General features: G+C 29.1%; 172 protein-coding genes, 7 tRNA genes, 3 riboswitches and 4 other annotated features (1 of these 186 only partly in view). Of the genes, 43 read left to right on the top strand and 136 right to left on the bottom strand.

What is annotated here, in order from left to right:
- Nucleotides 1-258 precede the first annotated feature (258 nt).
- Complete coding sequence (locus BN6774_RS02470) at nt 259-1248, top strand: DUF5050 domain-containing protein (protein WP_084766837.1); 990 nt, start codon at nt 259-261, stop codon at nt 1246-1248.
- A 49-nt stretch (nt 1249-1297) separates the two neighbouring features.
- On the opposite strand, the gene murD is transcribed toward BN6774_RS02470, so the two are convergent.
- The 38 genes from murD to purR all read right to left on the bottom strand — a co-directional run bounded on the left by murD (nt 1298) and on the right by purR (nt 37916).
- Entirely contained in the window at nt 1298-2674 is a 1377-nt protein-coding gene (murD, locus tag BN6774_RS02465) for a UDP-N-acetylmuramoyl-L-alanine--D-glutamate ligase (RefSeq protein ID WP_066889749.1), read from the bottom strand.
- Between the two features lie 225 nt (nt 2675-2899).
- On the bottom strand, nt 2900-4291 hold the full coding sequence (locus BN6774_RS02460; protein WP_066889747.1) for a glycine--tRNA ligase: 1392 nt from the start codon (nt 4289-4291) through the stop codon (nt 2900-2902).
- A 43-nt stretch (nt 4292-4334) separates the two neighbouring features.
- Nucleotides 4335-4502, bottom strand: a binding site (T-box leader).
- 103 nt (nt 4503-4605) lie between these two features.
- Nucleotides 4606-4680, bottom strand: a tRNA-Asn gene (locus BN6774_RS02450).
- A gap of 29 nt (nt 4681-4709) precedes the next feature.
- A tRNA-Asn gene (locus BN6774_RS02445) sits at nt 4710-4784 on the bottom strand.
- Nucleotides 4785-4812: 28 nt separating this feature from the next.
- Nucleotides 4813-4887: transfer RNA gene (locus BN6774_RS02440), tRNA-Asn, on the bottom strand.
- 120 nt (nt 4888-5007) lie between these two features.
- Complete coding sequence (locus tag BN6774_RS02435; RefSeq protein ID WP_066889743.1) at nt 5008-5370, bottom strand: hypothetical protein; 363 nt, start codon at nt 5368-5370, stop codon at nt 5008-5010.
- Nucleotides 5371-5706: 336 nt separating this feature from the next.
- Nucleotides 5707-7212, bottom strand: coding sequence for a lysine--tRNA ligase (gene lysS, locus BN6774_RS02430; protein WP_066889741.1), 1506 nt, complete (start codon nt 7210-7212; stop codon nt 5707-5709).
- A 13-nt stretch (nt 7213-7225) separates the two neighbouring features.
- Complete coding sequence (greA, locus tag BN6774_RS02425; protein WP_066889738.1) at nt 7226-7708, bottom strand: transcription elongation factor GreA; 483 nt, start codon at nt 7706-7708, stop codon at nt 7226-7228.
- A 231-nt stretch (nt 7709-7939) separates the two neighbouring features.
- Nucleotides 7940-8929, bottom strand: a complete 990-nt coding sequence (gene dusB / locus BN6774_RS02420) for a tRNA dihydrouridine synthase DusB (protein ID WP_066889736.1) — start codon at nt 8927-8929, stop codon at nt 7940-7942.
- A 6-nt stretch (nt 8930-8935) separates the two neighbouring features.
- Complete coding sequence (locus tag BN6774_RS02415; protein ID WP_066889734.1) at nt 8936-9715, bottom strand: type III pantothenate kinase; 780 nt, start codon at nt 9713-9715, stop codon at nt 8936-8938.
- Nucleotides 9716-9847: 132 nt separating this feature from the next.
- Entirely contained in the window at nt 9848-11518 is a 1671-nt protein-coding gene (locus BN6774_RS02410) for a formate--tetrahydrofolate ligase (protein WP_066889732.1), read from the bottom strand.
- Between the two features lie 220 nt (nt 11519-11738).
- Nucleotides 11739-13541: an ATP-dependent zinc metalloprotease FtsH gene (gene ftsH, locus BN6774_RS02405; RefSeq protein ID WP_066889730.1), complete on the bottom strand. Its 1803-nt coding sequence runs from the start codon at nt 13539-13541 to the stop codon at nt 11739-11741.
- 58 nt (nt 13542-13599) lie between these two features.
- Nucleotides 13600-14139 (bottom strand): hypoxanthine phosphoribosyltransferase, encoded by a 540-nt coding sequence (gene hpt, locus BN6774_RS02400; protein ID WP_066889728.1) that lies wholly within the window; start codon nt 14137-14139, stop codon nt 13600-13602.
- 4 nt (nt 14140-14143) lie between these two features.
- The gene (gene tilS, locus BN6774_RS02395; RefSeq protein WP_066889726.1) at nt 14144-15532 is read right to left on the bottom strand and encodes a tRNA lysidine(34) synthetase TilS; all 1389 of its coding nucleotides are present in this window, start codon (nt 15530-15532) and stop codon (nt 14144-14146) included.
- A gap of 154 nt (nt 15533-15686) precedes the next feature.
- The gene (spoIIE, locus tag BN6774_RS02390) at nt 15687-18071 is read right to left on the bottom strand and encodes a stage II sporulation protein E (RefSeq protein WP_066889723.1); all 2385 of its coding nucleotides are present in this window, start codon (nt 18069-18071) and stop codon (nt 15687-15689) included.
- Between the two features lie 380 nt (nt 18072-18451).
- A tRNA-Leu gene (locus tag BN6774_RS02385) sits at nt 18452-18538 on the bottom strand.
- Between the two features lie 5 nt (nt 18539-18543).
- Nucleotides 18544-18620 (bottom strand) — tRNA-Met (locus BN6774_RS02380).
- Nucleotides 18621-18630: 10 nt separating this feature from the next.
- Nucleotides 18631-18706 (bottom strand) — tRNA-Met (locus BN6774_RS02375).
- A 22-nt stretch (nt 18707-18728) separates the two neighbouring features.
- Nucleotides 18729-18815: transfer RNA gene (locus tag BN6774_RS02370), tRNA-Leu, on the bottom strand.
- A 200-nt stretch (nt 18816-19015) separates the two neighbouring features.
- Nucleotides 19016-19426, bottom strand: a complete 411-nt coding sequence (locus BN6774_RS02365; RefSeq protein ID WP_066889721.1) for a S1 domain-containing RNA-binding protein — start codon at nt 19424-19426, stop codon at nt 19016-19018.
- An 82-nt stretch (nt 19427-19508) separates the two neighbouring features.
- On the bottom strand, nt 19509-19850 hold the full coding sequence (locus tag BN6774_RS02360; RefSeq protein ID WP_307986766.1) for an FtsB family cell division protein: 342 nt from the start codon (nt 19848-19850) through the stop codon (nt 19509-19511).
- A 29-nt stretch (nt 19851-19879) separates the two neighbouring features.
- Nucleotides 19880-20269: a spore cortex biosynthesis protein YabQ gene (gene yabQ / locus BN6774_RS02355; protein WP_066889719.1), complete on the bottom strand. Its 390-nt coding sequence runs from the start codon at nt 20267-20269 to the stop codon at nt 19880-19882.
- Nucleotides 20270-20275: 6 nt separating this feature from the next.
- Nucleotides 20276-20569, bottom strand: coding sequence for a sporulation protein YabP (gene yabP / locus BN6774_RS02350; protein WP_066889717.1), 294 nt, complete (start codon nt 20567-20569; stop codon nt 20276-20278).
- Between the two features lie 51 nt (nt 20570-20620).
- The gene (locus BN6774_RS02345; protein ID WP_066889714.1) at nt 20621-20881 is read right to left on the bottom strand and encodes an RNA-binding S4 domain-containing protein; all 261 of its coding nucleotides are present in this window, start codon (nt 20879-20881) and stop codon (nt 20621-20623) included.
- 64 nt (nt 20882-20945) lie between these two features.
- Nucleotides 20946-21221 carry an HU family DNA-binding protein gene (locus BN6774_RS02340; RefSeq protein WP_066889712.1) on the bottom strand — a complete coding sequence of 92 codons (276 nt, stop codon included), beginning with the start codon at nt 21219-21221 and terminating at the stop codon, nt 20946-20948.
- A gap of 202 nt (nt 21222-21423) precedes the next feature.
- Nucleotides 21424-22896 carry a bifunctional methyltransferase/pyrophosphohydrolase YabN gene (yabN, locus tag BN6774_RS02335; protein WP_066889710.1) on the bottom strand — a complete coding sequence of 491 codons (1473 nt, stop codon included), beginning with the start codon at nt 22894-22896 and terminating at the stop codon, nt 21424-21426.
- A gap of 19 nt (nt 22897-22915) precedes the next feature.
- On the bottom strand, nt 22916-24451 hold the full coding sequence (locus BN6774_RS02330) for a putative polysaccharide biosynthesis protein (RefSeq protein ID WP_066889708.1): 1536 nt from the start codon (nt 24449-24451) through the stop codon (nt 22916-22918).
- A gap of 101 nt (nt 24452-24552) precedes the next feature.
- Nucleotides 24553-25101, bottom strand: a complete 549-nt coding sequence (gene spoVT / locus BN6774_RS02325) for a stage V sporulation protein T (protein WP_066889706.1) — start codon at nt 25099-25101, stop codon at nt 24553-24555.
- A 237-nt stretch (nt 25102-25338) separates the two neighbouring features.
- Nucleotides 25339-26316 carry a peptidylprolyl isomerase gene (locus BN6774_RS02320; RefSeq protein WP_066889704.1) on the bottom strand — a complete coding sequence of 326 codons (978 nt, stop codon included), beginning with the start codon at nt 26314-26316 and terminating at the stop codon, nt 25339-25341.
- 98 nt (nt 26317-26414) lie between these two features.
- Nucleotides 26415-29924, bottom strand: coding sequence for a transcription-repair coupling factor (gene mfd / locus BN6774_RS02315; RefSeq protein WP_066889702.1), 3510 nt, complete (start codon nt 29922-29924; stop codon nt 26415-26417).
- 18 nt (nt 29925-29942) lie between these two features.
- Nucleotides 29943-30518: an aminoacyl-tRNA hydrolase gene (gene pth, locus BN6774_RS02310; RefSeq protein WP_066889700.1), complete on the bottom strand. Its 576-nt coding sequence runs from the start codon at nt 30516-30518 to the stop codon at nt 29943-29945.
- Nucleotides 30519-30621: 103 nt separating this feature from the next.
- Nucleotides 30622-31764 carry a S1C family serine protease gene (locus BN6774_RS02305; RefSeq protein ID WP_066889698.1) on the bottom strand — a complete coding sequence of 381 codons (1143 nt, stop codon included), beginning with the start codon at nt 31762-31764 and terminating at the stop codon, nt 30622-30624.
- A 25-nt stretch (nt 31765-31789) separates the two neighbouring features.
- On the bottom strand, nt 31790-33217 hold the full coding sequence (locus tag BN6774_RS02300; protein WP_235829575.1) for a sensor histidine kinase: 1428 nt from the start codon (nt 33215-33217) through the stop codon (nt 31790-31792).
- A complete protein-coding gene (locus BN6774_RS02295) occupies nt 33218-33904 on the bottom strand; it encodes a response regulator transcription factor (protein ID WP_066889696.1) in 687 nt (228 codons plus the stop codon).
- 179 nt (nt 33905-34083) lie between these two features.
- The gene (locus tag BN6774_RS02290) at nt 34084-35043 is read right to left on the bottom strand and encodes a ribose-phosphate diphosphokinase (RefSeq protein ID WP_066889694.1); all 960 of its coding nucleotides are present in this window, start codon (nt 35041-35043) and stop codon (nt 34084-34086) included.
- Between the two features lie 48 nt (nt 35044-35091).
- The gene (glmU, locus tag BN6774_RS02285) at nt 35092-36462 is read right to left on the bottom strand and encodes a bifunctional UDP-N-acetylglucosamine diphosphorylase/glucosamine-1-phosphate N-acetyltransferase GlmU (RefSeq protein WP_066889692.1); all 1371 of its coding nucleotides are present in this window, start codon (nt 36460-36462) and stop codon (nt 35092-35094) included.
- Between the two features lie 220 nt (nt 36463-36682).
- Complete coding sequence (gene spoVG / locus BN6774_RS02280) at nt 36683-36967, bottom strand: septation regulator SpoVG (RefSeq protein WP_066889690.1); 285 nt, start codon at nt 36965-36967, stop codon at nt 36683-36685.
- A gap of 133 nt (nt 36968-37100) precedes the next feature.
- The gene (purR, locus tag BN6774_RS02275) at nt 37101-37916 is read right to left on the bottom strand and encodes a pur operon repressor (protein WP_066889688.1); all 816 of its coding nucleotides are present in this window, start codon (nt 37914-37916) and stop codon (nt 37101-37103) included.
- 277 nt (nt 37917-38193) lie between these two features.
- Between purR and murC the strand changes: the two genes are divergently transcribed.
- Both murC and BN6774_RS02265 read left to right on the top strand, forming a co-directional pair.
- Nucleotides 38194-39570, top strand: a complete 1377-nt coding sequence (gene murC / locus BN6774_RS02270) for a UDP-N-acetylmuramate--L-alanine ligase (RefSeq protein ID WP_066889687.1) — start codon at nt 38194-38196, stop codon at nt 39568-39570.
- Nucleotides 39571-39768: 198 nt separating this feature from the next.
- Nucleotides 39769-40587, top strand: a complete 819-nt coding sequence (locus tag BN6774_RS02265) for a purine-nucleoside phosphorylase (protein ID WP_066889684.1) — start codon at nt 39769-39771, stop codon at nt 40585-40587.
- Nucleotides 40588-40627: 40 nt separating this feature from the next.
- Here the strand turns inward: BN6774_RS02265 and BN6774_RS02260 are convergent, their stop codons facing one another.
- Complete coding sequence (locus BN6774_RS02260) at nt 40628-44071, bottom strand: glycosyl hydrolase (RefSeq protein ID WP_066889682.1); 3444 nt, start codon at nt 44069-44071, stop codon at nt 40628-40630.
- A gap of 246 nt (nt 44072-44317) precedes the next feature.
- Between BN6774_RS02260 and BN6774_RS02255 the strand changes: the two genes are divergently transcribed.
- On the top strand, nt 44318-44788 hold the full coding sequence (locus BN6774_RS02255) for a hypothetical protein (protein ID WP_066889680.1): 471 nt from the start codon (nt 44318-44320) through the stop codon (nt 44786-44788).
- A 20-nt stretch (nt 44789-44808) separates the two neighbouring features.
- Nucleotides 44809-45270 carry a DUF4829 domain-containing protein gene (locus tag BN6774_RS02250; RefSeq protein ID WP_066889678.1) on the top strand — a complete coding sequence of 154 codons (462 nt, stop codon included), beginning with the start codon at nt 44809-44811 and terminating at the stop codon, nt 45268-45270.
- A gap of 679 nt (nt 45271-45949) precedes the next feature.
- On the opposite strand, the gene BN6774_RS02240 is transcribed toward BN6774_RS02250, so the two are convergent.
- Nucleotides 45950-46450: a hypothetical protein gene (locus tag BN6774_RS02240; RefSeq protein ID WP_066889674.1), complete on the bottom strand. Its 501-nt coding sequence runs from the start codon at nt 46448-46450 to the stop codon at nt 45950-45952.
- Between the two features lie 563 nt (nt 46451-47013).
- The gene (locus BN6774_RS02235) at nt 47014-48093 is read right to left on the bottom strand and encodes a M24 family metallopeptidase (RefSeq protein ID WP_066889672.1); all 1080 of its coding nucleotides are present in this window, start codon (nt 48091-48093) and stop codon (nt 47014-47016) included.
- Nucleotides 48094-48213: 120 nt separating this feature from the next.
- Here BN6774_RS02235 and BN6774_RS02230 point away from each other — a divergent pair, with 120 nt between their 5' ends.
- Nucleotides 48214-48912, top strand: a complete 699-nt coding sequence (locus BN6774_RS02230; protein WP_066889670.1) for a metallophosphoesterase family protein — start codon at nt 48214-48216, stop codon at nt 48910-48912.
- Between the two features lie 180 nt (nt 48913-49092).
- Here BN6774_RS02230 and BN6774_RS18065 read toward each other — a convergent pair whose 3' ends face one another.
- A complete protein-coding gene (locus BN6774_RS18065; RefSeq protein ID WP_084766835.1) occupies nt 49093-49509 on the bottom strand; it encodes a cytochrome b5-like heme/steroid binding domain-containing protein in 417 nt (138 codons plus the stop codon).
- Between the two features lie 95 nt (nt 49510-49604).
- Nucleotides 49605-49855 (top strand) — a binding site (T-box leader).
- Nucleotides 49856-49907: 52 nt separating this feature from the next.
- Between BN6774_RS18065 and asnS the strand changes: the two genes are divergently transcribed.
- Both asnS and BN6774_RS18790 read left to right on the top strand, forming a co-directional pair.
- Nucleotides 49908-51302: an asparagine--tRNA ligase gene (gene asnS / locus BN6774_RS02220; protein WP_066889668.1), complete on the top strand. Its 1395-nt coding sequence runs from the start codon at nt 49908-49910 to the stop codon at nt 51300-51302.
- Nucleotides 51303-51425: 123 nt separating this feature from the next.
- Nucleotides 51426-52121 carry a CDGSH iron-sulfur domain-containing protein gene (locus BN6774_RS18790; RefSeq protein WP_235829574.1) on the top strand — a complete coding sequence of 232 codons (696 nt, stop codon included), beginning with the start codon at nt 51426-51428 and terminating at the stop codon, nt 52119-52121.
- A 40-nt stretch (nt 52122-52161) separates the two neighbouring features.
- Here BN6774_RS18790 and BN6774_RS02210 read toward each other — a convergent pair whose 3' ends face one another.
- The 9 genes from BN6774_RS02210 to xylA form a co-directional block, all read right to left on the bottom strand.
- The gene (locus BN6774_RS02210) at nt 52162-53391 is read right to left on the bottom strand and encodes a chloride channel protein (protein ID WP_066889667.1); all 1230 of its coding nucleotides are present in this window, start codon (nt 53389-53391) and stop codon (nt 52162-52164) included.
- 187 nt (nt 53392-53578) lie between these two features.
- A riboswitch (Fluoride riboswitch) is annotated at nt 53579-53651 on the bottom strand.
- 91 nt (nt 53652-53742) lie between these two features.
- The gene (locus BN6774_RS02205; RefSeq protein ID WP_066889664.1) at nt 53743-54153 is read right to left on the bottom strand and encodes a hypothetical protein; all 411 of its coding nucleotides are present in this window, start codon (nt 54151-54153) and stop codon (nt 53743-53745) included.
- 113 nt (nt 54154-54266) lie between these two features.
- Nucleotides 54267-55721: a xylulokinase gene (gene xylB, locus BN6774_RS02200; protein ID WP_066889662.1), complete on the bottom strand. Its 1455-nt coding sequence runs from the start codon at nt 55719-55721 to the stop codon at nt 54267-54269.
- Between the two features lie 57 nt (nt 55722-55778).
- A complete protein-coding gene (locus BN6774_RS02195) occupies nt 55779-56255 on the bottom strand; it encodes a PTS sugar transporter subunit IIB (RefSeq protein WP_066889660.1) in 477 nt (158 codons plus the stop codon).
- Between the two features lie 13 nt (nt 56256-56268).
- Complete coding sequence (locus BN6774_RS02190) at nt 56269-57075, bottom strand: PTS system mannose/fructose/sorbose family transporter subunit IID (RefSeq protein ID WP_235829573.1); 807 nt, start codon at nt 57073-57075, stop codon at nt 56269-56271.
- Nucleotides 57062-57841 (bottom strand): PTS mannose/fructose/sorbose/N-acetylgalactosamine transporter subunit IIC, encoded by a 780-nt coding sequence (locus BN6774_RS02185; protein WP_066889658.1) that lies wholly within the window; start codon nt 57839-57841, stop codon nt 57062-57064. Before BN6774_RS02185 ends, BN6774_RS02190 begins: the two co-directional genes overlap by 14 nt.
- Before the next feature lie 14 nt (nt 57842-57855).
- Nucleotides 57856-58272, bottom strand: coding sequence for a PTS sugar transporter subunit IIA (locus BN6774_RS02180; RefSeq protein ID WP_066889656.1), 417 nt, complete (start codon nt 58270-58272; stop codon nt 57856-57858).
- A gap of 14 nt (nt 58273-58286) precedes the next feature.
- Nucleotides 58287-60329: a glycoside hydrolase family 31 protein gene (locus BN6774_RS02175; RefSeq protein ID WP_066889654.1), complete on the bottom strand. Its 2043-nt coding sequence runs from the start codon at nt 60327-60329 to the stop codon at nt 58287-58289.
- Between the two features lie 12 nt (nt 60330-60341).
- Nucleotides 60342-61649, bottom strand: a complete 1308-nt coding sequence (gene xylA, locus BN6774_RS02170; protein ID WP_066889653.1) for a xylose isomerase — start codon at nt 61647-61649, stop codon at nt 60342-60344.
- A 201-nt stretch (nt 61650-61850) separates the two neighbouring features.
- Here xylA and BN6774_RS02165 point away from each other — a divergent pair, with 201 nt between their 5' ends.
- Nucleotides 61851-63002, top strand: coding sequence for an ROK family protein (locus tag BN6774_RS02165; RefSeq protein ID WP_066889651.1), 1152 nt, complete (start codon nt 61851-61853; stop codon nt 63000-63002).
- A gap of 24 nt (nt 63003-63026) precedes the next feature.
- Here BN6774_RS02165 and BN6774_RS02160 read toward each other — a convergent pair whose 3' ends face one another.
- From BN6774_RS02160 to BN6774_RS02150, 3 genes are all read right to left on the bottom strand, one after another.
- Nucleotides 63027-63773 (bottom strand): ABC transporter permease, encoded by a 747-nt coding sequence (locus BN6774_RS02160; protein WP_066889649.1) that lies wholly within the window; start codon nt 63771-63773, stop codon nt 63027-63029.
- Entirely contained in the window at nt 63770-64432 is a 663-nt protein-coding gene (locus BN6774_RS02155) for an ABC transporter ATP-binding protein (protein ID WP_066889647.1), read from the bottom strand. Before BN6774_RS02155 ends, BN6774_RS02160 begins: the two co-directional genes overlap by 4 nt.
- 192 nt (nt 64433-64624) lie before the next feature.
- On the bottom strand, nt 64625-64930 hold the full coding sequence (locus BN6774_RS02150) for a PadR family transcriptional regulator (protein ID WP_066889645.1): 306 nt from the start codon (nt 64928-64930) through the stop codon (nt 64625-64627).
- 232 nt (nt 64931-65162) lie between these two features.
- Here BN6774_RS02150 and BN6774_RS02145 point away from each other — a divergent pair, with 232 nt between their 5' ends.
- Nucleotides 65163-65696, top strand: coding sequence for a hypothetical protein (locus tag BN6774_RS02145; RefSeq protein ID WP_159426808.1), 534 nt, complete (start codon nt 65163-65165; stop codon nt 65694-65696).
- A gap of 18 nt (nt 65697-65714) precedes the next feature.
- Nucleotides 65715-66026 carry a hypothetical protein gene (locus BN6774_RS02140; protein WP_066889641.1) on the top strand — a complete coding sequence of 104 codons (312 nt, stop codon included), beginning with the start codon at nt 65715-65717 and terminating at the stop codon, nt 66024-66026.
- 89 nt (nt 66027-66115) lie between these two features.
- Here BN6774_RS02140 and BN6774_RS02135 read toward each other — a convergent pair whose 3' ends face one another.
- Complete coding sequence (locus BN6774_RS02135) at nt 66116-67591, bottom strand: leucyl aminopeptidase (protein ID WP_066889639.1); 1476 nt, start codon at nt 67589-67591, stop codon at nt 66116-66118.
- A 300-nt stretch (nt 67592-67891) separates the two neighbouring features.
- Between BN6774_RS02135 and BN6774_RS02130 the strand changes: the two genes are divergently transcribed.
- Nucleotides 67892-69916 (top strand): penicillin-binding transpeptidase domain-containing protein, encoded by a 2025-nt coding sequence (locus BN6774_RS02130; RefSeq protein WP_066889637.1) that lies wholly within the window; start codon nt 67892-67894, stop codon nt 69914-69916.
- 66 nt (nt 69917-69982) lie between these two features.
- Nucleotides 69983-70114: a hypothetical protein gene (locus BN6774_RS18920; protein WP_268873128.1), complete on the top strand. Its 132-nt coding sequence runs from the start codon at nt 69983-69985 to the stop codon at nt 70112-70114.
- A 53-nt stretch (nt 70115-70167) separates the two neighbouring features.
- Here the strand turns inward: BN6774_RS18920 and BN6774_RS02125 are convergent, their stop codons facing one another.
- The 6 genes from BN6774_RS02125 to BN6774_RS02100 form a co-directional block, all read right to left on the bottom strand.
- The gene (locus BN6774_RS02125; RefSeq protein ID WP_066889634.1) at nt 70168-70740 is read right to left on the bottom strand and encodes a xanthine phosphoribosyltransferase; all 573 of its coding nucleotides are present in this window, start codon (nt 70738-70740) and stop codon (nt 70168-70170) included.
- 82 nt (nt 70741-70822) lie between these two features.
- A riboswitch (purine riboswitch) is annotated at nt 70823-70924 on the bottom strand.
- A gap of 34 nt (nt 70925-70958) precedes the next feature.
- On the bottom strand, nt 70959-71468 hold the full coding sequence (gene nrdG, locus BN6774_RS02120) for an anaerobic ribonucleoside-triphosphate reductase activating protein (protein WP_066889632.1): 510 nt from the start codon (nt 71466-71468) through the stop codon (nt 70959-70961).
- 23 nt (nt 71469-71491) lie between these two features.
- On the bottom strand, nt 71492-72745 hold the full coding sequence (locus BN6774_RS02115; protein ID WP_066889630.1) for a CapA family protein: 1254 nt from the start codon (nt 72743-72745) through the stop codon (nt 71492-71494).
- A gap of 98 nt (nt 72746-72843) precedes the next feature.
- Entirely contained in the window at nt 72844-74766 is a 1923-nt protein-coding gene (locus tag BN6774_RS02110) for an aconitate hydratase (protein WP_066889628.1), read from the bottom strand.
- A gap of 19 nt (nt 74767-74785) precedes the next feature.
- Complete coding sequence (gene nifV, locus BN6774_RS02105; RefSeq protein ID WP_066889626.1) at nt 74786-75949, bottom strand: homocitrate synthase; 1164 nt, start codon at nt 75947-75949, stop codon at nt 74786-74788.
- A 305-nt stretch (nt 75950-76254) separates the two neighbouring features.
- Nucleotides 76255-78369 (bottom strand): anaerobic ribonucleoside triphosphate reductase, encoded by a 2115-nt coding sequence (locus BN6774_RS02100; protein ID WP_066889625.1) that lies wholly within the window; start codon nt 78367-78369, stop codon nt 76255-76257.
- Between the two features lie 294 nt (nt 78370-78663).
- On the opposite strand from BN6774_RS02100, the gene BN6774_RS02095 reads away from it, so the two are divergent.
- The 3 genes from BN6774_RS02095 (at nt 78664) to BN6774_RS02085 (ending at nt 80240) form a co-directional block, all read left to right on the top strand.
- Nucleotides 78664-79509 carry a DegV family protein gene (locus BN6774_RS02095; protein ID WP_066889623.1) on the top strand — a complete coding sequence of 282 codons (846 nt, stop codon included), beginning with the start codon at nt 78664-78666 and terminating at the stop codon, nt 79507-79509.
- Nucleotide 79510: 1 nt separating this feature from the next.
- Nucleotides 79511-79972 (top strand): PadR family transcriptional regulator, encoded by a 462-nt coding sequence (locus tag BN6774_RS02090; RefSeq protein ID WP_066889621.1) that lies wholly within the window; start codon nt 79511-79513, stop codon nt 79970-79972.
- A gap of 67 nt (nt 79973-80039) precedes the next feature.
- A complete protein-coding gene (locus tag BN6774_RS02085; RefSeq protein WP_066889619.1) occupies nt 80040-80240 on the top strand; it encodes a hypothetical protein in 201 nt (66 codons plus the stop codon).
- Between the two features lie 37 nt (nt 80241-80277).
- Here the strand turns inward: BN6774_RS02085 and BN6774_RS02080 are convergent, their stop codons facing one another.
- From BN6774_RS02080 to BN6774_RS01990, 19 genes are all read right to left on the bottom strand, one after another.
- Nucleotides 80278-80466, bottom strand: a complete 189-nt coding sequence (locus BN6774_RS02080; RefSeq protein WP_066889617.1) for a ferredoxin — start codon at nt 80464-80466, stop codon at nt 80278-80280.
- A 69-nt stretch (nt 80467-80535) separates the two neighbouring features.
- A complete protein-coding gene (locus tag BN6774_RS02075) occupies nt 80536-81378 on the bottom strand; it encodes an Mrp/NBP35 family ATP-binding protein (RefSeq protein WP_066889614.1) in 843 nt (280 codons plus the stop codon).
- Nucleotides 81379-81390: 12 nt separating this feature from the next.
- Nucleotides 81391-82212, bottom strand: a complete 822-nt coding sequence (locus tag BN6774_RS02070) for a YhfM domain-containing protein (RefSeq protein WP_328586423.1) — start codon at nt 82210-82212, stop codon at nt 81391-81393.
- 142 nt (nt 82213-82354) lie between these two features.
- Nucleotides 82355-82804: a hypothetical protein gene (locus BN6774_RS02065; RefSeq protein WP_235829572.1), complete on the bottom strand. Its 450-nt coding sequence runs from the start codon at nt 82802-82804 to the stop codon at nt 82355-82357.
- 102 nt (nt 82805-82906) lie between these two features.
- A complete protein-coding gene (locus tag BN6774_RS02060; RefSeq protein WP_066889609.1) occupies nt 82907-84181 on the bottom strand; it encodes a DUF7922 domain-containing protein in 1275 nt (424 codons plus the stop codon).
- Nucleotides 84182-84303: 122 nt separating this feature from the next.
- Entirely contained in the window at nt 84304-85155 is an 852-nt protein-coding gene (rsmA, locus tag BN6774_RS02055; protein WP_066889607.1) for a 16S rRNA (adenine(1518)-N(6)/adenine(1519)-N(6))-dimethyltransferase RsmA, read from the bottom strand.
- On the bottom strand, nt 85145-85708 hold the full coding sequence (rnmV, locus tag BN6774_RS02050; RefSeq protein WP_066889605.1) for a ribonuclease M5: 564 nt from the start codon (nt 85706-85708) through the stop codon (nt 85145-85147). The genes rsmA and rnmV overlap by 11 nt, the downstream gene beginning before the upstream one ends.
- A 112-nt stretch (nt 85709-85820) precedes the next feature.
- The gene (locus BN6774_RS02045) at nt 85821-86873 is read right to left on the bottom strand and encodes a G5 and 3D domain-containing protein (RefSeq protein ID WP_066889603.1); all 1053 of its coding nucleotides are present in this window, start codon (nt 86871-86873) and stop codon (nt 85821-85823) included.
- Nucleotides 86874-87116: 243 nt separating this feature from the next.
- Nucleotides 87117-87902 (bottom strand): TatD family hydrolase, encoded by a 786-nt coding sequence (locus tag BN6774_RS02040; RefSeq protein WP_066889601.1) that lies wholly within the window; start codon nt 87900-87902, stop codon nt 87117-87119.
- A 115-nt stretch (nt 87903-88017) separates the two neighbouring features.
- On the bottom strand, nt 88018-88662 hold the full coding sequence (fsa, locus tag BN6774_RS02035) for a fructose-6-phosphate aldolase (protein ID WP_066889599.1): 645 nt from the start codon (nt 88660-88662) through the stop codon (nt 88018-88020).
- A 17-nt stretch (nt 88663-88679) separates the two neighbouring features.
- Complete coding sequence (locus BN6774_RS02030) at nt 88680-89153, bottom strand: GNAT family N-acetyltransferase (protein WP_066889597.1); 474 nt, start codon at nt 89151-89153, stop codon at nt 88680-88682.
- A 15-nt stretch (nt 89154-89168) separates the two neighbouring features.
- Nucleotides 89169-90521, bottom strand: a complete 1353-nt coding sequence (gene dcuC, locus BN6774_RS02025) for a C4-dicarboxylate transporter DcuC (protein WP_066889595.1) — start codon at nt 90519-90521, stop codon at nt 89169-89171.
- 19 nt (nt 90522-90540) lie between these two features.
- The gene (rihC, locus tag BN6774_RS02020; RefSeq protein ID WP_066889593.1) at nt 90541-91467 is read right to left on the bottom strand and encodes a ribonucleoside hydrolase RihC; all 927 of its coding nucleotides are present in this window, start codon (nt 91465-91467) and stop codon (nt 90541-90543) included.
- Between the two features lie 12 nt (nt 91468-91479).
- The gene (gene rbsK / locus BN6774_RS02015; protein ID WP_066889591.1) at nt 91480-92397 is read right to left on the bottom strand and encodes a ribokinase; all 918 of its coding nucleotides are present in this window, start codon (nt 92395-92397) and stop codon (nt 91480-91482) included.
- Between the two features lie 252 nt (nt 92398-92649).
- Nucleotides 92650-93657: a LacI family DNA-binding transcriptional regulator gene (locus BN6774_RS02010; RefSeq protein ID WP_066889589.1), complete on the bottom strand. Its 1008-nt coding sequence runs from the start codon at nt 93655-93657 to the stop codon at nt 92650-92652.
- A gap of 150 nt (nt 93658-93807) precedes the next feature.
- Entirely contained in the window at nt 93808-95412 is a 1605-nt protein-coding gene (locus BN6774_RS02005) for a Na/Pi cotransporter family protein (RefSeq protein ID WP_066889587.1), read from the bottom strand.
- 300 nt (nt 95413-95712) lie between these two features.
- Nucleotides 95713-97302 (bottom strand): methionine--tRNA ligase, encoded by a 1590-nt coding sequence (gene metG, locus BN6774_RS02000; protein WP_066889585.1) that lies wholly within the window; start codon nt 97300-97302, stop codon nt 95713-95715.
- Between the two features lie 150 nt (nt 97303-97452).
- A complete protein-coding gene (gene metG, locus BN6774_RS01995; RefSeq protein ID WP_066889583.1) occupies nt 97453-99396 on the bottom strand; it encodes a methionine--tRNA ligase in 1944 nt (647 codons plus the stop codon).
- Between the two features lie 88 nt (nt 99397-99484).
- Nucleotides 99485-99721: a binding site (T-box leader), on the bottom strand.
- Nucleotides 99722-99776: 55 nt separating this feature from the next.
- The gene (locus BN6774_RS01990) at nt 99777-100121 is read right to left on the bottom strand and encodes an SdpI family protein (RefSeq protein ID WP_066889582.1); all 345 of its coding nucleotides are present in this window, start codon (nt 100119-100121) and stop codon (nt 99777-99779) included.
- Between the two features lie 175 nt (nt 100122-100296).
- On the opposite strand from BN6774_RS01990, the gene BN6774_RS01985 reads away from it, so the two are divergent.
- Nucleotides 100297-100788, top strand: a complete 492-nt coding sequence (locus BN6774_RS01985) for an FUSC family protein (protein ID WP_066889580.1) — start codon at nt 100297-100299, stop codon at nt 100786-100788.
- Nucleotides 100789-100805: 17 nt separating this feature from the next.
- Complete coding sequence (locus tag BN6774_RS01980; protein WP_066889577.1) at nt 100806-101306, top strand: FUSC family protein; 501 nt, start codon at nt 100806-100808, stop codon at nt 101304-101306.
- A 112-nt stretch (nt 101307-101418) separates the two neighbouring features.
- Here BN6774_RS01980 and BN6774_RS01975 read toward each other — a convergent pair whose 3' ends face one another.
- The gene (locus BN6774_RS01975) at nt 101419-103185 is read right to left on the bottom strand and encodes an aminopeptidase P family protein (protein ID WP_066889575.1); all 1767 of its coding nucleotides are present in this window, start codon (nt 103183-103185) and stop codon (nt 101419-101421) included.
- Between the two features lie 158 nt (nt 103186-103343).
- On the opposite strand from BN6774_RS01975, the gene BN6774_RS01970 reads away from it, so the two are divergent.
- A complete protein-coding gene (locus BN6774_RS01970; RefSeq protein WP_084766829.1) occupies nt 103344-103799 on the top strand; it encodes a DUF5680 domain-containing protein in 456 nt (151 codons plus the stop codon).
- Between the two features lie 44 nt (nt 103800-103843).
- On the opposite strand, the gene BN6774_RS01965 is transcribed toward BN6774_RS01970, so the two are convergent.
- The 6 genes from BN6774_RS01965 to BN6774_RS01940 all read right to left on the bottom strand — a co-directional run bounded on the left by BN6774_RS01965 (nt 103844) and on the right by BN6774_RS01940 (nt 109162).
- Nucleotides 103844-105565 carry a Na+/H+ antiporter NhaC family protein gene (locus BN6774_RS01965; RefSeq protein WP_066889573.1) on the bottom strand — a complete coding sequence of 574 codons (1722 nt, stop codon included), beginning with the start codon at nt 105563-105565 and terminating at the stop codon, nt 103844-103846.
- A 113-nt stretch (nt 105566-105678) separates the two neighbouring features.
- Nucleotides 105679-105854, bottom strand: a riboswitch (Lysine riboswitch).
- Nucleotides 105855-105930: 76 nt separating this feature from the next.
- Nucleotides 105931-107172 (bottom strand): aminopeptidase P family protein, encoded by a 1242-nt coding sequence (locus tag BN6774_RS01960; RefSeq protein ID WP_066889571.1) that lies wholly within the window; start codon nt 107170-107172, stop codon nt 105931-105933.
- Nucleotides 107173-107186: 14 nt separating this feature from the next.
- Nucleotides 107187-107627, bottom strand: coding sequence for an ACT domain-containing protein (locus tag BN6774_RS01955; protein WP_066889569.1), 441 nt, complete (start codon nt 107625-107627; stop codon nt 107187-107189).
- Nucleotides 107628-107708: 81 nt separating this feature from the next.
- Nucleotides 107709-107930, bottom strand: coding sequence for a hypothetical protein (locus BN6774_RS01950; RefSeq protein ID WP_066889568.1), 222 nt, complete (start codon nt 107928-107930; stop codon nt 107709-107711).
- A 120-nt stretch (nt 107931-108050) separates the two neighbouring features.
- A complete protein-coding gene (locus tag BN6774_RS01945) occupies nt 108051-108575 on the bottom strand; it encodes a spore maturation protein (protein ID WP_066889565.1) in 525 nt (174 codons plus the stop codon).
- A gap of 11 nt (nt 108576-108586) precedes the next feature.
- Nucleotides 108587-109162: a nucleoside recognition domain-containing protein gene (locus tag BN6774_RS01940; RefSeq protein WP_066889563.1), complete on the bottom strand. Its 576-nt coding sequence runs from the start codon at nt 109160-109162 to the stop codon at nt 108587-108589.
- A 116-nt stretch (nt 109163-109278) separates the two neighbouring features.
- On the opposite strand from BN6774_RS01940, the gene BN6774_RS01935 reads away from it, so the two are divergent.
- Nucleotides 109279-109464 (top strand): hypothetical protein, encoded by a 186-nt coding sequence (locus tag BN6774_RS01935; RefSeq protein WP_066889561.1) that lies wholly within the window; start codon nt 109279-109281, stop codon nt 109462-109464.
- Between the two features lie 309 nt (nt 109465-109773).
- Here the strand turns inward: BN6774_RS01935 and BN6774_RS01930 are convergent, their stop codons facing one another.
- Together BN6774_RS01930 and ileS are read right to left on the bottom strand one after the other, a co-directional pair.
- On the bottom strand, nt 109774-110772 hold the full coding sequence (locus BN6774_RS01930; RefSeq protein ID WP_066889559.1) for a LacI family DNA-binding transcriptional regulator: 999 nt from the start codon (nt 110770-110772) through the stop codon (nt 109774-109776).
- A gap of 174 nt (nt 110773-110946) precedes the next feature.
- The gene (gene ileS / locus BN6774_RS01925; protein WP_066889557.1) at nt 110947-114057 is read right to left on the bottom strand and encodes an isoleucine--tRNA ligase; all 3111 of its coding nucleotides are present in this window, start codon (nt 114055-114057) and stop codon (nt 110947-110949) included.
- Nucleotides 114058-114362: 305 nt separating this feature from the next.
- Nucleotides 114363-114610: a binding site (T-box leader), on the bottom strand.
- A 275-nt stretch (nt 114611-114885) separates the two neighbouring features.
- Between ileS and BN6774_RS01920 the strand changes: the two genes are divergently transcribed.
- Nucleotides 114886-115104, top strand: a complete 219-nt coding sequence (locus BN6774_RS01920) for a (2Fe-2S)-binding protein (RefSeq protein WP_066889555.1) — start codon at nt 114886-114888, stop codon at nt 115102-115104.
- 181 nt (nt 115105-115285) lie between these two features.
- Here BN6774_RS01920 and BN6774_RS01915 read toward each other — a convergent pair whose 3' ends face one another.
- From BN6774_RS01915 to BN6774_RS01885, 7 genes are all read right to left on the bottom strand, one after another.
- A complete protein-coding gene (locus BN6774_RS01915; RefSeq protein ID WP_066889553.1) occupies nt 115286-115636 on the bottom strand; it encodes a hypothetical protein in 351 nt (116 codons plus the stop codon).
- A gap of 22 nt (nt 115637-115658) precedes the next feature.
- Nucleotides 115659-116624, bottom strand: a complete 966-nt coding sequence (locus tag BN6774_RS01910; RefSeq protein WP_066889552.1) for an ABC transporter ATP-binding protein — start codon at nt 116622-116624, stop codon at nt 115659-115661.
- Nucleotides 116617-117663 (bottom strand): ABC transporter ATP-binding protein, encoded by a 1047-nt coding sequence (locus BN6774_RS01905; RefSeq protein WP_066889550.1) that lies wholly within the window; start codon nt 117661-117663, stop codon nt 116617-116619. Before BN6774_RS01905 ends, BN6774_RS01910 begins: the two co-directional genes overlap by 8 nt.
- Nucleotides 117664-117677: 14 nt before the next feature.
- Nucleotides 117678-118601, bottom strand: a complete 924-nt coding sequence (locus BN6774_RS01900) for an ABC transporter permease (protein ID WP_066889548.1) — start codon at nt 118599-118601, stop codon at nt 117678-117680.
- Between the two features lie 16 nt (nt 118602-118617).
- The gene (locus BN6774_RS01895) at nt 118618-119571 is read right to left on the bottom strand and encodes an ABC transporter permease (protein ID WP_066889546.1); all 954 of its coding nucleotides are present in this window, start codon (nt 119569-119571) and stop codon (nt 118618-118620) included.
- A gap of 82 nt (nt 119572-119653) precedes the next feature.
- Nucleotides 119654-121354 (bottom strand): peptide ABC transporter substrate-binding protein, encoded by a 1701-nt coding sequence (locus BN6774_RS01890; protein WP_066889544.1) that lies wholly within the window; start codon nt 121352-121354, stop codon nt 119654-119656.
- A 343-nt stretch (nt 121355-121697) separates the two neighbouring features.
- The gene (locus BN6774_RS01885) at nt 121698-121880 is read right to left on the bottom strand and encodes a hypothetical protein (protein ID WP_066889542.1); all 183 of its coding nucleotides are present in this window, start codon (nt 121878-121880) and stop codon (nt 121698-121700) included.
- 149 nt (nt 121881-122029) lie between these two features.
- Here BN6774_RS01885 and BN6774_RS01880 point away from each other — a divergent pair, with 149 nt between their 5' ends.
- A complete protein-coding gene (locus BN6774_RS01880; RefSeq protein ID WP_066889540.1) occupies nt 122030-123205 on the top strand; it encodes a class I SAM-dependent rRNA methyltransferase in 1176 nt (391 codons plus the stop codon).
- A 144-nt stretch (nt 123206-123349) separates the two neighbouring features.
- Here BN6774_RS01880 and BN6774_RS01875 read toward each other — a convergent pair whose 3' ends face one another.
- From BN6774_RS01875 to BN6774_RS01855, 5 genes are all read right to left on the bottom strand, one after another.
- On the bottom strand, nt 123350-124141 hold the full coding sequence (locus BN6774_RS01875; RefSeq protein ID WP_066889538.1) for an AAC(3) family N-acetyltransferase: 792 nt from the start codon (nt 124139-124141) through the stop codon (nt 123350-123352).
- Between the two features lie 179 nt (nt 124142-124320).
- Nucleotides 124321-125181, bottom strand: coding sequence for a CAP domain-containing protein (locus tag BN6774_RS01870; protein ID WP_066889536.1), 861 nt, complete (start codon nt 125179-125181; stop codon nt 124321-124323).
- 682 nt (nt 125182-125863) lie between these two features.
- Nucleotides 125864-126586, bottom strand: coding sequence for a 2-phosphosulfolactate phosphatase family protein (locus BN6774_RS01865; protein WP_066889534.1), 723 nt, complete (start codon nt 126584-126586; stop codon nt 125864-125866).
- 24 nt (nt 126587-126610) lie between these two features.
- Nucleotides 126611-127534 (bottom strand): tRNA modification radical SAM protein MnmL/YtqA, encoded by a 924-nt coding sequence (locus BN6774_RS01860; protein ID WP_066889532.1) that lies wholly within the window; start codon nt 127532-127534, stop codon nt 126611-126613.
- Nucleotides 127535-127622: 88 nt separating this feature from the next.
- Entirely contained in the window at nt 127623-128732 is a 1110-nt protein-coding gene (locus tag BN6774_RS01855) for a hypothetical protein (protein ID WP_066889530.1), read from the bottom strand.
- A gap of 119 nt (nt 128733-128851) precedes the next feature.
- On the opposite strand from BN6774_RS01855, the gene BN6774_RS01850 reads away from it, so the two are divergent.
- Nucleotides 128852-129913: a YkvI family membrane protein gene (locus BN6774_RS01850; protein WP_066889528.1), complete on the top strand. Its 1062-nt coding sequence runs from the start codon at nt 128852-128854 to the stop codon at nt 129911-129913.
- 42 nt (nt 129914-129955) lie between these two features.
- Here BN6774_RS01850 and BN6774_RS01845 read toward each other — a convergent pair whose 3' ends face one another.
- The 8 genes from BN6774_RS01845 to murI form a co-directional block, all read right to left on the bottom strand.
- Nucleotides 129956-131734 (bottom strand): heme NO-binding domain-containing protein, encoded by a 1779-nt coding sequence (locus tag BN6774_RS01845; protein ID WP_066889526.1) that lies wholly within the window; start codon nt 131732-131734, stop codon nt 129956-129958.
- Nucleotides 131735-131836: 102 nt separating this feature from the next.
- Nucleotides 131837-133231, bottom strand: coding sequence for a peptidoglycan-binding domain-containing protein (locus BN6774_RS01840; RefSeq protein WP_066889524.1), 1395 nt, complete (start codon nt 133229-133231; stop codon nt 131837-131839).
- Between the two features lie 113 nt (nt 133232-133344).
- A complete protein-coding gene (locus BN6774_RS01835; protein ID WP_066889522.1) occupies nt 133345-136944 on the bottom strand; it encodes a S8 family peptidase in 3600 nt (1199 codons plus the stop codon).
- A gap of 86 nt (nt 136945-137030) precedes the next feature.
- Nucleotides 137031-137714 (bottom strand): helix-turn-helix domain-containing protein, encoded by a 684-nt coding sequence (locus BN6774_RS01830; protein ID WP_066889520.1) that lies wholly within the window; start codon nt 137712-137714, stop codon nt 137031-137033.
- The gene (locus tag BN6774_RS01825; protein ID WP_066889518.1) at nt 137715-138083 is read right to left on the bottom strand and encodes a DUF3783 domain-containing protein; all 369 of its coding nucleotides are present in this window, start codon (nt 138081-138083) and stop codon (nt 137715-137717) included. It lies immediately after the preceding gene.
- Between the two features lie 19 nt (nt 138084-138102).
- Nucleotides 138103-138627, bottom strand: a complete 525-nt coding sequence (locus BN6774_RS01820) for a peptidylprolyl isomerase (RefSeq protein WP_066889517.1) — start codon at nt 138625-138627, stop codon at nt 138103-138105.
- 267 nt (nt 138628-138894) lie between these two features.
- Nucleotides 138895-139164 carry an STAS-like domain-containing protein gene (locus tag BN6774_RS01815; protein WP_066889515.1) on the bottom strand — a complete coding sequence of 90 codons (270 nt, stop codon included), beginning with the start codon at nt 139162-139164 and terminating at the stop codon, nt 138895-138897.
- Nucleotides 139165-139305: 141 nt separating this feature from the next.
- Complete coding sequence (murI, locus tag BN6774_RS01810) at nt 139306-140082, bottom strand: glutamate racemase (protein WP_066889513.1); 777 nt, start codon at nt 140080-140082, stop codon at nt 139306-139308.
- 302 nt (nt 140083-140384) lie between these two features.
- On the opposite strand from murI, the gene BN6774_RS01805 reads away from it, so the two are divergent.
- The 3 genes from BN6774_RS01805 to BN6774_RS01795 all read left to right on the top strand — a co-directional run bounded on the left by BN6774_RS01805 (nt 140385) and on the right by BN6774_RS01795 (nt 144371).
- Nucleotides 140385-142280, top strand: coding sequence for a type I glutamate--ammonia ligase (locus tag BN6774_RS01805; RefSeq protein ID WP_066889511.1), 1896 nt, complete (start codon nt 140385-140387; stop codon nt 142278-142280).
- Between the two features lie 156 nt (nt 142281-142436).
- Entirely contained in the window at nt 142437-143015 is a 579-nt protein-coding gene (locus BN6774_RS01800) for a histidine phosphatase family protein (RefSeq protein WP_066889509.1), read from the top strand.
- A 93-nt stretch (nt 143016-143108) separates the two neighbouring features.
- On the top strand, nt 143109-144371 hold the full coding sequence (locus BN6774_RS01795; RefSeq protein ID WP_066889507.1) for a sensor histidine kinase: 1263 nt from the start codon (nt 143109-143111) through the stop codon (nt 144369-144371).
- Nucleotides 144372-144404: 33 nt separating this feature from the next.
- Here the strand turns inward: BN6774_RS01795 and BN6774_RS01790 are convergent, their stop codons facing one another.
- The 3 genes from BN6774_RS01790 to BN6774_RS01780 form a co-directional block, all read right to left on the bottom strand.
- Nucleotides 144405-144698 carry a hypothetical protein gene (locus tag BN6774_RS01790; RefSeq protein ID WP_066889505.1) on the bottom strand — a complete coding sequence of 98 codons (294 nt, stop codon included), beginning with the start codon at nt 144696-144698 and terminating at the stop codon, nt 144405-144407.
- Nucleotides 144699-144835: 137 nt separating this feature from the next.
- Nucleotides 144836-148042 (bottom strand): carbamoyl-phosphate synthase (glutamine-hydrolyzing) large subunit, encoded by a 3207-nt coding sequence (gene carB / locus BN6774_RS01785; protein ID WP_066889503.1) that lies wholly within the window; start codon nt 148040-148042, stop codon nt 144836-144838.
- 13 nt (nt 148043-148055) lie between these two features.
- Nucleotides 148056-149105 carry a carbamoyl phosphate synthase small subunit gene (locus BN6774_RS01780; protein ID WP_066889501.1) on the bottom strand — a complete coding sequence of 350 codons (1050 nt, stop codon included), beginning with the start codon at nt 149103-149105 and terminating at the stop codon, nt 148056-148058.
- A 770-nt stretch (nt 149106-149875) separates the two neighbouring features.
- On the opposite strand from BN6774_RS01780, the gene BN6774_RS01775 reads away from it, so the two are divergent.
- Both BN6774_RS01775 and BN6774_RS01770 read left to right on the top strand, forming a co-directional pair.
- Complete coding sequence (locus BN6774_RS01775; RefSeq protein ID WP_066889499.1) at nt 149876-150607, top strand: ABC transporter ATP-binding protein; 732 nt, start codon at nt 149876-149878, stop codon at nt 150605-150607.
- Entirely contained in the window at nt 150600-151787 is a 1188-nt protein-coding gene (locus BN6774_RS01770) for an ABC transporter permease (protein ID WP_066889497.1), read from the top strand. The genes BN6774_RS01775 and BN6774_RS01770 overlap by 8 nt, the downstream gene beginning before the upstream one ends.
- A 150-nt stretch (nt 151788-151937) precedes the next feature.
- Here the strand turns inward: BN6774_RS01770 and BN6774_RS01765 are convergent, their stop codons facing one another.
- The 3 genes from BN6774_RS01765 to BN6774_RS01755 all read right to left on the bottom strand — a co-directional run bounded on the left by BN6774_RS01765 (nt 151938) and on the right by BN6774_RS01755 (nt 154635).
- A complete protein-coding gene (locus BN6774_RS01765) occupies nt 151938-152219 on the bottom strand; it encodes a hypothetical protein (RefSeq protein ID WP_066889495.1) in 282 nt (93 codons plus the stop codon).
- A 6-nt stretch (nt 152220-152225) separates the two neighbouring features.
- Nucleotides 152226-153011 carry an SDR family NAD(P)-dependent oxidoreductase gene (locus BN6774_RS01760; RefSeq protein ID WP_066889494.1) on the bottom strand — a complete coding sequence of 262 codons (786 nt, stop codon included), beginning with the start codon at nt 153009-153011 and terminating at the stop codon, nt 152226-152228.
- Nucleotides 153012-153243: 232 nt separating this feature from the next.
- Nucleotides 153244-154635 carry an NCS2 family permease gene (locus tag BN6774_RS01755; protein WP_066889492.1) on the bottom strand — a complete coding sequence of 464 codons (1392 nt, stop codon included), beginning with the start codon at nt 154633-154635 and terminating at the stop codon, nt 153244-153246.
- A 303-nt stretch (nt 154636-154938) separates the two neighbouring features.
- On the opposite strand from BN6774_RS01755, the gene BN6774_RS01750 reads away from it, so the two are divergent.
- Nucleotides 154939-155319: a hypothetical protein gene (locus BN6774_RS01750; RefSeq protein ID WP_066889490.1), complete on the top strand. Its 381-nt coding sequence runs from the start codon at nt 154939-154941 to the stop codon at nt 155317-155319.
- A 59-nt stretch (nt 155320-155378) separates the two neighbouring features.
- On the opposite strand, the gene BN6774_RS01745 is transcribed toward BN6774_RS01750, so the two are convergent.
- Together BN6774_RS01745 and BN6774_RS01740 are read right to left on the bottom strand one after the other, a co-directional pair.
- Nucleotides 155379-156065: a SanA/YdcF family protein gene (locus BN6774_RS01745; protein WP_066889488.1), complete on the bottom strand. Its 687-nt coding sequence runs from the start codon at nt 156063-156065 to the stop codon at nt 155379-155381.
- Between the two features lie 16 nt (nt 156066-156081).
- On the bottom strand, nt 156082-156552 hold the full coding sequence (locus BN6774_RS01740; protein ID WP_066889486.1) for a GNAT family N-acetyltransferase: 471 nt from the start codon (nt 156550-156552) through the stop codon (nt 156082-156084).
- Between the two features lie 280 nt (nt 156553-156832).
- Between BN6774_RS01740 and BN6774_RS01735 the strand changes: the two genes are divergently transcribed.
- From BN6774_RS01735 to BN6774_RS18445, 7 genes are all read left to right on the top strand, one after another.
- Nucleotides 156833-157582 (top strand): ABC transporter ATP-binding protein, encoded by a 750-nt coding sequence (locus tag BN6774_RS01735; protein ID WP_353960930.1) that lies wholly within the window; start codon nt 156833-156835, stop codon nt 157580-157582.
- 14 nt (nt 157583-157596) lie between these two features.
- Nucleotides 157597-158715, top strand: coding sequence for an ABC transporter permease (locus BN6774_RS01730; RefSeq protein WP_066889480.1), 1119 nt, complete (start codon nt 157597-157599; stop codon nt 158713-158715).
- Nucleotides 158712-159815: an ABC transporter permease gene (locus BN6774_RS01725; RefSeq protein WP_066889478.1), complete on the top strand. Its 1104-nt coding sequence runs from the start codon at nt 158712-158714 to the stop codon at nt 159813-159815. Before BN6774_RS01730 ends, BN6774_RS01725 begins: the two co-directional genes overlap by 4 nt.
- Before the next feature lie 185 nt (nt 159816-160000).
- Nucleotides 160001-160252, top strand: coding sequence for a kinase to dihydroxyacetone kinase (locus tag BN6774_RS01720; protein ID WP_066889476.1), 252 nt, complete (start codon nt 160001-160003; stop codon nt 160250-160252).
- Nucleotides 160253-160645: 393 nt separating this feature from the next.
- Nucleotides 160646-161014 (top strand): type II toxin-antitoxin system PemK/MazF family toxin, encoded by a 369-nt coding sequence (locus BN6774_RS01715; RefSeq protein WP_066889474.1) that lies wholly within the window; start codon nt 160646-160648, stop codon nt 161012-161014.
- A 27-nt stretch (nt 161015-161041) separates the two neighbouring features.
- Nucleotides 161042-161179, top strand: coding sequence for a hypothetical protein (locus tag BN6774_RS18450; protein WP_159426807.1), 138 nt, complete (start codon nt 161042-161044; stop codon nt 161177-161179).
- Nucleotides 161180-161281: 102 nt separating this feature from the next.
- Complete coding sequence (locus BN6774_RS18445) at nt 161282-161449, top strand: hypothetical protein (protein WP_159426806.1); 168 nt, start codon at nt 161282-161284, stop codon at nt 161447-161449.
- A 189-nt stretch (nt 161450-161638) separates the two neighbouring features.
- On the opposite strand, the gene BN6774_RS01710 is transcribed toward BN6774_RS18445, so the two are convergent.
- The 3 genes from BN6774_RS01710 to BN6774_RS01700 all read right to left on the bottom strand — a co-directional run bounded on the left by BN6774_RS01710 (nt 161639) and on the right by BN6774_RS01700 (nt 164999).
- On the bottom strand, nt 161639-162883 hold the full coding sequence (locus BN6774_RS01710; RefSeq protein ID WP_066889471.1) for a glutamate-5-semialdehyde dehydrogenase: 1245 nt from the start codon (nt 162881-162883) through the stop codon (nt 161639-161641).
- Between the two features lie 89 nt (nt 162884-162972).
- Entirely contained in the window at nt 162973-163779 is an 807-nt protein-coding gene (gene proB, locus BN6774_RS01705; RefSeq protein WP_066889469.1) for a glutamate 5-kinase, read from the bottom strand.
- A gap of 146 nt (nt 163780-163925) precedes the next feature.
- A complete protein-coding gene (locus tag BN6774_RS01700; protein ID WP_066889467.1) occupies nt 163926-164999 on the bottom strand; it encodes an AI-2E family transporter in 1074 nt (357 codons plus the stop codon).
- Between the two features lie 186 nt (nt 165000-165185).
- Between BN6774_RS01700 and BN6774_RS01695 the strand changes: the two genes are divergently transcribed.
- Entirely contained in the window at nt 165186-166547 is a 1362-nt protein-coding gene (locus BN6774_RS01695) for a YjiH family protein (RefSeq protein WP_066889465.1), read from the top strand.
- A 31-nt stretch (nt 166548-166578) separates the two neighbouring features.
- On the opposite strand, the gene BN6774_RS01690 is transcribed toward BN6774_RS01695, so the two are convergent.
- The 3 genes from BN6774_RS01690 to BN6774_RS01680 form a co-directional block, all read right to left on the bottom strand.
- On the bottom strand, nt 166579-168330 hold the full coding sequence (locus BN6774_RS01690) for a S8 family peptidase (protein ID WP_106404254.1): 1752 nt from the start codon (nt 168328-168330) through the stop codon (nt 166579-166581).
- Nucleotides 168320-170143, bottom strand: coding sequence for a S8 family peptidase (locus tag BN6774_RS01685; RefSeq protein ID WP_066889461.1), 1824 nt, complete (start codon nt 170141-170143; stop codon nt 168320-168322). The genes BN6774_RS01690 and BN6774_RS01685 overlap by 11 nt, the downstream gene beginning before the upstream one ends.
- Nucleotides 170144-170332: 189 nt before the next feature.
- A complete protein-coding gene (locus BN6774_RS01680) occupies nt 170333-170977 on the bottom strand; it encodes a pentapeptide repeat-containing protein (protein WP_066889459.1) in 645 nt (214 codons plus the stop codon).
- A gap of 443 nt (nt 170978-171420) precedes the next feature.
- On the opposite strand from BN6774_RS01680, the gene BN6774_RS01675 reads away from it, so the two are divergent.
- A complete protein-coding gene (locus BN6774_RS01675) occupies nt 171421-173937 on the top strand; it encodes a glycosyl hydrolase family 18 protein (protein WP_066889457.1) in 2517 nt (838 codons plus the stop codon).
- A 76-nt stretch (nt 173938-174013) separates the two neighbouring features.
- The gene (locus tag BN6774_RS18785) at nt 174014-176902 is read left to right on the top strand and encodes a glycosyl hydrolase family 18 protein (protein WP_084766824.1); all 2889 of its coding nucleotides are present in this window, start codon (nt 174014-174016) and stop codon (nt 176900-176902) included.
- 48 nt (nt 176903-176950) lie between these two features.
- Here BN6774_RS18785 and baiCD read toward each other — a convergent pair whose 3' ends face one another.
- Nucleotides 176951-178888, bottom strand: a complete 1938-nt coding sequence (gene baiCD / locus BN6774_RS01665; protein WP_066889455.1) for a bile acid Fe-S flavoenzyme BaiCD — start codon at nt 178886-178888, stop codon at nt 176951-176953.
- A 160-nt stretch (nt 178889-179048) separates the two neighbouring features.
- Nucleotides 179049-179630 carry a TetR/AcrR family transcriptional regulator gene (locus tag BN6774_RS01660; protein ID WP_066889453.1) on the bottom strand — a complete coding sequence of 194 codons (582 nt, stop codon included), beginning with the start codon at nt 179628-179630 and terminating at the stop codon, nt 179049-179051.
- 188 nt (nt 179631-179818) lie between these two features.
- On the opposite strand from BN6774_RS01660, the gene BN6774_RS01655 reads away from it, so the two are divergent.
- On the top strand, nt 179819-180505 hold the full coding sequence (locus BN6774_RS01655; RefSeq protein ID WP_066889450.1) for a YjjG family noncanonical pyrimidine nucleotidase: 687 nt from the start codon (nt 179819-179821) through the stop codon (nt 180503-180505).
- A gap of 82 nt (nt 180506-180587) precedes the next feature.
- Here the strand turns inward: BN6774_RS01655 and BN6774_RS01650 are convergent, their stop codons facing one another.
- The 3 genes from BN6774_RS01650 to BN6774_RS01640 are packed head-to-tail and all read right to left on the bottom strand — an operon-like array spanning nt 180588 to nt 183688.
- Nucleotides 180588-181367 (bottom strand): accessory Sec system protein Asp2, encoded by a 780-nt coding sequence (locus tag BN6774_RS01650; protein ID WP_066889448.1) that lies wholly within the window; start codon nt 181365-181367, stop codon nt 180588-180590.
- Nucleotides 181368-181387: 20 nt separating this feature from the next.
- A complete protein-coding gene (locus BN6774_RS01645; protein ID WP_066889446.1) occupies nt 181388-183091 on the bottom strand; it encodes an ABC-ATPase domain-containing protein in 1704 nt (567 codons plus the stop codon).
- Nucleotides 183092-183103: 12 nt separating this feature from the next.
- The gene (locus tag BN6774_RS01640; protein ID WP_066889444.1) at nt 183104-183688 is read right to left on the bottom strand and encodes a DUF1836 domain-containing protein; all 585 of its coding nucleotides are present in this window, start codon (nt 183686-183688) and stop codon (nt 183104-183106) included.
- A gap of 210 nt (nt 183689-183898) precedes the next feature.
- On the opposite strand from BN6774_RS01640, the gene trhA reads away from it, so the two are divergent.
- Nucleotides 183899-184546: a PAQR family membrane homeostasis protein TrhA gene (trhA, locus tag BN6774_RS01635; RefSeq protein ID WP_066889442.1), complete on the top strand. Its 648-nt coding sequence runs from the start codon at nt 183899-183901 to the stop codon at nt 184544-184546.
- 56 nt (nt 184547-184602) lie between these two features.
- Here the strand turns inward: trhA and BN6774_RS01630 are convergent, their stop codons facing one another.
- From BN6774_RS01630 to BN6774_RS01615, 4 genes are all read right to left on the bottom strand, one after another.
- Nucleotides 184603-185355: a hypothetical protein gene (locus BN6774_RS01630; RefSeq protein ID WP_066889440.1), complete on the bottom strand. Its 753-nt coding sequence runs from the start codon at nt 185353-185355 to the stop codon at nt 184603-184605.
- Nucleotides 185355-186230, bottom strand: a complete 876-nt coding sequence (locus tag BN6774_RS01625) for an ATP-binding cassette domain-containing protein (protein ID WP_066889438.1) — start codon at nt 186228-186230, stop codon at nt 185355-185357. The genes BN6774_RS01630 and BN6774_RS01625 overlap by 1 nt, the downstream gene beginning before the upstream one ends.
- A 3-nt stretch (nt 186231-186233) precedes the next feature.
- Nucleotides 186234-186596 carry a GntR family transcriptional regulator gene (locus BN6774_RS01620; RefSeq protein WP_066889436.1) on the bottom strand — a complete coding sequence of 121 codons (363 nt, stop codon included), beginning with the start codon at nt 186594-186596 and terminating at the stop codon, nt 186234-186236.
- Nucleotides 186597-186761: 165 nt separating this feature from the next.
- On the bottom strand, nt 186762-188072 hold the full coding sequence (locus BN6774_RS01615; RefSeq protein WP_066889434.1) for a sodium-dependent transporter: 1311 nt from the start codon (nt 188070-188072) through the stop codon (nt 186762-186764).
- A gap of 482 nt (nt 188073-188554) precedes the next feature.
- On the opposite strand from BN6774_RS01615, the gene BN6774_RS01610 reads away from it, so the two are divergent.
- Nucleotides 188555-190165, top strand: coding sequence for an ABC-F family ATP-binding cassette domain-containing protein (locus tag BN6774_RS01610; RefSeq protein ID WP_066889432.1), 1611 nt, complete (start codon nt 188555-188557; stop codon nt 190163-190165).
- Nucleotides 190166-190414: 249 nt separating this feature from the next.
- Here BN6774_RS01610 and BN6774_RS01605 read toward each other — a convergent pair whose 3' ends face one another.
- The gene (locus tag BN6774_RS01605) at nt 190415-190711 is read right to left on the bottom strand and encodes a hypothetical protein (protein ID WP_066889430.1); all 297 of its coding nucleotides are present in this window, start codon (nt 190709-190711) and stop codon (nt 190415-190417) included.
- 123 nt (nt 190712-190834) lie between these two features.
- Here BN6774_RS01605 and BN6774_RS01600 point away from each other — a divergent pair, with 123 nt between their 5' ends.
- Nucleotides 190835-191329, top strand: a complete 495-nt coding sequence (locus BN6774_RS01600) for a hypothetical protein (RefSeq protein ID WP_066889428.1) — start codon at nt 190835-190837, stop codon at nt 191327-191329.
- 19 nt (nt 191330-191348) lie between these two features.
- On the opposite strand, the gene BN6774_RS01595 is transcribed toward BN6774_RS01600, so the two are convergent.
- The 3 genes in view from BN6774_RS01595 to BN6774_RS01585 are tightly spaced (at most 19 nt apart) and all read right to left on the bottom strand, a layout consistent with a single transcriptional unit that may run on beyond the window.
- Nucleotides 191349-191708: a hypothetical protein gene (locus BN6774_RS01595; RefSeq protein ID WP_066889426.1), complete on the bottom strand. Its 360-nt coding sequence runs from the start codon at nt 191706-191708 to the stop codon at nt 191349-191351.
- A gap of 19 nt (nt 191709-191727) precedes the next feature.
- Complete coding sequence (locus BN6774_RS01590) at nt 191728-192150, bottom strand: VOC family protein (RefSeq protein WP_066889424.1); 423 nt, start codon at nt 192148-192150, stop codon at nt 191728-191730.
- A gap of 5 nt (nt 192151-192155) precedes the next feature.
- A protein-coding gene (locus tag BN6774_RS01585; protein ID WP_066889422.1) for an MATE family efflux transporter crosses the window boundary here: on the bottom strand, nt 192156-192329 show its 3' end. It continues 1137 nt past the right edge of the window; the window shows 174 of its 1311 coding nt (coding positions 1138-1311); its start codon lies off the right edge, out of view; the stop codon is at nt 192156-192158.

Genomic DNA, 192329 nt, shown 5'->3' with positions numbered 1-192329 from the left:
ATGATTTTTTTCTATCCTCTCCGCAAAATCTCCTATAAAATTATATTATATTTAATATTCTTTTTTTTTCTATATTATTCTTTATTTTTTATATAATGATACACCTGGCAAAGTTAATCTAGTTATCCCTATTTTCATAATTAAATTATATACCTCTAGCTATAATTTTCTTTATTTTCTTAATTTTATTTTACTTAATATGTATTTTAATTTAATATATTATATATAGTACTAATGCTAAATTTTAGGAGGATTAATATGATAAGAAAAATGTTCCTTCTTATTATCATTTCAAGTTTTCTACTTGTTGGATGCTCAAATGATACTAACACGGAAATAAAAGAAGAAAATGAAACTAAAATAACAACTTCGTATAAGCAAACTGTAGATACTAGCAAAAAAATTATTTTTTCAGGAAAAACTCTTTCTAACAGTAAATATGTATCTTTAGGAAATTTAGTGTTCTTTCCTGATATAAATAATAATAACAAACTTTCAGCAGCTAATACATCTAATACTTCTGATACTATAGGCAAAAATTCAATTATTGATATCTTCGACTTTAACGTGACTTCTTTATCTACAGATGGAAACTATATATATTTTTCATCAATAGCACCTGAAAAAGGATTGTATAAACTTGATTATGAAAAAAAAGAAATAACTAAGATAAATAATTACTCTCCTGCAGAGCTTATATATGAAAATGAAAAATTATATTACATAAATTCAAATGATAATAAATTTTATTATTATAACATTAAAAATAAGCAAACATATTTACTATCAAATTCCACAAGTAATAGCTTTATATTTAATAACAATTCTATATTTTATATAAACTATAACGATGGTTCTAAATTATATTGTTTAAAAACCGATGGAAGTGCAAATTTTAAAATAACAGATACAGCTGTAGAAAGCTTTGTAATATATGATAATGAAATATTATTTTCAAACCCTAATGATAATAACTATATATATTCTTTAGATATATCTAATTTACAAACAAAGAAGGTATTAGACTTAAGTTCTTCTAATTTAAAACAAAATGAAAATAATATATATTTTATTAATAATGAAGATCCTAACTCTCTTTATAAACTATTGCCTAATAAAGAGACTTCTGATTATGAATATAATAAAGTATTTTCTGATTATGTAAATGAATATTACCCTACTGCCAAAGGTATATTTATAGAAGCTGCTAACAATTTAGATTCAATAAAATTTATTAGTGAAAATTAAAGTGGGCTGTTTTAACAGCCCACTTTTTATAATTCAATTAATTCTATTATTATAAGTTATTTACTATTTCCTTATATTTATTTCCTCTTACCGCAAAGTTAGGGAACATATCAAAGGATGCACAAGCAGGTGATAAAGTAACTACATCCCCCTCTTCTGCAATCTCATTTGCTTTAGCTACTGCCTCTTCTAGACTATCTACTAATATTATTGGGATTTCTATTCCCTTTTCACTTTCTAATTTATCAAAAGCCCCTTTTATTAGTTCCTTAGTAGCACCCAATAATATAAGTTCTTTTATAAATGGATATCCTTCTTCCGCTAAAGGCTCAAAAGGTATATTCTTATCATAACCTCCCGCAATTAGAATAACTTTTTTTTCAAAGGCAAGTAACCCTGCTAATGTTCTTGTAGGACTTGATGCTATTGAGTCATTATAATAACTTACTCCTTTAACTTCTCTAACTAGTTCACATCTATGTTCTACCCCACCAAAAGTCTTTGCAACTTTTTTCATTACATCAGTAGATACATCATCTTTAGTAGCTAAAAAAGCTGCTAAGTAATTTTCAATATTATGAATTCCCTTAATTACAATATCATCCTTAGCACAAACTTCCTCTCCATCTAAATATAAAATATTATCTTTAAAGTAAGCTCCATTTTCTAATCTTTCCTTAGAACTAAATTCTCTAACTTTTCCCTTTGCCTCAGAAATAAAACTATGAGTTATTTCATTCTCCCTATTTAAAATAAGAACTCCATCTTTATCTTGATATAAGAATATATTCTTTTTAGAATTTATATATTCATCCATATCCTTATGCATATCTAAATGATTTGGTGCTAGATTAGTAACAACAGCTACATCTATAGGTGTATCCATTGTCATAAGTTGGAAACTAGATAACTCTAATACCACCTTATCATCTTCTTTAATTTCTTCTATATTAGCAAATAAAGGAGTTCCTATGTTTCCTCCCACCCAAGTCTTATAACCTGCTTCAATTAATATTTTCGAAACTATAGTAGTTGTAGTAGTTTTTCCATCACTACCTGTTATTCCAAATATCTTTCCTTTACAATACCTAACGAACTCTTCCATTTCTGAAGTTATATAAGCCCCTTCATTTTTAGCTCTAACCAAAGCCTCACAATCTATTCTCATAGATGGTGTTTTAAATACAACTTCAAAACCAGTAAGTCTATCTAAATATCCTTCTCCTAATTCTAATGTTACAGATAAGTTTTCAAACTCCTCTGCTATTTCTCCTAACTCAACTTTACTCTTTTTATCAAAAGCTGTTACTTCTGCTCCTAATTTAACTAAGAACCTTATAAGTGGTATATTACTAACCCCTATTCCTACAACAGCAACTTTTTTGCCCTTTATAAACCCTTTAAACTCTTCAAATGGCTTTTTCATACTACTCCTCCAACCATGTCTATATAAAAATATTATATTTGAATCCATCTAACTTTGCTAATAAGATATTTTATTTAAGCTTATGTAATAATTTAGTTAGTTTTCATCTCCTAAGTATGTCCTATTCTTCTATAATTATAACACTTTAATTAATTAAATACAAAAGGAGCCGTTGATAACAGCCCCTTAATGCAAAATATATTATACATATCATATTTATATTAACTAAAACTCTAAACTCTTCTCAATATAAGCTTCTAGTTCAGAAATTTTTATTCTTTCTTGTTCCATAGTATCTCTATTTCTGATAGTTACTGCTTCATCTTCTAAAGTATCAAAGTCAATTGTTATACAGAAAGGTGTTCCTATTTCATCTTGCCTTCTATATCTCTTACCAATACTTCCAGCTTCATCATATTCTAAGTTGAATTTCTTACTTAAATCAGCATATACTTCTAAAGCTTTTTCCGAAAGTTTCTTTGAAAGTGGTAAAATAGCAGCCTTATATGGCGCTAAAGCTGGATGTAAATGCATAACAGTTCTAACATCTCCACCTTCTAATTCTTCTTCATCATAAGCTTCAACTAAGAATGCTAAAGCAACTCTATCAGCACCTAATGAAGGTTCTATTACATATGGAACATACTTTTCATTAGTTGTTGGATCTAAATAACTCATGTCTTGGCCTGAGTGATCTTGATGTTTCTTTAGATCGTAGTCTGTTCTATCAGCTATACCCCATAATTCACCCCAGCCAAATGGGAATAAATATTCGATATCAGATGTTGCATTAGAATAGAAAGACAATTCTTCTTCACCATGATCTCTCATTCTTAAATTTTCTTCCTTAACACCTAAGTTTAATAAGAAATTAAAACAATAATCCTTCCAATACTTAAACCATTCTAAATCTGTTCCTGGTTTACAGAAGAATTCTAATTCCATTTGCTCAAACTCTCTAGTTCTAAAAGTAAAGTTTCCTGGTGTTATTTCATTTCTAAAAGATTTACCAATTTGTGCAATTCCAAAAGGAACTTTCTTTCTTGATGATCTTTGAACTGATTTAAAGTTAACAAATATACCTTGAGCTGTTTCTGGTCTTAAATATATAGTACTAGCTGAATCTTCCGTAATTCCTTGGAATGTCTTAAACATTAAATTAAATTTTCTGATGTCAGTATAATTTAATTTTCCACACTTAGGACACACTATTTTATTACTTTCTATATATTCTTTTAATTGTTCATTAGTCCATCCATCTGCTGTTGCAACTTCTGCACCATTTTCAGTCATATGATCTTCTACTAATTTATCAGCTCTAAATCTAGCTTTACATTCTTTACAATCCATTAAAGGGTCTGAAAATCCACCAACGTGTCCTGAAGCAACCCATACTTCTGGATTCATTAATATAGCACAATCAACTCCTACGTTATAAGGACTTTCTTGTACGAATTTTTTCCACCAAGCTTTTTTCACATTATTTTTGAATTCAACTCCTAATGGACCATAATCCCAAGAATTTGCTAATCCTCCATATATCTCTGATCCCGGAAATACAAATCCTCTGTTTTTACAAAGAGCAACGATTTTTTCCATAGTTTTTTCTACTGCCATTTTCATACCTCCAATTTTTTATAATAAAAAAAGGCCTCAAACCTAAAGGGACGAAATTAACTTCCGCGGTTCCACCCTTCTTGGCTCTAGCCCAACTTTCAAAATTATAATACTCAAAAGCGCCCTTCAACTTAATTTTATAACGATTTTCACCTACCATCGTCTCTCTAAAATAAAATTTAAATTTACTCCTCTTTATCACAGTATTTATTAAATTATAAATCCATTTTACCAAAAGGTTTTTATATGTCAAGCAAAAAAGAGTTTTATAACAATAGATAATTTATCTACTCTTATAAAACTCTTTTATAAAATGGCTCCGTGGAGAGGATTCGAACCTCCAACCTATCGGTTAACAGCCGAGTGCTCCACCATTGAGCTACCACGGAATATTTTATAATAAATTTTAAAATTAAAATGGCTCCGTGGAGAGGATTCGAACCTCCAACCTATCGGTTAACAGCCGAGTGCTCCACCATTGAGCTACCACGGAATATTCATAATTAATTTTAAAATTAAAATGGCTCCGCGAAGAGGATTCGAACCTCCAACCTATCGGTTAACAGCCGAGTGCTCCACCGTTGAGCTATCGCGGAATATTTACTACATTAGTTATTATATCAACTTTTGATAATATTGCAAGTGTTTTTTATTAAAAATCTTCTTATTTTTTGTCAAGTATATTTTTACACATAAATAAATTATTCATTTTTACCTTATAAGAGTAATCTATCAACATATTCTGGATATCCTTTTCTAACAGCCATATTATACTCAATTTTCAAAATTCCTATACCGCTAAACCAGATAAAACCCATTATAATTACCACAATAGGTATCGTCGTTAAAACAGAGAAAATCATTACTTTATCAATACCGGCTTTAATAATCCCCAAAATTAGTATAGTAAATATAACTCCCACAAAAATAGCAATTATTTTTGGTATACTTTTTTTTCTCATATTAATAGTTTGGCTTATATTTGCTTTAATATGTTCAACCTCTTCCAAAGAATATTTGCGATTTCTAATGTTTTTTTTCACTTCGTTATTCAATTTTGAAATGTATATTGCTGGCATAATTTAACCCCCTTAATACTCTAATTTATACCTTACTTATTTACTTAATTTGATCCAATTTGCTTTAAGAAAATAGTAACTATTTAGTCTCAAACGTTTTAAATCAAACTCACATCATTTCAATATATTATAATTATATCATTCCAATATATGTATTTCATGTATTTTTTATTCACATTTGTGAAGTAGTTTTAAATACTAATCTATTAATAGCGAATTTTTTACTATTTCACAACAAAAAAGCACCTCACATCAATGTGTGAAGTGCATCTTATTTTATATTTCAACAATGAGTGATCCCTATTCAAGACTACTCTTATTTACTTTAAAAATTTCTTATTTAACTGGTTTCATTGTTGGGAACATGATTATATCTCTTATCGAAGCAGAGTCAGTTAAGAACATTATAAGTCTATCTATACCTATTCCTAATCCACCTGTTGGAGGCATACCTGTTTCTAAAGCGCTCATGAATTCTTCATCTATCATGTAAGCTTCATCATCCCCAAGTTCTCTTTCTTTTTCTTGTTGATTAAATCTTTCCCTTTGAACTATAGGATCATTTAACTCTGAATATGCATTACATATTTCTCTACCAAACACGAATCCTTCAAATCTCTCAGTAAACATCTCATTGCCTCTCTTCTTTTTAGTAAGAGGTGAGATTTCTACTGGATAATCACATACAAATGTTGGTTGAATCATATGTTGTTCTGCATATTCTTCATATAAAGCATTTAAAACTTCTCCCTTAGTTACATGAGCTAAAGGCTTCTTAAATTCTAAATGTTTTTCTTTTGCTATAGTTTGAGCTTCTTCATTAGAACTTATCGCATTAAAATCAATGCCTGTATGTTCTTTAACTGCATCCACCATAGTTATTCTTCTCCATGGTGGTGCAAAGTCTATTTCAGTTCCTTGATACATAACCTTAGTACTTCCATTTACTTTTTCACATACATAAGCTACCATATTTTCTGTTATTTCCATCATATCATTATAATCAGCAAAAGCTTCATATAATTCTATCATAGTAAACTCCGGATTATGTCTAACTGACATACCTTCGTTTCTGAAAGTTCTTCCCATATCATAAACTTTTTCTAATCCTGCAACTATAGCTCTTTTTAAGTATAACTCCGGAGCAATTCTTAAATACATATCTATATCTAAAGTGTTATGGTGAGTTATAAAAGGTCTCGCTGAAGCTCCACCTGCAATTGGTGAAAGCATAGGTGTTTCAACTTCTATAAATCCTCTATTATCTAAGAATTCTCTAATTCCTCTAAGTATAGCAGCTCTTTTAATAAAGTTTTGCTTAACTTCTGGATTAGAAATCATATCAACTTCTCTTTGTCTATATCTTAAATCTGGATCCTTTAACCCATGCCATTTCTCTGGTAGTGGTTTTAAAGACTTACAAATTAATTCAAAATTTTTAACCTTTACTGAAACTTCTCCAGTTTTAGTTTTAAAAACTTCTCCAGTTGCTACTACCCAATCTCCAAGATCATAAGTTTTATAAGATTTTAAAGCTTCCTCTCCAACTTCATCTATTTTTATAAATAATTGGATTCTACCATCTCTATCATGGATATCAGAAAAGACAACTTTACCTTGACCTCTCTTTGACATGATTCTTCCAGCTACAGTAACTGTAGAACCTTCTAGAGAATCAAAATTTTCTTTAACATCTTCTGACATATGAGTTCTTTCAACCTTATATACATCAAAAGGATCTTTTCCTTGGCTCTGTAAATCTACTAGTTTTTCCCTTCTTAAAGCTTCTTGTTCACTAAACTGAGATTCTAACTCTTGTATATTCATTTCCTCAGTTGACATTGATATCCCTCCGTTACTCTCTTCTTATTCCTAAAATTTCAAACTTGTTAACTCCACCTGGTACTGAAACCTCTATTATCTCTCCAACCTTTTTACCTAATAAACCTGCTCCCACTGGTGATTCATTTGATATTTTAAAGTTCATAGGATCCGCTTCCGCTGAACCTACTATTGAATACTCAACTTCTTCATCAAATTCATAATCTTTTACTTTTACTATAGTTCCAACAGCTACTTTATCAGTAGGTATTTCTGATTCATCTACAACAGCAGCATTTTTAAGCATATTTTCTAATTGTATGATTCTTCCTTCTGTAAATGCTTGTTCATTTTTAGCTTCATCATACTCTGAATTCTCACTTAAATCTCCATATCCTAAAGCAACTTTTATTTTTTCAGTTATTTCTTTTCTTTTTACAGTTTTTAAGAATTCTAATTCTTCTTCTAATTTTTTAACACCCTCGTATGTCATTACGAATTTTTTAGTTTCACTCATGATTTTCTCCCCTTCAAATTTCTACTTTATTCAAAAAAACTAACAATAGATTTATTATTGTCAAAATCATTTAAAACATTATAAATCAGCAAATAATATCTGTCAACTAATCTAAAATACAAGTATTCTCTAAAATAGAGTTTATTGTTATTTTAATTAACAGATATATATTATTCTTATTTTTTATATATTTATTCATAAAAGCTTTTTATATTCAAGTTTCTATAAATTTCAATCATTATTTATGCCATTCTTCACTAGCTCTTCTCTGTAATTATTTAAAACTTCTATTACTTCCTTACTTTCATCAATAGCATTAATCTCAGCTCTTATATCATTACTCTTAGGTATTCCTTTTAAATACCAAGAAGCATGCTTTCTCATTTCCCTTACAGCTTTTCTTTCGCCATCATATTTAATTGCTAATTCATAATGCCTAATGCACATATTAATTTTATCCGAATAAGTTATTTCTTCTTGTTCTAATCCTTTTAATTTGTTTTCTATCTGCTTAAATATCCAGGGATTTCCCATACTCCCCCTTGCTACCATTATGCCATCACAATTAGTTCTTTGGGTTAATTTCAAGGCATCTTCTGGAGTAAAAACATCTCCATTCCCTATTACAGGAATAGATACAGCTTCTTTTACTTTCCCTATTATATCCCAATCTGCCTTACCTTCATACATTTGTTCCTTGGTTCTTCCATGTATAGCCAAAGCATCAACTCCAGCATCTTCAAGAATTTTAGCAAATTCAACAGCATTTATACTTCCTTCATCAAAACCCTTTCTAAATTTAACTGTAACAGGTTTTGTAGATACCTTTTTTATTTCTCTTACTATATTAGCTGCTAACTCTGGATGCTTTAAAAGGGCTGATCCTTCTCCATTTTTAGTTATCTTATTTACAGGGCATCCCATATTTATATCTATTAAACAAACATCTTTTCTTTCATTAAAGTGTCTTTGAACAACCTCTGCCATTATATTTGGGTTATTCCCAAATATCTGAACAGCAACTGGGCTTTCTTCTTCTGCTATTCTAAGAAGAGATTTAGTATTTTCATTTCCATAGTATAATGCCTTTGCACTTACCATTTCAGTATATACTAATCCGCATCCCATTTCCTTACATAGACCTCTAAAAGATATGTCTGTTACCCCTGCCATAGGTGCTAGAAAAACATTATTTTCAAATTCTAGGTCTCTAATCTTCATATTATACTACTCCTTATTTTTTTCGTATATTATTCTTAACCCCTCTAATGTTAAACTAGGATCCACCTTATCTATAGCATTAGTTTCTTTAGCTATTAAATTAGCTAATCCACCTGTTGCTACAACTAAAGGTTTATCACAACCAAGATCTTTCATTTCTTTTTTCATTTTTTTAACGATATATTCCACCTGTCCTATGTAGCCATATATTATTCCTGCTTGCATACTAGAAATGGTGTTTTTACATATAATACTATTTGGTGTTTCAAGTTCTACCCTAGGTAGCTTTGCAGCTCTATCAAATAAGGCATCAGATGCTATTTTAATTCCTGGAGTTATACATCCTCCTAAATAATTTGCTTCTCTAGTTAAAGAACAAAATGTAGTTGCTGTACCAAAATCTATTATTATAAGATCCTTTTTATATTTATCATGGGCAGCCACAGCATTTACAATTCTATCTGCACCAACCTCTTTAGGATTATCATATTTAATATTAATTCCAGTTTTAACACCTGGTCCTACAATTATAGGATTAATTCCAAAGCTCTTTTTTATCATATGCTCTAAAGAATGCATTATATTAGGAACTACTGATGAAATAATTATTCCCTTAACATCCTTAGGGTTTAATCCGCTTTGTGTAAAAAGTTGCATAAATTGAATTGAATATTCATCCGATGTTTTTTTAGCATCTGTTGAAATTCTCCATCCTGCAATATTTTCTGAATCCTTATATATTCCTAAAACTATATTTGTATTACCAACGTCCACTACTAGTATCATACAAGCACCACCTTAATACAATTAAAAGCAGCTTTGAAAGCTGCCTTATTTAAATAAATATAATCTCAACAAATTTAACACTTTAATTTTAACAATTACAAATTATTTGTCAAGTGTTGTAAATTCAATACTTTAAAATAAACCAACTATTTCTCCATTATCTAAAATATCCATTTTATTTGCAGCTGGTACTTTTGGCAATCCAGGCATTGTCATTATATCTCCATTTAATGCAACTATAAATCCTGCTCCATTAGATATCCTTAATTCTCTTACTGTTATTTCAAACTCTCTCGGTCTTCCCTTTAATGAAGGATTATCTGAAAGAGAGTATTGAGTCTTAGCCATACAAATTGGTAATTTATCCAAATTAAATCTTTCTAGTTCTTCAATTTGCTTTTTAACATTAGGAGTAAATACAACGCCTTTTGCTCCATAAATTTCTGTTGCTATAGTATTTATTTTCTCTTCAATACTAGCTTCTATTTCATAAATAGGTTTAAAATTGGAATTTTCATTTTCAAGTGTTTCACAAACTGCTTCACCTAATTCAATTCCACCATCTCCCCCTTTAGCCCATACATCAGACAAAGCTACTTTAACGCCTAAATTATCACAATAAGTTTTAATAAAGTTAACTTCTTCATCACTATCACTAACAAACTTATTAATAGCAACAACTACTGGCACATTATACTTTTTAATATTTTCTATTTGTTTTTCTAAATTTTCTATTCCCCTAGATAAAGCTTCTACATTAGGTTCACTTAACATCTCCTTAGTAACACCACCGTGATTCTTTAATGCTCTAACAGTTGCTACAATAACTACACAATTTGGTTCTAATTCACCATATCTACACTTTATATCTAGGAATTTTTCTGCACCTAAATCAGCTCCAAATCCAGCTTCTGTAACAACTATATCACCTAATTTTAAAGCCATCTTAGTAGCAATTATAGAGTTACATCCATGAGCTATATTAGCAAAAGGCCCACCATGAATTATTGCAGGAGTATTTTCTAAAGTTTGAACTAAATTAGGCTTTATAGCATCCTTCATAAGCAATGCCATAGCACCTTGAATATCTAATTGCTTTGCATATACTGGATTTCCATCTAAATCATAGGCAATTAATATATTTCCCATTCTTTCCTTAAGTTCAGATAAGTTATTTGATAAACATAATATAGCCATAATCTCCGAAGCAACAGTTATCATAAATCTGTCTTCCCTTAAGAATCCATTTAACTTTCCTCCAAGCCCAACAACTATATTTCTTAAAGCCCTATCATTCATATCAATTACTCTTTTGAACAAAATTCTTCTTGAATCAATTTTTAAATCATTCCCTTGGTGTATATGATTATCTATAGCTGCTGCTAATAAATTATTAGCACTAGTTATAGCATGCATATCCCCTGTAAAATGTAAATTTATATCCTCCATTGGAACTACTTGAGCATATCCACCTCCAGCAGCACCTCCCTTTATACCAAATACAGGCCCTAGTGAAGGTTCTCTTAATGCTATAACAGCATTTTTCCCCATTTTACAAAGCGCTTGACCTAAACCCACCGTAACTGTTGATTTCCCTTCTCCTGCTGGTGTTGGATTAATTGCAGTTACAAGTACTAGTTTTCCATTTTTCTTATTCTTATTCTTTTCCAATATATCTAATGATAATTTACATTTATACTTCCCATACTGTTCTATGTCATCTTCAATTAAATTCAATCTTTCTGCAATTTTTATTATAGGTTCCATCTTAGCTTCTTGAGCTATTTGTATATCACTCTTCATATTAACACACCCCTAATTAAAATTTTATTTTATTCTTATTATTTACATAAATTATATCACTTATATTTCTTTCATAAAATATAAATTCGAATATTTTTACATAATAAACTTTTATAATTCGTATTTAATCTTTAAATATCAATATTTCAAAGTTTCTTTTTATGTATTTTTCGTATTTTGTAAAATAAGGGATAGTCTTACGACTATCCCTTAAGATATTTTAGTTTTCATTGAAGATTCTTACGAATTCTTCTCCATCAATTTTTTCTTTTTCTAATAAAGTAGCTGCTACAGCATGAAGTTTGTTTATATTTTCACCTAGTAATGTTTTTGCTCTTTCATAAGCTTCATCTATAAATCTCTTAACTTCCTTATCTATTTCTGCTGCAACTTCTTCACTAAAGTTTCTTCCATGTCCTAGGTTTCTTCCTAAGAACACTTCATTGTTATCTCCTCCATAGGATATAGTTCCAAGCTTTTCGCTCATACCATATTCCATTACCATAGCTCTTGCTATAGCACTAGCTCTATCTATATCATTTTTAGCTCCTGTAGAAATATCTGATAATATTAGCTTTTCTGCTACTCTACCACCTAATAATCCTACCATGTCATCTTTTAATTTTTCTTTTGAAGTATAAGATCTATCTTCAGTTGGTAGATGCATAGTATATCCACCTGCCATACCTCTTGGTATTATACTTATTTCATGAACTGGATCTGCATGTTCTAAAAGATTCATAACTACTGCATGACCTGCCTCATGATAAGCTGTAAGCTTTCTATCATATTCATTAATAGCTCTACTCTTCTTTTCTGGTCCAGCTATTACTCTTGTTATAGCTTCTTCAAACTCTACCATTCCAATTAATTTTTCATTTCTTCTAACTGCTAATAAAGCAGCTTCATTAGCTAAGTTTTCTAAATCCGCTCCACTAAATCCTGGAGTTCTCTTAGCTAAAACTTTTAAGTCCACATCTTCAGCTAAAGGCTTCTTTTTAGTATGAACCTTTAACACTTCTTCTCTTCCTTTAACATCTGGAGCCCCAACAACTATTTGTCTATCGAATCTACCAGGTCTTAATAAAGCTGGGTCTAAAATATCTGGTCGATTTGTTGCCGCAATCATTATAATACCTTCATTAGCTCCAAAACCATCCATTTCAACCAATAATTGATTTAAAGTTTGTTCTCTTTCATCATGGCCACCGCCAAGACCTGCGCCTCTTTGTCTACCAACCGCATCTATTTCATCTATAAACACAAGTGATGGTGCGCTCTTTTTAGCTTGTTCAAATAAATCTCTAACTCTTGATGCACCTACACCAACAAACATTTCAACAAAATCTGAACCAGATATACTATAAAACGGAACACCAGCTTCTCCTGCTATAGCTTTTGCAAGTAATGTCTTACCTGTTCCTGGAGGTCCAACCAATAATACACCTTTAGGAATTCTAGCTCCCATTTCAGTGTACTTTGAAGGTTGCTTTAAGAAATCTACTATTTCTTCTAATTCTTGTTTTTCTTCATCAGCACCAGCAACATCGTCAAAGGTAACTCTTTTAGCATCTGGAGGCATTATCTTTGCTCTGCTCTTTCCAAAGTTCATTACACCTCTTCCACTACCTCCACCTTGGGATTGTTGAGTCATCATAAAGAAGAATACAAACACTAACACCATTATCATTAATGTAGGTATTAAACTTATCCAAAGACTACTATTTGAAGGTTGCTTAAAATCTACTTTTATATCATCTTTTGGGTTTTGAGCCATTAACATTTGCACCATTTCACTTGGAGCATATGTATTAAATTGTTTGTTTGCTCTTGTCTTTCCTGATATAAGCATTTTATCAGGATGAACTACAATACTTTCTATCTCATCGCTTACCCATTTTTGTTGAAAATCACTATATGATATCTCATCTGCCATTTTTCCACTATTCCACAAGAATGTTGCAGAGAAGAACAATATCAAAATTACAAATATCCATATTGTTGCACTTGAATATTTTTTCATTCAAGGCCCCCCTTTCTTCTAGTTTTTATTATATTGCACTTTTATAATATATTTCATATTATTTTTTATATACTTCTTCTTTTAATATACCTACATAAGGTAAATTTCTATATTTTTCTGCAAAATCTAATCCATAACCAACTAAAAACTCATCTGGAACTTCAAAACCACAATATTTTACTTCTATATCCACTTTTCTTCTAGCTGGCTTAGTTAGTAAAGTTACTATCTCTATACTATTTGCTTTTCTAGCTTTTAAGTATTTTAATAAGTAATCTAAAGTTACACCACTATCTATTATATCTTCTACTATTATTATGTCTTTTCCTTCAATGCTATGATCTAAATCTTTTAATATTCTAACTACTCCTGATGTTTCAGTTGAGCTTCCATAACTAGATACAGCCATAAAGTCTATTTCACATGGTATAGTAATATTTTTGATTAGGTCAGATGCAAACAAAACTGATCCTTTTAAAATTCCTACTACAAGTAAATCTTTACCTTCATAATCCTTACTTATACTTTTCCCAATTTCTCTAACCCTCTCTAAAATTTGTTCTTCTGTAAGTAATACCTTCTTTATGTCCTTTATCATATTCCTATTCCTTTCTAGCAAAAGTAATTTTTATAATATTTTTAGTTTCTCTGGTTACTTTAAACCTATCTGAAACCTTATGCTCTACTAACCAAGCTATTTCATTATCGAAACACAAAATAGGAACATTATCCCTTTGTTCAACTGGTATTTTTAAATCCATAAAAATATCCTTTATTTTTTTAGTACCATTCATTCCAAGAGGAACCATCTTATCCCCATTTTTTCTTTTTCTAATAATTAGCTTTTCTTTTATCTTATCATAATCAAAATATTTTATTAATAGATTATTAGAAAATTCTATATTATTTTTATTAGTTAATATATCGAAACTTATATTGTAATCTTCATATTCTATATTTCTTTTATCTACTTGGTTCTTATTTAAGATAACTTCTTTATTTTCACTTTTAACCTTATTAATAAATTTAAGATATATATCACCATATATATTCTCAGCTATAATCCCATTAGGAAGATTTATTCTCTTATTAGTAGAATTATTCGCTAATGAGATCACCTCATAAACATGCTTCATCTCAAAATTATTATGTTTACCTGAAAATTCTATAAAAGATTTTTTTATAATTCTAGTTAATATAGCTTTTTCTATTAAAAATGCTTCCTTAGATATAACAAGCTCTTTTTTATTAATTGTGCAATACTTTTTATAACTATTATTACACTCTTTTTCAATAAAGTCATTATCTATTTGCAATAAATTTGCCATTCTATTTATTGTTTCTACTATATCTTTATTAAAGTTATTTTTCATATATGGAAGTATATCTAATCTTACTTTATTTCTATTGTATATATTTTCCAAATTAGTTTTATCTATTCTTGGATTTAACTTATTTTCACTACAATATTCTTCTATCTCACTTCTAGATAGACAAAGTATCGGTCTTATTATTCCACCTTTTCTCTTGCTTCTAATTCCACAAAGTCCTTCTATACCAGAGCCTCTCATCATATTCATAAGTATAGTTTCTGCTTGATCGTTAGCGTTATGTGCAATAGCTATCTTATTATAACCATTTTCCTTGCTTATAATCTCAAAAAATTTATATCTTTCTTCTCTACCAGCCAATTCATGAGAGATTCCTTTAGACTCTGATATCTTTTTTATATCTATACTCCTTGAGAAAAATTCAACTCCTAACTCACAACAAATATGCCTGGCATATTCCTCATCCTTTAGAGCTTCTTCGCCTCTAAGCATATGATTTACATGGGCTGCTCCTATTTCAATATTAAAATAATCCTTAAGTTTATAAAGAATACTTAATAAACAAACAGAATCAGGTCCACCAGATAAGGCTACCAATACCTTATCTCCATTTTGTATTAGATTATTTTCAATTACAAAATCTCTTACTTTGTTTATCACAACAAAACTCCTTAAGTATATTTTTTTTAATATATAATATAATAACCTTAACCTTTATATATGTAAACTATAATTCTTAACTAATTTTTACATTTTTAAAATAATCAATAAAAATATTTAAAAGGCACAGAAGTGCCTTTTAAATAAAGTAATATTAATATATTGAGTACAACTTAGATACCAAAACCGTCATATCATCTTTTACTTTTCCCCCACTTAGAACCATAGCTTTTTCTAGAATATCACTAGCTAGAGCAGATGGATTAGTATCAGCATATTCTAAATAATCTTGAAGCCAAGTATAGCTTCCAATATTATTTTTATCTATATCTAAAACTCCATCACTAATAGAAACTATTATATCTCCATGCTTCAATTTAACTTTTTCAGAATTTATATCTACACTATCTAATATTCCAAAAGGTAAACTATTGGACTTAATAACTTTAATTTCATTTCCTCTTTTAATAAAACTTACAACTCCTGCAATTTTTATAAATTCAGCCTCTCCTGTATATAAATCTACTATATTTAAATCCATAGTTGTAAATTTTTCATCTTCATTAAACTTCATAGACATTATAGAATTTACTGTATCAATAGCAGTTTTTTCACTAAATCCACTTTCAATAAACTTTTCAATTAAATCCACAGCTAATCCACTTTCTGCTCTAGCCTCAGGTCCAGACCCCATTCCATCACTAATTATACTTATATAAGTTCCATCATTAGTTTTAGAAAAACTATAACTATCTCCTATATAAGTTTCTCCCTCCTTAGCCTTTATAGCTGCATAAGAAGTCATATGGTATTTAGGAGTTTCTTCTATTATTACAGAGCACTCTCCTGTTTCAGGATTTATCCTACAGCCTTCTGAAGATATAGAGACAGGTACTTTAACTAAGGTATTAATTATAGGTAACATACTCTTAATACAATACCTTTCTCCCTCACAGTTATTTGTTATTACTTTAATTTTCATTCGGCCTCGCCTATCTAAATAAGAAAATACATCTATATAGTCAATTTTCCCTTTATTAAAAGCTTTTCTTAATATCTTGTCTATCTCTGTGCAAATAGATATATCCTTCTCGAAATCTCTAATCATATACTCCATAGTATTAGATATGTTATTTATATGCTTAGCAATTATATTCCTACCTTCAGTTAATCTAGTTTTTAAAGCCTCATTTACAGTATAGTTATTTACTATATCTTGAGCATTTTTCATTAAACTCCTAGTTTTTACACATTTCTTTTCTAAAGATTTAGGTAAATATATATCACTATTTTCATAACTACTTATAAGTTCAGAAAATCCCTCAAAAGTTGAATGAAGATTTCTATCCCAACATCTTTGTTTTAGTTCACAATTATAACAAACTCTATCGGCTAAACTTTCTACCATAGCTGTTCCCTTATTATTTAAGGATAAAATATCATTTTCACCTAAATTTAATATAGAAGATGATAATGTGGATAATATGGACTTCATAGAATTTAATCTATCAACAAATTCACTTTTTACCCCCTTTAAGTGTATATCATTTACAATTTCAGCCTTCTTATCTTGATTAAATTCTTTACTTATTGACTCTAAAAACATTTTGGGAATACATATTAAAATAAAAGTAGCCAGTAAAACCTCTATTCCGCCATATATATTAAATGTGTTTGAGTACATCCATATTATAAAATAAACTACTAAATAAGATATTCCAGAAAATAATCTTCCAGTTTCCTTAAAAACCCCAATAACTAATCCACATAAGCTATATAAAGTTATGGCTCCTACAATATCATTATTAGTTATTCCTATTATAAAACCCATAGCAACTCCTATAGAAGATCCTATCCCTGCACCACCTACATATGCAAAAATAGCAATAGTAGCCACAGCTAAAATATTTCTAATTTGAAGATTAAATATATCTATATTACCTATACCTGCAATTAACAAACAAATTAATATACCTATACTTATAATTTCTTCTGTTGAGAAAAAATAATTGCTTTCTAGTTCATCTACGCAATTTAAAGAATAATTTATCATGTATTTAATTGGTATTATGCTCAACACCTTTAAAAGCGAAAATACTAAATTTACTCCTAAAGGCTGATTATTTATTAAAGCGTTATATATTATAAATACTGAAAAAACTAAAAAAAAGATTATAAAATCTCTTTGCTTCACCTCTAGCTTAATGCAAATTTCCATATATATTATTACTAAAACCCCTGCTATACAGTAAGCTGCTGCACCTTCCAATGTAGAATTTATTGATAAATATCCTACTACAGTTCCCAGTAAAGATAAAAGCACATCCCTTCCCTTTTCCTTTTTTATTCCTATAAGATATGCAATTCCAAATGGTGCTATCCCCATATCTATAGTTGCTGATAATATTACTCTACTCAATAAAAACCCTACTATAAAGGATGTTATAGTTCCTATCGGAGTTTCTTGAACCCTGAACTCTTTTTTTCTATTTCTATTTTCCACCCTTTTATAAGTTGATATATCTACACCATACTGCATTTCTCTTCCTCCATATTTCCATAAAATGTAATTAAAATTATAGCATCTCATAAAAAAAATATCTGTCATATGATGTATCTTAATTTTTTTTTCGTAGGACAATAATATCTAAAATTCCTTATATGAATACACCTTTTCATACAAGGAGTTTTAGATATCAAGGCTTTATTAGAAATATAAATTTTATTTTTAATATAAATTTGTCACTATTACATAGTTTTTGAAGAATTTTTTTCATATATATATTAATATTTTCTAAAGTTATGGCATATACTTAATTTTATTTTTAAGTTATAAATTATATATAATTTTTATAGAGTTATTAAATAGCTATTTTTAATTTAAAAAACAAAAAAGCACTTAAGTTATACTTAAGTGCTTGGTGCTGAAGACCGGAATCGAACCGGTACGGTATCGCTACCGCAGGATTTTAAGTCCTGTGCGTCTGCCTGTTCCGCCACTTCAGCTTGTATGGTAGCGGAAATAGGACTTGAACCTACGACACCTCGGGTATGAACCGAGTGCTCTAGCCAGCTGAGCTATTCCGCCACATTTTTTTTGGTTGCGGGGGCAGGACTTGAACCTACGACCTTCGGGTTATGAGCCCGACGAGCTGCCAACTGCTCCACCCCGCGATATTAAAAGTTGAATTTAGCTTGGTGCTGAAGACCGGAATCGAACCGGTACGGTATCGCTACCGCAGGATTTTAAGTCCTGTGCGTCTGCCTGTTCCGCCACTTCAGCATGTTTTTTTCTGTCGCCCCTCAGCGACAAAATTAATTATATATGATGTTTTATATAGTGTCAACATCTTTTTTTCATTTTTTTATTTAATCATATCTATAATTTTTAAAGAATAACATTATAAAAGACTAATCCATTTATTGAAATTAGTCTTTTTATAGATTTATATATTAAATTTATATGATGTCGAATTTAACTTATTAATAACTTTTTCTAGAGCTCTTAGATTTAAAATCTTGTTTCTTTTTCACGTCTTGCATTCTCTCTTCGCTGTCTTTTAAGAACCTTGACATTATATCCTCGAAATTTCCTGTATTCATACCAGTTTTTTTACTTTCTGAAGACCAATCTATTTCTATAGGTTTAACTGATTTTTTTTGAACATTTGCTTGCTTTATCGACAAGCTTATTTTTCCATTATCATCAATAGATATTACCTTTACCTTAACTTTATCTTGTTCATTAAGGTGTTGTCTAATATCCTTAACAAATGAATCTGCCACTTCTGAAATGTGAACCAGCCCTGTCTTACCCTCTATTTCTACGAAAGCTCCAAAACTAGTTATATTAACTACTGTACCTTCTAATATGTTTCCTGCCATCAAGGTCATGTTACAAAGATTCCTCCTTAAAATTAAATAATATATGTTATTATAATAATAACCCCTTTTAAATAGTTCTAAAACATATTCTTTAATTCTGCTTCTCAGAATTTACGACTTTTTCTCCTTCTTTGATCATGCCTAGTCTTTCTCTCGCAAGCTTTTCAAGATATTCATTAGATTCATTTGCCTTTTTAAGGTCAGATTCTAACTTACTATTTTTATCTTTAAGCTCCTGTAATTGTTCTTGACTAATAACAATATCTTCCTGAATTCTTCTCATTGTAATTTCTTGTTTAATATAATTAACAACAAAAATCGCAAAAATAAAAACTATAATCAATCTTTTAAGAGTTAATTGCTTTTTAATTGCTCTCACCCTCTTTAAATATATTATATAATATATTTTAAACACTATAAATATTTTATTCAAGTTATTTTTTTATGTTCATGGTTTTTAAATCATTTTTTTCCAGAAATACCGTAATATATTATTTTTATAGGGTAAATTATATTCTTTAAAATTATCCTAATGAATTTTCCTATTTTGCTAATTATATATAACTCTAATTTTAAAACCTTAGGGCTTATAAGCTTTAAGTAAATAATTAAGGTCAAGATCATAAAAATGTATACATAGGGACCTAAGAAGGCATAGTTTGTATAAAGTAAAAAAGTAAAAATTATAATAGCAGTAAGAATCCAAAATAATATATCCTCTATAAATAGTATTATTTTAGGAATCTTGCTTCCCCTTATTATGTTGTATAGATCAAATAATATACCAGCTAATATTCCAGAAAGTATGGAATATAATACTATGTTAAATTGAGCCTCTAAACTTAATGGCATATCATCCTACTTAAATAATTTAGAAATTATACTTTCTTTTTCTTTTTTTACTTCTTTACTACTATAAACTATCGAAGATATATTTCCAACTATTATTACGTCCCCATTTTGAACATCAAGCTTATTCATTTTCAATTCTGAACCCTTAATAGTTAAAAACCCTAATTTTGTATTTAATAAAATCTTCTCATCATCAAAACTTATAACCTCTTCTACCCCAGTAAGAACTAACTTTTTCCTATTTTCTAAAATTATATTTCCCCTCGGCTCTTCAAGCCTATTTTCACTTTTCTTTTCCATCTTATCTCCTCCACATATTCTTTATAAAAATATATGAAAGAGAAATTCTTTTTATTCTTTATCTTCTTCTCCTTCTAATATCTCATACATTTCTTTTGCATTTTCTTTTTTAACATGCTCAGCTATGTTTACAATTCTTGCTTTTAATGATCTGTTAGCAAATTGGATTTCAATTATATCCCCTTCTTTTACAACAGTTGAAGGTTTGGCTATCTTTCCATTAATAGAAACTCTTTCTCCTTCACAAACTTCCTTAGCTACTGTTCTTCTTTTTATAATTCTAGAAACCTTAAGGTACTTATCCAACCTCATAATATCATCTCCTTAAATTTGTTATTTATCAAAAGAACCCGAGTAAACTCGGGTTCTTATTATACTATTTATTTACTTTTTCTTTGAATTCTTTACCAGCTTTAAATACTGGAACAGTTGAAGCTGGAATGCTTATTGTTTCTTTAGTTCTTGGATTTCTTCCTTCTCTTGCAGCTCTTTCTCTAGTTTCAAAAGTACCAAATCCAACTAATTGTACTTTTTCGCCTTTTTCTAATGCTTCTTCAACGCTTTCTATAAATGCTTTTAACGCTAATTCAGCATCCTTTTTAGTTAATTTACTTTTTTCTGACATGCTAGTGATTAATTCTGCTTTATTCACAATTACATCCTCCTTAAATAACCCGTGTATATTTTAGTAGTTAACTATTTCTGTTAATATGTACTATAACTACATTCTCTTATTATATATCGTCTTTTGGTGCTAGTCTATAACATTATGAATTTTTTGTTATAAAAGCTATTTATTACAATAAGTTATTTATAGTATAGTATAAATCAATATATATTATTCTTCAAAAATTTTATAAATCCTTCTTATTTTTATGAAATTCTTTATCTTTTGCTATATTCCATATTTTATCCATTTCTTCTAATGTCATTTCATTTAATGTTTTACCTTTTTTTAGTGCTTCTTCTTCTATAAAAGAGAATCTATTTATAAACTTTTTGATAGTTAAGTTTAGTGCTTCTTCTTCATCTACTTTTAACAGCCTTGCTACGTTTACGCAAGCAAAAATCAAGTCACCTACTTCACCTTTTATTTTTTCCTTATTATTGGATTTATATACATCTAATACCTCTTTCAATTCTTCTTTTACCTTTAGAGCTGCTTCTTCAACCTTATCCCAATCAAATCCAACCTTGGCTGCTTTTTTTTGAACCTTATGAGCTCTAATAAGTGCTGGAAGAGCCGTAGCTACAGCCTTCATTTCATCAGTTATAGTTTCAAAGTGCTTCTCTTTCTTCTTAAGTTCTTCCCAATTATCTAAAACTTCATCACTATTTGAAATATCTAAACTTCCAAAAACATGAGGATGTCTATAAATCATTTTATCACATATAGAGCCAATTACATCATAAATATTAAAATATCCATCATCTTTTCCTATAGATGCATGGAATACTACATGTAATAAAACATCTCCAAGTTCTTCAATCATTCCATCTATATCGTCATTATTAATGCTATCTACTAACTCATAAGCTTCTTCTAAAAGCTGATTTTTTATACTTTCATGAGTTTGCTCCATATCCCAAGGACAGCCATCTTCACCTCTTAATTTATCTACTATTTCCACTAAATCATTAAAATCTTTTTTATTGTTCATATCTTTAGGTATATAAATGGAAGTTAAATAGTCTATATCCTCCTGCATATCAAGCTCATAAATAGGGATTTTTCTAATAGATTCTTCTCCTTCTATTCCTGCTGCCCTAACAAAATATATTTCCGTATCATCATTATAATAATCAAGTAATCTTAACTTAACTTCTGAAGCTATTAACTGGTTATATACTTGAGTAATTATAGTGCCTATTCTTTTATCTAAAACTTGATTATTTATATCAAAAGCATCAATAACCTTTAATCCTTCAATTGGATCTATTTTTAATACATCCATCATTGCGTCTATAAAGCTTACAGCTGGAACTATCTCATATTTAATCCCTTCTTCATCACATAAATTCATAAGATTAAATACTGATTTTTCTGCTACTAAAGGATGTCCTGGAACTGCATATATTATTTCATTACAATCCTTATGATTATTAATTATATCCTTTGCTATACTAGAATAAACTTCATCAAAGTTTTCTGAAACTTCATAATAGTGGTCATATGTTTTAAATTCTTTTACTCTTCCTTTTAAATAATCTACAGTGGGATGCTTTTCAGTTCTAAAATATATATTTTTTCCTTCCTCTAATGCTCTAACTGCTCCAATAGTTAAAGCTTCTGGTGCACCAGGTCCTAAACCTATTATCTTTATCATTAGGTTCTCTCCTTACTTTTTAATTTTTTATAATTTTATTTTTTATCTCATCTATACTAAATATTCTAAGTATTAATATTAATATCACATATATAATAATACCCAAAAATATAGCTAATAAGCAAGAAGAAGTATTGCTTCCTGTTTTATTAAATAATGATATATATGAAAATAATACGCCAATTATCATAAATATAGCTGCTAAAGTAGGTTTTATGAAAGTTTGATATATCTTTAGTCTAAGTTTCAACTTACTTCTTAAAGAAATCAAGTTTAGTAAAGTTGCAACTAAATAGGCTGATATACTTGCTATGACAGCTCCATAAATATTAATTTCTGGCATTGGTACTAGTATAAATGTTAATACCACCTTAACTATACATCCTATAAATAAATTAATTATAGGTCTTATATAATGCCCTATACCTTGCATTATTGAGGTAGTAGTTTGAGTTATTATAATAAATGGAATAGATAGTGATAGGTATTTTAAAATTAGTATACCATCATATTTCCCGGGAAATATAACCTTCATTATTGGTCCTGCAAGGAAAAATAATCCCAATGTACAAGGCATTGCTATTAACATTGACATTTTCATTGATAATTGAACTTTAGACTGAAGCTCTCCTCTTCTATTCATAATATAGCTTTCTGCTATTATTGGAATTAAAGAAGTTCCTAATGCCATAGATAGAGTTAGAGGAATGTTAGTTATTACATTAGCCTTTCCTGTTAATTGAGCATATAATATTGTTGCACTTTCTGATGATAATCCTGATTGTAATAATTTCTGTGGAACTAAAATTGAATCTATTAAACTCATTATAGTTCCTACTGTAGCTCCTACAGATATAGGTAATGCTATTCTTAATATGGCAGATAATACTTCCGGATTACTTTTAACTTTTTTATTCCACATTTCCTTTCTAACTTTTTTATACTTTTCATATAAATAACTTGCTCCTATAACTCCTCCAGCAGCAGCACCAAAGGCAGCTCCCCCTGCGGCATATTCTATTCCTTTAGGTAAAAGTAATAGAGCTAGTCCAACTCCAATTATTACTCTTCCTATTTGTTCTAGAATCTGTGATATTCCAGAAGGCGTCATATTTTGAAGCCCTTGAAAAAAACCTCTATAAATAGTCATAATCGATATTACAAATGGCGCAAAGGATATTCCTAATAAAGAATAATATGATTTCATATCCCACTGCACAAACTTTATTATAGGTTTTGCAAATACAAATAATATTAGGGTTGTACCAATTCCTAAAATCATCATTAAAATACTAGATTCCTTTAGTATAACAAATATGCCTTCTATATCTCCCTTTGCTTTTTTCTCTGAAATCATCTTTGAAATAGCAACAGGAACACCTGAAGCCATAGCAACGAAAAACATATATAAAGGATACGACATTTGATAATATCCTACTCCTTCATCTCCTATAAGCATAATTAGTGGCCATCTAAAGAATAATCCTAAAAACCTTGCTACTATACCCGCTATCCCTAGTATCAAGCTTGCTTTTATTAACGATTGTTTCTTCATAAAATACCTCCAAACTTTAAATTGCTTTTACTAATTTTTATTTTAAGTTTAGAGGTATTATTACTTTTATTGATAACTTTATATTTTATTAATTATTTCTACTATTGTTCCATTTGTTTACCTAAGAAAGCTGAAGCTGTTTCAGATAACTTTAATTCTAGTTCCCCTAATTTTTCTCCTGACTCTTTAGATAAGATAATAACGGCACCTATAGCGTCTCCTTCTGCAATTATTGGAGATATTACTTGGCTAGTGTATTTTCCTGCTTCTTCATCATTATGTAATGGAATAGTCTTACTTTGATCAGTTATTAATACTGCTTTTCTATCTTCCATTATTTTTTCTAACTCTTGACTAACCTTTCTTTCAACATATTCCTTTTTAGAGCCACCACTTACTGATATAAATGCATCTTTATCTGCTATTAATACTATATGTCCAATTGCTTGTTGCAAACTTTCAGCATATTCTTTTGAAAAATCAGTTAATTCTCCAATAGGTGAGTATTTCTTTAAGATAACTCCGCCTTCTCTATCAGTGAAAATCTCTAATGGATCTCCTTCTCTAATCCTTAAGGTTCTTCTTATTTCTTTTGGTATAACAACCCTTCCTAAGTCATCAATACGTCTAACAATCCCTGTTGCTTTCATTATTATAAGCTCCCTCCTTTATTAATAATTAGTTGCAATATTATTATTTGACTTCTTAGAAATTTTATACCCATATAACCAAATTTTATAACAAAAAGTATACCTATATAATTTCATATGCTCCTTTGATAACATCCAAGTTTTTAAAAATTAATAGTTCAACTTCAAATCTCAAGAAATAAAAAAAGAAATTCAGCATAAGCTAAATTTCTTTTTTATAAAAATATTATTTTTTTATTAAAGTCTCTTTTCGTATGTTTTTACTTTATAATCTTTTTTCCATTGCTCAATAGAAGTATTATAAACTTCTTGTTGCTTTTCGCCTTCTAATTTAGATTTTATTTCTTCTTTAGCTTCATCTAAAGTTTTTTGCTTTATATCAGTAACTTTAATTATATGATATCCGTAAGTACTTTTTACTAAATCAGAAATTTCACCTTCATTTAATTTCTTAAATGCATCTGTAAATTCTTGAACATATTGAGTAGTGTTATAAGCTACAGTTCCTAAACTACCACCGTTCTCTTTAGTTCCTGTATCTTCTGAGTACTCTTTAGCTAACCCAGCAAAATCTTCACCATTTACTGCTTTTTCTCTTACTTCCTTAGCTTTAGCTTCATCTTTAATTAATATATGAGAAACTGTTGCTGTTTTGAAACCCTCTAAATTTTCATCATAATAAGCCTTTATATCATCATCAGAAACACTTATATCTTTAAATATTTCCTCAGTAACCTTATTTCTAATTAAATTTCCTTCTATACTTTCAGTTATCTTAGAAGTATATTCATCTAAACCCAATCCAGCACTCTCTAAAGCACTATTAAAGGCATCTTCTCCCCCTAGATTTTCCTTTAAATCACTTATAAACTTATTAACTTCTGTATCTATTTCTTCTTGAGTTGGAAGCATTCCAAGCTCTTCAGCCTTTTTATACATAAGTTTTTCTTCTACTAATAAGTTTAGTGCTTGAGTTCTTAATTCCTTTACTTGTTCTGCTAAATCAGGATTTGTATCGTAATCAGAACCATATTGTTGTAGATAAGGGTCTGCTATTTCATTAACATCTCCTCTTGTAATTTTGATGTCTCCAACCTTAGCTAATACAGTGTTCTCTATAGCTTCTGGTGTTTTTTGTATCATTTCACATCCAACTGCTGAAAAAGCAAAAATGCTTAATGCTGCCGTAGCTATTAATCTTTTAATTTTAACCAATGATGTTCCCTCATTTCTATTTAATTTGTTAAACCCATTTAATTATACACAAATAGTATATCAATATTGTGTCAGTTATTCAATTTATTAAATTAACTTTATATATTTTTTGTTAAGCCATCCAATATTTCCTTGAAGACTCCAAGTATCCCTTCTTTTTTCATTTCAGATATCCTTATACCAAAATATGGCTTTTCCCCAAACATTAAAAATACCCTGTCTTTATAATTTTCTAATAAATACTTATAAATTACATTTAAATTATTGATTCCATCTGCAAAAATAAATTTAATTTCTTTTGGAGTTTCTTTAATTTCTTCAATGGAAAGTAGCTTCGCTCTACTCTTTATATAAGCTATATCCATTAAGTTATAAACTGGTTCTGGTATTTCTGAATACCTATCTTCAAGTTCAGCCTTAATATCCATGTAATCCTCTAAGCTTTCTATTGCCGCAATCTTCTTATAAACTTCTATCTTTTGGATTTCATCCTCTATATAAGTGCCAGGTATATATGCATCTACCTTTAAGTCTACAGTTGTTTCTATAGGTTCCTTGTCAATTTCACCTTTTATTATTTTTATAGTATCCTCAAGCATTCTACAATATAAATCATAACCTATAGCAGCCATGTGACCATGCTGAGCAGATCCCATCATATTTCCTGCTCCTCTTATTTCTAAGTCCCTCATAGCTATTTTAAATCCTGAACCAAGTTCTGTGAAATCCTTAAGAGCCTTTAACCTCTTTTCAGCTACCTCTGTTAAAACTTTATCTTTGGTGTACATAAAATACGCATAAGCTATTCTATTGGACCTACCTACTCTTCCTCTTAATTGATAAAGTTGAGATAATCCCATTTTATCTGAATCATGGATAATCATAGTATTAACATTAGGAATATCTATTCCAGTTTCTATAATAGTAGTACATACTAAAACATCATAATCCTTATTCATAAAGCTTACCATTTCTTTTTCTAACTGTCTTTCTGTCATTTGCCCATGAATAATTCCAACCTTACATTCTGGAACTAAATCAGATAAATATTTTGCCATACCTTCTATGCTTTCTACTCTATTATAAACATAGTAAACTTGACCATCTCTATTAACTTCTCTTAAGATAGCATCTCTTACTAATTGATCATTTTGCTCTACTACATAAGTTTGAATAGGATATCTCTCTTCTGGAGGAGTTTCTATTACAGATATATCTCTAGCTCCAGTTAATGACATATGAAGAGTTCTAGGAATAGGTGTAGCACTTAAAGTTAATACATCAACATTTTTCTTTAAGCTCTTAATCTTTTCCTTTTGAGCTACCCCAAATCTTTGCTCCTCATCTATTATTAATAATCCTAAATCTTTAAACACTATATCTTTGGAAACCAACCTATGAGTTCCTATTAATATATCTACATTACCTTCCTTTACAGCCTGAAGTGTAGCTTTTTGCTCCTTAGCACTTCTGAATCTACTAATCATATCTATTTTCACAGGAAAATCTGAAAATCTCTTAAGCATATTCTTATAATGTTGCTCTGCAAGTATTGTAGTTGGAACTAAAAATGCAACTTGTTTTCCATCCATAACAGCTTTAAAAGCAGCTCTAACAGCCACTTCAGTTTTTCCGTACCCCACATCACCACAAAGAAGCCTATCCATAGGCTTATCAGACTCCATATCCTTTTTAATTTCTTCAAGTGATGTTAATTGGTCTGGAGTTTCCTCAAATGGGAACTCATCTTCAAATTGTCTTTGCCACTCTGTATCTTTATTAAACTTATATCCTCTTAAGGTAGCTCTAGTAGCATAAAGCTTAACTAGGTCCTGTGCAATTTCATTAATAGACTTCTTAACCTTTGCTTTAGCTTTATTCCAATCATTACTTCCTAACTTATTTACTTTCGGAGTTTTCCCTTCTGATCCTATATATTTTTGAACTAAGTCCAATTGATCTACAGGAACATATAATTTATCACCCTTATCATAAACTATATCTAAGTAATCTCTTTTATGCCCTCCTACTTCAATTTGCTTTATACCTTTATATACTCCTACACCATGATTAGCATGGACTACATAATCTCCTAATTTAAGCTCTGCAAAACTCTTTATTTTTCCTATACCTTTTTTATTTGTTTTTCTTTTTGCTATCTTTCTCTTAGCTTCACCAAAGACATCCTTATCCGAAATTACGCATATCTTTAAATCAGGATATTCAAATCCCTTTAGTAAATTACCAAAAGTAATTACTACTTCACCAAATTCTATTGTACTTATATCATCCCTATATACGCTTTCAATTTCTCTATCTCTTAGGGTATTAACTAGCCTTTCACCTCTTGGCCTGGTTCCAGATAATATTACAGTCTTATATCCATTTGCTTTTTTTTCTTTAATATCTTCAATTAAAAGATCTAATTGTCCTTGATAGCTGTTTAAAGTTATTCCAGTTAGCAAATGTCTTTTTATTGGATTTAATATTTTACTATTAGTTGCAAAAACATCTAAGGTTATAGCTTTTTGCAATTCTAACTTTTCTATTAAATCTTCTTTATTTAATAAAAGATTGCTTTGAGAAGGTAGTATACCTCCTCTTTGTAAAAAAGCTTCATAATTTTCTCTAAATTCAAAATAGCAACTATCAAGCTTACCTTCACACTTCTTAACCTCATCTACTATATATGTATAATTTTTTACATAGTCAAAGAAGCTATCTGGCCTTTCATAAAAATAAGGCAAATAACTATCTACAGTTTCAAAGGTTAGAGTTTCAGTTAAAGATTCTATATTTGACTTTACTAATCTTTCTAATTTTTCTATTCTTTCATCGTCAGATTTGCCAATAGCTTTAACTTCTTCAAGTTCTTTTAAAATATTTTCTTTACCTCTATTTAAAGCTTCTTCACTTAATATAATCTCCTTAGCAGGAAATATCTCCATAGTGTCAACCTTTTCAATACTTCTTTGTGATTCAGTATTAAAGGTTCTTATTGAATCTATATTATCGCCAAAAAGCTCTATTCTATATGGGTAAGTTGATGTTGGTGGGAATACATCTAATATTCCTCCTCTTAAAGAAAACTCTCCTTTTCCTTCTACTGACTCTACTCTTTCATATCCACACTCTAAAAGTTTTCTAGATAAATCCTTAAAATCAACTTCATCATCTACACTTAAAATTATGTTATACTCAACAAACAAGCTTTTTGGAGTATAAACTGATGTTAATGAATCTATAGAAGTAACTATAATTTTCTTATTACTGCTTAGAATTTCCTTAATTACCTTTAACCTAGCCCATCTTAAATCACCTGAAATAGCATCTATATTATAAAAAACTACTTCCTTAGCGGGAAAGTAGTAAATATCGTTAGTATAAAAGCTTAAATCCTCGTATATATTCTTAGCTTCCATATCACTATGAGTTACTATAATCATAGATGACTCTATACTCTCATAAATTCCAAATATACCATAACTCTTTCCTGAATCAGATAATCCATTTATATTTATTGGATATTTTTTGTCTTTTATATCAGCTATTATCTCATTGAAAGTAGAACTGTCCCTTAAGGGTTCTAATACCCCCTTTAATCTCATTGAAATACACCATCCTTACTACTCATTTTTTGATAGCTTAAATCCATTTAATTTATTCATAGCTTCTTTTGTTCCATCTTTTATTATTATTTCAACAGCCTGAGAAGATGCTTCTATAACTTCATTTAAATCTTGAATTTCTTCTTGACTAAATCTACCTAACACATGAGAAACTAAGTCTCCTTTAGGTTGTCCTACCCCTATTTTAATTCTTGGGAAAATATCTGTGCTCATATTAGATATTATACTTTTTATACCATTATGCCCTCCAGCACTTCCTTTTTCTCTAATTCTAATCTTACCAACCTCTAGACTTACATCATCATATATAACTAAAACTTCTTCACTTTCTAGTTTATAAAAATTAATAGCTTCTCTAATACTTTCACCACTTAAATTCATATAGGTACTTGGTTTTAATAACACAACTTTTTTATTATTTATAAAACCTTCACCAAATACCCCTTTAAATTTTGTCCTATTTACATCTATATTATACTTCTTAGACATATAGTCTATAGCTTCAAAACCTATATTATGTCTAGTTCCAGCATATTCTTTTCCTGGATTTCCTAGACCTACAATTAAAAACATAGTCCTTTGCCCTCCTATTGAATGTTTGCATATTTATTATTATACTAGTTTTTTACAATAATAAAAGACTTTTAAAAAAAATAGCAACTCTAATATAGGGTTGCTATTGGTTAATATTTTCTAATTTTATATTTATTTCTTTTACGTTTCCAGCCCTCATTACCTTACAAGTAATATTATCTCCATTTTTCTTATTTTTAAGCATTTTGAGAACTTCACTTATACTATTTATTTTTTCTCCATCTATCTCAAATATTATATCTGTTGGTCTTAATCCAGATTCATTTAGTTCAGAAGTATTATTTATTCTAGCTACATATAATCCCATCAGATTATCCCCGCTTTTCTTATTATCTATAAAGCCACCTTCTAAAATACCTAGAATATTCTTTATTTCATTTGTGTAATTTATAATTTTCTCTAGAGAGCTTAAATCTAGTGCATAATATAAATTACTTATATTCATATCATCAGTTACCTTCTTACTAGCAAAACCTATAAGTTCTCCTTTTATATTACTTATTACTCCACCAGTGTTCATTATATTGATAGGCGTATTAACTTCTAATAAATCATAATCCTTATCATGAATGCTTAATTCTCTATTAGTAGAAGTAATAACTCCTGGAATTATATTATCTATGTAATCACTTCCTATTGAGTTACTAATAAGAGCTATTCTTTCACCCTCTACTACCTCATCATTAGATGCAAACTTAATAGGTGTTAATTTTTCATCATAGTACACTTGAATTATTGCTATATCAACATCCTCATTTGCTACTATAATGTCTGCTTTTATTGGTTCTGAACCAACAAAGGGAAGCTTAACATATATATCTTTTACATCCTTTATTGTAGAGTAATTAGTTAATATTTTTCCATCACTTTCAATTATTACACCTGTGGTATTACCATCTATATACTTACCTTGGTTTAAATTTTCTTTACTACTAGCTATAGTAACTAATGAATTTCTAACTTTATCTACTAAACTAGAATATTCTAGAACCACATCATCTTTTTCTATCTTTTCCTTCATATTTTCAACCATTTCTTTATATTTAATATTAAGAAATAGGCTCGAAAATACTGTACTTATAATAATAGGTATAAAGAAAAATATTAAAGATTTTATAACCAACTTAGTATTAGATTTCATTTTCTTCCTTTTAAATTGTATTGAAGGAAGATTATCTTTTGCAAAGCTATCTTTGTTATTCGAACCCTCTTTTCTTTCACCCATACTTCACACTCCCTCAAAGCTATTCCTATTTAGTCTCCCTCTTTAAAGTAAAAGTAAATTTAACCCCCTTATTTGGAATATTATTAAACCAAATATCTTGGTTATGTTGAGTTAATATTAACCTAACTATTGATAGTCCTAGCCCTGTACTAACTTTATTTGTTCTAGATTTATCCGTTTTATAGAACCTTTCCCAAACCTTATTTATATCTTCCTTTGGAATTGTAGGTCCACTATTAAATATACTTATATATACTAAGTCCCCCTTAGCATAGGTTTCTACCTGTATCTTTCCACCTTCATCTCCATATTTAATTGCATTCTCCATAAGATTAGTTACAACTTGTATTATCCTATCTCTATCTCCAAGACAGTATTCGTGATTATCATTAAAAATAACTTCTACTTTTCTTTTTCTTTCTTCTATTTTCCCTTCCAAATTTAATATACATAAAGTTATTATTTCATTAATATCCATTTTCACAATATTCAACTTAAATTTCCCTGATTCCATAGAAGATATATCTAACAAATCTGTCACAAGCCTAGAAAGCCTTCCAACCTCATCATTTACTATATTTAAATAATAGTTTTCTTTATCCTTAGGTATAACACCATCTATTATCCCTGTTATAAATCCCTTTATAGAAGTTATAGGAGACCTTAATTCATGAGAAACATTTGAAATAAATTCTCTTCTTACTGTATCTACTTTTTCTAAAGACTCTGCCATTATATTAAAGGAATCTGCAAGTTCACCAATTTCATCTTCCGAGTCAATATAAACCCTTTTTTCCACTTCTCCCTTTGCAAGCTTTTTAGCTGCATTGTTAATTTCAGATAAAGGCTTTATCAATATTTTTTGAGCAAAATAATAAGCTACAATGCTAGAAAGAATAACAGCACTTAATACAGTTATCCATATCATCGTGTACAAACTAGATATATCAGCTTCTTTGTCCCCTTCTATTAAAATAATAATGCCATTAAAACTGTTATTATTAAATAGTGGATTATAATAGGATTTATATTGTTTATTTAAATTATTAGTAAACTCTTTTTCAACTATCTTTCCAGACTTCAACATCTCCATATCAGAGCTAGGAATATCTACTTTAGTATATTTTAAATATGATAAATCCTCATCGGAAACAGCATAGACATATCCTTGACTATCTATAATTATTGAATCCATACCAACAGATACCTTTATTATTTTCATTGTATTTTTCAAATCTTCAAAGCCTATTTCATTATTTTTACTTAAAAACTCTGTTGTAGATTCTTCTATGATTTTTATATATTTGCTTATTCGTTGATTTTTATCATTGTGATACTCTTTGTTTATCCAAGTTGAGAAAAGCATTCCTATTAATATTAAAAACGCTGAAGTAATAGATGAAAATGTAATTAAAAGCTTGTATATTACACTTTTCTTCTTCATCTTCTTCATCTACTTCACCTCAAACTTATATCCAACACCCCATACAGTCTCAATTTGCCAATTATCTCCACCACTTATTTTTTCTCTTAATCTTTTTATATGAACATCTACTGTTCTAGAATCACCTGGATAATCATATCCCCAAACTTCACATAATAATTGCTCTCTAGTAAATACTTTATTCTTATTACTTGCTAAGTAATGTAATAATTCAAATTCCTTTGGTGGCATCTTAATTTCTGCCCCTCTATAAACCACATTGTAAGAATTTGCATCTATGACTAAGTCTGGATAATTTATTATCTCTGTATCTTTTTCATCGTAATTATATCTTCTCATTACAGCCTTAACTCTAGCTAAAAGCTCTTTAGGCTCAAAAGGTTTTACTATGTAATCATCTGCACCAAGCTCTAATGCCAATACCTTGTCAAAGGTATCTCCTTTTGCTGTTAACATTATTACCGGAATTTCACTGCTCTTTCTTACCCACTTTAGCACTTCTATTCCATCCATACCTGGAAGCATTATATCTAATAAAATTATATCCGGCTTAAAATCTAGAAATAAATTGCATGCATCTTTCCCATTAAAACATTTTCTTACTTCATAGCCTGCACTTAATAAATACATATTAATAACTTCACTTATATTTTCATCATCATCTACAATTAAAACTTTTCCTAATTTATTATCCATAAAAATAACACCATCCTTAAATTTATTATAATTGATTTCATAGATTTATAATTGTTTTTAGAACAATTATAAATAATAATTAATAATTGTTACAATTTATTAATTATGTTATATTACAATAAAAACAATAAGCCTCTAAAAAGTTTGTGCTTCTTAGAGGCTTTTTATCCTAATATGTATTAAACTTCAAATAATTTACTTATTGGTTCATCATCATAAATTCTCTTTATCGCTTCTGCAAATAAAGGTGCTACTGATAACGCCTTAAATTTAACTAATCCGTCTCTTTCTGGTAACTTTATAGTATTTAACATAACTAATTCTTCAATTGCTGAATTATTTATTCTTTCAAATGCTGGACCTGATAAAACTCCATGAGTACAACATGCATAAACATTTTTAGCACCTAAGTCCTTTAATGCATTTGCTGCATTTGCAATAGTTCCTGCTGTATCTATCATATCATCTATAAGGATACATCTTTTGCCTTTTATATCACCTATAATATTCATTATTTCTGATACATTTGCTTTTGGTCTTCTCTTATCAATAATAGCTATTGGCGCATGTAATCTATCTGCAAACTTTCTAGCTCTAGTAACGCTTCCTAAGTCAGGTGAAACAACTACTACATCATCATCTTCATCAAAGCCCTTCTCAACAAAATACTTAGCTAATATTGGTGAACCTAATAAATGGTCAACTGGAATATTAAAGTATCCTTGAATTTGAGCTGCATGTAAGTCCATAGTTAATACTCTATGAGCTCCTGCTGCAGTTAAAAGATCTGCTACTAATTTTGCTGTAATTGGATCTCTTGATTTAGCCTTTCTGTCTTGTCTAGCATATCCATAATAAGGCATAACTACTGTTACTCTTCCTGCTGAAGCTCTCTTAAATGCATCTATCATAATTAATAGTTCCATTAAGTTGTTATTAACTGGTGAGCTAGTTGATTGAACTAAGAATACATCTGCTCCTCTTACTGTTTCTCCTATATCTACAGATATTTCTCCATCGCTAAAAGTTGAAACCTTTGCCTTACCAAGTGGTAGTCCTAATATTTTTGCAATTTCTTCTGCTAATTCTGGATGTGAGTTTCCAGTAAATATTTTAATATTTTTTCCATGGGTTATCATTAATGAAGACCTCCTTAAAATTTTAAAAACTTTTGTTTATCTAAATACCTATTTGTTAGTAAGACCTTTTTGATCTACCCAACCTTTAATATTTCTTTGTCTAGCTCTAGCTACGGCAAGTTCGCCTTCTTTAACATCATTAACTATAGTAGAACCTGCTGCGATGTAAGTATTATCCTCAACTGTAACTGGAGATACTAAATTTGTATTACATCCTATAAAGCTATTATTACCTATTGTTGTAATATGCTTTTTCTTTCCATCATAATTAACTACTACTGTTCCACATCCAAAATTACAGTTTTCACCAACATTAGCATCACCTATATATGTTAGATGGGATACCTTTGTATTATTTCCTATATTAGATTTCTTAATTTCTACAAAGTCTCCTATTCTAGCATTATTTCCAATTACGGAATCAGGTCTTATATATGCAAATGGACCAACTGTAGTTCCTTCTCCAATTTTACTATCTATTATTACAGATGATTGAATTTCTACATTATTAGAAATCATACTATTTGATATCCTTGAGTTTGGATATAATACTACGTTTTCACCTATTTTGCTATTTCCCTCTATAACATTACCTGGATATATTACAGTATCTCTTCCAATTTCTACATCATCACCTATATATGTTGAATTTGGATCAATTAATGTAACTCCATTTTCCATATGTTTATTATTTATTCTTTTTCTTAATATAGTTTCTGCTTCGGCAAGTTGAACTCTTGAATTAACTCCTATAGTTTCTTCATAATCTATTGATAAAGCTCCAACTTTCTTTCCTTCATCCTTAAGTATTCCTATAACATCTGTTAAATAATACTCTCCTTGCTTATTATCATTAGATAATTTTTCTAGTGAGCTTAATAAGCTTTCAATATCAAAACAATATATTGCAGCATTCATTTCATTTATTTTTAATTCTTCTTCAGTACAATCTTTGTGTTCAACTATTTTTAAAACTTCTTCTCCATCTCTAACTATTCTCCCATAACCTGTTGGATCCTCAACTATAGAAGATAACAAAGTAGCATGGTTTTTATTTTCATTATGAGTTTCAAATAATTTTTCAATAGTCTCAGGCTTAATTAAAGGAGCATCTCCTGCAAATACACCTACAACACCTTTTTTACCTTTTAGAAAATCAATTGCACATTTTACTGCATGACCTGTACCTAATTGCTCTTCTTGTAATGAATAACTAATATTTCTTGAAGCAGTTCTCTCTTTTACTAATTCTGCTCCCTTTCCTATTATTACATTTATATCATCTATTTTAGCTTTTCTCATTGTATCAATAACATGATTAACCATTTCTTTACCACAAACCTTATGTAAAACTTTAGGTAAGCTTGATTTAATTCTAGTTCCTTGACCTGCTGCTAAAATCAATGCACACTTATACATAAAATACACCTCACTAATAAATGCTAAGGACAAACTTTTACTTTTTATTAAAAACGTTCGTAAACATCTTATTCTATTATATTGTATTAAGATAAGTATTTCAACCTTAAATCTTCCTTATATAAGCTGTATTCTTTACTTTTAAGCCCTAGAGCTTTTTCTTAATAATTTATTACAAAAAAATAAAAGGGATATCCCTTTTATTTTTCATTAACTAAAATTATTCAACGACTGTTTCTGATTCATCTTCTAGTTTAGCTTTTTCATAAGCTTCTAGGATTGATGCCTGGATTTTTTCTCTAGTGTCTGTGTTTATTGGATGTGCTATATCCTTAAACTCTCCATCTGGTGTCTTTCTACTTGGCATGGCTATAAATAGTCCATTTTGTCCTTCGATTACCTTAATGTCATGAACTACAAATTCATTGTCAAATGTAACTGAAACTATAGCCTTCATTTTTCCATCGGAAGCTATTTTTCTAATTCTTACATCAGTTATTGTCATTGCACTACACCTCCGTTGCTATGATAGATATAAAATTCTATAAAAATTGTAAAAATCCTCTTTTTATTTTAAATTTTTTTAATTTTTTTGATTTTTTAAAAAAATCTAGCAACTTTATGTAGTAAAAATATTTTTATAGTATAAAATTAGATGGTTTTACCTCTAATCCTTGTTCATCTTCTAGATTTCTAAGTTCAACTATAGAAATGTAATTATCTACTCTCTTTTGTGTCACCCCAATATTGTCAATTAAAACTCCAATTCCTATTAATTCACTTTCAAATTCATTTAAAAGATCCTTAATTCCTTGAGCTGTTCCACCACCTCTTAAGAAGTCATCTATAAATATACATTTACTTCTTGGCTTCATAGATCTCTTAGATAAAGACATTTGTTGAATTCTACCACTTGTTCCAGAAACATAGTTAATAGTAACTGTTGATCCTTCTGTTACCTTATTATCTCTTCTAATTATGATTAATGGAATTCCTAGATTTCTTGCAACTTCATAAGCTAATGGAATCCCCTTAGTTTCTACTGTAACTACATAATCTACACCCTTATCGTAAAATTCTGAAGATAATATAACTCCAGCCTTGCTAACAATTTGTGGATCATACATTAAATCTGTTACATAAATAAAGTTTCCTGGAACTATTCTACTTTTATCTTTTAACATTTCACAAATATCTTCAGCAAATTTCTTTCTGCTTTCATTTTCTATTCCCGGAATAAACTTTATACCCCCAGCTGCACCGGCAATAGTTTCTACTTTTCCCATTTCAAGTTTTTCTAATATTTCTCTAACTATTACTATATCTTCACTTATGGTTGATTTTGCTGCATTTAATAAATCTGAAAACTTATTAAGACCTATAACTTTATTAGGGTTTTCAGTTAAAATTTTAGTAATGGCAACAACCCTACTATTTCTACTTAGTTTTTCCAAAATAAATCACCTACATTTTTATTTTTTTCCGAATTATATGTTAGTTTTAAGCATCTAATATTCATATTTTATTCTATATCTTTCTCAATATCAATAGATTTTAATCAGTATTACCTGAAATACCTTATAATTTTGAAAATTTTTATAAAAATTCGCCAAAAAGTTTAATATATAACTTTTTAATGTGTTCATTTTCTTAAATTTGTATATAATTATAAGGTGAAAACTATTTACTTGTAATTAACAAATTTATTTTTATATAAAAGGAGTTGGTATTTTGTCATTCGATCTTAATAAGGATATAAATAAAAAAGTTCACTTTATAGGAATCGGTGGAATTAGTATGAGCGGACTTGCTGCTCTTTTATTAACTAAAGGTTATAAGGTATCTGGTTCTGACTCAAAAGAATCTGAAATTACTGAGAAATTAAAGGCTGAAGGTGCAGAAATATACATAGGTCATAATAAATCTAACATAAAAAATGTTGATTTAATAGTTTATACTGCTGCAATTCCCTCAGATAATCCAGAAATTATAGAAGCTAAAAAGCAAAATATAGAACTTTTAGATAGAGCTGAATTCCTTGGTTTAATAATGAAAGGTCATAAATATAATGTAGCAATAGCTGGTACACATGGTAAAACAACTTCTACATCAATGCTATCTCATATAACCTTAAAGGCTGATTTAGATCCTACAATATTAGTTGGTGGAGAACTTGATGTTATAGGGGGTAACTTTAAAATAGGGGATAGTGAGTACTTCGTTACTGAGGCTTGTGAATATAAGGAATCATTTTTAAAATTCTTCCCTTATATCGGAGTTATATTAAATATAGATGCTGACCACTTAGATTACTATAGAGATTTAAATCACATAAAGGAAACTTTTGAAAAATTCTCTAATATAATTCCTAAGGATGGATATTTAATTGGTTATTGTGAAGATGAAAATGTTGCTGAAGTATTAAGTAAGGCTACTTGTAATACTATCAGCTATGGAATAGATAAAGGTGATGTAAGAGCTACTAACATTTCATTTGATAATAAAGGTTGTGCAACATTTACAGTTTGTAAAGATAATAAGAATTTATTTAATGTTACTTTAAGTACTACTGGAAAGCATAATATATTAAATGCCTTAGCTACTATTTGTGTAGGTCTTATATTTGGTGTTTCTTATGAATCCATTATAGAAGGATTAAAAGAATGTAAGGGAGCTCATAAAAGATTTGAATATAAAGGTGAATTTAATGGAGCTACTATAATAGATGATTATGCTCATCACCCAGTTGAAATAAAAGCTACTCTTAGTACTGCTGATTTAATTCCACACAAAAATATTTATGCAGTATTCCAACCTCATACTTATACTAGAACTAAAACTTTATTCGAGGATTTTACTACTTGCTTTGATGATGTGGATGAGCTTTTACTTATGGACATCTATGCAGCTAGAGAAAAGGACACAGGACTTGTTTCATCTGAAGATCTTGGTAATGCTTTAAGAGCTAAGGGAATCAAATGTACTAATGTTCATAGTCACGAAGAAGCTGCAAATTATTTAAAAGATAAAGCATCAAAGGAAGATATCGTTCTTACTATAGGTGCTGGAGACGTAGTGAAAGTTGCAGATATTATTTTGAAAAAATAAATATAAATATTTATAATAACAAATACTATAAGTAGATAATTCTTATAGTATTTTTCATATAACATTGCCATCTTTTGACTAATACTCCAATAATCTTGATATTATTTAGCTTTATTGTTTCTTTTTATAATGATTTATTTTATAATTTACACATAACTAATTATTAAGTTAATTAAATTTATATATAGAGGTGATTTTATGGACTTATCAATGAAGATTAAAACTGCTGCAGATTTTATTATAAAAAAATCTAAGTATAAACCTGAAATCGGATTAATATTAGGTTCTGGACTTGGCTCACTAGCTGATTCAATCGAAAATCCAGAATTTTATCCTTACGAAGAGCTTCCTCACTTCCCAGTTTCAACCGTTGAAGGTCATGCTGGAAGATTAGTTATAGGTATGTTAAATGGAAAATGTGTTGTTGCAATGCAAGGTAGATTCCACTACTATGAAGGCTACCATTTTAATGAAGTAACATTCCCAGTAAGAGTAATGAAGCTTTTAGGAGTGGAAACTCTTATAGTTACTAACGCTTGTGGAGCTGTAAATGAGAGCTTTAAACCTGGTGATTTAATGATTATAACAGATCAAATTAACTTCTCAGGGGATAATCCTTTAATAGGTAAAAACTTAGATGAATTTGGTCCTAGATTCCCTGACCTTTCTAATGCTTTTACCAAGGATTTAGTTAATAAAGCTAAGGATATTGCAAATAAATTAAACATAGATATTAAAACTGGAGTTTACATGATGTTTAGTGGTCCAACTTATGAAACTCCTGCAGAAATAAGAATGTCAAGAATTATAGGGGCAGATGCTGTTGGTATGTCAACTGTTCCAGAAGTAATAGTTGCTGCACATTCTGGAATGAAGGTTCTTGGAATATCTTGCTTAACTAATATGGCTGCTGGTATATTAGATCAGCCTTTAAGCCATGAAGAAGTTATGGAAACTTCAGCTAATGTAAAAGAAAAATTTACTACACTTATGAATAAAATAATAGAAGAAATATAGAAATAGAAAAGGTGCTGTGTAAACAGCACCTTTTTTATCATTACCTCTTTCTTCTTATAATACTTCCCATGTATATAAGGGCACTTCCTAACGTTAAAGGAATTATTGGACTTACTCCTCCTGTATTTGGAAGATTCCAATTATCCTCACTTTTACTTCCTTCATCTTTAGAATTATTAGGAACTTCTATATCCTCTATTTCATTATTTCCCCCGTTACCTTCTGAAGCTCCTGGATTACTTGGTTCTTCTGTTCCAGGTTTACTTGGTTCTTGTGGTTTAGTTGTATCTATAGCCTTAATACTATCAAAATATATTGTAGATTCCACTGTCCATTTTCCTACATTTCCTTCTGGTACTATTGTGTTGCACCATATACCGAATCTTTCTACACTGCTTAAATCTATAGTCCCACCATTTTTACCTACAAAATCACTAAATTTCAATTTAACAAGTTTAGGTTCTGTTGTTCCTGCTAATTCTGGAAGGAATACCTCAAAATCCTCTCCATTTGTTGTAATTTGAATAACAAGTTTTTGAGCCTTTCCATCAGGATAAACCCAGAATTGAAGTGCATCAAACTCTGACCAATCTTGTCCTATCGCCTTAGTCATTCCAGCCCATCCTTCTGATGTCTTTTCAGTTGAAATTTTATAATTAAATGCTAACCCATATTTACCTTCATTAAATTTACCTTCTTCTGTTACTAATGTTGGAGTTAAAGAACATCCTGGTCCAACATTTGTAGCCCAGTTATTTTCTAATAGAACGCTTTCTCCATAATACCCTTCAAAATCATCTACTAATTCTTTAGGAGCTTCTTTTTCCTTTATATTGAATATTGCACTAATAGTATTTACAACCTTGTTTCCTACACACAACTCAATAATCCCTGTCTTTTCACCAATACTATCTAGCACTTCTTTTGTTATGTCCGCTTCATAACTACCGTTATTAAGAGTCGCCTTTAATGTCTTAATTTCATTTCCTAGGTTATCTCTTAAAACAAACTTAACCTCTCCATTTAAGTTCCTTATCCTAGCAGTTATTTTAGTTGAATTTAATATTCTACTTCTTGAAGCTGGTGATGTGATATACCCGTAAGAATACTCTTCTCCAATAGTAGTGCTAACAGACTTATAATCTCCAACACCATCTGCAAATACTGAAGATTCTTCATTATAATAATCAATAAATGAATTAATCATTTCATGACCTTTATTTTCATTTATCATATATGGTGCAAAAATATTTCCTTCATCAAAGTTTGCCCAAACCATATAATAAGGCATATTTGATTCTGCAACTATATTAGAAACATCACTAAACCAATTTTTATTAGGATTTCCACTTACAGGCATGCATCCATAATTCTTACGAATTCCAGTCTCTGAAACTGCTGATAGTTTCCCTCTCTTATTTGCTATTCCTTGTACTAAGTTTATAGTTTCTCTTAAAGAATTCATCCATGTATCCTCTTCTGCATTTTCAATAGGATTATCATGATACATATCAAACGCTATTACGTCTATAAATTCATCACCAGGATAGCGTGATAAATAGTCTTTTTCATTTTCAAAAGGTCCATTTGGAGAATATACATATAAGAAATTGTGAACTTCTTTAGTATCTCTAAGATATTCTACAGTATATCTGTATAAGTTTTTATATCCTTCTTCATCACAGAAGGCCTTCCCCCACCAGAACCAACTTCCATTATTCTCATGGAAAGGTCTAAATAATACTGGTACACCTTCTTCCTCTAAAGTATTAGCATACTCAGCTATTATGTCTAAATATCCAGTGTAAACTTCATTTAAGTCTCCTCCTGGCATTATTCTTGAAACTACGTCACCAGTTGTTATTCCTGGAGTATAACCTGAATAATCATAACTTCCATTTGAATTTTTACCCTTTTCAGCTACTAAAGCAAAGTTAGGCATATGCGCTGACATAGTTATTATTGAACCCTCATTTGCAGCATCTATTCCTAATTGTGCAGCCTTTTTAGGTAAAGTAACACCATTAGCTATATCCTCATCACTTAATTGAAGTTCTGCTCCTGTTAATGATAAAGTATCTATACCTACTATTGCAGCTAAAGAACCTGTTAAATCCTTAGTATCAGAATTACTTCCTACTCCTTTTAAAACAGCTTTATGATGAGTATCATTTTGATGTCCATATAAAGCCTTGTCTTCTTTACCTACTGCTTTTAAATAAGCATATAACTTTGCAGTTGTATTTGTTGAGTTTTTATCTACTAATCTTACAGAAGAATCTACGTCTAAAGTCGATACATCTATAACACTTTGAGGCTTTATCTCCGATGTTTTTACAACATACACATCCTCCGAAACAGTTTGTCCAAAACTTATATTATCTATATATATTGGTCCAACATAACTAGTTGATACTCCTACTGTACTTAAAATAATAGAATTAATTCCAACATTCTTAGAGTTAAAATCAACCTCAACTTTTACTTTTTTTAGGTTATTTCCTAAATCCTCTGCATTATCTAAGTTTATGTCCATATCCTTATTAACAGCATTTTCTATATAGAGCTTAGTTTTAAATCCACCAGTTGTCATTTTACTAGAATCATAAATAAAATCATAAGTTAATTTATTATATCCATTAAAATTAATAGGTTCACTTAAATCATTTTGCAGCTTTACTTCGCTCCAGGTAATCTTTGAATCCTTGCTATAATCAACATCTAACCTTATAGACCCAGCTCCAACTGTTTTATCATAAGAAATCTTTGGTTCTCCTGAGCTATATTGATATCCTCCACCATATTTCCAACTACCTATGCCAATACTTTCATTATCAAAATTCCATTCTATTGGTTTAACTGATGGTAATTCAATTTCTTCTTTTTCACTAGCTATAATAGATATATCATCTATTAATATTTCCCCAGAATAATCACAATTGTAAGCCGCTATTTGAAGCACTAATTTCTTTAACCCATTTGATTCTCCTATTGAAGTTTCAACTTCTACCCTAGAGTACCCATTTCCTAAATCAACAAATTTATCAGAAGTTAAATCTCCATAGGAACCACCTACCCATCCCCAGCTACTATCTGATGATCCTGTCCCGTATTTTATAATCCCATTAAAATTCTTCTTTTCAGTTGGAATTAATAAATTAAATTTAACCTTAGTATCTGCTTCTATATGATTATTGCTTTCTGTAAAAAATGAAAATTCATGTTTATTATTATCCCAATTATCTGTTCCATCAAACTTTGCATTGAATGACATAAACTTATTTCCATCTAGATCTTTTATAGAGACATTTTGTTTGGTTATGACTCCACCAACCTCATCTGGCAATAAGCTACTTTCAAAATCATTTGTATATATTGCAGTGTCATTTGTTATGGCATATGTGATATTTGGCTTTGGTAGCATAGAACATGCCATCATAAAAGATACTAAAAAGGATAAATCCTTAAATTTTCTTCTTAACATTAATTAAACCTCCCTATTTTAATTATTAAATTGAACCCTTTATACTCTAATCTTCTGTTTATTGTTATCCTTTACAAAACTTATTATATATATTTATATATAATAAGTTTATACTTTTAATTTTAAAATATATTTCTTTATAATTCAAGATAAATTCCTCAAAATAAAATTCTTGATTCTTTACCAATAATATACAATAATTTTATATATAGTATTTTCCGTTTTAAATTATTAGGGAGGTTAAAAATGAAAAAAGTTTTACTCAAGTTTATGCCTTTTTGGGAAAGTGACGTTATAGGTATTCTATCTAAAATAAGTTTAACTTTTACAACAATAATAATGGGTTTATTCTCAGGAACTATGTGTTTAATCTGCGGATTTATAATATTAAAGTTATTTATTTATTCAAAAGCTGATTTTACAATAGAGTATGCCTTTCGTGGATTGTTTTATTTCTTAATAGGTAGTGCGTACATATTTCATTATATTTTTACTAGAAAAGGGTTTTATTTAAAAAACTCAAAACTTCTTACTAAATCGTATATAATGCTTGCAATAGCTTATTTCTCTTATAGATTTATAAATTTTGAAATAAATATAACCAAGCTAATTTATACTATCATTATAATTATGACTTTAGGAATACCCTTAAATAAAGCTAAGGAAGCTTTCATAGCTCAAGAAAAATCTTTGAAGAAAGACTATTCTTCTAATTAATTTGTAAGGTGGGAAATAATATGAATAAGAAATTAAAGATTATATTAATATCGATTGTATTTATATTAAGTGTATTTTTTATATTTATAAAAACTATTAATTTACCAGAAAGAACCATAAAAAATTATATAGAATCTATAGATACCCATAATATCGATAGACTAAATAAGTGTGTTACTTATGATAATAGACTAGGAGCCAAAGGTATAGATACTATAAAAAATGCAATAGAGAGTATGAAATTAATTGATGTAGAATTAGTAAATGATGAATCTATTTATAGTAGATATATACATGGTAAGAGCAGAAGTTTTAAGGATGAGTTACCAAGAGATGATATTAAAATATATAAAGTTAAATATTATATAAAATATAAAGATGATAATAAATCAGTTAAAGATAGTGGTGAATATACACAAACTTATTATTTAATTAAAGAAAGTTATAGTAGAAAATGGAAAATAAATGATATAGGCGACTAATAAATTTTAATACTCTATGTGATGCTCATATTAAATATTATAATTTTTATAAATATTATAATATATAAATGTTATTTAACTTTTTAACATTTTTCATCATTAATTAAGTTCTCTATAAATCTATAAAATCATATCTTACTCTTAATAATATTAATAAACTTAATTGACACTCTATGCAGAATACTTAAAGTAATAAAATATGATAACATTATTATAAAACTATACTGTTTTATTTTTTTTACTTCAATCCAAAATGATAAATAATAACCAAGTGGATAGGTCCCCCACAATAAGAAAGGATTTTCTATCTTAAACTTATAACCCCAAAATTTTGAATTTATAGACATTTTTATACACATAATCATCATAATTAACAAATATATATTTAAAACTTTATTTTCTACTTTAAATAATATAGCTAAAATTAAAAATAAAATGGTGCAAATCACCAACTGCTTTATTGTAAAATTCGGATGTAATATTTCTACAATAAGTAGAGGATCTTTATTAGATGGATGAAAAATTAATATTACACTAGAAATAACAAAGATACTTAGGTGTATTATTGCAATTTTAAGGAAATTTTCTTCAAATTTAATTTTTTTCAAATCATTACCCCTTTTCACTTTCCAATTTATGGTGTAATTAAAAATATAAAATATATGGATATTAACATGTTTTATTTTGTTGATACATTGAGACTAGCTAATATTGAAAGAATAATTATAATAATTAAAATAGGATATATCTTTAATTTATAAAAAATCATACTATCATATAGTGTTACGTACTTGTTCTTAGGATACCATTCTTTAACATCAAAACTGACTTCATTAAATCTTGAATAACCTTCTTTAAATTCTCCATAAACAACAAATTCACTATATGAAGGAATTCCCTGCCTAAATGTTGATATACTTTTAAATGGAGTATTTCCAATTAAATTTACAGTATCTCTTGAAATAATTTTGTCAGGTAAAGTGTCTAGAAATCTATCTAAATGTTCTTGTCCATCAATAACTTTAGGCCCACCACTCCACTCATGGCATTTAATCTCTAGTCTTATTAAATTATCATATTCATATCTATCTCTTTCTGGCATTTTATAGGGTAAAAAAGGGATTGCAATTAAAATAATTAAAATAATAATTAATAAGAATTTTAATTTATATAATTTCATAGCTACTTCCTCCCCCAATTCTTATTTAATATTATATCACATTTAAATTTATTTTTTAAAAGTTCTGTTCTAACACCCAGCCTCTAACTTATAAAAAGAAGCTACTACTAGTGGAAATATATTTACACTATATAGTTTTGTGGGTATGCTTCTTATTTGAATTGCAAAGAATATCTAGTAATTATTATACTAATAACAGTAAAGTAAAAGCTTATTTTTCAAATGTAAATCTTGTTGCTTATAATCTTGATACATTTAGAATCCATTTCTTTTTCCATATGGAAATGATTGAAGTGATTTAGATTTCCTTATTTTATTAATATGACTAGTGATAGTTGAGGTTTAATATTTTATAAACTATAACTATTCTAATTTCACTAAATGGAATTTTCACGAAAAAATAAAAATTTACGGTTTTAAGCCATTTGTAGACTATAAAAAATTGAAAAAATCACTATTTTCAGTTTAATATAAATAAACTTAATTGAAAAAAGATACTATTTCTTAATCAATATTTGGAAATAGTATCTTTTCATATCTAAAATAGAAAAATAAATATTATTCTATTTAATTATTGTTATATCCTTAGGAACAGAGTTTAAAACTTCACATCCATCTTTAGTAACTAAAACTAAATCTTCAATTCTTACTCCAAAATAATCTTTTAAATATATTCCTGGCTCGATAGAGAATATCATTCCCGCCTTAATCTCTTCATGGTTTGTTGAACTCACGTCTCCAAAGTCATGATCTTCTATTCCTATACTGTGTCCTGTTCTATGAGTAAAATACTCACCATATCCTGCATTTTCAATATAATCTCTTGCAGCTTTATCTATTTCAGAGAACTTAACACCTTCTTTAACTTTTCTTATAGCACTTAGGTTTGCTTCCTTAACTATATTATAAATTTGGGCATGTTTTTCATTTGGTTCTTCACCAAAGAATACAGTTCTAGTCATATCAGAGCAATAAGAATTATAAACTCCTCCAATATCTATAACTATGCTATGTCCTTTCTTTATAGGAGTTTTATCTGAATGATGGTGTGGATCAGCTCCATTTGGACTAACTGCAATTATAGGAGGAAATGAAAATTCATTTACTCCATGCTTTTCATAAATTTCAGCTAATAGACTAGCGTAATATTTTTCTGTTTGACCTTCCTTTAAGTTATCCCAAACTTCAAGCATAACCTTATCATTTATTTCTGATGATTTTTTCATTAATGCTATTTCTTCAGCATCCTTTATCATTCTTAATCTATCTATAATTGGAGATCCATTAACAAAAGCCTTTGCTCCATTATTGTTCATTAATTTAATTAAGAAATGTGCCGGCCAATTTTTATCCACAGCTAAAGGTTTTTCTTTCTCCACAACTGTGCATAATATTTGTATTGGATCTTCTATATCTGTGTACCAAATTAAATCTATACCTAAGTCCTCATAAACTGGGAATAATTTATTAACAATAAGCTTATGATTTCCATTAGTATTTAAATATAAAGCCACCATTCTTTCTCCTGGTGAAAACCACTTTCCTGTTAAATAAAATATAGCAGGTGGTGATGATACTATCATTTGATTTAAACCTTGTTTTGACATTTCTTTTAATACGTTATTTACTCTATTTGTCTTCATAATTAACTCACCTCTGTTTTACATATATATTTATAATATACCTCATGAATAAAATAATATCTATTTATATCAATAATTTATAATGATATAATTAAATATATTTGTTTAGGAGGATTTACTATGAAAATAGCTGCAATTTCAGACATACACGGAAATATTTATTCACTAATGAAGGTTTTAGAAGATATAGATGAACAAAAAGTAGATTTAGTAGTTTGCCTTGGCGACTTAGTTGGTTATGGTCCTCATCCAAATGAAGTTGTTGCTTTAATTAAAAGAAGAGAAATTCCTTGTATAAAAGGTAATTACGATGCTTCAGTAGTTGATGGAGATTTTACTTTTATAAGAAATACATCTATTAATTCATTTTCACTACCTTGGGCTTCTGAAGAAGTTAGAGCTTCCAATAAGTTTTATTTATCTCAACTACCTAATGAGCTAAATTATGATATTAACGGAGTAAAAATTAAGTTTACTCATGGTAGCCCAAATACAATAAATGAATATCTATTTGAAGATGGTGAAAATACAAAGAATATAATGGAAACATTAGAAGAAGATATCTTAGTATGTGCTCATACTCATATCCCTTCTTACAAAAAGTTTGATGATAAAACATTTATAAATACAGGAAGTGTTGGTAAACCTAAAATAGGTCGTCCGAATGCTACTTATGCATTAATTGAAATAAAAGAAGATAAATCTGTTAATATTAAATTTAGAGAATTAGAATATGAATATAAAAGAATCGTAAAAGATGCACAAATGCTTAAATTTCCTAGCCAATTAGTTTCCTCTTATGAAAGCGGAACAGAATAAAAATACAAACATTTTTATAATGAAAAATTAAAAATTTAGAATGTAGAATTAAGGAAAAAAATCTTTCAGATTTTTACAGAAGGTGCTTCGCACCAATATATTTTAAGTTTTGCTGTGCAAAACATCCTTAATTTTACATTCTTCATTATACATTCTTCATTTAAAGATTGCTTTGCAATCTTATACAATAGTTATTAATCCTACTACTTTTAATTTTGATAAAATACTCTTATCCCCATTATGACACTTTTTAAAGACTTCACTATAATCAGCTCCAGCCTTCACTCCAATATGATTTTTATCTTTCAATTGAGGTACATCCCCAATATCATATATTATTCCATCCACGGCAATATATGCTGGCATTCCATTTTCACCATTATATAAAGCTAACTCATTCTCAGTTAATTGAATCAATCCATTCTCTCTTTTTTTATTATAAAAACTTACTTCATCTAAGTATGAATTAATTTGATTGCAAACCCTCTCCATAACTTCTACTAAATTATTTTTATATTCTTCTGGATATGTTAATATCATACTTTTAAGCTTATTTAGCTCAATAAATTTTTCTTCTAAGAAATTCTTATTTCTCATTTAACTCCCCCTAATTTATTTCCTTAAATTATCTTATGAATTAAAGTTGCAAATGTTAGTAAATTGATGTAAAATCTTAATAAAATGCATATATTATTATTACTATGACGAGAAGAGTAGCTTTATGGAAGTAGTTTTAGCGAGTAAGGAATGGTGTGAGCCTTATACGAAGCCTTTAGTGAAGAACATCTCTGAGTTTCTAACCGAACAAGTGGATATATTTTTCACTTAAGTAGACTTAGACGGATTCAAACCGTTATACCTTGAATGACATTATTAGTGTCAGATGAGTGGCTATTTTATAGCAACTTGGGTGGTACCGCGAAATTATCCTTTCGTCCCTTGTATTAGGGATGGAAGGTTTTTTATTTTATAAAATTTAACTAGGAGGAAAAGAAATGAGTAAAGTTGTTTATGTAAAATCTCTTTATAGAAACCAAGAAGAATACTTATCTAAAGAAGTTAAAGTTTCTGGTTGGATAAGAACATTAAGAGCATCTAATGCTTTTGGATTTATTGAAGTAAATGATGGTACTTTCTTTAAGAATGTGCAAGTTGTTTTTGATAACACAATTGAAAACTTTAAAGAAGTTTCAAAATTACCTATTAGTTCATCAATAACAGTTGTAGGTACTTTAGTTGCTACTCCAGAAGCTAAGCAACCTTTTGAAATTCAAGCTAAGGAAGTTATAATTGAAGGAATGTCTAGCTCAGACTATCCTCTTCAAAAGAAAAGACACACTTTTGAATATTTAAGAACTATAGCTCACTTAAGACCAAGAAGTAACGCATTCTCAGCTGTATTTAGAGTACGTTCAGTAGCTGCATATGCTATACACAAGTTCTTCCAAGAAAGAGGATTTGTTTATACTCACACTCCATTAATAACTGGAAGTGACTGTGAAGGTGCTGGAGAAATGTTTAGAGTAACTACTTTAGACCTACACAATGTTCCAAAGACTGAAGATGGAGCAATTGATTTCAAAGAAGATTTCTTCGGAAAAGAAAGTAACCTTACAGTATCTGGACAATTAAATGCTGAATGTTATGCTTTAGCATTTAGAAATGTTTATACTTTTGGACCTACTTTCAGAGCTGAAAACTCAAACACAGCAAGACACGCAGCAGAATTCTGGATGATAGAACCTGAAATTGCTTTTGCTGATTTACAAGATGATATGGAATTAGCTGAAGATATGCTTAAATACGTTTTAGAATATGTTTTAGCTGAATGTCCAGAAGAAATGGCATTCTTTAATCAATTTATTGATAAGGGAATCTTAGATAGATTAAACCATGTAGTTTCATCTGACTTTGGAAAGGTAACTTATACTGAAGCTGTTGAAATATTAAAGAAAGCTGATAAGAAGTTTGAATATCCAGTTGAATGGGGAATCGATCTTCAAACAGAACATGAAAGATATCTTACTGAAGAACACTTTAAGAAACCAGTTTTCGTAACTGATTATCCAAAGGATATTAAAGCCTTCTATATGAGATTAAATGATGATGGAAAGACAGTTGCTGCAACTGACCTTCTAGTTCCAGGAATCGGAGAACTTATAGGAGGAAGCCAAAGAGAAGAAAGAATTGATATTCTAACTAAGAGAATGGCTGAAATGGGACTTAACGAAGAAGATTACTGGTGGTATTTAGAGCTTAGAAAATACGGTGAAACTAAGCACGCTGGATTTGGATTAGGCTTTGAAAGACTTATTATGTATATTACAGGTATGTCAAATATCAGAGACGTAATCCCATTCCCAAGAACTACAGGACAATCTGAATTTTAGTAAAAAACTCCTAGTAAATATTATATTTACTAGGAGTTTTCATATATAAAATTAAAGTAAACTTTTATTAAATTTATAACTTTATATACGAAAATATAAATATAAATATAAAGGAGGATACCAATGAATTATTATGAAAATACTGAAGAAAATTTAACTCTTATTTGTTTAGAATGTAAATTTTATGGGACTAAAGATTGCATTAAATCAAAATGCAACATAGGATTTGCTTTAAATGCTATAAAAGCTTCAAATCCAAATTCTATTCAAATTATTACTGATGGACAAAAATTAATACCAAAGAGCGATACAAAATTATATAATAAGAATCTTATAGCTAAAGGTATTGCAAGTGTTTGTAAGATATGTAAGGAATGTAATAAAGGACATGATGATAACTGTACTATTTCTTTAGCTAGAAAATCTTTAGAACGTACTTACTTAAGTGATGACGTTGATTATCCTGGAAGTGTTTTGATGTATTTATTTAATGTATCTAAACAAGATCAGGACCTTGCTGATAAAATAAAATCTGAATATGATTCAATAGTTAATCAACCTAATGAAGAAGTTATCATGGACAAGTCTTCTGTAGCTAAAAAACATCCTATCTTAGTTGATTTAAAAGAAGATGAGACTTATTTTTGGTGCACATGTGGTAAAAGTTCCACTTCACCCTTTTGCAATGGTGCACATGTTGGAACAGATTTTACACCTTTAGCTTTTACCTCTAAAAAAACTGAAAAAGCCCATTTATGCGCTTGTAATCATACTAAAACTCCGCCATTTTGTGACGGATCTCATTTAAAACTAGTTTAAAATAAATATAAAAGGAAGTGCATAACACTTCCTTAATAAATTATTTTTCTATATTCTCTAAAGATATACCTTTATGTTTTTCTAGTCTTTTTAACTTAGGAGTAGTAATAATTTGTGCTCCATAAATTCCATTGTGGCCTATTACATAATAACTGATAAAAGCTCCAATTATATAATAAGGAATGGCTTCTGCTCCAAACAGATTAATTCCTAACATTATAGTTGTAATTGGAGTATTAGTTGCACTTCCAAAAACACAAATCATTCCAATAGCTGCTAGTAATGATGGTTCTATATTCGTTAAGTTACCTATAGCACCACCTAAAGAAGCTCCTATATCAAATAATGGAGTAACCTCTCCCCCTTGGAATCCAGCTCCTAAGGTTAATACAGTTAATATCAGTTTCTTTATTGGATCTAAAATATTTACATCCCCTGAAAAACCACTATCAATAAGCCACGTACTTAATCCCTCAAAATTATATAAGTTAAATATTATAATTACTAATAAAACTACACTTGAGGATATTATTGCTCTATATATATTATTTTTTATATTTTTACTATAAGAGCCCTTAACCAACTGAATTCCTTTTGAAAATAGTCTTCCAAAAATCCCAAATAAAATTGAGGATATTATTACTATTAATAATGTATATAAAGAAATATTTGGTACTGCTTTTATTATATGCGCTGCATGATTTATACCTAATGATTCTGTAACAAAATTAGCTGTATAGGAACCAATAAAGCAATATATCATTGCTTCATAACTAAGTTTTCCTATAAAGCATACTTCCATTCCAAAAAAGGTTCCTGCAAGTGGAGTTCCAAATACTGAACCAAAGGCTGAACTTATTCCAGCCATAACTAGAACCCTCTTTTCTTTGTGTTCTAATTTAAAAGTATTAGCTATTTTATTAGTTAAAGTTCCTCCTATTTGAACTGCTGTACCTTCTCTTCCTGCCGATCCCCCAACTAAATGAGTTAATACAGTAAAAATAAATGTTAAAAATGCCATTCTAAAAGGAACTTTCACATCCTTTTGAACACTTTCAATAATAAGATTATTTCCTCTGTTAGATCCTTTTCCGTATTTTGAATATGTATATGCTGTTAATACTCCAACTATAGGGATTAAAAAAATTAAATAAGGAAAACTTCCCCTTAATGTTGTAACTAATTCTAAGGATTTTAAAAATATTGCTGATATAATACCCATTATAATTGAAACTATAAAAGTAGAGATTATTAATTTAAAATTTCTCATCTTAATCCACCTTCCTAATAAAAAAGTACATCTATGTAATTTTGCTTATTCCGTCGCTTCGCTCCAAGTCATCGCAAAATTAATAGATGCACTTCAAAGCTGAATGATGGAAATCATAAAAAGTTATTCACAGGGTAACATTTTTATAATTTCCTATACATTAAAAAAAGACTATGGCTCTACGATTAAAATCATAGAAGTCATTAGTCTTACTTGACGGTTTAGATTTCTCACGGGAGAACTTCATTCCCAAAACTTATTTATGTCTTATTTAAATATTATAATACTAAAATTTATAAAAATCAATTTACTCATCTACTTATCATATAATGAAGTGTTTATTTAAAATTTCTATACTAAACCATTTTCTCTACTCCTATATACAATAAATGTTATTATTGATAATAATATCTGAATAACGCTAAGAATAATAAATTCACCTGTCGCTAAATATATATCACCTAATACTCTTATTGATATTAGTAAACTTACTAAAAATATTATTCCCATAATAAATGTAATTATTATTCCTTTCTTTCCCCCAATAAAAGTAGAAACTCCTGCTAATAAATTACCTAACCCATAAAAAAGTATTGCAATAATCCCTGGAATAACCCAACTTTTAAATGGTACCCTACCTAACCATTCTGGTGGATACTCTCCATATCTACCTAATACCATTCTAAATCCTTCGTATATTGCACCTAAGGCTAAAAATAAATCATAAGTTATTAACACCATTTTCATTTTATTATTTTTCATAATTCTCACCCCTTATGCTAATATTAGCACTTATAATAATATTTATCAATATATTTTTATTGTTTATCGATATAAGATTATAATAAAAAAAGCTGAGTTCCCTCAGCTTTGTATTATATATTTTTTATATTTCCGTACACTCTTCTATAACGAGAATAAACTTCTTTATAGGCTTCTACTGCTTCTTCCTTTGGATAATAGCATTCTTTTTCTTTTACTATTACCTTTACAGCATCTTCAAATGATTCAAACCAATTTAAAGAAACAGCTGCAATAATTGTTGCTCCAAGAGATGGTCCTTCTTCTATTTTTAATGATATTATCTTCTTATTAAATACATTTGCTTGAATTTGAAGCCAATCTTTTGATTTTGCTCCTCCACCTACTGAAATTATATCTCTATCACTATCATCTTCATAAATGCTAAAACAATCCTTTAATGAGAATGTTATTCCTTCGATTACCGCTCTTGCAAAATGATTTAAATCATGACTTTTATCTATTCCTATAAATGTCCCTCTTATTTTACTATCTGTATATGGAGTTCTTTCACCTACTATATATGGAGCAAATAATAATCCATTAGCTCCTTCTTTAACATTCGAAACACCACTTAATAATTCATCAAAGCTTTTATCCTTAGCAAAAGTATCTCTAAACCAAGTTAAAGAATCTCCGGCAGAAAGAGTTACCCCCATAGAATAATAACTACTTGGTAGTACATTATTAAACATATGAAGTCTTCCATGGTAATTTTTATACTCTTCTTCATACTTTAAATATACACCTGATGTACCTATACTTAATAAATCTCTATTTTTATTTATTATTCCTGATCCTAAAGCTGAACATGGGTTATCAGAACCAGCTGGGAAAATTTTAATACTTCCTTTAACATTTAATTTTTCCTTTAACTCATCATTCAATTCTCCTACACATTCAGTTGAATTATATATCTTAGGATACTTTTCTAAATCTAAATTCAAAAGATTCGCTATTTCTTCTGACCACTTTCCTTCTTTTACATCTAGCATTTGAGTTCCAGCTGCATCAGAAATATCTGTACATATATTACCTGTATATTTAAACACTAAGTAATCCTTAGGTAGGCAGAACTTTTTAGTTTTATTCCAATTTTCAGGTTCATTTTCTTTTATCCATAATACTTTTGGAAGTGTAAATCCTTCTAAACTTTTATTTCCTGTGATTTGAATTATTTTATCAGCAAAGTTATCCATAATATATTGGCATTGCTTAGTAGTTCTTGTATCATTCCATAAAATACTTCTTCTTATAGGATTATTTTCTTTATCTAACAACACTAAGCTATGCATTTGACCAGATATGCTTATAGCTCTTAGATCATGTCCTTCTAAATCTTTAGTTATCTTCTCTAAAACTTTAACTGAAGCATTATACCAGTCCTCTGGATCCTGTTCCGAGTATCCTTCCCTACTGTTATATAAAGGATAACTTTCCGAATGTTTTAATACTACCTCTCCGTCTCTACTTAAAGCTATTCCTTTGATTGAGCCTGTTCCTAAATCTAATCCTATTACATATTCCATAAAATATCCTCCTATTTAATTAATAAATTAGGGAGACTTTCTTGCCTCCCTTAAATCTTAAAGATATTCTTTTAAATAAACTAATGGATCTGTAGGAGTCATTATTGCTGTAATTTCTACTCCTCTATCTATTAATTCTTTAAATGCTTCCTTTTCTTCTGGTGTAACACTTATAGATGGTCTTATAACTTCTGTGTTTGATTTAGAAGACATATTTCCTACATTAATCTTCTTAATATCTAATCCATTTTTCACAAGATAAAGTAAATCTAATGGTGATTTTACAACAATAAATACTTTTTGTCCTTCATATTTTCCTGAAGAAATATTTTTTAATGCTGTTTCTCTAGTTATAATTGATGTGCTTACATTTGATGGAGCAGCCATTCTTAATACTGATTTCTGTAGATCATTATTAGCTACTTCATCATTAATAACCATAATTCTTGTTGCTCCTAAGTTGTTTGTCCACATTGTAGCAACTTGACCGTGTATTAATCTATCGTCTATTCTTATATGAATTATCCCTTTCATCTTATTATCCCTCCTAAACAAGTACTCCTAGTGCGTGTAAAATTATTGACATCACTATTACTAATAATATTAAATATGTTGGTTTAACTTTCTTACCTAATAAGTAGTACATTAATCCAACTATAGCTGCTGGAATTAACCCTGGCATTATTTGATCTAATATACTTTGTCCAGTCATTTCAATTTCACCTTGAACAAAGCTGAAACCTACAGTTGCTCTTATAACTGTAGACATAAGTCCACCTACAACCATTAATCCTAAAATAGAAGTTGCTTTAGTAATTGATTTCATTTTGCTTTCTAAAACATTTACTAACTTAGTTCCTGAAAAATAACCTGCTTTAAATAAAGGGAAACTAAGCATTTTTATAGCAACGCTTACTGCTATCCATAGGAATATTCCTGCTGGATTTCCTTCTATAGCCATATTTGCAGCTATTGCTCCAAATATAGTCCAAGGAATAACAACACATAAGCTATCTCCTAAGCCTGCCAAAGGTCCCATTAAACCACTTTTTATTGAACTTACAGCATCTGCTGCATTATTCTTCTCTTTTTCTTCAATAGCTATATTTAAACCAAAGACATATGGTGCTACCCATGGATTTGTGTTAAAGAATTGCAAATGCCTCTTAACAGCACTTTGTAATCCATCTGGATCATTTCTATATGTAAACTTTAAAAATGGCAATATTGCATAACAATAAGCTAAAGCTTGCATTTTTTCATAGTTAGATGATACACTGCTTGTAAATATCCATCTTAATAAAACTTTACTACGTATTTTTTTTGGTGTAAGTTCATTATTACTCATCTTCATCCATACCTCCTACTGGAGAAACAACTGTAGCTTCTCTATCATTTTCTCTCTTAAATTCAATTAATGCTATAGCTGCTGCTATAAGTGCAACTCCTAATAAAGGAAGTTTTAAATATATAGTAACTACAAATCCTATTAAAAGATATGCAAAATAATCTTTTGTAGGAAGATTTTTTAATAGTAAAGCTATACCAACTGCAGGTAAAATTCCACCTGCTACTTGAAGTCCACCTAATAACCATTCTGGACTTTTATTTATTAATGCATTTACTAAATCTGGTCCAAATATAGTTGCTAATAATATTGGAACTCCTGTAGTAGCACAAGTTAAAACTACTCCTAACATTTGCATTCTAGCAATACCATTATATTCTCTCTTATCTGCATAACTTTCAGCTTTATGAGCTAGCCATACACCAATAGTATTTCTTAATACATCTAATTGAACCATTAATAGAGCTACAGGGATACCGATAGTTATTCCAACATTAGGATCTTGTCCTGTTGAAACTGTTATAAATGTAGCAACAACACTAGCTGTTTGATAATCAGGTATTGATGCGCCTCCAAAGTTACTTATACCTAGGGACATTAATTGCAATGTTCCACCTATAAATAATCCTGTCTTAACATCACCCATTATTAATCCAACAATAAATCCTGCTGTAACTGGTTGATATGTACCGAACATAGTACTATTTTTTTCATAGTTGATAAAAAAACCATATAAAACAATTAATATTAATTGCCAAGCTTGAACTTCCATTCTCACATCTCCTTTTATTCATCCTCATTGTTACTTGTTTGATTTTTTAATTCTTCTGATAAAATATTTACAACTTTCATATTTTTAATATTCTCAATTTCTTCCGAAACTGAAAGATTTGAACTATTTAATAAAGCATCTAGAAAAATTGGTACATTTGCTCCAGCTAATATATCAACTTCTCCTTTTATTAGACCTATATTGTTTGTGCAAACATTAAATGGTGTTCCATGAAATAAATCTACTAATATAAGAACATTAGAATCCTTAATATCATTAAATACTGAAATTACTTTTTTCTCAAAATTATCAATTCCACTTTCATCTAATATTATTGGATATACATTTTCAGTATCCTTTGTGAAGAAATGAATTGTATCTAAAATTCCATTAGCGAAATTTCCATGTGATGCTAAAACTATTTTATACATTTTTATCTCACCTACTATACTAATAAATTTTTAATATATGATCCTTCCTTACAAAATACAGGAATATTATCTAATGGTGCGTCAATAGTAATAAATTGACCACCTTCATATATCTTTTCTGTATTAATATCAATCCAATTATTTCCCTTTGGTAAATAAACCTTTCTTTGTCTATCTCTATAGTACATAATTGGAGCTACAAGTAGCTCTGAACCAAACATATATTGATTATCTACTGTCCAAGCTGTTTCATCTTCTGGATAATCAAAGAATGTAGGTCTCATTATTGGTTCTCCTGATTTATGAGTTTCATTAAATAGCCCTGATATATAGCCCTTTAATTTTTCTCTTATATTTATATACTTAACAAATATCTTTTGAGCTTCCTCACCATATGACCAAATTTCGTTATCTGCACCACTTTCACATTGACCTCCACCATCTTTTCCAAGAGGTTTTTTATGAGGTTGTCTATCTCCATGCATTCTAAGAATTGGAGAGAATGTTGCATATTGGAACCATCTTATCATTAACTCTCTGAATTCTGGATCATTTATATTTCCACCATGGAATCCTCCTATATCAGTTGTCCACCATGGATTTCCTGCAATACTCATATTTAATCCTGTATTAACTTGATTTCTAAATGCTCCAAAACTAGAATCTATATCTCCAGACCATACTAAAGTTCCATATTTTTGGCTTCCAGCCCAACAACCTCTAATTAATGTTACAGGAGTTTTATTTTCTTTCGCTAATCCGTCATATACAATTTTAGAAAACTCATTAGGATATAAGTTACCTACTTTTAAGTCAGTTCCTAAGTGATATCTATAGTTATCAAAATCATATAATGCATAGCCAGGCTCAGCTACATCAAGCCAGAACATAGATATTCCATTATCATAGTAACTCTTCTTCAATCTTTCCCAAACATAATCTCTTGTTTCAGGGTTAGTTGGATCTATGAATACAGTGTTACTTAATTGCTGCATTGTAATCCTTACTCCCCTATTAACTTTAACTAATAAACCCTTTTCAATAGCTTCATTATAATTCTTAGCATTTTGTGATATTGTTGGCCATACAGAAATCATTGTTTCTATACCCATTTCTTTTAACTCATCTACCATCTTTTGTGGATCCGGCCAATATCTCTTATCAAAATCATAATGTCCTTGCTCTGTCCAATGGAAGAAATCTATTACTAAAACTGATGGTGTAATACCTAGCTCTTTATATTTTTTAGCTACTTCTAAAACTTCTTCTTGTGTTTGATATCTCATCTTACTTTGCCATAATCCTAATAGATTTTCTGGCATTTCAGGTGCTCTACCAACAACACTTGTATAGTTTTCTATTATCTTTTTTGGAGTATCTTCTGATGTTATCCAGTAATCTAAATAATCAGTAGATTTCATAGTCCATTCTGTTATATTTTTTGCAAAATTTACTTCTCCAATACCAGGATTATTCCATAAGAATCCATAATTTTTGTTTGATATATAAAACGGAACTGTTAGCTGGCTATTTCTATGGGCTAATTCTAATTTACAATACTTTAAATCTAAGAATGATTGTTGATATTGACCCATTCCAAATATTTTTTCATTTGGAGCTGACTCAAATCTTTGAGTCAGCTTATAATCTCCATTTAAGGAAGGGGTAAACTCTCTAGCTCTTAGCTTTAAAGTACATGAAAACCCAGTAATACTTTTTACACTAACATCTTCGTTACCCATATCATTAGCAACAGCTCTTTCTCTAATATACTCTTCTAATAATATTTCATCCTTAGCATTTTTAAATACTATTCTATTTCTATTAGTTACATATGCTTTGATGTTTCCATTAATAATTTCTGCTTCATTTAAATCTTCAAAAATTTTTATATTTGCTTTAGTATTTTCGACCTTTTCTGTTAATGCATTTTCATATTGAGGAATATCTCCATAAGGTGTTGATCTAACTCTAAAACTATTTTTCCCCCATGGCTCTATACACAATATTTCATTATCATATTTGCGAAAAAGCTTATTATCGATAGTGTAGAACATTAAATCCCCCCCTTAATAAATATAGTCATTAAGCTTAGATTTTACATATTCAATATGTGATGATTTGTTGTTAACTTCTTTTATTGATAATGCATAGCTAGTTAGTGACTCTAAGTCTGCTTCATTATTCAATAAATTATTTCCTAAATCGCTCTTATAAGATGAATATCTTTCCTTTTTGATGTTATCTAAATATTCACTTTCAATTATTCTTGCTGCTGCCTTTAATCCTCTTGCATAAGTATCCATTCCTGCTATATGAGCTATAAATAGATCTTCTTGTTCAAAGGAACTTCTTCTAACCTTAGCATCAAAGTTTATACCACCATCATGTAATCCACCATTTTTTAAGATTTCTATCATAACTAATGTAGTATCATAAAGATTAGTTGGGAATTCATCAGTATCCCATCCTAGTAGTGAATCTCCTTGGTTTGCATCTATTGAACCTAATGCATTATAGTTTCTTGCTATATTTAATTCATGTTCAAAAGTATGTCCAGCTAACATTGCATGATTTGCTTCTATATTTAACTTAAAGTCTTCCATTAAATCATATCTTTGAAGAAATGCTAATGTTGTTGCAGAGTCAAAATCATATTGATGTGTCATTGGCTCTTTTGGTTTTGGTTCTATTAAGAAAGTTAATTTATGATTAATCTTCTTAGTATAAGCTACTGCCATTTTATATAGTCTTGCTATATTTTCTTCTTCAAACTTAATATCTGTATTTAGGAAACTTTCATAACCTTCTCTTCCACCCCAAAATACAAAGTTCTTACCACCAAGTTTTTTACTTATATCTATTCCTTTTTTAACTTGAGCTGCTGAAATTGCATAAACATCTAAGTTAGGGCTTGAAGCTGCTCCATTAACATATATTGGATTAGAATGTCTATCCGCTGTATTCCATAAAAGCTTAATACCTGTCTTGTCCATTTTTTCTTTCATGTAATCAGTTATAACATCTAGGTTATGGAAGAATTCTTCTAAGCTATCTCCAAAAGGAGCTATATCCATATCATGGAAGCAAAAATATTCAACTCCTAATTTTTCGAAGAACTCAAAAGCTGCATCTACTTTGTTCATAGCAGTTTTCATCGGATCTTCTGTATTCCAATTTCTTATATTTGTTGCCTTTCCAAAAGGATCTGCTCCATCTTGATTAAATGTATGCCAATAAGCTACTGCAAATTTAAGATGTTCCTTCATAGGTTTTCCCATTACTATTTCTTCTGGATTATAATGATGGAAGGCAAACATATTATTACTGTTTGGTCCTTCATATTTTATTTTTTGTATGTTACTAAAGTACTCCATATATACACCTCGTTTTAATTAGTTAGTTTTCCTATCTAACTTAATGATACATCCATATTTTTTCTGTGTCAATGTTTACATTTGAAATTTTTTAAAAATTTTAAAATTTGGGTTTATTTATAATTTTTAAATTTATTCTTTTTGAACTTTTTTCTTTGCTATGCTATATTATTCTAAGAATACTTAAAGAAGGTGTTTAAAATGGATAATAATAAATTTAATATAAGAAAATTTAATATAGTAGAAATATTAACTCTTCTATTCAAGAAACCTAATATTTCTAGAATAGATATTTCAAAACTAATAAATCTTAATAAGGCCAGTGTTTCTGAAATAGTAGCTCTTTTAATAGAAAATGAATTAGTTAGTGAGATTGGAACTGGAAGTAGTGGTTCTAGCGGAGGAAGAAAACCTATACTTCTTAAGATAAATGAAAAAGCTGGTTGTAGCTTAGGAATTGATTTAGGAATTGATTATGTTAGCTTTTTACTTACTGATTTAAACAAAAATGTATTGTTTTATGATTATTATGAAGAAATAATAAATAAAAATAATGTAATCGAAATTATTGTAAAGGTAATCAATTCTTTAGAAAGCCTTTTAGCAGAATATAAATATGGATTAATAGGAGCTACCTTAGCAGTTCATGGTAGAGTTTTTAATGACAAAATTAAATTTACTCCATACTATGATTTAGACGAAATAGACTTAATAACAGAACTATCTTCACTTATGCCAAATATTAATTTTTATTTAGAAAATGAATCTAATTTAGCAGCTGTTGGAGAATTTGAAAACTCAATAGAGCCTTTAAATAATGCAGTCGTTATAAATGTTCATTCCGGTATAGGATCTGGTATAATAATTAACGGTGAATTATATACTGGTTTTGAAGGAAGGGCAGGAGAAATAGGTCATATTGTACTTATCCCAAATGGAAAAGAGTGTCCTTGTGGAAATAAGGGTTGCTTTGAACAATACTGTTCAATTCCTGCTTTATTAGATGATTTTAACAAGAAATCTGATATAAAGATTAGAACTATAAAGGAACTTTGTGATTTATATAATTCAAATAACAAAATAGCTGTGGATACAATAACAAAAAATATTGAACTTATGTCCATTGGAATATCTAATATATTTAACTTATTTGCTGCTGATAATATATTTATTCATAGCGAAATAACTCATTATATTCCAGATTATCTGAATTTAATTAATAATAAAATAAATACAATATTTTCTAAGGCAATCACCATTCTTCCAAACGAATTAGATAATAAATCTAATTTATTTGGCGGAGTAAATCGTTGTATATATAACTTTTTTAATGAAATTCCTGATAAATTATAAAAGGTGGATATTAATATCCACCTTTTAGCTTTTTATTTGCTTTCTACTATTGAAGAATTTTTTATAACTTAAATAAGTTGCTATCATTACTGAAAGAGATGTTGATGAAATAATCATAAATGTAACCATTATTTGAAACTTAACTGCTATTAGTGGAGACGTCCCCCCTAATATTAATCCTGTCATCATTCCTGGTAATGAAACAATACCTAAAGTTTTAGCTGAATCTATACTTGGCATTATTGATATTTTTATACTATCTCTTATTATATCTTGAGATGCATCCTTTATATCTGCACCCAATGACAGCTTAACTTCAACTGCAGTTCTATTATTTTTATAAGTTGATATTAAATTTTTATAGGCTAAAGATAACGCAACCATTGAATTACTTACAACCATTCCTGCTACTGGAATTACCTCACTTGGAGTGAATTCTATAGCCTTAGACAAAACTAAAACGCTCATAGTAATGCTTGTCCCAACTAGTATTGATATAAAGGAAATTAATAATTGATTATCTATTCCGCCCTCCTTCTTTTTTGTATTTAAGGCTGCATTAAATATCATTAGTAAGATTAGTATAATAGTATATATAGGATTTTCCAATCCAAAAATAAAATCTAATAAATATCCAACTATAATAAGTTGAATTATTGCTCTTATCATACTAAATATAATATCTTTCTCTAAGTCTAATTTATCTTTATAAGAAATAAAAACCGGAATAGCAACTAATACCGAGGATAAAACTAAAGCCTTTGTACTCATCTCTCAATCACCTCTGTCTTCTTTATTTTTCCTTCTTCCATAGTTATTTTCTTATTAAATATCCTTGTACTTTGCTCTTCATCATGAGTTACCCATACTATAGTTATTCCTGAATTATTTAGCTCTTTAATATATTCTTCTACAATAATAGTATTAGCTTTATCTAAAGCCGATGTTGCTTCATCAAGTAATAGTACATCTGGTAAAAACATTAAGTTTCTAATTAAAGCTATTCTTTGCTTCTCTCCACCAGATAATAAGTTTATGTCTTTACTAAGATACGAAGTATCCAATTTAAATACATCTAAGAGTTCCTTTACTCTTTTATTATCTATTTTTTTATTTCTTATTTTAAAAGGAAACTCCAAATTATCTTTAACTGTTCCTCCAAAAAGATATGGTAACTGCGTACAATAACTTATTTTTCTTCTTAACTCTATGGGATTATAGGATAAATAACTAGACTCCTTGTACTTAATATCTCCTGAAGTTGGAGATATTAAATCTGCCAAAAGTCTTAAAAGTGTACTTTTTCCGCCTCCAGATTCTCCTACTATTGAAATACATTCACCTTTTTTTATTTCTAAAGAAATATTATTTAAAATATTTTTTTCTTTATCTTTAAAATTTAAGTTTTCTATTTTTAATATGTTCACTATATCACCATCCTTTACTAATTATCGAATTTCAATATCGTATTTTGATATTAACATATGCTAACTTTTTTTTCAAATAAAAAAGTGTATCTATATAGTTTTCTAAAGCATAAAAATAAGGATGAATGATGTATTACAATATTTTAAAATTTCAATACATCATTCATCCTCATATATCAATAAAACATAATTTATTCACATAACCTCATCAACTAATGTTTTTAAGTTTTTCTTTAACTCTATTAAAAGCTCATTTCCCTTTTCAGTATTTTTATAATACTTCCTAACTTTACCGTTAACTATTTTATCCTCTCTTATTAATAAACCTTCTTCTACCATAGATTTCAAAATGGGATATACAGTTCCTGGACTAAGCTTATACCCATGTTCCTTAAGTTCTTCCATAATCCATGTTCCATAAAAGTCCCCTTCACTTCCATGATGTAAAATATGAATATATATTAGACCATTAAGTATCTTTCTTATTATTTGATCTTTCAAAGTTTCATCCCCTTATATTAACCTTAAACTTTATAAGTACTCTTATTATATCTCATTATTATAATTCATACAAAATAATTTATCCTTCTTAAACTCTTATTTTATATAAGCATTTTCTATGTAATTAAATGTATTATTAGTATATAATTGTATTGTAATTATTGTGGAAAGGATTGATTTTATAATAAAAAGAGTTTTTAATTTATATTTTTTAATTCTTATTTCATTTATTATGGCAGGATTTTCATTATCTAATTTAAATAATGAAGAAATAGAAATAATAACACCAAATGTATCAAAAGAAGAATCAATACATAATGATATGGTATTACTTGATTATGCTTCTGATGATATAGTTATATTTCACAGCTACTTTGGATTATTTGTTTATGATATTAAATCCAAAAAAATAATAAGAAGCTTAGACCTAGAAAACCTTAACTTACATCAAATTCAAGGAGATAATTCTTGTGAAATTACAGTAAATAATGATGCTAGTATAATTCAATTAAGTACTGTTCCCAAAGAATCAATGTATATCTACAATATTGAAGATAATATTCTTCTTAAAAGTAAATATAAAGATATGAAAAATAAATCAGACACAAAGATAAAACCTTATGAAATACAAGGTGATAATCAATTCATGGTATTATATGGTGTTGAATTTGATAACGGAGATTTTGGCTATTTAAAAACTGAAGACTCTACAATAGAATCCTTAGAATATATTCGTGGTGATAATCACTATAAAATTTTTGAATAATAAAAAGGAGGCTTTATTATGCAGTTAGAACAAGGTGTTGAAACTTTACTTCTTTTTGGTTTTTCCATCATTCTAGTAATAGTAGCTATATTTATATTTTTTCTGTTTTTTAAATATAAGAATAAAGGTTTATTGTGGTTTATTCCCCAATTACTATTATTATGCTTATGTTGCTACTTATTTTTACTCCTTACTAAAAATGAATCTTTTGTATCTCATGCAATGCTTTCGGAAGAAAATAGTTTAATTATTGGTTACTTGGGAATTAGCTGGGCTTTGAGTATGTTTTTCATGATATTAGGTATTTCTAGTATATTAAAGCATAATTAATATACTAGAATCGAAAAAATATAAAAAGGGCTGTTATAAAACAGCCCTTACCTTAATTCTACATTCTTAATTATTAATTTTTAATTATTCTACTTGCTTCTTCTCTTTGCTAGCTCATATAGTGTATGAACTGGAGCTCCTGTTCCACCCTTAACTCCTAAATCACTATTTTTAGAAGTCCAAGCTGTTCCAGCTATATCTAAGTGTAGCCATGGCTTATCTTGAACGAAAGCTTCTATGAATAATCCAGCAGTTATTGTTCCTGCATATCTTCCACCACTGTTCTTTAAATCTGCTATATCAGATTTAATTAACTTTTTGTAATCATCAAAGGCAGGTAATTGCCACATCTTATCTCCAGTGTATTCTGAAGCTGTCTTTAATTCTTCAAAGAAGTCTTGGTTATTTGTAACTACTGCTGTAGTAGTTTCACCTAACGCAACTAATGCTGCTCCTGTTAATGTTGCTAAATCTATAACCTCATTAACCTTTTCTTCTGTAATAATATAGTGAACAGCATCTACTAAAGTTAATCTACCTTCGGCATCTGTATTAACAACTTCTATAGTTTTACCAGCCATAGTTCCTATTACTTCACCTGGTTTATATGCTTCACCAGAAATTAAGTTTTCGCAAGCTGCTACAACTGCAATTACATTAAGTTTTAATCCTCTTTTAGCAATTATAGACATAGCACCTATAACTGAAGCTGCTCCCCCCATATCTGATTTCATATCTAACATACTATCAGTTGGCTTAATTGAGTATCCACCTGAATCATAAGTTAATCCCTTACCTACTAGACCAAGAACATTATCTTTATTATCCTCGTCTCCAAAGTATCTCATAACTATAAGCTTAGGCTCTTTTGAAGATCCCTTTGCAACATTATAAAATGCTTCCATTTTTAAAGCTTTAATCTTGTCAACTCCGTGAACTTCTACTTCAAATCCACTTTCATTACCAACCTTAACTGCTGCTTCAGCTAAAGTTTCTGGATAAATAATATTTGATGGCTCATTAACTAAGTTTCTTGCAATTATTATTCCCTTAGCTACTTCAATACCTTCATTTATAGCCTCTTCTATTTCTCTTGTAGCTTCTTTTATTCCACATCTAGAAATTGAAATATTTAATTCTTTTTCTTCCTTAGCATCAGTTTTATACTTATTAAATGTATAGTTAGCTAATTCTGCTGATGTTGCCATAGCTTTAATTAACTCTTCAAGAGTTATTTTTTCTGTATGAGGAACTCTTAAGAATATGTTTGTAAGTCCTAAGTCCTTAACTTTCTTAACTCCCCTTCCAGTTGCTTCTCTAACATTATCTAAAGTTAGATTTTCTTCTTTTCCTAATCCAACTAAAACTACCGTTTGAATAGTTTCATTTAAGTTTCTTGTGAAAGTATATACTTCACCATTCTTTCCCTTAAATAAGTCCTTTTCTTCTGCAAATTTTATATTTTTATTTAACTCTTCATTTGATACTTGTAACTTATCTTCTAGTAAATATATAACTAGAGCATCTGCTGTTGAACAAGTTAAGTTTCTATAATTTATGCTCATTTAATCACCTCTTCGTAAACATCCTTTTACTCATAATACCACTATTAGAAAATCTATTCAATGGATAACTATTATTATTTAGAATAACTTTTTGAAAATTTATAATTTTGTTGTATAAAAAACTTAAAACTGTAAATACTACTAATGTAGATACAAAACCTGTTTATACAGGTCCCATCCCCCATTTATTTATAAAGCGCTTCGGCGCTTTTTTATTTTACAAATTTATGTAAACCGTCTTAATTAGTGGTATAATTTTATATATTAAATTATTTACTTAAAAAGGGATGGGATAAGTTTATGAATACAAAAAAACCTTTAAAATTACTTATATTATTAACATTGTCCTTATGCTTTATACTAATATCAACTGGATGTACAAGTATGAATAAGGCAGAAAAAACTTTTAATACCTTTACTGAAAAATGGGCTAATGCTGATTATTTAGGAATGTATGAAATGCTAACTAATGACTCTAAAGAATACATATCAGAAGAAGATTTCGTATCTAGATACACTAATATATTTACTGCTATAGGTGCTAATAATCTCTCCTTTGAAGTTAATGGAGAAAAAGGGAAAGATGATGGAATTATAACTATTCCTTTTAATCTTAATATGACAGCAATCACTGGTGATCTCAAGCTTAATGATTATAAATTATCTTTAATTAAAGAAGATAAAGATTATAAAGTAAAGTGGGATGAAAGTTTAATTTTCCCTAATATGATTAAGGATGATAAAGTTAGGGTTTCAGTAACTCAAGCAAAAAGAGGAAGTATTCTTGATAAAGATGGAAGAGTTTTAGCTAGTGATGGAGATATAAGCACAGTGGGTATTTACCCAGCTAATTTTAACGAATCCAATGTAGAATCTAAAGTCAAAGAACTTGCTAATGTTTTAGATATAAGTGAAGAGAACATTACCAATAAGCTTAACGCTAATACAAACCCTGAACATTTTATTCCTTTAGTAGATATACTAAATACTGATCCCAAATTAAATTCACTCCATAGCAGAGATTCAGAAGGAATTATAATTAAGTCCAAATTAGGAAGAATATACACTGGTGGAGAAGCCTTTGGCAGATTAATTGGGTATATAGGAAGTATTACTGCTGAAGAATTAGAAAACTTTAAAGATAAGGGATATAATGATACTAGTTTAATAGGTAAAGCTGGATTAGAGCAAGTCTATGAAGATACTCTAAGAGGTGAAGATGCAGCTGAAATATACTTAGAACGTGGTATGGATAAAATAATTATAGCTAATAAAGATGTTAAAAACGGTAGCGATATAACTTTATCTATAGATTCAGATTTACAAAAAAAGATTTATAGTGAGATGACTGGCGAAAAGGGAGCTGCTACAGCTGTTAACCCTAAAACTGGAGAAGTTCTTGCAATGGTAAGTGCGCCTTCATATGATTCAAACACATTTACTACTTATATAAGTAAAACTCAAAAGGCTAAATGGGAAGAAACTAATAATGCTGATGAAATAAATAGATTTAATAAGACTTATTCACCTGGTTCAACAATGAAGTTATTAACTTCAATAATAGGTCTAGAAAATGGAATTATTGATCCAAAGGAAGCTAAAGATATTAAAGGTTTAACTTGGCAAAAAGATACTTCTTGGGGAGATTATAAAGTTACTAGAGTAATAGATCCTAATAAATCTGTAACCTTAAAGGATGCTGTAAACTTCTCTGATAATATTTACTATGCTCAAGTTGCTTTAGACCTTGGTTCTGAAAAATTTATTAAGGGTCTAAAAAACTTTGGAATAGGCGAAGATTTAACCTTTGAATATCCTATGGAAACTTCTCAAATTTCAAATGATGGAGAAATAAATAGAGATATTTTACTTGCAGATACTGGATATGGACAAGGTGAGGTTATGGTTACACCTCTTCATGTTGCACTATTTTATAGTTCTCTAGCAAATGAGGGTAATATAATGCAACCTAGATTAGTTGTAAGTGAAAATTTTGAAGCTAAAGTTTGGAAGGAAGGCTTAATTTCTAAAAATAATCTACCTACTTTAATTGATGCATTTACAGCTGTAATTAATGATGCTGGAGCCACTATTTCAGATGGAGCTGTACCTGGACATAGAGTTGCTGGTAAATCTGGTTCTGCTGAAATAAAGCAGTCTCAAGATGATACCACTGGAACAGAAAATGGATGGTTTGTATCTGTGGATCCAGACTCTGCCAAAATTTCACTTGCTATGATGATTGAAGATGTAAAAGGAAGAGGCAGTAGCCATGTTACTGTTCCTAAAGTAAGAAATGTTATGGACTATTACCTTAATAAGTAATATCTCTAAATAAAATAATGAAAACAATGAAATTTTAATATTATATGTATGTGAAGGAATAAATTTATGAAGAAATATATTGATACTGGAAATTATGAGGATTTTAAAGCTCTTTTTAGTAAAGGACTAGAGGATTCAGTATCCATAGATGAATTTAAATCTTTATTTACGGATAAATTAAAGGAATTCAGCCTATAGCTGAATTCCAACCTAAATTTAAAATTATTCATTTTTAATTTGCTATAATAAAGCTACTTTATTATAGCTTTTCCATCTTCAAATTTTTCTATAATTGCTAAAGATTCAACTCTAACTCCCATTTCTTCAAGTACACTTCTTCCTTCTTGGAATCCTTTTTCAATTACTATTCCTATTCCTATTAAGTTTGCTTTTGATTGATTTACTAAATCAATTAAGCCTTTAGTTGCACAGCCCTTAGCTAAAAAGTCATCTATTATTAGTATGTTTTCGCCTTCATTTAAGAATTGTTTTCCAACTCTAACTTTATATGTCTTATTTTTAGTGAAAGAATGTACTTCTGATTCATATACTTCTTTATCTAAGTTTAGGCTTTCTGTTTTTTTAGCAAAAACAACTGGAGCATAATCAAAATACTGTGAAGTAACTGCAGCTATTCCAATTCCTGAAGCCTCTATTGTTAATATCTTATCTATTTTTTCGCCTTCAAATCTTCTTTTGAACTCTTTTCCTACTTCATTTAAAAATTTAATATCCATTTGATGATTTAAAAAAGAGTCAACCTTCAATATATTTCCTTCTCTAACTTTTCCTTTGTTTCTTATCATATCTTTTAATAATTCCATGTGCTTTCTCCTTTACTACTTAGTAATATAGTATTCTAAACGCTTGTCCTGCTAATTTAGCAATAAAGCCAAGAAAAAAACTCATGGCAATACTTTTCTTCGTAGTTAGGATATTTACGGTCTCCTAGTAGAAACACTTGAACCTTATTTTCAAGCATATACGAATACTATAACTTTCTTTTTGATAATTATAATATTTTAAATGAAATAAGGCAAGTTTAATAATCCAATGTTATTATTTTACATTTTTTAATACTTTCTTTTACATCTATAATTCTTTGATTACTAGAACCTCTAAATTTTAAGCCTTCTTCTTTTTTATCTTCTTCAAATCTCCCATCTACAAGCACATCAATATTATTTATAAGCTCTTTCCAATCTGGTCTGTTATCTATATTCTCAAGGATATATTCAAATTTATATCCAGTATAACTCCAAATATTTAAGTTTTTTTCTTTAAAAGCCTTTGCCATATATGCAAATTCTTCTGCCCTTTCAAATGGATCTCCTCCACTAAAAGTAATCCCTTTAATCATAGGATTGCTATAAACATCTTCTATTAATTCCTTAATGTTTTTTTCTTCTCCTAATGAAAAATCATGTGTTTCAGGATTAAAGCATCCTTTACAATTATGATTGCATCCTTGTGAAAAAAATACTCTCCTTACTCCTGGTCCATTAACTAAACTCTCATATGCTATTCCAGCTAATCTAATTGTTTCTTTCAATGATTACATCCCCTTTATATAAACTACTCTCTTATCTTTATTTTATCACTAAATGACTCAATTATATTCTTACTTCTATTTAAAGATTCTACAACTCTGAGCTTACCTTCTTCTGTTAAGTATGAAGCATCATTAATAGTTGCTGGTACAACTTCATAGAATAACTTATCTTCTTTACTATACCAATTTACCCAAGTCGGTATATAGGTTGGATATTCTACTTTTATTTCTCCTGTATCCTCATTTTTATTAATCTTTACAAAAACTATTACTCCATCCTCTGTGTATGGATTTTCTATTCTCTCAGTTCTTTGACTAGATAAAAAATTTCCCATGGAATAAATTACTGAAGTTTCTCTTAATCCATCATCAGATTTTATAATATCTATAGGCTGTAATGAATGTGGATGAGTTGCAAAAATTATATCTACTCCATTATTAGCTAAAAATTTAGCTATTTTTATTTGAGTTTCATTTGGTTCTAATTCGTATTCATCTCCCCAGTGCATATAGAATATTATAATTTCTGCACCTTGAGACTTCATTTTATCTATTTGTTCCTTCATACTTTTAAAATCTTCCTCTAACGAATCTTCTCTAAATGTATTCATTAAAGGATATACTTCACTTGAAATTGGAGTGCCATTCAATCCTCTAACTCCCCCCTCACAAGTCATAGTATAACTATAGGATGTAATTCCTACTTTTATACCTTTAACATCCTTTATTATATACCTCTCTTTATCCTCTCCAGAGCGAGTCCCAATTATATCAAAATCTCTATCCTCTAATACTTCTCTTGTTCTATGGAATCCTCTAATATCTCTATCTAATGAATGATTATTCATATTATTAACAACATCTATTCCAGACCACTTCATAGCATCTGCTAATTCATCTGGTGCATTAAAGCTTGGATAACCTGAAAAACCGTAGTTTTCTTTTCCAGATAATGTGCCTTCTAAATTTGATATAGTTAAATCAGCATTACTTAAATATTCTCTTACGTACTGAAGAGTATTTTTAAAGTCATAGCTATCGCTTTCCTTATCATATTGTGTTTCTAGTATCTCTACATGTATTAGTATATCTCCTGTAGCTGCTATTTCTATAGTTTTTATATTTTCTTTTTCATTAACTTCTTCTTTCGGTAGATTCTCTTCTACTTTTTTATCTAAATTAGTTTTAAAAAACTCTATCTTTGGTATAAAAAATAATGCTACTATAGATAAAATTAATATAATTATTAATAAGTAAAGTAACCCTCTTCTTTTCATAAATTCTCCTTTTTTTCCTCCCTATTCCCTTTATTATAATTATATATAATAAAAAACAGCATGTAAAATCTGTCTTTTACATGCTGAGTATATAAAGTTTACCCTTTTATCTTAACATAATTTAATCTTCCACCAGCTTTTATTACTTCAATTTCTTTTTCTGATAAATTGATATATACATTAAAGAAAGTTCCATTAGTTACATTCTTAATCATAGCCTTCCCGTTAGCTAAAGCAGATTGTATATCAGTTAATAAAAGTTCATCTAAAAGCTTAACCTTATCATAATCAACCTCCGCTTCAAATTCCATTGGTATTATTCCATTATTAATAAGATTTGCTTTATGAATTCTAGCAAAAGATTTTGCTATTACAGCTCTAACACCTAAATATAATGGTGCTAATGCTGCATGTTCTCTACTTGACCCCTGTCCATAATTGTTTCCTGCTACTATTATTCCCCCATTATTTTCTTTTGCACGTTTAGGAAATTCCTCATCTACTGTATTAAAACAATATTCAGCTAAATAAGGTATATTTGACCTAAATGGAAGTAACTTTGAATTTGAAGGCATAATATGATCTGTAGTGATATTATCTTCTACCTTTATTAACACTTTTCCTAATATATCTGCACCTAAGGCCTTATTTATTGGAAAAGGCTTAATATTAGGTCCTCTTACTACTTCTACCGATTCTCCATTATCAGCAGGTTTTATTATCATTGAGTCATCTATTAAAAATTCCTTTGGCATTTCTACCTTAATATCTATATCACACTCTCTTGGATCTGTCAAAAATCCATTTATTGCAGAAACAGCCGCTGTTTCTGGACTTACTAAATAGACTTTTGCTGATAAGGTTCCGCTTCTTCCATAAAAGTTTCTATTAAAGGTTCTTAATGATACCCCATTAGTTCCAGGTGCTTGACCCATTCCAATACATGGTCCACATGAGTTTTCTAATATTCTTCCTCCAGCACTTATAATGTCTCCTAAAGCACCATTTCTAGCAATCATCTCCATAACTTGTCTTGAGCCAGGAGCTATTACTAAGCTAACATCACTATGAACCTTTTTACCCTTTAATATTTTTGCTACCTTCATTAAATCTTCATAAGAAGAGTTAGTACAACTTCCAATTGCTACTTGATCTACTTTAATTTTTCCTATACTTTCAACCTCTTCAACGTTATCTGGACTATGAGGCTTTGCAGCTAAAGGTTTAAGATCATTTAGATTTATAGTTACTTCTTCGTCATAGACTGCATCTTCATCTGGTTTAAACTCAATCCAATCTTCTTCTCTTCCTTGAGCTTTAAAATATTCTAATGTCTTTTCATCACTTGGGAAAATTGAAGTGGTTGCACCAAGCTCTGCTCCCATATTAGTAATAGTAGCTCTTTCTGGTACTGAAAGTGTTTTTACCCCATCACCAGAATACTCAAAAACCCTAGAAACTCCACCCTTAACTGTTAGCTTCCTTAAAACTTCTAATATAATATCCTTTGCAGCTACCATTGGTTGTAGTTTTCCTGTTAAATTTATTTTGCATACCTTAGGGGTATTTATATAATATGCTCCTCCCCCCATAGCTAACGCAACATCCAATCCACCTGCTCCCATAGCAAGCATACCGACACCACCAGCCGTTGGGGTGTGACTATCTGAACCTATAAGGGTATCTCCTGGTACTGAAAATCTTTCTAAAAACACTTGGTGACATATACCATTACCTGGCTTTGAAAAATAAACGCCATATTTTGACGCTACAGTTTGTATAAATTTATGGTCATCAGCATTTTCAAACCCTTGTTGTAACATATTGTGGTCTATAAATGCCACAGATTTTTTTGTTTTAACCTTATCTATTCCCATAGCTTCTAACTGTAAATACGCCATAGTACCTGTTGAGTCCTGAGTTAAGGTTCTATCTATTTTAATTCCTATTTCTTTTCCTGTTTCAATTGTTCCTTCAACTAAGTGACTTTTTAGTACCTTATAAACTAAATTATCCCCCATTATTTATAGCCCCCTTTAACTAATTAACTTTTTCTTCTTTTAATCTTAAAAATTCTTTATATATTTGTACAAGCTCCTTATCAAATAGACTTCTCTTAAGTCTTACTGAAGTGGCTCTAACCATTTCAAGTACTCCTTGAGCAGAAACGTCATCTAAATCAATGCCATACTCTTTAAATTTATTTACTATTCCAGCTTTTCCCGAATGCTTTCCTATAACTATTTGCCTTTCAAGTCCAACTATCCCTGGATCAAAAGCCTCATAATTCTTAGGATTTTTTATTGCTCCATCTGCATGAATACCTGATTCATGAGCAAACATATTATCCCCAACTATGGCCTTCCAAGCTGGAAGTATTCTACCTGATGCCCTTGATACATATTCAGAAACTTCCCTAAACATAATTGTATCTATATTTCCTTCATAGTTATACACAAACATTAATGCCATTAAGACTTCTTCTAATGCAGCATTACCAGCTCTTTCTCCAAGCCCATTAACAGTTACCCCAACATGAGAAGCTCCACCTCTAATACCAGCTATGGCATTTGCAGTTGCCATGCCAAAATCATTATGGGTATGCATTTCTATGTCAAATTTAGTTTTTTCATAAAGATACTCTATATCTTTACACACTTTAAAGGGCTCCATTATTCCAACTGTATCACAATATCTAAATCTATCTGCTCCAGCTTGTTTTGCAGTTTCAATAAATTCAACCAAAAACTCTCTATCTGCTCTTGATGCATCTTCCCCATTTACAGAAACATATAGACCATTTTTCTTTGCAAATTCAACTGATTTGACCATATTTTCTAATACCCATTCTCTAGATGTCTTTAGCTTATGTTGGATATGGATATCTGAAACCGAAATAGAAATGGCTACTGCATCTACTCCGCAGTCAATAGATTCTTCTATATCCTTTATTACTGCTCTATTCCAAGCCATAATACTAGATTTTAAATTTCTCTTTACAATTCTCTTGATAGCTTCCTTTTCGTCTCCCCCCATAGTTGGAATTCCTACTTCTAGTTGGTCAACTCCAAGATCACTTAACATACTAGCAATTGCTATTTTTTCATCATTAGCAAAAACAACTCCAGCTGTTTGTTCTCCATCTCTTAATGTAGTGTCTACAATAAAAATTTCCTTGCCACTTTTAACATTTTTAATTGCCATAAGCTTCCCCCTCTAATACAATTTATTACTTTTTGCTAAATAGCTTGCCCCAATGAAAATTCATTTTTTCATAAATTATTAATAATTATTTTACCATATATAGTAATTTCAAACAAGTAAAACCACTGTGATTTTTATAAAAATTGCAAGTTTTTTTTAAATTATTTCAGTTTTTTCTTGTAAAATAATTTTTTAAATGAATTTTTTACAAATTTCTGCAATAAAAATAAAAAATCTTGCATACTAAAAACAAAACGGCAAGATTGTTTTTTTAAAAAAACTCTCTTGCCGTTTATATTTATGCACTAAACCATACTATAATTTTTCTTATTTCCAGAATGGGAAATTCTATCTGCTCTTTCCTCATACTTTCCTGGACCAAATCTCTCATCTAAACTTAAGTATCCAGTAACCCTAGAAACTCCTTGGATGTCTTCGCTATTACATTTAGGACATTTTCTTTCATTACTATTTAAATATTCTCCACAGTTTTTACAATATCTTATATGAAAGTTAACTCCTAAGTAGCTTATATTTGTATTCTTATAAGCATAATTTAATATATCCATTATAACTTCTCCTGAAGGTCTATCATCTACTTCTATATAGCTAATATGTCCTGCATTACAAAGCTTATGGTAAGGTGCTTCTATTTCTATCTTATCCTTTATAGATATAGGAAACTTAACTGGAACATGGAAGCTATTAGTGTAATAATCCTTATCCGTTATTCCCTCTATTATTCCAAATATCTTTTTATCCTGCTTTATAAATTTACCTGATAGTCCTTCAGCAGGAGTAGCATAACAGCTCCAATTCAAACTAGTTTCTTCTGTAGTTCTATCTATAAACTCTCTTATGTGAGTAACTATTTTTAATCCTAATTCCTTTGCTTCAGCGCTTTCTCCATGATGATTCCCTACCAAAGCAATCAATGTTTCTGCTAAACCAATAAATCCAATTCCCCAAGTTCCTTGTTTAATTACTGGCTCAATTGAATCTTCTTGAGATAAACCTTCTGATCCCTTTAGAAGTCCTTGACCTGCTACAAAAGGTAAATCTTTCACTTTAAGCTTCTTTAATACGCTATATCTATGAAGTAATGACTCTTTTGCTAAGCCTAACCTTTCATCTAATATATTGAAAAACTCATCTAGGTTTCCTTTTGCCTGCATCCCTATTCTAGGTAAATTAATTGTTACTGGTGCTATATTCCCTCTTCCTTTGCACCCAGGTTCACCATTAACGTTCTTCATTAAATAAGTTCTACACCCCATAGTTGCTGGCATATATCCCATATCATAATATTCCTTATTAAAATCTGCATCTATATTCATAAAAGTTGGATTCATCCTTTTGGCTGCAACTTCACAAGCTAGCTGATATAAATAATAATATTTATCTTGAGGTTCTCTATTTACTCCCTCTTTAACTCTGAAAATTATATTAGGAAATATAGGTTGCTCACCCTTACCTAACCCCTTTTCATATTCCTTTAAGAAAACCTCACAAATTAATGCAGCATCATCTGAATTTGGTATTCCCAAATTAATAGAGCTAAATGGAACTTGAGAACCAGCTCTAGAGTGCATTGTATTTAAATTATATACAATACCTTGCATAGCTTGATGAACTCTACTTCTTAATCTTTTTTCAGTTAAATCTTCAATTCTTTCTTCATCAATTTTTAATTCATGAAGCTCTTTTCTTATTTCTTTTCTTGTTGGTTCGATAAATATAGATAAATCATTATCAAAATCTGGATGTGATTGACCACCAAACATATCATTTTGTGATGACTGAAGTAAAATACAAGAAAGCTCTGCAGCAGTTTCTATCCTCTTTGGTGCCTTAATAGTTCCATATCCAGTATTAAAACCATTCTCAAGAATCTCTTTAGTTGGTATGTGAAGACAATTAATAGTTAAGTTATAGCTATCTAAATCATGAAAATATAAATCTCCATTTTCATGAGCCTTTGCCAGTTTCTTTGGCATCATCGATAAGTTGTGCCACTTATTTGACTCTGATGCTATTCTTAATAACTTTGAACTAAAATTGTTACCTACATTTGCATTATCCCTATCTGTTTCTATACCTATTTTTTCAATAGCCTTCATTAAATCAGACTTTATTTCTCTAACTTTGGTTCTTTCTCTTCTATAGTTATAGTAAACAAGTTTTATATTTTCATACCCCTTATCAATTAAAGACTTCTCTACTATATTTTGAATTTCTTCAACTGTAACTTTATCTTTCCCTTCCTCTTCAATATAACTTATAGTCTTTTGTACAATTTCTAATACTTCGCTTTCCTTTAATTTTTCCCCTATTTCATACCCAGCCTTTTTAATAGCATTAGATATTTTTATAGAATCAAAAGGAACTTCCCTTCCATCCCTTTTCACTACATATAGCATAATATATACCTCCCAGATACTATATATTGTATAACACTAGTATTTATTATATTACTTTAAAATATTCTTTTCAATTGATAAAAACTAAGAATTACATAGCTATAGCGAATTTATATGGTATATATTTCTAATTTAAGGTTTTTCATTCTTATTTACCTTTTGACAAACCTCCATTATTATAATAAGGATTTATACTATCAATATTGATAATATAAAACTATATCAATATTGATAATGTTATTAGTTATGATATAATAGCATTATAATTATTATCAATATATTAGGAGGATATTTATGCAAAAAATAGCATTAATAGTTGATAGCGCATGTGACTTATCTCTTGAGACAATCAAGGAAAAAAATATAAAATTACTTCCACTTAGAATATCTTATTCTCATGGAGAGTATAAGGATAAAGTGGATATATCTGCTGATGAAATTTATAGCAACTTAGAAAAAGAAATTCCAAAAACTTCTCTTCCTAGTACAGAAGATTTGAATAATATATTAGTTTCATTAGAAAATGAGGGATATACTCATGTTATTGCTGTAACTATTTCTAGTGGATTATCCGGAACTTTTAACTCTATAAGATTAGCCTTAGAAGATCATCCTAATTTAACATCTCATGTTTTTGACACTAAAATTTTAGCTATGCCTGAAGGAATAGTAGCAATGGAAGTTGCTAATTTAATTGAAGGTGGAAAAAGCTTTGAAGAAATAGTTGAAGCACTTCCAAGCATAAGAAAAAACATAAGTGGATACTTTACTGTTAATACGTTAGAGTACTTAAAAAAAGGTGGCAGAATAGGTAGAATTGCCGGAACAATAGGTGATATTTTAAACTTAAAACCAATTGTAACAGTTGATGAGGAAGGTATTTATTATACTGTTTGTAAGGCTAGAGGAAGAAAACAATCTATTTCAAAGCTTACAAGTATATTAAAAGAAGCTCTTGCTGAAAGTCCTTGTAATGTTTGGGTACTTCATGGTGGTGCTTTAAATGAGGCTAAAAGTTTTTTAGAATCTTTAAAGGGTTTAACTAACATTGTAGGTCTTGATATATCTCAAATCAGTCCAGCCTTAGGTGTTCATGGAGGACCTGGCTTACTTGGTCTAGCAATTCAAAAGGTAGATTAGTATGGATGAATTTAACCTTCACTTAAGCAGTATAGAAGACATAAAAGAAGAAGAAAAAAGACTACACCAAGAATATAAAGAAAAACTTGCCGAACTAAAAAAAATTCAAAAGGAAAAAGAATCTGTTGGCCAAGTTTTTACAAAAGGTCTGTTACCTATTTATGTTCTCCACATCCTTAGCCTTAGTCCATCTAACGGAAATGATATTGCTACTAAAATAGGTGAAAAGACTAATGGACTTTGGATACCAAGTACTGGAGGAATATATCCATTATTAAAAAAACTTGAAAAGGAAGAATATATAATTGGAGAATGGGATGATCCTAAGAAAAAATTCCAAAAAATTTATTATCTTACTCCAAAAGGTCTTAAGGAGTATGAAATTAGAAAATCTCTCTTAAAGCCAAAAATAGAAGAATCTTTAAAAGTTTTTAAAATTATATATAAAGATTTATATAAATAACTATATACTGAATTAAAACTATATCTTGTGAGCAAAATAACACTATAAATTTATAGGTGGTGTTATTTTGAAAGGAAAGGTAATTGATTATAATTTTTTTGAAGTTTTCATTGCTTTGGAAGATGATACTATATTAAAAATGCCTTTAAATCAGGTCTCAAATTATTTAAATATAGGAGATACTATAAATATAGACTCTAATAATATTAGTTATTCTCCAAGTAATAGGCCTAAGATTCTACAAGATAAATTAATTGATTTTTTTTAAAAATAAAAAAAGATGCTTGATACAAGCATCTTTTTTTCTATGATACACTTATTGCGCTTACTGGGCAACTTGCCTCTGCATCCTTAGCTTCATCTTCATTTTCGCTAGGAACATCTGGATTTTTAGCAACAGCTTTTCCGTCATCATCCATTTCAAATACCGCTTCACAAATAGATGGACATAAACCACAACCAATGCAAGTATCTTTGTCTACATGAGCCTTCATGCTATTTCCTCCTCTTCATAATTAATTCAATTATATTGTTCCCTTAAGCTTAACTTTTATGTGTTTTTATTAATACAGTCCTTCAAAAATTAATGAATATAAATCATTATTAATTACATATTCTTCTGCATTTCCTTCTTCTAAAGCTTCAGTTAAGTCAATATTAATAGGTAATTCTCCTATTAGTGGCACTCCAAGATATTCTGCATGCTCTTCTGCAGATTTTTTACTAAATACCTTTATCTTAGTATCGCATCCAGGACAATTTATATAGGACATATTCTCTACAACACCTCTTATAGGTACTGGCATCTTATTAGCCATAGCTATAACTTTTTTAACTATCATTGATACCATATCTTGTGGAGTTGATACTATTATAAGTTCAGTAATAGGGAAGCTTTGCATAACTGTTAAAGTTATATCTGAAGTTCCTGGTGGCATATCTATTAATAAGTAATCTAATTCATCCCAAACAGTGTCAGTAAATAATTGTGTTAAGACACTAGTTACTATAGGACCTCTCCATACAACAGGATCATCCTCTTTAGGAATAAGTAGATTCATAGATAAAACCTTAACTCCACCCTTTGACAGCACTGGATGGTATTTAAAATTATTTTCATCTATAGGCTCTATATTAGCTCTCTTATCATTTATACCAAAGAATCTTGGCATAGATGGTCCTGTAATATCAGCATCTAATACCCCAACCTTATATCCTTTTTTCCTTAATGTACTAGCTAATATTCCTGTAACTGTAGATTTTCCTACTCCACCTTTACCACTTATTACTCCTATAACATTTTTAATTACTCCATACTTTGGATGTAATTTTCCACACCCTTGAGGCCCAAGGGTTAATTTTGAACTACATTTTTCTTGACTTGGACAAGTTGAACAACTTGACATAAAAAACACCTCCTACCAATTTTTCTCTACATCCTTAGGAAGATCATCTTCTGTGTAGATATTAATATTCCATTCTTTATATTCATTTTCCCCAACTACATAATAGTAATATTGTTGATTATCTTTTTTAACTTCAACTGTTATATTACTCTTGTATTGAGTTGTACTATGCCCTCTATTTTTAATCCTTATTATAATATCAAAATCACTTTCATTATTATTTATTATTTCTATATTAGGAGCAATTTTTTTTGCCTTATTTAAGAAACTTTCTAAATCTGTTGAGAAAATATATTTTAAGCAATCTATATCACCTTTAATATCCACTCCAACCTTGCTATTACTATATTCTAATGTTTTACTTAACTTTTCAATTATATCAAGAATAGGCTCATAATATATGTATTCAAACTCTCTAGGCTTTCTTATTATAGATAGGTTTTGAAGTAATCCTTCATCTAATCTTTTTGAAACAGTAAAGCTTATTTCATCATCATAAAAGTTTCCTTCATATGCACCAACTACATAATTAAATTTTTTAACTTCTTCCCCCATTTTTATTTCAAATATATAATCTGGATCTAATTCGGATCTTGTATCACTTTCCTTTGCTTTAGATAAAAGACTATACATATCCTCAATAGACTTATCATCTGTTACAAGAAATTTAAATGATTTATCCCTAATACTTTGAATACTTATTTGATCTACTTGACCTACATTATTAAAATAGTCATTATCACTTTTGAACTTTCCTTTTATACTATCTATAACTCCACAGGATGTTAAACTAAACGATAGTATCATTAAGAATATAGCAACTAAAATCTTCACATTTTTTTTCAACAATATCCTTCCCCTCTATATCAAGGTTTCCCTACAATTCTTAATAGCTAATTAGGAGAAGTAATTACTTCTCCTAATTATAAATAAATTATAATACTTTAGCCTTCTAATGGCAAATCTTATTATGCCCTTAGCTGAAACTTATTGCTATACTATCAAAAACTGTTTTTATGCTATCCTTTTCCTTATTATTATAATAAGAAAATTTTAATATAAGAATCTTCCCCTCTGAGTATTTTCTAAGATAATACTTGTTTATATGCTGCCCATCTCTTAAAGTTATAACATTCCAACGATAGGAACCTTCATCAAATATTTCAGTACTATCTTTTTCTTTAGTGATATTTTCACAAAAGCTTTCTAAATCTCCATCTATAATAGATATATTCCCATATATATTGTTATTGTTATTAAAATTAACATCAATATCACTATTAAAATTATTTATACTTTCTACATCCCATCCTTCTGGTAATGAAAAACTATACCTTCCCTCTCTCAATAGATGTTTACTAAATCTTTTAGTATCATTATTTTCTAGTGCAACTCTTCTAATATCTTTTATAAATAATTCACTCATCAAGGTTATTGAAAGCATAAGGACTACCAGTAGGGTGATGGTATAGATTTTCTTATTTTTTAATATACTCATTAGGTTTATAAGTACATTTCTTATTTATACCTATTGCATAGGTACAACAACAGTTGAATTTTTAAAATCATAGAACATTAACCAACATCCCATTCCATCCCTAGCTTCATCACTCACCCAAGTTACAAAACCTGTCTTTCCTTCATAAGGTTGTTCATCTTTATTCTTCATACCTGGAATTCCATATACTATATATCTTAAGTTTCCATCCTTATCACACTTATATCCTAACATAAAGTGCCTATACTTTCTTATATATGGATAGTAATTAAGCATTGGGTAATAAGCTACTGCATACCTATTGTAGTTAGACATATTACACATTTCATGAAGATCATTTACAGGTATTTTATACCATTTGCAATATTTAATTTCTTCGTATTTACTTCTACATTGCTCAAATCCATTAGCTAAGCTTTCAAAATATTCGCCAACACTACCCCTTATTTGAAATTCGCTAGTATTTTCTAATTTTTCTTCATACTCATCAAACTTATTTTTTAAATATCCTCTATTTAAATCTTCGATTCCGTATAAATTATCATTTATATTTGTATCAAATGGATTTTTACCATATTCTTTATTTTTAAAAGGATTATTTTCATCTTCTATATCTTTATCCATATCATCATCTTTATTATCTCTTGTTTCACTTTCATCTATCACTAATTTTTCTCTAGCAATACCGTCTTCATCTACTTCTGTATTTTCTATTTCCTCATTGACAGCGTCTTCTTTTAAATTAATTTCTCTTTCTTCAATTTCTTCCTCTATTACCTCTACTTTATTTATATCTTCCTCTGACCTATGCTTTTTCTTTTTATCTTCCTTCTTCATGTACTCCATCTTATCTTTTGATTTGCTGTGAACAGATTTCTCAACCTTATAATTTTTCCAACTCTCACTCGGTTGTTCTCCATTAATAAAGCCACACATAACTATTATTGGAATATTATTTTTCATTTTACCTATAGCTGCCCCTGATATTTTGTCATAAGATATTCCTAGTCCCCCAACATTATCTAAAGGATACTCCTTGGTTATTTCTGCCTTACCACCATCAGATATATTTATTGCTCCAAGATTGATTATTTTTTTTGTATCTTTTTTATTGCATATAGCTAAAATACAATAATCTTCATCATCCTTTCTTAGATTCTGAGCATAAAAGGAAATTTTACATATATTCCCCTTAGCTTCTATCTTTGAATATCCTGATAAGGTTTTGTCGTTAGAATTTGAGTAGCCTCTTTCATCTTCTTGTAAAATAATAAAATTTCTATACAATTTGTTTACTTGTGACAAACCTTTAGAACCTCCATTTTACATTAATTCAATACATTATATGCTATGCATATCCAAATATGTTAAAAATAAAACTCGTGAGAATCTTGTATTTTACTCCAAAATTCTCACGAGCTAAGTATCTATCTTATTTTTAAATATTTATTTATTTTATCAGAAAGAATAGCAAACTCTTCTATAGTTAAAGTTTCTCCTCTTCTTTTTGGATCTATATCAGCTTCATTAAAAGCTAACTCTAAATTTTCCTTAGATAGTCCTATGTTTTTTACTCCATTCCATAAAGTTTTTCTTCTCATATTGAATGAACTTCTTATTATTTCAAAGAATAATTTTTCATTTTCAACACTAACCTTTGGCTCACTTAACCTATCTAATCTAATTACAATAGAATCAACCTTTGGTCTTGGAATAAAGCATTGAGGTGGAACTTTTCTTATTATCTTAGTATTACAATAATATTGAACTAATAAAGAAAGAGCACCGTAGTCTTTATTTCCTGGTTCTGCATTCATTCTTTCAGCAACTTCCTTTTGAATCATTATAGTTAATGACTTAAAATTATAATTTTCCTTTAAAAGCTTAACTATAATTGGAGTAGTTACATAATAAGGTAAATTCGCAACTAGCTTAACACTTTTTTCTTCTCCAATTACCTCGTTGAAATTTACCTTTAATGCATCATTATGTATTAATTCGAATTTGGGATTATCTCCAATTTCTTGTCTTAAAATAGGAATTAAATCATTATCTAACTCTATAGCAACTACTTTCTTAGCCTTATTTAGTAATTGAGCTGTCAGAGTACCTACTCCAGGTCCTATTTCAATAATAAGATCATTTTCATCTACTTCAGCACCTAAAACTATATCTCTTGGTACTGAATCATCTACTAAGAAATTTTGGCCTAAGCTTTTTGAAAACTTAAAATTATATTTCTTAACTAACTCAGCAGTTTTAACATCCTTAATTTCCACTGTCTTTCACCCCTATGTTTTTTTCTATTTTTTCTATAGCTTTGATAAATTCTTCTTTACTTATAGAATACTTATTTAGTCTTATTAACATTTGATTAGCATTTCCGTAGCCTATTCCAAGTTCCCTACCCAACATTATTCTTCTTTTTTTAGAGCTTATGTCTCCAGTAAGTTTAAAATAAAACATGTCTTCTGAAGTGAATGTTTCTTCAACTATCTCTTCTGATACCTTTGCTCTATTTAAAGCCTCTATTATAACTTCAGGAGATGCATTTTCAACACCTATATCATCACCCTTAATTCCATCTTCTTGAGCAATATAAGCATGTTTTATACCTTTGACTCTCTTTGCAATTATACTTCTTATTTTTTCTCCTGCAAAATCTGGATCTGTTAGTACTATTACACCTTTTCTTTTTTGTGCTTCTTTTATTCTTTCTATAACTCTAGCATTTATTCCAAATCCACCTACAGCTATAACCTCAGCATCTACAGCTTGTTTTACAGCAGTAATATCATCTCTTCCTTCAACTACAATAACTTCTTTTATCAAAATATTAACTTCCTTTCTAAATGCGCCTAAGAATAATTTATCCTTATATAATTATTATGTCAATTATAACTAAATAAAAACAAAAGGATGCTCTTTAGAGCATCCTCTTATTTTACCATTCACCTGGGTAAGCTATAATATATACAGGAACATTATATTTTCTTCCCCAACTACTATATGCTTCTTCTTGAGAATTCATATATACGTCAACGATATTTCCTTTTATAGCTCCACCAGTGTCTGCAGCTACTGCTTTTCCATATCCCTCAACATATACTAATGATCCTAGAGGAATAACTCTTGGATCTACCGCTATGGTACTAATACCATTTGGATTTCTTACGGGTACAGTTCCTGTTGCTGTTACTCCGCCACCACTATAAGCAGTAGATTCGCAGTAAAGTACGCTCTTATAATTTAATAGTTGCCCATCTCTACTTGCAAATACTCTTCTTGTTCCTTGTGCAACTATTTTATTTACTGGTTCCGCTACTACTTTTGAACTTTTTATAGCTTTAGAAAATTCTTTACCATTTTTATAAATTATTTCGTAAAGAACCTCTTTTTCACCTGATGTTCCTTCTTGCCTAATTTCTTCTAGACCGCTATCAAGATTAGAATCCTCTTCTACAATAACATCATAATCAATAGCTTCTTTTGCTAATTCATTTTTAATTTCAACTTTAACTAAGTTGATTTGTAGATTAGGCTCAATCTCCGTATCTAATGCTGGAGTCACTTCATCAACCCCATGATTGTATTCAAATCCTTGATTCTTAAGTTCTTCTTTTTCTACGTTTAGCATTTCTTCGATAGTGTTTTCAGCAGTTTCTATACTTGTTTTTTTATCCCCTATAGTTAATTCTACTGAAACAGCTCTTTTAATAGATATTGTATCACCTTCAGATACATTACTATTTAAAGCTGGTTGAACTTTGTCCTTGAGGTTTAATGTAACCCCCTTAGTATCCAACACATCTTTAACAGTCCTCTTATATGTGACAAATGTCTCTTCTTTTCCGTCTATTTTCATAGTTATAGTCTTTTTCATGTTTACCAACGTCACTGATAATAAAATAGCAGTTGCTATTACTCCTATCAGTATTTTTGCCTTCGGACCGTTAGAAAAGTTATTTTTCAGGTATTTTTTAAAATTTTCTACCATCTCTACTTCCTCCCCTTGGCAAGAGCGTCTTTTGCATTATAATTGAAATGATCGCTTTTGTCAAATTTGACCTCCTGCAACATAAAACTGTGATTAAAATGCAACCTTGTGCATACTTAAAATATAAATTATAAATATAATAGCAATTCGCAGTTATTACTTGAAAGTAGATGTTATTTATAACCTTATCCTTGGTACAAAGCCCATATGTTAAAATTTTCTAATATACTGTTTAATTTTACTTTATATATCTTTTCCTATCAACCTTTTAAAATTATCATTTACAGCTAAATTCACTTCTTTTGGTTCTAAATCCTTTATTTGAGCAATTTGTTCTATTATATAAGCTATATAGTCCGATTTATTCCTTTTTCCTCTATTTGGTGTAGGTGCCATATAAGGAGCATCTGTTTCTACTAATATTTTATCTAAAGGTATTTCCTTAACTACTTCTACTATTTTCTTAGCATTCTTGAAAGTTACAACGCCTCCAACACCTATATAGTATCCAAGTTTTATACATTCTAAAGCAAACTCTGTACTTCCTGAAAAACAATGAACAATTCCTTTAACATTAGGAAATTCTTTTATGATCTCTAAAGTATCCTTATGAGCATCTCTATCGTGTATTATAACAGGAAGGTTTAATCTCTCAGCTAGTTTCATTTGTCTTCTAAATATATCTTGTTGAACTTCCCTAGGCGGATTTTCCTCCCAGTAATAATCTAGTCCAATTTCACCAATAGCAAGTATCTTTTCATTTTTTCTAATTAACTCTATAATTTCTTTTTCTACATCATCATTAAATTCATCTGCATTTTCTGGATGTATTCCTAGAGCTCCATAAATGAAATTATTTTCTATAGTTAATTTGTATGTTTTATCTATACTTTCATAACTTGATGCACAATTTAATATTCCTACAACACCATTTTCTTTAATTTGGCTTAAAACAGCTTCTCTATCTTCATCAAAAAGGTTATCATCATAATGGGCATGTGTATCAAATATTATATACTTATTTTCCATTTTTTATACCTCCAAAAGTAACTTTTTATTTATATTTATCATTATAGTACAAAAAATTAAATAATAAACACTTTAAAGGTAAAAAAGAGGCTGTTTTACCAGCCTCCATCTTATATTATTTATTTGCCGCTTCCCAATCCTTTATAAATCTTTCAATTCCTAAATCAGTTAAAGGATGCTTAATTAAGTTATCTACTACTGTTGGAGGTATAGTTGCTATATCTGCTCCAAGTTTTGCAGCTTCTATTACATGAATTGGATTTCTTACAGATGCTGCTATTATTTCTGTTTTTATTCCGTGAACACTAAATATTTCTCTTATATCTTTTATAAGAATCATTCCATTTGATCCTATATCATCTAATCTTCCTAGGAAAGGAGATACATATGTAGCTCCTGCTCTAGCTGCTAATAAAGCTTGAGTAGCTGAGAATATTAATGTTACATTAGTTTTTATATTATGCTTTGAAAGGTATGATACTGCCTTTAATCCATCTTTAGTCATAGGAATCTTAACAACGATATTTTTGTGTATCTTTGCTAATTCTTCTCCTTCTCTTATCATGCCTTCATAATCTAAACTAATAACTTCTCCACTTATCGGTCCATCTACAATTGAAGCTATTTCTCTTATAGTTTCCTTTAAATCTCTTTTTTCTCTTGCTATTAAAGAAGGATTAGTTGTAACCCCTGATATTATACCTAAGCTGTTAACTTCCTTTATGTCTTCTACATTTGCTGTATCTAAAAAGAATCTCATTACTTCATCTCCAATACTTATATTTTAAACAAGTGATAGCCTAATTTGCTTCCATTATAATTGAAGCCTTGATTGCTATAATAATTAAATAAAAACTCATTTTCATTTACACAATTAAGTCTTAACTCTTTTTTATTATTACTTGCAATTTCCTTAGCCCAATTTATCATGTATTCACCTTTTTTCTTACCTCTATATTCCTTAGGTAATACTATTCTATGTATATAATAGCCATCCTCTGGTTTATCCCAGAGTTTAATGTCTATGTCTTCTGGTTTCCCAAAAGACATAGCTCCTATTATTTTTTTATCATCATCTTCTAATACATATAACTTTTTGTCATTATAATCTTTTAAGCAAATTTCTGTTTTCTTATCTTCCAAAAACCTTTCCCACTGAGGAATGTTTTTTTCTTTTAGCCAACTTGCGGTATCTTTAAGCCACTTTCTAATTTGATTTACTTCCGTAAAGGATGCTTCCCTAACTTCCATAACTCTCTAAAATTCTTATAATAATACTACTGAAAGTATTAATACTGCTACAACGCCAGCCATTACTGGTACAGAAGTACGTTTTACTATTTTCATTGGGCTTGTTCCAGTAATTGAGCAAACAACTATTATACATGCTGCTACTGGAGATATTGATCTAACTAAGTTGGCTACCATTTGCATTGGTAATGCTATCATAGGTCCACTTACATTAACTGCTGCTGCAAGACCAGGAATCATTCCTACTGATGCATAGAAAACAGATAATCCACCACCACTTATTAAACCTATTATGAAAGTAATTCCACTGAATGCTAACATTAAGATAGTTCCAGCACCTTGTAAATTTTGTACTGAATTAGTTATCATATCTACTATTCCAAGAGCTTTTAATCCATCTACTAATAATGATGCAGCTACTAGTAATGTTACAACCATAGCTAAACCATTACCCATTCCTTTGAAGAATTCATTTATATCATTTGTAACTTTAACACAATCTCTTTTTCTTATTAGTTCAACTATTACAGCAACTATTAGTGATATAAATGCTATACTAACAAGACCTATTTTTACATCCTTCATTACAAGATTGAAGAATAAAACTAATATTAATGGTAATATTGGTAATATTGCATAGTACTTAGGAGGTAATTCTTTATTTAATTTTGCTAACTTACTCTCATCTATCTTTATATCTTCAGATTCTTTTCTATCAAGATATTTTTGCCAGAAGTAATGAGCAACTGCCATAATTAATAATGCAGGGATTGAAACCTTAGCATGAGCTATAACGTAATCCATTATATTCATTCCAAATGTTTCTGCTGCTAAAACATTATCTGCTCCAAGTGGAGTTGGCATTATAGTAGCTGTAGTTGCGATTACTGCACCTGCTGCTAAAGGTGTAACTCCTACTTTAGTTAAAACTGGGTATAAAGTTGCCATAAGTAATACTGCTAAACTTGATGCACTAGGAACAACTAATGATAATAAGTTTCCTAGTAAGAATATTACTGGTATTAATACATATTTAGATTTAATTTTACCTAAAGGTTTAGTCATAACATCAACTGTAACTTCATTTGCTCCAATTAAGTTCATATAACTAGAAAAACCAAATAAAGTCATTATAGTTAATCCAATGTTTCCTAAGTTCTTAATAAAAGATAATTCTATTGCTTTAAATACATCTAAAAAAGCTATTCCTGTTGTGCTATCTTCTGGTAATATAGGATGTCCAAGTACAGCTGCTGCTATTAGTAATAATATACCTCCAACTGCTAATGCGATAGTTGCATTATACTTTTTGTAAATTAAGTATCCTACACCAAATATAACAAGTAGTGCAATAATAACTTCTACCATTTTTAAATCCCCCTATAAATTAAAATTTTATATTTTCAAATATATTTAGCATCCACTTTCTAAACTCTTCTACATTAATTTCTGTGCAGAAAGTAGCATTTGCTTCTTTTTTATAAACACCTCTAAAATCTACTATCATAAATCCTTCTGTGTAACCTGGTGTTGTTTCAACATCTACAAAAGTTTCTACCTTTTCGAATAATTCTGGTTTATCAAGATATGCAATAGTTGTTAAGTCATGCATCTTTAATCCACCTTTTGAAACGCTTCCGCCTCTATAGTGATTAAATAATGAATAGAACATTTCTCCAACCTTATTCATATCTCTTAATTTATTTATTGTTTCTAAATCTAAAGTTGCTATTGAAGTTACATCTAGAGGACAAACTACTATTTTAACTCCTTGTGCAAATACTATTTTTGCTGCTTCTGGATCTGCATATATATTAAATTCAGCTGCTGGAGTGTGATTTCCTCTTCCTGATGAACCACCCATTAAAACTATTTCTTCAATGTTTTCCTTAACTTCCGGATAAGTCTTTAATAATAAAGCAATGTTTGTTAATGGTCCGATTGGAACTATTGTTATTTTTTCTTCTGAGTTTAATATAACGTCTCTCATTGCTTCTATAGAATTCTTTTCATGTAATTCTTTAGTTGGTTCTGGGAATTCATATCCAGCCATTCCTGTTTCTCCATGGATGTGACTAGCATCTTCTAATTGCTTAATTAAAGGTTTACTTGCACCTTGAGCAACTGGAATATCTTTTCCAAAGAATTCTATTAACTTTTGTGCATTCTTTGTTGTGTGATTAATAGAAACATTTCCTGAAACTGTTGAAATTAATTTTACATCTAAGCTTTCACAGAATACAGCTGCTGCAATTGCAACTGCATCATCTATTCCTGGGTCTGTATCAATAATAATAGGTCTTCTTTTTAACATTTTAATTCCTCCCTACTTTACATTTAAAATCTTATTTACTTCTTCAAATTTTGGCATTCCTGTTTGAGCACCAAACTTAGTTACTGATAATGATGCTGCTGTTCCTGCAAAGGTTACTGCTTCATTCATTAATAAATTATGGCTTACTCCATGGGCTAGAGCGCCATTAAAGGTATCCCCTGCTCCAGTTGTATCTACTACATCTACTTTTATAGTTTTCATAGTTTCAACCTTGTTTTCTTCTACATAAGAAGAACCATCTTTCCCTCTAGTAACTACTAATCTAGTTGATGGATTTTCATTTTGCCAAGCTATCATAGCTTCTTCAAGTTCATTTCCATCCTTAAATGTTTTATTTGATATTATTTCAAATTCTGTTTCATTAGGTGTAATGAAATCAGCATTTTTTAATATTTCTTTGCTAATCTCTCTTGCTGGTGCTGGGTTTAATATTGTTTTAACTCCATTTTCCTTAGCAACCTTTAGTGCATACTCAACAGTTTCCATTGGAATTTCTAGTTGAGTTACTAATATATCAGCAGATTTTATAGTTTCTATATTTTCATCTATTAAATTCTTATCACAAAAATCATTTGCTCCTGGAATTACTACTATAGAGTTATCATTTTTTGTCTTAAAGATAGTTGCTATTCCTGTAAAAGTAGCTTCATCACTTTTTATGCCATTTACATTTACGCCTTCTTCTTTTAAGTGTTTTAAAATTTTATCTCCAAAGGTATCTTTTCCAACACAACCAATCATGCTAACTTCATTTCCAAGTCTACAAGCAGCAACTGCTTGGTTAGATCCCTTCCCTCCGATTAAATAACTCATTTCATCGCCTTTAATAGTTTCACCGATTTTTGGAATTCTATTAACTTCCATAACTAAATCCATATTAAGGCTTCCAACTACTACTACCTTTTTCATAACTACCTCCACTTTAACCGTTTCCATATTTATATAAAATAGTTATAAACCATTTATTTGCAACGTTTTAATCAAATTTCAAATTATAAATTTCAAAAATGTGTAACCGGTTATATATTTAAATTATCACTATATTTTATTTATGTCAATAGAATTAGAAATTGTTTTCAAAAAAATTTTTATATTTTCTGAATTTAAAAAAGAATTAAAATTAAATCAAAAAAATAACCAGTTTTTAACTGGTTATTTATCTTAAACAATATTTTGTTTTCCAATAGTAGATTTTCTTTTTATAATTTCTAAATCTAACTTTACTTTTTCTTTTCTTATATCTTCTTCATTTTTTATTTTTTTCACTAATAATTCCACAGCATATTTTCCCAAACTATACATAGGTTGTGCTACTGAAGATATTTCTAAATAATTTATATTTGATTCAAGTCCATCATAACCTATAAGCTTTACATCCTTATAAAGCTCATATCCTAAGTCATTTAATGCTTTATAACATCCAATAGCTAAAATATCATTTCCTGCAAATATACCGTCTATTTCTTTTTTTTCTTGTAACAGTTTTTTCGTTGCCTCATACCCACCCTTTAAGGAAATATCATCTATTTTTACAAATTGAGAATTATATATATTATTTTCTTTCAATACTTTTTCAAATCCTTCTAATCTTTCTTGAAAAGACTCAATATACATAGGCCCTGTTATATGTGCTATTTTTTTACACCCACACTCTATTAAATGCTCTGCCGCAAGTTTTCCGCCTACTATATCATCTGCCTTTATTGAAGGAATATCAAAACCATCATATTCCCTATCCAATGCCACTATAGGTATATTTCTTTCCATAAGTGATATTAAATCCTCAGGTTTCGCTGTATATGAAGCAATAATTATTCCATCTACTTGTTTGTTTATAAGCATTTCATAGTATTGATTCTCTTTTTCTCTATTATTATCCGCATTGCAAAGAATTAAATTAAATCCAAGCTTATTTGCGGTATCTTCTGCCGCTCTTGCAATTTCCGGAAAGAATGGATTTAAAATATTAGGAATAATAAGTCCTATTGTATTAGATTTTTTACCTGCTAATCTTCTTGCAACATCATTAGGAGTATAATTTAACATCTTCATAGCATTAAGAATTGCTTCTTCTGTTTCTTTACTTACATATCCCTTTTTATTTATTACCCTAGATACAGTTGCAACTGAAACTCCAGCCAACTTACTTACATCTCTTATGGTAGCCATCTTCCTCTTCCCCCTTTACTATTTTTTACTTTTATAGATTATAGCATAATTATAACTTAACTAAAAATACTTTACTAACACATAAAATAGGTGAAAAATTCTAAAACCTATATAAAGTTATGAATTTTCCACCTTATATTTTATTAAATCTTAATCTTTTTTTCCAGCATGTCCAATATTGTTAGCATGATCGCCTATTCTTTCTAAATTACTTATTAAATCTAAGAATATAACACTTGATGCTGCAGAACATTTTTTCTCATTTAATCTTTTTATATTATTCTCTCTAAATTTCTTTTCTAAGTTATCTATTTCTTCTTCTATAACTTCTATTTCTTTAGGAATAATTAAACTCTTTTTACTGTAATTATCAATAGAAACTTCAATTGCTTTAATAGTTTTTTCATACATTATTTTCAATTCTTCCTTAGCATAATCTCCTAGATGCACACCCTTGTTAATCTTTTCAACTGCTAAGTCAGCAATATTTTCAGCATGATCACCTATTCTCTCAATGTCATTTATAACATGATAGGTTGAACTAAATAGCTTAATATCAGCCTCTGGCAATTCTAATTGAGATAATTCAACTAAATAATCAGTTATATCTTTCTCTAAGGCATTAATAATTTTCTCATTTTTATATACTTTTTCTGCTGCTTCCTCATTATTTTCAGTGAATGCTTCCATAGCTAACATTAAATTCTTCTTAGCTTTATCTGCCATTCTTAATGTTTCCTTTAATACTTGTCCATTAGCTACTACTGGAGTGTCTAATAGTTTTTTATCTAAATATATAGCGCCTTCCTTTTCTATTTCAGAATCACCAGGAAGTATTAAATTAACTAACTTAACTAAATATGTTGATAATGGTAATAATATAACTGTTACAGTTATATTAAATATAGTATGTGCATTTGCTACTTGTCTTGCTACACTTGGATCTGTAGATTGCACTAATCTTATGAATGGCTCTATAAATGGGAAGAAAATTAATGCTCCAATACTATTAAAGAATAAATGTATTAAAGCTGCCTTTTTAGCTGTTCTATTAGCCCCTAAGGATGCTAATATTGCTGTTACACAAGTTCCAATATTACACCCTAAAATTACTGGGAAAGCTAAATTCATATCTATTGAACCTGTTGTTGCTAAAGCTACTAATATACCTGTTGTTGCAGATGAGCTTTGTACAACAGCAGTCATTCCAAGTCCTGCAAGTAAACCTAATATACTATTGTCTGCAACTACAACTACAAACTCTCTAAACCAACTTGCTTCAGCTATAGGTTTCATAGCTGTTGACATTGCACTCATACCTAAAAATAAAATACCAAAGCCTAAAGCAATACTTGCTATATCTCTAACTTTCTTTTTCTTTGCCATAAGTAATATTATGGCTCCTACTCCTACAAATATAGGAGCAATTGCATCTAAATCAAATGATACCATTTGGGCAGTTATCGTAGTTCCAATATTGGCACCCATTATTACACCAGTTGCTTGTATCAAAGACATTAACCCAGCATTTACAAAACTAACTACCATTACTGTAGTTGCACTAGAGCTTTGAATTATTGCTGTAACTGCGGCTCCAACCAATACTGCTATGTATTTATTACTAGTTAATTTCTCAAGTATTGACTTTAATCCTTCTCCTGCGGCATTTTCTAATCCATCTCCCATTAGCTTCATGCCGTATAAAAACATACCTAGTCCACCTATTAGACCTGTTAAAATAGAAAAGTTGTCCATTAATATTTCTCCTTACTAACTTAATACTTTTTGTTAAATTTTAATTAATATTTAGTTAACAAACTTAATATACAACTATTAACATGACTTGTAAATATTATTTTTTTTACAAATATTAAAACAGCTTTTCTAATCTTAATATTTTATTTATTTTTTTGACACAATACTGCCATATTACTAAGGTATTATAATAATTGTAAAGTAGTTAAAGCATTATTATTTACCCCTAAAACCATCTAATGGTCCCTAGATTAAATTATTCCCCAAAGTTATTTAATCTAGGGTTTTTCCCTTTTATATCTAGTTTTTCTCTTCTTTTAATCTTTTAACTTCTTCAGCAGCTCTTTTTTTATCAAGTTTATCAAATAAAACTTCTATATTAGAAACTTTACCTGATTTCTTCTCTATATAACTCCATATAGGTTCTTTTATTTCTAATGCAAGTCTAATTTTCTCACATGTATTTGGCATGAATGGTTCTAATAAGTTTGATATATTTACAACAAGTTGCAGTGCTTCATAAAGGCTTTTATCTCCAACTTCATAATCTTTTTTAACTTTTTTAACAACTGTTAAAATATCTAAAAGAGCATTCTTAAATTTTCCTTCTTCTATATAATCTCCTATGTTAAAATACAAATCAAATATTTCATTTTTGAATTCTCTTGAAATAACTCCCTTAGGAATTATAGAGTTATTTTTATCTTTTATATCACTTATAACCCCATTTACAAAATCTCCAATATTATTAACTAAATCTCTGTTAGTTATATTTATAAAATCTCTCCAAGTAAAGTCTGTATCTTTATTTTCTGGAGAGTTTATTGATAAATAGTATCTAAACTCATCTACATTATAATTTTCAACTATATAATCAGCCCATATTGCCCAATTTTTAACTGATGAAAAATTCTTTCCTTCTAGCTTTAAATATTCACTTGATATAACTCTTAAATTCGGATTTTTTATTCCAAGTCCTGCTAATATTGCAGGAAATATTACAGTATGAAAAGGTATATTATCTTTTCCATGGACAAAGTAAACTCTTGAGTCTTCTCCTTGCCAATATTCTTTCCAATTTTCCCCAGTTCCTTCTAAAACCTTCATACTTGCTGTTAAATATCCCATTACGGCCTCTATCCAAACATATATTTTTTTATCTTCATATCCATCTAAAGGAACATCTACTCCCCAATTAAAATCTCTAGTAACAGCCTTATCTCTTAATCCCTCATTTAGGTATCTTTTAACAATCTTTTGTGCATTTTCTCTCCATCCTTTTTGTCTAATTAAAAGTCTTCTAACATCTTTTTCAAAATTAGAAAGAGAGAAAAATAAATGTTTTGTTTCCTTCACAACAGTTTCATTCCCACAAAGTTTACATCTCTTATCTAAAAGATCTTCGTATTCTACTATTTCAAAGCAATTTTCACATTGCTCCTCTAAGACTACTTCTCCACAATTAGGACATTTACCTTCTACATATCTATCAGACAAAAATTCATTACAAGACTCACAATAAGTTTGCTCTATCTCTTTTTCATAGATATAGCCCTTATTATATAAATCAAGGATAAATTCCTTAACCTTAGTTTCATGATATTCTGAATGTGTTTTTTCAAATACATCAAAAGAAAACCCAAGACTGCTAAAGCATTTTTTAAATTCATCATGATACTTAATGGTTGCTTCTAAAGGAGTTATTCCCTCCTCCTTAGCCTTCATAGTTACAGGAGTACCATGACAGTCAGTTCCTGATAAAAATATAACTTCATCTCCCATAAGCCTATGATATCTTGCAATTATATCCCCTGGGAGTAATACTGCTATTCTTCCTAAGTGCAATGGACCATTTGCATAAGGCCATGCATTTCCAACTATTATATTCATAAAAAACCCCCTTCTTTGAATTAAGAATGTAAAATTAAAAATGTAGAATTAAGGAGAAAACTCAGCTTAAGCTGAGTTTTGTATTTTTTATAATTTAGCCGCGGCTGAATTATTTCCTCAATTTTACATTATTCATTCTTAATTTTTAATTTATCTTACAACGCTTCCTGTTGGTAGATCTCCTGGATTTACTAGTTTTAGTAAGCTATCGTCATCAGTAGCTGCAGCTAATATCATTCCTTGCGATAACTCACCTCTTAAAGTTACTGGTTTTAAGTTTGCTACTAATACTACATACTTACCAACTAATTCTTCTGGCTTATAGTATTGAGCTATTCCTGAAACCACTTGTCTCTCTTCTCCATTTAAATCTACTTTTAGTTTTAGTAACTTTTTAGCCTTCTTTATTGGTTCGCAAGCTAAAACTTTTACTACTCTTAAATCTATTTTTTCAAAGTCTTCTATAGTTATTTCTTCTTTAATTGGTGTTATTTCTCTCTTTTCATCCTTTTTATTAGCAGCTAATTGTGCTTCTCTTAAAGCTTCTAGTTCTGCTAATTTTTTATCTACATCTATTCTTGGGAATAGAGCTTCTCCCTTTTGAACCTTTGTTCCAACTACTGTTCCATCAAAGCTATTTAATGATTCAAATGTAATATTACTTGTATTTATTTGCTCATTTATTTTCTTGCTTGTATCTGGTAAGAATGCAGATAATAATACTGAAGAGAATCTTAAGCTTTCTATTAAATTATATAAAACTGTTCCTAGTCTTTCTTTCTTTTCTTCGTCCTTAGCTAATATCCATGGTGTAGTTTCATCTATATACTTATTAGCTCTTCCTATTAAATCAAATATATACTCTAAAGCTTCTGGTATTCTTAACTTATCTATTGCAGCATTTACCTTCTTAGGCGTTTCTAAAGCTAAGTTTATTAACTCATCATCTATAGCTTCCTTAACATTGTTGTTTGGAATTACTCCATCAAAGTATTTTTCTATCATAGCTACAGTTCTTGATAATAAGTTTCCTAAATCATTACAAAGATCTGAATTTATTTTCTTTATAAATATTTCATTATTAAATAATCCATCTGCTCCAAATGGAATTTCTCTTAATAAGTAGTATCTAACTGCATCTACTCCAAAATTTTCAACTAAGGCAACTGGGTCAACTACATTTCCTTTAGATTTAGACATCTTTCCTCCATCAACAAGTAACCATCCATGTCCGAATACTTGCTTTGGTAATGGTAAATCTAAAGCCATTAACATAATTGGCCAATAAATAGTATGGAACCTTAATATATCTTTACCAATTAGGTGAACATCTGCTGGCCAGAATTTTTCGTAAAGCTCTTTATTGTCACTTCCATATCCTAAAGCTGTTATATAGTTTGATAATGCATCTATCCAAACATAAACAACGTGTCCTTCATCAAAAGTAACTGGAACTCCCCAATTAAAGCTTGTTCTTGAAACACAAAGATCTTGTAAACCAGGCTTTAAAAAGTTATTAACCATTTCATTTTTTCTTGATTCTGGTTGAATAAAATCAGGATGAGCTTCAATATAATCCATTAACTTATCAGCATATTTACTCATCTTAAAGAAGTATGCTTCTTCTTTAGATTTTTCTACCGGTCTTCCACAATCAGGACAGTTTCCATTAACTAATTGGGTTTCTGTCCAGAATGATTCACAAGGTGTACAGTATAAACCTTCATATGAAGACTTATATATATCTCCATTGTCATATAATTTCTTAAATATATCTTGAACAGCTTTTATATGATAATCATCAGTAGTTCTTATGAACTTATCATAGCTTATATTCATCATTTTCCATAAATCTTTTATTCCTGCTACTATTTCATCTACATGTGCCTTAGGTGTTATGCCTTTTTCTTCTGCTATTCTTTGAATCTTTTGTCCATGTTCATCTGTTCCTGTTAAAAACATTACATCATATCCAGTTAATCTCTTATATCTAGCAAGAGCATCTGCTGCTACTGTAGTATAAGTATTTCCAATATGAAGTTTAGTTGATGGATAATAAATTGGTGTAGTAATATAATATGTCTTTTTACACATACCATTTTCCTCCTAACAATAATTGTTTCATTTAATAAAAAATACTCCTAAATAATAAAAAAGTCTCTATATAGATTATTAAAACCTATATAGAGACGCCTTATGCGTGTTACCACTCTAATTCATATTTATCTCACAATAAATACCTCAACAGGTGACTAATATCACCTTGCAATATAACGGTTGCTACCGTATTTCCCTAGCAATATAGCTCAGAAAACATGCTCCAAGGCCATCTTCATAAAGTTTTATGCCACTAGCTTTCACCTAACCTAGTTCTCTTTAGACATTCCATCTTTACTACTCTTCTTTTCATAGCATTTATTTTATTATTACTATTATGATATGCTATATTAAATTTACTGTCAATTACTTTTAATTTATGATTTATTATGAAATTTCTTTTTAATAAGCTTATCTATCATAATCTTAGAAAAAATCACCATGAATAAACTAAATAATAAGATAAAGGTCAATACACCTTCTCCAAACATAAATAGTAATATAGTATTAACTATAAATAGTAGGGTTCCTATGGAACCAAAAATTTTAGCAGCTACTTTATTAGCATATTCCCAAGCTAGTTTATCTTTAACAGAGTACTGATTTGTATATCCAAACTTATTTTGATTAAATTTTGTTGAATTAGCTTCATATAATCCACCAAATACGAATAATCCTATTGGTATACTTTCTATAATTAATAAATAAATCCAAAAATTCATATTATCCTTCTTTCTAAAACTTTTTCTAAGTTATTATTTAATTATAATTTTATACTAACTATTTATATTTCTGCAATGATATTTAATTGTTTTTATATTTTTAACAAGTGTTTTTGTAATAATTTTTTCATACTTTATATGGTATAATTGTATTAAAAAGATTGGGGTTGATACTGTGAAAACTTTCGAATTGCCTCATATAGGATCTAGAAACATTAAAACTGCTTTATCAGTTTTAGTCTGTCTTATATTTTGGCCAAATTCTCTTTTTGCAGCAATTGCAGCTGTAATCTGTGTTCAAGATACTGTGGAAAATTCTCTTCACACCGGAATAAACAGATTAATTGGAACACTTCTAGGTGGTATATTCGGAGTAGTTTTTATATATATCACTAACGGCCTTCATTTACAAAAGGTTTTACCTTTAGTGGTTGCCATTGGAGTTTCATTGATTATATATATATGTAATCTAATAAAAAAACCTTCTGCTTGTTCCATGTCATCTATTACATTAATGGGTATATTAGTAGCTCCTGTATATGCTAATCCTTTATTGTACTCTTTACAAAGAACCATAGAAACTGCTTTTGGAGTAATTGTTGCAATACTAATAAATAAGTATATCCATCCACCAAAAGAGAATAATACTATAGATGAAACTAACTAAAGATAAGGAGTTATAATATGAATTTTACTTTTCCTAAGATTGGATTAAGGACATTAAAAACTGCACTTGCAGTATTTTTATGTCTATTAATTTTTCCAAGGGAACCATTTTTCGCTTGCTTAACTGCTGTTTTTTGCGTTCAAGATACTGTGTCTAATTCTATTAAAATAGCAATAAATAGAGGTTTAGGAACAGTTTTAGGTGCTACAATAGGTCTTTTATTTCTAATAGTATGTAGATTCTTAACATACAATATTAATATCTACCCTATTAGAAAACTATTAGTTTATTTAACAATTGCAATAGGTATTATAGTGGTTATATATTTATGTAATTTAATAAAAAAACCAGGTGCTATAAATATATCCTGCATAGCCTTTCTAGCAGTAACCACTGTTCATGCCTTTGGTGACCCAGTTTATTATGCTGTTAATAGAACCATAGAAACTCTATTTGGAATATTTATAGCACTATTGGTTAACAAATTTATTGCACCACCAAAACAAAAAAAGGCCTAAGCCTTGTTTTAATGTAAAATGTAGAATTAAAAATTAAAAATTGTGGAAGAAATTCAGCTAAGGCTGAATTTCAACCTATATTATACATTCTTAGTTCTTAAATACTAAACTCTTAAATTTTCCTTGTTTGAGTATTTAAGAATTCTTTTTCTTCTTCATTTAAATATGGACTTAATTTTTCAAATACCATATTATGATAGTTATTTAACCAGTCTTTTTCTTCGGAAGAAAGCATCTCTACATTGACACCCTGTAAATCTATTGGACAATATGATATGGTTCTAAACTTATAAAACTCTCCAAACTCTTCTGATTCAAAATCCTTTTCTACTATTAAAGTATTTTCAGTTCTTATTCCATGTTTCCCTTCTTTATATACACCTGGTTCATTAGTTAAAATCATTCCCGGTTCCAAAGCAACTGTATTTCCTTCTGGTCTGATTCCTTGTGGCCCCTCATGAACATTTAAGAAAAATCCTACACCATGACCTGTTCCACATTTATAATCTATACCATAATTCCATAAAGGTCTTCTTGCAAGTATATCTAAATTAATTCCTGTAGTGCCTCTTAAAAATTTAGCTAAAGAAAGTGCAATATGTCCTTTTAAAACCAAAGTGTAGTCTCTTTTTTCTTCTTCTGTAATAGGTCCTAATATAAAGGTTCTTGTAATATCAGTAGTTCCATCTAAATATTGAGCTCCTGAATCTACTAAAAACATTCCTTCTGGTTTTAGTTCATATTGACTAGCTTCTGTAGCTGAATAATGCATCATAGCTGCATGATCTTTATAACCAGCTATTGTACCAAAACTATCACCTTTATAATTTTCTCCCATAGCTCTAAAAAACGTTAATTTTTCACTAGCTGATATTTCTGTTATCTTTTCTTTACCTATACTTTCTTTAAGCCATTTTACAAATTTAACCATAGCAACTCCATCTCTTACTTGAGATACTTCCCAGTTAGCTATTTCTACTTCATTTTTTATAGCCTTTAAATTAGTTGTTATATTAACTTCTCTTATTATCTTTACATCTTTATTCAAAGCAGTGAAAATCTTAGAATTTAACTTGTTAGGATCAAACATTACTGTGCCCATTAAAAGTTTTGCATCACCTTCAATATCAAAATACCCTTTAATTTTAAAACCCTCAGATTTTAACTTGTTTCCTGTTTCACTATCTACCTTATCTTTATCTATATAAAGAGTTGCATCATTCTTTCCAACAATTACATAAGAAAGAGCTACAGGATTAAATCTCACGTCATTTCCTCTAATATTACATAACCATGCTATATCATCTAAAGATGATAAAATAAAGTAGTCTGCAGATTTCTTCTGCATATTTTTTCTAACTTCTAAAAGTTTTTCACTTGCAGATTTTCCTGAATATTTTTCATCATGTATGAAGATTTTATTTTTAGGTAATTCCTTTCTTGTAGTCCATATTGATTTTAATAAGTCTTTCTCCATATTAATTATAGACTTGTTTTCTTCTGCTATCTTTAAATAATCTTCATATTGATTAACTGAAAACAAGCTTCCATCAAATCCTAAAGTTTCACCTTCTTTTAAATTATCTTTTATCCACTCTTCAATAGTTGGATATCCTGGAGTTCTCATCTTCATAAGAGATATTCCACTACCCATCAATTCTTTTTCTGCCTGAATAAAGTATCTTCCATCAGTCCAAAGATATGCATTGTTTAATCCAACTAAAAGTATTCCTGCTGAACCTGTAAATCCAGATACAAATTCTCTTCCTTTGAAATATTCTGCAACATATTCACTTTGATGTGAGTCACTACTTGGAATAATATAATAATCTATATTTTCTATTTTCATAACTTCTCTAAGTTTTTTTAAGTTACTCATAATCTAACCACCTTACATTAAATTTCTAATAATTATATATAAATTACTATAATCCAAAATTTATTTTTTTGCAATTTACTGTATTTTCTGAATATTTGTTGATTTGACATTTTTTTTAATTTATAATTTAGATAATTCATTAAAAAGGGGGATTCTAAATGGGAAATATGATTGATCTTACAGACTTCTTAGTTGAGGCTAAAAAAAACACTTACGCTTCTAGCACAAAAAAAGAAAAACCAACTAGACCAAACTCTAAGGACTACGCTTACAAGAAATATAATTACTATTACCACGATAGCTATTTAGGTAATAATAAATTTATTGGAGAAGAATTAGTTTGGAAAGATGAAAAAATCTATTGGGGAATGAATTACAAGGGAGAACTCCTTGTTGATGAAGCACCTAATGGATTTAGTAATTTCTTAAAGAAATCTTTACAAAACGTATCAGAAAAAAGTCCTTTTAGAGGACCAAAATACTTTGAAGATGGAGCATTTACTTATAAATGTACTTGGGAAGGGTGTACAGATTCTTTTAACGGAATAGAATCTATTTCCCACTGTGGAGAAGAGATTTACAGATTATATTTCCATGGAGGAAGACTAAAATAAAAACTCAGCATAAGCTGAGTTTTTTATAATTCTTTATTTTTAAATTAAGCTTCTACTTTTTTACCTAATATTTGAACACCTACGTATACTGCTAAAATTGAAATTGGAAGAACTATATACCATTGTAATCCAAATCCCGCAGGTATGTATCCAAAAATTATAGTTATTCCTGCAACAAATAGTGAATACCACATTTGAGTATTGACATGGGCAATATGATTACATCCCGCTCCCATTGATGAAAGAATAGTTGTGTCTGATATAGGAGAACAGTGATCTCCAAATATAGCTCCTGTTAAAACTGCACTTGTACTAACTATTACATATCCCATATCTGGATTCATTGAGTATGCTAATGGAATTGCAAGAGGCATTAATATTCCCATAGTTCCATATGCAGTACCTGTTGCAAAGGAAATTATTGCTCCTAATATAAATATTAAACTTGGTAGTAAAAAGCTTGGTAATGAACCTGAAAGCATAGATACTAGATATTTTGCAGTTCCCAAATCCTTTATTACAGAGCTTAATGACCAAGCTAATATTAATATAACACCTGTTATTAAAAGAGGTTTCATTCCATCTATCCAAGTATCTATTGCTTCGGAAATGGTAAATATCTTCTTAGATACCCCCATAACCATAGCAACTATACTTGCTACCAAAGCTGATTGGAATAATGCTACTGATGCATCTGATGCACTAAAAGCTTCTTGTATAGCTCTAAAAGATAATGGTGAGCTTGTCATCACTTGTTGTAAAGCCATATCTTCTCCAGCCATTATTGATGTATAACCGCTATAATAAAAGCAAACTAGAGCTGTAACTACTAATACTCCAATTGGAATTATTGCATTCCATATACTTAACTTAATTCCTTCCTTTGGTTCAAGCTCCGGATTTTCAATGGCTACATCTAAACTACTATTATCATCCGAATCTGTTAATCCTCTTCTTCTAGCCTCTATTTCTGCTTTATACATAGGCCCAAATTCCTTTAATAATAATGAAGTAATAAATACAAAGAATAAAATTAATATATTATAAAATCTATATGGAATAGTTTGTAGGAAAATTCCAAAAGCATCTACCTGTTGTCCTATTCCATTTATAAAAGCATCATTTATTAGCCCAACTTCTAGTCCTATCCATGTGGATACTATAGCAAGCCCTGCTATAGGAGCAGCTGTTGCATCTATTATAAAAGCAAGCCTTTCTCTGGATATTTTCATTTTATCAGCTACAGGCTTCATTATAGGTCCAACTATTAAAGAGTTTGCGTAATCATCAAAGAAAACTGCTAACCCTAATAAAAGTGTAACTAATTGCGTACTCTTAGCGGTTTTAGCTTTCCTAGCTAAAGCTTCTGCTACAGCTTTAGCTCCTCCCATCTTAGCAACTAAATGTATAACTCCACCTATTACTAAAACTTGAAGTATTATACCTGCATTCCATGGGTCTGCTAAAGAATTTAATGCTCTTGATACAAAATCTAAAAATGAATTAACCATAGCTTTTGGAAAAGAACTATCTACTAGACTAACTAAAAACGTTCCTGATAATGTCCCAACAAATAAGGATATTATTACATTTTTTGTTATAAACGCTAATACTATTGCTACTATTGGCGGTATTAAAGTTAAAAATCCATAATGATTTGCATTGGCTGTGGCAGTATCTACTTCAGCTGCAAAAACTACTGATGTTGATAATATAGTAATAATTAAAGTCATAATAATTATTCTAAAATTTACTTTATTTTTCATCTTAAGTCCCCCTTATAATTTTGTAAATACTTAAAGGGCAGAAATAAAAAATAAAAAGCCTTGAGTTTTCACTCAAGGCTAGAATTTACTTATAAAAATATAAATTAAATTCCCTAAGTGATAGCTCCCCACAAAATAAGTTTGTGACAGTGTTACACATATTTTATGTAACCCCAGCTCTATGATTTTAAAGCTTCAATCATATGCTTCGGCGATAATTCCTTTCCTATTAATTCTCATTGCTTATATCCTTAATAGTACTCTTAAGTACCGCACCTCTACCCTAATCGATATTTACTTTTAATTTACATAACCATTCTACAATCTAAGCAAATATTTTGCAACTATACATGAACTATAATAATTTAATTCATCTTATTATTAGTCATAAAAGCTTCTATTTCCTCTACTGTCTTTATCATTTCCTTAGTTAAAACTTCATGACCATCTTTAGTTATTAAAATATCGTCTTCTATTCTTATTCCTATACCCTCTTCTTCTATATAAATACCTGGCTCTACCGTGTAAATCATTCCTTCTTCAAAAATAACATCTCTATTTTCAAGCTCTATATCATGGGTATCCATACCTAGACTATGGCCAATACTATGATAATAATATTTACTTACATCTTCCTTATTTGTTATTAATCCTAATGAAATACACTCTTCTGCTATCCATTCCCTTGCTTTTTTATTTAATTCTAGGAAGCTTACACCAGGCTTCATTTCACTTATAGCCATATTATTTACCTTAAGAACAGCATTGTAAACCTCTTTTTGTCTTTCCGTAAACTTTCCGTTTGTAGGAAAAGTTCTAGAAATATCTCCATTATAGTATTTATATTGAGCTCCTAAATCAAATAAAATTAAATCTCCATCTTTAAGCTCTGAATCATTAGTAACATAATGTAAAACCGTTGCATTCTTTCCTGCTGCTGCAATAGTTTTAAAGGCCAAATCCTTAACTCCATTTTTCTTACATACAAAATCAAAGTAAGCTTCCAATTCATATTCTTTAATTCCAGGCTTAGAATTTTTCATTAATTCTTTTACCCCTTCAATAGTTATAGATATTGCTTTTTTTATTCTATCTACTTCTTCTGTAGTTTTTATAAGCCTTAGCTTACCTATTAAATTATGTGCATTCTTTATATTAATATTAAAATATTGGGTTTTAATTTCATTTATAAAACTGTATGATGTATTTCCTTTTTCTAAATCTAGATATATATTTATATCTTCTTTATTAAGTATTATCCTTTCTATAAAGCTATTAAAATCTCCTAAATACTTAACATCACTAATGTCACAAATATCAGCTACTTCTTCTTTTCTAATAGTTTTTCCTTCCCACTTTTCCCTAACAGAATCTACTTCTTTTATAAATAAGTATTCTTTACTTTCTCCATTTATTTTAGATAATACTAATATATGATCTTCTTCATCTATGCCTGTTAAATAATAAAAGTTTCTATTAGGAGTAAATTGATAATTCTCATCTCCAGTTTTTTTAGGAGATTTCCCTGCAAACAATATTAGCAATGAGTTATCACTAATTTCATCCAATACTCTTTGTCTATTATTTTTATAAAATTCTTTGTTCACCTTAACACCTTCCTTTATTCCATAGCTAAGACTTTAACACTTACTACATTAGGTAAGCCCCTTAAAGTATTTACTAAATGCTTCAAATCCTTTTTCATATTAGATATATCTAAAGTAATGGTTACATTGGCTGCCATATTTATAGGTATATCTTGATTTATTGTTAGTATATTTCCCTTATTAAATGCAATGCAATCTAAAACCTTTGATAAAGTTCCTGTTTCATGTGATAGTAAAACAACTAAAGTTATTTTTTTGCTATTTAATCCTTCCGCCATAGGAAATATGTAATCTTTATACTTATAGTATGTGCTTCTGCTTATCCCTGTTTGCTTTACGGCCTCACTTATGTCCTTAGCCTTGCCACTCATTAAGCTTTCTTTAACTTCTAGTACTTTTTTAAAAATTTCAGGTAGTACCTTACTATTTACCATATAAAACTTTTCTGAAGCCATTACATCACCACCCCTAAAAAAATTGATAAGCTATATAATTTATTATTATATAGCTTATCAACTGTAAAATACATATTATTCCTAAAGTTTATTTATATTAATTCTATTAGACTTCTTAATTCTTTCTATATAAATTTTAAAAAGTGATACTAGAACAGAAATAACTCCTCCTAATGCAAAATATAATTCTATATTATTAAAAAACAATCCAACCAATACCCCTAAACCTATTCCATAAGCTAAAAATATAGCTAGTGTTTTTATTTCATCATCAGTTAAAAACAAGTTATCAATGTATTTCATTAAACTACCACTTCCCTCCCTTATTTATATCTTTATTATAGAATAGATTTATTATCAACTAGTTACAAAATTATTACGTATTGATTAAAAATATTTAATTTTTAAATTAATTTCTATAATTTACATTAAAAGTTTTGAAACTAAAAAAATTGATATTATAATAGCCGTTAAATCTGCTAACACCGCTGCCCATAAAGTATGTCTTATTTTCTTTATCTGAACAGCTCCAAAATATACTGTAATAGTATAAAAAATAGTTTCTGTAGTTCCCATAATTACTGATGCTATTAATCCTATGTAACTATCTGGCCCATAAGTCTTTACTATATCTGTTAAGATTCCCAAAGCACCACTTCCTGATAAAGGTTTAACTAAAATTAAGGGAACTATCTCCTTTGGTAGTCCTATAAGACTACTAACTGGAGAAATTACATTATTCAATAAGTTCAGTAATTTAGCCTCTCTAAATATGTTAACTGCAATTATCATAGCTAATAGATATGGGAAAATATTAATACATACTTTAAGTCCTTCCTTAGCTCCTTCTACAAACCATTCATAGACTTTTCTACCCTTTATCATTCCATAAGTTATTATAATCACTACTATTATTGGGATTATACTTTTTGTTATATATTGAAACATATTCTTTCCTCCTAAAAATATCTTTGTAAAATCTTACAAAGAATTACTCCCGTAATAGCTGCAACTGTACTTGCTAATACCGCCGGTAATATTATTGCTCCTGGATTATTTGAACCACAAGCTGCTCTTATAGAAATAACTGTTGATGGAACTAACTGAATACAAGCTGCATTTAATACTAAAAATAAAGACATATCATTAGAAGCCACTCCTTTTTCCTTATTAAGTCTATCCATTTCTTGCATAGCCTTTATTCCAAAAGGAGTTGCTGCATTACCTAAACCCATCATATTTGCTGTTATGTTCATAACTATAGCTCCTAAAGCTTTTTCATCCTTCGCAGCTTCTTTAAAAATAATTTTTAAAATTGGCTTTAGCACCTTTGCAAGCTTGTTAGTAAATCCACTTTTTTCTGCTACTTTCATAACTCCACACCAAAAACACATAAGACCTACTAACCCGATTATCATAGTTACTGTTGAATCTGCAGAGTTAATTATAGATTTGGAAATAACTTCTCCATTTCCAGTAAATAAGCCAACTAAGACCCCTAAAAAAATCATTACAAACCAAATATAATTTATCAAACTCCCACCCCTAAAAAATTACTTCTATAAATATATGTCTTGAATCTAATATTTATTAGTGATAGGATGAATATATGTAATAATAATTATGTTTAAACACATAAAGGAGACGAATTATGAAGGAATCAAACTTAAAAATAGCTCAACAAGATATAGATGATGCTCTTAAAACAGTAGAAGATATGGTAAAATTTATAGATGGAGCTGATCTGCCTAAAGATGTATTAAAAGAAAAATTTCTTACCTTAACAGAAAAGGTTCAAGAATTAGAAAACATATTAAAAATTGAAGGAATTTTATAAATCTACATATAACTTTTTATAATCAATATATAAACAAAAAAAACAACTTCTAAGAAGTTGTTTTTTTGACCATAACTCACATTATTTCTCTGATTAGATACCCATTCTCTAATCAAATTTCTATTTAAGTTACACACAGTTGAAATTTGAAAACGTTTATAATTAGCTAACCTAATTATACCATGGTTTATATTACCTTTCAATAGTTTTTAAAAAAAAGTTCACCTATACAAATTCTGCTTATTCACTAGGTATTCTCCAAGTCATTGCAAAATTATATAGGTGAAGGTTAAAAAATAAGTAAAATAATTATTTACAACTTTCTCTCTCTATTAGTTCATAATTAAGAACAAATTGAGATTCATCTAATTCTCTCTTATTTAACATTTTTATAAGCATTCTCATAGCAACTGATCCCATATCATAACTTGGTTGCTTTATTGTTGTTAGCTTTGGATAGAAAACTGATGACATAATATTATCATTAAAGCCTACAACACTTATATCTTCAGGAACTCTTTTTCCTCTTTCTCTTAAAGCATTTATTACCCCCATAGCAATTTCATCTGAAGCACATACTACAGCATCATATTCCTTATTGCTATTTTCAAAGTAATCTACTGCATCATATCCGCTCTTTACTTTTAAACCTCCAGAATAAACTAGGCTTTCATCTACTTTAATACCTTTATCATTTAGTGCTTCTTCATATCCAATATATCTATCTCCCCAAGCATTCATACTGCCTCTTTTAGCACCTGCAAAGGCTATTTTAGATAGACCTTTGTTTAATAAGTAATTTGTAACTTCCTTTGTAGCCTTTGTATTATCAATAGTTACACTTGGTAAACTTTCTTCTTTATCTTTAGTCTCTACTAAAACTGTAGTTAAATTTAGTTCATTTATTATGTTTAAAGTTTCTTCTTGTAATGATGAGCTCATATAAATAACCCCATCAACCATTTTTTCTTTTAGTACTCTTAAGTATTCCTTTTCTTTTTCACTATCAAAGTCTGAGTTACATAAGATAACGTTGTAATCATAAATATTAGCAACGTCTTCAGCACCTCTAACTATTTCTGGGTAGAATCCACTTGAAATATCAGGCACTAATATTCCAATTGTTTTTGTTTTTTGAGTTTTCAAACTTCTCGCTACTATATTTGGTCTATAACCTAATTTATTAATAGCTTCTAAAACCTTCTTTTTTGTATCTTCGTTTACAACATCTATGTCATTTAAAACTCTAGAAACAGTAGCAATTGAGACTCCCGCCTCTCTAGCAACATCTTTTATAGAAGTAGCCATATTAACATCACTCCATTTTCATTTTTAGTCTTTTTATCTCATTTTAACAATAATTATACTATTTGCAAATAGTTTATACAATATTCAGGGTTCTCTTTATAAAAAGATACTACATTAAAGTAAAAAAGTTAGAAGTTATATAGAAACTTCTAACTTTTTTAACATAAACTTATTTTACTTAATAACTTTAACTGTCATATTTAACTTTTCACCATTTATAACAGTTTCAGCATAATCAGCTTCTTCATTTATAGCAATTTCTTGAGTTAGTGTTTCTCTCTTTATTACATCTGAATATTTATTGATAATATTAATTAACATTTCGTTACCTTCAACGAATAGTTTTATCTTATCTGCAACTTCAAATCCTTTATCTTTTCTCATGTTTTGAATCTTTGAAATTACTTCTCTTAATTGACCTTCTTCTTTTAATTCTTCTGTAATAGTAGTATCAAGAACAACACCAATTTCACCTTCACCAGCAAAAGCATAGCCTTCTAAACCTTGCATAGTTACAAGTACACTTTCACTATTTAATACTATTTCTGTTCTATCTACTATAATAGTTTCAGTTCCACCACTTTGTAACTTTTGAGCTAATTCCATTTGATTTCTTGAAGCTATTTCTTTTCTTATTCCAGGAATTAATTTACCATATTGTCTTCCTAGAACTGGTAGATTAGGTTTAATTTCAAAGTTAACATATTGTGATAAATCAGCGCCAAACTCTACTGATTTAATGTTAAGCTCATCTTTTATTATATCTCCATAGTAAGTTGGGATAGCATCTGTTGATAATAACATCTTTGAAAGTGGCTGTCTATTTTTAATATTAGCGCCATTTCTTGCACTTCTTCCAAGCTTAACTATTGTATATGCTAAATCCATTTCTTTTTCTAGCTTTTCATCAATAGCATTTTCATCTACTAATGGCCATGAACATAAATGAACACTTTCTTCTGCAGAGTTATCTAATCCTGTAACTAGATTTTGATAAATTTCTTCTGTTACAAAAGGCACAAACGGAGCAGCTACTTTAACTAAAGTAGTTAATACTCTATATAATGTAACATAGGCACCAATCTTATCCTCTGTTAATTCTTCTGACCAATATCTTGCTCTATTTCTTCTTACATACCAGTTAGATAATTCATCAGTAAACTCTTCAATAGTTAATGCAGCTTGAGTTATTTGGTATGAAGCTAAGTTTTCATCTACTTCTTTTATTAAAGTATTAAGCTTAGACATTATCCACTTATCCATTACATTTTCTGATTTAAAATCTTTGTATTCTAATGGATTGAAATTATCTAATTCAGCATATAATACGTAGAATGAATATACATTCCATAAAGTACTTAAGAACTTTCTTTGAGCTTCTTGCACATCATCAATAGAGAATCTTGTTGGAAGCCATGGAGCACTTGCAGTGTAGAAATGCCATCTTGTAGCATCTGCACCTTGTGAATCTAATACTTCAAACGGATCTACTACATTTCCCTTTGATTTTGACATTTTTAAGCCTTTTTTATCTAAAACGTGGCCTAAAACTATACAGTTTTCAAAAGGATTCGTATCAAATATTGCTGTTGAAATAGCTAATAATGTATAGAACCATCCTCTAGTTTGGTCAACTGCTTCTGAAATAAATTGAGCTGGGAAGTTCTTTTCAAATAACTCTTTATTTTCAAATGGATAGTGTAATTGAGCAAATGGCATTGATCCTGAATCAAACCAGCAGTCAATAACTTCAGCAGTTCTAGTCATTTCTTTTCCACACTTAGAACATTTTAATTTAACTCCATCAATATATGGCTTATGAAGTTCAATATCTTCTGGAACATTAATTCCTTTTTCCTTTAGCTCAGCAATACTTCCTACGCAATCTTTATGACCACATTCACATTCCCAAATAGGAAGTGGAGTACCCCAATATCTATCTCTTGATATTCCCCAGTCAATAACATTTTCTAAGAACTTACCAAATCTTCCTGTTCTAATGTTATCTGGATACCAGTTGATTTTATTATTATTTTCTAATAGTTTGTCTCTAAGCTTAGTCATTGCAACAAACCAGCTTTCTCTTGGGTAATAAAGAAGTGGTGTGTCACATCTCCAACAATGTGGATATGAGTGAGTATGCTTTTCAGCCTTAAATAATTTATTTTCTTCTTCTAAATATTTAACTATGCTTTCATCACACTTTTTAACGAATTTTCCAGCCCATGGAGTTACTTCTTCAACGAAATTACCACTAGCATCTACTAAGTTGATAAATCCTATTCCATTTTGTTTTGCAACAAGATTATCATCTTCTCCATATGCAGGAGCTATATGAACTATACCAGTACCATCTGATAATGTTACATAATCACCATGAATAACTTCAAAAGCCTTTCCATCAACTTCACCAAATGGAAGTAGTCTTTCATACTTAGTTCCTAATAATTCAGTTCCTTTAAACTCCTTGATTACTTCATAGTCTTCTCCTAGCACCTTTGATGCTAAATCTTTAGCAAGTATTAAAGTTTCATCACCAACTTTAGCTTCAATATAATCATAAGCTTTATTTACACATAGAGCTAAATTTGATGGTAATGTCCAAGGAGTTGTTGTCCATGCTAATATATACTTATTTTCTTCTCCTTGAACTTTAAACTTAGCTATAGCAGTTAAGTCTTTAACATCCTTATATCCTTGTGAAACTTCATGAGATGAAAGTCCTGTTCCACATCTTGGGCAATATGGCATTACCTTATGACCTTTATATAAAAGTCCCTTTTCCCACATTTGACTTAATGCCCACCAAACAGATTCGATATATGAGTTATGATATGTTACGTAAGGTTTCTCCATATCTACCCAATAACCTATTTGATTAGTCATCTTTTCCCACATGTTTACATAAGTAAATACTGATTCTTTACATTCCTTAACAAACTTTTCTACCCCATAATCTTCGATTTGCTCTTTACCTGAGATTCCAAGTTTCTTTTCTATTTCAAGTTCAACTGGAAGTCCATGAGTATCCCAACCAGCCTTTCTTATTACCTTATATCCCTTCATAACCTTATATCTTGGGATAATATCCTTCATAACCCTTGTTAGCACGTGTCCTACGTGTGGTCTTCCATTTGCTGTTGGAGGTCCATCATAAAATGTAAAATACTCGCCATCTTGATTCATATCAAAGTTCTTTTTAATTACGTTTTTATCTTCCCAAAGGTTTGCTACTTCTTTTTCCATTCCTACAAAACCCTTTGGTAATTCAACCTTTTTGTACATATCTAAACTCCCTTCCGTTTAATTATTTATATTTATCCCATAGCTAACATCTGTAATATTCTCATCTTAATTAGATAAGAAATACCCATTGAAGGCCTCTGGATAAGTTCTTCTAAGATTCAGTTTTGGAAAAGTGTGTAAGATAACTAATTCTGAATCTAAGAGTCACTTTATAAGATTATTACTTTAAGGTTATACAACTTAAATAATGACAATTACATCTACATTATTAACTATTAGAATGTAATTATTCAAAGATGAAGTTGTAAATAAATATAACTTTTTATAAAATAAAAAAACTCCGCCCACAGGACGAAGATATTCGCTATACCACCTAAGGTTTAAAGTCTCCTATAAATATAGAAAACTATAAATTTCGAGTACTAACATACTCTATCCCTTAACGCAGGCTAACGTGAAAACTTAATCAGCTATATAACCTTTCAGCCTCAAACTCCTAGGTGATTTTCCTTAATCTTATCTATAGTTTTCCACCAACCAACTACTCTCTTAAAGAATCTAATTAAGTACTTTTCCTATTCATAGTTTTTAATTTTATAAATTATATAACTATTCTACTACAAAGTAAAATATTATAAAAGTCTATATTTGAGAATATTTTAATAAATTTAAGAAAAAATAGCAATATAAATAAAAAACTTTAAATATAAACCGATATTAAAAATTAATTAATAATTTTTATCAATTAGTATTGACTTTCTTTGTTAATACCCATATAATGAAATCATAAAGAATAAATATTAAAAATTTATTTTTTATCCCCTTTATTTTCCTTAATCTATTTCTTATATTTAGGAGGAAAGATAAATGGAAAATAACTTAAACGAACAAGTCCTTGATAAGCTTACTAAAGTTTGTACTTGCAAGGCAATACCAAGATCCAAAATTAAAGATGCAATCAAAGCCGGAGCTCATACTGTATCAGAAGTTTCTAAGGCAACAGGAGCTTGTACAGGTGGGTGCAGAGGCTACAGATGTACCCCTACAATCCAAAATTTGATTGATAAGCATCTGGAAAATAACTAATATAGTTCCCCCAAACTATATTAGCATATAGATTATATCTCCCCTAAAACCACCTGTTTATATAACAGGTGGTTTTTTACTGCATAAAATATTATTAACATTATTGAAATATATAAAATCCCAAACTCCTTAGAGGTTGGGATTTATAATTAAATATTAATTTAATTGAATATTTATAGTACTAGAGCTTAATTATAAGCCAATCTATAATTCCGCCATATAAAATAATAGTACAACTGATTACTATTAAAACAATTTTATATGAAAGAATACTATATTTCTTCTTCCATTGATCCATAAATGAAAATTCTTCTTCATCTCTTTTTCTTAGTATTAAAATAGCTCCTAAAATCATTCCTAAAGGTCCAATTATAAGTAGTGCACTTCTTATAGCTTGTAATGATTGCTGCCAATTAAAATTTGATACTAATAATGATATTATCCCAACAACAAAAATAATTCCTAAAGATACAAGACTTCCAATTATAATGCACTTAATAAAATCTTTTATTAATTCTTTTACTTTTTTCATATGTTTATCTCCTTAAAAATTATTAATATAAATGACAAGCTACAAAATGTCCTTTTTCTATTTCCTTAAATTCTGGAGCTTCTTTTTTACATACCTCCATACATTTACTACACCTTCCTTGGAACTTACACCCCTTAGGAGTATTAATTGGACTTGGAACATCTCCCTCTAACATTATCCTCTCCCTATTTTCTTCTATATCTGGATCTGCTATTGGTATTGCGGACATTAAAGCCTCTGTATATGGATGTTTTGGATTACTAAATAACATCTCCGATTCTGCTAATTCAACCATACTTCCTAAATACATAACAGCTACCCTATCTGAAATATGTTTTACCATAGATAAGTCATGGGCAATAAATAAATATGTTAATCCTAGTTCCTTTTGTAAACTTATTAGTAAGTTAGCAATTTGGGCTTGTATTGAAACATCTAATGCAGAAATAGGTTCATCACATAGAATAAATTTAGGTTCAACCGCTAATGCTCTAGCTATTCCTATTCTTTGCCTTTGACCACCTGAAAATTCATGTACAAATCTATTGGCATGCTCTTTATTTAACCCTACATGCTCTAATAGTTCATATACCCTCTTATCCTTTTCTTCCTTTGATTTAGCTAATCCATGAATCTCTATTCCTTCTGATATTATATCTGCAACAGTCATTCTTGGATTTAAGGATGCATATGGATCTTGGAATATTATTTGAACTTCTTTATTAAACTGCTTTTTTTCCTTCCCTTTTAATCCCTTTATAGATTTACCTTTATAAAATATTTCTCCATCTGTTTTATCATATAATCCAATAACAGTTCTTCCACAAGTTGTTTTACCACATCCAGATTCTCCAACTAATCCTAATGTTTCTCCTTCTTTTATGGCAAATGAAACGTCATCTACTGCTTTTAGAATGTCTTTATTACCAATTTTAAAATATTTTTTTAAGTTTTTTACTTCTAAAATTATATCTTTTTCATTAGCCATTTCGTCTCTCCTCCTTAATCTCCTCTAAAATTTCCTCAGGAATTTCTTCACTATATAGCCAGCATTTAGCCTTATGTATATCTCCGAATGAATACTCCTTTGGTTCCTCTGTTAAGCATATATTCATGCAATATTTGCAACGTGCTGCAAATGCACATCCTTCTGGTGGAGCAATTAAATCAGGAGGAGTTCCCTTTATTGTCTCTAATAATTGCTTACCTTTCCATCCCAATTTAGGAACCGAATTTAATAATGCCCAAGTATATGGATGTTTAGGATTATAAAATATCTCTCTCTTTTCACCCTTTTCTATAATTTGACCAGCATACATTACTGCTATTTTATCTGCCATTCCTGCAACTACTCCAAAATCGTGAGTAATTAATATTACTGCTGTATTGAGCTTGTCTTTTAATTCATTAATAAGCTCTAGTATTTGCGCTTGAATTGTAACATCAAGTGCTGTAGTAGGTTCATCTGCTATTAAAATTTTAGGATTGCAAGCAACTGCTATTGCAATCATAACTCTTTGTCTCATTCCACCTGAAAATTCATGCGGATATTGATCTACTCTCTTTTCTGCATTTGGAATTCCTACTGATTCTAATATTCTTATAGCCTCTTCTTTTGCAGCTTTCTTGTCCATATTTCTATGTGCAACTAAATTTTCTATTATTTGATTACCTACCTTCATAGTTGGATTAAGAGAGGTTAATGCATCTTGGAATATCATTGCACATTCTCCACCTCTAAACTCTCTTATTTTCTTTTTATCATAAGCTAAAACGTCTTCTCCATTATAAAATATCTCACTATCTTTCTTTATTTCACCCTGTGGTCCTTGTATTAAAGCCATTATAGCTCTAGCAGTAACACTTTTACCACAACCCGACTCTCCAACTATCGCTAATACTTCGCCTCTATCAACCTCAAAAGATATACCCCTAACAGATTGTACCTCTCCTGCATAAGTATGATAAGATACTCTTAAATTTTTAACAGCTAGAATTGATTCATTTTTATTTAACAACTTCTCCATACCTTATACTCCTCCTATTGTCTTAACTTTGGATCTAGGGCATCTCTTAAACCGTCACCTAAAATATTAAATGATAATATTAACAAACATAAAACTATAGTAGGGAATAGTAATTGATAAGGATAAAAAGCCATAGCTTGTTGCCCTGCTGATAATAATGAACCTAAACTAAATGCTGGAATATTTAATCCTAATCCCAAGAATGCAAGTATGGTTTCAGATACAATTACGCTTGGTATTGTTGATGCAACATCTAATATTATTAATCCTATTGTATTTGGTAATAAATGCTTTAGTATTATTCTCATTGGAGATGCCCCTAAAGCTTCAGCTGCTAAAACATATTCACTTTCTCTTAATTGAAGTATCTGCCCTCTTATCATCCTAGCGGTACTTGTCCATGCAGTTAAGCACAGAGCTAACATCAATTGAAAATATCCATTTCCTAGAACAACTAAAATTAATAATGTAATTATTAAATATGGAATACTATTTAAAACTTCAACAATTCTCATCATTATTTCATCTACTATTCCACCCATATATGCGGCTATTCCTCCATATAAACATCCAATTACTATATCTATTACAGTGGCAATAAGAGCTACGCTTATTGATATTCTTGTTCCTATCCAAACCCTTGTAAACAAGTCTCTTCCCATAGCATCTGTTCCCCACCAAAAATCACTATTTGGAGATAAATTTTTCTTTGATGTTTCTACTGTTTGGTAATCTAGATTTCTAATTATAGGCATAAATATTGCCATTAATATAATTATAATTAATACAAATAATGCTCCCATAGCAACTGGGTTCTTTTTTAATCTTCTCCAAGCATCTTGCCAATAACTAATATTAGGTCTTACAACTAAATCACTATCTAAGGTAGCTAAATCTACTCTTTCAAATCTTTTATCTTTTACCTCTAATTTATTCATTAAGTTTCACCTCCAACTACTTAACTAATCTTATACGGGGATCTACAACTGTATAAAGTATGTCTGTTATAAATATTGTTATAAGGTAAATTAATGCATACAGTAATGTCAATCCCATAAGTATTGGAATATCCCTATCATTAGAAGCTTGAATAAAATACTGCCCTGCTCCTGGAATAGCAAAAACCCTCTCTATAAAGAATGATCCAGAAATTACTCCTGATATTGCTACTGGTAATACTGTAATTATTGGAATAAATGAATTCCTAAGAACATGTTTTCTAACTATAGCTACTTCTGATAATCCCTTTGCTCTTGCTGTAAGGGTATAATCTTGATTTATACTATCTAACATACTAGTTTTCATTAATCTTGCATAATAAGCTAAATATGTTCCAGCCCCAGCTATTGTTGGTAAAATAGTGTACTTCCATCCTCCAAACCAAAGCTCTGTTCCTTTTGGCCAGCCAATTATAGGTAAGTTTAACAATGGACCCTTTGCTAAGTATTTTTGTAATAATAGAGATAATACTAGTGATGGTACTGAAGCAAGTATCATTACACCTACTAAAATCATATAATCAATAACCTTACCTCTGTTCATGGCAGCAGTAATTCCAAAAAGAATACCTAGTGTTACTCCCACTATTATTTGCTGTATTCCAAGCCTTGATGATACTGGCATTTTGTTTTTGACTATGCTTGAAAGGGTATCTCCTGCATGAACCAATGATTCCCCAAACTCACCCTTTACAATATAATTTTTCATAGTTATAAAATATCTTTCTATTACAGGTTTATCATAACCGTATTTTGCTATAACAATTTTCTTTGTTTGCTCTGGAAGCTTTTGAATCTTCTTATCAATAGCTGTTCCTGGGACCGCCGCTAAAAGAAAAAAAGTTGCTGTTCCAATTAAATAAAGTGTAATAACCATTTCAATAAATCTTCTTACAACATACTTTGCCATATGCCTCTCCCTTTCTAAATTCAATTAATGCACATCAACATTAGTTGATGTGCATTATACTAGTTCTATATAATAGGTTTAATTAATTCTTCCCTTGTATATATGCATGTTTGAATTCATACACTGCACCAAATGAAGTGAATTGAATATCTTTAACATAATTTTGATAGAATGTATATTTATCAGTGTAGTAAAATGGTGAAATAACAGCATCTTCATTAACTAGTTTGTTTTCTAGCTTTTTATAAATTTCTGTTACCTTATCTTGATCTGTTTCCTTATATACAGATGCTAATAATTCATCGTATTCAGAATTAGCATAACCTGTATGGTTATTTCCACCATTTGATACCCATATATCTAAGAAAGTCATTGGATCATTATAATCTGCTGACCATCCAGATAATGTGAAATCATATTCCATTTTATCCATTATATTTAAATAAACTCCCCAATCTCCTTGAGTTTCAACATTTATTTTTATACCTAAATTTCCATTAATTTGTTGAGCTAACCATTCAGCTCTTTGTTTTTGTAATTCTGAACTTCCTTGAGATAAATAAGTTAATTCATACTTACTTAAATCATCTGTTTGAAGTCCTAATTCTTTTAAGCCTTCCTTAAATAGCTCTTGAACTTTTTCTTTATTATTTACATAAGTCTTAGCATCACTTGTTAAAGGTCCCTCAACCTTATCTCTATACTTTTCATCCCCAACATTTATAGCAGTTGGAATGATTCCATAAGCCGATTCAAATCTACCAACTAAGTCCTTTGTATAAACATCTCTATCTACAGCTAAACCAATAGCTTTTCTTATTTTAGCATTTTTTAATATTCCATTAGATGTTTCACTCTTTTGATTGAAATATAAGTAGAATGATCCCGGATCTTCTCCAGTTAATTTTTGGAATTCACCTGCATCAGCTCTTTCAGTCCATTTTTCAATATAATCTGTTTGAGCTCCTGATATATCTAATTCTTGTGATTCAAATAATTGAGCTTGAGTAGCAAATTCTTTTATATCTGTCATAATAACTTTTTGAAGATATACATTATCTGCATCCCAGTAAGTATCATTCTTTACTAATACCATTGAGTTTCCATTATCCCAGCTTTCTATTTTAAAAGGTCCATTATATACTCTTTCTGTAATATCACTAGCATACTTATCACCTAATTTTTCTATAATATCTAATCTAATTGGATGGAATACTGCGTAAGATACCTTTGATACAAAGTAAGGTACTGGATGTTTTAACTTAAATTCTAAAGTATAATCATCAACAGCCTTTATTCCTACAGCATCTAATGAACCATTACCAGTATTATATTCCTCTGCACCTTCAATATCATAAGCTAAAAATGAATATGCAAAACCATTATCTGGATTTAATATTCTTTGGAAAGAATCAACATAGTGTTTTGCTACTACAGCTTCCCCATCTGACCAATTCATTTTTCTTAAATTGAATGTCCATGTTAACCCATCTTCTGAACTTTCCCATTTTTCTGCCCCAGCTGGTACTATTTCGTCACCTTTTCCGTCATTTTCAATTCTTACTAACCCTTCCTCTATAGCACTAAGAATAGATGAACTTTGGTTATCTGTACAATCATTAGCATCTAAAGTAGCCACATCAAAATAAATAGTGTTTAAAACTTGCTCACTATCCTTTTCTGCATTATTTTGTGCTTGCCCAGGAGTTTTACTCCCACATCCTGCAAGTAACATCATACAACTTAGTCCTATTCCTAATATAGAAATAAGTTTTCTTTTCATTTTTTTTCCCCCTTTTTAAATTATCTTTTATTTTACTTTCCCATAATAAGCTAAAATATAAACATTCCATTACTTGTAATATATTTAACTTAATGTAATTATATTACTTTAATTACATTTTATACCACTTATTATATCGATAATTTTATCATAGTAATTTTAATAGGTCAACTTAAATAGATGCTATTTTTTAAATAATTTTTATATTTCTCCTTTATTTTTTATATATTTCTCATTTATAAGCATTTGAAAATCAATTGATATTTGTGTTGCACAATTTTATATATATATATTACACATTTTATATATTAATCTACCCTTAAATTAAACGATTTTCGTACTTTTAAAATATTTTCATCGTTATTGAATAATTTTTAAAACTATCTTTTGTTAAGTTAATATGTTTTAATTCTTTATTTGTGATAAATTCTTTATCTAACTTATCAGTATTCATTTCTCTCAAAGCATTTTCTAAATACTTCCTTATTCTTCTTGGAGTTGGGATTATAATTGCCTTAAATATCATAAATATCTCCTTAAAATTTCTTTACAATATAAATATATTTATCAAAAAAGTTATTATTCATTTTAACCTTAGTATTTATACCTCTCCCCTATACTTAATTTATAATTGTGATATAATTTTATAGGACTTATTATGGAAGGAGCTATATTATGGCAAGTAAGTTTTATTTACATAAAGGAAAAAATAAAAGAGCTGAACAAGGAAGACCTTGGATATATATTGATGAAATAAATGAATATGATGGTGACTATGAAAATGGTGATATAGTTGAAGTATATAATCATAAAAACTATTTTCTAGGAAAAGGCTATATTAATGATAGAAGTAAAATAACAATTAGAATTATGACTAGAGATATAGAAGAAGAAATTGATTATGACTTTTTCAAAAGGAGATTTGAAGCTGCCTATGAATATAGAAAAACAGTAATAGATACTTCATCTTGTAGGCTAATCTTCGGTGAAGCAGACTTTTTACCGGGCCTTACAGTTGATAAATTTGAAGATTATTATGTAATTCAAATATCAACCCTAGGAATGGATAAATATAGGGACATTATAGTTAAAATATTAGTTAATGAATTTGGTGCTAAGGGAGTTTATGAAAGAAGCGATATAAAGACTAGAGAAATTGAAGGCCTTGAGCAAACTAAAGGCTTCTTAACTGAAGCTTTTGATACTAATATTGAAATAATTGAAAATGGGGTTAAATATATAGTTGACTTAGAAAACGGTCAAAAGACAGGATTTTTCTTAGATCAAAAAGAAAATAGAGCTGCTATGCATAGAATATGTAGGGATAAAGATGTACTAGATTGTTTTACCCACACTGGATCATTTGCCTTAAACGCTGGTATTGCAGGAGCTAAATCAGTATTAGGTATTGATGTATCTCAACATGCAATAGATTGTGCAATAAGAAATGCAGAACTTAATAATTTACAAGATACAGTTAAGTTTGAATGCCATAATGCCTTTAATGTTCTTGGTGACTGGTCAAGAGAAGGAAAACAATTTGATGTAGTTATATTAGATCCACCAGCCTTTACTAAATCAAGAAATACAATAAACTCTGCTATTAGAGGATATAAGGAAATAAATCTTAGAGGCTTAAAAATGGTTAAACCAGGTGGTTACTTTGCAACTTGTTCTTGCTCTCACTATATGAGCGAAGAGCAATTAAAGAAAACTGTTCAAGAAGCTGCACACGATGCTAGAAGAACTTTAAGACAAGTAGAAATAAGAACTCAAAGTGCTGATCATCCAATTTTATGGAACTCAGATGAATCTTACTATTTAAAATTCTTTATATTTCAAGTTGTTTAACAAAAATGAAGGAATTAAGCAAAGCTTAATTCCTTTTTTATTACTTTTTACATTACTAACTAACATATGTCTAATTAAAAATTAATCTTTCTGTTTCAATTATTTTTGTACCTAAATGTCTCATCTCCCCTCCCCCTAAATTAATTATTTTCTATTTTTTTCAATCCATTTAATAGCAAAATCTACGATTTCCCTTTGTCTCATGAATCTTACATCTGCATTTCCTATTTTTGCTTTCTTGATTTTATATTCCTTTTCAAAGTCTATTCCTATATCTATAAAATCTTCTCCATCAACATATAAAGTTGTATAAGTAACCCACTGTCTATTACCATCCTTAATCATTGCACAACTATTCTTTTCCATATGTTTTGATTGATAACTTGCTCTCACATCAGCTAAATGAATAGATGTATTTTTATCATATCCTGTTCCCAATAGTAACACATATCCATCTAAATTATATAATTTTCCTATAGGAGAACTTTCACCAAAAATATCACTTAAATTATGATTATTTATTAAATAATGTGCATTCTTCCCCCATGCTGCAAAAGATCTTACAGGATGATCACTTCTTACAGCCCCTGGCCAATGTCTAAACATTTCTGCTACTGCTCCCATCGCATTTGTAGGTGTGATATCTTTATCATAGGCTGGCCAGTTATCTCTTATAATGTCCCACCATTCTTTTGGCTCCTCCCAATGTACGCCATACTCGGGGTCCATATTTTTCCACGTTTGTGTTGGCATAACTATAGTTCCCGTATCCCCAACTAAATCAATTAATGCCTCAATTATAATTTGTGGACCTCCACAAACAAACCCTAAGCTTTTCATAGAAGTATGAACTATTATATTTTGACCATTTTTTATACCAACTTCTTGTAGCCCTTTTATTAAGTCACTTTTAATTATAATCTTTCTATTTTCCATACTTCCTCACCTCAAAAGATATATTGTTTAACTCATTTTATACTTAAAAAAATTTATTTCCCATATATTATCACTAATCTTAATTATTGTAAATAAATCTATTTCAAATTCTCTACTTGTTTCTAAAGAATAAAAAAGAAACCCAGTTTTATAACTGAGTTTCATACTTTATAGATTTATTATCTATAGAATTCTTGTGTAGCATAGTAAGTATTTCCTATTTTATAAACTCCAATTCCAATACTACTGAAGTTTGATGATAGTATATTAGCTCTATGTCCTGGTGAGTTCATCCAATTATCCATAAATTGTGTTGCTAAAGTGCTGTTTCCATTTACACCTTGAATATAAGCAATATTTTCTCCCCATGCATTATAAGATACTCCATCTGCCTTCATTTGTTCAGTTATTAATCTTCCTTGAGGATCCTTATGATCAAAATATCCCCTATCACCCATGTCCTTAGACTTAACTCTTGCATAGTGTTCCATGGTTGTATTATAGCTTAATGCAGGGAGTCCCGCTGCAGCTCTTTCCTTATTAACTCTTTGGAATATAGCTTGCTCAATTTCTGCTATATAATTACTTTCATCTGTACTTGAAGGTGCTTGTGGTGTAGTACTTGGTGTTTCTACAGTTCCATTTCCTTGTTGTGGAGTGTTAGTAGAACCATTATTTGAAGGTTGTTGTATTACAAACCCATTATCATCACATTGTTCACTAGCTTCACTACCCTCTGTATTATTTTTTGAAACTTCATTATTGGCATTTTTATTATCTGAATTTGAATTACTTACATTACCTACTGTATTAGAAGCTTTATCATTTACTGATACTGAATTCTTATTAGAATCTTGAGGTTTATTACTTTCAGCTTTATTTACCTCTTCATTAGAAGATGTAACTTCGCTATTAGTTTGAACCTTTGCATTTTCATTAGTAACTACTTGATTCTTAGATGGAAGAAAGAAACTTCCAACTCCTAAAGCTATTGTTAATCCTGTTGATACTAATAAAGTTAATAATTTTGACTTAATCATTTGTAAATCCCCCTTTAGATTTAATGTTCTTGTCCCACTCATAGTAACACAATAAACACATCTTCCAAATATGAGTTAGCTTCTAATTATTGAAAATATTCTAACAATAGTTATTAATTCTTTTAAATTGATTTTTTTTCCATACAAAATTCCTATTATTTTTAACATAAGCTTTTCATAAGAAATAAACACTTCTAAAGTAGCATGGTTATCAAAATAAAGTGAGTTTAATTTGTACAATAAATATAATTTAATTTAAATAATTTATGGAATAAATAGATATATTATTCATGGAAATCATACCATATATTTTCTATTACATAGTCTAATACTTTAGGATGATTTTTCTTTAGCTGTTCTATAAAGTTATTCTCTTCTATTTTATTTACTCACTTCGATTTATCTCTTCATCTTTTATATGAAAAATAACAAATAAATCTTACATTAATTAGTAAAAAATAAAAGATGGCTAAAATCTCTCTTTAGCCATCTTTTAATGAAATAAATTCTATAATATAGGAGTTTAATTATAATTTATATAGTATATTATTAGAAGTGTGGAGCTTTTAATAATATATTTAATCACTAATTGATATTGATTATCAATCTACTATTATAATATATCTTTTTATTTTACTTGTCAACATAAAAATTCAAATAATTGAAAAAAATTATCAATTATTTAAATTTTTATAATTTTTTTACTCTTTTCTACTTTTGGTACAATGCTAACTATATCTTTTCTGCAACAATACTCCAGATCCTTCATTAAATTTAAATTCTTTAAAACACTAAAGTGTCTTGCTTCTTTTATATAGTCAATTAAATTAGTATTACTTTCATAGATGTATTTTGCTGTTTTGGCAATATCAGAAAGATCGTTATTTTCTTTTTCACATAAGAGACTTATCATATATCCTGAACAAATGAAATCATCCATTGAAAATTCTCCATTTGTTCCTGCATTAATAAATACTACATCCTTATTAAGTTTCTTTAACTCTTCTGCAACTGCTTTAGCATTTATTATAGCTCCTATAAGTATTTCCTTTGCTCTTAAACTTAAATTAATTGCTCTTGTTCCATTAGTGGTACTTAAAATTATTGTTTTTCCTTGAACTTTTTCACTAGTATATTCTAAAGGTGAATTAGAAAAATCAAAGCCTTCTATTTTAATTGCCTTTCTTTCTCCACCTAACATAGGATAACTTCCTAATTTCAAAAGTTCTTCTTTCTTTTCAAATGCTTCCTCTACAGTTAAAATAGGAAATACTTCTTTTGCCTTATTAGCTAAAGCAGTAATTATTACGGAAGTTGCTCTTAGCATATCTATGACAACTACTATTTTATTCTCTAAATATTCTTCTTTTATATTATCAGCAGATATAACTACATCTAATTTCATATATATTCCCCCAATACTATATAACTACTTAAAATCTTTACCTTGCCATATATCGTTATCTTCTAGTGCTTTATCTATAGCATTTAATACTTCCCATTTCTTCAAGCTCCACATTGGTCCTATTAATAAATCCCTTGGTGCATCTCCCGTTAATCTATGAACAACCATATCTTCTGGTATTCTTGCTACTCCCTTACAAACTAAATCTATATATTGCTCTTGAGTTAATAATTTTAGTTCTCCACTTTCATATTGTTCTACCATCTTAGTTCCCTTCATTAAGTGCAGTAAGTGAAACTTGATTCCCTTGGCTCCTGAGTGAGCAATATAGTCAACGGTTTTTAACATATCTTCTTCAGTTTCTCCAGGTAATCCAAATATAGTATGGGCAACTACCTCAATATTTCTTTCTATCAATCTCTTTAATGTGTTATCAAAAACTTCAAAATCATATCCTCTATTAAAATTTCTTGCTGTTTCATCATTTATAGTTTGTAATCCAAGTTCAACTATTAAATATGTCTTTTCATTTAATTCAGTTAAAAAGTCTAAAACATCATCATCTATACAATCTGGTCTTGTGGCTATAGATATGGCAACTACATTTTCTTGTTTTAATGCTTCTTCATACTTTCTTTTAAGCTCTTCAACTGGAGCATAAGTATTAGTATAAGCTTGGAAGTATGCAATTAGCTTACCATTCTTCCATTTCTTCTCCATCATGTCTTTTCTATCTTCAAACTGTTTAGTAATTGATAATACTCTACTACCTGCAAAGTCCCCTGATCCCCTTGCACTACAGAAGGTACATCCTCCTTTTGCTACTTTTCCGTCTCTATTAGGACAAGTAAATCCTCCATCTAAGGATATCTTATATACTTTCTCATCAAACTTGTTTCTAAGATAATAATTTAAGCTATGATATCTTTTATCATTCCATTTTTTCATAAATTCCTCCAAAAAATAAAAGTACCACTTTATTTTATTTAAGTTGTACTTTTATTCTACTACAATATTTTCATATGTTAAGAGTTTTCTATATTTTTTTAATTACCTTTGATTCTATCCCTACATTATATTCCCCAAGAATATCTTCATTAATATCTTTTACTCCGCTCTTTGGAATAACCTTTATTTTAAATTGATCCTTTTTAAACTCTATTAATTCTATATTATATTTATCACTAGGAATTATTTCATCAAAATTTAAATCTACTAAATCCCCACTAGCACTATTATAAACCTTCATTCTTTTAACTTCATTTGAATTTAAATATTCTACTATTAAATATCTTTCTTCTTGAGTAAAAACTAAGTTATCTAAAGTTACGTCATTTAAAAGATCAACATGGATAACTTTTTTTGCTATAGGTTTATCTACTAAGTCTTCAAGATTATTTTCAACATTACCACCCTGTTGTTGAGTATTTCCACCAGATTCTCCTTGAGAATTAGCTCCTCCCTGTGCTTCTTTACTTTCCTGTATAAAAGCAATGGATATAAAAGCCCTGTTTTCACTTATTGTTGAAATAGCAATCTTTTTTCCCTTATATCCTAAAGATATTGGTCCAAACTTATCAGATGGTACCTTCTCTTTATATAACATAAGTTCATTTTCTTTTAAATAAGCATCCTTTGGAATATTATTTAAAGAAATAATTAAATCACTTTTTCCTCCATCTTCACTTATCATTCTTAAAGATTTATTTCTAACAAACACTTGTTTTAAGTTTATAGCTTTTATTTCGTCTATTTTATAATTATCGCCTTCTTTTATAACCTTAATTGCATAATTATCTAAATCACATTTTGGTTCAGATTGCGAATTTCTTATTACGTTAAAAGTAATAAAAGCTGACTTTGAAGATTCAATTACATTGTCTGGAGCAAATGCTATTATATCCGATGTCCCTGTTAATATTTTTTTATTATTATCTATTAATTTCTGTGTACATAATTTATTAGCTTCTTCAATATTATTATTTTTAATTAGTCCTAAATATTGTTCTGCTAATTCAAAGGACTTTTTTAAACTAAATATTTCTATATCTTCTTCATTATATTCAGTATTAGAACAAGCTGAAAACAACATTAATATAAATATTAATAAAGAAGTTAATGACAAAATCTTTTTCCTCAATTTCATTCCTCCTTAATACTCCTTAAAGTTATTTTCCCTAAGATTAGATAGCTTATTCATTTTTAAGAATAAAAGACTAACAATCTATATATATTGTTAATAGAGATAAATTAGGGGGATTTAAAATGAAGGATGAACTTTCAAAAATTTTTCAAGTTGCTGTAGTTTTTATAGGCACAATAGTTGGAGCTGGATTAGCTTCTGGACAAGAAATAAAAGAATTTTTTACATCCTATGGAGTGGTAAGTTTTATTGGAATTATAGTTTGTGGAATATTGTATATAGTTCTTGGGTCAATAGTTTCCAAAATAAGTATTAAGTATAAACTTAACTCCTACGGAGATGTTATAAAAGTCGTTAGTCCAAATATTTTAGGTAAAATTACAGGTGCAATAACTACTCTTTATTTAATTTCTAGTGCATCTATAATCTTAGCTGGAAGTGGGGCTTTAATTAATCAATTTTTTGGAATACCCAAAATTGCAGGCTCACTTATTATGGTAGCACTTGCTATTTTCTTTTTACTTCGAGATACAAATGGATTAATTGAAGTAAACTCTTTTATAGTTCCAACTTTAATCATCACAATTACACTTATAACCACTTTATACTTTATGTTCTGTAAAGATATGGTTTCCTTTAGCCAAATGACTAAAATTTCACCTCAAAAAACTGGAATAGCCTTATCTACAATTCTTTACTCTGGATATAATACCCTTTGTTCCTTAGGTGTATTAGTTCCTTTAAGTAATCAAATAAGAAGACCTAAAACTATGTTTTGGGGAGTTACATTAGGAGCTCTTGGATTAGTAGCTCTAAGTTTTGCTATTAATTTTTTATTAATGATAAATCAGCCATATATAAATAAATATGAAATACCTTTATTATTTGTAGCACAACCCTTTGGAAATATAATTCAAGCTTTATTATTAGTAGTGATTTGGCTTGAAATGTTTTCTACCGAGGTTTCTGATGTTTACTCTATTAGTAAAACCCTAGATAACACTTTTAATATAAATTTTAAAAAATCAATATTTATAGTTATTTTAATTGCTTTACCTATCTCTAGAATTGGATTCTCTAATTTAATAGGCTCCTTGTATCCATTTTTTGGATTACTTAGCTTAGTTTTTATAAGCCAAACAATTTATTTTTATTTTAAACATAAAAAAGAGTTAAATAATTAAAAATGGAGCTGTATTAATACAGCTCCATAATTCCACTAATATTTACTCATTATTTACATCTGTTATGAAATTTTCCTCAACATCTTTAACCTTTTGTAAAGTTTGTATCATTTCTTTAATACTTCTAGTAAACTCTTCTATATTTTGATTAACTTGTTGAGAAGCTGCTGCATTTTCTGCGGCTATAGCAGCTAATGTGTCTATAGTATCACTCATTTTTTCTACTGATTTAACTTCATTATTTAATTTTACTATAGCTTCATTTGTTTCATCAGAAACAACCTTAATTAAATCATTTGCCTCTGAACTTATAACTCTAACATTTTCAAGATTTGAAGTTTCTAATTCTAAAGCTGAATATTGATTTTCTATACTTGAAACTAAGGATGTTATTTCTTCAGCAAAATAAGATAAATTACTATTAATATCTTTTACAGCTTGTTGAGATTGCTCTGCAAGCTTTCTTACTTCTTCAGCTACTACTGCAAACCCCCTACCTTGTTCTCCAGCTCTTGCTGCTTCTATAGATGCATTTAAAGCTAAAAGATTAGTTTGATCTGATATCCCAGAAACTAATGCTACAATATTAGTTATATCTTCTGCTTTCTTTTGAAGATTTTGTCCTCTTTCTTTTACATTCATAAAAGAATTTAAAGTTTCCCTAATTGCTTCACTAGACTTGTCCACACTATTATGACTTTCATTTATTTTATCTACTGATTTATATAACTCATTTTTGTTCTTATCTTCGAGTTTAACTAATTCTTTTAAAGCTGAAATATTATCATTCGTTTGTTTAACTAATGATTCTGTACTTATTTCTTGCTTTGCAGCCCATTCTAAAACTTGTTGTGAACAAACTCCTATTTCCTCTGTAGCTTTTTTCATACTTTCAGTAGTTTTATACATAGCTTGTGTGAAAATACTTAATTCATTTAAAGTAAGGTTAGCAGAGGTTACATCTTGTCTAATACTATTTTTAAGCTTAGATATTCCCTTATATATTTTTTCTAGCTTATCATTAGTAGCAATACTTCTTTCTATTTCCTCAAAATTGTTATTTTCTATATTTTCTATAATATCATTTAAAGGCTTAAACATTATATAAGTTATTATACTTGAAATTATTCCTGAAATAATACCTATTATTAATCCTTTTGCTAGACCTGATATTAGTATCCCAACACATGTAACTATTATAAATATAGGGATAGATATTTTTAATTCTAGGCTCCTAAAACCTATATTAGATAAAGCTTTGCTAATTAAGTACTTCTTACTTTGATTTATATTTTTTTCAAATTTAATATGTACTTTTAGTTCCCCTTTTTTTCTTTCAACTTCATTTACCTCTATTTTTTCATTGAAAAATTTAGCACTTCCCATTAATAATCCTAAGAAGTAATCAAATAACTCTCTTTCAGATCTATATGTAAAATTTATACTATTTTCCGTAACATATTCAAGGTGCATTTTAGGTGGCTTAGCACCTCGTATCTTTTTCATTATTATAGAATGAATGAAATTAAGCGAATCTAAAAATTTATAAAGGCTTATCCTTTTAAAAAATACTGGATAATCCTCTGCAAATTTATTTAAATTATTTTCTCCAATAACCTTCCATAGATCATTTGATGAAACTCCTACGGTATTTGCAATAATATCAATAAACTTAAATATTTTTTTATCCTCTACATCTTCAAGAGGAGTAAAAACAATGTCTTCTGGCCAGTTAACATCTCTTAAGCATTTGTTTATTGTGTCATTTCCATATAAATCCCTACAAGTTCTAATCCAGGTCGAAACTACGGTACCCTTCATATTTTTCCCTCCTATGCTAAAATTTTAAATTCATACCCTATATTATATAACTATTATAAACAAAAAAATAGATGAATTGGAAATTTTCCAATTCATCTATTTTTATACTATATCATCGTAGTAATTAAATCTTGGAACTGTTTTATCATAATAATTATCAAATGATCTTGGTGGTATAAATATTCTTTCCACTTGCTTTGCGCTACTCCTAAGCTCAGCTATTCTAGTTACGCCTACATAAATATCAGAAATTTTATACCATGTTGCATAATCTACTACTCCTGTTTTCGGTAAGTTAAATACTCCTTGGAACACTTTAACCGCTTCTGCTGTATTAGTACCATATACTCCATCTTGCGCTACCTTAGGAATCAAAGGATAATTTTGAGATATTCTATTTAAATATTCTTGAATAGATTTAACTTCTGGTCCTGTTGATCCTACTATTAAATCATATCCTGGATATGATTTGGGAATTCCCTTAACTTGCTCAGCAGTTACTAACTCTATATCATTGCCATAGAAGCTAGTTAATATTTCATATGGTGTCTTTCCTTGATCACCTAAATACTTGCTTCCCCATTGAGTCATCCAACCAGGACAAGTAACATTTTTTCCATCACAATATTGTGTTAATAAAGGTTGTTTTCTTCCAATTCTTCTTATATAAGTTGCAAATATGTCATCTACAACTGCACTTATACTTTCAAATATGTTTCTTCCGTAAGTAAAAGCATGATCATAAGCTGTGGAATTAGTTATATCAAAATTTTTACCCTTTCCTCTGTACCATTCAGTATATATTCTATTTAATGTAAATGAAATTATTGCATAAACATTAGCTCTTATCGTGCTTTCTGGCCAAGTTGAATAAATTTCACATGATGCAACATTTTTTACATAGTCCTTATAAAGAACTTTGTAATTTGATGCTGAGGTATTATTAGGCCCACCTGCATGAACAACTATAAATTCTGGAACAACCGGTTTGGGTAAAACTACTCCACTGGTTGGAGGTGGCAGTGGTTTCTCTATCTCTTCTGGAATTTTTTCTGGATAATTACCATTTAATACATTAGGCCCAATGTTTATTATTTCATTTACATTACCATCTTGTTGATTATTTGCTGTATTTGGTGGAATATTAATATTCTCCATTCTAGTTAATATTCCTGAAGATTGTATAAGATTGCATTGCTGTATAGCTAGCTCATCCGGGAAAATTTGGCACCTGTTAACTAATATACTTTGAAAACCTTCCCTCTCTACTCTTATATCATACATACTATATGGTATCTGTCCTGTGGGTTGCTGAGAATATTCTAGGGGAGGAGCTTCTAAATCTATAATTTGAGATTCTCCCATTGAATCAGTAGATAATACTATTTCTTTAGAATCTGCTCCACCTTGAGATGGTCTTATAGTTATCTTTGTGTTATCAACAGGTATATAAGTTTCATTTACAAAACATTGAACCTTTAACCTACCTTGAGCCATATATTACTCCTTTATTATTTCTTCTTTAATTAATATATGTGTTATTTAAAAATTTGTTCTTTTATAAATTACTATAAGTCTCCAGGCCTTCTTATAAATAGTTCTCTATCATTTTATTCTTCATCTTCTCTAGTCTTTTCTACTCCTCCAATTAAATTTTCTCTTATTGAATCAAATACGCCTTTCATATTTAATGCTCCATATCCCCATTGCTCATTAGGATAGATATCTCCAACCCTCATTGTTGCGCCCCTTATTAAATAACTCCTAACCTCCGTAGAATATAAATTAGGATCATTTCCATCTACAATTCCCCATTGGAGTAAAAGAGCACAACAACCTGTAGTAACAGCAGCACCAACGGAAGAACCGCTTACAACTTTTGTTCCCCCTCCTGGAGTTGTTACTAATGCATTTATTCCTCCTGCCGCTATATCTGGCTTTATTCTTCCATCTCTAGTAAATCCTCTTCCTGACTGACCAACTGTTGCATTATTATTTTGATTGTAATAAGCTGGCACAATAGACTTTCTCCCTGTTGCAGGTATAGTTAGTGTGGTATATTGACTGGGACTTAAAAACTTAGTATCCTCATCTAAAAGACTCCTTTGCGGTAACCAACTCCAGTACCTTCCATCAACTATATAGTCTCCGTATAATCTAAATTGCCATATTCCCTCTCTTAAACCTCGTGCCTCAATACTTATTACCTCTCCTCCAGTAACTGGATCAGGATACAAATAAGATATCCTCATTTTAGTTCCTTCATAAATGAATCTTACATTTTCAACCTTATTTAATTTAGCTTGTATCTTTTCAACAACTTCTCCAGAGGGAGAAACTATTCCAATAGAAACTCTATCTGGTTCTTGTATATATATTTGAAAATTTAAATCTTTTTGAGCTTTTCCTACTCTAACTTCTATATTTTTAATTTGCCCAGCCTTTGTAAACTTACCTTCTGTGTGGGTATCTGTATCACCTTCATTTCCTGTTCCTGTTACACATACAATTCCAGCTTGCATACTTACAGTATCCATAGATGTTTCTATCTCACTTGAACCATCGTGTCCTCCTATATTTGTACCAACAGGAATACAAATAACCATAGGTTTTTTAAGTTCACTTGCTACTCTTGATAAATACCTTATCCCTAAAATTACTTCTATGCCAGTATATCTTCCAATACCGATAGTAGTTACTCCTGCATACTCCTGTAACACCTTTGGTGCCTCTTGTAATTTTACTATTGCAAAGTCACAATCTGGGGCCGCTCCTATTAATTCAATATTATAACCTCTAGCCCCTGCTAAACTTGCAACTGAAGTTCCATGCCCTATAATATCTTTACTATTAACTATAGAGTATGGATCTCCCCCACTCTTACTTAACTGAATAGCCTTATTTATATCTTCTTCTTTATACTCTACTCCAATTTTTACACCATATATTTCTTGTGTGTTTTCTAAAGTTTGATCCCATATTCTCAATATCCTTGTAGTATCATCTTCTTTCATAAATTCCCTGTTTAAATAATCTATTCCGGTATCTACAATACCTACAAGTACTCCCTTTCCCCTTAACTCAAGAAAAGGATTATTGTGAAATAATGTTGCTCCACTTGCTTCTACAGGTTCTAATTGTTCTAGGGTATAAATTGCAAGCACTTCTAAAGATGCTATATCTTTTATATAAGGCTCAAGCTCTGATACTCTATCAAAAGGAATAAAAACAATTGCATAGTTACTATCTATTACAGTAACTGATGCTCCTGGTATTTCATCTATTTTCTTTAATTCTTCTAAAGTATTATATTCAATAAAAAAACCTATTACTTCTTTTTCTTCTTGATTAGTAATTTGTTCTATTCTACTAATAAAGTTATATAAGTTCGGTTTATATTCATTTTTTCTATAATCTCTTGAGGATTTATCTATATTCTTTTTAAATATATAATCAAATTTATCTTTATCTTCACTAACTCTCCTTAACCCTACATCAGAAATTATCCTATTTATAGCTGAACTTAAACAAACTTCCCCATACCCCCAACTCGGATCAGGATATGATACATCTGCTCTAGTTCTCTTAGCTGATACTACTAAAAAATATTTAAGCCTTTCTCCAAAAAGATATGGATCATTTCTTTTTACTATTCCCCATTCCATCATTAAAGCTGCTATTCCTGCTACATGAGGAGATGCCATAGAAGTGCCGCTTTTTGAATCAAAGCTCCTATTAGGAATAGTTGATTTTATATCTTCTCCTGGTGCTACAAGATCAGGTCTAATAGGATAATATACAGTCTTTTTTCCTCTTCCACTAAAGGGAGATATATTATTAGTTAGATAGTTATAACTTCCAACTGCTATTATATTAGTTACAGTAGCTGGTATCCCTAAAGTATTTAATACTGTAGGCTGTAAAAACTTAGTTTTAGTGTTAAGCCCTTCAGAAATAGGTAACCACATATCATAAGGACCAAAGTAATTATTAAGCAAATTAATTCTTACTTCCCATTGGCCTGATGATATATACTGGCCGTTTGTTACTATAGCAATGGTTATTTCACCTATTATATCAAAAGGTTTTGGCCCTGAATAATAAACTTGATATCTATCCATTCCTATTATTCCTTCATAATAACCTTCTCTTACAACTATATCACCACTAGTTGCTGCTGTAGGACTAGTTATTCTTACAGAAATTTCTGATAAAACAGGCTTATATAAATTCATTACTATACCAGGTTCATCTCCAGCTACATTTATAGATATTTTATTTTGTCCTCTTAGCTCTCCTCCAATATGATGAGCAGCATCCCCCTCATTTCCAGCAGCAATTACTATAGTAATTCTTTCTAAAGTAGCTATAGTTGATATATATTGTTCTAGAAGACTTGTACCATTATGAGCTCCATCATTGGTACTTAAACTAATATTTACTACTAATGGCTTATTTAATCTTTTACCTGCATCAACTAAAAACTTAAGTCCCCTCATAATATTACTACTTAGAGCAAAACTTCCCCTAGTACATTTAACCATGGCAATTGAACTTTTTGGAGCAACTCCATAATATTCGGGATTTATCTTTCCACCTGCACAAGCAATCCCAACAACGTGAGTTCCATGTTCAACAGTATCATAAGAGGGAACTACAGAATATGGATCTGAATTCTTTAAGGCATTGTCTATATCCTCCTTACTATAAATTTTCCCATCCACACTTAAATCATATATATAGTCTATTCTTGTACTACCATCTTCATTCTTAAATGCTGGATGAGTATAATCTATTCCAGTATCTATGAAACCAACTAAAACACCCTCTCCTTGTATTCCATATATATCTCTTGCTGAGTTTACACAAGCTGCTCTATTACTTTGATTATCTGTTGTATATAGCTGTTTAGGTAACTCTATATACTGTATGGATGGATTATTGGCTAATTTAATTAGATTATTCATAGGTATTGTAACTATACCAAATCCATAACCTAAATCTTCATATTTGCCTCCAAGATCTTCTACTATCTTTCTTATGTTCTCTGATGTATCTCCAGATATAATCGTTACCTCTATTGTATTTCCAACTCCAGTGCCGAATGAAAAATTAATACCTAGTTTACTTAATAAATTTTTAGGTGTATTTTGTATTAACCCTAATGTTGAGTCCATTTTATTTAAAGTTAAATTTTCTATATTTACCACCTCAAAAAATTAATTTATATTAATATATGAATGATAAAATTAAAGTGCCATAAATCTATTAATTATAGATTTATGGCACTTATTAATTATAGCTTTATTTCTAATCTCTCTAATTTAGCTAATACTGAAATTTCATTTAGATTTACTGTTTCAGTTAAAAGAGTTCCTCCATTACTTACAAATAACGCTTTTGAGTTCCCTAATAGCTTTATTTGTCTTATAGCTCTTTTTCCCTTATAATCTACTAAAAAAATCCCATTATTGCTCGGTTCCTTTGCTAAGCTCGCAAAGGCAATATCACCTTTTAATATTCTAAATCCAGACATTTCATCATCTTGAATTTCTAAGTATAAAACTTTATCTTGAGCAAATCCTTCTACCTTATTTGAATGAATAGGAAGCTCTTTAAATCCCTTATTGTTACTTAAAGAGTAATCAAGTATAGGTACGTTCTTTAGAACTGATGAAAATGCACTAGCCCATACTTCATTTTCACTTGTTTTTTTATTTTTAGTATTATTAATCTTACTCTCTTTTATTTGTTTATTTTCTTCTATCAAAGCTTCATCTGTAACTACCATACTGACATCATTAAAATCAGCCTTTAGTATTTTTGATGCCTTTTCTATAAAGGATTCCTGAGCTATTCTTCTTCCCATTTCAACTTCATTAATAAATTTTTCTGCAACACCTAGCTTCTTAGCTAAAGTCTTTTGACTCATTCCATTTTGAAGTCTAGCTTCCTTTATTCTTTCGCCAACTCTACTCACTTAAGCTCTTCCCTTCTTGCTATTTAAATACCATTCTCTTTCTTCAATTAAATGTTCTACTAAATAACTAAACTCCCATTGAATTGAAGTTGGAGTAACTGCTGCAAAGATTCCACCCTTAAATCTTTGTCTAATATTTTTAATAGCTATTTTAATCTCTTCATCAGAAAAATCATTAAATAAAATTACTGTTTCTTCTGGTAAACTAGTATTTACAGTCTCAAATCTTAATCCTTCTAATATATCAGAAACAGTCATATCTCCCATTTCCTTAGATATTTCAATTATCTTATATCCATCTTTATTTAATGCTTTAATTTCATCTTCTGGAGTATTATAAACTAATATACACTTGTTATTGCTAAGCATATCCCTCTCCCCCTTTAAGTTATCTTCCTACCTTTTCTGGTTCATCATAGGATTCGCCAAAAGTATCTACTGTTACTTTTACCATCTTTTGATCTTCGTATGGTTTATCGTTATAATCTCTCTTAGATTTTACTATATTATCAGCTATTTCCATACCTTCAATAACTTTACCAAAGGCTGCATATTGATTATCAAGGTGAGGAGCATCTGCTACCATAATGAAAAATTGACTTCCAGCAGAGTCATGTACCATAGTTCTAGCCATAGAAAGAACTCCTCTAGAATGTTTTAAATCATTCTTAAATCCATTTCTAGTAAATTCACCTTTTATGCTATATCCTGGACCTCCCATTCCCGTTCCATCTGGGCATCCTCCTTGAATCATAAAGCCTGGAATAACTCTGTGGAATACTACTCCATCATAAAATCCTTTATTAATTAAACTTATGAAATTTCTAACTGTATTAGGAGCTACTTCTGGATATAATTCAGCCTTAATAACTCCTCCATTTTCCATATTTATAGTTACTATTGGGTTTTTCATTTTAAATCTCCTTTCAATCTACATATATCTTATTATTATCATAATTAATACTATAAATTCTATTTTAATAATAAGATTTTCTTCTTATGGTAATTATATATAAATTGTAATAAATATTCTACATTTAATTAAGATATCCTTCAAAATTTATAGTGTTTATCCAAAGGTATCATTCATGCTTTTTAGACCGGTGTGCATTTTATATTTATTAAATAATCAAAATTATCAATAATTTATTAAAGAAAAAAGCATAGATTTCTCTATGCTTTATTGAAAAGTAGTTCCTAAAACTACCCTTGAATAATCAGTATAATTTGATAAATTTTTAACATATATTTGCTTAAAAATAAACTCTCTTCCAAAGCTATTTAATAAATCTCCTACAAGCATGTTTATAAAGGTTGATGGTACTCTATCAAAGCCTTCAAAGTCTAATGCTACTCCAACATTTAAATTATTTCTAATCATTTCTCTTAATAATATTGCATCCTCTATAGTTATCTCTTCACCTAATACGTCTTTTACCTTAATTTCCATAAAATCTTACCCCCATAAAATCTTACCTACTTAAATTTTCAGAATATTCTCTTTAATATAATATATCAAGTTAGGCTTATTTTGTCAACAATTTAACAAATATTTTTTAAAAAAATAGGAATTGAGTAACAATTCCTATTTCTAGTCTCCCATTAATAATCTATAACTTAACTCCACTGACTCTTTTTTATTTGAAGAATTTATTATCTCAACTTTTCCCTTATTAACTGAATCTGTTAACAACCTCTTATCATTAAGTCTTCTTTTAAGTTCTTTAGCAGTTCCCAATCCCCCATCTATAATATCTACATCTTTTCCTACAATATTAATTAAAGTCTCTTTTATAAATGGATAATGAGTACATCCTAAGACTATAGCTGCTATTTTATCTTTTTTATATGTATTTATTTTTTCTAGAAGGTAATTTTCTATTTCTTCCCCTTGAAACTTTCCTTCTTCTATAAACTCCATAAGACCTGGGCATGGTACTGGAATTATAGATGCTCTTTCTTTATACCTTTCCATTAGCCTTTTAAACTTTTCTTCTTTTAATGTCATTGCTGTAGCCATTATTAAAATATCACCTTCATTATTTAACTCTACTGCTGGTTTTAATGCTGGTTCTATTCCAACTAAGGGTAAATCAGGATATACCTTTCTTAACTCAGAAACTGCTGCACTAGTTGCAGTGTTACAAGCGATCGCTACTCCCTTAACACCCTTATCTAATAAAATTTCTACAGCTTTAAAGGTTAAATCTCTAACTTCCTTAGCACTTTTCATTCCATATGGAGCATTTTTAGAATCTCCAAAATATATATAATCCTCATTGGGCATTATTTTTAATGCTTCTTTTAATACGCTTAATCCACCTACACCTGAATCAAAAAAACCTATTGGCATATTTTTATTGTCCAACTACCTCACTCCATTTTCTTTAATTCTATCTTTTATTTTATACCTTTCTTAGTGATAAATCTATATTATTATTTAAGTAATAAATAACTAATGTTAAATGTTATACTATAAATATATAAATCATTGCTAATATTTTTAAAATTCGCTAATTTAATTATTGACACAATACCCTGTATATAATAGAATTTCTTTATAAATTATTTGATTTTACGAATATTATGATGTCTATACCACTTAATTATTCGAATAAATACAGAAAGGAAGTGACTTTTCCTTGTTATGTTTCGGCAAGGAAGCTTTTTATGAAAGATTTAATTTATATTGTTCCAAAATCAAAACACAACAAAGAAGACCTATTTAAAATCTTTAAAGAACATCCCGAAATAAAATTTGTATCTATTGTTGGAATAGATTTATCAGGTAATGATACTGATGAAAAGATACCTTCAAGACTATTCTTAGATGATATAGATTCATTCTTAGAGGGAGTTGCTATTCAAACAGATGGTTCTTCAGTTGTACTTCCTGGAATTGCAACTTTAAACGATGCAAAAGTAGATATGGTAGCAGACATTAATGCTAATTGGTTTGTTGACTATAATTACGATCATATTGATACTTCTACTAACAAACCTGTTGGTACTCTTAGAATCCCGTCATTTTTAATTCACAATAATAAACCCGTTTGTTCAAGAAACATTTTAAAATCAGCAATAAATACATTTAAATCAACATTACTAGACATATTTAAAAATAAACCAGAATCCTTAAAATCATTTGGAATTACATTTGATGATATAGAGGAAATAGTTATTACATCTGCAACAGAATTAGAATTTTGGGTAAAAACTCCAAATGAACAAGCTCATATTGAAGAACTATCCACTTCACAAGTTTTACAAGAACAATATTGGACAAGGACTAAAGGAAATGTAAGAACTGCTCTTGAAGAAACTTTACTTCTTATGGAGGAATACGGATTCGAACCAGAAATGGGACATAAAGAAGTAGGTGGAGTTAAGTCTAAACTTGATAGTAATGGTCAATTTAATCATATAATGGAACAACTTGAAATTGATTGGAAATATTCAGATGCTATTCAAGCTGCTGATAATGAAATATTTGTAAAAATACTTACTCAAGAAACCTTTAGAAGACATGGATTAGATGTTACTTTTAAAGCAAAACCTATAGATGATGTTGCAGGTTCAGGTATGCATGTTCATCTAGGCGTAAGCTTAAAGCTTAAAACAGGAAAAAGAATAAACCTATTTCATGCTACAAAGGAAGATTTCCTAAGTACCATAGGATATGGAGCAATAATGGGTATATTAAAGAACTATGAAATCATGAATCCATTTATATCTACAACTAATGGTGCATTTAAAAGATTAAAACCTGGATTCGAAGCTCCTATTTGTATAGTTACTTCTTTAGGTATGGCTCCTAATAATCCATCTAGAAATAGAACTATATTAATAGGATTAATAAGAGATTTATCAAATCCACTTGCAACTAGATTTGAACTTAGATCTCCAAATCCACACTCTAATGTTTATTTAGCCCTTTCAGTTTCTTATATGGCTATGCTTGATGGTATAATATATGCTCTTGAAAATAATAAGACAGAAGAAGAGCTTCTAAAAGAACTATCTAAAAAACCAGGTGAAAAAGCTGATTATTTAGAAACAGATAGAGCCTATAGAAGTGAAGAGGATGTTTTTGAATTCTATACTGATGAAGAAAGAGATGCTTACTTTGGTAAAGCTCCTGCAACTGTATATGAAAACTTAATGCAATTAGAAAATCATGCTGAAAAACTAAAAGTCTTAGAAAGAAATGATGTATTTAGTGATAATCTAATAAACAGCTTTAAACTTGCTATTATTCAAAGATGGACAACCGATATAATTCATAGAATAATTGTAAATCATTCAAGCGAAGTTAGAAGCTTTAAAAAATTACATTCTAATAATGCTTTAGATTTAGATATATCAAATTGGATGACCATAAATAATCTAAGGCATTATATAATGAAGGACACTTATACTGAAAAAGGACTATTTACACGTATTAAAAATGCTATTTCAGTTGAAGATTATTCTTTAGCATCTAACTTACTTCTTGAATTAGAAGATAATATGAAGAAACTAAGGGATCTTTATAGTAACTATACTAAAAATTTATTAGATATATAAAATTAAATTTAACCAGCCATAATGGCTGGTTTTTTCAAATAATTTACTATCTATGATATAACACCAGATTTTATGGAATTTTGTGTATGCTATAATTATAATTATAGTATACAATTAATTATTTTTTATATTGTATATCTAATGTGGGAGGTAGTTATGAAATTAATTTTTATTAGACATGGACAAACTGATTGGAATGTTGCCGGTAAAATACAAGGAAGTTATGATAGTGAGCTTAATAATAATGGAGTAAAGCAATCCATTGAATTGACTGAAAAGTTATTAAAACTTAATTATAAATTTTCGAAAATCTATTCAAGTCCACAAAAAAGAGCACTTAAAACAGCAGAAATTTTAAGTAAACATAGCAATATAGATTACTTTCCTATGAAGGGCCTAGAAGAAATGAATATGGGTGAATGGGAAGGCTTGTCATGGAGCGAGGTTGAGAAAAAATATCCTATAGAATATAGAGAATGGTTTTTAAATAGAAGATATACTAAAACCCCTAATGGAGAGTCATATAATGATATGCTTAAAAGAGTTTTAAAATCAATACATAAAATTATTGAGGATAACTCTGATAATGTTGTTATTGTAACTCATAGTGCGGTAATTATGTCTTTGCAATGTTATATAACTAATACACCCTTTGATGAAATGCTTAAATTCAAACCTAAAAATACTGAAATTATAGAAATAAGCACTGATTTATTAAATAATACCAATGTATAAATGTTGTATATTATTTATATATAGTATATATTAATACAGAGGATTTTTAATTACAAAATCAATTGAAAGCTTAAGATAAAGGAACTATTAAATATGTATTCAGGATTAATTGATATTTTAAATAGTATTATTCAAAGTTTTATGTTTATTACTGCCTCAAATTATTGTGTAAGTAAAGAACATAAAAAAAACAATATACAAAGGTTTATGTTAGTAATTATTCTTTGGTTAATTATGACGTTAAATACTTATATACTAGGAAATTCTAGTCTATCAATAATTATAATTCATATAGAGGAACTAATTTTTTTTACTCTTTTTGCTTATAAAAAGGATAAGCTATGTGCAACTATTGGATATAGTATTATTTACTTAGTTATTGGAATAAATGTAATTGTATCTTTTGGGATATTTATGTTTTTAATTAATAACACAAATCTTAATGTAACCTATGTAAATATATTAGTTATGTACGTACCTCAGTTCATTATTTCATATTTAGTTTTAACTAATATGAGCTTCATATATAGGATTAACTTAATTATTAAGTCAAGAATTTCATCAACTCTTACTTTAATTATAACTACATTAGTACTAGATTTTATAGTATCATTTTTATTTATTTATAGTGATAAAGAAAATCCTATTTTTAAAGAGATAATTTTTATCTTTCTTGGAATCTTTATTATTTTTCTTACTCTATATTTTGCTAATGTAGATAGAAAATCAAACGAAATTCTTAGATTAAATGTAGAATTAGAAAAAAAAATTAATGAACTAAAAAAGATAAAGCATGATTATGGATCACAAATTTCTTATTTATATGGATCCTATCTAATGGGAAATTACGAAAAGTTAGGACAACTCCTAAAAGGAATAATAGCTGGATATGATATTTCATCCCAAGTAACAGTTTTAACTTCAGAAAACTCAATTATATCTCAAGTAATAAACTCAACTAATTTAATGGATGTAGATATTTTAATAGATGAAAGAGCCAATTTAGAAGATACTAACATAAATGAATTAGACCTCCAAAGAATCCTTTCTAATATTGTAAGAAATTCTGTTGATGCGTTAAAAGGTAGAGGCTTACTAATGATTAAAAGTTACTATAACTTAAATCACGTAGTAATACATATACAAAATAATGGTCCACAAATTAATGAAAACATTATTGATAAAATTTTTGAAGAAGGCTTCTCAACTAAAGGAAATAAAGATGGCGATAATGGTTTTGGACTATACATAGTAAAAGAATTAATAGAAAAACATAATGGAAATATAAGTGTAACTAGCAATAATGAGTTAACTAATTTTATTATAAAATTACCACTATGCATTAATAATATATAAAATAAAGACTCAGATCTTTTCTGAGTCTTTATTTTATATCCAAGCTGGAATATGTATTTTATCACTATTCATTAGTGAGATGTTGTCTTCAATTATTCTTTTTTTATTAATTATATTTTTTCTTTTTATAGAATTTTTATTAATAAATTCTTCTGCTTCTTTTAAGCTATTTGCTTTAAATATAAAGGTCCAACCATTTTTATCGTACTTTCCCGTACAAATCATATATTTATTATTATCATAATCTCTATGTTGTCTATCTACTATTAAGCTCTTAAATTCTCCAATTGTTTTATAATTCAATTTTACAAAAATATCATTATTCATTATAACCCCTCCGAGCAAACATAAGTTCTATAAATATATTAACCGAACACACGTTCATTGTCAATAACTTTGGTAAACTTTTTATAATTTCCCAAAGAATAAAGGAACTGTATTAAACAGCTCCTTTATATTTTCCTCTATTTTGTTATATCAAATACTTCTAAATCTTTATCTTCTATTTCATGAACCTTAACTTCTGCTATTGCTCTTAAAGTGTCTAAAGCCGTTATCACACCAATATTTCTTTCTACAGCAGCTCTTCTTATTATAAAACCATCTCTCTTAGAGTCATTTCCCTTTGTTGGAGTGTTAACTACTAAATCTACTTCCTTATTCTTTATTACATCTAATATATTCGGACTTTCTTCATGTAGCTTTCTAACTACTTCAACCTCTATATCTGCATCTCTTAAAAGCTTAGCTGTCCCTTCTGTTGCAACAAACTTATATCCAACAGCTGCTAACATCTTTGCTATAGGTAAAAATTCTTCCTTATCATGCTTTTTAATAGTTGCTAATATCTTTCCTTTTTTATTTGAAGGATACATACTTCCAGCTATAAATCCTTTATATAAAGCTTCTTTAATATTTCTTCCTACACCTAAAACTTCTCCTGTTGATTTCATTTCAGGTCCTAAAGACACTTCAACCTTTGGAAGCTTTTGAGTTGAGAATACTGGAACCTTAACAGATACTAATTCTGGCTCTTTATATATATCTACACCATATCCTAAATCTTTTAATTTTTGTCCAAGCATTACTTTTGTAGCTAAATCTACTATTGGCACCTTACTTACCTTACTTATATATGGAACAGTTCTTGATGCTCTTGGGTTAACTTCTATTATATAAAGCTCTCCTTCAAATTCTATGAACTGAATGTTTATCATACCCTTTATACCTATAGCAACTGCTAATTTCTTTGTATAATCTAAAACCTTAGCCTTTATTTCATCACTTATATTTTGACTTGGGTACATAGTTACGGAGTCTCCTGAGTGAACTCCAGCTCTTTCTAAATGCTCCATAACTCCTGGAATTAATATTTCTTCTCCATCAGATATAGCATCTACTTCTATTTCTCTACCCATTAAGTATTTATCTACTAATATAGGATTCTTTTTATCCTTTGCAAAAGCATTTTTTAAATAATACTTTAGTTCGTCCTCATCATGAGTAATTTCCATTCCTTGTCCACCAAGAACATATGAAGGTCTTACTAATACTGGGAAGCCTAATCTTCTTGCCTCTTCTAAACCTTCTTCCATAGTCCAAACACCCTTACCCTTTGGTCTATCAATTCCTAGGTTTTCTAATAATTCATCAAACTTTTCTCTATCTTCAGCCATATCAATTTGATCTGCTGTAGTTCCTAAAGTTTTAATTCCTTTTTCCTTTAAGAAGTTAGCTAATTTTATAGCTGTTTGACCACCAAATTGAAGTATAACTCCATGTGGATTTTCCTTTTCTATTATATTAAATACATCTTCTTCAGTTAATGGTTCAAAGTATAATTTATCAGAAATATTAAAATCTGTACTTACTGTTTCTGGATTATTATTTACTATTATAGTTTCAATCCCCATTTTCTTTAATGATTTTACGCAATGTACTGAAGCATAATCAAATTCTATACCTTGTCCTATTCTTATTGGACCTGAACCTATAACTATTACCTTTTTCTTATCAGATACTTCTACTTCATCAAATTGTTCATAAGTTGAGTAGTAATATGGTGATAAAGCTTCGAATTCCCCACCACAAGTATCAACCATCTTGTATGCAGGCTTAATATTCCATATAGTTCTTAATCTATATATATCCTCTGGACTAACCTTTAGCATATCAGCTATAGCCTTATCTGAGAATCCTTTTTTCTTTAAATTTAATAACCATTCTTTATCTAAATCTTCTATTTTACTTAATTTTAATCTAGTTTCTTCTTCTACTATCCATTTGAATTTTTCTAAGAAGAATATATCTATTCCTGTTATCTTTGCTATGCTTTCAATTCTATAATCTCTTCTTATCATTTCAGCTAAAGCAAATAATCTTTCATCATCTGGTTTAACTACTATTGTTTTTAATTCTTGAATGCTTAACTCTTTAAACTTTGGATGATCTAATGAGTATTTTCCTATTTCTAAACTTCTTATTCCCTTTAAAAGTGCTGCTTCTAAGTTAGCACCTATAGCCATTATTTCTCCAGTTGCCATCATTTTTGTTCCTAAAGCTCTATCTGCTGTAAAGAACTTATCGAATGGCCACTTTGGAATTTTGACTACTACATAGTCTAATGTTGGTTCAAAACAAGCATATGTCTTTTGAGTAACTGCATTTTTAATTTCATCTAATCCATATCCTAAAGCTATTTTTGCAGCAAGTTTAGCAATTGGATATCCAGTAGCTTTTGATGCTAGAGCTGATGATCTAGAAACTCTTGGATTAATTTCTATTACTGCATATTCAAAGGAATTTGGATTTAACGCAAATTGTACATTACATCCACCTTCAATTCCTACAGCATTTATTATATTTATTGCTGAAGTTCTAAGCATTTGATATTCTTTATCAGATAATGTTTGAGATGGTGCAACAACTATACTATCTCCTGTATGAATACCAACTGGGTCTATGTTTTCCATATTACATACAGTTATACAGTTTCCATAAGAGTCCCTCATCACTTCGTACTCTATTTCTTTCCATCCTTTAACTGACTTTTCTAAAAGAACTTGTCCTATTGTACTTAATTGTAAACCTGATGCTAATATTTCTCTAAGCTGTTCTTCATTATCAGCTATTCCACCACCAGTTCCCCCTAGTGTATATGCTGGTCTTACTATTACTGGATAACCTATAGTGTTTGCGTAGTTAACACCAGCTTCTAAGTCAGTTATTATTTCACTTTGAATAACTGGTTCATTAATTCTATTCATCATATTTCTGAAAAGCTCTCTATCTTCCCCTTCTTTAATAGATTGAATAGATGTACCAATTACTTTTACATTGTATTTATCTAAAATTCCTGCTTCATATAAATCTACTGCTAGGTTAAGTCCAGTTTGACCACCCATACCTGTTAATAAACTATCTGGTCTTTCTTTTTCTATAACTTTTTCTAAAAATTCCACTGTTAATGGTTCTATATAAATCTTATCAGCAACTTCTGCATCAGTCATAATAGTTGCTGGATTTGAGTTTACTAATACTACTTCTATTCCTTCTTCTTTTAAAGCTTGGCAAGCTTGAGTTCCTGAATAATCAAACTCTGCTGCTTGTCCTATAACTATTGGACCTGATCCTATAACTAAAACTTTTTTAATATCTTTATTTAATGGCATATCTTAAACCCTCCTATAGTGCATACTTTATAAATTTATCAAATATATATTCGCTATCCTTTGGTCCTGCTGCAGCTTCTGGGTGGAACTGAACTGAGAATATTGGAAGACTTGTATGCTTCATTCCTTCTATAGTTCCATCATTTATATTTACATGTGTTGCTACAACATTTTCTGGTAATATTTCAACTACATATCCATGATTTTGTGATGTAATATGAACTTTGTTTTCTTCTAAGTCCTTAACTGGATGATTACATCCTCTATGACCAAATTTTAATTTAGTAGTTTTTCCACCTAAAGTTAGTGCTAAAAGTTGATGTCCTAAACATATACCTACTAAAGGTTTTTTACCTACTAACTTCTTTATATTTTCAATTACATCTCCTAAATCTTCTGGGTCACCAGGTCCATTTGATAAAAATACTAAGTCTGGATTTACTTCTAAAATTTCTTCTGAAGTTGCACTCATTGGAAATACTGTTAATTTACAATCTCTATTTTTAAAGTTTCTAATTATATTTTCCTTTATTCCAAAGTCAATTATTGCTACGTGCTTACCTTTACCATCTATTGTGTACTTTTCTTTTGTACTTACTATACTAACTGCTTCTTTATTAGAAAATCCTTCTATTCTTTCTTTTACATCATCTAAAGTAATATCTTCTAAAGAAATCATACCTTTCATAGTTCCATAATTTCTTAATACCTTAGTTAATGCTCTTGTGTCTATTCCCTCTAAACCTATAATTTTATTTTGTTTTAAATAGCTTTCAAGGTCCATTTCACATCTAAAGTTATTTGGGAAATTACACTTTTCTCTTACTATAAATCCCTTAACCTTTGGTGATTTTGATTCCATATCCTCTAAGTTTATTCCGTAGTTTCCTATAAGAGGATAAGTCATAGTAACTATTTGTCCATAATAAGATGGATCTGTTAAAACCTCTTGATAGCCTGTCATTCCTGTAGTAAATACCACTTCTCCGATACTGTCTTTTAAGTATCCAAAGGCTTTTCCTTCAAAAATCATGCCGTTCTCTAATATTAGCTTTGCTTTCATATTTAGCCCTCCTAAAATTTAAAAATTTTTAGCTAAAAATACACTTCATAAAAGCTTATCTTACTAAAATAAAAAGGATACTAAGGAGACAACGATTTACGGTTCTCTCCCTACTATCCTTCTATATTTAATATCAGTATTAGAAAAGGTCCTTACTGACATAGCTATGCAATTATTTTGTGAATATAAATATACCATAATTATATACTCCCTTTCTGGCCTCACAGGACCAATTTAAAGTGTACTTTTTAACTTATGAATTATCTTTTTGATAATTTTTTATCCTTTTGATAATATTCTATATTTTATCTATCTATATGTCAAGAAATTTCATACTAATATTTATGCATATAGATATTATTCATTATTGCATTTAAATTATAATTTTTCTAAACAATTTACTGATATAAATATATAGATAGTAGATAACTCTCATATTATATACCTATTATTATCATATACTATATTTATTTATAATAATATCTCTTTTGTATATTTATTCATATTTTATTATTTTTATTCATTTTATATTTTAAAGATTTTTTTATTTTAAATGTTCTATCTCTATTATTAAATAATTACTTAAGTCATTAATATAGTGACTTATAGTAATAGAAAGATTTTAATTATTATATTATTATATAATCAAGACAAATTAGGAAATATTTTCATAATTTATCTTGATATTTTATTTTTCAATGATATAATATAGTATATATTAACACTTAAAGAAATATTTTATACCACGAATTCTATAAGGAGGTACTTCCATGCTGGAATTAAACAATGTTAGTAAAAATTTTAAAAAAGTAAAAGTAGTTGATAATCTATCACTCTCAGTTAATAAAGGAGAAATTGTTGGACTACTTGGAGAAAATGGAGCAGGTAAAACAACTACACTAAGGATGATTTCTACCATGCTAGAAATATCAGAAGGTAATATTAAAGTTAATGAAATTGATGTAAAATCGCAACCTGAAAAAGTTAGAAAAGAAATAGGGATACTTTTTGGTGGCGATGTAGGTCTATACGATAGGTTAACAGGCAGAGAAAACATAAGATATTTTGCTAACCTTTATGGAATGAGCAAAAAAGAAGCTGATGATAGAATAGATGTACTAGCTAAAAGCTTTGAAATGCAAGACTATATAAATAAGCCTGTTGGTAAATATTCAAGAGGTATGAAACAAAAAATTTCTATTGCTAGGTCAATAGTTCATAATCCATCTGTTATGCTTTTTGATGAACCTACTACTGGTTTGGATGTCAGCGCTGCTAGAATAGTACAAGATTTTATACTTCAATGTAAGGCTGAAAATAAAATTATATTATTTTCAAGTCACTCAATGAAAGAAGTAGAAAAACTTTGTGATAGAGTTGTAATAATAAATAAAGGAAAATTATTAGAAAATTGCACTTTACCTCATTTAAAAGAAAAATATAATAATGATGATTTAGAAGAAACATTCTTAAAGCTTATAGGAGGACATGCTAATGAGTAACTTTTTAACAGTTTTAAAGAAAGAACTTTTAGATATAGTAAGGGATAAAAAAACATTAGTATTTACATTAATACTTCCTATTCTTATTTATCCATTAATGTTTAAATTCATGTCTTCATCAATGGAAAAGGCACAATCTGATGTAGAAAAAGAAATTAATATTTATATAGATGGGGATACCGATTCTACTATGGCAAAAGTTATTACCTCATTAGAAAATGTTAAACTACCAGATGTGGATTCTCCTACTGAAGCTTTAAAAAATGGTGACATTCAGCTTATAATTAATATTCCTGAAAACTTTGATGAAAATATAGCTGCTGGCAAAAATGATACTATTGATTTATTAATAGATGAAGAATCTAATAAATCAATGATTGCAAGTAGCATGGTTAACGAAATATATGAAAACTATAAAAATACTATAATCGAACAACGATTAACTGCAAATGGGATAAATCCTTCAATACTAAAACCTTTTGAAGTTAATATTAAATCTGGTATAAATGTTGATAGTGAAGAAGTTAATGCAGTAGCTTCAATGCTTCTTACAATGATTCCTACATTAATAGTAATTCTTATGGTATCTTCTACAGTTGGTATGGCTGCAGATCTTGGAGCTGGTGAAAAGGAAAGATTCACTTTTGAACCATTACTTTCTACTTCAGCAAAAAGGTACTCATTACTTTGGGGTAAAATAACAGCCCTCTGCACAGTTTCATTTATAGCATTACTTGCAAACTTAGCCGCTATGGTATTTTCAATGCAGAAGTTCATGAATTTTGGTGAAGGAAATGTAGAGTTTAATTTAACACCTCAAACTATAGTTGGTATGTTAATAGTTGGATCATTAGTTTTAGTTACTTTGTCAGCATTACAAATTTCAGTAAGTATATATGCAAGATCTACAAAGGAAGCCAATTCATACTTAGCTGCAATAACAATGCCTACAATGATTTTATCCTTCTTACCATATATGATGGATGCAAAAGGAATAAACCCAGCTTTCTTCAATATTCCTATAACTAATGCAATTTGTTTAATGAAGGAATTTACTGTTGGAATTTTTGATATTAAACATATAGCAATAGTATTTGGATGGCATGTATTATATATAGTTGCTTCTATTATATTTGCTAAGTTTATGTTCTCAAAAGAAGAAGTAATATTTAGGAATTAATAGTGCGTGATTCATAATTTATGTTATAATTCACATGAGTTAATTATTAAAAATAATAAAGGAATTCAGTCTAAGACAGAATTCCTTTATTTATTTTTCTTTATTTAGTTCTTATTCTTTCATTTCTAAAACTCCTAAGGAGTTTTTTCTCTAATTATCTATTTTAGAAATTTTGTTATCAAAATTTCTGATATCAGGCCAAGTATGATAATTAGCTCCTTCTTTAGAATGATACTCTATAAAATCATCTATACTTATTTCATATATTTGAAATTCATCTAATTCTATTTTAATAATATTATCTCCTAATATATCTAAGGAAGTTATCTCCCCAGTTGGTATAGATTCACTTCCATAATAAAAGGTAATTCCATTATCTATTAATGTTTCATATAATTCTAAAATATCTTCCTTTAAATTTTTCTCTAACATTTTCACCTATCCTTTGTTCATCATCAATATTATCTTTCTCGATAAAGCTCTAGGTATTAATTTATTTAATAATATGATTACCTTATTTTTAAATCCAGGAATTATTATTAGTTTTCCCCTTTTAAAGTCTTTATAAGCAACTTTAGCCACTTCCCTAGGGGTCATTAACGTATTTTTAGCAGCCTCACTCTTTTTTATTCCCGACTTTTCTTGAAAATTAGTTCTTACAGGTCCTGGACATAAGCAACTTACTTTAATTTCACTTCCCTTTAACTCTTCATATAAAGCTTCAGTAAAATTAAGTACATAGGATTTTGAAGCATAATACGTAGCCATCTTTGGTCCAGCACAAAAAGCTGCTGTAGAAGCTACATTCATTATACCTCCTTCTCCATGGTCTATCATAGTAGGTAAAAATATCTTTGTTAACTCTGTTAAAGCTCTAATATTTACATCTATTAGTTTAAGTTCCTTTTCCATTTCTATTTCACTTAAATATCCAAAAGAACCTATACCAGCATTATTAATTAAAATATCCACAGATAGATTTTTTTTATTCACAAAATCCAATACTTTTTCACAAGAGTTATCCTCAGCTAAGTCTAAAGAAAGAATATAAACTTTAATATTGTACAAATCTAATTCCTCTTTAACTTCTTGTAATCTTTCTTCATCTCTTGCAACTAAAATCAAATTATTTCCGTCTTTTGCATAAAGCTTGGCTAATTCATATCCTATACCAGTAGTAGCACCAGTTATTAATACACAGCTCCTACCATACGGTTTACCCATAAAAAATCCTCCATTTTATATATTAGATATTAAACTTTAATTTTTAATATATCATATTATAGATAAAATATAAATATTATTATCATCTATACCCTATTATATATTTTAATAATATACACAACTCATATTTTATAAAAACAAAAGCTGTGTATATATCATATTAATATGATATATACACAGCTATATTAAATATTATTTATCCCCAAAATTAATTTTGTATTGTACTCTATTTTTATAATGCATTAATTATAAAGTTTAGTAAGAATAATGCACTTACTATATACATTATTGGATGAACATCCTTAGCTTCTTTCTTAACTATTTTAGTTATACAATATGTTACAAATCCAGCTGCAACACCATTTGAAATACTTCCAGTGAAAGGCATAAATGTTACTACAAAAAATGCCGGCATAGCTATTTCAAAATTGCCCCAATCAATATTTTTGAAGGATTCCATCATTAAAATTCCAACAACTATTAATGCTGGTGCTGTTGCTGCTGATGGTACCATTCCCATTATTGGTGCTAAGAATAATGATATTAAGAACAATCCTGCTACTGTAACTGAAGTAAGCCCTGTTCTTCCACCTTGTCCAATTCCTGCTGCACTTTCAACATATGTTGTTGTATTACTTGTACCTAAAAGAGCTCCTATTGATGTTGCTGTTGCATCTGCAAATAATGCTCTCTCTAACTTTGATGAAAAATTATTTCCACTTTCAAATAATTTTTCATCATTATCATCAAATATTCCAGCTTTTCTTCCTGTACCTAAGAATGTACCAATAGTATCAAAAGTATCAGATAATGAAAATGCAAAGATTGTAGTAAATACTAAGAATATTTTAGAAGGATCACTAAATAATCCTGCAAAATCTAATTTAAAAAATGTTGGTGCTATACTTGGAATACCAAAGCTTATTTGTGAGAAGTCTGGTACTTGAGTTACTCCCATAAAAATTCCTATTACTGTAGTTAAAAGAATTCCTAATAAAATCGCTGCTTTAAAATTTATAAGCATTAACACAAGTGTAATTACTAATCCAATTAATGCCAATAATGCAACTGGATCTTTAAAATCAGTTATTGCTAAATTTACACTATTAAATATTGCTGAACCTTCTGATGAAGCAATTTGGTTAGCTGCATCACCTGTGAATGTAATGAAATGTGCTTGTTTTATTCCTAAGAATGCAATAAACAAACCTATACCACCTGATATTGCATATTGAAGTGATTTTGGAATAGCTTGTATAATCATTTTTCTTATTTTAGTAGTAGTAATAATTATATTAATAATTCCGCAAATAAATACCATAGCTAAAGCTTGTTGCCAAGTAAAACCAAGTCCAAATACTACTGTAAATGTAAAAAATGCATTTAATCCCATTCCTGGAGCTTGTGCGAAAGGTACATTAGCTACTAATCCCATTACTAACGTTCCTATTACTGAAGCAATTATAGTTGCAACGAAAACTGCATTTTTATCCATACCTGCTGCTGATAAAATAGAAGGATTTACGAATAAAATATATGCCATAGTAAGAAATGTCGTTAAACCTGCTATTAATTCCGTTTTAACATCTGTTCCATTTTCTCTAAGTTTAAAAAACTTTTCCATAAAACTACCTCTTTCACTTAATCGAATATTATATAATTATATTATCATTTCGTTCGTATTTAATCAATATATTTTTTACTCTTTTTTAAATATTTTATTATTTTTTTCTTTTTAATCTTATTTACCACCTATTTTTTTGTATAAATTAACTATAAACTAAAATAATACGAACATTAATATTTTGTTTACATTATTAAAATACGCCTGTTTTTGTTTTTTTATTTCACATTCTATTACTTATATTTACATTTTTGTTTCAAAATGCTATTATGATTGTATATCATTTATTTAAGGAGAAAAAATATGAAAAAGGTAATTCCCTTTATTTTTACAGGAAATAGTTTTAACTTAAGAAACATTGTTTTTTACTTAAAAAACAATACTTCAAAAACTTTAGAAAATGTAACTATACAACATACTGGACCAGGTGGACATCCTATTGAGTTAGGAACTATTAAATCAAATAGCCATGATAATAAAGAAGAGATATGTTCAACAACAATCATTAATAAATCTGAACTAATACTAACATATACTTTAGATAATATAACCTATAGCCTAATAGTAGATGATAATATTATTTACTCAGATATAAGACCAATAGTTATTACCATTACTGAAGAAAATGATACTCTAGTTTTTAACTCTGAAAGAATAGCTGGAAAAGATATTATAGACAATTAAAAGTGGGGCTATTTTTAAACAGCCCCTAATTAAAAATTATATACTCTTTAATTTTTATTTTAATCGTCTTCAGTAATTCTACCATCTGAATTATTTACAGGTATTGATTCTCCTAAAAATTTTGGCTTAGGTTTTAATATATTTACATAAATAAAATCCTTTAGTTGAGCTAAAACTTCACGCTTTTTATAGCTACTCATTAACTGATAACCTCTTTTGTCAGACTTAACTCCATAAGCATCAATTCCCAATTTTCTTGCTATATACAATGCTCTTGGCAAATGATATTCATTAGTTACTATAATAGCCTTATTAATCTTAAAGATTTCCTTAGCCCTATACATAGTATCATAAGTACTAAATCCAGCATGATCCATAAAAATTACTCTCTCATCTATATTATTGCTTACAATATAATCCTTCATAGCACCAACTTCATTATAATCTTCCCTACTATGATCACCGCTTAAAACAAAGGCATTAGCTGCTTTAGCTTCAAACACCTCTAAAGAAGTTTCAAGTCTATCCGCAAGTATATCCGAAGGAGTTCCATCATTTTTGACTCCAGCACCAAGAACTATTATAGCATCATTATTAATAGGTATATTTTCAATATTATAAATATATTTTTTATAACTATTCACTATTGAAAGAGATATGCTTATTGCCATTATAATTAATATTAATAACGATACAACTATTCCCATAACTCTTTTTCCCCATTTCTTAAATTTATTCTTTCTCATAAATTCTCCTAAAATATTATATTCTAAACTTCATTTTAACGTGCGATATTCCCGCTTCTTCATATTCTTCTGAAACTTCTTTAAATCCTACATTTTTATATAAATCTTTAATATAACTTTGAGCAGATAAGGTTATTTCATTTACCCCATATTCTTTTTGAATTACTTCAATAGCTTTTAACATCATTTCCTTTGCTAAACCTTTCCCCCTATATTCCTTTAGTACTAATACCCTTCCTATAGATGCATCATTATAAGATAATCCTGGCGGAAGCAATCTACAATAGCCTATAACCTTCTCAATTCCACCTTCATTATCTATTGCAAATAAATGAATACACTTTTTATCCTTATCATCAAAATCATTCTCACAAGTTATTTCTTGTTCACAGGCAAAAACTTCATACCTAGACTTAACTATTTCATAAAGCTCACTTATGTTAAGTTCATTAAAATATTTATTTTTAAATTCATATTTTTTCTTCATATATTACTCCCTATAAATCACACTTTTTACCTATTATAATTATAATATTATTATTTTATATTTTCTATAAATATCCTTTATTTAAAAATATGTATCCATAATAATTATCAATAAATAATTATTATTTTAAATCTTTAAGAAAAACCTATTAACATGAAGCTATTTTGCTTTTTTTAGCTTTTTTAGCTATTTTTTAATATATAATAAGTTTGTATCAATGATGTCATAGTATTAATATTAATATAAGTTTAAATGAACGCAGTTCAAATAGGAGGAAATTATAATGATAATAGAAATAAAAGATCTCGTAAAAAATTACAAAGATTTTAAAGCTGTAGATATAAAAGATTTAAAAATAAAAGAAGGAGAAAGTTTCGGCTTTCTAGGTCCTAACGGTGCTGGAAAAACAACTACTATTAGCATTCTAAGTGGTCTTTATTCTAAGTATTCCGGTGAAGTTAAAATATTTGGTAAAAATATAAAAACTGATTCTATGTTTATTAAGAAAAATCTAGGAGTTGTTCCTCAAGATTTAGCCTTAATAGATGATTTAACAGCAGAAGAAAATGTTAAATTTTTCGGAGAACTATATGGTTTAAGAGGAAAAGAACTTAAAGATGCAGTTAAAGAAACATTAGAATTCGTTGGCTTATGGGATAGAAGAAAAGACTTCCCCCCTAAATTTTCCGGTGGAATGAAAAGAAGATTAAATATAGCTTGCGCTATTGTTCATAAACCTAAGCTAATAATTTTTGATGAACCAACAGTTGGTATTGACCCTCAATCAAGAAATAATATTTTAGAAACTATAAAGAAACTTAATGAACAAGGCTCTACTGTAATTTATACTTCTCACTATATGGAAGAAGTTGATGCCCTTTGCTCTGATATTTGTATAGTAGATCATGGACAAATAATTGCAAGAGGTACTAATGACGAACTTAAGGCTTTAGTTAAACATGAAGATGGAAGTACAGCTTCACTAGAAGAAGTATTTCTTCACCTTACTGGCAGAAGCCTTAGAGATTAAGGAGGAACAACCTTATGAAAATATTAACCATAGTAAAATATAGACTACTACAGTCAGTAAGAGATGTTCAAAGCCTTATCTCAATGCTATTGATACCAATTTTTCTAATATTAATATTAGGAAATGCCCTAAAAAATAATGAGGATTTTACTGCGAGAACTGTTGATAAAGTAAATTTATTATATGTAAATGATGATTCAACAAATGGTGCAAAAGCTTTTGAGAACTTTATCACCTTAGATGAACTTGGAGATATAATTCAAGTTGAAAAAATAAATAATATCGAAGAAGGAAAGAAGCTAATTGAAAATAGAAAATATGATGCTTTAGTTGTTTATGATGAGAACTATGATGGCAAACTTGAATTAATAGGCTCTGAATATAATCAACTAGGAGTTTCCATAGTAAAAGGAATAGTCGAAACATATTCTTCATCTGCAAATGCTATGGAAGCACTAGGCAAGATTCAATCAAGAAACTTTACCTTAGAACAAAATAATAATCTTCAAGATGAAGCAGTTTCAGTATCAGGTAAAAAACCTTCTGCTATAGATTATTATGCTATAACAATGCTTGTAATGATAATAATGTATGGATCAATTTATGCTAACTTTGCTATAGATAAATCCTATTATGGAGCTGTTGGTTCTAGATTTAGATCTACTCCATTAAACCTTTCTCAAATATTTATAGGAGAAGCAGTTGGTGTAATTATAACTATTATGGTTCAAGTTCTTATACTATTGTTAATTTCAAATTTTGCATTTGGAGTAAACTTTGGAAGTAGCATTCCAACTATATTATTATCTGCTTTTTCATTATCAGTATTATCTACAATGTTAGGTATATTTGCTATAATGGCAACAAAAAAGGGATTAATAGGGCTTGCTCTTCTAAATGTTATAGTTCCTATATTCACTTTTTTAAGTGGAGGATTTGTAAAAGTAAACTTTGGTGGAATACTTGGCTCTATAGCTAAACTAACACCTAACTATCTAGCTTCAAATGCTATGTTTAAATCAATTTATGGAGGAGCTTCAAAAGAAGTATTCTTAAGTATATTAGGCCTTTGGATTATATCTGCCTTATTATTCTTAGGGGCAAATGTAATAGGAAGGAGTGAAAGAGTATGACAATATTTAAAGCAACATTAAAAAGATTATTTAGACAAAAATCAAATTTACTATTTCTAATAGTATTACCATTAATTTTTATGGTTATTGCCTTTTCAGGTTCAAATGGTACTGCTCCTTTAAAGGTCACTATTATAGATAATGACAAAACAGCTATTACAGAAAGTATAATTAATAATATTAAAGATAAGGCTGAGGTTAATTTTGATGGTGAAGAAACTATTCAAAACAATTTAATTAATAATGAGATAGATTATGCAATAGTTATTCCTAAGGGATATACCGATTCTTTAATTAAAGGGGAAGATCCTATATTAAAGACATATGAAGCTAAAGAAGGTAATACTTCTACAGCTATTAAAACCTCTCTAAATAACTATATAAATATCCTAAAAACTTTTGCTAAAAACTCTAATGGCAATGAAGAAAAGTTTTATGATGCAGTTAAATATTACTCAGATGGTTCTTATAAACTATCTTATACAAGTGTAGATAAAGGTGAAGGAAATAAGTCCAAAACAAACACTGCTATGGCATTTATAGTACTTAACCTATTATTTTCAGCAACATCAGCAACTAATATAATACTAAAAGATAGAGAGAAAAACGTATTTACAAGATTATTTACTACACCAATGACAAGATTTAAGTATATATTCCAAAGCTTACTTTCATTTTTAGTAATTACTTTTGTACAAATAACCTTATATTTCTTAGTATTCAAATATATATTTAAATTTAATTTAGGAGATTCACCTTTAAGCCTTTATTCTTTATTCTTGATATTTGGTATATTTACCATTTCCCTTGGTGTATTTATTACTACACATTCCAAGGATCTAAGAGTATCAGGAACAATAAGCACCCTTGTAATACTTCCTTTTGCAATGCTTGGAGGATGTTTCTGGCCAATTGATGTTATGCCAAACGTATTAAAGAATATTTCTAAAGTTATACCAACTACATGGATAAATACTTCAAATAGTAATATTCTTTATGGTTCAACCTTAAGTAATGAAATGACTACTATAGCATTATTACTTGGTATCTCATTGGTATTATTAGGATTATCAGCAAATAAACTAAAAAACAGAGCATAAAACAAGAAAAATATCATCTTTGTGATAAAGCTTGCTTTAAATCATAATAAGATGATATTTTCTTTATATAATTTTTTCAATCTTTGTATATATAAATATGGTATAATCTATCCATAATAAATTAAAAATGTAAATTGATTAGTTATTTAATCAATTTAGAATGGGATTTGAAAGGAGAATTAATAATGCTTGAATATAAATTTGATACGCAATTGTTAATTGAAGGACATAATCTTTCAGAGGATGAAATTAATGAATATATTACTAAAAATATAGAAGGTGATTGTCTATTAGCAGTTGGTGATGAGGATTTAATAAAAATTCACTTCCACACTAATACTCCATGGAAGGTTCTTGAATATTGTGCTTCATTAGGAGATATTTTTGATGTTGTTATAGAAAATATGGAACGTCAAGAAAACGGATTACAAGGTTAAACCTCATATTAAGTGTTAAAATAAAAGGATACATAAAATGTACCCTTTTATTTTTTATGGAACCTTTATATATATTTAATCGTATATAATATGAGTGGATTCAGAAAGGGGTACTGATAATGGTCAAAGAATAATACTTACCGAATATAAGAGCAATAATTACAAACAAATTAGTGAAGAATTTATAATATTATTAACATAACAAATTCTAGCTATATAAAATACTTATTGACAAAAAGATATACTTAGTATATAATTCCAAATATATAATTTAATAAACATTTTAGATATATATTGAAATCTAAATTTTGATTTAAAAGTAATATAGTGCAGGGATAGTTGCGCTTATTTTTAAATCAAAGTTTAGATTTTTTTTTTGAAAGGATGATTTTTATGAGTAATTTGAGAAATTTTATTAAAAGAGGTTGTGTAGTAATGGTTGATTTAGGAAATCAAGTTGGATCAGTTCAATCTTTAGTAAGACCAGCTATAGTTGTTCAGAATAATAAGGGGAATTTATACTCTACAACAACTATAGTAGTTCCCTTAACATCTAAAAATAAAAAATTATTACCTACACATCACATATTAGAGAAGTACGATTATGACTTTTTACATACTGATAGCATTGCTCTATGTGAGCAAATAACAACTATATCAGAACAACAAATCAAAAAGGTCATTGGAAAGATTGACAGTGAGGTTATGTCTGAAATAGATAGAAAATTAGCTATCAGTATAAATTTAAGATTGGCATTATAATATGCAAAATAAGAGGAGGTAGTATCAATGAGAAAGTGTAGTTATTGTAGTGGGAGTGGAGTAGTTTCTTGTGAATGCACAGGAGAGTATAATTGTCCTAAATGTGCAGGTTCAGGTAGTTATACCTGTCCTGCCTGCGGAGGAAGTGGCATTCACTATGATTAATTTAGTTAGTTTAGAAATTTAATTACAAGTAGTTGCAGTTTTTATTACTGCTATTTATGGGCATAATTCCTTATAAAATATATAGAGTTTGGAGGTTAGATAATGAGCTACTATTACGATGATGATTATGATTATTATGAAGATGAATTACAGGATTTAAGAGAAGAAGGACCAGATCCAAGTGATTATGATGATGGGAATGAAATTGATTGGGATCGCTTTGAAAATGATTATAATGACTGGGCTGAAGAATCAGGATTTCCTAATTAAATTTAACATAAGTATGCAGTTAAGAATAGTATTAAAGATGATTAGCATAACTAAAGAGATTTGATGTCTTAATTCAAAAAAACTCTAATGATACCGTCATGTATCATTAGAGTTTTTATACTACTTAACTCAAATACAGTTAAATGCCCCGAACACTTTTCTACTAAATAGATATCTTGTGCAACGACACTATCTTATTTGTCCACTTCCATAAATTATATATTTAATAGTTGTAAGTTCTTTAAGTCCCATAGGCCCTCTTGCATGTAGCTTTTGAGTACTTATTCCTATTTCTGCACCAAAGCCAAACTCTCCTCCATCAGTAAATCTTGTTGATGCATTAACATAAACAGCAGCTGCATTAACTTTATTTAAGAACTTTTGTGAATTCTTATAGCTATCTGTTATTATTGCTTCTGAATGTCCTGATCCATATTTATTTATATGTGTAATAGCTTCATTTACATCTTTAACTACTTTAGCGCCTATTATATAGTCTAAATACTCTTTGCTCCAATCTTCCTCAGTAGCACAAGAAACCTCTTTTATTATAGCTTTAACTTTTTCGTCTCCTCGTATCTCAACTTCTTTTTCTTTTAAAGCTTCACAGATAATTGGTAAAAAGTCTTTTGCTATTTTTTCATTAATAAGCATTTTTTCTGCTGCATTACATACTGCTGGTCTTGATGTTTTTGCATTTACTATTATATTCTTAGCCATTTCAAAATCACAAACTTCATCTACATAAATATGACAGTTACCAACTCCAGTTTCAATAACCGGTACTGTTGCATTTTTAACTACAGCTTGTATCAATCCCGCTCCCCCTCTTGGAATTAAAACATCTATATATTCATTAAGTTTCATCATCTTAGTAGCTGTTTCTCTACTAGTATCTTCAACTAATTGAATTGAATACTCTGGTAAACCTGATTCCTTTAAAGCTTCTCTCAATACCTTTACTATAGCTTTATTAGAATTTATTGCTTCACTTCCACCTCTTAATATAACTGCATTTCCAGTCTTTAAGCAAAGCCCTGCTGCATCACAGGTTACATTTGGTCTAGCTTCATATATTATTCCTATTACACCCATTGGAACTCTTTGCTTTCCAATTTGTATTCCATTAGGCCTTTTCCACATTTCTATAACTTCACCAATAGGATCATCTAAAGCTATAAGCTCCATTAATCCTTTTGCCATCCCTTCTATCCTATCTTCATTTAAAGACAATCTATCTAACATAGCCTTAGATGTTCCCTTTTCAATAGCTATATCTAAATCTTTTTTATTTTCATTCATAATTTCTTGTTTTTTATTTAATAAAGCACTTGCCATTAACTCTAAAGCTTTATTTTTCTCAGTAGTAGATGCTACTCCTAAATCATAAGATGCCTCTTTAGCATTCATACCTAAATTCTCAATAGTAATCATAATTAATCACTCCTTATTTTGAAAACTCCGTCAGGAGTTTTTCCATCAATTTTTCATTTTTAACTCTTCATTCTTAATTTCTAAGTTGATTAACAACTTAGAAACAAAGTTCCTACTTCTTCACCATTTAATATATTTAATATTATCTTTGGATCTTCTCCATTGGCTAATACCATATCTACTCCAGATTCTGTTGCTGTTTTTGCCGCAGTTAACTTAGTTATCATACCACCTGTACCCAAATTACTACCTGCTCCACCACAGCATTCTTCTAGTTCTGGTGTAATTTCTTTTATCTCTCTTATAAGCTTCGAATCTATATTTTTTCTAGGATCTGAATCATAAAATCCATCTATATCTGATAATATTATTAAAAGATCAGCCTTAACCAGTTTTGAAACTATTGCTGATAAATTATCATTGTCTCCGAATCTAACTATATTCTCTATTTCATCTATTGAAACTGTATCATTTTCATTTACAATAGGTATAATTCCATTCTCTATTAATGTCTCAAAGGTATTACAAACATTATTCCTAACATGATCATCCTCTACTACATCTCTAGTTAATAACACTTGTCCCACAGTATGACTATATTCACCAAAAAACTTACTGTATATATGCATTAATTCACATTGTCCTACAGCTGCTACTGCTTGCTTTTCTCTTATAGTCTTAGGCTTTTCTTTTAACTTCAATTTAGATACTCCAACACCAATTGCTCCTGAAGTAACTAATATAATTTCCTTCCCAGAATTCATAACATCAGATAGTATTCTTGTTAATTTTTCAATTCTTGTTAAATTTATTTTACCATTATCATATGTTAACGTAGAAGTTCCTACCTTAACTACTATCCTATTAGCTTCTTTTATTTTATTTCTATTGCTCATTCCTACAAATCCCCCGTTATTTTCATTTATTTAATTATAGTTTTTTTATAATATTTTTTCTACCTAAACATTATAAAACAACCTTAAAATTGATAATGCATAATGCATTATCAATTATCCGTTATAAAAATATCTGCTTTTTATACTTAGCCTTCTTCTTTGAATTCTTTTATTTTATCTTCCATTTCTTTATTAAAATGTCTAAATATCATTTTTACTAGTGAATAAATAGGCACAACGACAAAAGCTCCAATAGGACCAACTAGAGATGCAGCACCTACTACTAAGAAAATATCTGTAATTGGATGAATCTTCATTGTTTTGCCCATTATTAATGGTACAACAATTCTCCCTTTAAGGGTTTGAGCTATTAAAACTAATATAGATAATTTTAATATCATGCTCCAACCTAAAGCTATAGCAATTATATAAGGCAATATTAGAGATATAAAAAAACCAACAAATGGTATAAATGCTAATATAAAAGTAACTGCTGATAAAAGTAAAGGACTTGTCATACCTATAAATTTATAGCCTATAAACATCATAGTTGATAAAGACAACGCTACTTTAGCTTGCCCTATAATGTAAGATGATAGTAGCTCATCTCCCTCTTCTACTATATCATATCCTTTATTTCTATATTTCCTAGGAAATAATTCTACTATTAACTCTTTTATTCCTTCTTCATCCTTAAGTAAATAAAAAACTATTAAAATCACTAATAATATATTTGAAAACATCTGCATTCCTTTATCAAATAATCTTTTTATATTAGTAATAATTAAATATAAATAACTTTGTATATCCTCTAAAAATTTACTATAATAATCACTTTTTAAAATATTTTCTTTAACAATATCCTGTATATCATCCATACCTCCCTTTTGCTCAATCAAATTTATTAGTATGGATTTAACATTAATAAATTGCTCTATAAAATAATCACTAAAGTATTTTATTATTCCAGATGCAACAAAGAAGAAAATGATTAAGGTTAAAGTGGCTGCAATATTTCTCTTTACCTTTCTTTTTAGAAATATATTATTTAGTGGTTTAAGTATATAAAATAAAAATACTCCAAATATTATTGGTATAATCACAACAGAAAATATTACTCTTATAAAATTTTTTAATAAAACTATTTTACTTAATAAGATTATTAATATTACTAATAAATTAAAAATAACTAAATATGTAATAACATTTTTTTTATTCATAAACAAAATTCTCCTTTAAATACTTAATGAATTTAGTTTATCCTTATTAAAAGAAAATATTAACACTCCATTTTTGTATAAAATTTAGTTGTTTTTGCATAAAAATCTATTGATTTTTAATTTAAAAATGTATTAAAATTAATTCCTGTGTATAATTATTAATTTTTAGATATAAAGGAGACCGAAATGAAAAAATTAACTAAAGATGAAGTTACTTTAAAAGCCTCCCTTACTTTTATTATTCCTTCTATAATAGGAATAATACTATTTATGATTCCTATTAAATATAAGGGGGATATTACTATACCAGTAGCTTTAATGTCAAAATTTTTAGCAAATGCTTTAGGAGGCTACTTAACAGCTATTATAACTTTATTTATTTGTATTTCTGCAATATTTTGCATAATTACTAAAGCTTTTAAACCTAAATTTATTATAGAAAATGAATTTTTAAACACTTTATTTAACGTAAGTCCTATTTGGTTTATTATAAGAATTCTAGGCGCTATATTTTGTATTTTTTCATTATTTAATATAGGACCAAAAGCTATAATTAATCCTTCAACTGGATCTTTTGTATTAAATGATTTACTTACAATATTATTTACTATTTTCTTTTTTGCAGGATTATTATTACCCTTATTACTTAACTTTGGTTTATTAGAGTTCTTTGGTGCAATCCTTACTAAGGTTATGAGACCTGTATTTACTCTACCTGGTCGTTCCTCAATAGATTGCATTACATCTTGGTTAGGAGATGGAACATTAGGCATACTATTAACTAATAAACAATACGAAGAAGGATTTTATTCAAAAAGAGAAGCAGCTATAATTAGTACTACATTTTCAGCAGTGTCTATAACTTTTAGCTTAATAGTAATAGATACCGTTGGATTATCTAATTTATTTATTCCATTTTATTTAACAGTAACATTTTCTGGAATAGTAGCAGCTATAATTTTACCTCGAATATATCCATTAAAAAATATACCTAACACTTATTATAATAATAAAGAAAAAAAGGATGATGAAACTATTCCTTCTGGATATAACTCTTTTTCATGGGGATATAAAAAAGCATTATCTAAAGCTGAAAAAAATCCTGGTTTTAAAATTTTTATTGTAGATGGAATAAAAAATGTTTTTGATATGTGGCTTGGAGTTTTACCTGTGGTTATGGCACTTGCTACTATTGCCCTAATAATTGCAGAATATACTTCAGTGTTTCAAATTTTAGGTTTGCCTTTTATACCTTATTTAAAGCTACTTCAAGTTCCTGAAGCTGTAGCTGCTTCTCAAACTTTAGTAGTTGGATTTGCAGATATGTTACTTCCATCAGTTCTAGCTGCAAATACCATAACTAGTGATATGACTAAGTTTATAGTTGCTTGTACTTCGGTTTCTCAATTAATATATATGTCTGAAGTAGGTGGAGTTCTACTTGGATCAAAAATACCTGTATCATTAAAGCAACTATTAATAATATTTATAGAAAGAACTATAATAACTTTACCTGTAATAGTTCTTATAGCTAATTTAATATTTTAGAATAAAAAACTGGACATAACTGTCCAGTTTTTTAACTCATATTTTCAAATATTTTATAAAAATCTATTATCCCATTTCCAAGCTGAGGATTAGGATAGGTATCTCCTGATCTTTTATATACCCCTCTACTTAGAAAAGTCTTTAAGGTTTGAGAATACATGTATGGATAGTTTTTATTTATTATTCCCCATTGAAATAGTAATACACATGCACCAGCTCCAATAGCTGCCGATAAGCTCGTGCCACTAATTATATCTATCTTATTATTAATTCCCACAGTCATAGTATTATATCCTCCGGCAGCAAAGTCTATTGTATCCATTATCTTATCTCTAAATGCAACACCAGAGTAGGACAATAAATTATTATTATTTTGATTATAGGCTGCTACTGTTACCGTATATTTCGAGTCTCCTGGTATTGTTACCGTTCCATACTGATTACTTGATATAAATCTATTTCCTGCTAAAGTCAATCCTCTTTGTAATAACCAAGCATTATATTCTGCTATTTTCCCAAGTTTTAACTTTACATTTATCTTCCAAATTCCAGGCTGAATATCATAAAAATATAATCTTATTAATTGATCCCCAGTGTATTCTTCTGGAAGACTATAATATATATATAACTTTGTTTGTTCAAATATAAATGAATATCTTTTATTTATATTTAATATAGCTGGTATATACCCTGTATCGACTCCTGAGGGAGATATTACATTTATCTCTATAATATTAGGTAAACTCATCCAAATTTCCATATACATAACTTTTTGTCTTTCTTTCACTAATAGCTCTATAGATTCAAATTCACCTTTATTTTTTATAATTCCAGATGTATGAGTATCCTCTATACCTTCATTTCCAGTTCCAGTTACAACCACAATACCAACATTACTAGATACTGACGCAATATAATTATCTAATATATGAGTTCCTCTATGGTTTCCCGAGTTAGTTCCTAATGGTAATAATATAACTACAGGTTTCCCACTTGCTGAAAGATATCTTTTTAAGTATTCTATAGCTAAAAATATTGATGTTATACTGTATGCCGGTACTTTTATCCCATAATTGTCTCTTAAAAAGTCAGATGGTAATAATTTAACTGAGACAATCTCACATTCTGGAGCTATCCCTTTCAAGTTAGGGTTTTTACCTGCTGCACCTACTATTCCCGCCATATTAGTTCCATGTCCAATTTCATCTTTACTAGGGACTATTTCATATGGATTTCCACCCTCATTATATACTCTTATAGCCTCATCTATTTTCTCCTTAGTATATACCTTTCCTAAAAGCAACTTACCATCTTCTTTTCTAAATCCTATTGTTTGATCCCATATTTCATTTATTCTTGTATTACCAATTGCATCTTTAAATTCTTCATTTAAATAATCTATTCCTGTATCTATTATTCCTACTACGACTCCCTTACCCGTTAAATTCAAAGCTAGTTCAGTTTGTAGTAAATTTACATTTGATGCTTGTATAGCTGATATTTGTTGTAAGGTGTAGACCTCCGGAGGTAAAACATAAATAATTTCGAATTCTTCTGATTTAAAATTACTATTAATTAAATCTTTTATTTCTAACGTATCTTCAAAATTTTTAATTAAGTTTGCTCTTAAATAGACTGCAGCATATTCCTCATTTACAATAAATAAAAATATATCAGGAGTTTCTATAGACTCTGTACTAAGACTACCAATATACTCTGTAAGATAGCTTACATATTTGTTGCTATCAAACTCATAGCTACTATTTGGAACATTATTCTCCATAAGGTTCCTCCAATCTATCATTAATTAAATCATCTGGAATCCTAATAAATAAGCTTCCTATATTATACTCTAAGTATCCAATGTTGCTTCTATAATTTCCTGATAAAATCCTAAAAACATCATTTAAATTTAATCTTCCATATCCTAATTCTTCATTAGGATATTCATATATTTCATCTCTATCTGCTGAGTATATTAATAAACTTCTTAACTTTATGGAGTATAGGGAGGCATCATTTCCATCAACTATTCCCCATTGTAAAAGTAATGCACAGGCACCTGCAACTATTGCTGCTGCTGCTGAACTACCACTTACCTTTGTTACTGAATCACTTCCTGCTAAAATAGTTAAGATATTAACCCCTTCCGTAGCAATATCAGGGTTTATTAACCAATTTACATTAAAACCTTTTCCGGATGAAGCCATAATTGATTTAGTTATTCCATCATAATATGAAACAGTTATTACATTTGCAGCTGTAGAAGGTATAGTAAGTGTATTATATGGATTGGGATCTAAAAATTTTGTTCCCTCTGGTAAAAGTGATTTATCCTTAAGCCATATATCGTATCTTCCATCAGTAATATATTCTCCTCTTAAACTTATATTCCAGATTCCAGGCTTTATATCAATAAAATTTACTACAAACAGCTGATGACCAGTAAAACTTTCTGGATCATAGCATCTTATTTCTACTTTAGTATTCAATAAATAAAACTGTCTAAAATCTTTTGACTCTATATTTGGCCTAATATACCCAGTTTCATCACCATTAGGAGATATTATATTTAATGACATTTTATTAGGTTTCTTTATCCATAATTCTAAGTTAAAACTTTTAATTTCCCTAGGAATCAGTAATTCTGAATATTTAACTTCTCCTATATTTGATAAAAATTTAGTAGAATGTCCCTCTGCATTTCCTGAATTTCCCGTTCCCGCTATAAACACCATATTTCTTCTTCTTGATATAGATGTTATAAATCGACTTGTTATGTTTGCACCATCATGTGAACCATCTTGTGTTCCAACTCCTAAGTATAATATCATTGGTTTTCTTAGCTCATAAGAAGCTCTTCTTAGATATTCTATAGCAGATAAAACCTCCGATGTATTATATGCTGGTACTACTGGAACTTTATTTTCTCTTAATATTTTTATATAATTTATTGATGGTAGCAATTTTACTATTATAAATTCACAGTCATTAGCAATTCCCTCAATGTTATGATTATATCCTCTTGCACCTATTATTCCTGCCATACTTGTCCCGTGTCCTATTTCATCTCTGCTTGGCACTATCTCATAAGGGTTTCCACCCTCCTTACTAACTTTTATTGCTCTATTTATTTCATCATTATTATATTCTGTTCCAATATACAACTCTGATGTTTTATTTGATTGTATTGATTGATCCCAAATTCTTATTATTCTAGAAGTCCCATCTTCCCTTATAAATTCCTTATTTAAATAATCAATCCCAGTATCCACCATACCTACGATTATCCCTTTTCCAGTTAAGTTGAGATAGTTATTAATCTTTACTGAAGCTATTGCATCTACATTTATAGGAGATGTATCTTGTAAAACATATACACCTCTAGCTTCAATAAATATTATGGACGGCACGTCTATCCTCAATCTATCAATATCCTTTTCTTGAACTGATATAACAGCAAGTCTTTCATTAATAATATCACCACAAGCATAATCAACCTTATCAATCTCTTCCTTAAAGTTACCTTTATATTCAACAACATATCCTGGAGAGTTTTCATCCAAATAATTTTTACAAAACACCTTACTTTCCATATAATCCCGCTTTAACAAAACTATGATATATTCTATTCTTACTTGTTACCTTATTATTCTTATAAGCAAACTTTATAATTAATCTATTAATTATAAAGTTCTAAAAGCGTTAAAATATATTTAATTTATTTATTTTTAAGAGAAGGACTACCCGTTATTTATGAAAAGCCTTAACCTTTTTCTCACTTATTATTTTATTACTATTTTCATAAGTCTTGTTAAGTCTAATGCTTGCATAGTATTAACCACTACTCCTGATAAATTTTCTATTTCAATATCAATTCCACTAATATTACAAGTAGTTAAATCTATTTTATTTAAGTTGGTTTTATTAAAATAAGCGTTTTCTAGACTAGAGTCATTAAAACTTACTTTATCTAATTTTACTTGTTGAAAGGTTCCATCAGAAAAATTACATTCCTTAATGATAACATTTTTAAACTTTGAATAAGAACAATTAATATATTTTGCAACTGTATTAAAAAATCCAACTTCCTTTAGGTTACATTCATCAAACTTAGCTCCAAGTAACTTGCAATTTTTAAATTCTACTCTATGGATACTTCCACCACCAAAATCAATATTAGATAAATCACAATTTTCAAATACCGTATCTAATAAATCTACGCTATGTAGTGAGCATTCATTAAAAATAACATTTTTAAATATACAGGAATCAATTGTAAGCCCTTTTTCATATATATTATCTATCTCAATATCTTCAACTATACTATTTTGTATTTTACCCAAATCCCTAATTTCCTCATTTATATTATTTATTTTTATAAGTTCTTCTATAAACTTAGGCCTCTGTATTTTATAATTTTTTATCATAAATCCTCCTCAAACCCTTCTTTAAAATATAATATATTTATTATAAGATAAAATACGATTATTTTTATATATATTTTTAATTATTTATATAGAGAGAATAAAATTATTTTTAAATTTTCAGAATATTCTATTGATATATTCATATTTATAATTTATATTAAAAATAGGATGAATTTTAATTTATCCTTAAGGAGGTGATTTAATAAATATTCATTAACACTATCTATAAGATAAATTCCTTAAGTTACTTTTCTATAAATCTTAATTAACATTTCATAAAAATTACCTAATTATCCTATAATACTTCGCATAAAATTTAATCTATATATTAGGGAGATATAATGCACACTCTGAAAAGGTATTCATATGGAATATAATATGTATTTTATATGAGTATTATATAAAATAAATAATATTAAATTTTTAATGAAGGAGTGAATTTAATGTTAAGACAAGTGATTAGTAAAAAAGCAAAACCCCTAATCGCATTTTCTGCTATTGCTGCGTTATTAGTAACTGGTATTGGGCCAATTAGAGCAAATGCTCAAGTTTCAAGTAACACAACTTTAACAACTACTGAACAATCCACTCAAAAGTATCGTAACGTAATGTACTATGGTGATTGGTCTATTTGGGGAGGACAAGGTAACTTCTACCCTAAAGACATACCTGCAGATCAATTAACTCACTTAAACTTTGCCTTTGTAGATTTTGATGCTCAAGGTGTTTTAAAATACACAGACAAAGATGCAGCCACTGGACATCCTCTTGGAAATGCAGGAGTAACTTATGGTGATGTAAATGGCGGAATTCTTAATGCATTCCAAGTTTTAAAGAGTGAAAATCCTAATTTAAAAATCGGAGTTTCCCTTGGCGGTTGGTCAAAATCAGGAGATTTCTCAACTATAGCAGCCACCCCAACTATTAGAGCTAATTTTGTAAAAAATGTTATGGCTTTCATCAAATATACTAATATGGACTTTGTAGACATAGACTGGGAATATCCTGCAAGTCGTAGAGATCCAGATAAAGTCGACAATACAAACGATGAAGGTACACCAAATGCTACTCCTGCTGATAAAGATAACTTTATAACTTTACTTCAAGACTTAAAGAATGCATTGAATAAACAAGGTGCAGAACTTGGAAAGACTTATGAGCTTTCAGTTGCTATACCTGCTGGAAAGGCAAAAGTTGATGAAGGAATTGATGTTGCTAAATTATTTAATATTGTAGACTATGCTAATATCATGACTTATGACATGTCTGGTGCTTGGGATACAATTAGTGGCCATCAAACAGCTCTTTACACTAATCCAAATTCACCATATAAAGGAGCTTGCTTATCTGTAGATGAAAGTGTTAACTATTATATTTCACAAGGTGCTAAACCTGAAAAAATAGTTATAGGGGCAGCTTACTATACTCGTGGTTGGGAAAAAGTTAGTAATAACGGTCCTGATAAAAACAACCCAGGTTTATTTGGAACAGCTGCAGCTGTAAATAAAGATGCAGACTTAACTCCAACTCCAGGAGCTCTTAATGAAGCTGGAATTAAAAACGGAGAAGGTGGACGTGCTGGTGGAGTATGGTCATACAATGCCCTTTCTCAATTAAAGGCAAAATATACTGGACTAAAAGAATATTGGGATGATAGTGCTAAAGCACCTTATTTATACAATGAAACCACTGGTGCATTCTTCACTTACGATAACGCCAGATCTATTCAAGAAAAAGCTAAGTATGTTAAAGAGCATAATTTAGGTGGAATAATCGCTTGGATGGCTTCCCAAGATGCTAAAACTACTTCAACTAAACGTGATGAACTTACAAAGGTTACCAAAGAAGCTCTATTTGGTTCATCTAGTCTAGACAACTATACCGTTGTTTATAATAAGCTTAATGTAACCTCTAAAGTAACAACTAGTAAACCTGCATGGGGAACTGGTAGTACAATAACTTTAAGCTTTACAAACAATGAAAAGTTAAGTGAATCTGGTGAAGTTCTTTCTACCGTTGAAGCAGCTGCTAAAACATTAAAGAATATAAAACTCTATATTAAGACTAGTGGCATTACTATAACTGGTGCCCAATATCCAAGTCCTACAATTAAACAAGAAAACGGATACTACGTTCTTGACTTCTCTGGCTCATATGATGGCAAACTTATTAAACCTGGTCAAACTATGACCTTTGATTTAAATATAGCAGAAGACATAAATAACTTAAATGGACTATTAAGTATAGAACTAGCTCAAAGAATGTATTCAACTTCACCAGAAATGGGAAGACAAGTTATTTATGGTAGTACAACTACTCCGGATAATACAGCTCCTGTTATAAACGGAGTTACTAATAAACAGATTTACGTTGGAGATACCTTTAACACTTTAACTGGAGTTACTGCTTCTGATAAGGAAGATGGAGATTTAACTAGTAAGATTTCTGTTACTGGTTCTGTTGATACTTCTAAAGCTGGAACTTACAACTTAACTTATTCAGTTACCGATAGCAAAGGTTTAACTACTACTGCAACAGCTATTATAACTGTTGCAGAAAAAACTTCAATAAATACAGCTCCTGTAATTTCTGGTGTTGCTAATAAGCAAATTAACATTGGTACTGCTTTTAATCCTTTAACTGGAGTAACTGCTTCTGATAAAGAAGATGGAGACTTAACTAGTAAAATTACTGTTACTGGTTCTGTTGATACTTCTAAAGTTGGGACATATAACTTAACTTACTCAGTTACTGATAGCAAAGGCCTAACTACTACAGCTAAATCAACTATTACAGTAGTTGATAATACTATTCCTGAAATACCTGCTTATAGTCCTACTAAGATCTATGTTGGCGGAGATGTAGTAATGTACAACGGTGTTAAATACAGAGCTAAATGGTGGACTCAAGGAGAAACTCCTGGTGCAGCTGAATGGGGACCTTGGGAAAAAATCAGCTAAATTTTAAAAACTTAATAATACAGGTAGCTAATATTAGCTACCTGTACAATAAAAATATTTTGTATGGGGGTAAAACATGAAAAAGGTTAAATTTAAAAAAATATTAACTGGTGTAACTCTTTCATTATTTACACTATTTAATTTATCAATACAACCTAAAGCAGAAGTTACAAATAATAACCTAACTTCAACATTATCAGACACATCTACTGATTTAAGTAGAAAAGTAATCGGATATTTTCCTGAATGGGCATATAAAAACGAAGTTCAAGGCTATTTTGACGCAGCTGACTTACAATGGGAATCTTTAACTCATATTCAATATTCCTTTGCTATGATAGATCCTGCTACTAACAAAATAGCCCTTGGCGACAAGTATGCTGCTATTGAAGAAACCTTTGAAAATCATCCTTTAAGTCACAATGGTAAAGAAGTTACCTTAGATCCTACTCTGCCTTATAAAGGACATTTCAATGTTCTTCAAACTATGAAAAAACAATATCCTAATGTAAAATTATTAATATCTGTTGGCGGATGGGCTGGCAGTAGAGGATTCTACACTATGTTAGATACCGATGCAGGAATAAACACTTTTGCGGATTCCTGTGTTGATTTTATAAGAAAATATAATTTTGATGGAGTAGATATAGATTTTGAATACCCATCAGCTACCTCCACTTCTGGTAATCCTGATGATAAGGACTTATCAGAACCAAGAAGATCTAAATTGAATGAAAGATATAACTTAATGATGAAGACTTTAAGAGAAAAACTTGATGCTGCTGGAAATCAAGATGGAAAGCACTATATAGAAAGTGCTGCTGTAACAGCTTCATCCTGGGTACTTGGCGGAATGAGTGATAACTCTTATGCTCAATACCTAGACTTCCTTAGCGTAATGTCATATGATTTCCATGGTGGATGGAACGAATTCGTTGAAAACTTGGCTAATATATATCCTGACCCTACTGATAGGGAAACTATAAACATGGCTATGCCTACTTTAAATATGGATTGGGCTTATAGATATTATAGAGGTATACTACCTCCTGAAAAAATAATAATGGGAATTCCTTATTATACAAGAGGATGGGAAAATGTTCAGGGTGGTACTAATGGATTGCACGGCTCAAGTAAAACACCAGCTAGCGGAATTTATAATATTTGGGGAGACGATGATAATAAGGATGGCGTATTAGACCCTGCTGGCGCAAATCCTCTATGGCATATTTTAAATTTAGCGGAAACTGATCCTAACTTAAAAATCTACTTTGACGAAGTTGGCGGAGTTCCGTACGTTTGGCAAAATGAAAAAAAGGTATTCTTATCTTTTGAGAATGAAAAATCTATTGATAAGAGAATTGAATATATTAAAAATAAAAATTTAGGCGGAGCATTAATTTGGGTAATGAATGGAGATTATGGTTTAAATCCTAATTACAAACCAGGCTCAACTAATGTTAACGAAGGGAAATATACTTTTGGAGATACTTTAACTAAAAGATTAAAATCTGGTCTTGACGCTTTAGGTAATTGTAAAGTAACTGATGATTCAATTAAAGGACTTACTCAAACTGATGTAGATGTTGTATTTAGTGGAAAATACGATCATCCAAATTACACTTATGATATTAAAGTAACAAACAAAACTGACAAAGCTATTGATACTGGATGGAAGGTAAGCTTTGATTTACCTAAATCAGCAATATTCGGACAACCTCAAGGTGGAAGTTCAACTATTGAAGACATAGGTGATTTTAATAGAGTTACCATAACCTCCTCTGGATGGCAAAAGCTTGGTGTTGGAGAGTCTGCTTCTCTAGCTGGATCAATAAAGTTATGCTTTGGTGGAGTTAGGAATCTAACCTTTAATGGAATGAGACCTGGAAACGTACCTGTAAATGGAAACTATGCTCCTACACTTTCTGGAATTAATAATACATCATTGACTATTGGAGGAAAATTTGATCCTTTAGCTGGTGTTAGTGCCTCAGATAAGGAAGATGGTAATTTAACTAGTAAAATTGTTGTTTCTGGGACTGTAAACACTGCTAAAACTGGTGATTACACTCTAAAATATACTGTAACAGATAGCAAGGGATTATCTACAACTAAGGAAAGAATAGTAACTGTTCTTAGAGTTTTAGAAGCTGGTCAACAATTCTATGATCCAAGTAAAACTTACAAATACGGTGATCAAGTAGTTTATAAGGATGCTCTTTATGAATGTACATCTTGGTATATTCCACCTACAGACGATGGATCACCTAATAATACAAAGTATTGGAAATTGGTAAAAGTTCTACCAGATCAATCTACTCCTACTGATAATACAGCACCTGTTATTAATGGAGTTACTAATAAACAAATTGCAATGGGTGACGCTTTTAATCCTTTAGCCGGAATTACTGCTTCTGATAAGGAAGATGGTGATTTAACTAGTAAAATTGTTGTTTCAGGTACCGTTGATACTTCTAAAGCTGGTGTTTATAATTTAACCTACTCTGTAACTGATAGTAAAGGACTTAAAACTGAAGCCATAGCTACAATAACTGTTGTAGAAAAAACAGAAACTAATACAGCACCAGTATTGACTGGAGTTTCAAATAAACAAATCACTCTTGGTACTTCATTTAATCCTTTAAGTGGTGTAACTGCTTCTGATAAAGAAGATGGTGACTTAACTAGTAAAATTGTTGTTTCAGGTACTGTTGATACTTCTAAGGTAGGTTCTTATGAATTAACCTATTCAGTTACTGATAGTAAAGGATTAGTTGCTACTGCTAAATCAACTATTACAGTTGTTGATAACTCCGACCCAGAAATTTCAACTTATAGCCCTACTAAGGTTTATGTTGGAGGAGATATAGTAATTTACAACGGTGTTAAATACAAAGCTAAATGGTGGACTCAAGGAGAAACTCCTGGTGCAAGCCAATGGGGTGCTTGGGAAAAAATTAGTTGATTAGAATATAAAAATGGAGCTGTTTTAAAACAGCTCCTTCTTTTTATATTAAATTTCCCTTGCTACTTTTACTGCTTCTTCAATACAATTTAATGCTCTACGTGCTCTAACTGCATCTCCAATTATATGATATGATATATTGTTTTCTTTACAATAATCAGTAAGATTACTAAAATCACGAGATCTTGCTCCTATTGCAACTACAACAGAATCACAAGGAACCTCTTCAATATCTCCATTTCTATCTATTACTATTGATTTATCTTTTATTTCAATACATTTAGCTTCTGTTATAGTTTTTATGCTTTCATGATATAAGTTTTCCATAACGCAAACTTTTCTTAACTGCCCTAGATCCTTTGCTACTTCATTTAACATTTCCACTACAGTTATCTTATTTACAGTTCCTGATAAATACTCGGCAACTTCTAGCCCAACTAATCCTCCACCTATAACAACAACTTCACCAGTTGCCATTGAATTTCCTGCCAGTATATCATGAGAATTAGTTACATGCTCTAAGTTTGCTCCCGGAACATTCAACTTCATAGGTTCTGCTCCAGCTGCTATTATTATTTCATCTGGATTTATATCTTTAATAACCTCAGGAGTAACAGGAGTTGAAAGTCTTACATCTACTTCCTTTCTCTTAGCCATTTCACCCATTGCTATAGCTGCATCTTTCATTTCACCTTTTCTTGGTGCTGCTCCAGCTAAAACAAATTGTCCACCTAATGTTTCAGATGCTTCACATAATATTGGATTATGCCCCCTATCTTTTAACTCCATAGCAGCTTGAAGTCCTGCAACTCCCCCACCAACTATTAATACTTTCTTAGGATTATTTGTTTTTTCTAAAGTAAACTCTGCTTCTCTTCCTAATGCTGGATTTCTTAAACAAGTTATAAATGGTACTTCCGGTGATGCAAATCCATCATAACATCCTTGATTACAACCAACACAACGTATTATATCTTCAACTTTTCCATTCATTGATTTATTACAAAACTCTGGATCAGCCAATTGTGCTCTACCTATAACTACCATATCTGCTTTTCCATCTTTTATTATTTCATCTGCTTGCTCTGGATCATTTATTCTTCCAACAGCAACAGTTAACATTCCTGTTTCTTTTCTAATTCTAGATGCATTATCTACGTTAAATCCTCTTGGTAAATCTACTGGAGGAACTTCATATTTTATTGCTGCACTTGAGAAATTTCCACGAGATACATCTAATGCATCAACTCCAGCTTCCTTAGCCCATTTACAAAATTGAATAGTATCTTCTATTGTAAGACCATCTTCTAAATAATCATCATGAGCATCTATTCTCATAAATAGAGGCATGTCCTCTGGAATGTTCGCCCTAATTGATCTTATACATTCTAATAAAAATCTTGCACGGTTTTCTAAACTTCCACCATACTCATCAGTTCTCTTATTAAAAGCCTTACTTAAAAATGAATGAGGTGTATAGTTATGCCCTGCATGAAATTCTAAAGCATCAAAACCAGCTTCAACTGCACGTCTAGCTGCATCTCCAAAAGCCTGAATACATTCATCAATAATTTCCTTTGTAGCTGCTTTTATAACATAATTTTCTTGAAGCTTAAGATCACTTGGTGTTACTACCATTGCTGTTGGATCTCCAAATAATACTGCTGATCCCCCAAGCCATAATTGAACTCCAGCCATTGCTCCTGCTTTATGAATTGCATCCGTTAATTTCTTTAGACCTGGTATAAACTTATCATCTGAAATTGCTAAAAAAGTCTTAGGTGAAGCTTTGTCATAAACTGAACAAACTTCTGTGAAATTTAAGCCATTTCCACCAATAGCTCTTGCTACATGGTAATTGATAAGTTGATCAGTTACCATTTTATCCTCTCCAACCATTTTAGTTCCCATAGCGGGGAAAATAACCCTGTTTTTCATTTCCATTCCTCTAATTTTAATAGGACTAAAAACATTCTCAAAAGCCATTTTAAATACCTCCAAAATTACAATCTTTATTTTTTACCTCAAATTAATTATATTTCTTTGTTAAAAATAAATCAATATGTTTAAAACAAATTGTTTTAATTTTAACAAAAAAATAAAAAAATGCTCCTTATTTTTAATTTCAGAGCATTTTCTATGTCATTTATTTTTCTTTTAATAATCTTATTAAGCTTATTATATATTTTTTTCTTTTTTCTTTATTCTTTATAATATCATTTTCAAAAATAAACTCTTCATTTGCTGTTGGATATGTAATAGAAGAAATAAAAATCATTTTTTTATATATATATTCTTCATCATTACTATTTATAACTTTTTTTAAAATAATATCTAATTGCTTATTTTTAGCTTTTAAATTTTCAATTATTTTTATATCTATATCATCTTTTTCCTTTGATGTTAATGCTTCTTTGGTCATTATTAATACTCCTGGATATCTTAAGGAGTATTCTATAATTTCATTTGCACATTCAATTACTTTTTCTTCATCACTTAAATCATTCTTGTATAATGCTGCATATGCTTGAGATATATTTTCTAAGTAAAACTCCTTTACATATTTAAGCATTTTATCTTTACTACCAAAATAATAATTTATTGCACTAACATTAACCTCTGCTTCTCTAACTATAGTTCTAATTGGTACATTAGTAGTTCCGTTTTTCCCAAATAAGTACAAAGCCCTATCTAAGATCTTTTCTTCTATCCCCTTCAATTCTCTCATTATTTCACCCCTAGAGTTCAAATTAATATTATTATATCAATAAATCATTATACATCAAAACTCCATTATATTTCTTCTAAAATAAATAATTTGTGACTATATTTACTAATTAATTTAATGATTTTATAGATTTTAACTCTTTAATAATATAATATTTATATATAAGAATACAATTATGGAGGTTATATATGAAGTACGAAGTTTTATTATTTGATGCAGATGAGACACTATTTGATTTCAAGAAATCTGAAAGGCAAGCCTTTGAAAATAGTATTCGCGAATTTAATATGGATTATGATGAAAATTACCATTTAAAAATTTACGAGGAAATTAATACAGGTATTTGGTTAGAGTTTGAAAAAGGTCTAATAACACAAGAAAAGTTAAAGGTAGAAAGGTTCAGAAGATTATCTGAAAAATTAAATGTATCTTTTGATCCAAAGGAGTTTGCTAAATCATATATGAAACATTTAGCTAATGCTTCATTTTTATATGAAGACAGCTTTGAATTAATTAAAAATTTAAGCCAAAATTATAGATTAGCTATAATTACTAATGGTCTTACAGATGTTCAATCTAAAAGAATAGGACAATCTGTAATTGCTAAATATTTTGAAACAATAGTTATATCTGAAGAAGTAAAAGCATCAAAACCTAATCCTGAAATATTTGAAATTGCTTTATCAAATTTAAACTATAGCGATAAAAGCAAAATTTTAATGATTGGTGATAGCTTAAGCTCTGATATTAAAGGTGGAATTAATTTTGGCATAGATACTTGTTGGACAAACTTTAAAAACCTTGAAAATTCAACTACATTAAAGCCTACATATGAAATTTCAACTTTAATGGATTTACTTAAAATTTTAAATTAATATAATTTAAAACTTAAGGTAGTATTTTAACTTCGAAATACTACCTTTATCTAATATATTATATTCTTATTGTAAAAAATCCCTATTTTAATATCAGTCTTATACTATTTTTTATATACTGTGGAAAATATAAAGTTAATTCCGAATGGCTGCTATATTTTTTCTCATCCTTATACATCCTTATTCCTAATTCATTTATTTCATATAACAATGGTCTTATATCTGACTCGTAAGTTTCTTCTTCTGTTGAATAGTGAATATATATTGAGTTGTTATTTTCTTTGTTTAAGTTTAATTTATTCTTCATTAAACTATTTAATTTTTCTATTGAACTACTGCTACAATCCCCCATAATATACTTCATAATATTTTGGTGGTTAGGAAGATTTAGATAATCTCCAAGATTATATTGCGGAGCACCCACAATTATATTAGCATTTTTTCTTTCTATTCCAAAATATAATGCAGAGTATCCACCCTTGCTTGATCCAATATAAATTTCATTTTTAGGTTTTACTTCTTCAACTATCTTATTTATTAAAGTTCTTACATCTTCCTCAATTTTAAAATCCTTATCTTTTCCTAGGTAATAAGCTCCTCTTCCATCAAAACCAAAATCATCTAATATAAACAACTTATTGCACTTAAATTCCTCTAAAGTTCTTATATAATTGTATCTAGCCTTTTGTCCTATCTTTGTACAAGCTGAAAATACTATTAATAAATCCTTTGATTTATTATTTTTTTCTAATAAGTAATTAATGTTATATTTCTTTCCTACATAAGTCTTCTGCTTAAATTTCATTAAGTATTTTGTTTTTAATAAATCTATTGCTTTATTAAGCTTATTTATTATCCCCATATAACTATCCCCTTTTATACTTATTTGATTTTTAACCTTCTATATCTATTATAAGTTGCCATAACCTCTTGAATCCTAGGAAATGACATACTACCATAGCCACCTTTTGTGCTATCTATAGAAATCAATCCTTTTTTCTTTATTTCTTTATAAGCTTCATTTACAGCTTCCTCTAAAGATAGATTTTTAATCATTAGATTATCTTCTATCCATTTCATAATTGATCCAATGGCATTTAATTGCTCATTATCTACTATTTGTTCTACAGCTCTTAAGTCAATATTTTCATTATTAATACTTATGTTGCTTAAACCCATAGTTTTTATTTTTACACCCTTATAAGTACTTTCTATAGTTCCTTTTTGAAGCTTTCTATTAAAATTTAAGCTTATATTAATATCTTTTTCTTCAATTCTTTTATTTATTTCTCCTCTCATAAGAGATTTTGCTTCCTTTGTAACATCTTTTGCTTCATAATTATCCATTTGAATAACACAATCAGCTACATCAAAATAATCTCCTGAGCTCCCTATAACTAATATTGTTGAAATATTCTTTTGTTTGTATAAAGGATTAACTATTTCAATGAATGGAGTTATTGGTTCCTTTTCTTTAGAAACTAGTCTTTGCATTAAATCATCTCTAATCATAAAATTAGTTGCTGAAGTATCTTCATCTATAAGTAAAACTTCTGATTTTGATTCAATTGCTTCTACTATATTAGCTGCTTGTGATGTACTTCCACTAGCATTTTCTGTAGTAAATCTTATTGTATCTTTTCCATTTGGAAGATTATCTATAAATAATGATATATCAGTATTTTTAATACTTCTTCCATCCTCTGCCCTTACTTTAACCGCTGTATTATCTATAATAACAAATTCTCTTCCATCACCTTCAATGTGATTATATATTCCAAGCTCTAAAGCATTTAAAAGTGTTGATTTACCATGATATCCTCCACCAACTATTAAAGTAATTCCTTTTTTAATTCCCATTCCTTTAATTAATCCTTTGTTAGGTAGATTAATTTCTACTTCTAAGGATTTAGGTGACTTAAATGGCATAGCATCTTTTAATGGCTTTTCTGAAACTCCACTTTCTCTTGGTAATATTGAATCATTCGCTACGAAAGCAATTAAGCCTTTATTTTTAAGTTCATTTCTTATATATTCTTGATCTTCAACTAATTTAACTCTATTTATTAATTTAGAACTATTAATATTATTGTAAACTAAGGTATTTAAAACTATGTTTGGTATAACATTATATAGTATCTTTTCTAGTTCCTTTGCTAATACAGACCTCCCCTTAGCTGGAAATCCAACATAAAACCTAGCTTCTATATTATACTTATTTATTACAACTGATGTTCTTTCTAATATTTCTTGTGGGCATCTACTTATAGATATTAACCCACTCTTTCCTGAGCCAAATATTTTCTCACTAAATTTATTTATATTAAAGTAAAACAATCTAGTTAAAAAATCACAAACTGCAACTTTTTTATAACCTTTATCTATTAGTTCTTCTGGAAATTTAGCCTTATCTTTATTTATAATAACTCTTAATCTTGATGGAGAAGCAAATGGATCTCCTTGGACATGATCAATACTTAAAACATAATCATTAAAATCATATTGACCTTGCAAATCTTTATAAGACTTATATCCCTTTCCATCTATTTTTTGAAGTTCATTTTTTAAATTTATAGAATTCTTCATATAAATACCTCTTTATAGCTTATTAAAATACTCGTCTATTAGCTTTTCTCCCATTCTCCTATACATATTGCTCATATTAATAAAAGAGCTAAGTAATAAGAAATTCTTTTGAAATTCCTCATCACCTTCAATTTTTTCATTTAACACCACATTTTCTATATTGTTAAACTTTTTCTCTATAGTCTTTTTTACATCATCTAAATCTTCATTATATTGATTTAAATATAAACTATATAAGTCTCTAATTGGATACTCTTCTCCATCTTCAAAAGTTTTAACTATCTTATTTAATGAGCTTTTTATATCTCCAATTGATAAACCACCTTTTAAATTATAAATAAGGCTCATTAATATTAAATGCTCTTTACTATACTTCTTATTTTTTATAGACATTAATAATTTTCCCTTAGCATAGTTATTTACCATTGTTTTTGTTAATGCCTTATCTTCTTCATTTCTTTTTGAATCATTAAACTTACTATCAAACAATTGCGTAACTTGATCCATATATAAATCCAATTCTGGTATTTCTTCTAATTTTAATTGATTTTGTAAATTCAATTCTTTAAATTTTTCTATTAATTCATTTTTATCCATAGCTTCCTCCATGTAGTTTTATAAACTACTTATTAATATATCTGTATTTAAATATACTAGTAATTATTAGATATTTCAAGAAATATAATTAAATATATTATTTTTTCTAAAAATTTAAGCTTTTTTAGACTTTGACTTTAATTTTTTATTTATTTAATATATAAATAACAATACATAGTTTTTAAAACTATATGTAAAGGGGTGTTTATTTTGGAAAAATACTTTAGAGAACCTATAAATAGTCTAACTCATTTAGTTGGCGCTATTCTTTCACTTTTTGCTTTAATTGCAATGTTAACAAAAGTTATAATAACAAATCCATCTGCTGTATCAATTACTTCCGTAGTAATATTCGGTATTAGCTTAATACTACTATATACTGTTTCAGCAACTTATCATGGAGTAATAACTAGTGATAAAATAATTTTTAGACTTAGAAAATTAGATCATTCTATGATCTTTATATTAATAGCAGGCTCATATGCGCCATTTTGTTTAATTGCTCTTGGAGGATCTAAGGGAACTGTATTCTTTGCAACTATAGCTTCTATTGCAATAGCTGGAATATTATTTAGAATGCTTTGGTTTAATTGTCCAAGATGGCTTCAAACAGCTCTTTATATCGGACTTGGCTGGGCTGCTATCTTTATGCTTAAACCCTTATCACAAGCTTTAAGTCCTATTAGCTTAGCTTTGTTAGTTTTAGGAGGAGTCCTTTATACTGTAGGAGGAGTTATTTATGGTATTAAGCCTAAAAAGCTTCAACTTGGTAAGTTTGGCTTCCATGAAATATTTCACATATTTATTATCCTAGGAAGCTTATGTCACTTTATTTGTGTATTCACATATGTAATATAGATATTTAAAGGCTGTATTAGGTAGAATTAATTCTATCTAATACAGCCTTATTTAAATTATACTTGCTTTATTATAGCCTTTCTAGTTAATAGTCTTGATATAACAATTAAAATGATATATAAAACAACACATGTTAATACAGCCATGTAGGAATTTTGACTATCCCACCCAAACATAGTATTAATAATAATATTTATTTTATTAATTAAACTTGGATAAGCCACTCCAATTATATTTAATATCATAATTAATACTACAGGTAATACTGATACAACTACCTTCATTAAGCTATTACATTTATAATAGATTATTGTCACTAAAAACCCTAATGAGAAAAATACTAAATAAACAGCAATTTGAAATATAAATGTGTTAAATAAAGTTTCTATACTATTACTTTGAACCCAATTAGTATTTAGAAACCACTTTTCACCTCTTAAACTAGTATAAATCATATCATAATTAGTTGGTGAAACTATAAAAATATTATAAATACGATTAATTACTATGTCTATAACAGACATAATTGAGACAATTGGTATCATAGATGCCGCTGTTCCATATAAAAATTCTTTTCTTGTAACATTATTACTTTTCATAAAATAGAAATTTTCCTTAAAGAAATTTAACCCAGCAACAAATATAAATATTACTGATGACATTTCTAAACCAGAAGAAGATATACTTCCATCACTGTTTTTCGCAAGCAATACCAAACTTATGCATACAGTAATAAAAATTGCATAATAAATTGCTAATCCACTTTTAATACTACTAAGATTATATTTTACTATAGATTTTAGCCTCATTACTTAACTTCCTCCCTTCCAGTTAAATGAATAAACAGCTTTTGTAGTTCAACATTAGAGGTTTTTAAAGATAATTTATTTAATTCTTCTTTATTTACTTCATTTAATTTTCCAATAATTGTTGCTGATTTGAATCCTGCTATAGCCTCTACATTAATGCATTTCTTATTTTCTATATACCTTTCAACATTTTCTGAAGCTCCAGATACTATATACGCTTCGCCCAGTAATCTTTCAACTTCCTTATCACCTAATACCTTTCCATCTTTAATTATTACAACCTTTTCTAAAATTTCTGAAACTTCCTCTATTATATGAGTTGATAAAATTATGGTTTTAGGCTTATCTATATAATTAGCAACTAACTCTTTATAAAATAAATCTCTATGATTTGCATCTAATCCTAATACTGGCTCATCAAAAAGTAATACTTCAGCTCCCGATGCTAGTGTAACTATTATTTTAAATATAGATGAATAACCCGTAGAAAGTTCTTTAAATTTTTTATTTATATTAAGTCCAAATTTTTCACTTAAAATTAAAGCATAATCAATGTCAAAATCCTCGTAAAACTCTTTTGTCCATTTATATAAGCTTTTAATTTTCATTCCCTCTGGGTATAAATCTTGCTCAGTCATAAAATACACTTTACTTATTGCCTTATTGTTCTCTACTACACTTTCTCCATCTATTGTAATATTACCTTCAGTTGGAAATATTCTATTAGTAATAAGATTTAGAAGAGTTGTTTTTCCAGCCCCGTTCCTTCCTAGTAATCCATATATCTTATTTTCTTCGATAGTTAACGTAACATTATCTAATACTCTACATTTACCATAGTCCTTAGATAAATTAGATATTTTTATTACGGCCATTACCTACGCCCCCCTTTTAATCATTTCTATAATATCATCAGTAGAAATATTAAGCTTTCTTGCTTCTTCAATTAAAGAAACAATATAATTAGAATAAAAGCTATCCTTCCTCTTTTGTACTAATACTTTTTTACTCCCACTTGAAACAAACATTCCAACACCCCTTCTCTTATAAATAATTCCTTCATCTACTAATAAATTAAATCCTTTTGCCACAGTTGCTGGATTAATTTTAAATTTAACCGATATTTCTGTAGTAGATGGTATTGATTCATCTTCTTTAAAAATTCCATTTAAAATACCATCTTCTATTGATTGAGCTATTTGAATATATATTGGAATTTCACTTGAAAAATCTAAGTTCATAGCTACCTCCTCCTGACTTATACTATAATATATGTCCCTTCTGTTATTTGGTTCATTACTTATGTAATTAACTATATATCTTTTAATCCATCTTGTCAATATGTTCCAAATATTTTTTATAAAAAAAGATGATGCTAAAAACATCATCTCATTTATCAATAAATTTTATATTCCACCATAAATAATTCCTAAAATAATAACTAGGACAGTTACTATTGTAAATCCATATTTTGCAGCTATTATAAATTTATTTCCTACTTTCTTTTTTGCTCCCATATTGATTTCATTTAAAATTTCATTCTTATCTCTCATAAAGTAAAATACAACAAGAACTATTAATGCTCCTAAAGGCGATACAACTATTGTAATAAAGTCAGAAAAACTATTAAATAAATTCATATTTAAATTTAGTGGTATAGATAAAACAAATAAACCTACAGCAATTAATATAGTTGCCTTTTTTCTGCTTAATTTACTTTGAGACATTAGGGCCTCTACTGGTCCTTCAAGCATGTTAATTGATGAACTTATAGCTGCAAAAATTACGCTTAAGAAAAATAGTATTGCTATTAATCCACCTGCTGGCATTGATTTAAATATAGTTGGTAAAGTAATAAATAATAATGGCGGACCTGACATTGGATCTAGTCCAAAAGCAAATACTGCTGGCATTATTACAAAAGCTGCTAGTAAAGCTGATATAACATCAAAAATAGCTGTGCTCACAGCTGCCTTAGGTATATCCATATCCTTTCCTATATAGCTACCATAAACAACCATACCACACCCATTTAAGGAAACAGTAAAAAATGCTTGTCCAAGAGCCATTACCCAAGTATTTACCTTAAATAGGTATTCCCATTTTGGAGTTAACAAGTATTTAACTCCATCTATTGATCCTGGTAAACTTAAGGATCTTATTGCTAATAATATAAAAATTATAAATAATATTGGCATTATTATCTTATTAGCTTTTTCTATTCCCTTATTTATCCCTATAACAACAATTATTAAGGCTACAAATATTGCTATTGCATTCCATATTATTGTTTCATTACTTCCAGAAAAATTATTAAAGTAAGAATTAACATCTATATTCTTCATTTCTCCAGTTACACTTATAGTAAAGTACTTTATTATCCATCCTACTACTACGTTATAAAACATAAAAACTCCTGCTAACCCTATTGCTGGTATAGCACCTACTAATAAGCCACCTTTAAGTTTCTTTCTTTTAAAAGAATTTTTTATTCCCGTTAATGATCCAGCCTCAAAGGTTCTACCAAAAGTAAACTCTGTAATAAGACCTATATATCCTAAAGCCAAAACAAATATAAAGTATGGAATTAAGAATACTGCACCTCCATTTTGTCCTAACCTGTAAGGGAACATCCATATATTCCCCAATCCTACTGCTGCTCCTATGCAAGATATAATGAATCCTGCACTACTTGCAAAGTTTTCTCTTTTCTTCATAACCTACTCTCCTTCATATGTATATATAAAATAATAAAACCACATAGGCTTTCCTATGTGGCTATATACTAAATAAAAAATACCACATAGTTATTCTACGTGGTTAATTAGCTTAACTGTTTTTGGCATTGCTAATAATCATAACCATCATAGATACAAACCTTAATTTTGCTGAAAGCTTGTACCTATAATAAATTTATTATAAATACAAGTTTATCTATAATAGCTATAATAATAACTTTTATTAACTTTTTTATTACTTAAGTTAATTAATTCTGCCATTTCTATACTCCTAATACTACATTTGAATAAATATTAACATCTACCTTTTTAAATGTCAAATCCTAAAAAACATGGAAAAATAAATAATTTACTTTGTTTCCATTAAATTTTCTAAATATTATTTTATCTTTCAATGAAATTATGTCTACTTTATGATATAATAACGAAATGAATAATTTTAGAAATGAGGTATGTTTTTAGTGATAACTGTATCAAATGTAAGTTTAAGATTTGGTGGCCGTAAGCTATTTGAAGATGTAAATATAAAATTTACTTCTGGTAACTGTTATGGTGTTATTGGGGCTAACGGTGCTGGTAAAAGTACATTTTTAAAAATATTATCCGGAGAAATTGAACCAAACACAGGAGATGTTTCTATTGCTCCAAATACAAGAATGTCTGTTTTAAAACAAGACCACTATGCATATGACGAATACGAAGTTTTACAAACAGTAATTATGGGTAATAAAAGATTATATGAAATAATGGAAGAAAAGGATGCTTTATATGCTAAGCCTGACTTCTCTGATGAAGATGGTATAAGAGCTTCTGAACTTGAAGGCGAATTTGCAGATATGAATGGTTGGGAAGCTGAATCAGATGCATCTGCATTACTTCAGGGGTTAGGTATCGGAACTGACATGCATTATAAGAGAATGTCAGAACTAATAGAAGCTGATAAAGTTAAGGTTCTTTTAGCACAAGCTCTATTTGGTAATCCAGGAATTCTAATTCTAGATGAGCCTACAAATGGTCTAGATATAAAAGCTATAAACTGGTTAGAAGATTTCCTTCTTAGATTTGAAGGAACTGTAATAGTTGTATCTCACGATAGACACTTCTTAAATACAGTTTGTACTGTAATGGCTGATGTTGACTTTGGAAAAATTAAGTTATATGTTGGTAACTACGACTTCTGGTATGAATCAAGCCAATTAGCTCTTCAAATGGCTAAGGATCAAAACAAGAAGAAAGAAGAAAAAATTAAAGAATTACAAGAATTTATTGCAAGATTTAGTGCAAATGCTTCTAAATCTAAGCAAGCAACTTCTCGTAAGAAATTATTAGATAAAATTACTTTAGATGATATCCAACCTTCAAGTAGAAGATATCCTTTCGTTGGATTTAAACCTGAAAGAGAAGTTGGTAATGACATTCTTATAGTTGAAGGTTTAACTAAAACTATTGATGGAGTTAAAGTTTTAGATAATGTTAGCTTTAGAGTTAGCAAGGATGATAAAATCGCTTTAATTGGTGATAATGATATTGCTATTACAACTTTATTTAAAATAATAAATGGTGAAATGGAACCAGATAGTGGAGAGTTTAAGTGGGGAATCACTATAACTAAATCTTACTTCCCTAAGGATAACACTGAATTCTTTGAAAACTGTGACTTAAGCTTAGTTGATTGGCTTAGACAATACTCAGGCAACACTGTAGAAGAACAATCTGAATCTTATTTAAGAGGATTCTTAGGAAGAATGTTATTCTCAGGTGAAGAAGCTTTAAAGAAAGCTAGTGTATTATCTGGAGGAGAAAAGGTTAGATGTATGTTATCTAGAATGATGCTTACAAATGCTAATGTATTAATGCTAGATCAACCTACCAATCACTTAGATCTTGAATCTATAACAGCTGTGAATAATGGTCTAAGAGATTATAAGAGCGTTATCTTATTTGCTTCACATGACCATCAGTTTATACAAACTATCGCAAACAGAATAATAGATATTAAAGAAGATGGCTCAATAGTAGATAGAGCTATGAGTTACGATGAATACTTAGAGTTCTCAGGTAAAACTAAATAAAAATTTATATAAAATAAGGGACTGTTTCAAACAGTCCCTTATTTTATAAATTATTTATCATCCTAATTTCTTTATACTTTACTCCAGAAAACTCATATTCAAATATATTTCTCTTTTCAAAACCGCTTTTTTCATATAATTTAATTGCTATTGTATTTTCAACTTCCGCACTTGTATAAAGTTCTATATGACCATATTTATCTACAAAAAACTCTAAAAGATATATATGATACTTAAATATTAATTATGTTAGCCACCTCCATGATAAGTTACTATATAGAAAATACCCAATCTCGTAACCTTATATGCTAATTTAGAATTTCCTGTCTCTCTATCCTTTGGTTGAGGATAAAACATATAGAATTTTACTCTTTTTGTTGTCAAACCTGATTCTATTTCCTTTATTTCTGTAGTAAATGCTAACTTTGGATGTCCTTCTAAAACTAATCTCGTCCTTAAAGCACTATGAGGAGTAATATGTAATAATCCCCATATTATAATAATTAAGAATATTATTCTAGGCCATGTTATTATATTTTTCTTCATTATTTAACTCCTTATTAATACCTTTTATACAATTATACCCCCTTTCCATTATATTACATACAGGTATATTTATTTATTTTTAGATTAAAATATTATAAATACTATTTATAAGGAGCGCTATAAATGAAATCTTTACTATCAATTTTTACTACATCTATTTTAATAATTACCACCATCAACTTTAATAACAATATTAAAACTACTCCGCCTAAAATTATCGATGCCTATATATTAGCTTATGATTCTATGTATAGCCAATCTGATAATTTAAAAATAGATTATATTATCTTAGATATGGAGTCTCATTTTTTCTCAGATACTTCATATGAAGATAGACAAAAAATGATAAATCATTTTAATAAATATGATAAAACCATTATTAACTCTTCTCTTTTTAATCTAAAGGAAATTGGATTAGCTGATAACTTTGGGAATATTAAGATAAATGGTGAACTTTTTATGTTAGATTGTATAGATTATAATTCTTATGACAATAACCTTGTCATTAAAGCTATTATTTATAAGAGCCCAATATCAGCTAAATTTTATACTATTAAGCTATCTATCCAAAATAATGAATGGGTGTTAAAATATATTAATTTAGATTCAGTTGCATAATAAAAATTTCAAGATTAAATTATTTACTTATTTCATCTGTTATTAATTCCCTTGAAATATACATTGCATCTATTATATTTTTAAAACGAGTGTAATGACTAGTTCCTTGTTCAAATTTCTTTTGACCTTTTTCACATTTACTTATAATTGATAATATAGGTGCTAATGCATTTACTAATTCTTCTTTTGTATATTTATCTATAATATTTTCTCCCTTTATCAAGGATTGTGAAATATATAGTGCCTTTAATCTATTTCTAAGTAATGAGTGTTGAGAGGTTCCACTTGCAAATTTATGCTGTATTTTTTCACAGTTAATAATAGTTGAAGACACTACGCCTAGGGCTTTTTCCAATTCTTCTATGCTATATTTCTCCATAAAAATTCACCTCAAGTTTTTATTTAACTCTTTTAAACATTGGATGGTTCTCTTTAAATTCAATTAAATCCCATAGATTCCCATATAAATCTCTAAATACAGCCACAGTTCCGTATTCCTGTTCTTTAGGTTCTCTCGCAAACTCTATCCCCTTAGACTTCATTTCATTATAATCACGCCAAAAATCATCTGTTCCTAAAAAAAGAAAAACTCTTCCCCCAGTTTGATTCCCTATAAAAGATTTTTGTTCTTCCTTAGATGCTCTTGCCAGTAATATTGCAGTTCCACCCGATCCTGGTGGTGATACTACTACCCATCTTTTATCTTGTTCTGGTTGGTAAGTATCTTCTATTAATTCAAAATTAAGTTTCTTTGTATAAAACTCTATTGCTTCATCATAGTCCCTTACTACTAATGAAATATTTACAATTGACTGAATCATTATTTTTATCTCCTTTTTCTATATCTTAAATAAAATATAAAACTAATTATTAAAGTAATAAATTCTGCTAAAGGAATTGTAAGCCAAACCCCCATCATTCCAAGAATGTTAGGTAATATTAATATTAATGGTACAACTACAATTAATCCTCTCATAATAGATATTATAAAAGATTCCTT

The organism is Clostridium nigeriense, assembly GCF_900086595.1.
Classification (GTDB): Bacteria; Bacillota; Clostridia; order Clostridiales; family Clostridiaceae; genus Clostridium; species Clostridium nigeriense.
Note: the sequence above shows the minus strand (reverse complement) of the source record. Positions and strands in the feature narration are given on the sequence as shown.

Excerpts from the sequence above, each read along its gene's own strand:
- BN6774_RS01630 (WP_066889440.1), bottom strand. The coding sequence starts at position 185,355 with ATGAGGCTAAAATCTATAGTAAAATATAATCTTAGTAGTATTAAAAGT.
- BN6774_RS01820 (WP_066889517.1), bottom strand. The coding sequence starts at position 138,627 with ATGAAAAACCCAATAGTAACTATAAATATGGAAAATGGAGGAGTTATT.
- BN6774_RS01605 (WP_066889430.1), bottom strand. The coding sequence starts at position 190,711 with ATGAAGAAAAATATAATAACATGGCCTAGAATAATATTCTTAATTATT.
- BN6774_RS02190 (WP_235829573.1), bottom strand. The coding sequence starts at position 57,075 with ATGAAGATGAGTAATAATGAACTTACACCAAAAAAAATACGTAGTAAA.
- BN6774_RS01615 (WP_066889434.1), bottom strand. The coding sequence starts at position 188,072 with ATGAAGAAAAGAGAAAACTTTGCAAGTAGTGCAGGATTCATTATATCT.
- BN6774_RS01700 (WP_066889467.1), bottom strand. The coding sequence starts at position 164,999 with ATGAATAAAAAAAATGTTATTACATATTTAGTTATTTTTAATTTATTA.
- BN6774_RS01715 (WP_066889474.1), top strand. The coding sequence starts at position 160,646 with ATGAGTAATTTGAGAAATTTTATTAAAAGAGGTTGTGTAGTAATGGTT.
- BN6774_RS01855 (WP_066889530.1), bottom strand. The coding sequence starts at position 128,732 with ATGAAATTGAGGAAAAAGATTTTGTCATTAACTTCTTTATTAATATTT.
- BN6774_RS01825 (WP_066889518.1), bottom strand. The coding sequence starts at position 138,083 with ATGCTTAGCAATAACAAGTGTATATTAGTTTATAATACTCCAGAAGAT.
- BN6774_RS02080 (WP_066889617.1), bottom strand. The coding sequence starts at position 80,466 with ATGAAGGCTCATGTAGACAAAGATACTTGCATTGGTTGTGGTTTATGT.
- BN6774_RS01845 (WP_066889526.1), bottom strand. The coding sequence starts at position 131,734 with ATGAAGGGTACCGTAGTTTCGACCTGGATTAGAACTTGTAGGGATTTA.
- BN6774_RS01675 (WP_066889457.1), top strand. The coding sequence starts at position 171,421 with ATGTTAAGACAAGTGATTAGTAAAAAAGCAAAACCCCTAATCGCATTT.
- BN6774_RS01760 (WP_066889494.1), bottom strand. The coding sequence starts at position 153,011 with ATGGGTAAACCGTATGGTAGGAGCTGTGTATTAATAACTGGTGCTACT.
- BN6774_RS01795 (WP_066889507.1), top strand. The coding sequence starts at position 143,109 with ATGTATTCAGGATTAATTGATATTTTAAATAGTATTATTCAAAGTTTT.
- BN6774_RS02110 (WP_066889628.1), bottom strand. The coding sequence starts at position 74,766 with ATGGGGGATAATTTAGTTTATAAGGTACTAAAAAGTCACTTAGTTGAA.
- BN6774_RS01725 (WP_066889478.1), top strand. The coding sequence starts at position 158,712 with ATGACAATATTTAAAGCAACATTAAAAAGATTATTTAGACAAAAATCA.
- mfd (WP_066889702.1), bottom strand. The coding sequence starts at position 29,924 with ATGAGATTAAAGGGGGTATTAGAACCCTTAAGGGACAGTTCTACTTTC.
- BN6774_RS02090 (WP_066889621.1), top strand. The coding sequence starts at position 79,511 with ATGGATGAATTTAACCTTCACTTAAGCAGTATAGAAGACATAAAAGAA.
- xylA (WP_066889653.1), bottom strand. The coding sequence starts at position 61,649 with ATGGAGTACTTTAGTAACATACAAAAAATAAAATATGAAGGACCAAAC.
- lysS (WP_066889741.1), bottom strand. The coding sequence starts at position 7,212 with ATGTCAACTGAGGAAATGAATATACAAGAGTTAGAATCTCAGTTTAGT.
- yabP (WP_066889717.1), bottom strand. The coding sequence starts at position 20,569 with ATGGAAAAGAAAAGTGAAAATAGGCTTGAAGAGCCGAGGGGAAATATA.
- hpt (WP_066889728.1), bottom strand. The coding sequence starts at position 14,139 with ATGATAAAGGACATAAAGAAGGTATTACTTACAGAAGAACAAATTTTA.
- BN6774_RS02265 (WP_066889684.1), top strand. The coding sequence starts at position 39,769 with ATGGACTTATCAATGAAGATTAAAACTGCTGCAGATTTTATTATAAAA.
- BN6774_RS02075 (WP_066889614.1), bottom strand. The coding sequence starts at position 81,378 with ATGTCAAGTTGTTCAACTTGTCCAAGTCAAGAAAAATGTAGTTCAAAA.
- BN6774_RS18450 (WP_159426807.1), top strand. The coding sequence starts at position 161,042 with ATGAGAAAGTGTAGTTATTGTAGTGGGAGTGGAGTAGTTTCTTGTGAA.
- BN6774_RS01655 (WP_066889450.1), top strand. The coding sequence starts at position 179,819 with ATGAAGTACGAAGTTTTATTATTTGATGCAGATGAGACACTATTTGAT.
- BN6774_RS02460 (WP_066889747.1), bottom strand. The coding sequence starts at position 4,291 with ATGGCAGTAGAAAAAACTATGGAAAAAATCGTTGCTCTTTGTAAAAAC.
- BN6774_RS02115 (WP_066889630.1), bottom strand. The coding sequence starts at position 72,745 with ATGAAAAGAAGAGGGTTACTTTACTTATTAATAATTATATTAATTTTA.
- spoVG (WP_066889690.1), bottom strand. The coding sequence starts at position 36,967 with ATGACAATAACTGATGTAAGAATTAGAAAAATAGCTTCCGATGGAAAA.
- BN6774_RS18790 (WP_235829574.1), top strand. The coding sequence starts at position 51,426 with ATGAATTATTATGAAAATACTGAAGAAAATTTAACTCTTATTTGTTTA.
- BN6774_RS02295 (WP_066889696.1), bottom strand. The coding sequence starts at position 33,904 with ATGGATAATAAATTAGGAAAAGTTTTAATTGTAGATGATGATGAAAAT.
- BN6774_RS01860 (WP_066889532.1), bottom strand. The coding sequence starts at position 127,534 with ATGAAAAAATGGAATGATAAAAGATATCATAGCTTAAATTATTATCTT.
- BN6774_RS01720 (WP_066889476.1), top strand. The coding sequence starts at position 160,001 with ATGCTTGAATATAAATTTGATACGCAATTGTTAATTGAAGGACATAAT.
- BN6774_RS02130 (WP_066889637.1), top strand. The coding sequence starts at position 67,892 with ATGAATACAAAAAAACCTTTAAAATTACTTATATTATTAACATTGTCC.
- BN6774_RS01790 (WP_066889505.1), bottom strand. The coding sequence starts at position 144,698 with ATGAATAATGATATTTTTGTAAAATTGAATTATAAAACAATTGGAGAA.
- BN6774_RS02005 (WP_066889587.1), bottom strand. The coding sequence starts at position 95,412 with ATGGACAACTTTTCTATTTTAACAGGTCTAATAGGTGGACTAGGTATG.
- dcuC (WP_066889595.1), bottom strand. The coding sequence starts at position 90,521 with ATGGTAGAAGTTATTATTGCACTACTTGTTATATTTGGTGTAGGATAC.
- BN6774_RS01620 (WP_066889436.1), bottom strand. The coding sequence starts at position 186,596 with ATGAACTTAGATTTTTCAAGTGAAATTCCAATATATATTCAAATAGCT.
- BN6774_RS01975 (WP_066889575.1), bottom strand. The coding sequence starts at position 103,185 with ATGAGTAACTTAAAAAAACTTAGAGAAGTTATGAAAATAGAAAATATA.
- BN6774_RS01935 (WP_066889561.1), top strand. The coding sequence starts at position 109,279 with ATGAAGGAATCAAACTTAAAAATAGCTCAACAAGATATAGATGATGCT.
- BN6774_RS02095 (WP_066889623.1), top strand. The coding sequence starts at position 78,664 with ATGCAAAAAATAGCATTAATAGTTGATAGCGCATGTGACTTATCTCTT.
- BN6774_RS02165 (WP_066889651.1), top strand. The coding sequence starts at position 61,851 with ATGGATAATAATAAATTTAATATAAGAAAATTTAATATAGTAGAAATA.
- BN6774_RS01590 (WP_066889424.1), bottom strand. The coding sequence starts at position 192,150 with ATGATTCAGTCAATTGTAAATATTTCATTAGTAGTAAGGGACTATGAT.
- BN6774_RS01850 (WP_066889528.1), top strand. The coding sequence starts at position 128,852 with ATGAAGGATGAACTTTCAAAAATTTTTCAAGTTGCTGTAGTTTTTATA.
- metG (WP_066889583.1), bottom strand. The coding sequence starts at position 99,396 with ATGTGTAAAAAGACATATTATATTACTACACCAATTTATTATCCATCA.
- greA (WP_066889738.1), bottom strand. The coding sequence starts at position 7,708 with ATGAGTGAAACTAAAAAATTCGTAATGACATACGAGGGTGTTAAAAAA.
- BN6774_RS02345 (WP_066889714.1), bottom strand. The coding sequence starts at position 20,881 with ATGAGGTTGGATAAGTACCTTAAGGTTTCTAGAATTATAAAAAGAAGA.
- BN6774_RS01690 (WP_106404254.1), bottom strand. The coding sequence starts at position 168,330 with ATGGAGAATAATGTTCCAAATAGTAGCTATGAGTTTGATAGCAACAAA.
- BN6774_RS02300 (WP_235829575.1), bottom strand. The coding sequence starts at position 33,217 with ATGAAGAAGATGAAGAAGAAAAGTGTAATATACAAGCTTTTAATTACA.
- BN6774_RS02140 (WP_066889641.1), top strand. The coding sequence starts at position 65,715 with ATGCAGTTAGAACAAGGTGTTGAAACTTTACTTCTTTTTGGTTTTTCC.
- BN6774_RS02470 (WP_084766837.1), top strand. The coding sequence starts at position 259 with ATGATAAGAAAAATGTTCCTTCTTATTATCATTTCAAGTTTTCTACTT.
- BN6774_RS01600 (WP_066889428.1), top strand. The coding sequence starts at position 190,835 with ATGAAATCTTTACTATCAATTTTTACTACATCTATTTTAATAATTACC.
- BN6774_RS02195 (WP_066889660.1), bottom strand. The coding sequence starts at position 56,255 with ATGAAAGGGATAATTCATATAAGAATAGACGATAGATTAATACACGGT.
- BN6774_RS01895 (WP_066889546.1), bottom strand. The coding sequence starts at position 119,571 with ATGGCAAAGTATGTTGTAAGAAGATTTATTGAAATGGTTATTACACTT.
- spoIIE (WP_066889723.1), bottom strand. The coding sequence starts at position 18,071 with ATGCAGTATGGTGTAGATATATCAACTTATAAAAGGGTGGAAAATAGA.
- BN6774_RS02145 (WP_159426808.1), top strand. The coding sequence starts at position 65,163 with ATGGCAGGATTTTCATTATCTAATTTAAATAATGAAGAAATAGAAATA.
- xylB (WP_066889662.1), bottom strand. The coding sequence starts at position 55,721 with ATGGAATATGTAATAGGATTAGATTTAGGAACAGGCTCAATCAAAGGA.
- dusB (WP_066889736.1), bottom strand. The coding sequence starts at position 8,929 with ATGAAGATTAGAGACCTAGAATTTGAAAATAATGTTTTTCTAGCACCT.
- BN6774_RS01910 (WP_066889552.1), bottom strand. The coding sequence starts at position 116,624 with ATGGCTAATGAAAAAGATATAATTTTAGAAGTAAAAAACTTAAAAAAA.
- BN6774_RS01770 (WP_066889497.1), top strand. The coding sequence starts at position 150,600 with ATGAGTAACTTTTTAACAGTTTTAAAGAAAGAACTTTTAGATATAGTA.
- BN6774_RS02290 (WP_066889694.1), bottom strand. The coding sequence starts at position 35,043 with ATGATAACCCATGGAAAAAATATTAAAATATTTACTGGAAACTCACAT.
- BN6774_RS01750 (WP_066889490.1), top strand. The coding sequence starts at position 154,939 with ATGAAAAAGGTAATTCCCTTTATTTTTACAGGAAATAGTTTTAACTTA.
- BN6774_RS01905 (WP_066889550.1), bottom strand. The coding sequence starts at position 117,663 with ATGGAGAAGTTGTTAAATAAAAATGAATCAATTCTAGCTGTTAAAAAT.
- BN6774_RS02175 (WP_066889654.1), bottom strand. The coding sequence starts at position 60,329 with ATGTTCTACACTATCGATAATAAGCTTTTTCGCAAATATGATAATGAA.
- BN6774_RS01990 (WP_066889582.1), bottom strand. The coding sequence starts at position 100,121 with ATGAATTTTTGGATTTATTTATTAATTATAGAAAGTATACCAATAGGA.
- BN6774_RS01680 (WP_066889459.1), bottom strand. The coding sequence starts at position 170,977 with ATGATAAAAAATTATAAAATACAGAGGCCTAAGTTTATAGAAGAACTT.
- BN6774_RS18445 (WP_159426806.1), top strand. The coding sequence starts at position 161,282 with ATGAGCTACTATTACGATGATGATTATGATTATTATGAAGATGAATTA.
- BN6774_RS02365 (WP_066889721.1), bottom strand. The coding sequence starts at position 19,426 with ATGACCTTGATGGCAGGAAACATATTAGAAGGTACAGTAGTTAATATA.
- BN6774_RS01890 (WP_066889544.1), bottom strand. The coding sequence starts at position 121,354 with ATGAAAAGAAAACTTATTTCTATATTAGGAATAGGACTAAGTTGTATG.
- BN6774_RS01840 (WP_066889524.1), bottom strand. The coding sequence starts at position 133,231 with ATGGCTCAAGGTAGGTTAAAGGTTCAATGTTTTGTAAATGAAACTTAT.
- BN6774_RS01660 (WP_066889453.1), bottom strand. The coding sequence starts at position 179,630 with ATGAGAGAATTGAAGGGGATAGAAGAAAAGATCTTAGATAGGGCTTTG.
- asnS (WP_066889668.1), top strand. The coding sequence starts at position 49,908 with ATGAGTAAAGTTGTTTATGTAAAATCTCTTTATAGAAACCAAGAAGAA.
- BN6774_RS02010 (WP_066889589.1), bottom strand. The coding sequence starts at position 93,657 with ATGGCTACCATAAGAGATGTAAGTAAGTTGGCTGGAGTTTCAGTTGCA.
- carB (WP_066889503.1), bottom strand. The coding sequence starts at position 148,042 with ATGCCATTAAATAAAGATATTAAAAAAGTTTTAGTTATAGGATCAGGT.
- BN6774_RS01800 (WP_066889509.1), top strand. The coding sequence starts at position 142,437 with ATGAAATTAATTTTTATTAGACATGGACAAACTGATTGGAATGTTGCC.
- BN6774_RS01710 (WP_066889471.1), bottom strand. The coding sequence starts at position 162,883 with ATGATTACTATTGAGAATTTAGGTATGAATGCTAAAGAGGCATCTTAT.
- BN6774_RS01880 (WP_066889540.1), top strand. The coding sequence starts at position 122,030 with ATGGCAAGTAAGTTTTATTTACATAAAGGAAAAAATAAAAGAGCTGAA.
- murD (WP_066889749.1), bottom strand. The coding sequence starts at position 2,674 with ATGAAAAAGCCATTTGAAGAGTTTAAAGGGTTTATAAAGGGCAAAAAA.
- BN6774_RS02240 (WP_066889674.1), bottom strand. The coding sequence starts at position 46,450 with ATGAAATTATATAAATTAAAATTCTTATTAATTATTATTTTAATTATT.
- proB (WP_066889469.1), bottom strand. The coding sequence starts at position 163,779 with ATGAGCAATAGAAATAAAATAAAAGAAGCTAATAGGATAGTAGTTAAG.
- BN6774_RS02235 (WP_066889672.1), bottom strand. The coding sequence starts at position 48,093 with ATGAAGACAAATAGAGTAAATAACGTATTAAAAGAAATGTCAAAACAA.
- rihC (WP_066889593.1), bottom strand. The coding sequence starts at position 91,467 with ATGTTAAAAAGAAGACCTATTATTATTGATACAGACCCAGGAATAGAT.
- BN6774_RS02185 (WP_066889658.1), bottom strand. The coding sequence starts at position 57,841 with ATGGAAGTTCAAGCTTGGCAATTAATATTAATTGTTTTATATGGTTTT.
- BN6774_RS02160 (WP_066889649.1), bottom strand. The coding sequence starts at position 63,773 with ATGAGTACAAAGGCTTTAGTTTTATCCTCGGTATTAGTTGCTATTCCG.
- BN6774_RS01755 (WP_066889492.1), bottom strand. The coding sequence starts at position 154,635 with ATGGAAAAGTTTTTTAAACTTAGAGAAAATGGAACAGATGTTAAAACG.
- BN6774_RS02100 (WP_066889625.1), bottom strand. The coding sequence starts at position 78,369 with ATGCTATATGTAGTGAAAAGGGATGGAAGGGAAGTTCCTTTTGATTCT.
- BN6774_RS01920 (WP_066889555.1), top strand. The coding sequence starts at position 114,886 with ATGGAAAATAACTTAAACGAACAAGTCCTTGATAAGCTTACTAAAGTT.
- BN6774_RS01650 (WP_066889448.1), bottom strand. The coding sequence starts at position 181,367 with ATGGGGATAATAAATAAGCTTAATAAAGCAATAGATTTATTAAAAACA.
- BN6774_RS01980 (WP_066889577.1), top strand. The coding sequence starts at position 100,806 with ATGAATTTTACTTTTCCTAAGATTGGATTAAGGACATTAAAAACTGCA.
- yabN (WP_066889710.1), bottom strand. The coding sequence starts at position 22,896 with ATGATAAAGATAATAGGTTTAGGACCTGGTGCACCAGAAGCTTTAACT.
- BN6774_RS01885 (WP_066889542.1), bottom strand. The coding sequence starts at position 121,880 with ATGATATTTAAGGCAATTATAATCCCAACTCCAAGAAGAATAAGGAAG.
- BN6774_RS01645 (WP_066889446.1), bottom strand. The coding sequence starts at position 183,091 with ATGAAGAATTCTATAAATTTAAAAAATGAACTTCAAAAAATAGATGGA.
- BN6774_RS02045 (WP_066889603.1), bottom strand. The coding sequence starts at position 86,873 with ATGGTAGAAAATTTTAAAAAATACCTGAAAAATAACTTTTCTAACGGT.
- BN6774_RS02305 (WP_066889698.1), bottom strand. The coding sequence starts at position 31,764 with ATGGGTGAAAGAAAAGAGGGTTCGAATAACAAAGATAGCTTTGCAAAA.
- glmU (WP_066889692.1), bottom strand. The coding sequence starts at position 36,462 with ATGTATAAGTGTGCATTGATTTTAGCAGCAGGTCAAGGAACTAGAATT.
- BN6774_RS02180 (WP_066889656.1), bottom strand. The coding sequence starts at position 58,272 with ATGTATAAAATAGTTTTAGCATCACATGGAAATTTCGCTAATGGAATT.
- BN6774_RS02255 (WP_066889680.1), top strand. The coding sequence starts at position 44,318 with ATGAAAAAAGTTTTACTCAAGTTTATGCCTTTTTGGGAAAGTGACGTT.
- BN6774_RS01815 (WP_066889515.1), bottom strand. The coding sequence starts at position 139,164 with ATGGAAATTAAGGTAAAAGACGTATTAGGTGAAGAGATAACTATAGAG.
- BN6774_RS02030 (WP_066889597.1), bottom strand. The coding sequence starts at position 89,153 with ATGGAAGTTAGGGAAGCATCCTTTACGGAAGTAAATCAAATTAGAAAG.
- BN6774_RS18785 (WP_084766824.1), top strand. The coding sequence starts at position 174,014 with ATGAAAAAGGTTAAATTTAAAAAAATATTAACTGGTGTAACTCTTTCA.
- BN6774_RS01780 (WP_066889501.1), bottom strand. The coding sequence starts at position 149,105 with ATGAAAGCAAAGCTAATATTAGAGAACGGCATGATTTTTGAAGGAAAA.
- fsa (WP_066889599.1), bottom strand. The coding sequence starts at position 88,662 with ATGAGATTCTTTTTAGATACAGCAAATGTAGAAGACATAAAGGAAGTT.
- BN6774_RS18920 (WP_268873128.1), top strand. The coding sequence starts at position 69,983 with ATGAAGAAATATATTGATACTGGAAATTATGAGGATTTTAAAGCTCTT.
- BN6774_RS01870 (WP_066889536.1), bottom strand. The coding sequence starts at position 125,181 with ATGATTAAGTCAAAATTATTAACTTTATTAGTATCAACAGGATTAACA.
- BN6774_RS02205 (WP_066889664.1), bottom strand. The coding sequence starts at position 54,153 with ATGAAAAATAATAAAATGAAAATGGTGTTAATAACTTATGATTTATTT.
- pth (WP_066889700.1), bottom strand. The coding sequence starts at position 30,518 with ATGTTTTTAATTGTAGGTCTAGGAAATCCAGGAAAAGAATATGCTGGA.
- baiCD (WP_066889455.1), bottom strand. The coding sequence starts at position 178,888 with ATGGCTTTTGAGAATGTTTTTAGTCCTATTAAAATTAGAGGAATGGAA.
- rbsK (WP_066889591.1), bottom strand. The coding sequence starts at position 92,397 with ATGAAAAAGGTAGTAGTAGTTGGAAGCCTTAATATGGATTTAGTTATG.
- BN6774_RS01695 (WP_066889465.1), top strand. The coding sequence starts at position 165,186 with ATGAAAAAATTAACTAAAGATGAAGTTACTTTAAAAGCCTCCCTTACT.
- BN6774_RS18065 (WP_084766835.1), bottom strand. The coding sequence starts at position 49,509 with ATGAGAAATAAGAATTTCTTAGAAGAAAAATTTATTGAGCTAAATAAG.
- BN6774_RS01640 (WP_066889444.1), bottom strand. The coding sequence starts at position 183,688 with ATGGATAAAAATGAATTAATAGAAAAATTTAAAGAATTGAATTTACAA.
- BN6774_RS01965 (WP_066889573.1), bottom strand. The coding sequence starts at position 105,565 with ATGAAAAATAAAGTAAATTTTAGAATAATTATTATGACTTTAATTATT.
- BN6774_RS01595 (WP_066889426.1), bottom strand. The coding sequence starts at position 191,708 with ATGGAGAAATATAGCATAGAAGAATTGGAAAAAGCCCTAGGCGTAGTG.
- BN6774_RS02065 (WP_235829572.1), bottom strand. The coding sequence starts at position 82,804 with ATGAGTGAATTATTTATAAAAGATATTAGAAGAGTTGCACTAGAAAAT.
- BN6774_RS02125 (WP_066889634.1), bottom strand. The coding sequence starts at position 70,740 with ATGGAATTATTAAAAGATATGATAAGAAACAAAGGAAAAGTTAGAGAA.
- BN6774_RS01970 (WP_084766829.1), top strand. The coding sequence starts at position 103,344 with ATGGGAAATATGATTGATCTTACAGACTTCTTAGTTGAGGCTAAAAAA.
- BN6774_RS01765 (WP_066889495.1), bottom strand. The coding sequence starts at position 152,219 with ATGTTAGAGAAAAATTTAAAGGAAGATATTTTAGAATTATATGAAACA.
- BN6774_RS01685 (WP_066889461.1), bottom strand. The coding sequence starts at position 170,143 with ATGGAAAGTAAGGTGTTTTGTAAAAATTATTTGGATGAAAACTCTCCA.
- BN6774_RS02230 (WP_066889670.1), top strand. The coding sequence starts at position 48,214 with ATGAAAATAGCTGCAATTTCAGACATACACGGAAATATTTATTCACTA.
- BN6774_RS01875 (WP_066889538.1), bottom strand. The coding sequence starts at position 124,141 with ATGGAAAATAGAAAGATTATAATTAAAAGTGACTTAATAAAAGGGCTA.
- BN6774_RS01950 (WP_066889568.1), bottom strand. The coding sequence starts at position 107,930 with ATGAAATACATTGATAACTTGTTTTTAACTGATGATGAAATAAAAACA.
- spoVT (WP_066889706.1), bottom strand. The coding sequence starts at position 25,101 with ATGAAAGCAACAGGGATTGTTAGACGTATTGATGACTTAGGAAGGGTT.
- nifV (WP_066889626.1), bottom strand. The coding sequence starts at position 75,949 with ATGGCAATTAAAAATGTTAAAAGTGGCAAGGAAATTTTTATTGTAGAC.
- BN6774_RS01865 (WP_066889534.1), bottom strand. The coding sequence starts at position 126,586 with ATGAAATTAGATGTAGTTATATCTGCTGATAATATAAAAGAAGAATAT.
- BN6774_RS01730 (WP_066889480.1), top strand. The coding sequence starts at position 157,597 with ATGAAAATATTAACCATAGTAAAATATAGACTACTACAGTCAGTAAGA.
- BN6774_RS02250 (WP_066889678.1), top strand. The coding sequence starts at position 44,809 with ATGAATAAGAAATTAAAGATTATATTAATATCGATTGTATTTATATTA.
- BN6774_RS02330 (WP_066889708.1), bottom strand. The coding sequence starts at position 24,451 with ATGAAGAAACAATCGTTAATAAAAGCAAGCTTGATACTAGGGATAGCG.
- BN6774_RS01745 (WP_066889488.1), bottom strand. The coding sequence starts at position 156,065 with ATGAGAAAGAATAAATTTAAGAAATGGGGAAAAAGAGTTATGGGAATA.
- BN6774_RS02415 (WP_066889734.1), bottom strand. The coding sequence starts at position 9,715 with ATGATACTAGTAGTGGACGTTGGTAATACAAATATAGTTTTAGGAATA.
- BN6774_RS01900 (WP_066889548.1), bottom strand. The coding sequence starts at position 118,601 with ATGAATAAATTAGAGGTAAAAGATAAAAGATTTGAAAGAGTAGATTTA.
- ftsH (WP_066889730.1), bottom strand. The coding sequence starts at position 13,541 with ATGAAAAAATATTCAAGTGCAACAATATGGATATTTGTAATTTTGATA.
- BN6774_RS02260 (WP_066889682.1), bottom strand. The coding sequence starts at position 44,071 with ATGTTAAGAAGAAAATTTAAGGATTTATCCTTTTTAGTATCTTTTATG.
- BN6774_RS01915 (WP_066889553.1), bottom strand. The coding sequence starts at position 115,636 with ATGAAAAAAGTAAAAGAATTAATAAAAGATTTTATTAAGTGCATTATA.
- BN6774_RS02210 (WP_066889667.1), bottom strand. The coding sequence starts at position 53,391 with ATGAGAAATTTTAAATTAATAATCTCTACTTTTATAGTTTCAATTATA.
- BN6774_RS01945 (WP_066889565.1), bottom strand. The coding sequence starts at position 108,575 with ATGTTTCAATATATAACAAAAAGTATAATCCCAATAATAGTAGTGATT.
- BN6774_RS02410 (WP_066889732.1), bottom strand. The coding sequence starts at position 11,518 with ATGAAGAGTGATATACAAATAGCTCAAGAAGCTAAGATGGAACCTATA.
- ileS (WP_066889557.1), bottom strand. The coding sequence starts at position 114,057 with ATGTACAAAAAGGTTGAATTACCAAAGGGTTTTGTAGGAATGGAAAAA.
- BN6774_RS02040 (WP_066889601.1), bottom strand. The coding sequence starts at position 87,902 with ATGGAAAATAAGTATATAATATTTGATACACATGCCCATTATGATGAT.
- BN6774_RS02135 (WP_066889639.1), bottom strand. The coding sequence starts at position 67,591 with ATGAGCATAAATTATAGAAACTTAACTTGTTCAACAGCAGATGCTCTA.
- metG (WP_066889585.1), bottom strand. The coding sequence starts at position 97,302 with ATGAATATAATAGTTGGAAATGCATGGCCTTATGCAAATGGTCCATTG.
- BN6774_RS02435 (WP_066889743.1), bottom strand. The coding sequence starts at position 5,370 with ATGCCAGCAATATACATTTCAAAATTGAATAACGAAGTGAAAAAAAAC.
- yabQ (WP_066889719.1), bottom strand. The coding sequence starts at position 20,269 with ATGCCATTAAGTTTAGAGGCTCAATTTAACATAGTATTATATTCCATA.
- BN6774_RS01805 (WP_066889511.1), top strand. The coding sequence starts at position 140,385 with ATGAAAGATTTAATTTATATTGTTCCAAAATCAAAACACAACAAAGAA.
- BN6774_RS01955 (WP_066889569.1), bottom strand. The coding sequence starts at position 107,627 with ATGGCTTCAGAAAAGTTTTATATGGTAAATAGTAAGGTACTACCTGAA.
- BN6774_RS01625 (WP_066889438.1), bottom strand. The coding sequence starts at position 186,230 with ATGGCCGTAATAAAAATATCTAATTTATCTAAGGACTATGGTAAATGT.
- BN6774_RS01775 (WP_066889499.1), top strand. The coding sequence starts at position 149,876 with ATGCTGGAATTAAACAATGTTAGTAAAAATTTTAAAAAAGTAAAAGTA.
- BN6774_RS01740 (WP_066889486.1), bottom strand. The coding sequence starts at position 156,552 with ATGAAGAAAAAATATGAATTTAAAAATAAATATTTTAATGAACTTAAC.
- BN6774_RS01930 (WP_066889559.1), bottom strand. The coding sequence starts at position 110,772 with ATGGCTACTTCTATAAAAGATGTTGCTAGAGAGGCGGGAGTCTCAATT.